This is a genomic window from Paenibacillus sp. JT22N12 (assembly GCF_056269365.1).
On the sequence record NZ_JBWDNU010000006.1, the window covers coordinates 115,343 to 346,028 of the forward strand.

Here is a 230,686-nt window from a genome sequence, read left to right on the forward strand (position 1 = left end):
GGACCTGGAAATATTCCTTCGTACCCCCATAGACGGGTTGGCGGAAGGTCCCTGTGCAGCTTCTGGGAAAACTCCTTCATTATCACTTCGTAATAGGAATGATTGCTGCCTTGCTTCCTGGGGGATAACGTATAGGGAACGGGCAGCTCATCTACGAATTTTTGGAGATTTATCTTTTCGGGCATATAAAAGGGAGACCTCCTTACATTCAAGATCCACGGAGTAAGTTTATGAATGTGAGCTTGCTCTTTATGCTGGCTATAACCGGCGGGTATGGCGGCTTGCCGGATAAATACCTTGCACAGTGGGCTGGAACCTATGGGCAAATGCCGCATACGATGTAAAAACACAGTTGAAGAAGGAGTGATCTTATAATGCCCGCTATTGTCGGCTTTGCCAAAATTGTCAGCGTCGGATCGAGTTCCATCGTCCAGTTCGGCGACTGTATCCAATCGTCTCCATCCAGCACGTCAAAAACATATGCCGGAGCCGGTTCATTTTTAACAGGCAGCCTTGCCAACTCGAACAATGCGCTCAGTGCCACGAACACGAACGACCCTGATTTCCAGGACAGCGTACAGAACGATATTGCCAATGGTGTGAATGCTATTTGAGTCTGACTGGCCGCTCTGAAGAGAGAATCATGCCTTTCCCGATTTCTTTGGAGCTTCTCATTATCCGGTTCGCCGTATCATTGGCATTTACCCTTGAGCAGGTTGGCCGTTCTCAGGATGTCATGGGCAAGAATTCCAGGCCGATCCCCGTTATTAAAGCCTGTCAGTCCCGGGACCTTTCGCTTGAGGAGGCTTATTTCAGCCTCCTTGGCGGCATGTGTCTGCCGGTAATTTTACATAGGGCGTCATCTTTGAAAATCAATCGTCCCCACATTAGCTTCTGATGTCTGGGGATAATAATCTGTTTTTGTTATGGATCCGCGTAAATCGCGGTTTTTTTATTTTTTGGCTCCATATTTCATGCCGGCTCGCTTCATTTGTACGCCGGATTCCCTTTCCAGTACGTGTCCGCTGTCCCTTTCATTTTCTAAAAAAACTCACGATATTTACAAAACCCTATCACCGGCGTTCTTAATCATATGGTAGAATATGGGCGAAATACTAGATTCCATATGAGGAGGGACTTTAATGGGAAATCTTGCGTGGAGAAATGGAAAATGGGTAAAGGCCGCCTTGCTGACGGCTCTGGTACTGCCGCTGTTTGCGGGATTCACAGGCGGGCTCCAGCCGGCCTATGCCGAGGGTCCGGGCGACCCGGCGCCTTTCATTGATGCGAAGATCGTCAACGAGAATGCAGGCAAAAAGGTTCTTTTCGACAACACGCACGCCCAAACGGCGGGAGCGGCGGACTGGGTAATTGACGGGGGCTTCTCGGATTTTGGCCAAGCACTGGCAGACGACGGCTACTATGTAAAGGAACTGCGCAAGTCTGCCGCTTTTACTTATAATGATTTGAAGGATTACGACGTGTTCGTCATCGCGGAGCCGAACATTCCGTTCAAGACGAGCGAGCAGGACGCCATGGAGCAGTATGTCCAGGAGGGCGGGAGCATCTTCTTTATCGGCGACCATTATAACGCGGACCGCAACAAGAACCGCTGGGACGGCTCCGAGGCAATAAACGGGTACCGGCGCGGTGCCTGGGAAGATCCGGCCAAGGGGATGACCGCGGAAGAAAGAAGCTCGGCCGCCATGCAAAATATCGCCAGCTCCGATTGGCTGGCGGACAATTTCGGCGTCCGGTTCCGCTACAATGCGCTTGGCGATATAACGGCGAATCAGATCGTCCAGTCCGGGCAGGCATTCGGCATTACGGAAGGCGTGTCTGGCGTGGCCATGCATGCCGGCTCGACACTCGCCATCATCGATCCGTCCAAAGCCAAAGGGATCGTCTACGTTCCCGAAACGAATGAGTCCTGGGAAAGCGCCGTCGACCAAGGGGTCTATAACGGCGGAGGGATTGCAGAAGGGCCTTTTGTTGCCGTCTCCAAGGCCGGAGCCGGCAAAGCCGCATTTATCGGCGATTCGTCGCCGGTCGAGGACGCCACTCCGAAATATCTGCGCGAGGAGACGGGCGCAAGGAAGACGACATACGACGGCTTCAAGGAGCAGGATGACGGCCTGCTGCTTGTGAATTTGATCAATTGGCTGTCCGAGAAGGAGAGCTATACGAGCCTGGAGCAAGTAAGCGGCCAGCAGCTCGACCAGCCAACGGCGCTGCTGCCGACCGAGTCTCCCGAAGCATCTACGGAGCCGCAGCCGGAGCCTTGGTCCGCCCCGGCGGCCGGGTATAAATGGCATGACCGTTCGACCTTCAAGCCGGGTTCTTACGGCGGACCTGCAAGCAGCGCGAATGCGGCGTACAGCTTCGTCCACCAGGCGCAGCTGCCGAACGCCGCCGATTTTCAAATTCGCGTAGCCGCAGACAATCTGCCTGCCAATACCACGGTATCGGGCTTCGGCGCGGGCATTTATTTGACCGGCGGCGCGCAGGTAGCTCTGATCCGGAATGAAGACGGCACGTGGCCGGCAGCTTATGGCTACAGCGCCGCTTTCAGCTTGACCTCTGACAGCAGGGGGCATGCTTTCAAGGACCTGACGGTCCGGATCAAGCCGGGTACGAATGGAATGGCGAACCTACGCCTCAGACAGAACGGCACGAACCTGCTCACACAGACCGTGACACTGGCAAACGTGCCTGCGGAGCCGTTGCCGGAGGAGGAAGGACCGATTCCGTCAGCTGTCACCATAGCGGAAGCCCGTACGAAGGCGGAAGGAACGACCGTTACGGTGGAGGGAGTGATCACGACCGAGCCGGGTGCTTTTGGCGGACAAGCCTTCTATCTTCAGGATGAGACCGGCGGAATTTATGTGTTCCAAAGCGCCAGCGGCTATCACCAGGGCGATGTCGTGAAGATTACGGCGCCTCTTGCCATTTATAATACCGAGCTTGAGCTTGCCGATTTGGTTGCAATCGAGAAGACGGGCACGGCACCGCTGCCTGGCCCGGTCATGGCGGAAGCGGTGAGCGATGCCAATCAAGGGCAGCTGCTTCAGCTGCAGGATGTGACGATCCGCAATATCATCAGCGCAACGCCTGCGGGTTCTTTTGAATTCGACGCGGTGAACGGTGGAGTCAGCAATCATGTGCGCGTTGATGTGCGGACGGGAGCTGCGCTTGCCGATTTTCCGTATCAGGAAGGAGCCGTGGTGAACGTAACGGGCGTCTCGGCTATTTTCAGAGGGCTCTACCAGTTGAAGCCGAGAGGGCTCGGCGACTTCACAGCGGTGCAGTCGGATACGGAGGCGCCGACAACGTCGGCTGCGCTTTCCACGGCTCCTAACGCCGACGGATGGGTGAATCAGGATGTGGAAGTTACGTTAACCGCTTCAGATGACACGGACGGAACCATTGCAACGCAATATGCCGTTGACGGCGGTGCATACAATGCCTATGCGGGGCCGTTCACCATCACAGAGGAAGCGCGGCATACGATCGGCTATTTCTCTGCGGATGCGGCCGGCAATGCAGAAGAGGCGAAATTCATTCAGGTTAACGTGGATAAAACGCTTCCTGCCGCTGAACTGACCCAGTCGGGGCAGGCTGTAGGGGATGTGCTTGAAACAGCTGTTCTGACCTTTGAATTGGTTTCATCCGACGGGCTCTCCGGAATAATCTCAGAGCAGCTGCTATTGGACGGCGCAGAAATTGCGAGCGGGGAGACGGTACAGGCATCGGAGCTGGGAGTTGGCGCTCACTCGGTAAGCTACAGCGTTGCGGATGCCGCAGGGAACGTCTCGGCTGCCAGCTATCCCTTCCAGGTTACAGGCAAGCCACTGGCGACGGGCGTTCCAGTCAAGCCGGTGCTGTCGAGCAACAACGGTTATGATACGGGCCTGCGGGACGGCAGCTATACGGTAACGATGAATGTATGGTGGGGGATTAACGGCACCTCATTCAAGCTGTACGAGAACGGCGAGCTGATCAGCACGCAGAATCTGACGGACAGGACACCAGCCGCGCAAACCGTGAATACCGATATTGCCGGCAAGGCGAACGGGACTTACCGTTATACAGCGGAGCTTGGCAACGCCTACGGAACGACGATGAGCGATACGCTGGTCGTGACCGTGACGGATGCGTCCCCCGGCAAGCCGGTGCTGTCGCAAGACAATTGGGACGGCGACGGCAAATATAACGTAACGATGAATCTGTGGTGGGGAACGAATGCGACCGGGTACCGGCTGTATGAAAATGACAGACTCATCGATTCGCAGCAGCTGGAGGAGCACACGCCGAACGCACAGCATGCCGTGACAGCGATTGACGGGCGTAAGACGGGAACGTACACGTACCGCAGCGAGCTTGTCAACGCCGCAGGCGAGACAACAAGCGAGACGATCACTGTCGTCGTGAGGTAGCGCGAAAGCGCGCGAAAATACTGCCTCCTTAAAAGCGGGTAAGATGAGATGCCTATGCGGCGCAATGGGAGCATGCCACGAGGTACATCAAAATGAATCCCCGTTTAGACGCCGAGTTCGGTGGGAACGTGCCATGAGGCATGAGTGCCATTCGATGCGGTATAGAGAATGCGCACCATTATTCAATGCCGAATGCGGCGAGAGCAAGCCATGAGGTAAATTAAAGCGCACCTCAATGGCCGAGTGCTTCGGGTACAGCCATGTTGTGTGGAAAGCACATCTCATTCAACGCCGAATACAACGGGAGCACGCCATGAAGGTACACAACAAACCATATTGCGAGCTTCACAGACCCGGCGCAACTAAAGAAACCGTCCGTTCCGCAGCAGGCGGAACGGACGGTTTCTTCTCCTAGACCAGTCTCTTCCGGATTGCCCCGGAGAGATAGTCGATGATCGTGATCATGATTACGATGCCAAGCAGAATGATGCCGACGCGGTCCCAATTGCGCGTACTGAGTGCAAAGATAAGCGGCGTTCCGATGCCGCCGGCACCTATAACTCCCAAAATCGTGGCAGAGCGCAAATTGATCTCGAACCGGTACAGCGTATAGGACAGGAAGCCCGGAAGTACCTGCGGAATGACCGCGAACCATAGCAGCTGGAGCCGATTGGCGCCTGTCGCAATCAGTGCTTCCACCGGACCGCGGTCGATACTTTCGATCTCGTCGGCGAACAGCTTGCCCAGCATCCCGATTGAATGCAAGCCAAGCGCCAGAGCGCCTGCGAAGGAGCCGGGTCCGACCGCCTTGATGAACAGGATCGCCATGACAATCTCGGGAAAGGTCCGGATGAAGCTGAGAAGGATTTTCCCCGTGCCGGATACCGTCTTGTATTGGCTCATATTGGCAGCCGCCCAGAATGCAAACGGGATGCAGATCACGGTGGAGATAAAAGTGCCCAGGACGGATATCGCGAGCGTATCCAGCAGACCGCGCAGCAGATCCTCGCCATCGGGCAAGTAGACGAAGTCCCAGTCCGGCGAGAATATGCCGGTCGTGATCGACTTCGTAATCTGCCAGGCCGTCTCCTTGATCCCCGTGAACGGAATACCGGCGAAAGCCCATATATAGACGGCCGCAAGCGCCGCATAGATAAGCCAGCGATATCGGCTGCGCCGCGGTTTGCGGAGTCGTTGTGCTTCTGTTTTCGTCGTCATAGCAGCTTCTCCCTCAGCTTGGTGCTCGCATAATCAATCAGCAGCACGACAGCCAATGTGAAAAGAATAATAACGCAAGTCTTGTCATATTCCAGGAAGCCGAGCGTTACATCGTAGAAATGGCCGATCCCTCCGGCACCGACGAGCCCAAGCACCGCAGCAGCCCGAACGTTAATCTCGAAGGTATACAGCGTAAACGAGACAAAATGCGCCTGAATCTGCGGCACGACGCTGTACATGATACGCTGCGAGCGGTTAGCGCCAACGGCGGTCATCGCTTCCAGCGGTCCGCGGTCGATTCCTTCGAGCGCCTCATAGGTCAGCTTGGCGATCAGGCCCAGCGAGAAAACGGCGAGAGCCAGGATGCCCGGCACGGGACCGATGCCGAAAATGGCAACGAAGATCGCCGCAAGCAGCAAATCCGGGATGGTGCGGACCAGATTAAGCAGGAAGCGGATCGGGTAGAAGAGCCACCCGGTTCCGGCGATATTGCTTGCGCACAGCAGGGCGACAGGAACGGCCAGCATGGCGCCTATCGTCGTGCCGATAACCGCCATGCGTATCGTCTCCAGCATGGCAGCCACAATATTATCGAAATACGACCATCTCGGCGGAAACATTTCGCGAAGCAGATCCAGCATATTCGGCAGGCCTTTGACAAGCTCGCCAATCGTCGCTTCGGTCCTCGCGGCGCTTCCCCACAACGCCGCGAGCACGACTGCCGCCGTCAAGTAATGCTTGTATCTTCGGGGCGGCTTCGGACGCTCTGCACGGGGTTGTGCGCTTGCTTTCACATTCGCCTGCAGGCTCATACGACAAGCTCCCCGAGCAGCTCGTCCGTCATAATCGGTCTGCCGTAAATTGCGGCGAACCTTTCATCCGTCGCTTCCGATACGGGCCCGTCGAAGACGACTTCGCCTGCCCGGAGCCCGACAATCCGCGTCGCGTATTCCCGGGCCAGATCAATAAAGTGAAGGTTGACGATCGTCGTAATGCCAAGCTCCTGATTGATTTTTTTCAAATCGTCCATGACCTGCTTCGTCGTCAGCGGGTCGAGGGAGGCAACAGGCTCATCGGCCAAAATAATTTTCGCTTCCTGCGCAAGGACACGGGCAATCGCAACGCGCTGCTGCTGTCCCCCTGACAGCTCGTCCGCCCGGGAATAAGCCTTCTCCGCAATATTGACTCTCTCCAGCGCCTTGAAAGCCAGGTTGACGTCATGCTCGGGGAAGCGGCCAAGAATGGTCCGCAGCGTGGAATGGTAGCCGACCCGCCCGGCCAGCACGTTGCGGAGGACGGTCGAGCGCTTGACCAGATTAAAGCTCTGGAATATCATGCCGATATCGCGGCGGATCATCCGCAGCTGCTTGCCGCTCGCCTGCGTGATCGAACTGCCGTCGATCAGGATGTCGCCTTCGGAAATATCGTGCAGCCGGTTGATCGAGCGGAGAAGGGTGGATTTGCCTGCCCCGGACAGCCCGACAACCGCGACGAACTCGCCTTTGCCGAAGGTCAGATTGATGCCGTTAAGTCCCTTTGTCGCGTTCGGATATGCCTTGTATACGTTGCGCAGCTCAATCATGCTTAAGTTCCTTCCTTTTCGTTAGGGAGTCGTAACAATGGGACAAGCCAGCACGCGCGCCGTAAGCGAACGTACTGGCTTGTCCAGCCGGGTGCAAAACCGGCTTACCGCAGGAAGCGGGAGAGCTTACTCGGTTTTCACCTTTTCCCCATATTGGCGGACAATCTCGAAGACACTGTCGTCGGATTTGACATAGCCTTCGTGCGTATAGATCTCCTTAATGATGTTGTGGCCTTCCGGATCGGTGCCGATATCGATGAACGCCTGCTGAATTTTCGCCGTCCAGTCCGGGTTCATATCGGAGCGGACCGTTACGGTGTCGTTCGGTATCGGCTCGGTGAAAGCCAGGACGCGGGTATCCTTGAATACATCCGGATAGTCCTTCAACACGGTATTGCGCGCATCCTGAAAAATAGCGGCAGCGTCGACATCCCCGTTCAGCAAAGCAATTACGCCCTGGTCATGGCCTTTCACCGTAACCGGCGTTACGTCGCTCAGCGGATCGATGCCGTTATCCATCAGCTTGCCTGCCGGCCACACGTAACCGGCCGACGAAGTGACATCCTGATAGGCGATACGTTTGCCCTTCAGATCCTTTACTTCTTTGATATCAGAATCCGCCTTGACGATAAGCATCGATTTGTAGAAATCAACCAGTTCGGCCGTCGGAGCGCCGGTGTTGTCGTCAACGCCGAAACGCTGCGCCTGCAAAATAATATTGGCCGCCCCTTTGTCTTTGGCAATGACGTATGCGGTAGGGGGGAGGAAGCCTACGTCTACCTGCTTGGAAGCCATGGCCTCAATAATCGTGTTGTAGTTGGTGGACACACTCACTTTTACCGGGATGCCCAATTTGTCGCCCAGCAGCTTCTCCAACGGTTTCGCCTTCGCCTCCAGCGTATCGGCGTTCTGCGAAGGAACGAATTGAACGGTCAGCGTTTCGGGAACATAGCCTTCGGCTGACTTGCTTGCTTCAGTCGTATCGGCAGGGGCAGAAGTCTCTTCGTTCGTCGCCGCAGGCACTGCGGAGTTGCCGCCATTATTGCCTGCGGTGCCGTTGTTGGCGCCGCAGGCGCTAATCAATAACGCGGACAGCAGCAGCGGAATAGCAAGAACATGCATTTTTCTCAATTCAAACCCTCCAGATATTTACTTATTTCTTACACTTGTCTACTATAAAATACTTTTATTAACTGTTGGTAATCGCTAGAAGAAGGGTTTGTAAATGTTGGAAAATAACCGGGGGACTATTGCCAAGAGGAAAGGGGAGGGGGAGGGCTGGATGCAATCAGACCAAATCCGCAGCTATAGCCGGGATGCACGGCTGACCGACTGCAAGCAAAAGCGCCGCCCGGTGAACCGGACGGCGCTGATTTTATAATGCATATGCTGTTAAGTGATGAACAAATACTTGCATCCGTTAGTTTTTCACCTTCGGACAGTTAGAGCAGTATTCTTCGACACTGGAGACCTCATAGTAGAAGCAGCAGGTTTTGCGGACCCGCATAGACGTATCAGTGACAGTCGAGCAAACCGGTTTGCCATAAAAGGGGCTCAGCGGATTTTGTTTTTCCCCGAACAGGGCGCCAGGAGCCTGATGAATCAGGTATTGAAAGTCTTCCCGGCCGCGGGCTTGCTCCTGCTGATCCCCGCTTGCGCGGATTCGTTTCTCATAGAGCGAAAACACACGAACCGCGGCATTCTCCCATAAAATCGGTTTGGGCACATTGGCCACGCCAGACATGACCTGTATGAGTTTGCCCAGATTACCGGCGAAATAACTTTGAATTACCGTATCGCGCCAAGCATGCCGTTCGCTTGCTTCGGGCATCGCCGCATCGACATCGTCAAGACTGACAAGCTCCAGCCAGGAGAGGCCAGGGGTCGATTCGAGCAAGCAGTTCCCGGCCGATAAATCCAGCCCCCTGTTGTACGCGGACATGGCGTACAGCAGCGGAGCGGCGGTTAAGAAGGCATATCTTTTCATAAACTGTGAAGCTGTAATCATCCGCGAGGGGGACTGCAGCTGCACAGACAATAGATCCAGATAATCGGAGCAGCTCGCTGAATCAAGCAAGCCCAACACTCTCACCGAATTTCTATGACGGGTCGAGGCATGCTCACACATGCCAAAATGTCCGCTCAAGTAATTCCATTCCTCCTGCGTGAGCCGGGACTGCATGTTCATTCCCCCTTCGGATTCCGGGCTCAAACGGACTTAGTTAAGCGCATCAGCAATCTGATCGACAACCAAGTTGATGGCAATAGGGCCATAATAACCGATCCACTGCGCCGTATTCTCCACATAGACGCGGCTTGCCGTCACTGCGCTCAGACTTTTCCAGATTGAGGTGTTTTGAAATTCAGCCGTCAGTTCCGTATTCGTGTCGTCCTGAAGCAGGAACATGTGATCGGCAGCGAGCTCCGGCAGGACTTCAAGCGAAATCATCGTGCTTGTATCTGTGCTGTTGACTGCCATTTTGGGAGGAGTCAGGCCCAGGTCATCGTATAAAATTTGTGCGGTTCGATGCGATGTCGTATGGAGACGAATCATTTTATCCCTGGGCCGGATCAGAGCGACCGTTTGGTCTTTCAATTTGTCGGCCAATACGGTCTTCAGGTCACTCACTTTCTGTTTGTAATCATCAACCAGCTTCTGCGCCTCTTCCGGCTGATGCAAAATTTGCCCGAATTTCAACAGCACGGTCCGCCAATCCTCATTGCGCTCCAGCACAAGCGTCGGTGCGATTTTCTGCAAATCGTCGTAAATCTTGTCATGGAACTCCGTGGCGATAATAAGATCCGGCTGGAGTCCGATAATTGCTTCCAGATTCGGTTCCACATATGTTCCGACCAACGTGACATTGTTCATCTTTTCGCCCAAATATTCAGGGAGCGCATTGTCGGTTTCGGCCACTACGCTGCCCAGCGGCTGCTTGCCCAGTGCCAGCATTTGATCCGCATACTGGACGTCCAGCACGACGATTTTCTCCGGTACCTTATCGAGTGTGATCCCGCCCCGAAGACCCTGAATGGTCACCGGTTCCGCGGGTGCGGGCTCCGCTGGGGCGTTGGTATTGCCAGCCCCGTCAGTATTGGCTTGCTTTTGATTCGCCGCAGCTTCTCCAGTATTATTGCCGCCTTGATTGGTACTGCTCGAGCACGCCCCCAGGAACATAACCAAAGCTGCCAACAAGCTAATGGTCCATACAAAATTGATTTTTCGATACATACAACAAGCCCCTCCGGTTTCTAATTGATAATGATTTTCAACATCACTTACAACACTATAACGACTCAGGCTGTCCTCAGCAATGGATGCTTGCGACAACCGCAATGGATTATGGCGACATGAGAAGTTGCGGTTGTCGCCGTACTCCGACAGGGCGGCAAGTTCCTTAGACCCGTGAAATTTAATCAAAGTATGAGGGAGAGTTAACCTTTCTTCTATTACAAAAAAACACTGTTGAGGATCGGAGGATCCGGATTCAACAGTGTTTGTATAAGAAGCGAATTGACGCATCGCCCGTTATAGCATGCGCTTTACGACAAAACAGGATGTTTTGCATTGAGGAACACTTCCGCCACCTGGTCCACCACCCGATTCATCGCAATAGGGCCGTAATAGGCAATCCACATGCTCACTTTGGCGTGATAAACGTGATGCTGCTGCACGGCCCGCAGACTTTTCCAGGTAGTCGTATTCTGAATCTCATCCGACCATGTTTGAAATTTGTTGTCGGTCAAAACAAAATAATGGTCGGCGTCCAACTCCGGCAGCCCCTCCAACGAAATCATGGAGCTGGTCCGTTTGCGCTGTACGGCTTGCTTCGGCGGATGCAGCCCCAGATCGCTGTATAAAATCGCCGCCGTACGGTGAGCGCTCGTATGCAGTCTTATATTGTTATCCCGCGGCCGGATTACGGTTACCGACTGTCCATGCAGCTTCGCTGCCAGAACCGATTTCAGCCTGCCGACTTTATGTTTGTACTGCTCCAGAACCTGCTCCGCCTCCAGTTCCTTGCCCGTAATACGCCCGATGATTCGCAAGGTTTCTCTCCAGTCGCGGTTCCGCTCAAACATGATGGTCGGCGCTATTTGCGCGAGGCTTGCATAAATATTCCTCTGAAACTCGGTGCAAATGATCAGATCGGGGGCTAAAGCACGGAGTGCTTCCATATCGGGTTCATCCTTCGTCCCCAAGGTCCTGAGCGCGTGCTGCTTGCCGATCAGATACTCGGGAAAGCTGCTTGGATCCCCGCTTACCATGACGCTACCGGCCGGCTGTTCTCCCAATGCCAGCATATGGTCCATAAACTGGGGATCCAGCACGGCAATTTTCCCAGGCTGCCGCTGAAGCGCAAGCTCGCCTTTAAGATGAATGACCGTACGCAATGAGCGGCGGATCGCAGTATTCAGCGGATCTGTCCATGCCTTCTTTCCATTGCGGTCTGCCGCCGAATGAAGCTTGATCACTGCATTTTTATCCGGTTCATCTTCTCTGGACTGCAGCATCCAATCCCGATAAGTGCTTGGTGAAACGCCCGTAGAACGTTTAAATAACCGGCTGAAATAGTAGCTGTCCACATAACCGACCGCTTCGGCGATATCCTTGAGCCCTGCATTCGTATCCAGGAGCAGTTCCTTGGCCTTGTCCATGCGCACCTGCAGCAGATAGTCAATTGGCCCAAGCGCCAGCCGTTTTTTGAACAGCCGCTGAATCGTCCGGGAGCTGCAATTCAAGAGCGCCGCAAGTGTGTCTGCTGTGATCGGCTGGGCATAGTTATTATCCATGTATCTTGCTGCCTGCAGCACCAAATCCGGTGCAGCCCGCTCCAGTCCATCGTGCTGCAATTGCTCCATCAGCTCGCAAACGAACTGATAAAATAACGATTTCACCTGCAGCTTCGCCATCGCTCCAGGCTGGTCCCATTCCTGCTCCATGCGGGACAAGACAGCGAGCAGGGGGGCGGCGTGACTGACCGCAAAACCATATTGGATATCAAATGGTTCCGTGCGGTCCAGCAGCTGAAGCAGATCCTGACTGCATGGCAGCGGCAGAGCGGCTTTATACTGAATCATATAATATTCCAAATGTTCGGCGATATCCGTAATAGCCAGAACTGTGTCTTTGCCGGCGTGGCAAACATATCCGTTCTCCACAAGCTGCTCCTCTCCGTTCAGCAGCAGCCGGGCACGGCCTTGTATCGTGTAAAGCAAAGTGCTCGCCGGGAGCCGGGATGCGTACAGCTGTCCGCCAATCGGCAGCTCGGCACGCTTCACCTCCATTATTTTCAGCGCTGCATGGTTCCAAAGTAAAAGATGGTCTTCCACAATCATAATAGGCTATCAACTCCTGAAGAGGGGATGGAGGATAAATAATAATGATAATCAATATCACTACTATTATACAATAAACGGATGAGATAGGGGTAAAGAAAGTATTCACATCAACGATCTAATGGACGAAAATCTTTGACAAAAAAACTCTATTTTAGTGATTGACCAATCAATAACCGAATGATATGATGAATTCAAGTTAGTGATTGACCAATAACTAAACCATAGAAAAGAGGAAATTAAAATGGAAAAAGCAATAGTAATTGGCGCAACGGGCGGGACGGGAGCAGCGATTACGGAGGAGCTGGTCAAACGGGGGATACAAACGATTGCCTTTGGGCGTTCACGCGAGAAATTGGTACGTTTTGCCGATAAGCTTGGCAATCCCGCGCACTTGACGCTCGCCGTAGGGGATGCAATGCGCCCTGACGATATTGCAGCTCAAGCCGACGGCGCGGACGTATTGTTCCATTGCGCGAACGTTCCTTATCACGAGATGGCAAGCAAGCTGATTCCGCTGGGCGAATCGGTGATGGAGGCGGCAGAGAGGCTTGCGGTTAAAGTGGTCGCGATTGACGGAATCTATCCTTATGGAAGAAAACAGATGGATCTTGTGACAGAAGAGCATCCCAAGCAGCCGCATACGAAAAAAGGAAAAGTCCGCCTGGACTATGAACGGATGCTGTTTAGCAAGCGGTGGAGCAGGTCCAAGGTCATGATTGTCCGCCTGCCTGATTATTATGGACCTACAGCTAACGAGGCCTCGTATCTGGGTTCAACCCTAGAGGCCATCGCTGCCGGCAAAATGTCTTTTTTCGTCGGCAACATGCGTGTTCCACGCGAATTCATCTACTTGCCGGATGCTGCCGCCATGATTGCCGAGCTGGCGGACAAAGATTTTGCTTACGGGCAGAACTGGAATATACCGGGAGCCGGGCTCATATCGGGACGAGAGATCGTACGGATTGCGCAGGCGGCAAGCGGCCGTGCTAAACCGGTCATTCCTCTGAGAAAATTAGGTTTATCGCTGCTGGGCATGGGCGTACCCGTCATGAAAGAAGTCGTGGAGATGCTTTATTTAACCGAAGAGCCGCTGACGCTGAGCGGAGACAAATTCAAACGGTTAGTCGGGCCCATCACCGCGACGCCGTTCCAGGAAGGCTTGACCACGACAATAAAGGCCTTGCAGGGGAACCAATCATCCCTTGCAAATTTGTAATTGATTAACCAATTACAATAAAGGCGATTCCATCAAGCGGGAGGAAGGCGGGGCAATGTGAAGAGCGGGATTCGCCTTTACACATAGCCGGGATCTCGTATAGGATAAGGATAGAGAGCCTCCGCCTTGAAACGGGATAAGACGCTTCTCATCCATTATTCGGCTTCTTTATTAAAAGGTGCTGAAAATACGAGATGTAAGGAAGTTTCAAATGACACTTTCCAAGGCGCAGGAGGCCGTCCATCAATTTACCAGGTTTGGTATTATCGGGGTTTGCAACGGGGCACTCGACTTGCTTGCATTAAATCTGCTGCTGTGGATATGGCATGGACACACGGTGCTGGAGCTCACGCTCATCAATACCTTTGCTTATGGACTGGCCGTTCTGAACAGTTATTACTGGAATTCACGAATAACCTTCAAGAATGAAGCCTCATACTCAACGAAGGAAAAAATAAAATTTTTCGCCCAGGCTGCTGTGAGCCTGGTCATCAGCAATCTCGTATTTGTGATATCTGCCCGATTGCTGGGGCATTATGCTATTCCCTTGTGGATCATCGACAATACATCGAAGGGATTGTCCATGGTTCTGTCTTCAACCTGCAGCTTCTTTTTTATGAGATACCTGGTATATAAGCAATAACAGAACGCTATAAATGAATGTGTACTCAAGCGGAATACCGCTTGAGTTTTTTTGTTTTGGTTAACAAAAACATGCTGGATAACGGCTGCTTCAAAGCAGTAACATCCGCCGCTTTCGATGTCAGGATATCTGCCATGAAAAGCCTGGAAGGACAGGCATTTATGAACGAAAGAAGGGGATATTTTCCTTTTGTCGAATTATCGTTGGGAAAGATGCTGCCGTTGACCCTTGTTCAGAACCGCTGTCTGTATCCTATTAATTGGAAGGAGTGAAGAACCATGATGGAAGATAAGACTCGAGCAAGCGCCTCTGCGACAAAGTTAAGGAGATGGGTGATCAGGACCGTCCAGCGGAAAATCTTATTGTCTTCAATGCTCGCAGCCGCTGTGTGTTATATGTGCACCGGCTGTGAATTATCCGGCCAGACCGGAATGAATAAGCCTGCTGCTCAAGACGAATCTGCTATATCCATTGTCATCAGCAGCCTCGGCATGACCTTTCCCGATGGAATGGATGAGAACGACAATCCATATTTGAGCTATATCGAGACCAAGAATGATTTGGATATCAAGGTAACCACACCTCCTCCGGAAGTCTATGAGGAGAAGCTGGATGTCATTATGTCGTCAGGCAATTTGCCGGATTTGCTCCATACCTACGATCCTGTCTGGTTTAATCATTATGCCAAGCAGGGAAGCTTTATCCCCCTCGACGGGCTGATTGATCAATACGGGCCCAATCTCAAGAAGAAAATTAAGGATGAGGTATGGGACAGAGTGCGATACAACGGGAAAATCTATGCCATCCCCAGCTTGAACGAGGTCATTGGCAATGAGATTATGTACGCCCGCAAGGATTGGCTCGATCGGGTGGGGATGAAGCCGCCTGTCACACTGGAGGAATATTACAACGTTATTAGAGCATTCACCAGGGATGATCCCGATGGCAACGGCAAAGCAGATACAGTGGGACTGACCCTGATGACCGACATGAGCCGGTCTGCCCCTTTCTTCGGGGCATTCGGCACGCAGCTGGACTCCTGGTTCGAGAGGGATGGCCAGCTCGTGAATGGCAGCATTATGCCGGAAACCCGGAAAGCGCTTGCCTTTCTCGCCCGATTGTACCAGGAGGGGCTGCTCGATCGCGAATTCCCCTTAAATTTGCATAACAACTTGTATGAGAAGGTAGAAAGCGGCAAGGTTGGGCTGTTCTCGGCGACCTGGTACGACACCCGCGGTCCGATTGCAGCCAATATGAAAAAAGATCCGGATGCGGAGTGGATTGCCCTGGATTATCCTACAGGTGTCCATGGAGAGAAGGGAATAAAAAATCAGGATAATATACGCGGATACAACGTCATCCCTGTGGGGACGAAACATCCGGAGCTGGTCATCAGGATGCTTGACTTTATCGCAGGCGACTACAAGAACCTGAAGCTGGGATTTGAGAATCAGATCTGGACGATGGAGAACGGGCGGATGGTAACGGATTTTGCCATGCATGACAAGCATCTGTACAGAGGCATCTATCAGTCATTAGTAGACGTGCCGGATCCTGAATTATTCAAGGAAAGGCTCGACTCGCTTGGCGATTTTCATCTGTATGACAATCTGCAGACGATTGAACAGAATCTCATCGTAAATGAATTTTACGGCATCCCCACACCGGCCATGAGCCAATACGACAAACAGCTGGGCGATCTGCAGGAGGGATTAATCAAAATCATTATGGGGATTCAGCCCCTGGAAGCGTTTGACTCATTTGTGGAGCAGTGGAAGCAGCAGGGAGGGGACGAGATAACCAAAGAGGTGAATGAATGGTACAGGAAACAAAGGGATGGCGAAAGGGGCAGGGAATGGGATGAATAAAATGCTGCGCTGGATCGCAGAACGTTATTCCAGAAATATACAGACTCGTCTTACCGGCTATTTTCTTCTTATCCTGCTTCCGCTGGTTGTTGTCAGTTTGTTTGCCATCGAGAAGTCCCGGGACATTCTCTACGAGCAAGCTGTTGAGCGAACGCAGGTCGCATTGTCCTCCACGATGGATTATATTGATCTCGCCTTGCAAAATGTAGAGGAGATATCCAGCGTTATTGCTGCCGATCCCAGCATTATCGAACTGTTGAACAAGAATGACTCCAATCTGTCGCCGGAATCGATCCTCGACTTCTCGCTTATTCTCAAGCAGCTATCCAATTTGATTTCCGTCAATCGATTTGTCTCGGAAATTTCGATCTATCACCAGGCTTCCCATATGCTCATCTCTACTAATTTCGGAGGCCGCCGGATATTGTCGGAGCCTCAGCAGGAATGGCTGGTCGAGGCTTCCCGTAGCAACGGGACGGGACTTCGCTATATGCTGGCAGATGCGCATGTTGCGGAGGGGATGACGCTTGGCAGCTTGTTGAATGCCGATAGTCTATTTCTTGTCCGTTCCATGGACTTGTACAATTCGGACCGCAAATCCAATCTCTTGATTGTGACCTTTAACAAGAACAAGCTGCTGAGCGCCATCAAGACGCTGCTTCCGACGGCAAGCACCCGGATTGATTTGCAGAATGAGAGGGGCGAGGTGGTAGCGGGCACCAGCAGTTCAGAGAACATGAAGGAACAGCATATTTTGGACAACGAAATGGCCGTTACGATTGATTCTGAGTATTCACTCTGGCAGCTTACCCTGGTTCAGCCCAAGAAAGAATTGTATGAGGAGACCGACCAGCTGCGTATGTTTACCTATACGATTATTGTAATCAGTATCCTTCTGGCTGTTGGCATATCGTGGGTGGTGTACAGCGGCATCGCCTCCCCCGTACACAGGCTGGCCCGCGGAATGAAGCAGCTTGGCAACGGCAAGCTGGATATCAGGCTGGAGAACAAACGGAAGGATGAATTCGGATTTCTGATCGATTCGTTTAATCAGATGACGATTTACCAGAAGCATCTCATCGAAGATCATTACGAGCAGCAGCTGCGGTTAACCACTACAGAGCTCAAATTTTTGCAATCTCAGATCAACCCGCATTTTTTATATAATACGCTGGATTCCATCTATTGGATGGCCAAAAACTACGATGCGGAGGAAATAAGCGAGATGGTCATGAACCTGTCCAGGTTCTTCCGCCTGAGCTTGAATAAGGGCAAAGAAGTGTTCACTATCGAGGAAAGCCTGGTCCATCTCCATTATTACATCCGGATCCAGCAGCTGCGTTTTCTGGACAATTTCACGGTGGAATACCATATTGCGGAAGAGTGCAAAGCCGCACTGATTCTGAAGCTGATGCTTCAGCCGCTGGTGGAGAACGCCATACTGCACGGCATGGAGGGCAGATCCGGCGGAGGGCTGCTCAGCATCAGCAGCTGGGTGGATGACAAGCCGTTCTTAAACATCAGCATCCAAGATAATGGCTCCGGCATAGAGGGCAAGCGGCTTCACTACATTCAGAACGAATTGAAGCAGATGGGGCTGCGCAGCTTTCCCTCCCTGTCTCAGGATGAGGGAAACGTGAAGGATCTGTTCGGCCTGCGTAATGTGTATACCAGAATGCAGCTCTATTATGGCAAGCAGTCGGCAATGACGATCCGCAGTATTCAGGGAGAAGGGACAACTGTCACCCTCTCGATCCCCCTGGACCGCTGCAGGTAGATCTTCCGGCTTAAGCCCTGCTGCCACAAACAAACGGAAGGGGAAGAATCCAGATGAATTTGATGATTGTGGAGGATGAACCGCGCTTGCGCAATGCGCTGGCCCATAACATACGATGGGAGGAACATGGGATTGACCTGACAGGACTGGCATCGAACGGGCTGGAGGCGCTGCAGCTGGTGAAGCGCAATAAACCGGATATCATGATTATCGATGTGCAGATGCCCGAGATGGATGGATTGACCTTGGTCCGCAGGCTGCAGGAGCAGCAGGAAACGAAGTCCTTTATGAAGATGATTATATTGAGCGGACATGATAATTTCGCCTTCGCACAGGATGCGATGGAGCATGGGGTTTCCCGGTATTTGCTGAAGCCGGCAGGCGAAGACGAGATATTGGAGGCGGTTCTCGAAGCCAGGAAGCAGCTCCAGGAAGAGTGGGAGCAGTGGCAGAGCAAGGCGGCGCTGGAGCAGAAGTGGAAGGATCATCTGCCTATCCTGCAAAATAACTTTTTTCAAAATTGGGTCAATGGAAAGCTTACGCCCCTGGAGGCATTAAAGCAAAGCAAGGATTTCTACATTGAATTGAAGGAAGACGACCGGATCGCCGTAGCCGTTGTCGATCTCGATCCGATCCCCGACGATGGCAACCTGCGGTTCACTCCTCAAGACAGGCCGCTGCTGCAATTTACGATGCAATGCATGGCAAACGAGTTATTATCCCATCCATCCTGCTGGGTCAGTACGGACGCCGACCATCATCTGCTGCTCGTGTTCATCGCGGAAGCCGTTCAGTCTTCCAATGAAGCGATGCTTTTCTTTAATTCGGCGGTCGTCAAGCTGTTATCCCAGACGAAGGCTGTGCTCAAGCTTACAGCAAGCGCCGGCATCTGCTCCTCCGCAGGAAGCCTGGAGGAGATGGAGCTGCTCTATGCGCAAGCATGCAGGGCACTCCAGGAGCGGATGGTGTACGGACCTGATATTGCGATCCCGTATCGGGAGGTGCCTGAGCGCAGCCCGCATACTCAGTTGGCTCATCAAAGCCTGGAGAAGACATTGGAAATCGCCCTGGAAACCGCTGATGAGCATAAAGCGATGGAAGCATTGGCCGGTTTGTGGGAGGTAGGGGTTAAACAATTCGAATCGGCAGATGAAGTGCATGAAGCGGTGCTGTACCTGAGCAGCTTGTTTGTGCGAATCATTCAGAAGCAAGGCTGGATGGTGAGAGATGTGGTCGGGGATGACTTCATCTATTTTCAAAATCTGAAGCTGCTTCAAACACAAGTGCAGACCTGGTCATGGTTAGCGCGCATTGTAAGGCATATCACCACATTCAGGCATAATCAACGGAGGACGACCAGCAATCAAATGGTAAGAGAGATTCTGACGATACTGGACCAGGAAATCGACCAGGAAATAACGCTGCATACCGTTGCAGATCGGCTGTATGTCAATTCATCTTATCTAAGCCGGCTGTTCAAGCAGGAGATGGGGGTTGCCTTCTCCGCTTATGTGCTGGAGCGCAAGATGGAGCGGGCCAAGGCCATTTTGCTGGAAGGACTAAAGGTATATGACGCGGCCAGCCTGGTTGGCTACCGCGACGTCAGTTATTTTACCAAAGTGTTCCGGAAATACTGGGGCGTAAACCCCGGCGAATGTAAACCTTAATCGCCGGATATAAACCTGAATCCCGCTTCGACAGAGGGGTTCAGTTTTTTTTTCGATGCCTGCGCCAGTCCGGAAATCCGAGAAACTAAACATCAGATTACCAGAAATAGTAATGACACTCGCCTACTCATTGTTGTGATCGGAGTCTACAATTTGAAGTACAACACCACTAAAAAAGGGGGATTAATATGAAGCCTGCGACAGATAAGCTGACGCCAACCCGTCCCCGCCGGAGTTATTGGATGCGGCTGTGGTCGGATATATGGCGGGAATGGGATCTGTACTTATTGCTGGTCCCTGGCATTTTGTTTATTCTGCTGTTCAAGTATACGCCAATGTACGGGATTATTATTGCCTTCAAGGATTTCAATATTTTCACCGGTTTTGCTGACAGTCCCTGGGTAGGAGGCAAGCATTTTGAGAAATTGTTTACTTCGCCTGATTTTGCTCTTGTATTCAAAAATACGGTGATCATCAGCCTGCTGAAAATCGGCATTTTGTTTCCTCTGCCCATCATTGTCGCACTGATGCTCAATGAGATGCGTCATGTCCTCTTCAAACGAACGGTACAGACCGTCATCTATCTGCCTCACTTCTTGTCATGGGTTATTGTCGGCGGACTGTTCATCGACCTCTTGTCGACGAACGGAGGAATTGTAAACAAGCTTCTGGCCGCCATGAACCTGGAGCCCATCTCTTTCTTTCTCGACAACAGCTATTTCCGCAGCGTACTGGTCGCTTCAGCGGGTTGGAAGGAGACGGGATGGAGCACCATTGTCTACCTGGCGGCTTTTTCCAACATTGATCCCATGCTCTACGAGGCTTCCAAAATCGATGGAGCAGGGCGGCTGAAGCAGCTGTGGCATATCACCCTGCCGGGGATCGCGCCCATTATCATCCTGATGTTTATTTTACGCCTTGGCAACATTCTGGAGGCAGGCACCGAGCAGATTCTGGTTATGTACAATCCAGTCGTATACAAGGTATCGGATGTTATCGGCTCTTATGTGTACCGGATGGGTCTGGGCAATCAGGATTACAGCTTCACAACGGCGGTCGGCATGTTCGAAGCTGTGATTTCATTTACGCTCGTCATCACCGGCAATGCCTTAAGCAGAAAATATCTGCAGCGTGGAATCTGGTAAACAGGAGGAGGAAAACGCATGAACAGCCGTTCGGCAGTCAAACAAGGAAGAGCAGCGGCCCAAAACGGGGAGATTAAAAGCTCATTAGCGGAAAAGGCTTTTGCCATCTTTAATTATATCTTTTTTGTCCTGATGGGAATCACGACGCTGCTTCCCTTCGTCAATCTGATCGCCAAATCCTTCAGCAGCGAAGAGGCTGTGATTTCGGGGAGGGTAGGCTTGCTGCCGGTAGGCTTTCAGTATGGCACATACGGCTATGTCCTGCAGGATGAGATGTTTCTTAATTCCTTGAAAATATCGGTTCTCTTGACGGTAACGGGTACGATTCTCAGCTTACTTCTGACGACAATCACAGCGTATCCGTTATCCAAGCTCAGGCTGAGGGGCAGAAAATGGCTGCTGCTGATGTTTATTTTCACGATGCTCTTCAGCGGCGGGCTGATTCCCACTTATCTGCTCATGAATAATCTGAATCTGGTCAATACGTTCCCGGTGTTGTTCCTGCCCGCAATGGTGAACGTCTTCAATATGCTGATCATCAAAAACTATTTCGAAGGACTGCCCGAATCGCTGGAGGAATCAGCCAAGCTGGACGGAGCGGGAAACATCCGGATATTAACATCCATTATCCTTCCCCTGTCGATGCCGGTGCTTGCCACGATTGCCTTGTTCTTTGCCGTCGCCTTCTGGAACGATTATTTCACCTCTATGATCTACATCTCAAATCCGGCGTTGAAGCCGCTGCAGCTGTATTTGAAGGAGCTGTTCGTGTCCTCGGGAGGAGAGTTTCTTAAGGATAATGTGGATGCGGCATTGAATACCACTCCCCAATCCATCCAGGCGTCTTCGATCCTGTTGGCCACGATTCCGATCCTGCTCGTCTACCCCTTCCTGCAAAAATATTTTGTAAAAGGCGTTCTGGTAGGCTCGGTCAAGGGTTGATTCTGATTAGCTTAAGGATGGTGATGCCGCTCTTATAGCAGCTTGGCTGGCCTGTTGAGTCAGGTAAGACGATATTGAAGAAGTTATTCTTTAATTACTTAAGAGTCTATCATTCAAGGAGGTTCAAGCATGATGAAGAAATCAGCACGCCTTGCCCTTATTCTCGGATTAAGTCTGGCTGTCGCCGGCTGCAGCGGTTCTCCGAATCCAGACCCTGCTGCCACTCCCGCCGCAGGGAATAACGAAGGGGACACTAATAGTCAGCAGGAAGGAACGAAACCAGGTCTCCGCATGATTATGCAGTACAGCTTATTCGATCCAAACAAAGAGTACACCGGCCAATACATCAAGGAAAAAACGGGATATGACATTGAATATGAAATGCTGCCTGCTGAGAATGCGGATGAAAAACTGAATCTGCTAGTGGCCGGCAATGAAAGCTTCGACCTCATGAAGCTGAACGCTGCCCAGTTCTATAATCTGGCTACAGCCGGAGCTCTTGAGCCGATTGACGAGCTGCTTAAAGAACATGGGAATTATATTAATCAGGCCATCAAGCCCGAATCATGGGGGAGCGCAACGATTGACGGCAAGATCTATGCGCTGCCGGAGGCGGGAGCAGGCGTCAGTATTGGGGAGGAGCTGGTTATCAGGCAGGATTGGCTCGATGAGCTTGGCCTCGAAATCCCTTCCAATACGGATGAACTGTACACGGTGCTCAAGACGATCAAGGAGAAGAAAAAGATTATTCCGCTTACAGGCAGCAAAGATTCGATCTATGGGGATATCGCCGCAGCCTTCGGCGTGCTCACGGACTGGAAGGTAGTGGACGGCAAAATTGTCCATAAAGCCGAGCAGCCGGAGATGAAGGAATTTCTCGCTTATATGAACAAATTGTACAGTGAGGGTTTAGTGGATACGGAAATGCCTCTTAATACAGCCGCCAAAGCCATTGAGAAATTTTCCGGCGGGCAGGCCGCCGTCTACAAACTGGCCTGGTGGAATGCAGGCAATACGATTAATGCGCTCAGCAAGAATTTCCCTGAAGCGACTGTATCCGTCATCCCGTACTTGAAGAACAAGGAGGGAAAAGCGTCTATTGGAGCAGTCGCCAATACCACCTGGTTCATTGCCATTCCCAAAGCCTCCAAGCATAAAGAGGATGCTATGGAGCTGTTGAACGCCAAGCTTGAGCCGGAGACCTTCAAGGGAATGGCGATCGGTATCGAAGGTGTCCATCATGAGGTCAAGGATGGAAAATATTATCCGATATTGCCTAAATTCAACGATGATCTGAACAATGCCAGCGCATTCATGACCGGGGTGGATGAAGAGAATTATCCTGTTTATTGGCAGGCGCGCGTACGCAAAGACCCTGTGCTCCAGGCCTACTATGAAGATTTTCAGAAGAACTCGGAAGGAATCGTCGTTGTCGATCCTATGTCCCTGGCTCCGCCTATCGAAGCGATATCCAAAAACACACTGAAGCTGAACAAGCTGCTGGATGACAATGTATTGAAATTTATTGCCGGCTCCGAGCCTCTGGACAGCTATGATCAATTCCTGGCTCAGTGGCGCGCTGAGGGAGGCGCTGATATGGTTAGTAGCGCCAATGAATGGTACCAATCGACGAAATAATACGATTTTGGAAGCAAGCAGTTGCAAAAAGCGCAGCTGCTTTTTTCTGAAAGGATCGCCAGGCAAGATTGATGAGAAGGGTGGAAAACCATTTGAACATGAGGATCTTGAGAAGATTGCCGATTGTCCTTATTCTCTCTATATTTGCGACCTTCTTGGCACCTGTTGTTGTCCCTGCATCAGCAGCGGAAGAACCAACTCTTGAGTCGGTTATGACAGACCAGGAGCAAGAGCCCGGCCTGGAGCCGGACCACGGGCAAGGGCCTGTGCAGGACTCGGAAGCCGCGGAAGTTCCGGTGCAGGATGCGGATCCCGGGCAAGTGCCTGATCCAGATGCGGATCCGGGGCAAGAGCCTGATCCGGACGCGGATCCGGGGCAAGAGCCTGATCCGGGCACGGATCCCGGGCAGGAGCCTGATCCGGACGCGGATCCGGGGCAAGAGCCTGATCCGGGCACGGACCCCGGGCAGGAGCTTGATCCGGACGCGGATCCGGGGCAAGAGCCTGATCCGGGCACGGATCCCGGGCAAGTGCCTGATCCGGGCACGGACCCCGGGCAGGAGCCTGATCCGGACGCGGACCCCGGGCAGGAGTCTGATCCGGGCACGGACCCCGGGCAGGAGCCTGATCCGGATGCGGACCCCGGGCAAGAGCCTGATCCAGGCACGGACCCCGGGCAGGAGCCTGATCCGGGCACGGATCCCGGGCAAGAGCCTGATCCGGACGCGAATCCCGGGCAAGAACCTGATCCGGACGCGGATCCCGGGCAAGGACCTGATCCGGACGCGAATCCCGGGCAAGGACCTGATCCGGATGCGGATCCCGGGCAAGAGCCCGATCCGGGCACGGATCCGGGATTGGAACCCGAGCTGCATCTAACGACGCCATCAGGTACGACTGTGATGGCACCCGTTTTCGAGGTGAGCGGATATGTGTACAACTATACGGAGGAGCTGGATATGAAGCTGACCATTAATGATAAGGAAACGGTGGTTACAGCAGGCGGCAGCTTTCGTTTAAACGTGTTCCTTGCCCCAGGTGCCAACACATTGGCAGTCAAGCTAATGGTAGCAGAAGCGGAGCTTGCCCTGATCTCTCTGGCTGTTACGTACGATAATTCGCAGCAGAGCGGCGATTATATCGAGGTGGAGGCAGCTCCGGCCGATATTAGCATCTCCATCGAAGGTCCGCGCAAGAAGCTCGATTATATCGATACCGATGTAACAGGAATCAGCAATGTCGTATCATTATTCACTCGGGATTATGGCGAAGCCATCACTGTGCCTCAATACAATGTTGCGGTTCAGGTGGACGCGGGCAGCAGGGTGCTGCAGGTGGTCAACCCATCCGTCAACGGCGGCGCGCCTGTGTGGACAGGTCCGACTGAATTGCTCATCCCGGAAGACGGCTATGTGTTGATGGCGCAGGATGACAGTTATACCAGTAATGATATCAAGCGTTATTTGGCCACTAACTTCAAGGCGGGAGATATCATCAAACTGCGCAAGAACGGCGAGGTGGTGCCTGTCAGAGATGTGATGAACGGCAATGGCTTGATCGCCCGCCTGTCACTGGCTAACAACCCGATGTATACGGTGGTCGACAATCAAACGATAATATCGGGAGAAATACTTAACATCGACGATCCAGAGGCTACTGTATTATCGGTTAATGAAACACAAGTCCCCTTCGAGATGGACGGAAGCTTCTCATATACTCATATTCTGACACCAGGCACGAACTATATCGATGTGAAAGTAGAAAAGAATGGTATCGAGCAGGATTTACGCCACCTGGTTGTCTTCAGCAGACCGGATTTCACATCGGAGAAAGAGGTTATCCTGTGGGTGGATCAGGCTTCGAACGCGAGAAAGCTGCAATCCAGTGAGCAGGTTTATGAATTTCTGAAAAAAGCGAAGGATAATGGCACCACCTCCGTTGTCTTTGATGTTAAGGGCGTGGAGGGTTATGCCTCATATAAGAAAAATGACTTGACAGGACGCCCATACGTCAGTGAAATCACAGCTCCGGAGAAAGCCGGCTCCAATCCGGATCTGGATTTGCTGGAGGAATTCATCACCTATGGACACGAGCTGGGATTAAAAATCCATGCTGCCGTGAATGTATTCGCCGAAGGATCTATTGCCCATAACGAATTCGCCATCCTGGATGATCATCTGGATTGGGAGGAACGGGTTCACTACGCCGAGAACAATGGAGAGATCAAGCGGCTCCGGGAGAGTGCCAAGCAGGGATTAGTGGCTTTTGTCAATCCCGCCAACGATGAGGTAAGGGAATACGAGCTCAAAACCTTTGAAGAAATTATAAAAAATTATCAGGTGGACGGCGTCGTCCATGACCGCAGCCGGTATGACAATGAAGGGGCTGACTTCAGCGAAGAGACCCGGGCGAAATTCGAGAGCTTCCTGCAGAGCAGAGGCAAACAGCTTGCGAATTGGCCAACAGATGTCTATGGATTTGCAGGAAACGTTCGGGTGGACGGACCGTTGATTCAGGATTGGTGGGAGTTTCGCTCCGGCACAATCAAGAGCTTCTTCAAGGAAGTGAAGGACCTGACAGAATCCTATGAGAGCTCAACAGGAAGAACCATTCAGGTCTCCTCCTATGTGGGATCCTGGTACGAAACCTATTATCTGAACGGCGTCAACTGGGGCAGCACCAACTTTAGGTTTGATCCCAGGCTGGGGATTGGCAATGAATCGCTTTATACACCGGAATATTATCAAACGGCCTATATCGAGTACCTGGATTTCCTGATGATCGGCGCCTATCAAACGACAAGTCAGGAAATCGAGAAATACATTACATTGGGCAATATAGCGACTAACGGTGAAATTCCGCTGTATGCAGGAATCGCTTTGACTAATGTGCAAATTCCGGCTATGCAGCGGGAGGTATTCCAGGCGGGCCTTAAGAATACGAATGGATTAATGCTATTCGACGCCTCTCAGGTTAACTGGCCGATGGTTTCGGCTGCGCTCAGGGATGAAGAATATGTCAAGGATTATCAATTGGGGATGAGTCTGCCTGACAGCCCTGAATCGTTCCTGGAAGGCAATTATTATGATGTCAACCGGATCGAAGGAAATATCAATGTGCTGACAGAAGCATTCGGATACTCCACGGGAACGAACCAATTCGGCGTTGAGGTCGTGGTTAACGACTCCGGGGAGGTAACCCGGGTGGTTAACCGGAACCAGGCGATCAATTGGAGCTGGGGAGTTCCGGAGATGAATAATAGTGTGATCCCGTCTGGCGGATTCGTCATTACGACACTCGACCCGTCAGGTATTCGAACAAACAGGCAGCTCGTGGCTAATGCCTATGATGAAGGGGATCAGGTGCGGGCCGCCGTTCTGAGTGGATTGCAGGATGATGAAGGGCGGGAAACCGGCAGCAGCCAATTGGAAATTGAAGGCCATGTCGATGTACTGGGTCCGGGTGTAGCGTCAGTTAAACTAAACGGGCAATCCGCATCGGTAGAGGAGAACGGCTCCTTCACAGCCACTATTCCGCTGTCAGTAGGGATCAACGGGATAACGATCGATGTTTACGTGGATGAGCTGAAAACCAATACCAAAACCTTGGAGATCGTTCGAACGGACTCGTCACCGGGCGATGATGGTTCAGTGCCGGAGACACCGGAGACTCCTGAAACGCCGGAAACGCCTGAAACGCCTGAAACACCTGAAACACCTGAAACACCTGAAACACCTGAAACACCTGAAACACCTGAAACACCTGAAACACCTGAAACACCTGAAACGCCAGAAATACCGGAAACGCCAAATACACCAGTTACACCAAACACGCCAGTCGTACCCGATAAAGCTGCAGCCCCGGCTGAACGCTTGTCGGCAACGTATGAAGCGGCATCAAACGGGCAATTCCTGACAGATGCAGATGTCAATCTGGAGCTTATGCTGAAGGAAATCGAACAGCTGCAGCAGTTGAATATCTCTGACCAGATATTGGATTACTCCATTCAAGAGGTGGAGGATGTGCTCTTGATTAATCTCCCGGTAAGCGGATTAGATAAAGCATTGGCGGCTCTGCCAAAAGGCAGAATGGTTATCAGCTCTCCGCTGGGCCGCTTCGAAGTGCCGCTGGCTGGACTGCAGGCAGGTCTTGCTGCAGCCAAACCTGCAGAGATGCTCCAAATAAGAATCGGCAAGCTGCCCGATGAGGAGGAGGAGCAAATCAACCGCCGGCTCAGGATGGAGGGGGCATCTAAGCTTGGCTACAGCGTTAATATCAGTCTGGTATGGGAGCAAGGCGGCGTAGAGCAGCATGTTACCAGCCTGGATGGCGCCAAAGCCGGATTTACCTTTCATTTATCCGCGCAAGCCGATCCTTCTCTTACGTCAGCGTTATCGCATGACCCGGCAGAAGGGAAAAGCCGCTTCATTCCTGCTTTGGTCGAGCAGGCAGAGGGTGGGAATTCCGATGTGCGGTTGATATTATCCGAGCTGGGTCTGTTCTCTGTGGCTAGCTCAGAGAAGACATTTGATGATATGGGCGGCCACTGGGCAAGCAATGAGGTAAGTCTGCTGGCTTCCAAACGAATCATCGAGGGAACAGATGATCTTCACTTTACGCCGAATGAGCCGATCACCCGTGCCCAATTCACCACGCTATTGGTCCGTGCGTTAGGCTGGAGGGATGGGGAGAAGCAAACGACATTCGGCGATGTAAACCGGGATGCCTGGTACGCAGGAGCAGTAGGGACTGCTGCCGCAAGGGGACTTGTAGAGGGTATCAACGACAAAGAGTTCCGGCCCAATGAGCCGATAACACGCGAACAATTAAGCGTCCTGCTGCTGCGTGCTTTGCAAATGACAGGAATGGAGCAGGAGGCAGGAAATCTGCTCGAGATCCTGCAGCGCTACCAGGATCGAGAAGCCATCGCAGCGTGGTCTGAATCAGCGGTTGCTGCTGTTACCGATATGGGAATCATGGAAGGACGCTCTGCTGCGGGCTTCGTGCCCAAGGGTTCAGCAACACGGGCCGAAGCCGCTGTTGTACTGATGAGAATGCTCCAGCACGCAGGGTATATCAACCGTTAGATAACGATAAGATGAGAAAAAAGATGACTTCTGATTAATTAATCAGAAGTCATCTTTTTTTAATTAACAGAAAGTATAAAATTTGGCCGATACTTTTCTGATATTTTTGAGGAAAGAAACTTACCATGCCGCTTAAGGACGTCGCTTCTTATTATTTATGCTTCTTTCTATGACCTTATACGATCCATAAGTTCTAGGAGAAGTAAATTTCTTGGCCCAGCTCGCTTGATTCATAAATGCCGCATAAGATCTTCATCATCTCCACACCGTCCTCTACGGGGCTTAAGGTCGGTTTTTTGCCTTGGCAGACCTCAATGAAATAATTCATCTCATCCTGAAAGCCCGCTGCAAAGTCAAAGGTCAGGCTGTCGATCTGAGGGGTGCTGTTCAAAATCGTATCATGCTTCTCTGTAATGAACGCAAGCTCCGGCTCGAGCTCTACGCCGCCCTGTTCCCCGTAAAGCTTGACCGTCAGCTCATCCTCCTTGGCATGAAGCGTGAAGCTGACATCAACCAGGAGAGATGCCCCGTTATCAAAGCGGATAAGCGCATTGGCCATATCCTCCACCGAATTGTGCTCCGCGTCGTAATCCGCGGCTTTGTAAGATTTCAGATTCTGGACATTGGAGCGGTTGCCCAGCTTCTTGTACGTATTGCCGCTGATTGACCTCACCTTGGGCCGGCCCATGAGGTACCAGCATAAATCGATCACATGAACGCCAACATCGATCAAAGGACCGCCTCCGGAACGTTCCAGGTCGGAGAACCATCCTCCGGGGTTGCCCAATTTCCGGATACAGGATGCTTTGGCATAATAGATGGGTCCGATGTCGCCCCCATCCATGAAGGCTTTGACGATACGTGTATTGGATGCGTATCTGCGGACGAATCCGACCTGAAGTATCTTGCCGGAAGCTTGAACCGCCTGCTGAACGGCAAGGGCTTCCCGCACGTTCCTGCAGAGCGGCTTCTCTACCAATACATGCTTGCCTGCCTGCAGGGCGGCGATGCTGATCTCCGCGTGGGAGTTATTCCAGGTGCAGATATTGACGGCATCAATCTCGGGATTCGCCAGCAGTTCCTTATAGTCGGAATAAACGTTGGGAATATTGTACTTCCCGGCTTTGGCCTGTGCGCGCCCGATCTGCAGGTCGCAGATGGCATGGAGTGTCGCTTCAGCGTGATTGTGATAGGAGCGCAAATGCATCTCCGAGATGGTCCCGGCACCTATCACGCCTATTTTTATAGGATTGCTCATCGTCAGCACCTCATTCTTATAGTGGTCAGACCGCGTGAATGGAAGGCCATTCCAGCTCGATGCCTTCCTGAATCAGCCTGTTTTGAAAGCTCGCAAGCTCTTTCCCGCTGCTGCGTATGTCAGTTGGATTGACATTATGATCCAGGCAGTAACTGGCGCAATATCCTGCCGCTTCCCCGATATTCCACTCCACCGGATGCAGCCGGTAGCAGCCATTGGTAATGTGGGTTACGCCAATGTTTTTACCTGCCGCCAAGACATTGCTCACCCGTTTGGGTATCAGGCTGCCGAGCGGAATCTGGAAGGGGAGAGAGGATATATCAATATAGGACTGACCGCCTGTACTCGGATGCAGATCAATGCGGTAGCTGCCGATGCCGATTGAATCATGGAACTTTTCGGCCAGGCCTTCCGGGCGGCATGCAGCGGCCACATGCTGCTCAAGAACGGTGAATTGAGCCTGTATTCGCCGGGATTCACGAATATAGGGATACATCGCCAAGCCATCTGCCGTACCGACCACATCGGGCCGCAGCCGAAGTCCGGGATATCCCGCTTTGCCGTCCGGCCGCGGTGCAGCCGTCTGCAGCCAATAGAGCAGAGAGAGGCTGAGCTGCTTGGCTTGATGCAAATGACGGGCCCGCTCTTCTTCGCTGACGTCAATTATCGGCCCCAACCAATAATCGTTTTGCGGCCAGTTCACTAGCGATATCGAGCCTGGATACGTTCCTGCGCGAAAATGCTGTTGATCCGCTATTTGACGGTAAAGAAACAGGGGGAATTTATCGGTATCCGCGAATAGCCCGTATTGGATGGGCTCCAGAGTGGAAGGTTTTATTCCGCTCAGACTCAGCAGCCGATCCGGCCAGAAATCGGGCTTGTAATCCCGCCAAAACTCATAAAGCTCAGGCTTGGCAATGGTATAATCTTCGCCATCCCGGTAATCCATGGCAAAGCAGCTGGTGAAGCCCTGCATATTCATGGGTTGCGGCGGGCCCTCAACCGCATGGGGCTCACCGGTCTGGGCAACGGATTCCGCTCCGGTCACATACTCTATTCCGGCCAGGGGCAGCAAATCGCCGCATTCCGTCGCATCCGCATAGATGGAAGCGAGCAAAACCAGCTGATCGCCGGTATCCAGGCACTTTACGGTAACCGAACGGATCTGGTCTCCCGTTGTCTCTGCTTCCACAAGCACATGACGATACAGAATCTGCAGCTGCCCGCTGTGGATATACGGGGCCAGCATGCCATGCAGGACAGCGACGGCCGCCCGCGGTTCATGGGAAATGCGGCTGACGATGCCGCTGCCAGGATTCAGATGAGGTAGCGCTCTTGCCTCGGCAGTAAGAGGAAAAAACTGCCGGTAATATTGACGGATACCGTCACGGAACTGCCGATAACTTCGTGTACAGCCAAATGATTCAATCCACCGGTGCTCGTCGGGAGGCACGGCCTGACTCGTCAATTGACCGCCGATCCACAAGGTTTCTTCCGTCATGATGACGGTTTTTCCCGATTTTGCCGCAGCCAGCGCAGCCGCAGTGCCTCCGGTTCCCCCTCCGATAATGATGATGTCGGCATGGAATTCGCGTTTCATTTTTGCCATTCTCCCTTATGATTATTTGATAGAGTTGAAATACGCGAAGCTATCGAGGATTCCTTGCACTTCACTGCCCAAGCCTTCATATTCAAGGACAAAGGCCCCCTGATACCCATGCTCGCGCAAGCGGTTCACAATTTTTTTGACCTCAACCTCGCCTTTACCCAGCGCAATTCCTTCATAGGCTTGGCCGCCAAGAGACATGTAGCGCCCGTTTATATCCGGGTAGAAATCCTTGACATGAACATGGGCAATAAGAGGCAGCAGCACTTCAAGCGCTTGTGAAGGATGCTCGCCGACCAGAAGGAAATTGCCGGTATCGAAGGTGGAACGAAGTGCGGGGGAACCGACACGGTCGATGATCTTCTGAACCTGCTCACCGTTGCCGGCCAGCTTGCCGTGATTTTCGAGGCCAAGCACCATTCCGGCAAGCTCTGCCTGCCGGGCGGCCTCAGACAACCCATCCACAATCCAATCCAGCGCCGTCTCATAATTGATGCTTCCGCTGAGATTGCCGGAGAACACTCGAATCATCGAGGTGCCAAGTGCTTGGGCCGTTGGGAAAGCCTCCGTTATTTGTTTTAATGCGGCTGAACGTTCCACAGGTGATTCATTCACAAAGTCGTTGGCTACGGCGTAGCTCACCACCGTAATTCCATTGTCCCGGATATAGTCCAATACCTGCGGGAGCTCCTGCTCTATGTCCCGCCAAAACACATTTAACAGCTCCACGCGCCTGATACCTTCCACGGAACAGAAGGATAAGAAGTCCATCACGGTCCAGCCTTGTTCTCTCACCGTACGGTGGACACTCCACATACTCAACGACAATTCCATCCTGACATTCCTCCACTTCTTATTCAATTCAATGAATCATGTACGGACCTATCCTCATTGTAGAAGCTGGCACGAGGAAAAAGTAGGGTAGGAGGATGACCTTTTATGGTAATATGATGCGTTTATTGATGATGGCAGCCGCAGCCGCGCACGGACAGAACGCCTCTTCCGGATCCAAGGCTTGCTTATCACAAGCTGTTGTCCGAGCGGACACAAGGCGCGAGAATATCGAATCGTAGGAAGGAACGGCACGGCTGTCACCGTCCTCTGGCGGCAAAGTTAGTTTCTTCTTCAAAAATATCAGAAAAGGCGAGCCAAATTTTACACTTCTTTCTAAAATTTATTTCAATGAAAAATGGCCGCCCCGGGGAAGGCGACCAAAATTGGTCTGTACGATAATCTCGATGCTTATCAGCAATTTTATCAGTTGAAAGTACCTAGGCTGGCTATGTCCAACACGCCGAATCCGTCTCGTTTTAGTCCGGAACTATTTCTTTCGTTTGTAATAGGGGCTAATGCCGCTGTTTCTTCTTGTCTAATGTCCAAGATCGCTTGGCAAATTATCGTCGCTTACGCTCTGCTGACTGGCATGTGTTCGACGGGTGTGACTTCTATGTCCGTTACATTGCGTTCACAATGCGGGCAGTAATAGGAAATGTTGATCTCCTCGCCGCAGGAGCGGTGAATAATCCGCTTATAGCAGGTTTCCAAATGATCTTTGCCCCACAGGATGATGGCGTTCATGACGTTGTCCAGCGCTTGTCCGCTTGGCGTCAAACCATATTCGTAGCGCGGGGGATGCGCAGAGTAAAGGCGGGAAATAATAAGTCCATCTTCTTCCAGCATGCGGAGCCGCTCCGAAAGAATACTTGTGGAAAGCCCATTAAGGGCATGCTTCATGTCATTGAATGTACGCGTTCCGATCATGATTTCATGGATAATCAGCAGCGTCCAACGGTCGCCGATCATATTCAGCGTTTCGGCGATATTGCACTCTAAATCATAGACTTTTTTCATCCGGGTGATCCCGCCTTCCTTGATATCAGAAAGTATAACATAGCCCGATTAAGTTTCATATAAGAACTGAGTTGTTTTTTAGAACTTTCTTTTGTATAGTATACACGTAGCAAATTTGGAGGTGTTCGTTATAATAGATCAACAAACAGACGCGTTAATCATCGGGTTTGGGAAGGGCGGCAAGACGCTGGCGCCTTTTCTGTCAAAGCAAGGCTGGAGCGTAACGGTGGTCGAGCAATCCGCGGCTATGTATGGGGGAACCTGCATTAATATCGGCTGTATTCCGACCAAATCGCTGGTTCATTCGGCGGAAAATGCCGCCGCTCGCGGTTACGCCGATTTCGCCGGGAAACAGAGCGCTTTTGAGGAAGCATGGCGGACCAAAGAAGAGCTGGTCGCGTTCCTGCGCAGCAAAAATCAGGAAAATATCGAGAATCACCCTGGTATCCAATTGATTACCGGACATGCATCATTCCTTTCGCCCCACGAGGTATTGGTTGAAATCCAAGGAATGGAACCCGTCACGATCACGGCGAAGCATATTTTCATCAACACCGGCGCGCAACCGTTCATGCCGGCAATCGAAGGAGCGGACGCCAGCAAGCGCGTTTATAACAGCACAACCTTGCTTGGCCTGAATAAGCTCCCCCGGCGGTTGGCCATTATCGGCAGTGGATATATTGGCCTGGAGTTCGCCTCTATGTACGCCAATTTCGGTGCCGAGGTCACGGTTTTCGAGAGAGGAGCGGAGTTCTTGAAGCGGGCAGACCCGGATGTTCGCGAAGAGATCAAACATGTCCTGGAAGCAAAAGGCATTCGTTTCCGCCTCTCGACCCGCGTAAAGAACATAAAGGACAACGACGGTGCGACGGTCATTACGCTGATCAACGGCGAGGGACAGATCGAACAGGCAGAGGTCGACGCCGTGCTAATTGCAACCGGCCGAAAACCGAATACGGATTCGCTTGCGCTTGATCGCGCCGGCGTGGCTGTTACAGACAAAGGGTTTATCGCGGTCGACGATACGCTTCGTACCAATGTGCCTCATATTTGGGCGATTGGGGACGTCAATGGCGGACCGCAGTTCACTTACATTTCACTCGATGATTACCGCATCATCAGAAATCAATTATTCGGCGACGGTTCCCGCTCGCGGCAGGATCGCAAGAACATCCCGCAATCCGTCTTTATTACACCGGTATTCGCGCAGGTAGGATTATCGGAAGAAGAAGCGCGGAAAGCAGGCTACCAGATCAAGGTGGCCAAACTTGCGGCAGGGGCATCGACTCGGGCCAGAATATTGAAAAACACGGACGGCATGGTCAAAGCCGTTGTCAATGCGGCCAACGGCCAAATTTTGGGATGCACGCTGTTCTGTGTGGAAGCGGGAGAATTGATCAACCTGGTTGCCTTGGCGATGGACGGCAATCAACCTTATACGTATTTGAGGGACCGGATCTACACGCATCCTGGCATGGCCGAGATCTTCAACGACTTGTTCGCACTAATCGATCAAGCATGAAACCAATAGGTGCATGGAACGAAAGACAACATTCATGGCGATGCCTGGCAGACGAGCTAGACAATAACAGTTTGCAAAAAAGAGCTGCGGATACCGCGGCTTTTTTGATTTGATGAATTGAGATAACAACATGCATCCATCATTGAAATCCGGAACGGCAGGGAAAACCAGGAAGCAAATCGGCATGACAAAACAAACTTTTCAACTTCATATGAAGGATATGAGCTAAAATAGTGTTAAAAAGGCCTCATCTTGATCTCATTCGGAAGTTATGGGATAACGAGCATGGTTATTACAGGAAAATTGTTAAAAACGCCATGTAGGGGAGAGCAGGGGGGATTGTACGGGCCAACAGGAAGTGGCGTTGTGCTGCCGCTGCGTCCGGCATTTTGGAATAACCCGCAACTTTTCTCCATATCCATCGTCTGAAGGTTTTATATGCAGGAATATCCTGGAACAAACTAGCAGGCTCCGGATTCACAGCAGACGATTATGGGCAGCAAGCGGATTGAGAACATGGAGCGGCATAAGGAGAACAGATGTGACGATGTTGAAAACGATGGCGAAGATATCAGGAGCGGCGCTCCTCCTCTTCGGGATGAACGGTCTGATCAACTATACACTGTTGAAGCCGCTCGACGGCGGGGCGAAGGTGTTCAACCAGTTTCGCCACCATCTGGACGATGCCATATTCGTCCTGCTGTTTGTTTTCGTAGCGTTCATCTTCTGGGCGATGTTCGCCGTTCTCAATCAGGAGCGCGGCTATCTTTATCTTGGGCTCATCTCGTTCTTGACATCGCTTCAGCTGTTTGCGGAATGGGATGATAAAGTGTTGTTGTTCGGGCCTTTCCCGGAAATTCCATACAACTCGCTGGCCATCAAAAGCGGAGTTGCGTTCTTGTCCTTCGCTTTTGTCTCTTATCTGCTGGGAACCTCAAATAGACCCTTCGTCCGCCTGCTGCTCTGGGCGGGAGGACTTCTTTGGGCCGTCATTGCGGCAGCCTCGCTGCTGCCTGTCGGCGAATCTATGCTCATTGTCCTGAGCCGGCTGTTCCTGGGTTTTGTTTTCCTGAACATGGCACTTTGCATATCGCAATTTTTGACCCTGCTGCGAAGCAAGGCGAATCAGGCGGAGCTAAGGTTAATTGCGTCCGGATTCGTCTTGTTTGCGCTGGTCCTGCTGCCTGATCCGGGAAAAGATTTGCTGGAGGATATTGCCGGGCGAAATCTCGGATACCGCCTGGTGTATTGGGAGCAATGCCTGGAGGATACATTCCCTTGGGCTCTGCTGGCGCTGTTGACCGTGTTTGGGGTACTGTTTTTCCGCCGGTTCATCCAGACGCTTAAGGATAATAGAGCCATCGCCGACGAGCTCCGAGCGAAAAACACCTCCCTGGAGCAGGAAGTTGATACCCGGCAGCGGCTGGATCAACTGTTGTCCGTACTGCTTCGGACTTACCGGGTCGCCGATTTGGAGCAAAGCGTCATCCGGGAAGGGCAGCGATATTTCCAGCCGCATGCGTTTATGCTGGTGAAGTACGATGAAGCGAAAGATTTTGTCCAATTCGAGGGAAAGGCTGCTCCTCCCTCCCGGGAAGAGGATATTCGCGGGATGCTGAGATCAACAGGGAACCGGATGTCCGCTGGCGAGGCGATTGTCGCTCCTGCGATGGTTTTGGGATCGGCGGGCGGAACTGACGGGATAAGGCTTTATTTGGCCGTTTGCTCGTCAGATGGCGGTCCGATCCTGGTAGATGAACGGGATAAGTTCGCTTTATTGCTCATGTCCAAATACGTATCGATCTTTTATGAATATTTTCAATTGCTTGAGAGCCGGCTAAGGGAAATGGAGCAGCGGCAAGCGGATCGGTCGCCATGGTTATCCAAGCTGTTTATGCAAATAGCAGAGAAGGAGCGGAAGCGTCTGGCCTCCGATCTTCATGACGAAGTGCTGCAGGAATTGCTTCATATCCGCCGGACCTTTGAACGAATGCCCGCCGGACAATGGCTGAACGAGGACAATGAGCAGATACGTCTGGGTCTCGATAATGCCGAGTTCATGATCCGGGAAACATGCCGGGAGCTCATGCCGTCGTTTTTGTCCGATCATGGCGTGCTGCACGCGGTTTCCAGGCTGGAGGAGAAAACCCGGCTGCGGGTTGATTTCCAGCTGGAATTCCATGGATTGCCGTTAACCGCTTCTCTCAGCGACGAGCAAACCACGGCGGTCTACAGAGTCGTGCAGGAACTGATTAACAATGCGGTCAAGCATTCGGAAGCATCCAGAGTCATAATGGAGATCGGGCAGGAGGAAAGCGATCTATATATCCGGTATGAGGATGACGGCAAAGGCATGGAGACCGGTATCGATTTTTCTTCCATGAACCGTTTTGGATTAAGGGGCATTGCGGAGCGGATCCACATGGCAGGAGGGGAAGTGTCGGTGCAGTCTGAGCCCGGTCAAGGGGTCAAGGTCCATTGTTCTGTGCCGGTCTGATGCGATGAATTGTTATTAGCACGGCAAACAGGCTATAAGTCCATGTTCAGCCATTTCAGCTTGATGCCCTTCATGACGGCCTCCTGACGGGAGGTCACACCCAATTTTCCGAACAGATGCGAGATCAGATATTCGACATTGCGCTGGCTCATGAAAAGCCGGTCCGCAATGTCTTTATTTTTATGTCCCTGAGCAATCAGCTTCAAGACGGCCAATTCTTTGTCCGATAACGTCCGGTTCGCTCCCCCGGAATCCACTCCTGGGTCGGAGAGGCGGCTTTCTTTGGTTCTCAGCTGCCTGGCGAGATGGACTGGCAGAACCGTTAATTGCTGAATAGCTAATTGAAGACTGGCGATAAATTCCCTCTCGCCAAGAGATTTCTCCAGAATGCCGGTTACACCAATCTCGATCAGCCGGTCGTAATGCTCCGAGATGTCTTCACCGGTCAATATGACGATTGTCGCTTCCGGATGGCGCTGCAGAGCTGCTTCGGTTAATTCGAAACCGTTCATCTCCGGCAGCTTCAGATCAAATACGAACAGATCAAAAACAGATTGTTCCATCAGGTCCATCGCAAATGCACCGCTTGATGCGGTCGTCACGCGAAAGCCGTTTTTTTCGAGAATGATGGCCGTTCCGGCCAAGAAGGTCCGGTGGTCGTCAACCAACAAAATATGGGTCACAATCGATCCCCCCAAACTACTTTCCTAGTGAATGAATGATTTTATTATACTATACCGGCAGCTCCTCGGCACCGCAATCGTCCGCAGTGAGAACGAAAGGAATGCCCCCCGGTACCGAAGCTCGATTTGCGCGGTTTCTCCTCTTTCTTTCGGTGAGCTTACTATGACTCCCGTGTTATTGTTGGTGCATGAGAACGAAAGGGGATGCAAAAATGGAGAAGAGATTGATCTATCTGGACCGCTTGAAAGTTTTTTTGACGGTGCTGGTCGTACTCCACCATACGGCAATTACTTATGGCGGTTCGGGAGGCTGGTTTTATTACGAGCATCAGGACAATGTTGTGGTGAATACACTGCTTACGATATTTACGGCTGTCAACCAATCGTTTTTTATGGGGCTGTTCTTTTTTATTTCCGGTTTTGTGACGCCCGCTTCCTATGACCACCAAGGGGGAGGCAGATTCCTTAAGGCACGCCTGTTCCGGTTCGGAATTCCGTTGTTGTTCTATATGCTGGTTATTGCTCCGCTTCTCGGATATGTTGCGAATGGGCATAAAGGTTCACTGGGCATATATATGAAAGAGGAGATCATCCCTCATCCGCTTCGAGGTTTGATTGAATTTGAAGTAGGGCCGCTGTGGTATTTGGTTGCGCTGCTGCTGTTCTTCGTCATCTATTCCGGTTTTCGTAAGATAACCGCAGGCAAGCCTCTCCGTAAACCTCCCGCACTGACACCGCGGCTTATAGCAGGTTATCTTGTAATCGTCATGGCTGCAAATTTTATCGTGCGCTTGGCATACCCCGTTGGAACTGAAGTGCTGCATTTGCAATTGGCATATTTTCCGGCCTATATCGGCTTGTTCATGGCGGGCGTTGCGGCCAATCGCGGAAATTGGCTGCAGCAGCTTACCGAAGACGCCGCCCGGAAGTGGAGGGGGATCGTCATTTTGCTGATCGTCTTGTTTCCTGCAGGGATGGCGTTCGGAGGAGCATTGGAGGGCGACATATCCCAATTCATGGGGGGAATGAGCTGGCAAGCGGCCTTTTATGCAATAATCGATCCGCTGCTTGGTTTGGGGATCTCCTATGTGCTTCTGGTATGGTTCCGCAAACGATGGAACAGCGCGGCAGCTATTTATACCGGATGGCTTTCCTCCAACGCTTTTCTCGTTTATATCATTCATGCGCTGTTTGTGACCTACGTGTCCTTTGCGCTTCGTTCCTTGGATTGGCATCCGATCGTAAAATTTGTATTGGTCGGCTGTGCCGCCGTCATTCTCTCCTACACGGCAGCATCGCTCATCCGCAGGATCCCCGGCATCAAAAGGGTGGTTTGAGATCACAGTTGTTTGATTTTTTAGTCATAATAGCAATCGATAAGAAACGGCTTCATACGCCATACGATATAATTGAATCAGAATGGCCTCCTATACGTTCCCAGCAGCAAGCTTTCGGATCAAAGGAGGAATGAACATGCCATGACTCAAAGAAGCAGCGAATGCGGCAGTCCTTATAGTGTCGGATCGGGCAGCGCCATTACTGGCGCCATCGCCAACTTGACCTGCGGCGAAATCGTAGACAGACTCGTCGAAAACATTTCAAAATGACAAGGAGACCTTAAAATGAAGCATCTTATAGTCTTTGCCCATCCAAAAACTGAAAGTTTTAACCACGCGATATTGGAAACCGCAGCCGCTGCATTAATAAAAAACGGCCATGAGGTTATTGTGCGTGATCTGTATGCACTCCATTTCCAGCCTGTGCTAAAGTCAGAAGATTCAATTGCGATGAGAGCCGGGCAAACACCGCAGGATATTAAAACGGAACAAGAATTTATCACGCAAGCGGAAGTTATTACATTTATTTATCCTATTTGGTGGACGGGACTTCCCGCGATCCTTAAAGGTTATGTTGACCGCGTGTTCTCTTACGGCTTTGCCTATAGTGTTGGTGAACAAGGTATCGATAAGATGCTGACAGGCAAGAAGGGATTTATTATCAACACACATGCTACTCCCCTGGAAATTTACGATACGATTGGGATGACCGCCGGATTGAAAATTACGTCTGATATTGGCATCTTGGACTTCGTTGGTATTGAACCTGTGGGACATTTATTTTTTGGCAGCATAGGAAACCTCGATGGGGATGGATATAAAGGGTTGTTACAGGAAGTTGAAGATACGATTCATTCATTATTTCCAAAATAATTCAGTGCACGGAACACTTTAGTTCCTGCTTCGCCTACCCACACTCATTTCTTCTTTGTATATACGGCTGATCATAGTCTATCAGCAAGCCTGCATCCCCATCATGTTCCCTTACTCTGCTCCCTTACAATATTTTTATCGCGTTTTTACAATACCGTGTTCCCCTGATTTTGTTAAATTGGGCATAGGAAACCTTTTTACCCCCGGGTTAGCCGCAATATATACAGAAAGGTAGTGGAACAATGAAATTATCCCAAGTCAGACTGCTGGTAAACGATTTTCACGAAAATGTAGCCTTTTACAAAGATGTCATGGAGATTCCAATGGGTTTTTCCGCAGAGGAGATGCAGTTCGCATCGTTTAATACCGGCGAAACCAAAATCGAAATCTTTTCCCGTCAAAATATCGTTGAAGTGCTCGATGAAAACCATCTTCCAACCGGCACAGAATCACAGTCGAAATTTTTACTCGCATTTGCCGTCGATGATGTGGACGAGGTGTGCGCCCGTTTGAAAGAAAAAGGGGTGGAACTCCTTAATGAACCTCATGACCGGCAGGCATGGAATGCAAGGGTTGCCCATTTACGCGATCCGGAAGGCAATGTGATCGAACTCTATAAACACCCGCTTTAACAGCCTTAGTCCGGCTTTGGTTCATTTAACAATCTCGTGTAGATTTCCGGGGATGTTCCTACGATAGATTTGAAATCATGAATGAAATGAGCCTGATCGTAATAGCCGAGCTCCAAAGCAAGCCTTGACCAGTCGGGAATCTTGCCATCGTCCATTTTCTCGACCGCTTCGTGAAGCCGGTAGCGTTGAATGATCCATTTGGGGCTGACCCCCACATACTGACGGAATAAGAGCTGAAACTGCCTTTTGCTAACAGGAAAGCGGCGCACAATATCATCCACTTTGATGATGCTTCTATCGGAGATGATCGTTTGAACGACGGTATTAATGAGATCGACATTGGTGTCCCGTTCAGGGAGCCGTTCCCGAATAAATGATTCTGCAAGAGGAATCATCTGCTCTGCGGTCTCCTGGGAAAAAAGCCGCTGCTCCAGCGCCTGGCTGCTCATTCCATAGATTTCCCGGAAAGGCACCATGCGGTCCGTCAGGGTTGAAACGGAATTGTTCAGAAAGGGATAATAAGCTCCAGGCAGGAATTTGACGCCGAAGACCGCTCCTTGCTCTTGGAGAAGCACTGAAAATCTCCCTTTAAAAACGCCCACAATTCGCGAATTGTCTCTTTCAAACACCAGATGAACGGAAGGATGAGGCAGGGTTTCTTGAAGATGCGGTTCCTGCCCCCGAAGATCCCAGCGGACAATCCAGTAATGCTCAATGAAAGGAATAAGATCGGTGGAGGGGGAGTACCGGGAAGCTGAAAATTTGGGATTTTCCTTATTTACGTGTAATAGTCCAACGGGTTTTCCGGGTTTCAATTCCATCAAAGATCTCTCCAGTATCGAGCAGTTTGGGTGCAGCATTACAAATACTATAGCATAGCTGCAGCCAGGTACCTTGATTGAAATGAATCCTTTGCTGTCGTACAACAAGGCTGCCCGCGAAACCCGGCAGCCTTGTTGTACGAATTGGAGGGAATAAGAATCCAAATAGAGTATGGTGGGTTACGCTTCCTCATTATCTGCCTTTTAATTTATTCCAAAACGGAATGCGGCCTTGAATATCGTCAATAACGGAAGAAAAGCCCGGGGCAAGCGACAGGAAAAAACCGGTGCAATGATGTGCCTTCTGGTATTCGGAATCTTCCATCAGAACAAGATGCGCCTTTTTGATATTGTAATGGGGTATGGCAGGGAAAAGATGATGAACCAAATGATAAGAATTGCGGTGAGGATGAAGAAGCGCCCGTTCAAACCAATTTCCAAAGGAGTTCCTTGTCGCAAACATTTCCTTATCGTTTTCCAGGCCAGCGTGTTCGGCCATCTCAGCCCAATATTTCAGTATTTGCAGCGTCGTCATAAAAGGAATGACCCAAAAAAGTATAAGCTCCAGCCAAAACCCGAAAAAGATGGAGCAGAATATGATCAATGCCCAATATACAGCCCGCACAATGTTGTCGAAACGCGTTTCCTCTTTGGAATACATCGTTACTTTGATCATGCCGCTTAAATAGCGGGGAACATGAACCAAGGTCAAGGGTCTCAGACAATGACGGAGAAAAAATTCCATCCTGCTCTTCGGAGGATTATCCAACCCAACCAATTTATACCGGATTTTATCGGGGTCAATATCGCTCCACAAGTATTTGTGATGGGTCATATGACCCTTAATGTAAGCTCGATAGGAAATCATGATGGGATAAGCTGCAAATAAGCATGCGATCCATTTGTTTAATTTGTGGTTTTTAAAAAGCATATTGTGACTGGATTCATGCATCATAATATCCAGACCACGCATACGGCTTCCAATGATAGTAATGCTGATGAGATACATCCAAATCGTCGGTTTTAAATAAAATAGGGCGATAACCGCCGAGATGATCAGCCAGTCCAGTCCTATGGCGAAGTAATTGTACCAATTATTCTGCTGCTGCAGCTCGCGTATATGGCTGCGTATTTCGGGCGAAAAACGATATTTTTCCAATTCATGATGCTCTGTTCCTTCTAAACGGCTTGCTGCGTCGCTCATTATTGTTGCCCTCCTTAATAACTTGAGTCTTGCAAAAACGTTACGAAAAGTCTTGTAAGTGTTTGTAAAACAGAGAGGTTATAGGAGAAAAAACAAGCAGTAATAATTGGCATGAATAAGTAAAATATGTTGCACTTTCAATTATTACTAGTATATTATAAATTGTATTACATCAGTTATTGGAATTGAAATAGGTCAATAATCATGATTAATCCCTATATTTCAACATATTTGAGAAAATATAGGGAACATTGACCCTGATATTTAACGTTTTGGAGGAAATAAAGGGAATAATGTGCATATTTGAAAATTGAATGGGCGGATGATAAAATGATTTTCGAAAATCAATATGCTCCCGCTGTGTAATGAAAAGCAAACCCGAAATTCTATCAGTTGGAAACGAATTCATATGGAAAATCGCATTTAAAAGATTCAGAATATTTGAAATTTAATAGTTCCACAGAGAAATATTGCCGGAAGGATTCACTCATGAATAACATGCTTCTATTTTGTTTCCCCTATGCGGGCGGGTCTGAATCTATCTACTATCCGTGGCGCAAGTATTTGCTTCCCGGTATTGAGCTGCTGCCAATCCCCTACGCCGGCAGAGGAACAAGATTTCGGGACACTTGCTATAAAGACATGGATGATGCCTTATGCGATCTGTTTGAATATGTAAAAAAATATATCAGCGGAACGAAGTATTCCTTTTTTGGACATAGTATGGGCGGACTAATCGCTTATGAGCTCTGCAGGAAGCTGGAGGGTGAAGGGGTCCATCCTCCCAACCATGTATTTGTTTCCGGCGTCAGAGCGCCAAACAGGATACGAAGCCATAATCTTCACCAGCTGCCCGAGGAAGAATTCAAGAAAAAATTGGATGAATTAAACGGCACGCCCAAAGAGGTTCTTCATAATCGACAGCTAATGGAGATTTTTCTGCCGATATTAAGATCCGACTTCAGGCTGATTGAAGAATATGCGTTTATGCCGGACAATGCCAGGCTAAACGCCAATATCACCGCATTATACGGGAAGGGGGACGATATCGTTTATGAGGATATGATGCATTGGAAGGATTTTACGAAGGAGCAGTTTGGCCTTCAAGGCTATCCCGGAGGACATTTTTTCATTAACGATAACGATTTCGATATCCTGCATCTGATTAACGAAACCTTAGCGGAGCATTGAGTGCAAGCCAACAATCAATACAACTTTTGTACTGATCAGGAGGTTTATAATGCATACCCCAAACATTCCCGCAGACAGCAGACATAATAACGATACCGATCGATTAACGGAAGAAGAAATCTATTGGCTCGGCAAATTATCACCCGATTTGAGCATGAGCAGTTTTGCGGTTGATCACAAGATGGTGCGTGCGGAAATTCAGAATACAGAAATCTATACGTTTAAACTTCCAGATGAAATTTCCCGGAGAATTACGGCCGTGAGCAAGGGGTCGGAATACGGTGTTTTCATCATTTTGCTGTGCGGAATTCAATATTTGCTATCCATACATTCGGGAAATAAAGATGTTGTTGTCGGGATTCCGGTGTTCAGGACAAAGTCCGGACCTACTTTTCAGGATAACCATTTGATTATACGAAATGTGATGGATAGCCGCATGACGTTCAAGGATCTTCTGTTCGAGGTAAAACAAACCATCTCGGATGCGGGCAAGCACCAGAAAGTTTCCTACCCCAGGCTGGCAAAGCTTCTGCATCTGGAAACGCCTGCCGGAGATCTGCCGAAACCGCGAACGGTCGTCTTACTGGAAAATATCCAAAATAATGCTTCTGCCGGTCAATCGGCCGCCGATACGACGTTTCAGTTCAACTTGGCGGGAGAGCACATTCATTGCCGTGTATCGTTCAAGACAGGCGGCATTACGCAGGAGACCATTGGCGGTATTGCGAATCATTTCACTCACTTCTTCAGAACCGTTCTGGACAATCCTGACATCCTTTTGTCCGGGATTGGAATTCCGGATGAAGAGAGAAGCCGTCTATTATACGAGTTTAACGAAACGGCTGCCCCTTATCCAAAGGACAAAACCGTAGTTGACTGGTTTGAAGAGCAGGTGGAGAGAACACCGCATCAAACAGCAGTCGTTTATCAGAACCGAAAGCTGACCTACAGGGAACTCAACGCCAAAGCGAATCAAATCGCCCATCTATTGATCAGGCATGGGATCGGGGAAGGCAGCGTTGTCGGGATCATGGTGGAAAGATCGCATGAGATGCCCGTAGGGATGATGGGGATTTTAAAGACCGGAGGAGCTTATTTGCCGATTGACCCGGGCTTGCCGGAGGAACGAATCAGATCTCTGCTGAACAATTCGCAGGCCGGCATTATTCTGGTAAATGGCAATCTTGAAATAAAAATTTCTGATCAGGAGATGAAAATCGTCGATATCGGGAGCGCCTTGGCGAGCAGCGTGCCTATGGATAATCCGGGATTGACGTATGACCCGGAGGGCATGATGTACGTTCTGTTCACGTCGGGAACCACAGGCGTGCCCAAAGGGGTAATGGTGAAACGGCGTTCATTCGTTAATTTGCTGAATTGGTATATACGCGAACTGAAGCTTAGCGATGCTGACGACCTGATGCTGATCGCACCGCTAAGCTTCGATACGGCGCATAAAAATTTGTTCGCTCCTTTATTGGTGGGCGGGCGGCTGCACCTGTTCACCGCAGGGATGTATGACTATAACGAGATGTCGGACGTGATCGCCCGTGAACGGATTACGGTTATCAATTGTTCGCCGAGTGCCCTTTACCCTTTGATCGATTACAACGAGAACAACGAATACCGCAAATTAAGCCCTTTGAAGCATGTGATCGTGGGCGGCGAGCCTATTAATCTGAAAAAGCTGAAGCCATGGCTCCAATCACCCGAATGCCGCTCCGATGTCATCAACACCTATGGTCCTACCGAGTGTACGGATATCGCGGCCTCCTTCAAGTTTAACCGCCTGAATATGGAGCGATTGGAAGTTGTTCCGCTCGGCAAACCGCTGCCCAATACCGAAATATACATCGTGGATGAGGATATGAACCTGCAGCCGATTGGTGTTGCCGGCGAGTTATGCATCAGCGGAGACGGTCTGTCGCTCGGCTATTATAACGCGCCGAATCTGACGAACGAGAAATTCGTGGAATGTCCGTTTTATCCGGGAAAAAAGATTTATAAAACCGGAGACCTCGCAAGATGGATGCAGGACGGAACGCTTGAATTTCTCGGCCGCAAAGACTTTCAGACCAAGATCAGAGGCTTCCGTGTCGAGCTTGGCGAAGTAGAGCATTGCCTGCTGCAGCATCCCGGCGTGGAAGAGGCCATTGCAGTGTCCATGAAAGATTCTGCAGGCATGGATGTGCTGTGCGCCTATTTCGTTTCCCGCCTGAAGCTCCCGGTTTCAGAATTAAGAGGCTATGTTGCCCAGAAGCTCCCCGATTTCATGATACCCGCATATTTCACGCAGCTCGGCAAAATGCCTCTCAACAACAATGGGAAAATCGATCGGAAAGCCCTGCCCGCACCGGATCCGGATACAGCTGCAAGCTCCCCTTATGCCGCACCGGAAAGCAATATGGAACGATTGTTTGCAGGCATATGGGAAGAGGTTCTGGGTGTGGCGAGTGTTGGGATCCATGATGATTTCTTTGAACTGGGAGGCCACTCGCTTAAAGCTGCTGCCATCGTGCTGAAGATCAACAGGGAGCTGGAAACCAGCTTGCAAATAAGCGGCTTGTTCCGGCATCCCAACATAAGAGCGTTCGCCAAATACGCGGAGAGCTTGCAAGGGCGGCAATATCCGGCTATTCGGCCTGTGGAAACAACCGGAACATATCCCGTTCCTTCGCAGCAGAAGCGGTTGTTCATTTTGTGGCAGCTGGATCGGAGTTCGCTCGCCTATAACATGACCTCTGTGAATATGATCGAGGGCGGTCTCGACTGGCGAAAGCTGGAGGATACGCTCGGACGTCTTATCCGCCGGCATGAATCGCTGCGGACCTCCTTCATATTCAAGGACGGCGAGCTTGTGCAGACGATCCGACCCGACATTACCTTCACGCTGGATTTCGAAGAGGCGGAAGAAATTGGGATTCAGCGTGCAGTCAATGATTTTGTGAAGCCCTTCGATCTGGAAAATGAGCCGCTATTCAGAGTCAAGCTCATGAAGGTTGGAGACAACAGGCACCTGCTGCTGACCGATATCCATCACATTGTCTTCGACGGCGCGTCGATGGATATCTTGATGCAGGAATTCTCCGAACTGTACTCAGGGATGAGCCAGAGCGAGCTCGAGCTGCAATACAAAGACTATTCGGTATGGCAGGCTGAGCAGAATGCGGCCGATGACAGGAGAAGGCAAGAGGCGTATTGGCTGGATCTGTTCAAGGATGGTGTTCCCGAGCTTCAACTGAATACGGATTATCCGCGGCAGCCTGTCATGCGGTTCGAGGGCGGCAGCGTAAGCGTCCTCGCTAACGCAGAATTGACCGCGAGCTTAAGAGCGGTGGCCGCAGAGAGCGGGGCAACCTTATATATGCTGCTGTTGTCCGCCGTTAACGCGCTGTTGTTCAAATATACCGGGCAAGAGGACATTGTAATCGGCTCGCCGACGGCAGGGAGGTCCCATCCGGGTCTGGAACGGATCGTTGGCATGTTCGTGAACACGGTTGTCATGAGAAACTTTCCATGCGGGAAAAAGACGTTCAACGCTCTTCTGGGCGAAGTCAAGGAGAATTCGCTGAAGGCCTTCGAGAATGAACAATATCCCTTTGAAGTGCTGGTGGATAAACTGGGAGTTCCAAGGAACACGGGAAGAAATCCTTTATACGATGTGATTTTTGCGCAGGAAAGCGATGATCGCACGGCCATGGATACTGCCGGATTGTCCTTCCGGGAATATCCGGTTGAGGAGCGTTCGGCCCAAATCGATCTTTCCATTAGGGCCCTTGAGAAAAGGAGCACCCTTGATTTCAGATTTAAATACCGCACGGATCTGTTTGCGGAAGAAACAATCGCAAGGCTGTCCGGCCATTTCATCCGTTTGCTTGAGGAAATCGCACAAAACCGCGATATCCGATTGCAGGATCTCCGCATCCTGTCCGACCAGGATGAGCGGCTCCTGCTTGAAGGCTTCAACAATACGCAGACTGAATTCCCGTACGAAAAGACGGTACATGAATTAATCGGGCGGCAGGTGCGGGACACTCCAACGGAGACGGCTATCGTGTATAAGGACAGGCAGCTGACATATGCCGAACTGGATGAGCAGGCTAACCGGCTTGCCCGCGTTCTGAGAAACAAGGGAGTGAAACGAAACGATATTGTCGGAATCATTGCGGAGCCAACTGCCGAAATGGTCATAAGCGTACTGGGGGTACTGAAGTCCGGGGGCGCTTATCTGCCGATTGATCCCGGTTTCCCGGTGAACAGGATCCGCTATATGCTGGAGGACAGCCGTTGTTCATTGATCGTGACGCAGCGCCCTCTTCAGGAGATTTTGAAGCTTGATCAGGTCGCGCTGGATGACGAATCTTTAAGCCAGGTAGAAGCATCCTGCCCGGAGAACGTCAATCTTCCCGGCGATCTGGCTTATGTGATCTATACATCCGGCACGACAGGGAAGCCGAAGGGCGTCATGATCGAGCACCGGAACGTGACAAATCAGCTTGCGGGATTCAGCGGCCGGCTGAAGTTCGACCGCGAATGCCGTCATCTGTTTCTGGCCAAGTTTACCTTCGATGTGTCGGTGCAGCAGATGCTGCTGCCGCTTCTTTCCGGCGGACAGCTGTATATCCCCGGCGAAGAAACGGCTGCCGAGCCCGGACGTCTCTGGGACTACATGGCGAAGCACCAAATTAACGTTCTGTGCGCCGTACCCGCCCATATGAAAGCTCTTCTGAACAACAGGCGCGAACTCGTTAATCACCGGTTCCGTTACGTCATGCTGGCAGGTGAAGTGTTCAGCAGAAATTTGTATGACGAACTGCGAAGCGCCGTCAATGCCGATCAGATCGTGAATCTGTACGGGCCGACCGAAGCAACAATCTATACAACTTACCATATCTGCGACGGCAGCGAGGCAGGTGCGAGCCTGCCGATCGGCCGGCCTTTAGATAATTACAGAACGTATATTCTGGACCGCGAACTTCGCCCGGTGCCGCTGGGGGTGGCGGGAGAGCTGTACATCTCCGGTGCTGGAGTGGGAAGAGGGTATCTGAACAGACCGGACCTGACCCGCGAACGGTTTGTCCCCGACCCGTTCCTGGATGGGGCGAGCATGTACAAGACGGGAGATTTGGTCAGATGGCTTCCGGAAGGAAGCATCGAATATATGGGAAGACTCGACCATCAGGTCAAAATCAAGGGAATCCGGATTGAGCCGGGCGAAATCAATCATCATCTCCTGAATCATGGCAGCGTTAAGGATGCGGTTGTCGCGGCAAAAATGAATCCGTCCGGCGAAACCTACCTGTGCGCGTATGTGGTCGCGGAAGACGCTGTAACCACAACGGAATTAAGGGAATACCTGGGATTGCATTTGTCCGGGTATATGATTCCCGAACGATTCGTGCAGCTTGCGCAGCTGCCTGCAACGACCAGCGGTAAAATCGATATCAAGGCACTGCAGGAAAGAGAAGATGAAACCTATATGCTTTCGGGAACCGCTTATGCAGAGCCTTCAAGCGGGCTTGAGCAGGCGATAGCGGAGATATGGAAGCAGGTGCTCGGAACGGACCGGGTAGGAGTCCACGACCATTTCTTCGAGCTTGGCGGAAATTCCCTGAATATTATCGAGGCGCATGTCCTCCTGAAGGAACGGCTGAACGTCGACCTGCCGGTAGTTGAACTGTTCCGCTATTCTTCTATCCATGCATTGGCAAGGCGCTTGGGGGCGACAGCAGACGAAGGAGCGAGGGAAGGAAGCGGCCCGGATCGGGATCAAGTCAGGGAGGAATCGAAGAACCGGTTAAAGCAAAGAATGCAGAGAATAAAAGAGGGTGGGAAATTATGAACAACCATACGACAAACGGGCTGGAGATCGCGGTTGTCGGAATGGCATGCCGGGTTCCGGGCGGAAACGATATCCGCAGCTTCTGGGATACGATCAAGAACGGAACGGAAGCGATCTCTTTCTTCACGAATGAGGAGCTGCAGGAAGCGGGCGTCGACGAGGAGACGCTCCGTAGTCCCGGCTATGTCAAAGCCGGGGGCGTGATCCGTAATTCGGAATGGTTTGACACCCACTTGTTCCACTACTCCCCCCGGGAAGCGGAAGTGATGGACCCCCAGCTTAAAGTGCTGCATGAATGTGCCTGGGAAGCGCTTGAGCAAGCCGGCTGCTGCGGGGAGCATGGGAACGGATTAACGGGCGTCTATATCGGAGGGTCAACAAACTTATATTGGATGAACGATGTGTTTCAACAAGCGCCCGACTTTATGAGAGAGGCTAACTTATTGAACGGATCGCAATTTTTCAGCACGAGATTATCGCATCAGCTGAATTTGAAGGGCCCAAGCTATACGGTTCAAACGGCATGTTCATCTTCATTGGTTGCCATTCATCTGGCCTGTCAGGGTCTTCTGGGCGGCGAATGCGATATCGCTCTGGCCGGAGGCGTATCCATCACACTGCCGGAGAAACGAGGCTATTGGTATCAGGAGGGCATGATTCTGTCACCCGACGGACACTGCAGACCGTTCGACGCCAATGCCAAAGGAACGGTGAATGGCAGCGGAGCGGGCATGGTGGTCCTGAAAAGGCTGCAGGATGCCATAGAGAGCGGAGACTATATTTACGCGGTCGTAAAGGGGTCGGCGGTTAACAATGACGGCCGCGATAAAGTCAGCTTTACCGCGCCGAGCATAGAGGGACAGGCCGATGCGATCAGGTCCGCTCTGCTCATGGCGGAAGTCGAACCGGAAAGCATCTCCTATGTGGAGGCGCACGGGACCGGGACCGTACTCGGCGATCCGATTGAAATCGAAGGGCTGAAGCTGGCATTTAATACCGGCAAGCGGGGCTACTGCGGCATTGGATCAGTTAAAGCGAACATCGGACATCTCGATAATGCTGCGGGCGTGGCCGGTTTCATCAAGACAGCGCTTTCCCTGAAGCACCGGCTGATTCCGCCGAGCATTAATTTCGGGCAGCCGAACGACAAAATCGATTTTGAACGAAGCCCGTTCTATGTCAACACCCGTCCGGCTGAATGGAAGCATTCGGATTTTCCTTTAAGAGCCGGGGTTAGTTCGTTCGGAATCGGCGGAACCAATGCCCATCTGGTGCTCGAAGAAGCTCCGGACAGAGGCAGCCCGGACCGCGGCAGAAGGGTCCAGCTTATGTCCCTCTCCGCGCAAACCATGAAGTCCCTTGATGAACAGACCCGCAGGCTGGTCGATTATTTGGACCAGAACGAAGACATTGATTTGGCCGATGCGGCCTATACGCTTCTGATCGGCAGAAAACAGCTGAAGTACCGCAGGGTGCTGGCGGCGGCGGATGCAGTCGAGGCCAAGCGGGAGCTGGCTTCAGCGCATTCTGCCAAAGTACAGACGGCGAAGGTGTCCGGCTCCGTCAAGCCGGTCATCTTCATGTTCCCGGGACAAGGCTCTCAATATATCAATATGGGATTGGAGCTGTATAGAGAAGAACAAGGATTTCGCGAAGAGGTAGACAAATGCTGTCATATCCTGGCCAGGAAAAGGGGATATGAAATGAAAGAAATCTTGTATCCGGCACATATCGGGGAGGGAACTAACGAGAGGATTCATCAAACATCCTATACTCAACCTGCAATTTTTATTTTTGAATATGCGCTGGCCAGGATGCTGATGAATTGGGGGATCCGTCCGGACGGCATGATCGGACATAGTCTGGGCGAATATGTGGCCGCTTGTTTATCCGGAGTGCTGTCGCTGGAGCATGCCCTGGCACTGGTTTCGGCACGCGCCGACCTCATGCAGCGGCTGCCGGCGGGCGGCATGTTGAGCGTGATGGCAACACCAGACAGGCTGCTGCCACTGCTTGGTCCAGGCCTGTCCATTGCCGTTTTAAACGGTCCGTCACAGTGTGTCGTTTCGGGCTCATTTGAAGAATTGAATGATCTGGAGGCAGAGCTGGACCGGGAGAGTCTCCGTCACAAGAGGCTGCAGACTTCCCATGCCTTTCATTCATCAATGATGGACCCGGTTCTAAGCGCCTATGAAGAGAAAGCCAGGGAAGCCGTCTTTGGCGAGCCGCAGATTCCTTATATTTCAAATGTCACGGGAAAGTGGATAACTGCCCAGGAAGCGGCGGACCCCCGGTACTGGGTGAAGCATTTGCGCGGCACCGTCCGGTTTTCCGAGGGTGTGGGGCAATTATTGGCGGATGCGGACAGTATCTTTGTCGAGGTAGGGCCAGGCAAGACATTAAGCGCATTCGTCAGACAGCAACTTGACGAAGAAGCGGCAGCACGGAATGTGATCGTGAACACGGTAAAGTCTTCCAATGATAATGTGCCGGACGACGAATTCTTGCTTCGCGGAATCGGTAGGCTGCATATTCATGGCGCGCACATCGATTGGCAGAGCTATTACGCAGGAGAGAGAAGATTCCGCGTTCCGCTGCCCACGTATGCGTTTGATCGCCAGTATTACAGCATTCGCGCCGGCGAAGCCGGAAGCGGAGCCGACAATCGGGTTACGAGAGGCCGGGTCGGCGGGGATGCGGCCCGGGGCAGTAACGGGCAGCTGGCAGAAAAAGACGGGACGCCAATGACAGATAAGGAACAGCTCATTATTGAAGCCTATAAGGAAGTTACAGGCGTAAAGAATATAACCCTTTATGACGATTTCTTCGAGCTGGGAGGCAGCTCGCTGTCTGCCGTCAACGTTGTATCCAGACTGCAGAAGGACCTTCGGATATCCATCCATCAACTGTTTGAATATCCGCGGGTGTCCGATCTGGCACAGCATATCGGCTTCAAGACAGAAGGCCCTTTCTTACCGAAGGACGAATTGAAGGGGTACTTGCTCGCGCGGAGAGAAAGATATCTTTCGCCCGCGGATGCGGGCAATGAATGGGAAGCAAAACGCCGTCTATACGAGGAGAGAAGCAGGGGATATAACGAAACCAGCCTTACCCGCAGGGTGGAATACAAGGATATTTTGTTGACGGGAAGCACGGGATACCTGGGAATCTATTTGCTCTATGAATTATTAAGGCACTCGAGCAGCAATGTGCATCTTATCATAAGAAGCGGAAGCCGGGAGGAAGCCGGGAAACGGATCAAAGAAAAGCTCGGTTTTTATTTCGGACCGGACTTTTATGAGGAATGGAACCGGAGAATTTTCGTATATAACGGTGATTTAACGAAGAAGAATCTGGGAATGGATGACAGCGGGTACCGGGATCTCTGCGGACTCGTTCCATGCATTATTCATTCGGCGGCCAATGTCAGCCATTACGGCAAATACGACGAATCTTATGAGGCCAACATTGTGGCTACGGATAACTTAGTCGAGTTTGCGCTCACGGGACGGATCAAGGATTTTAACCATATCTCGACGATGGCCGTCGCTTCCGGCAGGGTTGAACATCAGAAGGACATCCTGTTTACCGAATTCGATTGCGATGTCGGACAAGCCCTGACGAGTCCATACTCGAAAACGAAGCTCATAGCAGAGAAACGATTGATGGAAGCAAGACAAAAAGGAGTCGACGTTACTATTTTCCGTGTCGGCAACATCGTATTCGACTCCAGATCCGGCAAGTTCCAGGAAAATATCGCACAGAACGCTTTATATTCCTTAATCCAATCCTATGTCACGATCGGGTTGATTCCGGAAATGGAGAGGGATACGGATTTTTCATGCGTGGATGACGTAAGTCGGGCAATCGTGAGCTTGTTTAACCGAATGGAGCTGAAGAATGAGACCCATCATATTTACAATCCGAGCCCTGTCAGCATGTCGGAGCTGCTGACGATTCCAGGTTTGTCGCTCGGCGTGGAACAGGCGTCGATCGAACGGTTTCTGGACTATGTCTATGATGAAAATCAGGTCCGCGGACATTCATCCCCTATCTATAACATCCAGCTGCACAGCATCGGAGATGATTGGGGAGAGCTTGACAGTCCGGCCGAACACACTTTATTCCATATCAGGAGCGACAAGACGGCCGCGCTGTTAGAAAGAACGGGCTTTGTATGGAATGAGATGAACGAGCAGCTTGCCGGACGAATGATAGATTACTGCCGGCAAGTGAAATTCCTGTAGGATTCGGAGGTGCGGCAGTTGACGAGCAAAGACATCTTGCATCGTACGGAATATTATAATCTTACACATCCTCAAAAAAGAATATGGTATATGGAAAATATCAACCCTGGCCAATCGATGCATAATATCGGCGGCACAGTAAGAATAAAAGGAAAGGCGGATTTCGCTTTACTGGAGGAAGCGATCCGCTCGTTTGTAAAAACGAATGAGGGCATCCGGCTTCGTCTCACGGAGTCGGAGGGTGATGTCCGGCAATATATAAGCGATGATTCAAGTTTTCCTATCGACTATTTCGACTTCAGTGCACACCCGAATCCGGAAGCACCTTTTTCCGCCTGGGTTCGTCAGGAAGCGTCGGCGCATATGCCGATCTACGACAACGCCTTGTTTTATTTCGCTTTATTGAAATTGGGAGATCGCGACAACGGTTATTTCGTCAAGGCGCATCATATGGTTGCGGACGGGTGGTCGATGAATCTTCTGACCGAACAGATTTGCGGCGCTTACTTAAAGCTCTTAAAAGGAGAGGAGGCAACCAGCCGAAACGGAAATTCCTACCTCTCTTACATCGAACAGGAGCAAACGTATTTGGCGAGCGCGCGGCTGCTGAAAAACAGGAAATTCTGGAACGACAAATTCTCGGCGCTGCCGGAGCCGGCAGGAAATGCCGGTTTGGAATGCGGCGCAGGAAACCGGAAAACATTTTCGCTGCGAAGCGGGCAAACCGAACGTATCAAACAATTCGCCGCCGATCATAATATTTCGCTGTACACCTTCTTCGTCGCCTTGTATCTCATCTATCTTCATAAGCTGTCCAGGCGGGATGATCTCGTTGTCGGACTGCCGCTGCTGAATCGGGCGGGTAAACAAGAGAAGAGCATCGTGGGGATGTTTACGAGCACGATGCCGTTTCGCTTTCGTATGGATGCGGAAGTACCGGCAAGTCAATTAATCGGGGACATGAACCGCGAGTTGACGCAGTGCTACTACCATCAGAGGTATCCGTTCGATCTCCTGGTGCAGGATTTGGAATTGAACAAGAAAGGCTACGGCCCTTTATTCCATTCCTCTGTCAATTATTATAACACCCGACTGATGAACGACCTTGACGGCATTCCAATCGAAAATGAAGAATTTTACAGCGGGGAACAGCTGTATTCGTTCCAGCTGATCATCCGGGAATGGTCCGGCTTGGGGGAGCTCCAGCTGGATATGGACTATAAGCTGCAGGATTATACGGAAGAAAGGATCCAGCAGACATACAATAGTCTGCTCCATCTGGCCGATCAAATCGTACAGTTTCCCGACCGCAAGCTGAGCGGGTTCAACCTTATAGCTGAAGATGATTGGAATAGACGGATATACGAATTCAACGCTACCGAATTCGATTATCCGAAAGAGAAGACGATTCACCGGCTGTTCGCAGAACAGGCGGCGAGGACGCCGGATCGGATCGCGCTCCGTCTGAATAATCAAACCTTAACCTATCGGGGATTAAACGAAAAATCGAATCAATTGGCAAGATTTCTTCTCGGGAGAGGCGTAAAAAGAGGAGTCATCGTCGGGCTGTCAACCGAACATTCGATGGAAACGATCATCGGGATTCTCGGGATTCTTAAAGCGGGAGGCGCTTATTTGCCCGTCGATCCCGGCTTGCCGCCTGACAGGATTCATTATATGCTGCAGGATTCGGGGACTTCCATCCTGTTGACCGATGATGAGATGCTTCATACATCGAACCTTTCCCGTTTCGAAGGGGAAGTCATTCAGCTGAATTCGGCAAGCCTGTATACAGGGGAGGACTCCGATCTTGGGGACCTTAGCGGGCCGTCCGACCTGGTTTATATCATATACACATCAGGTTCTACCGGATTACCGAAAGGCGCGATGATTGAGCATCGCGGACTGGTGAATTATATCTGTTGGGCAAAGCGGGTGTATGCGGATTCCGGTGAGACTGACGTGTTCGCATTCTATTCTTCCTTGACTTTCGATTTGACGGTCACCTCAATCTTCACACCGCTCATCGGAGGCGGCCAGATAGCCATTTATCCCGCCGATGACAATGAGTATGTGCTCTATAAAATAGTCCGGGAAGCTGTAGCAACCATTGTAAAACTGACACCCTCCCATCTCTCCCTATTAAAGGATATATCATCCGGGACGGGTTCAATCCGAACCTTTATCGTCGGAGGCGAAGATTTAAAGACAAGCCTCGCAAGCAGCATTCTCGACCGTTTCGGCAGTCATATCCGTATCTACAACGAATACGGTCCGACGGAGACGGTCGTGGGATGTATGATCCACCGGTTCGATGCCGGGAAGGATAAAGGAATCTCGGTTCCGATCGGCATCCCGGCCCAAAATATGAAAATATATATATTGGATCCGGAGCTCAATCCGGTGCCGGACGGTGAAACCGGTGAGCTATACATTTCCGGGGACGGAGTGGCACGGGGTTACCTGAACAGGCCGGAGCTGACGAAAGAGAAATTTATCGATAATCCTTTCGTTCAGGGAAAGCGGATGTATAAAACGGGCGACTTGGCCAGATTTATGGACGAAGGCAGGATCGAATACGCGGGAAGAACGGACAGTCAAGTGAAAATACGCGGACACCGCATCGAACCGGGCGAGATCGAACATGGTATGACCCATCATCCAGGCGTAAAAGAGGCCGTTGCCATGGACCGTGAGGACCGGAACGGCGGCCGGTATCTCTGCGTTTATTACACCGCGCAAGAAGAGATTCCCGCTCCGGGGCTGGCGAATTTCTTGAAAGAATATTTGCCGGAATATATGATTCCCGCTTATTTTGTGGCGCTGGACGCCATCCCTTTGACGATTAACGGAAAGGTCGATAAAGCTGCTTTACCCGAGCCTGCACCAGCAGGGAACGAGCCGGCCGCCCGCGAAGCAGCAAACGGGATGGAACGGTTGCTGGTCGATACCGTCGGACATGTTCTGAATGCAGAAGATGCGAGCCTGAAGGATAATTTCTATTATTTGGGCGGGGATTCCATCAAAGCGATCCAGATCGCCTCGAAGCTGGGCAGCCAGGGGTACAGAATCAAAGTAAAGGATATATTGGCTCATCCGGTAATCTCAGATATGGCATTATATGTGGAAACGGTTGGGAGAGGAGCCTCCGGAGAAGACAGCCCTTGCGAAGGCGTGATCAAGCCGCTGCCTTCGACATCATGGTTTTTCTCGCAGCGGCTGCCGGACATGAACCATTACACGCAATCGGTGCTGCTCAAATTAAAAGGCGAGCTGTATCCTGATAAACTGGAAACGGCGCTGAATATGATCATCCGCCATCATGATGCCTTCAGAATCAACTATGATTCCCGGACGGGGGAGCTGAGCTATAACGATTCCCTTCTCTCGGGACCATGCGAAATCCGGATAATCAATTTGTCGGGATATCCGGTTTCCGAACAGCCTGCTCAAATCTCGGGGATCGGGGAGAAGCTGAAAGCCAGCTTTGATATTGAAAATGGAGTTTTGATCAAGGCTTGCATTTTTCATCTTGGCGGTCAGGACAGCAGGCTGCTCATGACCTCTCATCATCTGGCTGTCGACGGGATATCCTGGAGAATAATCTTCGAGGATATGAGCCATGTGTACGAACAATTGCTGCATAACAAGGTTGCCGCACTGCCGCCAAAAACATGTTCGGTGCAGGACTGGGCCACCCAATTGGAGCAGTTTGGGCGTGGTCCTGCGAGAAGAAGCCTGCCTTTCTGGAATCAGCAGGTTTATGAAACCGGCACGGAAACGTGGAGAGATTTTGACCTGGGTGCGGATGCTATGGAATGCTGCGAAACGGTAGAATACCGATTGACGGAGGATGAAACAAAACGATTGCTGTTCAAGGCAAACGACGCCTACAGGACAAAAGGCGATGAATTGATGCTCATCGCGTTGGCGCTGGTGATGAGGGATTTTACGAAAACTGGCGACGTGTTGGTTGAAATCGAGAGACATGGCCGCGAGGAGATCGCGGACCATATCGACATATCGAGAACGGTAGGCTGGTTTACGAGTTTATATCCGGTCAGACTGGCAGTCCCGCATACGGGTCTGTCATCGCAAATCAAGCTGTTGAAGGATCAATTGCGGGGGATCCCGAACAATGGACTTTGTCATGGCGTCTTGAAATATATAACTGGCGAATTGGACGGCGATCCGGGGAAAAATGTGCGGTTTAATTATTTGGGCGATTTTAACGCTTCATTTACGAGCGGAATATTCGAACATGCGGAGGAGCCTGCCGGCAGAGAATGCAGCGGCCGCAATGAAATGTCTTGTCTGCTGGATATCGTCGCTTATTCGGTGAATAACAGGCTGAAGCTTTCGATAACCTACAGCCGCAGCAAGTTTAGACCGGAGACGGCAGAGCGATTTGCCCGCTCCTATATGGATCGGTTGAGAGAGGTCATCGATCATTGCAGCGGCAGGGACCACAGCGAGTTTACGCCTGCCGATTTTGAAACGATAGACCTCTCGAGCGACGAGCTCGAACATCTTTTTAACGATTGAAATCATGCCGAACCGATTCTCGAAGTGGAGAGGACCATGCCGAAAATGCAAACAAGATTCATATGGATGATCCTTGTCGTATTCCTGCTGGTTCCAACCATAGCCGGACCCGCCGCCGCTGCCGCGGCGAATGAAAGCGCGGCAGCGGAATTGCCGGACGGCTATGAACGCCAGCTGGACTCATGGATTCAGAAGCAACAGAAAGAGGGGAAAATTCCCGGCTTGTCGGTCGTCGTCGTCAAGGACGATCAACCTGTTTATAAAAAAAGCTTCGGCTATTCCAATCGGGAGACGAAGCAGTCCGTAACCGAACAAACCTTGTTCGAAATCGGATCAAACAGCAAGGCGTTTACGGCTCTGGCTGTCTATCAGCTTGCCGGAGAAGGCGTCATCGATTTGAATGAACCGGTGAGCAAATATTTGCCCTGGTTCCAAATGAAGTATAAGGGCGAGCATGATGGTCAGCTCATCAACGGTGCGGTCGATATCAAGGTGGAACAGCTGCTGCACCACAGCAGCGGAATCCCGTTCGAGACGATCAAGGACATCCCCGTGACGGACGATGAAGATGCGCTTGAACAAACGGTGAGAACGCTGCTGAATCACCCTCTTGCGTCCTACCCGGGAGATCAATTTGAATACGCGACGATCAATTACGATATTTTGGGCCTGATTATTCAGGAAGTGACGAACCAATCGTTTGAACAATATGCGGACAGCCATATCCTGAAGCCTTTTGGACTCGATCATACGTATCTGTTCAGGCAGGAGGCTGCACAGCAAGACATGGCCGAGGGCTACAAGCTCGGATTCTTGAGACCTGTCCAGTATGATGCTCCGATGTACCGCGGCAATACGCCGGCCGGTTATTTCATCTCCAATGCGGAGGATATGGAAAAGTGGCTGAGGATCCAGATGGGCACATCCACGCTGGAGCAGGCCGACCAGGATACGGTTCAAAGAACGCATGAGCCGAACCGCTCCGTTGCTCCCTCTTCGGACGGATCATCCTATGCGGGGGGATGGGAGGTATACCAGAGCGGGGAAGGTGAAATCTCCCATGACGGAAGCAATCCTAACTTTTCCTCCTTCCTGGTATTTCGTCCCCATGAGGGTCTGGGCGTTGCCGTACTGGCCAATTTGAACTCGTCTTATACAAGCGTCATGGGTCAAGGCATCATGGATATCCTTCAAGGAAAGAAACCGGCGGACAACGCGCAGGATATGTATAAAAGCCTCGATGTCTTTGCTTTTTTCGTCATCCTGCTGATGCTCCCGCTGATAGTTGTTACACTGTATTTTATTGTTCTGTCCGCAGCCCGGATTTACAAGAAAAAAAGAAGGCTGGAGAAGCATGCAGCCAGGCGTATAGGGATTCCGCTGGCATCGCTCGCATTTATCCTGGTATCGGGATATTGTCTATATCAAATTCCCGACGTATTATTTTCCGGGCTTTCCTGGGATTTCGTCAAGGTGTGGGCGCCTGCGAGTCTGATTATTGCGATTGGCGCGGTCATGTCCGCCATCATCCTTTTCTGCGTTTACCTGACGCTGGTATCCGTTTTTTCGGAACGCAGGGACAGGAATTTTTTCCCCCTCATCCTATTGAGCATCGCCAGCGGCTTCGGCAATGCGATGATCATCTTCATCGTCAATGAAGCGTTAAACCGGACGGGGCAATCCGGAAGCGGATTGTTTTTATATTTTGCACTGGGCATCGTCATTTACGTGATGGGACAGAAGTTCGTGCGGACCAGGCTCATCACGCTTACGAATAATTTGATCGCTGATAAAAGGATCGAGCTGCTGGACAAAATTTTGAATACCCCTTATGAGAAAATCGAGCGGCTCGAGAGCGAAAAGATTCAAACCACGTTAAATAATGATACAGAAGCCATCAGCAACCACGCGGCTACTCTCATTACCGGACTGACGGATTCGATAACGCTGCTGTGCTGCCTGGTCTATCTGGGAATTCTGAATGTCTACGGACTGCTGATTTCCATTGCCGTCATGCTCGTTGCGGCAGGCTTATATTATGTGGCAGGAAGGTCGGCCAATAAGCTGTGGGAGCAAACGAGAAACATTCAGAATACCTTCTTCAGATATATCAACGATCTTACCGGAGGCTATAAGGAACTCAGGCTGGGATCGGCAAAACGGGAGCATTTCAGAGCGGATATGCAGGAAAGCATCGGCGATTACAAGGACAAGCGGATCCGGGGCGGGCTGAAGTTCGCCAATGTCTTTATAATCGGCGAATTGTTGTTCACGCTTGTGATCGGGGCGGTCACGTTCTTGTTTCCCATTCTGTTCGAGCAGGTGCAGAGCCATTCCCTGCGAAACTATGTGTTCGTATTCCTCTACATGACAGGGCCTGTCAACAGCATTCTTAATGCGATTCCGCATGCCGTACAGCTGCGGATCAGCTGGAAGCGGATCAAAGCGTTTATCGCGCATTTGACGGAGATTGAAGCCGGCAAGGAGAAGACAGAAGGGGAGGCAGTGCAATCCGGCGGCTTGCAAATTGAACTGAAGGACGTGGAATACGAATACCGCGGCGAGAATGGCGAGTCCTTTCGGGTCGGACCGATCGACTGCAAATTTCATTCCGGCGAGATCGTTTTTATTACAGGAGGAAACGGAAGCGGCAAATCAACGCTTGCGAAACTGATTACAGGATTGTACGCGTGCGAGAAGGGTGAAATATTCGTCAACAACCAAGTCATCGGCAATGAGGAATTGGGCGAGCTCTACTCTGCCATTTTCAGCGACTATTACCTGTTCACCAAAATATACGGCATCGATTGCGCGTCCAAAGAGGACGAGATCGATACCTATTTGAAACTGCTGCGCATTGACGAGAAGCTGCAAATTCAAGACGGCGAGTTCAGTACGACGAAGCTTTCGACAGGTCAAAGAAAGCGACTGGCGCTATTGATCAACTATCTGGAGGACAAGCCGATCTGCCTGTTTGACGAGTGGGCGGCCGACCAGGATCCGGAATTCAGACAATTCTTCTATACGGAATTATTGCCGCAGTTCAAATCCAAAGGGAAGTGCGTCATTGCCATTACCCACGACGACCGTTATTTTCATATGGCAGACAAGCTGATCAAGATGGAAAGAGGAGAAATCGTAGAAGAACAACAAATGAACCATACTCTTGCAGGTTCTGCTGCACAAGCGAGATAGGAGGAGCTTACGTTATGGCGAAGCTGGATCGACAGCATGTCGAAGACATCGTTGGATTAACCCCGATGCAGGAAGGAATCTTGTTTCATTACTTAAAAGATCCCCTGAGCGACGAGTATTTCGAGCAGCTGTGTCTGGAAATTTCGGGTAAGGTGAATGAGGCGCATTTTGCGGAAGCATGGGAGAGCGTCATTCAAACCAATGAAATGCTGCGTACGCTGTTTCGTTGGGAAAACGTCAAAGCCCCTGTACAAATCATTTTGAAACAGCATCCCTTGCAGCTGGAGCTCCACAGCCTCCAGGATCGGAATGAAGACGACAAGCGGTTGCTGCTAGAAGACATCAAAACGAAGGACGGGGAGAAGAAGTTTGATCTCCGGAAGGTCCCGTTCAGGATCGCGTTATGCCGGCTGGAGGAAGAGAAGCATGAAATGATCATAAGCAGCCATCATATTTTATTTGACGGCTGGAGCAGCGGACTCCTGTTAAAACAATTTATGGATGCATACCGGGGGTTAAGCCGCTCGGAGAACGTCGTACGCCCGAACAAGAAAAGGTATAAGGATTTTGTTAAAATCATTCAAAATCAGGATAAAGAGCAGCAAAAGCGGTTTTGGCAGGGTGTATTTGAAGGGTTTGACTCGCAAACAAGGCTGACATCCGAAATCATCAAGCGCCCCGAAGAACGAAGAGACATTCATCATCGTATCCGATTTTCGAAAGACGAACTGGAGCGTTTTGCAAGGCAAAATGAAGTGACGCTGGCCTCTCTGATCTACGGCGTCTGGGGAATCGTACTGCAAAAAAATGTGAATGAAGACGATATTGTGTTCGGCACGACCGTATCCGGAAGATCCGCATGGTTTCAGGGCATTGAGGAGATTGTCGGGCTGTTCATCAATACGATCCCGCTCCGGGTAACCCGCACTCCGGATGAGTCGGCCATAGATCTGATAAGAAAGGTGCACGGGTCATTACAGAGCAGGGATGAGCATGAGCACACCCCTCTCGCGGATATCAAACGATACAGCGGGTTGGATGGCCTGGCAGAGCTGTTCGATACGATCGTCGTTTTTGAAAATTATCCTTTGGACCGGACCGTCACGAGCAAACAAGGCGAAATTGCCTTCAGCTCTTACTCTGCGTTTGAAATGACGAATTATGATTTAACGATAAGCGTGACCATTGAAGACGATATTGAGGTTTGCTTCAGCTGCAATGAACAGGTGCTCGGCTCATCTTCGGTCATCAGGCTGGCGGAGCATTTTGCCGCAATTATGAAGGATGTGATTCGGACACCCGGGAAAAGGGTGGACCAAATTGAAATCATCTCCGCCGAAGAGAAAAAGCGAATCCTGTACGATTTCAACAATACCCGGACAGCGTTCCCGGATCATCTGGCGGTCAGCCGCTTGTTCGAACGGCAGGCGGTAAGAACGCCGAACCATATCGCTGTCGTGTGCGAGGGGAGAACGGTCACGTATCAAGAGCTGGATGCGATTTCGAACAGCATGGCGCATGAGTTGATCGGCAGAGGCGTGAAGGCCGGGGAAATCGTCGCCATCATGGCAGAACGTTCGGTTGAAATGATTGCCGGCATCATCGCCATTCTTAAAGCGGGAGCCGCATACCTGCCGGTGGATCCCGCATTTCCCGAATCGCGGAAGAGGTATATGCTGCAGGATAGCGGCGCCAGGCTGCTGCTTGCCCATCAAGAGCCGCTCGATAAAAGCGGCCGCTTGGCAGCGGATATTCCGGCCGAACGCATCATGCTGCTGGACGATCAACGGTTATATTCGGGGCAGACATTCAGCCCTGTTCGAGATCCCGACCCGGATGGACTGTTCGCCGTATTCTATACGTCCGGAACGACAGGGAAGCCAAAGGGCGTCATGGTGGAGAACAAAAGCGTCGTCAGCCATATACAGTGGTTTGCCGGAACGTACGGGATAGATAGCACTACGAATGTCCTGCAAATGACGAATTATATATTCGACCCCAGCATACAAGAATTTTTCGGGACCCTGCTTCATGGAGCTGCAATGCATATCGCAGGGCAAAACGTAATTCTGGACCGCGAGCAGTTTGGCAATTATGTGGACCGGCATCAAATCCATATCATTAACCTGATCCCGACGTTATTGAAACAATTAATGAGCAGCAAGCGGAAATTAAACAGTTTGCGCATCATCATATCAGGCGGAGAAAGGCTTGACGATTCGTTAAAGGACGAGCTGGTCGGGAATGGCTATGTGCTGTATAACAACTACGGGCCAACGGAAACGACAGTAGACGCCTTATCTTCGTTATGCTCGGCAGGCAAAGTAACGCTTGGCAAACCGATTGCCAATGCGCGATGCTATATTCTTGACCGTGACCGTAATCTTGCCCCGATCGGCATTGCCGGCGAGCTGTATATCGCCGGAGCCGGAGTGGCCAGAGGGTATTTGAACATGCCCGAGCTTACGGCCGAGAAATTCATGAGCGATCCGTTCATGCCGGATGAAAGAATGTACCGGACAGGCGATATGGGACGATGGCTTCCTGACGGAGAAGTGGAATTGATCGGAAGAGCGGACCACCAGGTGAAGATCAGAGGCCACCGGGTTGAGCTCGGGGAAATTCAGAACCGGTTGCTGCAGCATGATCAAATTCGGGATGCCGTCGTGATCGATCTGGACAATCATGAGGGTAAAAAAACGATTTGCGCTTATATAGTCGCAAATATCCCATTGGAAACCAGGCATCTGAGGGAATTCCTCTCGGCGGAATTGCCGGATTATATGGTGCCTTCCAGCTTTGTCAGACTGGAAAAATTGCCGCTGACATCCATAGGGAAAATTGACCGGAAGGCTTTGCCTGCTCCCGCAGCGATTACCGGAAATGAGTTTGCGGCTCCCCGCAGCCAAACAGAGGAAGTGCTTGCAGACATATGGACTTCCGTGCTGGGAATCGATAAGGGCGCAGTCGGCATTAACGATAATTTTTTCGAATTGGGCGGGGATTCCATTCTGAGCATCCAGATTGCCGGGAAAGCGATGCAAGCGGGGATTCCGATCACGGTAAGCCAAATCTTTCAGCACCAGACGATCGCCGAGCTTGCAAACGCGGCGGAGCAATTGGAGACCAGGGAAGCAAAGGCGGCAGAAGCGCCGGAGACGGGAGAAGTTCCGCTTACACCTATTCAGAAGTGGTTTTTTGAGCAGAATTTGGAAAATGTACATCATTGGAATCAAGCGGTTTTGCTTGAAACCCGCCCCGGTATGAATCCTGAATGGTTGAAGCAGAGCTTCCAAAACCTGGTACGCGCTCATGACAGCTTCCGGCTTCGGTTTATTGAACGCGGCGGAGAGTGGATTCAGACTTATTCGGACGCGCGCGGCGAAGGATCGTTTGAAGTATTTGAGATGTCCGGTATTTCGCCATGGCAGCGCGAAGAAAAAATGAAGGAGTCCTGTTCCCTGCTTCAGCGCAGCTTGAACATTACGGAAGGGCCGTTGATCAGAGCGGCGTATTTCCAGTTTGGGAAAGAAGACAGCGGGAAACTGTTTATTACCGCACATCATCTTGTTGTGGATGGTTACTCGTGGCGGGTGATAACCCAGGACCTGCAGGATAGCTGCGAACAGCTCGAAAAGGGTGAGTCTGTGAAGCTGCTCCCGGGCAGTCTCTCCTTTAAGAAGTGGTCGGCGCATATACGCGAATATGCGAAATCGGACAAAATTAAGGGTGAACAGTCTTATTGGCAAAATAGTATCCCCTCTTCCGTAAACCCGATACCGGCCGATCTGGACCATGGACTCAATACGGAGGAGGCCGCCGATACGATATCCGTTACTCTGACGAAGGAAGAAACGGACAGCCTGCTGCATGATATTCACGGACCGTTCCGGACTCGAATAGACGATATTCTGCTTGCCGCGCTTTCCTGCACATTAAGGGACTGGTCCGGGGCGGCGCTTATCGATCTGGAAGGCCATGGCAGAGAGAAGCTGCTGGAGGAGCATGATGTTTCCCGGACCGTCGGCTGGTTCACCTCGGTATATCCGATCGTCCTGGGAGATACAGCCGGAGATGCGGAATCCGGCGAAATGAGTGGCAGTCTGATCAAGCAGGTGAAGGAACGGTACCGGAGCATCCCAGGCGGGGGAATCGGGTATGAAATTTTGTATTATCTGGCGGAGGACGGCATCCGCGAGACGATCGCATCCAAGCCGAGAGCGCAAATCAGCTTCAACTATTTGGGACAGTTCGACCAGGTTTTGAAAAAGAGCGGATTATTTCAGTTGGCAGACGTAAATACGGGAAGTGCCCGGGATTTGAAGGGAATCCGGAGCCATCTGATTGATATCGACGCGATGATTGCAGGCGGTGTGCTGACCATCGACTGGAAGTACGGCACCCGAATTCATCTGCCGGAGACGATCCGGCAGCTGGCGGAGGATTTTGTCCGCCATTTGAGGAGCATCATCTTGATCTGCAAGGCGGAGAAAACGCGTCAATTTACGCCGTCCGATTTTCCTCTTGCCCCGGTTGGACAAAACAAGCTGGATGAATGGGCCGGGCAATACCGGAATGTGGAAGACATTTATACGCTCTCACCCGTGCAGCAAAGCATGATCTTTCACCATGTATATTCTCCGGGTTCATCCGTGACGGTGGAGCAAACCATATACTCGATTCATACCGGATTGAATATCGGGGCCTTTGAGAAGGTATGGCAAACGGTCCTGAACCGGCATGAAAGCCTGAGGGCTTCCTACCATTGGGAGGGATTGGAGGAGCCCGTACAGATTATCCACCACGATATCAACATTCCATTTGAAGTTCTGGATTGGACGGGCGTTCCGGAATCCGGGAGACGTTCAAGAATGGAACGGCTTATCGAAGAAGACCGCAGAAGAGGATTCGATCTTTCCAAGCCGCCGCTTATGAGAATTCTGGTGGTGCAATGGGAGAAGTCCGCCTATGAGGTGATATGGACGCACCATCATCTTCAGCTTGACGGATGGTGCATCGGCATTCTCCTGAGCGAGATCGGAACGTTGTATGAGGCTTATTCCTCCGGTCATGAACCCGCAATGAACGATGCGCTGCCATTCAAGGAATATATCAAATGGTACCGCGCACAAAATTTGGAGCAGGCCGAGCACTATTGGAAGCGGTCGTTAAAGGGATTTAAAACGCCTATACATTTTGCCGGCCTTTTTCCCGCAGCTGCCAAGATCGCAGCAGAACAGACGCCGGCATTCGGCAAAGCCGTGTATGAGGTACAGCCGGCTATGCAGGAAGCTCTGCGGGACTTTTCCAGGAAGCACCGGCTCACATTAAATACGATCATACAGGGAGCTTGGGCGATTCTATTAAACCGCTATTCCGGGGAGAAAGATATTGTATTTGGCGCCACGTCGTCGGGACGTCCGACTGAACTGGCCGGTTCAGCTTCCATCATCGGCTGCTTCATGAATACACTGCCTTTTCGAGTGTTTGCGGATGCGGGTTACGAAACGATCCCCTGGCTCCAGGACATACAGCGGAGCAGCGTTGAAATGCGTCAATTCGAATACACGCCCCTGTCCGATATTCGCAGCTGGAGCGAAGTGCCGAGGAATTCAGCCTTATATGATCTGTATGAAAGCATCGTCATCATCGAAAATTATCCCTTCGACACAACGCTGAAGGACGGTCTGGGCTCCTTAAAGGTGCAATCCATGAGGGTAGAGGAGCAGATGGATTATCCTCTGACTGTTTATTGCAATTTGCAGCCTGAGCTGCATTTCAATCTCTTATTTGATTATCGTTATTTGGCAGACGACACGGCACATCGGATGCTCGGGCATTTGATCAATATAATCCAGGGATTACTAGAAGGCGAAGGCCGCACGACCGGCGAGATTTCAATGTTATCCGGTGACGAGCTGAGGCAGATTACAGACGGCAGCGATGCTTACATGAATGTTCCCAAAGATCAAAGCTTTAATGAATTATTCGAAGCCCAGGTGAAGCTGCGTCCCGGCCATACGGCGGTTATATGCGGGGATGAGCGGCTGACATACGGCGAGCTGGACATCCTCTCGAACCGGCTGGCTCATAAGCTGATGAAATGGGGTATCGGGCCGGAAGTGCCGGTAGGGTTATTCGTGGAAAGATCTATCAACCTGGTCGTGGGAATCATGGGTATTTTGAAGGCGGGAGGCGCCTTTCTTCCCATTGACGCCGATTATCCGGGCGAGAGGGTCGACTTGATGCTGGAAGATGCCCGGGTGCCTGTCCTGCTTACCGAATCGAGCCTTGAAGCGAAGGTCCGCAACCCTGAGGGCCGTACCGTATGCCTGGATAGGGAATGGGACGTTTTGCTGCAGGAACCGGCAGATAAGCCGGCTTCCGGGGTGGGTCCCGGGAATCTGGCCTATGTCATCTATACTTCCGGCTCAACCGGAAGGCCTAAGGGCGTCATGATGCCGCATGAAGCGGTTGTAAGCCATTCTTTAGATTTGATCGGTCGTTACCGGCTCACTCCGGAGGACCGTGTCCTCCAGTTTTCTTCAATCGGTTTTGATATTTCGCTTGAACAGGTTCTAACGACATTGGCAGCGGGCGCCGCTCTGGTGCTGCGGGACAACAGAATGTGGACTCCGCGGCAGTTTTCGCAAAAATGCAAGGAGTATGGGCTTACGGTTACGAATCTCCCGACCTCCTACTGGAACGAAGTCGTACAGCAGTGGCATATTGAGCCTGACACGGTTCCGGGCGGCGAGCTCAGGCTTGTCATCGTCGGCGGGGAACGAATGCTTCCGGAGAAGGTCGCACTGTGGGAGAAACTCCCGTTCACTAATATTCTTCTTCTCAATGCCTACGGACCTGCGGAGACGGCGATGACCAGCACGCTGTACCCCGTTTCCGGAGAGGGCATCAAGAGTGCGGATTTGACATGCATTCCCGTCGGCAAGCCTCTGGCAAATCGGCGCATTTACATTGTTGACGAAGACATGCGGCTGCTTCCCGTGGGAGTTAAAGGCGAAATAGGTATCGGCGGCATTCCGCTGGCCCGGGGGTACTTGAATAACCCGGAGCTCACGAATGAGAAGTTTATAAAAGACCCGTTCTTCGACGGTTACGGCGACCGTCTTTACCTTACGGGAGATCTGGGAAGGCGGCTTGGAGACGGTAATATCGAGGTGCTGGGGCGGAAGGATGAGCAAACCAAAATCCGCGGCCATCGGATCGACATCGGCGAGATCGAAAGTATATTGAACCGCTGCAGCCTCGTAAAAGATGCCGTAGTCGTTGTGAAATCGCGAGATACGACAGAGCATGATCTTGCCGCGTTCTATGTGGCTTCCGATCCGATGACGAACGAGCCGTCGGGCATAAGAGAATTTCTGAACCATTTGCTCCCGGCGTATATGATTCCCGCGTATTTCATTCCGATGGATCGGCTTCCGCTGAATCCAAACGGAAAAATCGACCGCAAGGCGCTCGCGGGTATGGAAATCGTGATGAACCCCATGGCGGAATATGAAGCTCCGGCCAATAATATCCAGACCAGACTTGTATCCATATGGAAAAAAATATTGGGAACCGGCACTGTGGGAATCAATCATCATTTTTTCGAGATCGGCGGCCAATCCCTAAAGGCGATTATGCTGATTTCCGAAATCCACCGTGAGTTTGAAGTGGAGCTTCCATTGGTCCATGTATTCGAAGCTCCTACAATCAAACAGCTTTCAGCGCTGATCGAAGAAACGATGGACAAGAAAGCGTATCTGTCGATCGGGCCGGCAGCGGAGAAGGCGCGATATGAGGTGTCGGCTGCCCAGAGAAGGCTGTTTATCGTAAGCCGTCTGGCTAGTGCAAGCACCAATTATAATATTCCGGGAGCAGTGCTGCTGAGTGGCCGGATCGATGTGCCGCGGCTGGAACGGGCGTTCAGAGTGCTGGCAGAGCGGCATGAAATGCTGCGAACCTCCTTCATAGAAGAAGAGGGACGAATCTACCAAATCGTGCATCGGCATGCGGAATTGGAGATCCGGCATCTGCACGCCGATGAAAGCGGGCTGGAACGACTGCTTGAACAATTTGTGCAACCGTTTGAGCTGGAACAGGCGCCATTATTTCGAGCCGCGATTGTCAAAGTGTCAGCCTCCAAATGTCTGCTTATGTATGATATGCATCATATAATATCGGATGGACAATCAATCGCCATTCTGATCCGGGAGTTTGTCCGCTTGTACGAAGGGGAAACCCTGCCGGAGCCAAGAATCCAGTATAAAGACTTTTCCGAATGGCAAAATCAATGGCTGATTTCCGATAGGATGAAAAAGCAGGAGGACTACTGGCTCCGAACATTCTCATCGGAAATTCCGCTGCTGGATTTGCCCACCGATCGGCCCCGACCGGGCACGCGGATATTCGAGGGTGATCAGCTTGAATTTGAGTTGAACCATTCCTTGACCTCGGAATTGAATCGAATTGCCCGTGGGCAAGGCGTTACGCTGTATGCCGTGCTGCTGGCGGCCTATAATGTTCTATTGCTGAAGTACACCGGGCAGGAAGATATCGTAGTGGGTAGTCCCGTGGCGGGTAGGCGGCATGCCGAGTTGGAACATATCGTCGGGATGTTCGTCAATACGCTTGCGCTGCGTAATTTCCCTGATCCCGGCAAAACGTTGGAGGCCTTTGTGAAGGAAGTGGCGGAGCGTTCGCTGGAGGCGCTCGAAAATCAGGAGTACCCGTTCGAAATGCTGGTTGAGAAGCTTCAGCCCGCAAGGGATCTGAGCCGTCATCCTTTGTTCGATGTGATGTTTGCGTTTGAGAATGTGGATATGGCCAAGGCGCAGGTGGACGATTTTGAAGTTATTCCATTCGAATATAATAGTCACACGGCCAAATTTGATCTGGAGCTGAAAGTGACCGAGCGCGAAGGCGGTCTCCGCTTTGTTTTGGAATACAGCACCAGTCTGTTCAATCAGGAAACGATCGTCAGGATGGCCGGACACCTGGTCAGGATTCTTGAAATCATTGCGGAAGACAGGACAGTTCCTCTGGGAGAAGTCGATCTCCTATCCGCAGAAGAGAAGAAGATGCTGCTGAGCGATTTCAACAGGACGAGGATGCCGTTCCCGGATCAAAAAACGATCAAGCAGCTTTTCGAGGAACAGGCACAGAAGCATCCTCACCGTACTGCGGTTGTATCCGGCCCAAGATCAATGACGTATAAGGAATTGAACGAGAAAGCGAATCAATTGGCCAAGCGCTTGATCGGGATGGGAGCAGGACCGGAGACGGTAATCGGAATACTGGCGGAGCCTTCGCTCGAAATGATTATCGGAATATGGGGCGTCGTCAAGAGCGGCGCGGCTTATCTTCCCATCGATTCCGAATTTCCGGGGGAACGCATCCGTTATATGCTTGAGGACAGCGGGGCTATTGCGCTTCTCGTTCAACCGCATTTATCGGCGGCTGTCGATTATCCGGGCGAAATCATGCCGCTTGATTATGAACGATTAGTCCCCGGCGATGCTGCGAATCCTGCGGATTATGGCACATCCAATGATCCGGTATATATCATTTATACATCCGGCACGACCGGGATTCCGAAGGGTGTTCCCGTCAAACACCGAAGCCTGGTCAACTACAGCTCGTGGTTCACCCGAACAGCGGCGCTGGAACTTGGCGACAGAACGATGCTGCTATCGTCCTTCGCCTTTGATTTGGGGTATACAAGCTTATATTCTTCGCTTCTTAACGGATGTGAGCTGCATCTGGCTTCAAAGGATATGTATGTCGTTCCCGAGAAGCTGCTGGTGTATTTGACAGCTTATAGAATCAGTTATATCAAGCTCACACCTTCCTTGTTTGGCCTTATGATCAACAGTCCGTCAATCGGTAGTCCGTCAATCGGGGAGAAGCGGACACTTGAGGAATTGAGATTGGTCGTGCTTGGGGGAGAAGAGATCAAGGCTGCCGATATCGGCAAGTTTCACCACTTGTATCCTGGCGCGAGGGTCATCAATCATTACGGGCCTACGGAGGCGACCATCGGAGCCATAACCCATACGGTCCGTTTCGACAATCCCGATTCCTACGCGAAGAAAACCGTCATCGGAAGGCCAGTCGACAATATTAGCGTGCTCCTGCTGGATTCGCGACTGAAGCTTGTTCCCATCGGGGTTGCCGGCGAAATCTGTATTTCCGGGGAAGGATTGACTGAAGGATATTTGAATCTAAATGAACAGAATGCCGAAAAATTCGTAGAGGCTTCATTCGGCAGCGGGACCGTCAGAGCGTACAAAACCGGAGACTTGGGCAGACTCACGGCTGACGGAGAGATCGAATTTCTGGGAAGAACGGACAGCCAGTTGAAAATACGCGGGTTCCGGGTGGAACCGGAGGAAGTGGCCTCGATATTGCGCCGGCATGATTCGGTGATTGATGCAGTCGTGACCGCCCGAAGGGACGAGAATTTCAACAATAGTCTGTACGCCTATCTTGTGTTGAAAGAAGGCGCAGACTCATTGGAATTAAGACAATATGTATCAAACAGGCTTCCCTACTATATGGTTCCGCAACGTATGATGAAGTTGAAGCAGATTCCGTTGACGCCGAACGGCAAAATCGATTTCAAGGCTCTTCCCGAACCATCCGATGCGGCCGTCATGGTGGTCGAGTACGAAATGCCGGCGGATCCGGTTGAACGCAAAATGGCTGAAATCTGGGGGGCGATCCTCGCACAGGACAAGGTCGGCGTGCAGGATTCGTTCTTCGAACTGGGCGGTCACTCGCTTAGTGCGATGCTGCTCGCGGCTGAAATTCATAAAGCGTTCCATGTGGACATTCCGCTCCGGGAGATCTTCAGATCCCCGACAATCAGAGGGATGAGAGAATATATGAGAATGGCGCCGGTAAACATCCATTCGTCGCTGGAGCCGATAAAGACCGGTGATTATTACGAGCTTTCATCCGCTCAGAGGAGATTTTACTCGCTCCATCAGATCGAAGGAATCGGCACAAGCTACAATATGCCGAGGGCAACGCTGTTGGAAGGCGAAATCGATCCGGTGAAATTGGAGAAAGCGTTTAGTGAAATCGTGAAGAGGCATGAAGCGTTCAGGACTTCGTTTGATATCGTGGACGGCGAACCCGTGCAGCGGATACACATGCACGCGGAGGTGGACATCCGCTATACGGAACCTGGGGATGATTGGAGTTCCGATCCCGCGGATGGATGGAGCGACGAGCTGATCCATAACATCGACGCATTTATCCGGCCTTTTGATTTAACCAAGCCGCCTCTGCTCAGAGTCGGGGTTATCCGTTTGAGCCAGGATCGGCATTTGCTGTTAACCGACATGCATCATATCATTTCGGACGGGTATTCCGTCGGCATTCTGGTGCAGGAGTTCGCGAAGTTATATCAAGGCGAACCGCTGCCGGAGATCCGTGTTCAGTATAAGGATTATGCGGCGTGGCAGAATCGGTTTTTGGAGACGGAGGCGGCAAGCCGGCAGGAGGAATATTGGTCGGATATGCTTTCCGGAGACCTTCCCGTTCTGAATTTGCCCACGGATTTCCCCAGACCGGCTATGCAAAGTTTTGAAGGTGAAAGCATCATTTTTGAAACAGGGAATGCATTGAAGGAACAGTTGAGCACGCTATGTCTGGAAACCGGCACAACGCTTTATATGGTATTGCTGGCAGCATACAGCACGTTATTGTCCAGATATGCCTCGCAGCAGGATATTATCGTGGGATCGCCGGTGCTGGGCCGGACGCATTCGGATTTGCAAAATATCATCGGCATGTTCGTCAATACGCTTGCCATAAGAAGTCGTCCAAGAGGAGACCGGTCCTTTGCCGCGCTGCTTGCGGAGGTGAAGGAAAACCTGCTTGAAGCCTATGAACATCAGGATTATCAGTTTGATATGCTCCTGGACAAATTAAAGATCAAGAGGGATCCGGGACGAAATCCGATATTTAGCACCATGCTGGCGCTTCAGGATAGTCCGGGCAAGGAGCATAGGATCGGGAAGATCACGTTGACTCCCGTAAATTACAGGAAGAGCAGCTCCAAGTTTGATCTGTCGTTATTTGCGGAAACCGGTGAAGACCGAATCTTTTTTGAATTCGAGTATGCCAGCAAGCTGTTTGTAAGAGAAACGGTGGAGAAAATGGCAAAGGACTATTTAACCCTATTAAATATCATAAGCCGCGATCCCGAAATCAGTATAAACGCGATTGAGATTGAAGGTATAGTCGTGGATAACGCAGACATTGAAAATATAACCTTTCATTTCTAGTCGCAGATGGTATTATCATTTGGAGGAGCTTGCTTCGGGAAGCTCCTCTTTATGTTTCATGAAGCTTCAGGATTAAAAGGGGAGATTGGCATGAAAATTCGTTTAGTGAAAGGTTCAGACTATTACTTGATTTCGCCTCTGATCAATGATTGGTGGGGAGGCAGGCAAATTTCTGGCAAGCTGCCGAAATTATTCTTTGACCATTTTTCAAGCACCAGCTTCATTGCGGAAAAGGAAGATGAAATGATAGGTTTTCTGATAGGATTCCTCTCGCAAACCCATCCAAATGAAGCCTATATTCACTTTGCGGGCGTTCATCCTGAATACAGAAAACATCATGTTGGAAAGCAATTATACGACGAATTTTTTCATGCAGCGAAACAAAATGGCCGAAGCATTGTCCGATGCATAACGTCTCCTGTAAACAAGGGCTCGATCGCATTTCATACCAGGATGGGATTTGAAATCGAGGCCGGTAATAAGGAAGATGCCGGAGTTTCAGTACACGCAGATTATGATGGGGCCAATCAGGATAGGGTGCTATTTGTTAAAACGATTACGCACCTATGATGATTCAGACGCCCTTTACAACGCGCCTCTAAGATGATATTCTTTCAACATGACGTTAACGTCATGTTTTATCAGAGAGGAAGTGAACGATGAGTCACCGCATGCGCATAGGCGATTTGACGGAACGGGCAGGGGTAACGCAGCGCACCGTCCGATATTACGAAAGCATCGGACTAATCCCGTCAGGCGAGCGTGAAGGCAATGGGCAGCACTATTATACAGAGGAGACGCTTGCCCGTCTGCGGAAAATTGACCAGTTAAAGAGGCTTGGACTCAGTCTGGAAGAAATACGGGATGTTATAGACCTCTATTTCCTTGACCCCAGCGGTGTACAGCCTAAGCAGAAGGTCCTCGGCATCCTCCGTCAGCATCTCGCTGAATCGGACCAGAAGATCGGGGCGCTGCAGCAATTTCGCGCTGAATTGCAGGCCAATATCGAACGCTTCGAGAATTGGTTTGAGGAAAGAGAAGACCACTAAATTTTTTTTGGCCTGAACATGACGTTAACGTTATGTTTAGATATCTAATCTCATTGAGGAGGATTAACAATATGAATGAAACAATAGGTTTTATCGGTCTTGGCAATTTGGGGCTCCCCATGGCAACCAATCTGCTCCATGCCGGGTATTCGATCGCCGTGTACAACCGCACTGCGAGTAAAGCGGAATCGCTCGTTGCTCAGGGTGCGCGGCTAGCCACACGACCTGTTGACGCGGTAACGACCGGGGGAATTGTCGCGACCCTTGTATGGGATGATGCGGCTGTGGAAAGCATCGTCATGAGCGACGGCTTTTTAGAGAAACTGGGACAAGGCGGCATCCATATTTCGATGAGCACGGTATCGCCTGAAACGTCGAGAAAGCTTGCGGCCATCCATGCCCAACATGGCAGTGTCTTGATCGAAGCCCCCATATTTGGAGTAGCCGAGGCCGCTGTCGCCCGGCAGCTCTTGATTCCTGTAGCAGGTCTGAAGAATGCCAAAGAACGAGTCCGCCCGCTCCTGGAGGCGATGGGGGGACAGAATATCTTTGATTTTGGCGAAGAGATCGGAGCGGCAACGCAGGTCAAGCTTGTCGGGAACTTTATGATCGTTTCGGCGGTGCAGACTCTGAGAGAAGCACTTTCGATGGTTGAAAAAAATGGGGGCGATCCCAAAGCAGTGGCCGACATGCTGACACAAACATTATTTGCCGCTCCAATCTATAAGAACTATGGCAGGATGATTGCCGAAAAAAAGGATGCTGCTTTCAGTCAAAGCAGGATTCCGCTGAAGGATGTAGGGATCTTTAAAAAGACAGCTGAGCAGGTGGAATCACCGACACCCGTATCAAGTCTGTTGTACGATCTCTTAAGCAGCGGCGAAGAATGAGCGTGACAAGAGGCAGCTGACCTGCGGGGCGGCTGCCTTTATTCATGCCAAGGATAGAATTTGATGTCTTCAAAGGATGATTAATGACATTAATTTTATGATTAATAACATTAATTAATTTTGATTAACGACATTAATTATGTCTGAAATGCAAAGACCGTCAAACACTTGAAAATTTGTGTTCGGCGGCCTTTTTGCGCTCACGTCCAGGTAAACGGATATATTCGTCACCATTTGAACACCATAATTTTTGATAAGGATATAACGATGGGGGATTATTCTTAATGTGGATTGTTGGGCTCTACATATTGAATGCTGTATGTATGCTAGTCATTGCCATCCGGGAGGTCCGCAAGCCGGCAAAAGCTTTGAACTGGCTGGCAATAGGTCTCATTCTGCCTGTTATCGGTTTCATGGTGTATCTTATCATTGCAAATCCGGTGCGTATCTGCCGCGAACGCGAAAGACTCGCCTCATCCCGTAATGAACCGGATTCGCTGCCTGAATTGTTCGGCCGCACATCCTCGATCATTGCGCAATCTGTTAGGCATTTAACCGTGCATGGACTCAGGGAAGGCCGTGTCCAAATCCTTATGAACGGTATTGAAACGTATGAGAAGCTTGTCGAATCCATACAGAAAGCGCAAAGCGCCATTGATCTGGAATATTTTATATATCGGAATGACCAGGCAGGCAAACCCATTACGGACGCACTGATCGAAAGGGCCAAATCCGGCGTGCAGATCCGGTTTGTCAGGGACGGCTGGGGGAGCAGGCAATTTCCGCAAAGCCAGGTCAATCGGATGATGGAAGCCGGAATTGAATGCCGGACGATATTTCCCGCACGTTTTCCCTGGTTGCCCACTTTGACTCACCGGGATCATTGCAAGATCGTCGTGATCGATGGCAAAGAGGGCTTTACAGGCGGTATCAATGTCGGGTATGAGTATACTGGATTAAAGCCTGACGTGGGGTTTTGGCGTGATACCCATATGCGTATAAAAGGAAAGGCTGTTAATGATCTGCAGACTCTGTTCGATGTCCATTGGAATATCGCTTCGCCGGAAAAAATGAAAAGAAAATCGCCGCAGAAGTCCGCCCGGGATAAAAGGCATCGATCGCAGCCCGTTGCTCCATCAGCCAGATTTTCTTTTTTATCGGAGGAATGGGGAAGTGAGCTGGGTGCGGATCTTGATCCCATACCGGGCACAGACGTGCTTCATCATGCTTACATACAGACGTTGGAAAGCAATCCTGGACTGCCAACACAGGTCATCCGGCAGGCTTACTTCGTTTGTCTGACCCAAGCGTCCCGGACCATTGACATAACCACGCCTTACTTTGTGCCTGAAGCAGATATCATTATGGCTTTAAAGACAGCCGTGGCGCGGGGTGTGCGCGTAAGATTGCTGGTTCCTCGCCGCGTGACTCCCAAAATCATAGGGTATGCAGGCCGTACCTACTATGGAGAGCTGCTGGAAGCCGGGGTGCATATTTATATGTATGAGAAAGGTACGGTCCATGCGAAGGTGATGATCATCGATGAGGAAATGGCAGGAATCGGCTCAGCGAATTACGATGTCTCAAGTTTTCGTCTGAATTTCGAGGTCATTGAACTGCTCTACAGCACCCGCACAGCGCTGGAACTCACAGTGCAATTTGAACGCGATCTTAATGATTCCGTTCCTTTGCGTATGGACGAATTGAATGAGCGCACGTATCAACAACGCTTTATTGATCAAGCAGCGCGACTGTTTGCTCCTTTATTATAAAACAATCCGGATAGCAATTTAAGGACTGAAATAATTTTTGGTGGTGAATCCGAATGCTTTCGACCCTAAAAAGATTCTTAATTGGACGACCGCTGAAATCGACTGCATTAGGGGAACAAAAACTGAATAAGACGAAAGCGTTAGCCATCCTTTCTTCAGATGCCTTATCTTCAGTGGCATATGGGCCAGAGCAGATACTGGTTGTATTGATTACAGTAAGTGCTGCAGCCATTTGGTACTCCATTCCGATTGCGATTGGAGTTTTGATTCTGCTGACGGCTCTTATCCTGTCCTATCGGCAAATCATCTTTGCGTATCCTCATGGCGGCGGAGCTTATGTGGTTTCAAAGGAAAATCTGGGCATATACCCGGGGCTGATCGCTGGAGGCTCCTTATTGGTGGACTACATTCTGACGGTTGCTGTAAGTGTGTCGGCAGGCACGGATGCCATTACATCTGCTTTTCCTTCTTTACATCCTTATAATGTCGCCATTGCCATCGTATTTGTCCTGTTCATTACAACCTTGAATTTAAGGGGCGTAACCGAGTCGGCATCTATTTTAGCCTATCCCGTTTATTTATTTGTTTTCGCGTTATTCATTCTAATCGGCGTTGGCATTTACAATATCGTAACGGGGGATATTCCCCCTGAATTACATACACCAATCGGCACCCCGGTAGCTGGAATCAGTTTATTTCTGCTACTAAGAGCATTTGCTTCGGGCAGCTCGGCTTTAACAGGCGTTGAAGCGATCTCAAACGCCATCCCGAACTTCAAAGCGCCGGCTCCCAATAACGCGGCCAAGACACTGCTGGCCATGGGTTCTTTATTGGCCTTGTTGTTTTCGGGTATCGTATGCCTGGCTTATTATTATGGAATTGTTCCCAGAGCGGACGTAACGGTGGTCTCCCAGATTGCGGAGCAGACCTTTGGACGGAACTTTATGTATTTCTTCATTCAAGGAACTACGGCCCTGATACTGATCCTAGCCGCCAACACCGGGTATTCTGCATTTCCTCTGCTTGCAGTTAATCTTGCCAAGGATAGATTTATTCCAAGAATGTTCACGATCCGCGGAGACCGGTTGGGGTATTCCAACGGGATTATCAATCTTGGCGTTTTTTCGATCATTCTGATCATAGCGTTTAAAGGAAAGACGGAGCATCTCATCCCGCTTTACGCTGTCGGTGTTTTTATCCCGTTTTCCCTTTCCCAGACAGGTATGGTTGTAAAATGGATCCGCGAAAAGCCCAATGGGTGGGTTTCCAAGCTTATTATAAATACACTGGGGGCGTTGATAAGCTTAATCGTCTGCATGATGTTCTTCTTAACCAAGTTCTCGCAGGTTTGGTCCGTGTTGATTTTCTTGCCGTTGATCATTTTTCTCTTTCATCGGATCAAGAACCATTACACGGCGGTAGGCAATCAATTAGGCATCACAACCTGCGAGGCCGCTCTGCCTATTGAGGGGAATGTAATGATTCTTCCTGTGGCCGGCATTACCCATGTGGTTGAGAATTCATTAAACTATGCCAAATCGCTGTCACCTTTCCAGATTATTGCCGTTTACGTCCATTTTGAGCGGGAGGATGAAGCCGTTTTTGAAGAAAAATGGAGAAAATGGCAGCCTGATGTGAGACTGGTCACCTTGCATTCGCCTTATCGAAGCATCATAAACCCACTGAGCAAATTTATTGATACCGTTCAACGCAAAGCGAGTGAATCGAATTACCAGGTCACCGTCATTATTCCGCAATTCATTCCCAAAAAAGGATGGCATAACATCTTGCATAACCAATCCAGCTTGCTGATTCGCGCTCACTTGCTGTACCGGAGAAATGTCATTATTACTACCGTACCCTTTCATTTAAGGGAATAGGCAGCTGTCAGATTAGCTGAAAACAACATGGAATGAATTTGACACTCACCTTCAGGAAAGTACCTGAACTAAAGGTGCATACTTACATATTTGCAGGGCGCACTTTATACTCAAAGAAATCAATCATTACGAAAGGAGGCCAAAATTTTTGAAAACTCTTGTTATCCTTACACATCCAAGCATTGAGACATCCGTCATAAATAAACGATGGGCAGAAGAACTTCAGAAATATCCGGAAAAGTATACCGTACATGAATTGCATAAGGTTTACCCGGACGGAAACATTGATGCGGAGAAGGAACAGCAATTAATTGAATCGCACGGCAATCTGGTTTTACAGTTCCCTGTATATTGGTTTAATTGTCCGCCTCTCCTAAAAAAATGGCTTGACGATGTTTTTGCATATGGTTGGGCTTATGGTTCAAATGGGGGCGGTAAATTGAAGAATCGCAAAGCTGCCTTAGCCGTATCGGCCGGAATTAAGAAAGGAGATTATAGTGAAGAGGGGAGATATCGTTATACGCTTGAACAATTATTATCTCCTTTTGAGATTACCTTCCTTTACTGCAATGCTGATTATCGTTCATTCTTTGCGTATTATGGTACAGAAAATGAGCCTGGCGAAAATGAGCCCGGCACAGAAAATGAGCCGTCTGTACGCGATTTGGAAAAAAGCGCACAAGATTATCTGGATTTTGTCGACAATCTGTGATAGACAGCTTTATTAAAGCTTAAGAAAAGAAGTATTTCCTTGTTTAGGAGATACTTCTTTTGATTTAAAGCTGTGCCTACTGCTGTGAAACTTCCAGAGCCGACACACTGTTTTTCTCGCCCCAATCGCAGAGCATATGCAGCAAGGGAATTAGAGAAAGACCACGTTCAGACAATGAATATTCAACTTTTGGAGGTACTTGGGGAAATTCCTCGCGTATGATCAGGCCATCCGCCTCCAGCTCCTTTAACATTATGCTTAGCGTTTTAAAGGAAATAGTACCGATGCTTCGCTTCAGCTCATTATGCCGCATAACCTTATTTTCAGACAGCCAATGCAAAATGATCATTTTATATTTACCGCCTATTAAGGACAATGTATATCCAAAGCCAGTGGCTTTTGGTTCGACGCCAGTCGGAACACAGGTTTCGCGCACAGTTGCACTCTCCTTCAGGTGAAGTATATGGATATAAATGGGCATTCTTACTTTACAATAGATCATTATGCAATCGGATGTAAAGTATGAGCGCTACATAAATGAATACGAATAACTGCGATTATTGCGGTCAATAGCTGGAAGATGGAATTATCACCTACCCGTTTCAATCGCCCCATGGTAAAGTTAAGAAATGATGAGACAGCTGCAAGGAGGATTGCGTCATGATGAATGCGTCCAACAAGAAGAGAACTGACTCCGCTTCGAAAATTATCAGGGCCTCGCCGCGAATAATCTACAAGGCATTCGTGGAGCCGGAGAACCTGGTTAGGTGGCTTCCGCCAAAAGGCATGAAAGGCCGCATTTACGAGTTCGATGCCAGGGAGGGCGGATCCTACCGGATGTCCCTCACTTATATCGGAACAGACCACACAGCAACAGGCAAGACTTCGGCGGACTCTGACGTCGTCCAGGGGAGATTTCTGAAGCTGGTCCCGGACGAGCAGATCGTGCAGCAGGTCGAATTTGAGTCCGAAGATCCGATGTACGCGGGTACCATGACGATGACATGGACCTTGAGAGCTGTCCCCGAAGGCACCGAAGTCACCATCATTTGCGAGAACGTCCCCGAAGGAATACGACAGGAAGATCACGATGCAGGCATGAATTCCTCACTGGAAAACCTCGCAGCCTTCACTGAATAAAAGTCCAGCAGCCATAATAATGTGCGTGGACGACATTACGATTTGGGAAACGGGAACCGGCCAATTTCCGGAACATGAGGAGCTCATGATTTCGTATCAAGCTGGATTGTAGATGAATATATTAGTGTTTTAGAACGGAGTAAGTGTTTCCCGGCACTTGGTCCGTTTTTTTTGCCTTTATAAAAATGTATAAGTATATATCGCGCAGGAATGCGATTGTTATTCGCTTGTCTATTATTTTTTATTGGAAGGGGAGAGGCTGCAAACAAATTATTTCGAAAATTAGAGGGTGGCGGTTCACGGACTTCTCACTTTTCATCAGCTTTTAAATAGCTTATAATTATTAATAAATAGTATATATTTTAATCTCTCAATAATTGTAATACACGATGACATGGTTATTATTGAAACAGAAAAGGTGTGTAAAAATGAGCAACGGAGAAACGAAAACAGACGTCATCTTGATTGGTGCCGGAATCATGAGCGCAACTTTAGGGACACTTCTGAAAGAATTAGTGCCGGAATGGGAAATTACAGTTTTTGAGAAGCTCGAAAATGCAGGAGAAGAAAGCTCTAACGAATGGAATAATGCAGGAACAGGGCATGCGGCACTGTGCGAGCTTAATTACACGGTCGAAAAACCGGACGGATCAATAGATATCAGCAAAGCTATTCAAATCAATGAACAGTTCCAGCTGTCCATGCAGTTTTGGTCCTATCTCGTAAACAGCAGGCTGATACGTAATCCGCAGGATTTTATCATGCCTTTGCCTCATATGAGTATGGTACAAGGGGAGCAAGATGTAACGTTTTTAAAGAAACGATTTGAAGCGATGTCGCATAATCCTCTGTTTCAAGGGATGGAATTTTCCGATGATCCTGTAAAACTGATGGAATGGATTCCGCTTATTATACAAGATCGTCCAGCGAATGATTCTATAGCGGCAACAAAAATCGACTCTGGCACTGATGTCAACTTCGGCGCCTTAACCCGCATTTTGTTTGATCACTTAAAGAGTAAAAACGTCGATGTCAAATACAAACATAGCGTTGATAATATTAAACGTACCAGCGATGGCTCGTGGAAATTGAAAGTACGAAATGACGGCGGTATCGTCGAACGACATACTGCGAAATTCGTCTTTATCGGAGGCGGGGGAGGAAGCCTGCATTTATTGCAAAAATCCGGTATTCCTGAAGGAAAACATATTGGCGGATTCCCGGTAAGCGGAATATTTATGGTATGTAATAATCCGGATGTTGTTGCACAGCATCATGCAAAAGTATACGGCAAAGCTAAGGTTGGAGCTCCTCCAATGTCCGTTCCGCATCTTGACACACGATTTATCGACAATAAAAAATCGCTGCTATTCGGACCATTTGCCGGCTTCTCACCGAAGTTTTTGAAAACCGGTTCAATGTTTGATTTGGTAACTTCCGTAAAACCGGATAATCTCGTAACGATGTTGTCGGCAGGCGCAAAAAACATGTCTTTGACAAGATATCTGATCGGGCAAGTCATGTTATCGAAGGAAAAGCGCATGGAAGAGCTGCGAGAGTTTATCCCGAACGCCAAAAGCCAGGATTGGGATTTGGTAGTAGCGGGCCAACGAGTGCAAGTTATCAAAGATACAGAAGCTGGCGGCAAAGGCACACTCCAATTCGGTACGGAAGTTATTAGCGCAGCTGATGGCTCGATTGCAGCATTGCTGGGTGCTTCTCCAGGCGCTTCAACTGCAGTTCACGTTATGCTTGAGGTAGTCAAAAAATGCTTCCCGCAGCATATAAAAGAGTGGGAATCGAAAATTAAAGAAATGATTCCTTCTTATGGCGTGTCACTAATGGAAAACCCGGAGCTTCTGCACGAAATTCATATTTCAACGGCAGAATCGCTTGGTTTCAGCAAAAAAGAGCTAGTTTATAGTTAACTAAGTGAAAAATGAAAAAGTTTAAGCAAAAGTAATGATAATAATGAAAATTAATAATGAAAATATAAACAATGAAACATTTTAGAATCTTTGATCTTTTATAGATTGAAGATTCTTTTTTTGAATTTGTTTTTTGTTTTTAATGATGCACAGAGATTAGAATTTATCAAAGTGCAGAGATCATCAAAAACATAGTGTGCAGAGATCAAAAACAAAAATGTTCTTTTTTTGAATTTAAATTGTTTTTATTGGAGTCAAAGTCTAATGAACCGTTGATTTACTCATACTTTTACACAAAATTCGTATTTTATACATATGTCTGCAAATTGAGTTAAGGCCTTGTCCCTACTGAATTTTCATTTAGATTCCCTTGGCTCCCTTCATCTTGTTCATATAGCCGACCAATTGAACGGCGACCCGGTCGGGACTGTACTGGCGGATGCGCGCGGATGCGCTCCTCCAGGATCTCCATGTCCGGATACTCGTCGCGGTGCTCGCTAAGATAGGCGATCTCTTCTTTTGACAGTCCCGATTTTATCCGTCGTTGTTGGAATGGCAGATGCGTTCTGCCTTTGATGTCCATAGCCTCGATACCTTCTTCAGTCGTCAACGGCTTGGAATTCACTTCGCCTTTTTCTTTAAACAGCTGCACGAGTTTTGCAGCCAGCGCCTCCGCCGCTTCCTGCTTAAAGCCTGTTTTGAAAGTAAAGTATAGGGACTGAGTTGAGATCGAATATGCGATCTGCTGTCCCGCCGAATCGTAAATATTGCCGCGGATGGGCGGGATGGATACGCCCTTCGTGATCATGCTTGTCTGGCGTTCCTAGAGACTCGGACCCTCGACGAACTGTAGATAAGCAAAACGTACGATTAGTGAAGAGAACAGGAGAAATGTAAGCATGAAAAAGACATTTAACCTAATACTCAAATGGCGATGGTTTCGAACTTATTCTTTCGTACTTCGGTTTTATCATTAATTTCCATACCGTTCCCTCATTCCGTCACTCGATATCCACCCTTTAATTGTCATATATTCAGACGAATTCCTTTTTAGAGAGGTTCAATCTTTATCCCTGCACAATAAGAATAAGCAACCTTACGGGAATGGCGGGTATCCGAACTCAATACCAAGTTATTTTTCAAAATTTACGCTCCCGAATCCATGAGACCGATGAATTCCCGGATCGGCTGTCGTCTATATAGACGAAGGCATAAATGAACACAAACTAATTTGACGAAGAGGTGTTTTGAAAATGGCATTAACGTCCGCGTTCACGAGCTTCAACCTGCCTGTAAAAAACGTAGAACAATCGAAAGCGTTCTTCACCGGACTCGGATTCGAGCTCAACCCGCAATTCCCCGAGAACGAGAATTCGGTAGCCATCGTGATCGGCGACAACCTGCAGGTCATGCTGATCAATCAAGCATTCTTTAATACGCTCACGGAGAAGGAATCCGTCGATACGAGCAAGTATGCGCAGATGACGATCGCATTGGCCTTCGAGAGCCGGGAAAAGGTCGATGAAATCGTGAATACCGCGGTTTCCTTGGGCGGGAAATTACACGCTGAGCCTGAATATCATGGGTTCATGTACCATTGGGGCTTCGTGGACTTGGACGGCCATCTGTGGGCCATTAACTACATGAACATGGATGCGGCACAAGGTTAAGGCTAACGGAGAGCACGCTCGTACTAGGGTTCAAAAAGAAAGACGCCGGGCATCTTCCCCGGCGTCTTCTTCGCGATGATTAGTTTTCCATGATCGCTTGCCAGCCTGCTTGCTGGAACTCGACGGGATTGGAGCTTTCCGCGTCGAACGTTTCAATGACTTTCGTCTCATTCCCTTGATCGACGAAAGCAATATCCACTCTTCTTCCGTCTTCCATGGTGTAGCCGATCGCCTCATGCCGATTCACGACATCGTAGACGCCGCCAAAATCAAAGCCCATGCTGCCATCCTTCGCTTCCATCCGTGTCAGAAACTTGCCGCCGACCCGCAGATCGTTTTCGGCTCTCGACGCATGCCAGTCCTCGGACGCTTGATTCCACTTCGTGATGTGATCCGGCTCTAAGCCAATGACGAAATTCATTGGTCAATTCGCTCAGGCAGCCCAAATCGCGAAAATAATGGCGTATGAATGAAGTTTTGAACGTGCAAGATTTGATTTTCTTTGGTTTCGATGACGTGGATGCCCCAGGGTACCAGGCCAGAGCCCTCTTTGCCCGGCATATACTGGGCCAACGCCGGATAACCGCCATTCACCGTAATGGGCACAAATCGCGAACCTTCGCAATGCCAGCGAGTAAGCGAATAGAAGGCGGACAAATCTTCCTTGCCGCGGATCCACATCTCGAAGGGCGGCATCGACATGCAGCCTTCCTCGTGGAACAACGCGACGAGCGCAGCAATATCGAATTGCTCGAAGGCCTCCACATACCGGGACAGCAGCTGCTGCTCCGGTTGAACGTCCATGCTGCTGAGCTCATCCGAGCGAAGTTGCGCCCGGTCCATCGTCTCTCGGGCTCTTTGCAAGGCGCTGTTCACCGCTGCCGGCGACATCGCCAACGTTTCCGCGATCTGCTTGGAGGACCATTCAAATACATCCTTCAAAATGAGTACCGCGCGCTGCCGCGGAGGCAAGGTCTGCAGGAGAGCGATGAAGCACAGTTGAAGGGTATCTCTGCGGACGAGCCGATCCTCCGGATTGCCCCCAAAGTCGGGAGACGGCCAGATCCAGGCAGAGTCCGGCAGCGTGTCGCGCGGCTCGACGATGGCGACGGCCGGATCGAACAGGTCAACGGGAAGCGCGCGGCGTTTGGATTGTCTCAGCTTGTCCAAGCACAGGTTGGAGGCAATCCGATAGACCCAAGTTTTGAACGAGGAATCCTGTCTGAACGTGCTCCAGCTCTGCCAGACCCGAATACTCGTCTCCTGAACGGCATCATCCGCATCGTCCATGGAGCCTAGCATTCGGTAACAGAACGAGGTTAAGCCCGGCTTCAAGCTTGCAAATAATGGTTCGTCAAATGCGGTCTCGTTCATCGCGGCCTCCCTTAACGATCTCCCCGAAGGGCGGTACCTTCATTATATGCAATGAAGCGGACAGCCTCAATAGAATAAATAGGCAGGATTATGGGTTCATTTATCATGGGTCTTCGAGGACTTGGACGGCCATATGTGGGCGATCAACTTCATAAAACTTGCCTGGTCATGGCAAGTTTGGTTTGAATATTGGGGTAAGGGTGCAGTGCCATTAAATGGAGTGCCCCAAATCTTTAATTAGCCGGCTCCATGCCTATGACGGTGGCTTCCCTAGAGGTCACTGCACAAATTATAGTTCAACATCTATACTATGATTTCCTGCACTACATACATAGGAAATTAAACCAGTTTTCCGCAAACTTTATTCAGAAGTCCTTTGAGGCTACACGTTGTAGACAGGGGTAAAACTGGTTCATTTATATTCAACCTTTAACAATTAGAAAATTAAATTTCCATTATTCAATCTAAGCTCCTACGATAGTAGCATGTAGTTTTTAGTTTGAGCCATGAAGCATTAAGAAAACTTTATTTTCACGGTCTAATACTTTATTTTTCAGTCTAATACTCTATTTTCCTTGAACACCAGCTCCACCTGAAACTGTTGGAGACTGTGGAAATGTTCGCGAATTGCTGCTTCAGGGTATTGGGGGCGATCGGCAAATCGTGATCCGAGTCAGTTGTCTGGACTCGGAAGGTTCGGGAAACGCACGAACGTAAGCCCATCTCCGTTACCTCGCCTCTACCTCATCATTGTCGTGGATAATTTTAATTTCCTTCGTGCATTATATGTGAGAAAAAATCAGAAACTTGAATAAATTTATTAATACCCAAATTACATGTTTACAGGTTAATTAAAAACATATATAATACGCTTATACCGTTTTTGGAGGTTAATAAAGATGAAGTTGTCAGCGTGGTTAGTCACAAGGAAACGCGTTGATCGCTAATAATTTTGTATTTCGGAGAGGAGTTTTTTTTATGAAACAAAATATCCAGTATCAAACTGCAACGGTTGAAGGTTTAGACATTTTTTATCGTGAAGCCGGGGAATATGGTTCTCCTGTCGTTTTGCTGCTACACGGTTTCCCCACATCAAGTCACATGTATCGCCAATTGATCCCCGCATTAGCCGACCAGTATCACGTCATCGCACCGGATTATCCGGGGTATGGTTACAGCAGCGCACCGGATCACGACAAGTTTGAATATAGCTTTGAACGTTTCAGTCAGATTATTGAAATGCTCTTGGAAAAGCTAAACATCACTAATTTCTTTGTTTACCTTATGGATTATGGCGCTCCGGTTGGATTCAGAATCGCAGCCCGTCATCCCGAGCGTATCCAGGGCCTGATTATACAGAACGGTAATGCTTATAATGAAGGGCTGAAAGATTTCTGGGATCCGATTAAAGCTTACTGGCATGATCCATCCAATGCGGATAAACGTGAAGCCCTTCGCTGGTTGACCAGCTTCCAGGCAACAAAATGGCAGTATACCAATGGTGTCAAAGATAGCACGCTGATCAGCCCAGACACCTATACATTGGATCAGTCTCTCCTCGACAGACCTAAAAATCAGGAGATTCAGCTTGATATGTTTTTGGATTATGGCACAAACCCTCCACTTTACCCTGCTTGGCAGCAATACTTCCGTGAGTCTCAACCGCCGACCCTTATACTTTGGGGTAAAGGGGATGAAATTTTCCCGGAAAGCGGTGCACATCCTTACCTAAACGATTTGCCCAATGCAGAGATGCACATTTTTGAAGATGCTGGGCATTTCGCGTTGGAGTCCCATGGTCCAGAATTGATAGACTATATCAGGGAATTTCTGAATAAAAATAAATAACATAATAAAATGGTGTTTATTTGTCCCTACTTTTTTGAAAAGAATAGACACCGAAGGAAAGTCATCGGTGTCTATCAAACTGATTGATTTGTTCATTTTCCAACTCAATTTCGTTACGAGCTTTATCGCCTTCTTTGACGAGTAACTTATCGATCACATCCCGTGTTTCCTAGCCTAACGGAATTGTTTATACGGTATCGTGAACCGAATAGGTACTCCTATGAACAGACTCCTTGTGCGCAAGCAACTGGAGTCTTTTTTGTGTCTTGATGCTCCCCTTAAGATGAGGATTCATAGAAGAGGTACAACATTGAATCGATGGAGCGGCCGGCCGAGCTTCAAATTTTTGTTAAGGAATTCCATTCTATTATACGGTTATACGGTTATTATTGAAAAGTTTGTTGCGAAGGTCTTAATTTGAAACTTTCCTCCCGTTAATAAAAAGCAGTCATCTGGGCCGGCTGTCGTCATGTTGTTTATTGAAACTTTTCAAATTCATTTTTCAACCAGTATTGATTTTGGTGATAATAAACTCTGGTCGCGGAACTTTCGCTCTACAACCGACGCAAGCCAGTTTAGTTGGACATACCGAGTTTATCGTGCATATCCCCCCTACTACCTTGGACATGGTACCAACCTTTGCTCGGGAATCCTCATAAAGTTCCTTCAGTTCTACTGGCCCTCTGAGAATACCCTTTTGATGCAAATGATGTGATAATGTCCAGTACGAATCTTTTCCGTTCAAATGTACCTTCTGCAAACTTACGTACTACTACCTTAAAAGTGATAAACTTGTTGTCAATCCATATTAGCCAACCTCATAAAGGTTTAACTTCACACAGCTGAGCGCATCAGCGATCCTTCGGCTTGTGCGTCACTACCCTTTCCAGGCAGCTTGACATGATTACACATTGCGGCGTATATTTAATAATATCCTTAATTAAGGAGGTTATTAATTGGTTGCGAAGGACTCACTCAGCCTCATCTTCGCTGCGCTCGCCGATCCGACACGCCGAAACATCCTGACCAGGTTGTCACAGAGGCCTACGACAGTCGGGGAGATCGCCGAGCCCTTCGAGATTAGCGCACCCGCGATCTCCCAGCACCTCAATGTGCTGGAGCGAGCAGGACTGATCGAACGCACAGCGAACGCACAGTGGCGGACCCTGTCGATACGCACCGAGCCACTCGATGAGGCATCGGCCTGGGTCGAGAAACACCGCCGTGAGTGGAACCAGCGCATCGACGCACTGGAAGAACACCTCAAGACCATGATCAAAAAGGAGGAACAATGAACATGTCCACATCCGCACCGGAGTTCACCATCACCCGCACCCTGAATGTCCGCCGCGAGCTCGTGTGGCTCGCCTGGACCGAGAAGAAGGAACTCGCCGCCTGGTTGCCTTCGACACCTCTGGAGTCCATCTCCTTCGACGTCCGCGAAGGCGGACGCTACCGCTACACAATGGTCAACGCCGAGACCGGCGAGGAGTATCACACCGGAGGTGTGTTCCTCGATGTTGTACCTTTCGAACGGCTCGTCTTCACCTGGGGTTCCCCCGATGATCCCATCGAGAATTCCCCTGTCGTGACCCTAACCTTCACCGCACAGGGCGACCGCACCGAGATGATCTTCCACCTGCGCGGACTGGCCGGTAACCCCGGCGATAAGTACTTTTACGACGGCTGGTCCAATGCGCTGGACGATCTTACGACACACCTGCGCGACCAGAAGCAGTAGACGGCGAGCAAGAATAGAGAAAGGAGCTTTCATGGCTCCTCTCCTCTCAAAGTCGAACAGATCCTCTCCGCAGACGGCTGCTCGCAAGATGCCTACAGCGGCATAGGCCAAGTCCCACCGACCGACTGCGGCGGAGGATGCGACGTCCTCCCCACCACCACGGTCCTCGGTAAGCGCAGCAGATCGAGTGGGAAAACGGCTAGAAAACCCAATTTCACATTTTCCTATACTGTGACTTTTCTTTGTTATCATGAACTGTGACAACGGCGTTGTTTGTTTGAAAAGAGGAATTTGAAGTTCTTGAACAGAACAATTATGAGGTAATAACTTTGTACACATAAGGAGATAAAACTATGGCAAAAAACAAATTACTAAGAATGGACAATGTCGGCATCGTTGTAAACTCCCTTGATGACGCAATCTCTTTCTTCGAGGAGATTGGCTTGAAGCTCGAAGGGCGAGCCACTGTAGAAGGTGAATGGGCTGGTCGCGTAACCGGACTGGGTTCTCAGTGCGTAGAGATTGCTATGATGGTTACCCCAGATGGCCACAGCCGACTTGAACTTTCGCGATTTCTCACCCCACCTACTATATCAGATCACCGGACTGCTCCTGTAAACGCCCTCGGTTATCTACGCGTCATGTTCACCGTTGAAGACATTGACGAATTGGTATCTAGACTCATTAAGCATGGTGCTCAGCTCGTTGGCGAAGTGGTTCAGTACGAGGACTCGTATCGGCTCTGCTACATTCGTGGAACGGAAGGACATTTAATCGGTTTGGCGGAACAACTCGGTAACAAATAAGTAACTGGCGTTCTATAAAGGTCCTCGTTGACTTTGGCATCTGGTGTCCGATCGGGGCGCCGACGATAGCGGCGACGGTCGTTGCCGGCTATCGTCGGCCGTCGTCACCAATGCAGACGTCGTCGGTTAAAGGGGATGTATGTGTCATTGACCCTCTGACACAAACATCCCCTTTAAATCCGTCATCGGCGCTATTGCAACTCCGACGGTCGGATCGATGAAAATAAAAATTTGGGGTTTCAGGTAATACGTAGTCGATCTCGAATCGTAGCAACAAGGTTTGCAATTACCTGGATTCGGCGGCACATATTTCGTCATTGGTAAACGCTGCAGGCCGGCCGTTAATTGCTTTTAGATGCTCAATCTACTCGGTAACAATACCCGAAACGTTCCCCCTATGAATGTCATTTAACACTCTAGCGAACTGCTGCCTCCAAACCTATTTTGGGCGGTTATTCCCTGAGAGGTCACTGCACAAAATATATATAGCGTATCTCCTGAATTTCACTTTAGCGTCGTGGTCAGACGATCACGCGGTAGTGAAGATGAACAACGCCGCTTCGGAAGCGGCGCTCACCGAGCAGCTCGAGCCGCATGCGGAGGTTGTCCGGCAATGCTCGCTTACCTCCACCCAAGACGATCGGATTAAGAAGCAGATGACATTCGTCAATCAGTCCCGCGCTCATCGCCTGCCCAGCAAGCTCGGGGCCGCCAATCGTAATGTCGGCTCCTGAAGACTCCTTCAGGCTCCGGATCGCATCAGGATCGAATTCGCGCTCGATCCTAGTCCTGGCGCTTGAAACCGCCTGAAGCGTCCGGGAATACACGATCTTCTCAGCCGCTCGCCAGATCTGCGCAAATTCCCGCATTACCTCCGGTTGATCACTGGGCTTGGCGCTCGCCGTCTCCCAGTACACCATCGACTCGTACATTCGACGCCCGTATAGGTAGGAGCCAATCGGCCGCTCGAAGTCAGTCCAGAACGCAAACACCTCGTCATCGGAGATCGTCCACTCGATATTGCCGCGCTCGTCCTCAATGTAACCGTCCAATGATACGTTACCAGCGTAGATCAGTTTAGCCATTTCAAGAACGCCCTCCAATGCCTAGGTGCCGAGATCGTCGGAGCGTCCGTCTGCCAGGCGGGACCATTGGGCGGTCGGGCGGCCGTCCAGCCGAAACTGACCACCTTTGGAGTCCCAACGCTGCGGCCAGCCCTCGGGCGAATCCTCCCAGAATTCCTGCCGGCCGTAGACAGTCAGGTCCAGCAGTCCGTACGACGGTGCCATCAGTTCGTTGCCGCGGCCGGTGGTCCAGTAGGTCTCGTAGACCCTGTCACCGTCCCGGAAATAACTGACCAGGATGCCGAAGTGCCGGTCTGAGATCAACCGGTCCACAGCGTCCTGGGGCACTGAGTACCAGGGAACCGTCCAGCCCATGAAGTCGCGATACCGCGAGCTCTCTTCGTACGGCCCCTGACAGAAGGTCGCGTAGCTCACGTCCCGCGAGTTCAGATAGGACAGCTCGTTGATGTGGGTCGTGGAGAAGGTGCAGCCCTCGCACTGCTTGGCGGCGGGCCTGCCGGTGTGCCACATGTGAAAGTAGACGACCAGCTGGCGGCGGCCCTCGAACGTCTCCAGCAGCGTGACCGGGCCATCCGGGCCGATCAGCGGGATGGTCGAGTCCACCTCGACCATCGGCAGCCGCCGTCGGGCTGCCGCAATTGCGTCACCTTCGCGAGTATGCATCTTCTCCCGGATCCGCAGCTCATCCAGTTCGGCCTGCCAGGCGGCCCGGTCGACCACTGTAGGCAGCGCAGAAATGTTGTAATTTTGATTCATATCATTATCCCCTCTCGCTATTGTTTACTTACACACCCATAGTTTATCACGCATAAATACAAAGGATTTCTTCTTGATTGCTCAAAATTCCTTCACGATTTCCGTTTCATCATGCATTGCCAAAACATCCACCATAAAAAAACTGCACCTCCAATGTTAGAACGTGTCTAACAATTGGGATGCAGTTCACTAAATAATGATCATTGGATGACTCTTCAGTTAATGTGTCGCCTGCGCCGTTCGGCACTCATCCACTCAGGAGTCCAGGTTTGCTCTTTGTCATCGATACGTTTGCCTGGTGGAACAATGGCATCAATCGCATCCAACACCTCTGTGCCGAGCCTCATCTGTGCACCGGAAATATAGGCTTTTAATTGCTCTAAAGTGCGTGGTCCCCATAGAGTTGATGTGACGGATGGATGACTTTGGGTAAAAGCTATCGCCATATCCGCAAGTGGAATCCCCGCTTCATTTGCCAGCTGCTGCAACTTTGCAATTATCTTAAACTTATATTCATTTTCAGCTGATTCAGGATCTAATGTATCCACATATCCTTTTAATGTGGCAGCGCGTGAATCGCTTTGCGCGGCCTGACCAGCCGTGTATTTTCCAGTTAGTAAGCCACCGGATAAGGGACTGTACACAAATAGTGAAAGGTCATAATGTTTGGCTATTTCAGCAAGTTCAAATTCCATTCGTCGATTAATAATGGAATATGGTGTTTGCTCACTTACAAATCGCTGAATATGATATTGATCACTAATGGCTTGTGCTTGAACAATTTGCCAACCCAGGTGATTTGAAGTGCCGATATGATGAATTTTCCCTTCCATCACCAAATCGTTCAACGTCATTAGAATTTCCTCATAGGCAACAAATTCAAAAGGAAGATGAAGTTGATAAAGGTCTATATAATCGGTTTGCAAACGTAGTAGACTTTGTTCAACAGCAGTTCGTATCCAACGACGAGATGCACCACTTTGATTTATTTCATTAGTAGCCTCCGCACCGAATTTAGAAGCTAATATGACATTCTGCCGCTTATTCTTAATAGCTTTACCGATTATACGTTCTGATTCCCCCTTTCCGTAAATATTTGATGTATCAATCAAATTAATTCCAAAGTCCAATGCTTCGTCAATAATTTTTATGCTCTCTTCTTCGCTTGCCCTGGATCCAAAACTTGATCCGCCTAACGCAAACGCGCTGACTTTTGTACCAGTCCTTCCAAGATATCGGTATTCCATGGTTTTCCTCCTTTAGTTTATACAGCCCAAAGATAATGAACTTGTGTTGATTAAGGCTGTAGAAGCAATTATAATCAAGCATAACGAGGAGATCAATGAACATAAAAGGCCAAGTGTTGATTAATAGATATAACGTCAAAAGTGTTGATAAATAAATCCAACATTCATGGAGGTAAACAAATGATCGAAAATAGTACGGATATGAGAGTAATCCGCAGTCGTAAGCTAATGGAGAACGCATTGTTGTCTATTTTAGAGAAAGAAGGTATTAAAGGGCTGACAGTTAAAAACCTTTGTGAAAGAGCAGGAATAAATCGTGGCACCTTTTATTTGCATTATAAAGATATTTTTCATCTGATTGAGGAAACGGCGTTTATTCAAGGATTATTGAGTGTATTCGAACCTATCCATATTCAGGAGTTGATGCACCATCCTGATCAACAAGGAGCTTATCCTCCAATCACCAAAGCTTTTCAATACATGCATAAGCATGCCAGCTTTTTTAAAGCACTATTCCATTCGGGAGCTCCAGCAGAATTAAGAGAACGGCTCCAGTATTTAGTAGGCACACGCTTGTATGAAAATCTGAGACGAGATCAATCATCTATGAACAATGAAAGCCGGCTATTTATTGACTATGCCATTGCTTATTTGGGAAATGCACAATTTGGAATTATACAACACTGGTTTATGACGGATCGTGCAATTCCTCCCGAAGATATAGCGAGGATGTTAACCGTATATATACGTAATACTCCATGTCTTGATCATAAAGTTTGAAATCAAGCAAGTGCTCGATTTCACCAAGCCGAAAATCAACATTTGATCGTTCTTTCGTTGTCTAAACCTGAACTGCTCTTAAGATCAGGTTTTTTGAGCTTCTGTGAAATCAGCTAAACTGTTAAACGATTTGATTTTTTCGATATCCGCCTTAATGGCTTCAACCCCTGTTTGTTCAGTTTTTCTCTGTCGGCAGCAAGCTTATAAAATTTAACCATGTTGCCGATCTCGTCATCTGTTTTGTCCCGTCCTTCAGCCGCCAATTTTGCTATATCTGCTGACATCTGCTTATTTGCGCTCCATATTCTTGGCACTGCACAAATCCATGAATCATTAACCTGTCTAAATGACAGGTTTTTTGCTATATATATATAAAGAACTTGATAGAAATAATGAAGATTAACTCGGATAGCCAAGGAATTACAAAGTTTATCTATGCATTAGAAGAAGCTTCCAAATAACGGTGATGGGCTCATTAAAATTTTCTAAGCACTACACTGCATTAGACTGACCCGGAAAACAAATAAGCAGCAGCCCTGGACGAGAAAATAAAGTCCAAGATTGCTGCCGTTTTACTTCAAGTTGTTGTTAAGGAGTTATCGCTCCCCGTATCTTTTCATGTCGGGATCCTCTATAGCGATAACCTCCCTTGCTGCTTCTATGAAAGATAACATGATTGGTGAAAGCCACTTGTCTTTATGCCATAACATCTGTGTATACACGTGCAAATCCGGAATATGCCATGGAAGAGCAACAAGTTCTCCCCGTTCAACTTCGGTTTCCGCTGTTACTTCAGGAAGAAAGGCAATACCGATTCCCGCAATTGCACATTGTTTAATGGCTTCGGCATTTTGAAACTCTAAATACGTAATACTATCAATGCCCTCTTTCTCAAATGCCCGGTCAAACATGGTTCGATAGGTACAGCCCTTTTCATTAGTCAAGAACACTTCTCCGTGAAAATCTTCTAGCTGTAGTACAGTTCGTTTCGCGAGTGGATGGTCTGCAGCGGCGAAAAAGCGGAACGTTTCTTCCAGCAGCGGTTCCACAGCAAGTCCCGTTGAGCGAATGGGTTCGTCCAACATAAAGACGACATCCGCGGTTCCCTCAAAGAGCGTTTGCTTGAGTTGCTGATTGGAAACAGAGCGGAAGATGAGACGCACTCCCGGTTGGCGCGAACGAAATAGGTGAAAGACAGCTGGAAGCCGATAGGCGCAAAGAACCTCGTTGGCACTTATCGTTAGGGTGCCGCTTAGATTTTCATTGTCATGAACGACGCTGCGAGCTTCATCCAATTTGTCCAGAACGCCTTGGATATGAGTTAAAAAGCGTTTACCCGCAGTTGTTAGAACGAGCTGCTTGCCCAATCGGTCAAAGAGACGAACACCAAGTTCATCCTCCAATGCTTTTATTTGCATGGTGACGTTGGAGGGGACGTAGCTCAGCGCTTCCGCAGCCCTGCTGAAATTTAAAGTTGATGCAACCGTTCGGAACGTATTCAGTTGGCGCAATTCCATCATACTATCCCCTTTTGCTTTCAATATTATTGAATACTATATTGAATTCTAATCACTTTTATTGAAAGTACCACAGGCCTATACTAAGCACAAGACATACATTCTAAATGTATGGACTTATTTTGAAGGGAGCAACAATACGATGGATTATGAGATTTTTGATTTGGGTGACGTAACCTTGCAATCCGGAGTGACGTTACCGAGCGCTTTTCTTGCTTATAAGACTTATGGAAGATTGAATGAAAAGAAAGATAATGTTATCGTCTATCCAACTGCTTTTGGCGACCAGCATGTTCAGAATGAATGGTTGATTGGTAAAGGCATGGCACTAGATCCGCAGAAATATTTCATTATCGTTCCAAATCTGCTGGGCAACGGATTATCTTCGTCTCCCAGCAACACGCCTCCCCCATTCGACCGGGCTAATTTTCCGCAGGTAACCATCTATGACAACGTTAAATTACAGCATCGGCTGGTGACCGAAAAATTCGGCATTCAAAAGATCGCTCTCGTAGTTGGATGGTCAATGGGAGGCATTCAATCATTCCAATGGGGAGCAAGTTATCCGGACATGGTGGAACGAATTGCACCTTTCGCCGGAGTTGCAAAAACCTGGCCCCATACGTCTGTGGTCCTGGACGGAATGAAAGCTCCGCTCATGGCTGCAGTTGGCTTCGATTCAAACAAACTAAACCAGTTGACTTCTGCAGATATGCGCGCCGTTGGCCGTGTCTATGCAGGATGGGGCTTATCGCAGGCATTTTATAGAGAGCAGCTTTATCGTGAGCTGGGATATGACTCATTGGCAGATTTTGTGGCTGGCGTCTGGGAAGAAAGCTTTATGAAGATGGATCCGCACAATGTCCTGGCCATGTTATGGACAGGCCAATTTGCAGATATTAGCGCAAACCCCTCCTATAACGGTAATTTCGATGAGGCGCTCAAAAGCATTAAAGCGCTTGCCTGCATCATGCCAGGGAGCACGGATCTCTTCTGCACGGCGGACGATAACGAATACGAGGCTGAGCTTATACCTAATGCTGTTTTTAATCCTATCAAGTCGATCTGGGGCCATTTTGCCGGTCGCGGAATCAACAGTGCCGATAGTAAATTTATTGATGACAACCTAAAACGCTTGTTGGCGATTAGTACAAAAGGATAGATCATCATTCGTATAAAGGGAACAAGTTTTGTCCTCGCTCGGGACAAGAATTTGTTCCCCTTAAATTAAAAAAGCCGCCATATTATTTTGCTGCTGGCAGTCAGCTTGTCAGGGCTTGAGGCTACCGGCAGCTGATAAGCCGTTTGCTTTGGTCCGCGGACACTCGACTTCACAATCCAGCTGAAATATTTTATACATATGTATGTAGCAAGCTATAAGCCTGGAGAAATAATTTTACACTAATTTCTTTCAGTTTTGTTTATTTTAAACGCTCGTAATTGATAGCGTCCTTGTTTCCGTTCAACGCCTCCTTGCATTCGTGTTTTAGCAACCCCAAGTGCCATGTTACTCCATAAGGTCTGCTCTACAAACGGGGACTGTTCATTTGTACACTGGACAATGATTATAACTTCACCATGTTTAGTTTTAGCTGTTCTTATCTTCTTCCGTTTATAGAGGGTTCTTATTACATCGAATACAAAACCAATAGCAAACCCACCTGCCGATCCAATTAGTCCCCAAAACACCGGTCCCCAGTCAAGATTAAATCCTCTAGCTACCCCTATCGTTCCACCCATCATGGCAAGTACGAGCCCAATATCTACTAATGAGGTTCCGTCCATACCGTGTATCGAATCAAACAGTTTTGTATCTATTTGACGGTTATCAAGTGGAACTGCGTAGATATCATCGATTTCATTTTCTTTTAGTTTGCTAATAGCAAGCTCGACATAGTGTGAATGCTGAAATGTAGAGAAGAACTGTATGTCCATTAGATTTTTTCTCCTTTATGCAATACAAAATTTTGAGATTGATGATGTTTTTTCAAAAAGTCCGCTTGTTCCCAATTAAAAAGTTTGACTAATTCAACCGTATTTGAGTAGGAATCATAAATGCCATAGAAATATATCGATGGGAAATAAAGGGACCACTGAACATCTACTATATCTCTCGCTCTCGAAAAGTCCCCTAGTAGACAATAGTGAATGCCTTCAACCAGGTTTGAATTTAGGATTACGATTATGGTCATAATCAGAAGCAAAAAAGCGCCCATGAGTCGATGAATATATAGTTGTCCGAGACTTGGTAATGCCATTGACCAAGCGAAAGCGATCCATGGCTTTTTCTTGTCTAAAAAGTTATTCCCGAAAGGGTTTATCGTGAAAGTCGTGTACTTGGCATTTTCCCTTTTCGCCAACAGATGTATCTTATTTTCATCGATTGCAACTCGGTAGCTGTCCCATATTGCAAATAAATACACTGGAATATAGAGGTATATGTGCTTTTCGTCTAAAACAGCCTTTGCCTGGTCTATTTCGCCGTTAAACGAATACATCATTGCAGTATTAAGATGGGTTAATTGGTTAATGTAAAATTCCCAAAAAAACAAAGCAAAGCCAGTCATAAATTTGTGGACCAAGAAATGGCCAAATCCAGGGAAAGCTACGGACCATAATGCGACTATAAGGGGATTTCGCTGGTGAAGTTGAATTGTACCGAACGCAGTAACGTTGGCTTGATAATACCGATTTCTATATACGTTCCTGAAGTTATTCATTGCTTGCTTCCCCTTTGCCTTTCGATGAGTAAATCCATTGTTATTCTTTCCAAATTTTAAATATCCATCCAATTCAGTTTTTCGAAAACGAACCTTTACTAAAAAAAGCCCGCGATTTCCGCGGACTTCCATCAGATTATGTTCTTATGCGCTTTGGCTTGGTTTCTTGCGTATGCTTTTGAGTTCAAAAGCCTCTTTAGGAATCCCCAGTTCTTGGGCCTTCTTCTTTTTAATCACCATGGCCTGTTGTAAGCTGGTAGCTTGAAATTCAATTGAAGTGCCTGACGGATTCTCAAATGCATAGTAGCTTTTTCTATTCGACATTAACTTAGCGCCTCCCCATCTTATTCTCTGATTTTGCCGTCGATGTTCTTGACCGCAGTTTGCTAAAAATATTATGTCCACGCATCCTGTATATATACACAAATTGGGAATTGCTATATGAACGAGATAGGTTCTTGTCAGTCCTTTCACCGAACACGATTTCAATAAATCAAAAGAGGAGCTGCCCGAAGCAAGCTCCTCCACTATCGTGATCCGTTAGCGCAAAAATTTATTTCAACTGCTGCTTTCATTTAAGCATGAAGAGCGTACGTCCATGTCATGATAGCCGAGGCTACAATAAAAACATGCAATACCATATGTTCTACGTTCGGCCTAGGATTGTTTTTGATACGAGGCAATATGGTGAAGGTCTTTGCAAATATACGTTCATATACTTGTGTCCACGTTTCATTGTTAGGCATTTTATAGACCGCATGACCCGTAAAATAAGGTATCCACCAGCTCAACACAGCGCCTACAACTACAAGTGTCCAGATGGTTGCAGCAACACCGATTAGCATAGGCATTTGGGTAAATATAAGGATGATGGGGACGATCATGATAATGCCGTTCATTAGAGCCTCATTTTTACGCTCTTTGATTGTATAATTGCGAACACCGTTAAAAGGAAAGAAATCAATTCTGGTTGTCAACTGATGATATAGCAACGTAATAACCTGCAGCCATAACATAGTGAAAAACATGTATATTCCTCCTTTGAACTCCAGACTCGTTTGTATTCGATCTTCCCTGCTACTAGCTCTCTTCTTGAAATTGCTGCTTAAAGCCGCTAATGAGACCGTGGATACCCATTTGAAACCAATCATCGTAGTAGCTTTGAGGCGCTGTTGGCGGATTGGGCAAATTGCCGACTTCTGCCAATGCATGACCAATTACAAAAACAGCTATAGATTGGATTACGAAAAGCACCTGCTCTTCACTGGCACTTGATTTTTGCATTGCTATTACCAGTGGTGCAGCGAGCTTGATTCCCACTTCAGCCGATACCGGATGAGTAGCTATCAGTTGCACTACCCCTGGGTGTGCGCACAAAGTTTCTCTGAATCTGATCCCAAATGCATACAACGCCTCCCACCATGATTGTGACTCAGCATCAGGTACTGCCCGGGCGCTTATTGAATCGACGATGTTCTGGATCAGAGCTCCTTTGTTAGGAAAGTGATAATAAAGAGAAGCCGCTTCAATATTTAGTGCTGACCCCAGTTTGCGCATCGTTAACCCTGCAGCTCCATCCTTATCTAGGATTTCGAGTGCGACTTGGATAATGCGCTCCTTATTTAAGCTCTGTTTCAAAGAATCACTCATAGTTGGATTTTATAAACCTCCGATCCTTATTGTTTCCTTACCTAACAAAGTTAGTTTAACTTAGTTAGGTAGGAGTGTCAATATCCATTTTCAAAAAATATCCTACCTGTTCAAGGTCCGGCCACCAGTTTAATACTTACTAAATTGGGGAAATTCAATGCCGTATGGTACACTAGGGGAACTTCCCGAAATAAGATATCCTCCCTCTATGGGGAAAGGTAAACGAAAGAGGAGCTGCCCGAAGCTAGCTCCTCCACTATCGTGATCCGTTAGCTTATATATCTTTATTTGGCGGCTTTCTAGCCTCCAACATTTTTCAAAAAGGGAATCTAATTAACACAAATGTTAATATTATAATTCCTACTCCTGCAGAGCGCAGACCTTGCTTATCATTTTTTGTTAAGATCGTTAAATGATTAGATGATTATCCTTTAAGCAGACTCCCTTTAAGTAGCATGTTTATTGTTCGAATAAAGAGAACGGCCAAAACGATGCTTAACAAAGCCAGAATGACCGCGGAAATGGCGATTAACAGCCAGGAATGCACAAACATCGCATATTTTAAAGCGGCATTGCTGAGAGCAGCCATTGGAAAGCCTACGGCCCACCAGGAAGCGCCAAACGGGATGGATTTTTTAAATACTTTGAAGAATAAGACAATGAACAGGAACAGACCAAAGTAATACAAGATGGAGGCGAACGGATCAATCCGCTGCTCGAAATTCGTATAGCCAAGAAAACCAACCTCAAACGGCGCAATCATAATCATCATGGAGGGCGTTGATCCTGCTGGCAGTGGAGCTTGATGAATCAATCTGGATAAGATCAAGGAAAGGAAAACTAAAGCAACAATTCCTCCGATCGCCAGGGACAACAGGTTAATTTCATGCGCCCATGGGAATGGCATTGTCCCGCCGGTAACAGCGATATTAATGGTCCCTACCACAGGAATCAACAAGGCCGGAACCGCGTTACCTGGCTCATGGTTGCCGCTCAACAAGCGTGTAACGATGACAAAACTAAGCGCTAATGTGGGTACAATTCCGATGATCCAGATCACTTGCCCCAATATCTGACTGTAGGCGCCTATCACGGAGGAAAGCAATAGAATGGAAATCGTGATCGTACCGAAAAAATTCCCTAAAACCGGATGCGCAAATTCATCTTTGACTTTCTGTGGATAAAGAACCCATTTTGAAATATAACCTATGCTTAACGCGACAAATACCAGAACTGCGACAATTCCAATAATATCAGCGATGACGGGGGAAGTGCCGAATAGCGTGCTTGCTTGTCTCCAAGCCAATGACAGACTTGAAATTCCCATAACCGACGCGAATAGATTAACGGGTAAGAATTGAACAGAACTTTTTTGTTTCTGTACGGCAGCCATGGTTTGCATGGATAGTCACCACTTTCTATACAAATTGCCCCAGTTCGGCCAATACCAAACCAAGGCTGATTCGTCATGCTTTATACCTTTATAATTGATGCACATCTATGAATATTAGTATCCATCTTCCGATTCCATTTTATGCCCTCTCCCATATGCTGTAATGAGCAAATGTACCTTTATCGTTCTCCTTTCGATTAACTCAACTTCACCTGATGCCTCATTGTATTAGATTAAAAATTATAGATCAATATCATTTTTTCTATGAAAACGATAGATGTGATCTATGGTTTTTTAAGGAAACAAAAGTTCCGTTTGGATCGCGCTTTCTTTTGAACTGAGTTATGGGTAATTTTGTAAATTGATTTATCGTCGGCAATCGGGATCAACCTCTTGTCATCCGACATATGACTAAATAACGAAACAGCAGAGGTCCAGGACTTTGATGCCAAAGCCTTGGACCTCCGCTGTTTTTATTGTGCTGCTTTATCTCGGTCATTATTGCCAATACGGGCAAATCGGCGCCGAAGCAAGCGTTTAATTACCCAGAATAAACGTCAATCATGATTTCTTCTTCAAATCCGAGCTTGCGGTAAATGCTTTGACCCATGGAGCTTGCCTGCAGAATCGCCTGCTTTGCTCCTGAGGCATGCATATCGCGTAAGGCATGGGCCACGATTGCTCCGCCGATGCCTCTTGAGCGGAATTCTTGAAGAGTCGCAACCGTGTATATCCCCGTAACGTCTCCTTGACTGAAGGTCATTAAGGTACTGACGGGCATGTCGTTTAAATAGCCAAGGTAATAGCGGGTCGATTTCCGTTCTTTGTCATAGGCGAAAATCCGGGTAGCGGCCTCTGCCACGTCATCCGGAAGCTGATATTCGGCAATAAAGACCCGTTTGAATATCTCGAGTTCCTCATCCGTATGAATGGTGCGAATTTGCAATCCCGGTACTTCGGCATTCTTGATCGCCTGGCCTTCAAGGGAAAGCGACATCCCGGACATACTGCCCACGTTGACAAACGCGTTCGCATGCAGCGCTTCGATTACGGCTTCATCCCGGTCATGGGAATAGATGTGCCAGCCGCACTTCATGCCGCGCTTATGGTACGAAGCAGCAATGGATTTCACATCCGCAGCAACGTCAATATCTTTGGAAGCTTGATAATCGAATACGCGGTTGAAAATCGGATACGGAATATCAGTTTCGACCCGGCAGGCGGTAAGAGTGCGTTCAAATTTCATGCGCGGATTATTATTGCTCAAATGTTCAAAAGCCAGAATCATGTTCTCGCGAATGGCTTCATTATAGCTCGCCAATTTCTTCATCCTCCGTTAGTATTCCTGTAGATGGATTAATTCCGTCGTTGATAAAAGAAAAACGCCTTCGTATCATGGGAGTACCCAACGGTTTATAGCTTCGAAACTTGAAGCCATCAAACTTGTGCAAGACTAATATCGTGGTAAACCATGCATGTTATTGTCCCAAATCGGAAAACAATGCAAGTTCTTGTCTCTTTTCTAATGAAAAAGACAAAAACCTGCATTCATAATAAAAAAATTGTTCATGAAGCGGAGTTTAATCGGTCAATATTCTTGCCAAGCCGACAGTTTATTATTATTGTCGGGAGCCTCTTATTCTGTGATTGTGACACCCAACCGGATGGCCGGGATGGCTGATCCCGGATGGTCCTCTCCGTATGTCAGCTGAGGCGCGACGTAGACATCAGGGCTCGTCTGCTTGCCCTTATATATCCCGGGATACAGATCGAGAATGTGGTAACCCGGATCGCCGGAAGCGCCAGTGTGTTTCTTGCTGTCATAGTCGAAATTCATACCAGTAATGCTGGAGAAGCTCTTCAGATCCACGCCCATAGACATTTAATATTTACTTGCTGCTAATGATCCGAGAGACGAAATCGCTCACTACTCTCGTAAATTCCTGAGGGTTCTCGACATGACTCATATGCCCGCCCTCTTCGAAGGTATAGAGCTGCGATCCAGGAATTTTCTCAGCCATTTCCGTTGCCCATCGTGGGCCGCAGTTGAAATCATTCTCTCCGACCAGGATGAGTGTCGGAGCAAGAATCGTATGCAAAGCATCCCTAACATCCCATGTATGCGGCTTCCGATTCGGATCGAAGGTAAAGTTCAGATTGGCTTTCCACTCCTCGACTTCTTCCGGGAGGTTCCAATAATCACCGAAGAATGCGGGTAACAACCGCCGTAAAATGTTTAGGGTCGATTCGCTGTCTTGCGCTGCGCCTGTTATTAAGTCCATCCAAGCCTGTTTCGCATCCTGAGCCTCAGGACGATCCGGCCAGCGCTGAGCATAGAGCTCAATTTGCCGAACCTGCTCCATACCAATATCAGGTCCCATACACGGAGCGCTGCTATAGACGATTAGCCCTCCGAGCTCATCAGGATAATCGAGAGCATATTGAAGTCCGACAAAACCTCCGTGTGAATGTCCCAAGAAGAATGGTCTCCGAGCTCCAATGTGTTCTGCGACTTTATGCGCGTAATAGGCGTACCGCGACATGTTGTAATCTCCGTCTGGCAACATCCCTGAACTCCCCGTGCCTATGGACTCTATATAGACAACGGTCATTGTTTTTTCAAGCAACGGCATACGCATATAATCCCAATGGAAACCGGGACCACCTGCATGAACCAGACAAACCGGCCCTCTGCCGGCTACATAATAGCTTTGTTCCACTCCGTCGATCGAAAGCTTATGCTCGCCAGGTGCTAACGCGCCTCTGGAATCATAAATGGATGAATTGGAGAAAGATTCTCTCATACGCGACTATCCCTTCTTTCTGTGATAAAACGATTTGGTATGACTGGCAACGGGTAATGGCTTGGAAAATTTAAAGACCAGGATAAGTAATATTATATTTTTTTGATACTTGCATTAGTTTCTGTATCGATTCAGGAGTGGGAGGCTCAATGTGCGCTTCCATTCCTTCCACGTAAGGAACGCCCAGTTCCCTTACAAATGAATCAAATCGCGCAGGGTAGGCTGTAATCAGGAAATGAGCTTTTTTTGACCTCACCTTAAAGGTATGTGGAATGCCACGAGGAGCGAAGACATAATCTCTACTTTTAACCAGAAGAGTTTCATTGCCAAGTGTCATTTCTAATTCTCCATCCAACACGTAAACTAATCATCATTTTTTGCTCCTCTTGTTGGAATTTAATTTTAAGTACCTGCGCAGGTATATTAGTTCGATCGTTCTCATATTAATTATTCATTCTGAATCTGTCAACTTATATAACATAAAATTTATAATTCGAGGGTGAGGAAATTTGTGGAAATATCGTTTGCATCTAATTAATAGGCCAATTTCTTACAAACCGCGTCACTTAAATGAATTTGATGTCATATTTGAAAAAACTTATCTCATGCTTTACCTCTCCTTCAACGAAATCACTGTAAAAAACCATCGCCAATGCTTGGCGATGGTTTTTTAACATTTGAAATTTGAATGTTATCACTGGGGCTAGTTAAAAACGTATAAGTGAGTTGATCCGAGGGAAAAACAACAACGGGTTATATTTTTCGGTTAGACCAACCGTTTACCTAAACGAGAACGATTGGTAAAATCTTTGTTTACCATTCGTTCCTGATATGTTATAACAAACTTCAAAGTCATCCTCTAATCGGAGTTGCGGGCGGAGCCCATTTCAACTGCGACTGTTGTCATCATCTCGATATCCCTTCTGCAGCTTCCCATCTTGCGATCTCTTCCCGAACTTGCGGAGCGACTTCCGTTCCCAATAGTTCAATAGCTTTCATAACATCCCCATGCGGCATGGTGCCAATGGGTAAATGCAGGAAAAATCGTGTGAAGCCTAAATGTTTGCTCATGTGAATAATTTTGTTGGCCACCGTTTCGGGATCGCCTACGTAGAGTGCGCCTTCTAAGCTGCGTGAGGCATCAAAGTTTGAACGGCTATATTGTCCCCAACCGCGCTCTTTTCCAAAATAATTAAACGATGCCTGAGTGGGAGGGAAGTACTTCTCGACTGCAAGCGAGGTACTCTCTGCAATGAACCCGAGTGAGTGTACAGCTATTTTTAATTTCGATGCATCATGTCCTGCACGGGCAGCAGCGTTCTTATAGAGCGGCACGAGTGGAGCAAATTGCAAGGGGCTTCCGCCAATAATCGCCAAAACAAGTGGCAGTCCAAGTACCCCTGCTCGTATTACCGAATCCGGATTGCCCCCACTGCCGAGCCATACTGGCAAAGGGTTTTGAACCGGACGCGGATACACACCAAGATTCGTAAAGGCAGGTCGATGCCCTCCTTTCCAGGTTACCTTCTCCGAGTCCCGTAATTTTAATAACAGTTCCAATTTTTCCTCAAAAAGCTCTTCATAGTCATTTAAATCATAACCAAACAATGGGAACGCATCGACCATAGAGCCTCGACCCGCGATAATCTCTGCACGTCCATTTGAAATACCATCGAGCGTGGCAAATTGCTGAAACAAACGTACAGGATCAGCAGCAGAGAGCACGGAAACAGAACTGGTTAAGCGTATCCTTTTAGTCATGGGCGCCGCTGCCGCCAGCACAACAGCAGTAGCGGAATCCGCAAATTCCTTACGATGATGCTCGCCGACCCCGAATACATCCAACCCAACCTGATCGGCAAGGACAATTTCTTCCACAACCTCACGCAAGCGCTGCGCATGACTTATCGTCTCGCCCGTTTGAACATCCGGAGTTGTTTCGACAAACGTATCTACACCTATTTCCATTTTCAAATCCCCCTAAATATAAAGTTAAAGTAAAATCCTTATTTCAATAAGTTCGAGCTTCTCCTCATCCGTCGCAAATGACAAGTTGTCCGAGATTAATGAGCATGCTTGGGCATCCCATGACTGATAAAATAGGCATGTACTCACTCCTCTGACATTTACACTATAATTAGTTATTCTAAAATTATTAATTCTAATAATATATTATAATATTAATCTGTCAACATGAAAAATAAGACACGGACTCCTCCGAAGAAGACATCTGCCCGTTCTTATTAGGGGAGCTTTATCCCATAACGCAAAAAAAGGCCGCAGTTTACGCGGCCAATAATGAGATAATGTTCGTGTCACCCGACACCTAATAAGCGTTCCCCGCTGCACTTGACCACAGTTATAAGAGCTTTAGCATCGCAGCAGAACTTATCCGCCATATAATAGAAATCCGTACTCCAATATCATTATATTCTATGGCTTACTATCGGCTATTCAAGGACCAGCCGGATCGCTTTACAAGGTTTGTTACAAGTTCATCGTCGAAGACAATTCCGAAACCCGGCGTGGCCGGAATATGAATCTCTCCGTTTTCGATTCGATACCCGGATACATCCATTCCTTCAATAGCAATGTCGTCGTATTCCACAAATTCGAAGTTGCGCACGGCGCCTGACAAATGTCCCGACGCGTAAATGCCGTAAGCATTGCCGTAACAATGAGGCGCAGATCGCAAACCATGCGCATCCAGCTTCTCGCCTAATTCCAGCCAATGCGTAAAGCCGGGCCAGATGATATCGTACTGCAGCACATCGACACGGCCGCGGGTCGCCCATTCAACAAGATGCGGTGAAGCAAGCCCTTCCCCATCCGCGATCAGCACATTCTGCCCACGTTGCCGGAGCCATTCCTTCAAGTCCTCGTACAAGGCTTCATCCTCATGGAACGCTTCTTCCAGCCAATACAGATTCACATCCGCCAAAGCCGCCAAGACCTCTTTGGTTAAGTTCAAATTATAGGCATTATTCGCATCGATCATGATTTTGCCTGTGGGACCTGCCACTTCCGAGATCCCCTGTACGATCGCGATATCTCGTTTCGTCCCTTCCCGGAGCGGCATATGGCGTCCGCCTCGGCCAACTTTAATCTTAAAATGGCGATGTCCCTTCGCATATCCTTGCATCGCTTCTTCTTGCATCAACGCGACTGCGGCTCTCTCATCGGACAGATGCAAATCGTCGAAGTACAGAGAGGTATCATAGCAGGGGACAACCAATGGGGCTCCCCTTTCCAAGTGGGCACCCGACACCAGGTCATAAACTGGTTTGCCTTGTCTCTGTCCTAACCAATCGAGCATTGGATATTCCAGTTGCAAACGATACGCTTCGCGCAGTCTGCCCCGGTCGTCGAATAAGTCAAGCAATCGGCAGCCTATTATCTCTTCGGCCCAGTCCGGCGTCATATGAATCGAGCTGCCGTAACCCGTTTGCCCATCGATCGTAATTCTGGCGATATCCACTGTGCAGCTTTTGCCATGAATGCCGATTCTGCCATTGGCCCCTGCGCTTCTGGCTCGTTCGCCCGTTAATTTGGCGAACTCGATCTTTTCCACTTTCCAATCAGCTTGTATACCTGTAATGTCCATAGGATCCTCCATAACCGGCTCGGCGGCTTCGTGTCCTGATTTTATTCGTAAGTAGAATACCATATTATAGAATTATACTGTTAGTAGATAATTCATGCGCCGCCCCACTTCTCGAATAAACGGTTCACCCGCGAACTAATGTCTTGCTCGGCTACGGTCAGTAATCCGTCTTTGCTGAAGACGGGTTTGCCGTCGATGACGACATGGGCAATCGCATTCGGCTGCATGGCATAGACCATATTCGCAAATAATTCGCGTTTTGGCGCCAACGACAAATCCTGAATGTTCAGCGCGGTGAAGTCCGCCGCTTTGCCGGCTTCGATCGAACCGGCCTGCAGCCTTAATATTTCGGCGCCGCTTGCGGTTCCCATCCGGAACACGTCATTCGCGGTGATGCAGGTCCCATCCAACCGGGAAACCTTTTGCAGCAAAGCGCACATCCGCATTTCTTCAAACACGCTGATCCGGTTGTTGCTGCACCCTCCATCCGTCCCCAAGGAAACTTTTACGCCGGATTTCAAGAGGTCAGGGATACGGGTGACACCGTCTGCGAGAAACATATTGCTGGAGGGACAATATGCCAGCGAGCTGCCGCGGCTGCCAATCAACTCGACCTCCGAATCATCCAGCCACACCAAATGAATGGCGATCATCCGTTCATCCAATACGCCTAACGAGTCCAAATAATGAATCGGCCTAAGGCCGTAATCCCTTAACGTCTCCTCGACCTCGAACATTTCTTCCGCGACATGAATATGGAAAGGGGTATCCAGCTCGACCGCCAGACGATGACCGGCCTTAATCATTTCCGGCGAAGCCGCGTGCGGACTGTGCGGCGCCGGATGGACCGTAACCATCGGGTCCCCCTGGTATTTGACGGCAAGAGAACGGGTCCGCTCCACGGCTTCCTCCACCGTCTCCCTGTACGCCGCTGGAGCGCCGCTCCAATCGTACATCGTCCGGGCAAAAACAAGCCGGATACCTACATCCTTCGCAGCCTGAATGACCGCCTCGTCATAGGCCGTGCTGCCGTTATGAACATAGAAGAAGTCGCTGACTGTCGTGACGCCGTACCTGATCATTTCCCCGAAAGCCAGCAGTGCTCCCGTATAGATCGCTTCCTCATCAAGCAGCGGCGTGTACCGGTACAGCGCTTGATCCCTCCATTCCAGAAAAGGTTTATCGATGGCGATGCCGCGCAGCAGGCTTTGAAAAGAATGATTATGCGCATTGACCGTGCCCGGCACGATCGCTTTCCCTTCCCAGCAGACCAGCTCGGCATCAGGAAACGAAGCAGATACCTCTGGCGAAGGCCCAACCTCCATGATGACGCCGTTCTCCTCCACGAGTGCAAAATCTTTCTGAAACGATCCGTTTGCATAGACATAATCCGCTGCATACAGCTTCCGCTTGCTCACGCTAACCCTCCTTAAACATCCAAACTCTCATCCAGCGCCAAAATGGCATGAAGAAGAACGTTGCCCGCCTTCCCGATATCTTCGATCCGGCTCGCCTCTTCCGGACAATGGCTTTTTCCATCCAGGCTGGGGACGAAGAGCATCCCCGAACGGGTAAGCGACGCCATATGCGCCGCGTCGTGTCCAGCCATGCTGCCAAGTGGTGCATGCGCATATCCGAGCTTCTCCGCCTGCAAAGCGCAAGTCCCGGCAACGAGCGGATCCATGGCAACCGGATGCTGGTCGAGCAGCACGCGGCGCTCGATTCGCACTCCTCTGCTGGAGCTAATGAGAGCCGCCTGCATCTCCCATTTATCGATTGCTTCCTGGATGTCGGCTCTCGTTTTCCCGCGGATCTCCATATGAAACTGCACCTTTCCCGGAATAATATTAGGCGCATTCGGTTCGTTCGTGATCTTCCCGACAATCCCTACGATTTCGTCCGATGGATGCGCAAGACATACCCGCTCCAGTGCGAGCATCGCTTCGGCCGCTCCCAGTAAAGCATCGGTCCGTTCCTGCATAAGTGTCGTCCCCGCGTGATTCGGCACGCCAAGGACGGTCACTTCCTCGCGGTATATGCCCGTGATCGCCGTGACAATGCCGACCGGAATGCCGCGGTTCAGCAGTCTCTTCCCCTGCTCGATGTGCACCTCGAGAAAAGCAGCGAACTCTTCCGGCTTCCGGCGCGCCTGCCCATAACGCTCCGGATCCCCGCCCGATTGGCGCAGCGCATCGATCATAAGCCTGCCGGTGTCGTCCCGGACGCCTTCCAAGTCCCGCCTTGTCAGCTTGCCGGCTACCGTCCGGCTGCCGAATGTCGATAGACCGAACGGATTCGGTTCTTCCGCGCTGAAGGAAACGAGCTCGAGCGGATGCCGGGTCCGAATCCCCTGCTCTTTCAGCACAAGCATGAGCTCCAAAGCTAACAGGACACCGAGAGCTCCGTCGTACTTGCCTCCGTTCGGCACCGTATCGACGTGGGAACCGAACGCTATAGCCGGAAGCTTGCTGCGCTTGCCGCGCCGGGCAGCCCAAATATTGGCCGCTTCGTCAACGCGAACGTCCAGGCCGAGAGCAGCCGCTTTCTCTTTTACCCAATCCCGGGCCGCTAAATCCGCAGTCGTAAACGCCGTCCGGTCCAAGCCGCCCTGCCCATTCACGCCGATTCGGCCCATTTCATGAATGGCTTTCTCCAATCTGGCCGCATTGATCGTCAGCTGCTTCATACGTAATTCCTTTGGCCTTGCACAATGACGGGAACACCCTTCTTGATAACCGTCTCCGTCAAATTAACGGCATAATGGTACTGCAAGTATTCGATATTCGAAGCATCGAAAATAACCAGATCCGCCTGCTTTCCGGCCTCGATGCTGCCGATCCGGTCTGCGCGTCCGATCGCATGAGCCGCATTGATCGTGCAGGCAGTCAGCGCTTCGGCAGGCGTCATCCGCATCGTTAAGCAGGCCAGGTTCATCATAAAGGGAAGCGATTCCGTGGGGCTCGAGCCCGGATTCCGGTCGGTCGACAAGGCGACGGGCACACCCGCTTCGATCATTTTCCGGGCATTGGCCGGCTTCGTCATGAGGAAGAAGGCCGTACCGGGCAGAAGCACCGCAATGACGCCTTTCTCTGCCATTGCCCGAATGCCGGCGTCCGACGCCCGCAGCAGATGCTCGGCCGATACGGCTCCTATCTCGGCAGCCAGCTCGGCGCCCCCGTAAGGGACGATCTCATCGGCATGAATTTTCGGCTTCAGCCCCCATTTCAGGCCGGCTTCCAGGATCTTCCTCGATTGTCCGGGAGTGAACACGCCCTCCTCGCAGAAGACGTCGCAGTACTCAGCCAGCCCTTCCTTGGCGACAGCCGGTATCATTTCCTCCGTTACGATTCTGACGAACAAGTCCGGATCCGACTTGTACTCGGGAGGAACCGCATGGGCACCCATGAAGGTCGAGACGAGATCGACGGGATGCTCGCCATGAAGAAAACGGGCCGCCCGCAGCTGCTTCAATTCATCCGCAAGCCGCAGTCCGTAACCGCTCTTCGCCTCGATCGTCGTAACGCCATGGGCAAGGAAGCGGTCAAGCCGCTTGCGGGTCTCTCTGATTAACTGCGCTTCCGATGCGGCGCGGGTTTTGATCGTAGAATCGAGAATACCGCCGCCCGCTTGAAGGATTTCCATATAGGTGGCGCCGCGAATGCGAAGCGTCAGCTCATGCTCCCGCGACCCGGCGAACACCACATGCGTATGCGGGTCGATCAGACCCGGGGTGACGGTCTTTCCTTCCGCCGTAATAACGTTGACGTCTTCGCCTCCATGGTGCGAGACATACTCCGCCGCCTCTTGGTCGGTTCCGACGAAGACAATGCGTTCGCCATCCATGACGACACCGCCGTTCTCAATGATGTTCAGCTTCTCCATCTCTATTCCAATCTTTGGCGCTTGGCTGCCCCCGCTTACGGTTGCGACTTGCGCCGCGTTCTTGATATAAAGCATAGGGCAGCGTCACTCCTCTCCGGTCACCTGTCTGCCCGCCATCGGCATCCGAATCCCCATCTTCTTGGCGTTATCGATCGCAAGATCATAGCCGGCATCCGCATGGCGAACGATGCCCATGCCCGGATCGGTCGTCAAGACGCGCTCCAATCGCTCCTCCGCCTCCTTCGTTCCGTCCGCGACGATCACCATGCCGGCATGAATGGAATAACCCATGCCTACGCCGCCGCCGTGATGCAGCGATACCCAGCTTGCCCCGGCCGCCGTATTGAGGAGCGCGTTCAGGATCGGCCAATCCGCGACCGCATCGCTGCCGTCGCGCATCGCCTCCGTTTCGCGATTCGGCGATGCGACGGAGCCCGCGTCAAGATGGTCGCGCCCGATCACGATCGGAGCCGACAGCTCCCCGGAAGCGACCATATCGTTAATGATGCGGCCGAACAACGCCCGCTCGCCGTAGCCGAGCCAGCAGATCCGGGACGGCAGGCCCTGGAAGGCGATTTTGGCCTGCGCCATTCGGATCCATTTGCATAAATGTTCACGGTGGGCGAACGTCTTCAAGATAACTTCATCTGTTTTGTAAATGTCCTCGGGATCGCCGGATAACGCCGCCCAGCGGAATGGACCCCTCCCCTCGCAAAACTGCGGACGGATGTAAGCAGGGACAAAACCCGGATAAGCAAAGGCGTCTTCCACGCCTTCATCGTAAGCAACCTGGCGAATATTATTGCCGTAGTCGAAGGCGATGGCGCCGAGCCGCTTCATCTCGAGCATTGCTATTACATGCGCCGCTATGCTTTCTTTGGCCCTCCGGACATAAATCGCCGGAGCTTCCGCGCGCTGCTTGCTGCCCTCCTCCAACGATAAGCCCTGAGGCAGATATCCGTTCAGCGGATCATGGGCCGAGGTTTGATCCGTTATAATATCCGGAATGAAGCCGCGGCGGAGCATTTCCGGCAGTACCTCTGCCGCATTGCCGACCAAACCGATGGATAACGCACGCCCCTCCTTCCGAGCCTCGACCGCAAGCGAGATCGCGTCATCCAGGTCTTCCAGCATGCAATCGCAATAACGCGAATGAAGCCGCTTCTCGATTCGAGTCTTGTCGACGTCGATCCCGATCAGCACGCCCTCGTTCATGGTGACGGCTAACGGCTGCGCCCCTCCCATTCCGCCGAGGCCGGCCGTTACGGTAATCGTCCCTTTCAAAGTGCCGCCGAAGTGCTGCCTTGCGCATTCCGCGAACGTCTCATAGGTACCCTGAACGATGCCCTGGCTGCCGATATATATCCAGCTGCCTGCCGTCATCTGGCCGTACATCATAAGCCCCTTCCGGTCCAGCTCGTGAAAAGTATCCCAGTTCGCCCATGCCGGCACCAGGTTCGAGTTGGCGAGCAGCACGCGCGGCGCGTCCCGGTGGGTCCGGAAGACCGCGACCGGCTTACCGGATTGCACCAGCATCGTCTCGTTGTCCTCCAGCTGCTTCAGCGTATCGACGATGGCATCGAAGCTCTCCCAATTCCTCGCGGCTTTGCCAATTCCCCCGTACACGACCAGCTTGCCCGGATATTCCGCCACCTCCGGATCCAGATTGTTCATCAGCATGCGCAGCGCCGCTTCCTGGACCCAGCCCTTCGTATTCAGCCCAGCGCCGCGCGGCGCGCGAGCGACTCGTTCCTTCATAGCGTCAAACCTCCAATCCAATTTATACAATCGGGACGACCGACGCGATGGCTTCCCGCACATTCGTCTTTCTCATCCATTCCGCCATGACGCGAATATCGCCTGACAATACGCGGTCTTCATCCATGAAGCTCACATGCTCGCGGCACCGGTCATACATCCATTTCGATCCCTTTCCCAGTTTTTCCGGACCGCGAAAATCGGCAGCTTGTGCTGCGCACAAAAGCTCGATAGCAATCACCGAATAGGCGTTCAGCACAATCTGGCTCGCTTTGCGGGCCGCGATCGTCCCCATGCTGACGTGATCCTCCTGATTCCCCGACGAGGGGATCGAGTCTACGCTGGCCGGATGCGCAAGCGACTTATTCTCAGACACAACCGCGGCCGCCGTATATTGGGCAATCATAAAGCCGGACTGGACGCCCCCGTCCTTCGCCAGGAAAGGAGGAAGCTTCTCATTCAAAGACGGATTGACGAGTCTTTCGGTACGTCGCTCCGAGATGCTGGCGAGCTCGGAAGCACTGATGGCAAGATGATCCATCGCTAAGGCGATCGGTTGACCGTGGAAATTGCCTCCGGAAATGACACGATCCTCAGCAGCGAAGATGAGCGGATTGTCTGTTGCCGCATTCATTTCGATTTCCAGCTTCTCCTGGATATATCGCAGCGCATCCCGGCTGGCTCCATGAACCTGCGGCGCACAGCGGATCGAATAAGCGTCCTGCACGCGCAGCTTTCCCTGATCCGTCATCAACCGGCTCCCCTGCGTCAAACGCCGGATATTTGCGGCGGATTGTCCCTGCCCCGGATGCGGACGAAGTGCGTGGGTAAGCGGTTCGAAGGCATCGCGAATGCCGCGAAGCACCTCTGCCGTTAACGCAGCCGCACAATCCGCCCATCGGGCTAAATTGACGGCATCATAGCAAGCAAGCGCTCCAATCCCCGTCATCACCTGCGTCCCGTTAATCAAGGCGAGACCTTCCTTGGCCTCCAGCGCGATAGGCTGTAAGCCGGCTTTGGCCACCGCTTCGCTGCCGGGCAGCCGATCGCCGAGAAAGCAGGCTTCTCCTTCGCCAACCAGCACGAGTGCCAGATGCGACAACGGCGCTAAGTCCCCGCTTGCCCCAAGCGAGCCTTGCTCCGGGATGACCGGCGTCACTCCTGCATTCAACATATCAACCAGCAGTTGAACAACTCCCGGCCGGATGCCGGAATAGCCCAGCGCTAAAGCATTTACGCGCAGCAGCATGGTCGCTCTTACCGCTTCCTCTGTCAGCGGCGGTCCAATCCCGCAGGCATGGCTTCGAATGAGATTCAGCTGCATGCGTTTCGTGTCTTCGGCCGAAATATAAGTATCGCTGAATTTGCCAAAACCGGTCGTCAGCCCATACACCACCCGCTTCTCCCGAAGCAGCTTCTCGACGTACGCCCGGCTAATCGCCATTTGATCGAGGCAGCTTTGACTAATTTGCACCCGCTCCCTATAGCGGGCTACCCGGACCACCTGCTCAATCGTCATCGTTCCGCCGTCAATGAGCACCGTATTTTCGTCCATTGGCAACATGCTGGCACCTGCCTTTAAGCCCAAGTAAGTGTGAATCTTACACATTCTTAGAATTTAAAAAAAAGCCAATACCCGGGTTGAGGTATCGGCTTCCAGTACCCAGACACGATATGGCTGTTGGCATGTCGATTAGGGCGTTTATACATTCACGCATTCCTATCATTGTTAAAAATATATGTAGCGAATGCAACCTTAAAACCTGAAATAAGAAAACTTTTTATTTCATCGCCTGGATATGCCCTGGCCTCAAGAAAAAAAATACCCGGAGGTGTCCTTTTTCTCAACAAATTACTGTTGGTAAGCCATTCCCAAAACTTGAATTCATTTGGGCAGGATGTCCGTTTATTCACTCTATGGCCGGTCTGGCTTAACGTAAGAAGTTAATAAATTAATAAAAACCTTCCCGCGGCAACGGCACAGGTATCAGTAAACCGGCGCAGCCAGAAGAAGGGTTTATCATCTAGAGAAAAGGATTCCTGACCAATTCAGATGCAGATTCCACCCCTGCTGACTTCTCAATGGCCGGCGCTGTGGAATGATCGTCCTCTTCCTGCAGTACAATCGTGAATTTCCCCGATCCGGGAATGAAGATTTGACATACCGAATTCGCTTTATTCATGGCTGACAATTGTTTCATTAGATCTCTTGCCGTTCGAATTTCTTTCATAAAGAATCACCATCCATTATAAGATCATGACCAGTGTTCCATAGCTTTATCTGGAGCAATAACGCATTCTAAGGAAATACGCCTACAGCAAATGGACGGGCACCCACGGGAATGGTAACGATCACCGTGTTGGTCAGGCCATCGATAACGGAAACGGTATTATCATTCTGATTCGTGACATAAATACGATTGGTTAACGGATTGACTCCTGCTCCATTTGGATTATTCCCGACCGGCACGGTGGCAATCACCGTATTGGTTAACCCGGCAATGACAGAAACATTATTAGTGTTGCGGTTTGGTACGTAGATCGCGTTCGTAGATGTATTAACTCCTACTTGGGCCGGAGTCGTCCCGACAGGAACGGTAGCCGTTACCGCATTCGTTGCTCCATCAATGACGGAAACCGTATTACTGGTGAAATTTGATACATAAATACGGTTAGTAACGGGATTGACCCCTACCTGGAATGGATTAACCTGAACTGGAATAGAAGCAATCACCGTGTTGGTTTCGCCATCTATTACAGAAACGGTATCAGAATTGAAATTGGCTACATAAATCAGGTTAGTTACTGGATTGGCGCCTACTCCTGTTGCTAAATTGAGACCCGGAATAATAATGGTTGCAATGACAGTGCTGGTCAATCCGCTAATCACGGTAACATCTTCCGTTGCGTCCAATGAATTAAAATTGGCCGTATAAATGGCATTGGTCGCAGTATTGACTGCTGCGGCCCCTGCTTCATCCCCTACTGGAACGGTAGTAATCACGGTGTTGGATAATCCATCAATGACGGTAACAGTATCGCTCACCCTACTTGCAACATAAACCCGCCCGGTTAATGGATTGACGTCAACTCCCGCTGGATTAATGCCAACTGAAATAGTAGCGATCACTGTATTAGATTGACCATCTATCACGGAAACATCGTTACTATTGAAGTTGGCTATATAGATGCGATTGACTGATAACAAACCGGAAGGCCCTGTTGCTCCAGTAGGTCCATCCGGCCCAGTCGCTCCTTGCGGTCCTGCCGGACCCTGTGGTCCAGCTAACCCTGCAGTTCCCTGTGGGCCATTCAGACCGGCTGATCCCTGTGGCCCAATCGGACCCTGCGGTCCAATTGCTCCCTCTGACCCCGGCGGGCCGATCGGCCCTTGCCGCCCCACCGAACCCAATCTTCCTTTACATAGTACTCGTTTACGTTTTCTGTTTGAGGTCTCGCCTTTTTTAAAGTCCTTTTTTCTCTTCTTGGCGCGAATGACTGCAGTTTTCCCTCTGCAGCCCTGTTTTCGACGGATCTTGCAAGAAGCCAAATCGCACACCTCCAGGATAGATGTGCTGTATACTATGTCACTGGTTTATTTGCGGGATGGGCTGTTGATAGGCTTTAATCTATTTTGTTGAAAAATGGGTTGAAAACTCGGATGGAATACTAGATCAATCTCCCATATACAAAGACCTATTTTCAGTAAAAAATAGATAGTTGTTTAGCTGTGTGAGACAAATGTCCATGCCTTTAATAGATAAATGGAGTAGTATACAACAAACTATGTGGAGGTGTTCGAATTGGGTTGTCCTCAACTTAAACGAAAAAAGGGCTGCAAAAAGAAAACAGTTATTGTTCGCCCTGCTAAGAAAAAAAACCGTTTGAAGAAAAATTGTTGCTGCAAGAAAATTGTTGTCAGAGAACAAGTTGTACAGGTGAATATTCCTTCAGGGGCTTTAGGTGCTGCCGGTGCTGTTGGCACAGCAGGAACTGTCGGTACTGCCGGAAGTGTCGGTGCTGCAGGAACTGTCGGTTCTGTAGGTACAGCAGGAACTGTCGGTTCTGTAGGTACAGCGGGTAATGTAGGTACTGCAGGTGCCGTGGGTGCCGCAGGTGCCGTTGGACCAACAGGACCAGCTGGAGGAGTATTAGGCTTTGCAGATTTTTTTGCATTGATGCCTCCCGATAATGCAGCGACAGTTGCACCTGGCACAGACGTAAGTTTTCCTCAAAATGGACCTATTAGCGGGACAGCTATTACCCGAGCGAGTGGCAGTACATTTAATCTGTCTGCCATTGGCACTTATCAGGTCTTGTTTGAAGTAAGTGTGACTGAGGCAGGCCAACTGATTTTAACTCTTGATGGCGCTGACCTGGCCTATACGGTGGTCGGGCGAGCCACAGGTGCTTCTCAGATCGTAGGAATGGCTCTTGTGCAAACGACAGTCATCAATTCAATACTCACTGTACGAAATCCTGCAGGCAATGCCTCGGCACTAACCATTACACCTGTCGCCGGAGGAACAAGGCCTGTTTCAGCACATCTTATTATCACGCGAATTGCTTAGAGAGGCTCTAATGTAATGTAAACCATCGTGTTTGCCTTTTGCACGAACGGTGCCCGTTCATATATGGAGGTCAGCCAGTTTTCGGGTTGACCTCTTTTGTAAATAAGAGCAAGAAGAACATCTTCAACAGTTACAATAAATATTTTAATTCGGATATAATTGCATCTATTGATGAATATTTTGGCTGGTAGCCAATAATATCCGATTTTTTGTTAAGTGAATAGTAGTTTGATTTCAAACCTGTGACTGATGTTATTACCGTTTCATTTTCGATATTAACCCTTAATCCATAGTTTTTTTTGAAAAATTCAAGCATCTGGAACTTACTTATTGGTTCTAAACTAAACACATCAAAAACATCATTAATACTCCGAATATAAATGCATCTTTCAATGAATTGAATTAAATCTTCGGGATGCATGTAGTCTCTTACCATGTTATTACTACCTGTAATAAACTCTTTATTTAGTTTTAGACTATTAACAATATCACTTAGAAAATAAGGCATTTTCAAATCAATATATCTGCTAAAAAAACCAAATACTCTTAAATCTACGATATTGAATTTAGAAAATGACCGATGCTTTGCTTCCGTATTAATTTTTGATATTGTATAGTAATCCGTTGAAGAAATGTTATTGATATTGATAGCTGCCGTTTTATTTTGATCTGCTGGTGTATTGAAATTGGAACCATATGCAATGCCACTGCTAAAATTGATATACAATGTTTTGGGGCTATTCTCTATATACTTTAATGCTAAATTATCGAATTCCTCAGTCAATTTAAAAATGCCTCCACCCACTTTTTTCAATTTTGCAGGATCGCCAATTCCCACACAATTAATGATTGCGTCGTAGCTCAGTTCCATAAATGAATCAAAAGAATGGATAATTATACTAATTCTGGTAGCGATCTCAGCTTTAATGAATGAATTTAACAGTTCCTGATTCCTAGCGAAAAGAAATAAGTCGTAATTCGCATTTTTGGATAAACCAACTATGATGTTTTTTGCAATATGTCCTGTTGCCCCTAAAATGGCAATTTTAATTTTATCCATAGGTTCTCCTTTAACAAACAATATCTTATCTTAATTGTGAAAGACTCACAGCTACTTCTAAAATGATATCTTCTTGGCCAGCGACTACTTTTCTTTTGCCCAATTCAAAATAAATATCTTTAGGATCCAGATTGTATTGCTTTGCTATTCTCTCTACGGGTTTTGCAAATCCCGAAAAAACCCCCGCCATTCCGCTAACAATGCTTGACGAACTAATAGATGGAATTTTAATAAAGTTTTCCTCTGCAACATCAGAAGCATCCAATAGTTTGTATAAGTCAATTCCAGTTTCATAACCCATTTGTTGCAATACGGCAATTAAAACTTCTAACTGCGCATTTCCTGCCCCTGCTCCGAACCCTTTCATCGTACCGTCTAATATCGATGCGCCTTCTTCGATTGCGGTAACGGAATTTGCTATTGCCATTCCCAAATTATTATGAGCATGAAATCCGACAGGAATATCTAAACTGTTTACTAATGCTTTAATTTTCTCTTTTACATTCTCAGGCAAATAGGCCCCTGCAGAATCCATTATGATAATTCCCTGGGCTCCATAGCTCAACATTTTCTTCGCTTCATCAATTAATATTGAAGCTGGTGCCATATGCGACATCATTAGAACGCCGTAGACTTCTCTATCTCTTTTACGACAGTACTCTATATGCCTCTTCGTAACATCTGCTTCTGTACAATGTGATGCAACTCGTATGACATCTACTCCAATATCTATAGCACTATTTAAATCTCTGTTAATAGTGGCAAAGCCAGGGATTACATGAATGCCTAACTTCGTTTTTTTCAAATTTACTCTGCAGATTTCTAACATTTGTTTATCGGAAACCAAACTCTCGCCTAATTGTAATGACGAAGCTCCAAGTCCGTTACCATGCCCGACTTCTACGATTGGAATAGACGCTTCTTCTGCCATCTTCGTATATGCGCTAATTTGCTCTATTGTTAATCGATGATGAATCGCATGGGATCCATCTCTTAAGGTGGGGTCGCTTATTAAAATATGCCTCATACCTTATACACCCGCATTAACGATTTTTTAGCGTATTCTTCTGCGATGGCAATAGCAGCGCAATTGATAATATCTAAATTACCGGCATAAGTAGGTAAATGATCACCTAAGCCCTGTACTTTTATCATGACGACGACTCTACCGTTTTCAATTGTAGGGGGAACAATCAATTGATATCCGGGTACAATTCTTTGGATGGAGGTTATAATTTCGTTCACCGATGCCAACAAAGCTTCCATATCGGGATTATCGACTAACGCGAATAGGGTTGTTTGCATATCTATACACGGATTTGCCGGATTTAAAATGAGTATCGTCTTTGCTCTATGACAACCTGAGAAACGCATGATAGCCTCTTCTGTAGTCTCAATATATTCATCAAGGTTTATTCTTGTTGCGGGTCCAGCACTTTTGGAAGAGATACTCGATACCACTTCAATATAATCTACTACCTTTTGTGACTTACCGATTGCATATGCAATTGGTAAAGATACTTGTCCGCCACATGTAATCATATTCACATTGTCTAAATCTAAACACGCTTGCAAATTTATTGCTGGTACACACATCTCTCCAAGATTGGACGGAGTCATATCTATTGTGAATTTCCCCAATCTCTTCAGTATTGGAGCATGATCCAAATGATTTAATGCCGAAGTCGCGTCGACGACAATATCGCATAAGGAAGGATTCATAATAATGGAATTGATGCCTTCATCATATATGGGTATCCCTAAACTTTTTGCTTTTAGCATTCCTGGAGAATTCGCATTTCTCCCTATAAACATTGTGCATTCAAGATAGGGGGATCTCATTATTTTTATAAGCAAATCTGTGCCTATATTGCCACTTCCGAGTATGGCCACTTTTAATTTATTCATATTTATCTCTCCAATAATTCGGATATAAATATAATCCCCAAAAAAACGCAAGGTGCATTTCGGGAGAAATAAAAAACATTAAGAAACAGAATTTGAATGATATTCCTCTCTAGATATAAAAGGAAACATATCATCGTAAGGCATTGAAATCATTGTTCCGTCCTCTAATTTTTTAGATGAAACTCTTGGTATTAATAATTGATCGGGTGGTGTAATTACCTCACAAATCAATGATCCCTTATAAGCAAATAGTTCATCTAATTTCAAGTCCAATTCATCGAGGTTAGATATTTTCATATAACCCAGTCCAAATGTATCAGCTACCTTGTCAAATGGCGCAAAACTAACACCGGTTGAAGGGCTCTCCCCAATAAGTCTTCCATCCATAAAATTATTTTGAGTATGCCGCATCAACAAATAGCCATTATTACTGAATAAAACAAACTTGATCGGCAGCTTGTAATGATTTATGGTTTGTAACTCTTGAAGATTCATCTGGAAAGAACCATCTCCAGTTATGCAATAAACTTCTTGATGTTTCAAAGCTACCGATACACCTACTGCCCCAGGAGAATACCCCATAGTCGATAATCCACCAGTTATTATGTGTCTTTGCCCAAATTTGACCTTGAAAGCTTGAGCATGAACATGGAAGCATGAACCTGTATCGACTAAAAACACATGATTAGACGATGCTTTTTCTGAGAATTTGGAAATAAAACGATATGAGTTAATGCCCTTGCTATCATCGTCATACTCAGCAAGGTCAACTGGATAATTATTTTTCCATTTTTGTGTTTGGTCTATCCATGTTATTCTGCCTGCCACAAAATCAGGTAATGCCTCCGATATTTTCTCGAAAAATTCACCAGCATCTCCATGAATGGATAAATCAGCAGAAACCGAAGGTTTATTTATTTCTTTCTCATCAATATCAACATAAATTTTATAGGCTTTTCTCGCAAAATCTTGAAAATCATAACCTACCAAGCCTATGCCAAGCCTACAACCAACCGTTATAAGCAGATCACAATTTTGTATCGTAAAATTAGCCGCACGGTCCCCATATGTGCCTGGTCTTCCAACAAACAAAGAATGGTTATGGTCTATTAAATCCATACCTAATCTCGAGGTTAATACAGGAATTTTTGCTTTTTGGACAAAATCATGAAACTTGTCAATGGCATTTGATAATCTCACACCTGCACCAACCAATATACATGGTCTTTCACTCGATAATATTGCTTCCTTGACTTGTTTAAGTTGTTGTTCTGTAATATGTGTCGTTATACTCAGCTCTGGGGTATACCCTTCAAATTCATCAGGATCAAATAAAGCCCCCTGAATGTCCACTGGAACTTCAAGATATACAGGTCCAACCCTATTAGACTTGGCCAATTGTATACATTTCTCAACTTCATTTTTCACTTTCGAAATATCATCAAGCATAACGGCATATTTCGTTATATAAGAGAACATAGGCAGAGAGTCAAATCCTTGCAATGGAAATTGTCGTGGGCCCTTGATTTTAGCTAGTGAGACCTTCGAATTTCCTGCCACAATAATCATGGGGGATGAGTCAATATAAGCACCAGCAACTCCGGTTATTGAGTTTAAAGCACCAGGACCCGCAGTAACATAAGCGACTCCTAGTCGATTTGTAAATCTTCCGTATGCTTCTGCCGCCATTGCCGCTGCTTGCTCATGATGACAGGAAATATATGTCTGATCTTTGTGTTGATAAAGAGCATCCGTTAGATGCATGATCATTCCACCAGTCACAAGAAAAACTTGTTCTCCACCAGCTTCGTATAATGCATTCGTAATAAAATCAGCAACTCGCATCCTCATAATGCCCATGCCCCTCCTTAACTTAAGTTTTTTTATATTCATTAATTTGTCTCAAAGTTACAGCATGTGCCTCAATCGGTTTTCAACAATTATATTAGTCCACTCAATAATTTCATAGAAGAAGCGCAGCCCTAAAGCCAAGCAGCTGTTTTACCAGTTCGGGTAATCTCATGATTTCACCCCGTACCTGCAGCGCTTTGTCCTAATTATCTTATTAAGGAAGCAACTCAGATATGATTCTATAATGGGAATCAATAAATATTTCGTGTTTTTATCTCATCCGAGTACAAAAGGAACACGATATCATTTGTTTTAGTGAAAAATTTGAAAAAACGAAGATAACAAAAGCAGGTCAATTATGGTGACATCTGCCATAATGAACCTGCTCTTCCTCAATGTGATTTTCAATTGATCAGCGTTGTTGTAAGCAAGTTTTGGGAGTAATTGTACATTAACAAATTGGTTTAAGAAAGTTTTTCAATGTGAATTGTGGCAGTTGTTCCAGCGGCGGAAGGGGTTATAACAAGATCTGTTACTACGACTTGTAGGCTCCCGGTGACTATAACTTGGAATAATGCGGTTCCTACAATTGGTAATCCGCCTAGACCTAATACAAATAAATTATTACTAGGATCAGGGACTGCAGTACCACTAAACGTTATATTTAAAGTACCCAAATCGCTTGGAACTGCTGTATTAACTATAAATGTTACTCTATAGAAACCTGTTTGGTTAATGCTGAAAGTAGTCGAGTTTAACTGTGTGATAGCCGTGCCGAATTGAGCGCCGGCCGTATCAAATGCAACTGGAGAACCCACTCCAATAGTTTCAGTAGAACTCGATGTAGCACTGAGGGCTGCAGCTAACCCGACGCCGGTTGGGCCTGTTGCACCCGTTGGTCCTGTCGCTCCTGTTTCTCCAGTTGTCCCTGTTGGGCCGGTTGGGCCTGTGGCTCCTGTTGCGCCGTTAGCTCCTGTTGGGCCGGTCGGACCGGTTGGGCCTGTGGCTCCTGTTGCTCCCGTAGCTCCTGTTGGTCCGGTCGGACCTGTTGGTCCTGTGGCTCCTGTTGGTCCCGTTGGTCCTGTGGCTCCTGTTGGTCCCGTTGGTCCGGTTGGTCCTGTGGAACCTGTAGGTCCTGTAGCTCCTGTTGGACCAGTTGGTCCTGTGGGTCCTGTAGCTCCCGTTGGGCCGGTAGCTCCTGTTGCGCCCGTAGCTCCGGTTGGTCCGGTTGGGCCGGTTGGACCTGTAGCTCCTGTTGCTCCAGTGGCTCCTGTTGGTCCCGTTGAACCTGTAACTCCTGTTGGGCCGGTCGGACCGGTTGGTCCTGTGGCTCCTGTTGCGCCCGTAGCTCCTGTTGGTCCGGTTGGACCGGTTGGTCCGGTTGAGCCAGTGGCTCCTGTTGGGCCGGTTGGACCTGTAGCTCCTGTTGCTCCAGTGGCTCCCGTTGGTCCGGTTGGGCCGGTTGGGCCGGTGGGACCTGTTGGTCCTGTTGCTCCAGTGGCTCCCGTTGGTCCCGTTGGACCGGTTGGGCCTGTTGGTCCCGTTGGACCTGTAGCTCCTGTTGCTCCAGTGGCTCCTGTTGGTCCGGTTGGGCCGGTTGGACCGGTTGGTCCCGTTGGACCTGTAGCTCCTGTTGCTCCAGTGGCTCCAGTGGCTCCTGTTGGTCCGGTTGGGCCGGTTGGTCCGGTGGGACCTGTGGCTCCTGTTGCGCCCGTAGCTCCGGTTGGTCCCGTTGGTCCGGTTGGACCTGTTGCTCCAGTGGCTCCTGTTGGTCCCGTTGGTCCCGTTGGTCCCGTTGGTCCCGTTGGACCGGTTGGACCTGTAGCTCCTGTTGCTCCAGTGGCTCCGGTTGGTCCCGTTGGGCCGGTTGGGCCGGTTGGTCCGGTGGGACCTGTGGCTCCTGTTGCGCCCGTAGCTCCGGTTGGGCCGGTTGGACCTGTGGAACCTGTAGCTCCCGTTGGGCCGGTAGCTCCTGTTGGGCCAGTGGCTCCGGTTGGGCCGGTAACTCCTGTTGGTCCGGTCGGACCGGTTGGTCCTGTGGCTCCAGTCGCTCCAGTCGCTCCCGTTGGGCCGGTTGGACCTGTTGGTCCTGTAGCTCCTGTGGCTCCTGTTGGGCCGGTTGCTCCGGTTGGACCGGTTGGTCCTGTTGCGCCGGTGGCTCCCGTGGAACCTGTAGCTCCTGTTGGTCCGGTTGGTCCTGTAGCTCCTGTTGCGCCGGTAGCTCCAGCCGTAGCTCCTGTCGGACCAGTAACTCCTGTTGCGCCAGTTGCTCCTGTTGGACCCGTTGCTCCTGTTGCGCCGGTAACTCCCGTTGGACCGGTAACTCCTGTTGCGCCAGTGGCTCCTGTTGGTCCGGTAACTCCTGTCGGACCGGTAACTCCTGTCGGACCGGTAACTCCTGTTGGACCAGTGACTCCTGTTGGACCGGTAGCTCCTGTTGCACCAGTGACTCCCGTCGGACCGGTAACTCCTGTTGCACCAGTGACTCCCGTCGGACCGGTAACTCCTGTTGGGCCAGTTGCTCCCGTCGGACCGGTAACTCCTGTTGGGCCAGTTGCTCCCGTCGGACCGGTAACTCCCGTTGCACCATTGACTCCCGTCGGACCGGTAACTCCCGTTGCACCATTGACTCCCGTCGGACCGGTAACTCCTGTTACTCCAGTGGCGCCTGTTGGACCGGTAACTCCTGTTGTACCAGTGCTTCCTGTTGGACCGGTAACTCCTGTTGCACCAGTGCTTCCTGTTGGACCGGTAACTCCTGTTGGGCCAGTGGCTCCTGTTGGACCGGTAACTCCTGTTGGGCCAGTGGCTCCTGTTGCTCCAACTGCACCAGCTGCTCCGACTGCTCCTGTTGCTCCTGTTGCTCCAACTGCACCAGCTGCTCCGACTGCTCCTGTTGCTCCAACTGCACCAGCTGCTCCGACTGCTCCCGTTGCTCCTGTTGCTCCTGTTGCTCCAACTGCACCAGCTGCTCCGACTGCTCCTGTGGCTCCTGTTGCTCCTGTTGGACCCGTAGCTCCTCCTGTGGCTCCTGCTGCTCCTGTTGCTCCCGTCGGGCCGGTTGCGCCGGTTGCGCCGGTTGCGCCGGTTGCTCCACTTGTAACCCCTGTTAGACCCGTAACTCCTCCTGTTGCCCCTGTTGCCCCTGTTGCCCCTGTTGCCCCTGTTGCCCCTGTTGCTCCTGTTGCCCCTGTTGCCCCTGTTGCCCCTGTTGCTCCTGTTGCTCCGGTTGGATCCGTTACGTAGGCAGTTCCCTTTGGACCCGTGGCTCCTGTTGCTCCTGTTGCTCCCATCGAACCTTGTTCGCCTATAGTTCCCTGTTCACCTTTTGGACCTCTCTTATAACTTTCTTTCCAGACACTATTCTTTTTCTTTTTGCATTTACAATGTACTTCATGGCACTCAATGCAATATATACTTGTTTTCTTCTTTTTTTTCTGCTTATGAGAACCCGCAGGTTTTCTTGTGACCGATTTCTTTTTTTTCTGATGTTTGGATTTTGGACGTTTCGGTATTTTGGTTTTATTTGTTTTTCGATTTTTTTTAGATTTCTTTTCTAAGAAAACAGTCACCGCCTGTCACCTCCATACAAATAAAGTATGAGGATAAACGTTGACTGGGATAGACGGATTACTCATAGAAAAAAGAAATATTTGGTTAAAAAAAGCACGGGCTGCTTTTATTCCCAGCCGAATGCTTCGGCTATTCAAAGGGGACCGACCGTAGCTCCATAAAATACGCCATTTGGACGAAGGTATGTTTAACAAACTCAAACATTATCGTCAATTGGCCACTCGCTTCGATAAGGCGGCATGCTTCCATGTGAAACCTTATCCCTCTCTTGTTATTCCGGCTTTTCCTCCATGTTAACTCCAAACATGTTTTGAAAATAATTTCTATTGTAAAGCATGCTTGGATGATTAGGATAATACGACAATGCTTTCTCATTATGCGCATTAGCTTTATCGAACTGTCCTAAACGATCGTAACAAAGACACAACTGCAAGTGCGGTAACCAAGTCGAATGAAAAGGATTAACCAATGACATGTTATTCTTGTCGTACTCCTGATCCAAAGCTGCTGTAAACCAAAATATCGCGGTTTCGTATTGCTTTTCTTCAAGAAAATATCCACCCAGAGCACAGCAAAATTCTGCCCTCGGTCTATCATAGACGAGTGTCCTGCACATCGATTCGACCTGTTTCTCCTTCTGGCCCAGTCGTCCAAAGCAATCGCCTATCCTCATGCATGCTTGTATATTATCTTCAATCCATCCTTGTTTACCGTTCAAAAACTTTTCGTAATACAGAATAGCCTTTCTATATTGAGAATGATCGCGGAGCTCATTGGCAAAATAGTATAAATCCCTTGGCGTGAATTGCTCACCAGCCTGCTCTCTTTTTAAATAAATTTGCAGATTACGGTCTGTATAATCTTTATTTTTACTATGTGTGATGCCCACATCGCTGTTCTGTATATTGCCCCAGACAGCTAGATATTCATGAACCGGGCCAATCCATTGAAAATTGCGGTCCCTGCGAACTAACCGGTTCCTTCGCTGGCTGGCAGACACATTCCCTGACGCGTCGAAAGCGAGGTAATAATTCATAGTCACACTATCGACATCCAAGGCAAGTTTTTTTTTCAGTTTTATGAACAGTTGCTGATCTTTCTCCAGAATACGATCATCAGCATCCAGCCAAAGTATATATTTTTTGGTTGCCTGACTAAAGGCATAGTTTCGAGCTGCCGAGAAATCATCAATCCATTCGAAATCAAAAATTCGGTCTGTGAATTGTGAGGCAATTTCCTTCGTGCGGTCGGTTGATCCTGTATCCACAATCACAATTTCATCTGCAATTCCCTTGACGGATGATAAACAATTAGCCAGTCCATCCTCTTCATTGCGAACAATCATACACAGACTAATGGTAATCATCGTCCAGACTCCCTCTCCCTCTCCCTCTCCCTCTCCCAATTCGTCCGGCATCTGAAACCCTGCTGCCCTTCTGAACAGGTAACGATACTTCGGTTCATCGGTGGTCTCTAAATTCCCAGCTTTCGGTATATTCACACGATCTTTTGTCAGGGAAACTCTATCCTCAGTGCCATCCAACGAAAATTTCAGACTGGCCAACTTTCTAATGATCTCCACATTAAAAACTTCATCTTGCTGCAGCCAAGCGACATACTCTTGCGTTGCTTTATTAAAGGCATACCGGCAGGGACCTTCGGGATCATCCGATCCCGTATAACTGAATACATGAGGGGTATAGTTTTTGGCGATCTCAATCGTCTGATCGTTGGAGCCCAGATCAACAATAATGATTTCCTCTGCATCATTCAGAATGGAAACCAATGATTGCTCTAACGTTTGCTCGGCATTTTTTACAACCATGCAGAAACTAACCATACGCACCGGTTTATAAATCAGCTGATGGATATCATAGCCCCACTTTTCCGAAGCTTCCTGACGATTTTGTTCCAATAGCATAGCGAGATTGAAACCTTCTAGATTATGCATAGTCGCATGACCGAAATGGTGGATAAAAGAGTCATTGACTACCCGCAGCAAGTATCCGCCTTGCAACGCGCGTAAACATAGATCGTCATCTTCATAGTTCCCTAGATCAAACCGTTCATCAAAGCCGCCTATCTCGTCCAGCAGGCTTCGTTTCGCTAATAGACAGAAACCAACCAAACGGCGCACTTCGGTAAAACAGCCTGCATTCTCTTGGCAATGACTTCTTGAGAATTGTTCAAGTCCACTCAAATCGCTATAAGTAACCGGAATGCATTGATGTCCGCTTGAGTAGTTTGTAACGGGACCAACCAACCCGACTCTTTCGTTTTCATACAACACATGCAGCATATTTTCTAACCAGTGCATCGTAACAATCGTGTCGTTATTTAAAAAGAGGATATTTTCCCCTGTTGCCAGCTCCATTCCTTGGTTGCAGCCTTTGGCAAAACCAAGATTCTCTTTGTTCTCATGAACGATAACATCAGATTGCCTTCTTAGGTAAGCAACCGTGTCGTCCGTGGATCCGTTATCAACAACGATAAGTTCATAATCGTTCGTATGCTGTCTAATGCTTTGCAAACACATTTCAGTTAACGGCAGTTGATTATGCGTCAAAATCACAATGCTTGTTGTCATTTGTTCACCTCTATAAAAAATGCCTTGCCACTTTCATGTATTTCACGTCACGTTAAACTGTCACTTGGTTCTGGAAGAGGCTCAATCAGCATCTCAGCCGTTAATTGTTCACGCGTTAGAAAGGGGGACATATCTTCAATAGGTCGATTAACAGCAAGCTTGGGATTCACATTTGTCTGAACTTCCAAATTGATCTCCACAAGAAAGCAGCCCTTTGCTTGCAAAGCCATGTCTATCTTGGCTATTGCTTCTTCATTGGTCTCAACTTTTAAAGCAGGTATGCCAAAAGCAGCCGCTACTTTCACTAAATCAGGGCAACCATAACCTTGAACCGTAGATTGCTGACGACCTTCGAAATATATATCCTGGAATTGTCTCACCATGCCCAAATTATGATTATTCATGACGAAAATCTTGATGGGAAGCTCCAGGTGGGCAATCGTATGAAGCTCCTGTATATTGACCTGTATACCGCCATCGCCTGCAATCACAATGACCTGCTGGCCCGGGGCCATCATAACGGCTCCGATTGCGGCCGGAAGAGCGAATCCCATGGCTCCCATGCCGCCGGCATTCAGGAGTCGTTGACCTTCACGCAAACGAAAGGATTGGCTGGCCCACATTTGATGCTGGCCGACGTCAAGCACAATAATGTCGCCTTCGCTGCTGCGTGAGGATAACAATTCCATAAAACGGTTAGGATCGATATGCTCCGTTTTGGCTGAAGTTCCTCCACTCGGGTATTTACCCTTATAACGTAATATGACTTCCTGCCATGGCACATAGTCCGGGAGAACACGTCCGGACAAGGCCTTATTGATGTCATTCAGGAATTGCCGGACATCGATTTGAATCGTTAAATCTGCACGTACTTTCCCGAGACGTTCAACGTCTTCAACATCCACATGAACCTTCTTGGCGGCTCTGGCAAAGGTATCAGGCCGAGTCCCTGTTTGACGGGTATCCAGTCGTGATCCCAGGATTAGTAAAAAATCGCAGTTGGCTAACGCCAGGTTACTGTAACGATTTCCGTAGGAGCCGATAAGTCCCGTGCTCATGGGATGGTCAGCTGGCAGCGCATCAAGACCCAATAATGAGCTGACAACCGGTATTCGGCTGCTCTCCACCAACTCGCGGAGTTCTTTGGTCGCATTTGCACCTCGAACGCCGCCTCCAACGAGAATCAATGGGCGTTCCGATTGTTCAAGCAGTCGAATCGTCAGATCGATGTCTTCCGCTTCACACGGCTGAACAAAATTGGCATAACCGCGGAATTCTTCACTGTCAAAGAAGCTTTCCAATGTATCTGGCTCAATTTGTGCACGTTGGATATTCATCGGAATATCCAGCAGCACGGGTCCAGGACGGCCATGCTGAGCAATAAACACGGCTTTTTCCAAATAATAGCGGATTTGTTGAGCGTCCGTAATCATTTCGGTAAACTTGACAATCGGTTTCACAATGCTGACAATGTCGGTTTCCTGAAAACCGATTTGTCGGACGGGTTGGTCAAATTTGTATTCATACGTATTCACCTGTCCCGTAATGAACAGACAAGGAACGGAATCGAAATAGCAGCTTCCAATACCTGTCAGCATGTTAAGCGCCCCGGGTCCACTCGTAGCCATGGCAACTCCAAGCTTACCGTTTATCCGACTATATCCCTCAGCAGCGAAAGCAGCGGCTTGTTCGTGATGGACAGAAATGCAGCTCATATCCTTTCTGTCAACGGTGGAGTCAAGTAAATGAACGATAGCTCCGCCAGTCATTTCGAATATATGAGCAATTCCTTGTTTACTTATGAAATCGATCACATAGTCGGACAACTTCACACGAATCCCCTCCACGGCTATTTGTCCTGCTTAACCCTTGCACTCGTATATGCCTCTAATTGCTTTAAACATACAGCCTTCATATCAGCTTGCTGCTGGTAGGCTTGAAACCATTCCACCGTCTTCACCAGCGCCGTTTTCACGTCCCAAACCGGCTGCCAGCCTAGAGCGCGCCTTGCTTTTGAGCTATCTAAACTGAGATTGGCAGCTTCATGGGGATTGCTCCCTTCTGCCAATTCATAGAATTCATCCTCTCCCCAGATTGTTCCGATCGTCTTGACCAACCACTCCACGCTTTTCACGCTCTCGTCCATAGGCCCAAAATTCCACGCATCCCCGAATTCCGTACCATGCTCGACCAACTTTTGAGCTAACAGCAAATAGCCTTGCAGCGGTTCCAGTACATGCTGCCAAGGGCGGGTAGCAACAGGATTGCGTACTTTTAGCTTGCTTCTTGATAATAAAGCCTGCATGCTGTTAGGAACAATTCGATCTTCCGACCAATCGCCTCCGCCAATTACATTACCAGCTCTTGCTGTGGCAACGCTAAGTCCGTGAGTCGCATAATCCTTACGATTAAAAAAGCTGTTTCGAAAAGATGAAGTGACGAGCTCTGAACATGCTTTACTGTTGGAATACGGGTCAAAACCACCCAGCCTGTCGATTTCACGGTAGCCCCAGGTCCATTCCTTATTCTCATAGCATTTGTCTGTTGTAACATTAATGACCGCTTTAATACCTGCTCCATCCGCGATAGACGTTCTAACCGCATCAAGGAGATTAACAGTTCCAAGAACGTTGACCTCAAAGGTTTCTACAGGATTTTGATAAGAATATCGGACAAATGGCTGAGCGGCCATGTGGAAGATAACTTCGGGTTGTGTATCTTGAATGGTTCTCAGCAAAGAGGTTCGATTTCGAATATCGGCTGTAACAGAGTGCATCGTATTATCAAGTCTGCATAATGTATGCAAATTCGGGGTGCTTGCAGGCTCCAATGCATAACCGGTCACGTCAGCTCCTAATGCCTGAAGCCACAAACTAAGCCAGCTCCCCTTGAACCCCGTATGTCCTGTAATCATCACTTTTTTTTTTGACCAGAAACTGCTACTTGGCATCGTATCTCATCCGTTCCGATTCCAGGAGGCCTTTCCCGTCTTCCACAGATCCTCCAGATAGTTTTTGTCACGCAGGGTATCCATGGGATGCCAAAATCCCGTATGATGGAATGCCATCAACTCACCGGATTTTGCCAGAGACTCCAGCGGTTCCTTTTCCCATACCGTTGTATCCCCTTCAATAAAGTCAAATACATCAGGCTGCAATACAAAAAAACCGCCGTTCACCCATCCACCGTCCCCCTGTGGCTTTTCCTCAAATCCCAGCACCTGACTCTCGCCAGAAATGTGCAGAGCTCCGAACCGTCCGGTTGGCTGCGTCGCGGTCAACGTTGCCATTCTCCCATGTAAATAATGGAATTCAACTAACTTTCCAATATCCAGATCCGAAAGGCCATCACCATAAGTAAGCATAAAGGGTTCATTTCCCACGTATTTCTGGATTCTTTTCAGTCTTCCGCCTGTCATTGTTTCTTGACCTGTATCTACTAAAGTCACTTTCCAAGGGTCCTGGTATCGGTTATGCATAGTAACCTTTTTGATTTCACTCCCAAAATCAAATGTCACATCAGATCCGTATAAATAATAATGCGCGAAATATTCCTTAATCACATTTCCTTTATAACCGAGACAAATAATAAACTCTCTAAAGTCATATTTCGAATAACTGTTCATAATATGCCATAAAATCGGCTTGTCACCAATTTCAATCATTGGTTTCGGTTTTAAATGTGTTTCTTCGCTGATTCTTGTTCCATAACCTCCGGCCAGAATAACTACTTTCATGATGAAGAACTCCTTTTCAAAAGCGTATAAAAAACATCCACAACATGCTGCAGCATTTCCGTGGTAAGTCCTGGATACACGCCAATCCAAAAGGTTTGGTTCATAATCCGGTCTGTGTTCCGCAGCTCACCAACGATTCGGCAGGTAATGTCTTTATAAGCAGGCTGACGGAGTATATTCCCGGCAAATAACAACCGGGTACCAATGCGATGGTTTTCCAATGCTTGAACGAGTTGATTGCGTGATAGAGGCGCATCTTCTCGCAAGGTTATTGGAAACCCAAACCAACTCGGATCGCTTCCTTCGGTGGCCTCCGGTAGAATGAGTACATCTTCCAGTGGCTTTAACGCAGCTTTCAAGAAGGTGAAATTTTGCTTGCGTTTCGCAATGAATGCATCAAGCTTCTTCAATTGCGCGACACCGACGGCCGCTTGCATGTCGGTTACCTTCAAGTTGTAGCCAATATGGCTATACGTATATTTATGATCGTAGCCTTGCGGGAGATCGCCATTCTGCCATTCGAACCTTTTCCCACACGAGTTATCTTTGCCCGGATCGCACCAGCAATCCCTTCCCCAGTCCCGAAACGATTCTACAATTTTTTTCAGTTTTGGGGACGAGGTCAGAACGGCCCCTCCTTCACCCATCGTAATGTGATGCGCCGGGTAGAAACTGACTGTCGCCAGATCCCCGAATGTTCCAACTCGGCTCCCTAGATACATCGTCCCAACAGCATCACACGTATCCTCAATAAGCCACAAGCCATACTGATCGGCAATTCGTTTGACCTCATCGACACGGAAAGAATTACCGAGCGTGTGAGCGATGATAATTGCTTTCGTTTTGCTGCTTATTGCAGCTTCCAAGAGTGTAGTGTCCATATTGTACGTAGGAATATCCATATCTAAAAAGACGGGAACCAGACCATATTGAATTATAGGATTCACTGTTGTAGGAAAACCGGCCGCTACGGTAATAACTTCATCTCCTGGTCGAAGTCTGCGCTCTCCAAGCTGAGCAGAAGTAAGCGCTGCTATAGCCAGCAAATTAGCGCTAGAACCAGAGTTAGTCAGGAGCGCATACCTGCAATTCATGAATTTGGCGAATTCACGCTCAAACTTTAGCGCGTAGCGGTCTGTCGTCAAGTTAAAATCAAGGGACGCATCAACCAAGTGCGTGAGCTCTTCGTGATTGAATACCTTACCACTGACGGGAATATAATCAACACCTGGTCGAAATGTCTTCGGAGACCACTTCTCCTCATGGAATGTGACTGTTAATTCTAAAATTTGTTTTCTTAGATTTTGCTCGGACAAATTCATCGATGTTGAATCCCCCTGCTCCTGCATAGTTGCATGAAAAAATCCCGCAATTTGTGCATAGCGATATGCTCATTTTTTAAATATATGCTGGGGTTTGAAAATGTTTAACCCATTCAGGGCTTATAAAGGCTTATTGAATATATTTATGCCTGCACCCTGAATGAATAGCCATCGATGCACGCCCTCCCTCAGGGTCTCGATTAGGGGTAAATCCTTAAAAGTTCGATCACGAAACGCCTAACATGAATAGGATGCTCTTAAGCTATGGAGATGGAGGCGCTCAATAACGATGTACATTACGCCTGAATTAGCCGCAAGATTTCAGAAGTTCGGGAACCATACGTATATTCAAAGCGGGGGCATCTTCGATCCCCCTGAACGAATAGCAATTGGACATGGCGTATTTATACGCGCACCCTATGCATTAAATATTATAAACGCCGAGAATGAGCTGCCCGCTATCCTTCTTGGCGACGGGTGCCAGACCAATTATGGACTGACGATCAACGCCAAGAATAAAGTAACACTGGAGAGAAACGTACTCATTGGTCCCCATGTTCACATCAGTGATCATGTGGACATGGAAGTGAACCTGACAACAGGAGCTCCGATTCCAAGCATTCCCGAGTCGGCTGATGGAGGGGAAGTTCATATTGGCGAGGGTGCGTGGATCGGTGCAAATGCTATTTTGCTGGGTGCTGTGCGCATAGGCACGGGCAGTGTTGTAAAACCAAACAGTGTAGTTTTAACAGACGTTCCCGATTATTGCGTCGTGGCGGGAATCCCTGCTGCCATAGTTCAACTTTATGAAGTATCTTCCGGTACCTGGATTCCTGTCTCCGGAGAAGAGCATGCGAATGAGCTGCTTACTGCTCGTCGTCGCCATCCTCTGCTTTCTATATGCCTTCCTACATTTAATCGCGCCCCCCATCTCGAACACTGCCTGCAATCCATTTACGAGCAGATTGGAAACAATGAATTGATAGAAGTCATTGTTTCGGACAACGCTTCTACCGACGCAACGGCGGAAATCGCTGCACGCTACGCTTCGCGTTATTCAAATATGAAATATGTGCGCAACGAAGTAAATATCGGTGGAGATCCGAACATATTCCGCGTTATGAATTTGGCGCAGGGTAAATTCGTCAAATTGCAGGGTGACGATGATTTCTATGTGGATGGAACATTGCACCCGTTGCTTCATGTTCTGCACAGTCACAGCGATTGTGGCATCGTTCAGATCTTCGTAAGAAACGGGGATGGAAGAATATGGACCGGGGAAGGTATGAGCGCTTACCTGGATGCCACATCCATATACGCAACCTTCATTACCTCCATCATCCTGCGGCGTGAGGATCTTGTGAAAATAAAAGAGCCTGCGTTATTTCTCGACTCTTCATTTAATCAGCTTTACCTTCAATATGCGATTCTGGAAGAAAACCCAAGATTCTGCGTGATGAATAGCTGCATGTTCACATATGCAGGCAACTCTACCGATGGCTATAATTTTGGCGAGATTATTTTCCGCAGCTACCAGTCGATCCTTAGACATTTCCTGGGAAGGGGATTGACGCCTGATGACATTCTTAAAGAGAAGAAACGCACTCTCTATGAATACGCCATTCCGTGGCTCAGACAAATTATCGCGACAAACATGATAGCCGATACGGATCGTTTCGAAGAAATCTATATCGAGCATTATAAAGATGAGCCTTATTATGAAGATGGTTTAAGCATTATTGCTTCTATTCTAAAAAGCACCTGACAAACAGAGAGGAGCACCTGCATGCCGGAATCCATAGATCCGCAAATGGCTTCTGCCTTTTATCGATTTGGCAAGGCGTCAATCCTTGATCTAAGCGGCCAATTCCATCATCCAGAGGAAATATCCATCGGAAGCGGTGTATCGATTCGTGGAGATTATTGGCTAAATATTATTGCAAATGGAACAGGTTCAAAGCCGAAAATCATTATTGGCGATGGCTGTATATGCGAACCGGGACTTACTATATCTGCTTTAAACCGGATTGAGCTTGAACGGGATGTCATTATCGAACCACGAGTATATCTTTCGGATACGGATCATGAATACCGACAAGTTGGAAAACCCGTAACAGCGCAATCGTTGATTGAAACTTCAGGTGAGATATGTATCGGGGAAGGGGTACGCATAGGGGCAGGGTCTGTCATTGTCGGCAGTATCCGTATTGGTCGGGGCAGTATCGTGCTGCCCGGCAGCGTAGTCGAACAAGATGTGCCGGAGCAATGCATCGTAGGTGGCGCACCTGCGCAAATCATACAAATATACGAACCAGTTCTGGATAGATGGGTCGATGTGGGCAAAAAAACAGATGCCTATAATACCATATATAAACCAACCCCGAAACAGATCCCTCCCCTGCTCTCGATATGCATTCCAACTTACAATCGATCGGCCAATTTAGACCGCTGCCTGCACACGATATTAACCCAAATAAAGGCTGGTGCACCAGTGGAAGTGCTTGTTTCGGACAATGCCTCGACAGACGATACACCTGATGTTGTTAGGCGTTATGCAGCTCAGTATCCCTTTTTGAAGTATTCCCGCAATAGCGAGAATACAGGTGCGGACCGCAATATTTACCACGTCATGCATCTGGCTCAAGGATCATTCATCAAGATGCAAGGTGATGACGATTATTGTGTGGAAGGCACACTGATGCCGCTTCTCGATATTGTGAAAAACCATAGTGATTGTGGGATTATCCATATTCATACCTACAACAATGACCGTCGTGTATATACGGCCGAAGGTGCGCAAGCGTTTCTCGCCGCATCGACTATCATGTCCACTTTCATTTCAGGCATGATTTTGCGAAGAGAGGATCTGGAACAAATCGAGCAGCCTGACCTGTTTCTGGATTCCTCCTTTAATCAAATGTATCTTCAATACGCGATATTGATGAAAAACCCTAAATTTTGTGTCGTGAATTGGAGCATGTTTCAATTCGAAGGAAATCAACCGAGTGGTTACAATTTTGGTGAGGTGGTATTTCGCAGCTATCAGTCGATTTTAAGATATTTTATTGGTAAAGGTCTAACGGAAGACAACCTACGCGAGGAAAAAGGGCGGTCTCTCTTCAACTTTATCCTGCCTTGGTATAGAGGCATTGTCACAAATCAGTTTCGAACGGATATAGACCAGTTCGAGGATCTCTTCAGCGAACATTATCAGGACGAACCTTATTATGAGCAAGTTTTAAACGAGATACGCGCCATCACTGCCGCTGCACAAAATCAAACTTAACCTGCCCATTCCCCGACTTCCCTTCCAACTGTTCAAACCAATCATCTTCTACCTCATAATCATGGTTGTTTAGGATGAATCGACAGAAACCAAGTAATGCGGCAATCTAACCACTGGCGAAGCGCATAACATAAAGAAGCCGACCGGGTCCGGTCAGCTCTTGTTTGGCTGCTCGTTACATGGATAGCGCCGTCGGACGGACAATGATTTCGCTCACGCTCGCTTCATCCGGCTGCCCGATTGCGTAGACTATGGCGTCCGCGATCCGGTAAGGCGACATCCCCTTCCCTTTAATTCGGCTGGCAATCGCCTGCGCCTCGGAACTTGTCAGCGTACTTAGCAGTTCCGTGCCACCAACACCAGCTTTGCCCCCTTTTCGGCCAGCAGCTTGGCCGCGGCTTCCCCGATACCGCTTTATAAAGAGATCCCAGGGGACTACAATCGCTAATCTAGCCGCTTCTGTCCCATATGCAACAAACGGACCGGACACTGTTGAATAACCGGGAGAGGGTACCTTCCGATGAACGACGGAGCCGAAGTATACAGGCGCATATAGAATTTTAAACATAGGATTGGACGAGTACGGGTCAATAAGAAGAAGTCCTGTTTGACGCGTTAGTTTTGTTTTACTCGGTATATGGGAGCCCCTAAAGGTGCTGAGCGCGCTCCCCCATCAACGGTAATTTCCGCTCCCTGCACGAATGAGGAATCATCGGAAGCCAGGAACAAGACAGCATCGGCTATTTCCTCCGGATCACCCATACGGTTAAGCGGAATCGTACGCGCTTGCGCAGCTTCCAGTTTCGCGGTTTCTTCAGAGGTCGACTTTTTCCAAATGGGTGTGCGTGTTGCCCCTGGCACCACCGTGTTTATGCGGATGCCCCGCGGCGACAACTCGGATACGAACACTCTTGCCATACTGCTGATGGCTCCTTTGCTCGCCGCGTAGGCGGATCTTTCCGGCGCCCCGTCCGTTGCGCGCGTTGAGCCGGTCAAGATGACCGAAGCCCCTTCCTTCAGATGGGGCAGAGCGGCTTGTACCGTGAAGAAGACGCCGGTCACGTTAACCTTGAGGACTTCCTCGAAAACCGAAAGCGCTGTGCCTCCTAATGGTGTAGAAGATGCAATGCCGGCATTCGCGTAAACGATGTCCAATCCGCCGAAGGCTGCGACTGCTTCGGACACCGCGTTCTCCATGCTTGCCGGATCAGCTGCATCCGCCTGAATCGCAAGGACATTGGAGCCAAGTTCCTCTGCCACCGAGTTTAATGTGGTTTGATTCCGGCCTGTAATCACGACCTTCGCACCTTCTGCGATGAACAATTTGGCGGTTGTCAAACCAATTCCGCTATTGCCTCCTGTAATTAATGCCACTTTGCCATCAAGTTTTCCCATTTTCCTGCTCCTTTGATCCGAATATGCACCCGATTCGCTACCAACTATAATGACTTCAATCTTCCTGAAATATACATCTCACAGGCAAACCCGCGCATTGTGGACAATAAGAAATTACGACGAGTTGTTCCAATGCTGACCGCGGAAAAATGTCGAACTCAATCTGACGTGCTCCCTTCTACCTTTATCAGGAATGGGATCAAGTTCTTGTCATTGGCAATTGACAAGAACTTGATCCCATAAATGACAGGGACTTTGTCCCATAAAACAAAAAAGCCGCGATTTACGCGACTTGTTATGGGGCTTCCACAATCAGAATCGTAGCCTCTTATAAAATGATTATGGATCATATCGGCTTTGAAGGCAATGCTAATGCGATTCCAACCATTTGACCGACCATTGAACAATATGTTAGCGTATAAATGGTTTAAATTTAAAATTCATAAAAGGAGAATATATAATGTCAAAGGTTTTGGATATACTTGGACCGCGTATTCAGCACTTAACGGAGTTATCGGACGATCAGTCCTACTGCCTGATGAAGGGCGAGATTGGACCAGGCGTTATCGTGCCTGTTCATAGTCATGAGGATCGCGAAACTTTCTTTGTTCTCTCTGGGGAACTTGAAGCCTGGACGGGAGACGGCTGGGAGGTATTTCGCGTCGGCGATACTGTTGATATTCCAGGAAACCGGAAGCACGCTTGGCGAAACTACTCGAGCGAAAATACAACCTTGCTGATCGCAACAACGGTGAAAATGGGGAAATTTTTTAATGAAATCGGCCGCTCGGTCGATTCCGTGCCACCGGGTCCTCCAGAGCCGGCAGCTTTGCAGCGTTTTGTTGAAGTAGCCCATTCTTATGGCTATTGGCTCGGAACACCCGACGAGAATGCCACCATCGGTCTTGTGCTGGGTTAAAACCAGCGGTAGCATCTCCTAGCTCTTGACCAGAAGGGGACAATCCATCAGATCGGGGCAACCCTTTTTTTTTACATCATCATTCAAGTTAGGCGCTTGTCAGTCTGGGGCATGCCTCCCCAGTCGCAAGCGCCTTCTTGGCTTTTTACCGGATTCCGCTGAATGGTATGTTCCGAACATGATCACATGAGAGTACAATTGCTACTTGCCGGACTGGATAGGCTGTTTACCGGAGGTAGCGGACGTTCGAAGGATTATTTCTTATAACTAGGAGTAAATTATCGTTTTTATCGAAATTACAGCCAAGAGACTGTCCCCATATCATTAGACATTGAAATAGTCTAAACCCTAAGGCCGTGCAGATGTGCCGTCCGGCCTTCTCGCTAACGTCCATGCGGGCAGCTTGTTCTCGGTCGGATATTTGCTCGCCAGCTCCTCGTTAATGTCGATGCCTAGACCCGGCTTACCGTTCAGGTATGCAAAGCCGTTGCGGACTTCCGGCGTACCCGGGAATACTTCCCGGATAATATCGGAGGGGTCATACCATTCCTGAATGCCGAAGTTCAGCGAGCTCATATCCAGATGCAGGTTAGCGGCATGGCCGACAGGCGAGACGTCGCCGGGACCGTGCCAAGCGGTGCGCACGCCGAACGATTCGGACAACACGGCCAGCTTGCGCGCAGGCGTAATGCCCCCGATCGCGCTGATGTGGCAGCGAATAAAGTCAATCAATTGATTTTTAATCAATGGAATCCATTCCTGTGGGTGAACGAATAATTCTCCCATCGCAATCGGAGTAGAGGATTGATTACGAATGGCACGGAACCAGTCCAAATCCTCAGGAGCGAGTGGGTCTTCCAGGAAAAATAAACGATGCGGCTCCAATTCCTTGGCTAATCGGACGGCTTCGATCGGAGCGATCCGTTCATGAATATCGTGGAGTAGTTCCACGTCAAACCCGATTTTGTAACGGATATGCTCGAACAAAGCAGGCACACTGCGGGCATAAGCATCCGGATCATAATAAGCTCCTGCCATAGCCCCCTCGGGGGTATGCATGGCCCGCTGCTTACCGCCATATCCGCCCCATTGGCAGCGAATATATTTGTAACCCTGCTCTTTAAACCGAATGACGTTCTCTTCAACTTGCTGCAAGCTCGTGCCGTCTGCATGCCGGTAAACCGCGGCTGCCTCTCTGCATTTGCCTCCCAGCAGGTCATACACCGGCATGCCCGCTATTTTCCCCTTAATATCCCAAAGAGCCATGTCGATGCCCGAGATGGCGTTGTTGAGCACGGGACCGTTGCGCCAATATGAGCTAACCATCGCTGTACTCCAAATATCCTCTATGCGGGAGGGATCTTTTCCAATCAGAAACGGTTTCAAATATTCATCAATCGCGGTAGCTACAGCTAAATACCGCTGGGTAAACGTAGCGCAGCCCAATCCGTATAATTCAGGTTCGTTCGTCTCGATCTTCACAACGATCAGATTAATCCCCTCAGGAGCGGTTAGAATCGTTTTGACATCCCGGATTTCCAATTTCCCATACAATCCCATGATTGGATACCATCCTTTTCCAGTTCAATTTTCCCCAGTCTCGGTCCACACTAGGGTATTCGGGAAACATAGGCTAATACCTGTAACTAAATGTTAGTAACTGAACTTTGAACGAATGTGTACTGGCTTTGACTCTCTCAAATGTTATTCTTCTGTGCCCCTATCATTAATTCCTTTATATCATTAGAAATTTATCTTTTCAGTAATCACTTGATATCACCAAATAAAACCCTCGAAAATTGTAGGGCATGGCATTAACCCAGTTTAGGCAATTTACTATTGTTTTTATATCCTGATTCGTGAGCGGTCTTGATTGCGTCTGCCAATTCAGGCGTATAGTTCGCGGTTGTCAGTTTTCCTCGCTCCAGGATCGCTTTAGCGTACTCTTCAGAGTAATAGAGAGCATCATCTGATATATGTACCAAATAGTATTGTCGATCCGGACCAACTTTACGGCTCTTTACTTTTGTATTCAAAATCTTTTTAGACCTGCCTAATTGGGCACCCTCATGGATGTCAATGCCCCAGATCTCCTGGCTGCTATTGTCTAAAACCTCGTAGCCGACTACTACTCTGTTTCCTAAACTATCGGATAATGTAAGTAATTTTAGTAATGTACAATCCGTTTTCGGCTTAAATTTTCCTTTTGTAGTTTTGGTGGATGACTTTCCTGCAGTCACGCTTTTGGAGACTTTTCGCACTTTCGTTTTCTTAACTTCGGAAGAACCTTCTTCATCACTATTCGTTACAGGCCTCTTGCTTGTTAATTTTTCCAAGAGTTCTTGTTCCATTTCCCGCTTTATCTTTTGCATACCCTGCGTCATTTTCAGGGTTAAATCCTGCTCCAATTTCTTTTGCAATTCCAGGGTGCTTTTAGCCCTGGTTTTAATTGTCTTCTTTGTTGTGGTGGCTTTCCGATTCTTGGTTTTCTTGGAAATGCGCTTTGGCTTCGTGAGAGAATAAAGGGTTTCTTTTAACTCCTTGATCAAGGATTTTTTGGCCTTTCGTTTCCTTGCCATATTCATCCTCCTTCTGGCGGACTCCAAAGGAGCCACGCAAATGTGTGCCCGGATTAACTTTCCTCTATTTTCCCCTAGTTAATCGGTACTTTTCAATATATATATTCATTAATGTAATGTATCGCACTATTCTTTGAGAAGCTGGAGAATCAAGGCGCTGCATCGGTGCATCGATTGGCCAACATTATCCTACTTGGAGGGGAAGGTGTTTGGTGTTTTTCCTTCAATAGTCATTTGAACAAGACGATTCAACTGACGGTTGAGCCTCAGTGACTTAGGTCGGCTCACAGCATGCCAGTATAAAAAAACACCTGACCGTGCGGTCAGGTGAGGAGGGCTCGCTTAGTAAGGCTGAGCTGCCGGAAAGCCAATTTTTTCTTTGCGGACCAGTTGTTTCGTTTTGTCGGAGAACCCATTGTAGGTCTCCTGCGGAATTTGAATGCTGCCCTGCTGCGGTCCATTTTCCGCTGCCGTATAAATCAGGGCAATGTTCGGTCTGGGATGATCCGATTGATTCGGCGTGCCGCGATGCCACATCCGGTCATCTCTTATCATAATGGAACCAGCCGGCATGGTGGCTTTGAAGGAAAGCATATGCTCGGCAAGCCTGGATTTGTCAAGCACCTTCGAGCTGTACCAATTATCCGGGTGCAAATGCGTCCCCCCCGGCCATACCTCCATAGGACCGTTCTGTTCTGTTACATCGACAAGCGGAAAGTTGACGACAAGATGCGTGATCGGCAAATTCACCGTACAACGGTCGCCGAATCTAGCACCCATGTCGGCATGAACATGCTGCGCCTTCGTCCCGCCGGGCATAGAGGTATTCGAGGCAAAGTAAGTCAATAGACAGTCCGAACCCAAAATTTGGCCGACAACATCGGTTACAAAAGGATGCGCAATGATGCTTTCATTGCAAAAAGGCTGCTCGAAAGGTAAATGGAGGCCGATATGATTCGTGCCGTCATGGAATCCTTCATTTACGTCGAAATGGTTCTTGTCCATAAATCCTTCCAGAAGGGGCCCGATCTTATCGCATAGCTCGTCCACTTGCGCTCTGGGCAGCACTTCTTCAAATAACACGTAACCGTTCAATTTAATAAGTTGAACCGCCAGTTCAATCGTCTTCGGCAATAATTTACCGGAGGTTAGTTCTTCTGCGCTAACTCTCACTTTATCTCCACCATTCCTATTAGTTGGTAAAATCTGCTCGCTTGTTAACTCAACCGATCCGAAGCATTGCTATTGGGATGGGCGTTATGCTTCGTACGCCCCCTTTCCTTAAATAAAGATCTCGATTACGTTATGTTCGGATGTCAGAGCGGCAGCCAGAAGCTCCCGGCCAATGCGCATTCCGCCCGGCCGATAGCGATTATGCGTTTCCCGAACCCGTATATCCGCACCGTTCACCGCGACCCGATTGCCCTTGCCGCCTGCAAGACGGTAGACAAACTCGACCGGCCGGTCCATGAACCGGAAGGCAAACCGCAAGCCGGACAGCTCGGCGGGAAGCACGGGATCCACCACCAAATCGCGGCCTTCCTGACGGATACCCAGGCAGCCCGAGATGAGCTGGTTCATATAGATCCCCGGACCGCTGGAATAGATCCGCCAGCCTCCCTTGACCGGCGCTTGGCCGTCTCTGAGCGCTTCGAACCGCTCCTGCGCTTCGTAGCGGTCGTTAAACTTCCCGTCGGAGCTGCTGAAATACGCATTGCTCTGACGAAGCTCGGCATTCGGCACCACATCCGACAGCCCGACCGGGTTAATCATTTGCAGCGCCTTCCACGCCTCGTCGCGGTAACCCAGCTTGGCCATCGCCTCAACGAAGCGAATATGCGCATGGACGTACTGCAAGCCGATTTCGCGGCCGAAGTTGGCCGCCTGCTCCGCGCGCTTAAAGCGCGTGCTGACGCCGCCCGCATAGGGTGCCGGCCTGTCCATTAACCTGACGCCGTCAGGGAAATAGAGCTTTTCTTTAATGATGGCATAGTGCGCCTCCGCCTGTTCCTTCGTCAGCAGCTCGCCGATCATGCTCCGGGTCATTGGAAGCAAGCGATAGCGGATGCCGGTCGACGTATCCTCCGGATGAAGCATCAACTCGGCAGCTTCCGGCTCTTCCATATACAGAAAGCCCGGAATGACGTCCTTCGCAAGCATGAAGCGGTTGAAATCCGTTTGAATGCCCGCAGCCAGCCCCTTCAACTCTTCGGAAAGCGCCGCGTCGTACTCTTCGACGGCAGCCGCAAATCCCTTGATCGTCTGAAAGGTCAGCGCAACCGTCCAGCTGCTCACCATGAATCGTTTGAGCAGGGTGTTCGCGGGCTGCAGCGTGTCATCCCAATCGCCGTCTCCATAAGCAGACAGATGCGTGCCATGCACGAAATGTGCCCGGATGTATTCAATTTCCTTGCGGGCATGCAGCAGCACGGAGGAACGGGTTTCCGCGAAATCGAAGGTCTGTCGGTTCATAAACGGAACAAGCTCCTCCAGAATGCCGAAGTCCTTCGTCGCCCGCAGGTAGTCGCCCAGCACTTTAAGCGGCCAGACGATAATATCGCCATGGCTCTCGTCGGCTTGAATGTTGAAGTAGCGGTCGAACATGAACCACTGCGGCCAGTTCCCCGTGTCCTCGTATTGATGCGCATATACTCTCAGCAGAATATCCCGGACTGTGCCGTAGTTGTGCGTCGCCAGGAAATACTCAACCGGCCCTTGGCAGACGTCGCGTGTTCCCCAAGCCGCCCCGCCGTATTGCTCAAGCCCATGCGGAGAGGAGAAGTGCACGAGCATATTGTGGGTGTACCACCATGCCAGCGCATTCATTTTGTCCAGCTCGGCGGGAATGCTCTCCTCCATGGACAGGCGAAACCCGTTCATGACCTTGCTTAAAAACCGCGCGTACCGCTCCTTCTCCGTTTCCAGCGAGCGGTCTTCGAATGGCAGCGGCTGACCGTGCAGCAAGCCTTGAACGGTTAGATTCCAGGACGGGCTTGCGGCCAGTTCCAGCACTACGAGCGAAGCATCGCCTGCCCGTACGTTGGCCGCAAGCAAGCGTTCGTCGCCGACGTTCATTTCTGCACCCGTCACGCGCAGGCGATAACGCAAGTCCGGGTAAGCCGATGCGCTGAGTGTTCCTTCCTCGGCTCTGAAGGTGACGGTGTCCCCGCTATGCTCCATGCGGAAAGGCCGTTCATACTCGTTCACATTCATGATCACTTGATTCGTGACCAAATAACGGTACGCGATCCCTTTCTCCGACGCTGCCTGCAGGCAGACCTCCGGCGCATCCACGGCTGTGAAGCACGTGATCGTCACGATATCATCTTCGAGCTTATAGGACCAACGAGCGTAATTGAAGCCCATTTCGAACATCGAAGGCAGCGTGAGCAACCGGTAGCTGCCGTCAAGCTCGACATAAATTCGTTGACCGGATGCTTTCATGACGTTCAAGGCGCTGCGGGCGTTGGATATCATTTTATGAAACGACGTATTGCCCACGACGAGCTGCGAGTTGAACATGCCGTACATGTAAGCCGTTGTCGTCAGGACCTGGTCGTTCAAGCGGTCGTTGCCTCCGGTCATCAGGATATGCCCGTGCGGACGCTCCACTTGCAGCTCCTTCTCCTTCAGCACAATATGCTCGTAAGTAGAAGTGAAGAACGACAGCAGCGTCTCGCCGTCCAGCTCCTCCTGCAAGCGCACGGGAAAATGGCGTTCGATTTCCCCGCGCGTCATGGAGAGTGCGCGAAGCGGCTTGCCGATCGTTTCCTTGAGTGCCGGCATCTCCAAATAATCGCCCGGCTCCAGCCGGCGTTCGCCAACCTGCCTCCAGGCCTCGGCCACGTCTTCGCCAAATTCAAGCGTTTCAGCCGCATGAGGATGATCGTCCCTCAGCATTCCATAGAAAACGACCCGAGCGGTACCGTCCAGCCGGATGCGCTCGGACTGCAGCGCCGCATAGGCAAACTCGTACTGGTAGATTTCGTTCGCGAGCGACGCCTGCGACAACCGCTCAGGGACATCGGTTTCCTTGTAGGACAAGCCGAAGAATTGGAAGCCGTCCGTCGAATAGCCGGCCGCGCCGGTCAGCGAACCCTGCTGCATGTACGGAAATTTTCCGCCCTGCGGCTGGTTCTGGCGCGAGCAGATGACATAACCTTTGGCGGAATCCTTGAAGACGGAATGCCCGATGTATTGCGATACGTAGGCCTCATTGGAACGCACGGCTCCCCGGTCGGCAAGACCGATGTCCTGGCCGTAGATCACATCGAGCTCGATCTTTGCGCCACCAAGCGAAACCTCCCAAAACCAAACGCCCATCTCCGTCAGCTGAAAGGCGACTTGGTAGGAAACACCCCATGCGGAGCCTTCCCAGATCAGCGCCCGTTCCGACCGGCGCAGACGGCTGGACGAACGGATGCCAAGCAGCGGGACTGCTTCGACGCCGTCCGCCGTAAACCGGCGCAAATAGAGATTATTCAAGGCGCCATCGATCGGATTAGCCTGCAATTGATTAATCAGCGTATGCCCGTCGTGAGAGGCCTCGAACAGATCGCCGCTGCTTAGAAACGTAAACCGGTAAAGGCCTTCTTCCACGTGAATCTTCGTATCGGTCGTCTGTGATATGGTGCTCACCCGTTTCTCCTCTTTTCTCTCTGTTTAAACAATAGAATCTGTGTCTGTGTCTGTGTCTGTATCTGTGTTCATGTCATTGTCTGCACCCATGCAAATATCCATGCCGATTCGCGCCGGAGCGGCTTTCATGAAATGCCGCCAGACGAAGCCGGTACGATAATTCTCGATCATGAGCAGCGTAATGCCTTTGTCGATGCCGATGACGTCCTCCGCGTACCAAGCCGGCGTCTCGTCCAGGTTAAAGGCGTCCTTGAAGCCGTATTTTCCCCACAGCTGCGGATGGTTCTCGTAATAGTTGCGAAGCGCCGCAATGGATTCCCTCGGGGTGAAGACAATCGAGCCCGCAGCTCCGCAGGGCGGAATCGTCCCGTCCACGTAATCCCGCTTTGTCGTGTTCGGATCGGCTCCGTAACCGCCGCTGTAGCCGCGCGGGCCATCGCAGGCGGTAAGCCCCCACGCGACCGGACCAAACGTCTTCGAACGGTCTGCATGATCGATACAAAACTGCCGGTTCGCGAGCGATGCCTGCACGGAATTCTCGAACCAGTCTACGCCGTAGCGGTCCCTGCGTCCGCGGAAATCAAACCAGGCATGCGAGAACTGGTACACGAACAAGGCGCCGCCCGTACTATGAATGACCGGCCCGCGTCCGCCGTAATAGCCGACATAACGCACGAAATCGTCGAACATATGGGCAGGCACCGGGTGCGTCGGAGACGCGGCGCCGAGGAAATACATCATGAATTGCTCCGCGTAATGATCCCACGTCCCGAAATGCTGGCCTTTCTCGTCGCTGTAGCCCATATAGAACTGGTCCGTCTCCGGATTGCGATACCAATTCCACTCCACCCGTTCGTAGATCGCCTGCGCCAGGCGTTTGACTTCGCCGCCGAAATATTCGCCGGCCGTGAGCGCGCCGCAAATGCAAATCGCCGTGTCGATGACGGATACTTCGCAATTGCGGTATTGCTTCGCGGAATCCGTATCCAGGAAGTGGAAGAAGAAGCCGTGACGATGCTCGGCATTCTTCCAGCAGGTATGGAGCGTTCCAAGTGCGCGCTCGAATGCTTCCTCGCGCGTCACCCATCCCCGTTCGGCACCGATCGCGATCGCGGTCAAGCCGTAACCGACTGAGGCGATGCTCGCCATATCCGGACGCCCCGGCGCCCGGTCGCGGATCAGTCCGTAACCCGGGCTTGCAGGGTCCGTATTCGCTTCCTCCCAGAAAAACAGAAAGCTTCGCTTGCTCTCGAGCTCCAACAAAGACTCGTCCGATAAGGCCATCTTGTTCTCTCCCTTCCCCAGCACTAGGCGCCGAAACGCACGATCAACCGGTCGTCGACTTTTGCATGCTGATGAGAAATAATCCGCTGTACTCCGCCATACCTCTCAATCCGGTAATTCTCGCTCGGCAGGATCCCTCGCGTTGTCTCGAGATCGATCCAATCCTCCGCCTGCGTGAGCCGGAATACAATTTGCGCTTCCCCGACCTCCATGATCTCTGCGGTGGACGCGGCAATGTTCGCGCCGCCCACAGCGACGCCGACCGGCAGCATGACGCCGTCCTTACCGGCCAGCATCAGCTCGCGGCCTTCGAACAGCGGCGCTCCGGCATCGTAAAGACACAGCGTCTTGTCGAAGCCGTCAAGATTTAACAGATGGATAAACCGCTCGCCGGCTGCCGAACGCGTCGACGTCATGAAGATGCCGTGATGCGGGCAGTCATGCGTCAGACCGGCTTTTGCCCCAAGCCGCTCGAGGGCGGTGCGGAACAGATCGATATCCGTTCGATACCGCGCCGTCATGACGATAGCCCGCCCCCGGCCGACCATGCACTCGAAGCCGCAGGGCTGCCCGCTGCCGTACAAGCGGAAGAACGGCGCCGCCCCGCGTACAGCTTCGAACGTTTGCGCGAAATGCGTGCGCACTTCCGGACGCGGCGCCGCCCAGCCTTCGGCCATGACCGAGGGAAAGTAACCGGATGAATCACGATGCTCTTCAAGCAGGCGAAGGCCCAGACAATCAGCCAGAATCGTGCACGGACGAGCTTCCATGTCGTATTGCGGCACTTCGCCGTAGAGAAGCATATTGCCGCCTTCCATGAGGTAATCCGCCAGCTTGCACTGCAGCGCTTCATCCATATAGCTGGCTGAAAGCAGCGCCAGCACGGGGGTTTCGGAAACGCGAAGCGGCTTGTTCTGGATATCGGCCGCGCCGAACCTGTAGCCGGCGATCAACATGGCGCGGGCCATCGTCTCCCATCCCCAGTGCGCGCGGTTTGCTTCAATATTGTCGTACAACGCCTTCATGGCCGGGCTGCCCGCATACCGGTATTCCGTCATGTAGTAGTCGGGAATAAACGCAAATGCGACCCCGTCGCGCTCTTCATTCATGACGGCGACTTTATCGGCAACAGCCATGATGGCCTGAATCCCGCGCGCCATCCGCGGAAACGTATAGTTCAGCTGCCCTTCCGGCCCGACGGGTGCGGCGAAGCCATGACGCTCGCCCGTGAAGGCGACGCGGTTGTTGCCATCGTCCCGCCCATGCTCCAATCTGCCGTTGCGCCCGCCGGAGAACAAGTAATAGTTGATGAGCCGGTTTCCTTGGGCGACGCACATGCGCATTTTGAAGTCTGCAGCCGAGACGTCGTAGCGCGCGGCGAGCAGCTCGCCGAAATTGCCGTCGCCGCAGTTGAACTCTACCGAGGTGAGCGGCTGGTGCTCGTCGTGAACCGCGTCCATGAACCCGTTGATCAAGTACAGATCCTGGAATGTATTCATGTCCAGGTCGCCGAAGTAGATATCGGAGCCGGACAGAAAACCCGGCTTGCCTTCGTAAGACTCGTACAGCTGGCTGATGCCGATGGGGAACGTAAAGCCGCGTCCTCCCCCGGTGCCATGAATGTTCACCACGAACGGAACCCCGGAAGCGCCGAATTCTTCGGCGTATTGGCGGAGCGTATCCACATACCGCGAGAAGCGGCTGCGCATATAATGGCCCAAATCCAGATGCAGCGCCGGCGCGTACGCTTCCTCCGGCGAGCGAAGCGCCGCCGAGCGCGCAGCCGGATCCGAGAGGTTGAACGGATAGCGTTCGGAGAGCGTTTCGGCCGAATGCGCCTTCGCCAGCCAGCCTGCAAAATCGTCCATGACGAGCGGCGTCAAATCCGGTCCGTTGCTTACCCAGGACAGCATGCCGATTTCGTTATCCAGCTGGATCGCGATGATGTTCCCGCCGCTCGGCTGCAGCCTTGGCGCGGCGATCTCCATCACGGCTTGATACCAGCGGCGCACTTCCTTCAGGTAGTTCGGCGCCAGGTAATCGACCGTCCTGGTCGTGGCAGGGCGGTTGTCCCAACCGAGCGGCACGATTTCCGGATACTTGTCGTAAATCCAGTAAGGAAGCCCCTCGTTCTTCATCTCCGCCATAATGAACGGTCCGGGACGCAGGAAGAAGTACAGCCCGTTGTCGCGGCACAGATCGATAAAGCCCGCCAAATCATACTCCGGGCGCTTCGATCCGCGCAGGTCGATTTCTCCCTCCGTCTCTTCATGGCAAATCCACGGCACATAGGATGCGACCGCGTTGCAGCCGGCCAGCTTCAGCTTGTCGATGCGGTCCTGCCACTCCTCGCGGCGCAGCCGGTAATAATGAATCTCGCCGCACAGGATCATTTGCGGCCTGCCGTCTATGCGAATCTGTTTATCGAAGATTTCGATCATTCTCGAACACGCTCCTCCTGAAAATGAATGGCCCGGCCGCAGCCGAAACGGTTATCCGACGGTCACAGCCTTACTCTCCGGTTAATCCCGTTTTGTCGACCACTTGGGTGAAATACTTCTGTGCGAACAAGTAGAGCGCCAGAAGCGGCAGGACGATGAGCAGCGTGCCCGCCATTCGAATCGCTTCGTTGACGTCCGTCACCTTCGCCCCGCCGGTGTACATCGCCTTGAACGCATCGTTGAATGTCTTCAGCTCCTGCGGCAGCGTCGTCATGGCATTGCCCAGGTACAGCGAAGCCAGGTACGTTTCGTTCCAGTGCCACACCATGGAGAACAGATAGACCACGACGATCGCCGGCACGGAAATGGGCAGAATGATGCGGATGAAGGTTTTGAACGCGCCTGCCCCGTCGATCGCGGCAGCCTCCTCGAGCGCAACCGGAATTGTGCGGAAAAATTGCACATAGATCAGAATGAACAACGCCCCGCGCAGCCCTTGGGCGAAGATCCCCGGGACGATGAACGGCAGCGGGGTCTCAAGCATGTGATACTCCTTGAACAATAGGAACATGGGGATCATGATGACCTGCTTCGGCACCACGAACGTAATGAGCATCAGCGCGAACAGCACGGGCTTGCCCGGGAATTTATATTTGGCGAAGCCGTAGCCCACGACAGCGCATGATATCGTCTGGGCAATGGCCGGCAAGACCGAATTCAGCAGCGAAACCCCAAGCGCCTTCATATAGTGAAGCACATGCCACGCCTGGACGTAATTGTTCCATTCCAGCCGCCGCGGGATCCAGCCGACCGTCGGATCGAGCAGATCCGGCAAGCTTTTGAAGCTCTGCGAAACCATGAACAGCAGCGGATATACGTATACGAACCCGACGATGACAAGCAGCGCGTACACCATGGTTTTGAGCAGCAGTCCGTCATTGCCCTGCCTGCCCCACAGCAGATGGGTCGCTTTATCGATCCAGCGGCGCAGCTCCGTCCGCCGGCTCGCCGTTTTCCGCGTCACTTGCGGCTCTGAGGCCACGTCTCTCATATCTGTCTTCCTCCTATCTACTGTCCGCGTTGTCGCGGTTCCGGAAAAACCAGGCGATGATCAGCAGCACGGCAAGGATGACCGCGAAGAAAATCCAGGCCATCGCGCTCGAATAGCCAAAGCCCGTGTTGACTTGAAACATTTTGTCTTGAATGAGCTTGATCACGTCACCGAACGTATTCGTGAACAAATCCACCGTCGTGTAAATGAGATTGACCAGAATGAACGGCTTGACCTCCGGCAGCGTCACCTTCCAGAAGCTTACCCACGGCGAGGCGCCGTCGATGGCGGCCGCCTCGTAGACCTGCGGGTTCACCTTCTGGAGCGCCGCCAGGAAGATAAGAATTTGGACGCCTGAGTACCACAGGATCAGAATGAACTTGTTGATGACGTCGATCAGCGGGCTCCCCCATGCATGGGGAAGCGAGTTCTGCAAATAATCGATGACGCCGGATTGATCCATCAAAGGAATCGTCGCCGCGCCCTGCGAGAACAGCTCCTGCACCACTTCGCCGCTCGTGATCACGACCGGAAGGAAGAAAATCGCGCGGAACAGCTGCCGTCCCCGGATCGGCTGATTGATCAGCAGCGCGACGAACAGGGAAAACACGATGACGATCGGAATCATCAGCACGGTCGACTTGACGAACAGCAGCAGCTGTTGAATGAATTCCGGGTCCGTCAGGAACGCTTCCTTATAATTGCCCCAGCCCAAATACTGCGTCTTGATACCCTCCGGCGTTACCGCCACCTTGTGAAAGCTCATGAAGAGCGAGAAATAGAGCGGATACGCCATAAAGAGCAGGAAGCCGACGATCCACGGCAGCACGAGCGTATACCCGATCAGCGCCTCGCGTCTTGCCTTGGGCATCTTCATCTTCTTCATGACCGGTCGCCTCCCGTCACGGCAAAATCGCGCGCTTTCACGTCAACTGATCCGCTGCGGTAATCCTGGCCGGTATAGTTCACCCATATCGCGGCGCCGTTGGAGTAGCTTACCTTGACCACCCCGTAATCGAGCACCTCGCGCCCCGTCATGAACGCGTGCCGCACCGGCTTCAGCGCCTCGTTCGCCATCTCGTACTGGCGTTTGATCTCCGGCGCCCAATCCGCGTAGGCGGTGGAGAACTGGTCGCTCGACGGCGTATTTTGCAGCTTCCAGGACGGCTCCTTCGTAATGACGAAGGACGGGTAAGCGCCGTATTCGATCATGCGGAGCACGTCCTCCGACGGATCGGCTTGATGGTTGGAATCCTTCGCATAATAATCCATGACGCCATGAAGCGTCATTTGGATAAAGGGAACCGTGTCCGTCGTGTACATGAACTGCGACGATTCCATCGCTATGCCCAAGTACGAGGCCGTCCCTTTCAGCATGTAGTCGTTGGGCTGGTTCACCGCCAGGTTCAGCGATTGCTTATTCGCTTCCTCCAGCAGGTTGCCGTACATTTGCATCGCATCGGTGCGGGTAACCGCCTCCTTGCCGCTATAGTCCGAGAACAGCATATAACCGGTGCCGTTCAGCGTCAGGTTCGTCAGCCCGTCCCCGCGGAAGGCGCCGAAGTCGTCCTTCGCCAAGCGGAGCGCGGACTGCGGACGAAGGAAATAGCCGTTCAAATCCTTGTACAGGCTGCTCACGAATTTGCTTACGAACGGATATTCCAGCAGCCGGTCGGTAATCATCCGGGCGGCATCCGAACGGACGTTGGTCCGTGGACTGCCTTTGAGCAAATCGGTGTAATCGGTTTCCAGGCTGAGCGTGATCCCCTGCTCCTTCGCGTAATCGCGCAGCGCCTCGAAACCGGAGCGGCCGCCAAGCTCCCCGGCAAACGACGGCTTGGCGGGACGGGCGCCGTTCAAGCCCCCGGCATTCCATCCCTTGAGCACGGCCGTCACCCGGGTGACGCCCTGCTTGTGCAATTCTTCCAAAATGCCTTGGGCTTCTTCGAAGGAAGTCAGCTTCAGCACATGCTTGCCGAGGAGACCAGGCTCGATATCGCCGCCAAGGAAATCGATCTCTACGGGAATGTCACTGGCTTCGCCAGTTTCCTCCGGCTTCATCGGCAGCATGCCGCTGCGCTGCAAATAGGCGCGGTACGCCCCGGCCATGCCGATATAATCCGCCTGGCCGCCATTCAAGAAGAGATACCGCGTTGCCTTATCGCCTTCGGTCTTTGCTTTCGTGAACGTATTGATTCCGCCCATCGACTGGCTGGTTGGTTGAAAATACGCGGATCTCACCTTGAAGCGCGTCGATACCCAGTAATAATTCGTATTGACGCCGCTCGGATAAGCCACGATTTCCGCATTGGCTTTCCCCTGCTCGACGACGCCCATCAACGCATTTTGGCCTGCGCCGTGTACGATGCCGAATACGGGATACGAAACGGCGTTAGACGCGTCGAAGCCTGTCGTGGTCACGTCGCTGCCGTAAATTTCCCCGACATACGGCTCGTCGAAGCGCGACTGCTGATCGCGGAAACGAATCAGCGCCCCGCTGCCGTCGGGGATGAACAGATAACCCGGCACATCCGCTTGGCGCACGGCGCCGAGGAACGGATAAAGCTGGATGGTAGCCAGACGACCGCTGCCCTCCTCTACGATGGAATCGTTCGGCAGCGTGACGACGAGGCCGGTCTCGTCCAGCGCCGTCCGCACCGTCAGCCTGATCCCCAGATCGGGAAGCTCGTAGGTTACTTCCATGCCGTCCTCGATCGGTTTGGCCGATACCGCCTTGCCTTGCTGGGAGCGGAAGTTGCTCGTCGCGACCGTCGCGTCGTCCGCCTGGAAATAATCCAGCATGAACGGCGACTGCATGGCATTGATCCAATCCTCGTTCAGCTCTTCCTGCTGCATCGTCTGCGGGTCGGGCACGGAGGACCACACATAACCGGTCTCCTTATTCTTGACCTCGATGGCGTAAGTGCTCCTATTCATGTACAGCTCGAGACTGCCGTTATCCCCGATGCGCTCGTACCCTTGACCGACAGGAAGCGGCGTTACGCCGGTCTGCGCAGGCTCGGGCATCGTAAAGCGGTTGGACTTGTAAAAGGCCTGCTCCTCCTGCCGGTTCAGCGTGCTGTCCAAGACGATATTCACGGGCTCCGCTGTCTCGCCAAAAACATGCGCGATGGAGCCCGCGAGCACGGCTGCCGCCAGGCTAAGGCCGAATCGAACGGCCTGCTTTCGTTTAGCCACGGTATTTCACCTCTTCTGCTATGCTCCGCACGAAATCCCACAGCTGACTGGATAATCCAAAGAAAATGAAGGCGATAACCGCCATAATGACCATGCCGGACAGGGTGATCGCAATGTTCCTGAACGATTCCCTGAACTCGTAGCCATGGATTTCCTTCACCATGATGATGAACAATAATACGCACCAAGCCAGAATAATCATGCGGGAGTAGTCGTACACGACCGATTCCATCAGGGTCAGTCCTTTGGACAGGATGGCCAGGGGTACGCCGAACAACAGATAGGGACTGAGCGCATACACCGAGCCTTTGAAAACATCCTTGAACTTCCCTTCGCCGTCGTTGATGACGCTGACCATATAATTGCATACAATCCATGCAAGCAGCGGCACGAACACCTTCAGCAGCTCGGATGCGATGCTCACCTGCAGCGGATCGGCGCCGCCGAAGATAAAGCTCGTCTGGAATACCTCGAACAGCCGGACCGCCGCGAGCAGCACGAGCAGGATAGCCGCCGACAGGACGGATGCCTTCCCGTTCGTCAATTCCTCGAAGCCGTCGATCGGATGCCGCAGCATGCGGAATACGTGAAGCAGCTGACTGACGATCCGAACCCGTCCCAGTCTTCGCACCGCATCCACGACGGGCGCGCCGAGACCAAATTTGCGGTGGAGCCGCTTCAATACCATCCAAGCGGCGACCAGCCCGGCCAGAATAAGGAGCACCTTCGAAACATGCTTCATCAGCCATTCCCGCCGCAATTCCCAATACGTGTTGGAGTATTCCCCCGCGTTCTTGGCGAATTTCAGCTCATCGAATGCCTGGTCGAAAAGCCCTTGCTTGTAATAGGCGAGCCCGATGCCCAGATGGGCCAAATCGAACAGGCTGTCCAGACGCAGCACCTCGCGCCACGGCTCCAGGCTTTCGACGTATTTGCCGTCCAAATACAGCGACACCGCCTTGCCTACGAGCGTCGCGAATGGCGTAGGCTTGAAAATCTGAATGTTGCCGCGCTCCTTGTCCAGTACGTACAGCAAGCCGCTGCTATTGACTGCGATGCCCGAAGGGGACGTAAAATACCCGAGGCTCTGGTAGCCCGCATCCATGCCGCCGAAGCCGAAGAGCAGGCTGCCGTCCTTGTCGTAGACATAGATGAAGCCTTCCACGGAGTCCGCGGCGTAAATATTGCCCATCCGGTCGATCGTCACGTCCGCGATATTCCCGCTCATATAAGAAGACGAACGAAGCAAATTATCGCCGGCCACATTCAGCTTCTTAATGCTGCCGCCGTCAAGCCCGACCGTCGCGGTGAAGACGAGTCCGTCCTCGCCGATGGCCACGTTGCTCGGCGAGGGAGGAAGCTTCTGCGACAGCTGGCTCAGCTGCTTCCGCGTGAAGAACGTTTTCTGAAGCGAGCGCTCGAGGCTGAAGCCCACCCGATTCGCCCCGAAATAGCCCAGGAAGCTGCCGTCCGCGCTCATCTGGGCAAGCCCTTGCACGAGACCCTCGCCGACAATGTACAGATTACCCCGCAGGTCGACGGTGATTTTTCTCGGCTTGAAGGCGTTGCTCTTCCCGAACAGCAGCGATTCCGGCTGGCCGATCGCCTTGGTTTTCTTGCCGCTCTTGTCATAAACAAAGACCTGCTCCGCGCCGTGGTCGGCCACATACAGCTTGCCGGCGCCGTCGACGTAGATGCCCGTCGGCTCATCCAGATCGCCTGCTCCGATGATGCGGATCAGACTTCCGCGTTCGTCCAGCTCCAGCACGCGGCTGTTGCCGGTATCCGCGATGAAAATATGATTGCGCGCATCGATGAATAAATCCTGCGGCTGATCGAGCGATACCGTCAGCTCGCCTTCCCGCTCCGCCGCTTCCGCGCCGAACATGCTGTAACCGTCTATGGCGCCCATCGGCACATAAGCGGTTTGCGTCAATCTTGGCTGCCCGTTCTGCTTGAACGTGAAGGCATCGTACCGGGCGCTGGCGACGCCGGGCGCAGCGGCGAGCAGCAAGGAGAGGATGACGATTGCGTAAATAACGGATTTCCATTTCACCATGTGCGTCCCCTCCTTTACTTCAGACCCGAGTGCGCCATCGTATCCATGACCTTGCTTTGCATGAAGATAAAGATGATCAAATTGGGAATGAACATTATAAGCGCGGCAGCTGCAGCCACCCCTTGGCCGGCCACGTTGTTGCCGACCGTCGTGCTGAGCGTCGTCATATAGAACGCGAACGTCTTGAGCGTCTCTTTGCTCATGTACAGGCTGGACGTCTCCGCGTTGTTCCACACCGTTTGGAACGCCAGAATCGCCACGGTCGCCATGGCGGGCGAGATGAGGGGCATGACGATTCTCGCGAAAATATAGCGGTCCTTCGCCCCGTCTATCTCCGCCGCTTCCAGAAGCTCGTTCGGAATCTGGTCCACGAACTGCTTGACCAGAAACACGCCGACCGGGAGCGCCATTAGCGGCAGCATATGGCCCCAGTATGTATTGATCAGGCCGAGCTTCTCGATGATCAGGTAGCGGGGGATCGTCACCGCCGCCGGCACGAACATGAGCGCGATCGTATTGATTTCGAAGATGACCTTGCGCATCCTGAATTTCTTCTTCGACAGCGCATACCCCGCCATCGCGCTGGTCAGCAGCGATAAGATCACCACGACCGCCGAAACGACGACGCTGTTGAATAAGTACTTGGTCACCGGAATGACGCTCATGTCCTTCAAGCTGAGCAGCGAGAGCAGATTCTCGAAGGTCGGCTTGTGTACGAGGAACGTCGGCGGGAACAGGAACAGCTCGTCCAGCGGCTTCAGCGCTTGCGAGAACATGAAGACAATCGGCAGGACCATGATGAAGCCGAGCGGAACGAGAAACAGATAAAATTTCAGCTGTCCGAAGCCGATTCGGCTCGGATTGATTTTATTGCCGTGAAATGAAGCCACCAGACCACCTTCTTACTCGTTTTTGTAAACAGGCGTTCATGTGCGCCCCTAATCTTTCTCGCCGAACAAACGCCAAGCGAGCTTCGAGAATCCGTATATGATCAGCAGAAGGACGACCGAGACGGCTGAAGCGTACCCCATGTCATACCGGATAAAGCCGTAATCCGCGATATGGTTGATCAGCAGCTGCCCCGAATATTGGGGCGTCGGGTTCGTGCCCGACAGCTGCACGCCGATCTCTCCTGCCTGGAACGTGCCAACGACCGCCATGACCGCTCCGAACAGCATTTGCGGTTTCATGGAAGGGATTGTAATATACCAAATCTCCTGCAGCCGGTTGCGGATTCCGTCGATGTAGCCTGCCTCGTACATTTCCTTGTTGATATTCAGAATGCCTGCCAGCATCGCGAGAAATCCGACGCCCATGCTGTTCCACAGTGTGACGATCACCATGATCGGCATGAGATAGTGCGGCGACTGCGTCCATTGGATCGGTTGTTGAATCAGATTCAGCTTGAGCAGAACCGAATTCAGATAGCCGGCGCTGTCGCCGCTGAATAACGTCAGCCAGATGACCGTCATCGCCACGCCGGCCGTCATCGACGGCGAGTAGAGCACCAGCGCCAGCACGGTCCGCGGCTTCCGCGAGATTTGGGAAAGCAGCCATGCCAGGAAGAAGGACAGGATATAGCCGCCAGGACCTACGAGCAGGGCGAACTTGATCGTATTCGGCAGGACGTACATCATGAACTCGCTGTCCTGTGTCAACAGATTCACGTAATTCTGCAATCCGATGAATGCCGGACGCTGCACCGTGTTAAAGTAGGTGAACGATAACGCAATCGCCGCACCGACCGGAATGATGATAAAGAGCGAGAACAGGATCAGGAACGGACTCAGGAACAGATAAGCCGACAACTCTTCCCGCAGCGAATGCTTCATTTTCCTTTTCACGGCTGGCCGTGCTTCTGTCTTCAGGACGGTCATTTCACTCATTTGTCATTGCCCTGCCTTTCCGCGCCGGGGAGCGCCGGTACCTTGAGCGGTTTAACCCAGGCGCCGTTCTTCATAAAACCGAACTCCTCCAGTTTTTTCGCAAGCTCGCGGTTGGTCAATATCGTCGCGTCCTCGATCGCGCGCCGCGGATTGACACCGTCGAACACGATTTTGTTCCATGCATCGCTGAGCTGCCGCTCCAGCATGTAATCCCCCGGAATATGCGGTGTATCCTTGAGCCATTTCCACTGCTCCTGCACGACCTTGATGTCCGAGGAAGGCCACGCCATCTGCTGGAAGGCATCCAGATTCGCCGTATTCCACATGAAGGTCGGGCCGTAAATCGTCTGCATCCGGTTGCCGAATTTCACCTGCGTGTCGGTGGAGGTCCACCATTGAAGCAATTCCCACGCATCCTGCTGCCGTTTGCTGTTTCTAAAAATAATCGACGTCTGCGCCGTTCCCGCTGCCCAGCGCTCGACCGTACCGTCTTTGCCGGCCACGCCGGGCATCGGCGCGATTTTCCAGAGACCGCTGATTTCGGGCGCTGCCGACATCAGCTGGATGTAGGTCGTGAAATTCGAGATCCCGATCGGCAGGCTGCCGTCGCGGAAGTGATTATAGAAATTCGGCACGTTGAGCGGCAGGTTGTACACCGTGAACAGATCCGTCATTTCCTTGATCCCCGCGATTGCCTGCTCGCTGTCGATCGCCGTCTTGGCGCCGTCCTTCGTAAACAGCTCCCCGCCATGCTGATAAATAAACGGAGACGTCAGCCAAATTTGCTTGTTGCCGCCCGTTTGCGCCAGCGGATCATAGAAGTTCAGTCCGTGCCGCTGCAATTCCGGCAGCAGCTTCTTCACATCCTCCATCGTATCAGGGATCGGCAGATGAAGAGCGTCCATAATATCCTTGCGATAGTACAGCACCCAGAAATCCTGGGTTTCCGGCAGCGCGTACGTGCCGCCGTTGAATTGGTAGGGGAGCATCGTCCCCGGAGCGAACCGCTTCATGACCTGATCGTAGTCCGGAAATTGCTTCAAATCGGTCAGCGTCCCGCGTACCGCCAGGTTGAACGGCGTCGTTGTGTTGATCGACAGCGCGGCATCCGGCGAATTGCCCGCGGCATTGGCGAGAACGAGCTTGGTCTCGTCGGGCATCAGGGAGAACGAGACTTTGATGCCCGTCTTCTTCGTGAACTCCTCGTTCGCCAGCTGCTGCATCGCCATTACGTATTGGCGCGGACGATTGACCCAAATTTGCAGCGCAGCGTCCCCGTTGTCGTTGATTTTACCGTAGTCCTTGGTGAAGGATCCGAAGAAGACCGAGAGATACGAATTCATCCGGCTGAAGAAACTTGCTGTTGCGTGCGGTAAGTCCTTGTCCGCATAGACATAGAACCGGTCAAGCATCAGCGGTTGATTGGGCAGCTTCGCCAGCGTTTTCCCCAGGAGCTGCATGACGGAATTGGAGCCGCCTGTCAGCTGGTCGGTCTTGTAGGGAATCGCGTTCGGGTTCGCCGCGAGCGCACGCAGGATCCGTGCCGAAATGACGAGCGACTTGGACGCGTCCGTCGTTTTGCCGATGGCGGCCATCAGCCCGGCGTTGCGCTTCTCCAGCATTTCGGCATATTGCGTAAGCCGCGATGCCGCATCCGGAATCTGATCCGTCAAATCCCAGTCCCGATTCGTGTCCTGGGTGTTGCCCGTAGCCATCTTCAGCTCGATGATGAAGTCGTTGACGCCTTTCATCGCATCCTGAATCGCGCGGATCGTCTCGCGGTACGGCGTATCGTTGGCAGTGAGCGACAAGGTGTGCTCGCCTGCCGTCAAATGAAAGAGATACGGCTGCTCCCGCTTGTCCGACGCGTCGCGGTTGGTCCAGTCGGAGACATAGGGAAACGCTACTTCCAGCGCTTCCTGAAACGGAAGGTCATCATCTATGCGCATCGAACGAAACACCGGCATGTCGGTTCCCGTGTCGCTTGTAATCGGCCCCTGCTTGTATTTGAAGGCGATGCGGTAATTGCCCTCCTGCGGCACCTGGAACTTCCAGGTTACGCTCTGCCCGCTGACCTGCCACGAGTCGCCGCCGAGCGCATTGAGACGAAGCATTTTGCTGCTGAACGGAACCGCGGAGGGATTGCCGTCTGCTTGAGCGCGTACGAACGGCTCGTTTTTCATGACGATGTCTTCCGCTTCTACAGCAGCTATGTAGGATGGGGAGTCGGAACCCCATGAGCGATGATAATCGGCGTAATTTGGCAGCTCCGCCGGGCTTGCGATGACGACATTGCCGAGTAAAACCGGCTCGCTGACGAACGGAAGCGTCACAACGTTGTCGCCCGCCTCAAAATGAAACAACAGCGGAAGGTCGTCCGCGGATGCCGGGGCTTCCACGTACTGGGTACGCCAGCCCGGCAGCATCTCCTGGTCGGGCAGCACGTCATTGCCGAGCAAATCTTGCGCGAACGGATAGCGGCTGTTCTTCCAATACTTCGGAAGCTCGAATTGGCGCGCTTGAAAATACGGGTACTTGCCGCCGATTTGAATGCCGCGCTGTATGGCGATGACTTTATCCGTAAGCGGATAGTAATCCAGCTTCACTTGATAGAGTCCGTCTTGCGGAATCCGGACATGGAAAGAAATCGCGGACGTCTTCTCGTCCCACCGGAAGACCGGCGAGCCGTAATCGCTGCTGTCCGCCGCTGTCGTCAGCTGCGCCTCGCGTCCGTCGACGGTGAACGCCGACGGCGCAACCGCCGTTTGGAATCCGGGTATCGCATGAATGCCATCCTTCTTCCATTGCTGCAGGACGTCGAAGTAATCATCCCCTACGACCTCCTTGACGCCTTCTTCCTGCTTTTGCCCCGCGCCATGCTCGCTGTCGGGCTTGGTTTCGGAATCGTTTTTATCCGGGCTGCCGAAAAGCGCATCCAGCACATCCGAGTTGTCAGTATCCGTATTGCCGCTGCCCCCGTCTTCCGCGTAAGCCTTGGATACGGTCGCCGGCGCTTCGGACAGACAGACGACGCCCAATAGCATCGCCACGGTCAAAATGACGGCTACAAGCCTTCTCATCATGTCCTTGCTCCTTTACTGCCAAATGATAGGCTCCTTCCCTTCCATGCGAAGAAAAGGAGCCAGCTTAAGCGGTTACTTGGTTGCCGCGTCGATTTGCGTTTTGTTTTTGTCGAAAATATCCATCGCTTTTTGCTGAATATCTTTTGCAACATCTTCCGGCTTCACTTTTAGCGTAACGAGGTCCTTTTTCGTATCGTAAGGATTGAGCACTTTATCGATGATTTCCGCATCGCCCGGCAGCCATTTGAAGCCGTCGACGAAGCCGTCGCCGATCATCGAGATAACGTCTTTGATTCCCGGTGCCGTGAACGTCGTTTTCAGGTAGGCGTCCCAAACGTCGCGGTCGCTGACCAGCGGCATTGTCGAGATCGGTTTTTCGATCTCATTGATGCGCTGCAGCCAGCCATCCTTGGAGAAGGTCAGCCATTTAATGAATTCATAGGCTTCTTTCGGATGCTTGGTATTCGCCGCCATGCCGATATAGTCCGTGATGATTGGAACGCGCTGGCCCTGGTCGGCCGGCAGCGGCATGAAGTCCCATTTGAACTTCGCGTTTTTGGCCAAGTCGGCAAAAGCCCAATTCGCGTCGATTTTCATGCCCACTTTGCCGGCCACGAAACCGCTCTTGTCCTTGCCGTACCATTTGTCCTGCTCTATGCGCTCGTACAGATCCACCGAGGTTTTGTCATTGTATACGATGTTGTTGATCCAGTGGATCGTGTCGGAAAACGCAGGATTGTCGAAGTTGAACTTCGTGCCGTCATAGGTGAGCCAGCCGAGAGACGGATCGAACTGCGGGACGAATGACTCGCGGGCGCCGACGATGTTTTCCACGCCGAATTGGTGGTCGCTTACTTTCGTCAGCTTCTTCGCGATGTCCTCAAATTCATTCGTCGTCCAATTCTTCTTCGGCAGCGGAATGTTCTCCTTATTGAAGAGATCCACATTGATCAGAACGCCAGTCATGAACATTTGATGCGGCAGCATATACTGCTTGCCGTTATACTGGCCCGTTTCGCTCAGATTGCTGAAAATCTTATCCGGACTGTAATCGGGATCGGTCTCCAAATAGGGGTTCAAGTCGCCAAGCCAGCCGTTGGCCACATTCGCCGGCCCGTTAAATACGAAGAAAACGTCCGGAAGCTTGCCCGCTGCGGCCGCTGCGCCAAGCTTCTCGTCCCACGGCCAGGTAACGGATTTGTCGATTTCGATTTTGATGTTCGGATGGGATTTCATAAAAGCGTCAATCTTCTTCTGCTCCATCACGGGATCGCTCCAAGTCGCAAACTTGAGCGTTACGACCTCGTTCGAGGAAGAATCGCCCGCATTGGCTGCCTCGCCGGTATTGGTCTGCGTCCCCGCGTCTGCGGCATTGGTTCCGCCATTTGCGGCATTGCTGCCGCCATTCGTTGCGTTGGTTCCGCCGTCCGCGGCATTGACTCCGCCATTCGCGGCATTACTCCCGCCATTGTTCGCATTATTGCTGCCGCAGCCGGCAAGCAGACTAACGAGCATGATTGAAATCAGGATTGCGCCAACCGTTTTTCTCATCGACTTTTCCTCCTACATAATAACGAGTGCCTCTACAGCCTCGCTTTAATGGTATGGCTTCCCGGAACGGAGTCCGGGTTGCATATGTAAGCGCATCCAAATCCGGTAATAGCGCGCCGCCGAAGCTGGCGCCTATGACGATAGTATCAAGTGGATATCGTATTTTTCAGTTGCATTCCGCAAGATTCCCTAACGACCAGTTCAGTATCCAGCATGATCTTCTTGGATTCTTCCATGCCGTCATGAAGCGCTTGGAATATCGTATGCGTCACGAGCGAACCCCACTCGCGCATCGGATGCTTGATCGTCGTCAGAGCCGGACGAACATAGGAGGACAGTTGAATATCGTCAAATCCCACGATAGCTACATCCTCGGGTACGCGGTAGCCGGCTTCCGTCAACGCCTGGATGCAGCCGATCGCCATCTCATCGTTCGCCGAAAAAATCGCCTCAGGAACTTTGCCGCTCATGATCAACGCCTTGGCAGCCTGATACCCGCCCTGTTCAGTGAAATGCCCCTGGGCCGTGTAGGAGACCTGAAAAGAAAGCCCCGCGTCCGCAAGCGCGCTCTTATACCCTTCGAATCGCTTTTGGTTATTGTAAGAACTGACGCCGCCGCTTAAATATCCGATATTCCGGTAGCCTTGAGCGGCCAAATGCATGGTTGCGTTGTATGCGCCTTGAACGTTATTGATCAAAACCTGATGCACGTGATCCGCCTTAAGTTCCCGGTCCATAACTGCGATCGGAAAGGACTTGGATGCTATTTGCACGAGCAGCTCATCCGGAATCGTAGGACCGAAGATGACCGCAGCGTCAAAAAGCTTTTCCTGGAGGAAGCGGCTGGACGAATTCCGGTCAATCCCCGTGCTGCAAGCGATGAGATCATATCCGTTGGACTCGACGACTTCTTGAAGCCCTTCAATAACCGAACTGAAGAACGGTCCGCCGAAACCGGTCACGAACAATGCGATCGTCTCGGTCTTTCTGCGCTTCAAATTCCGTGCCGTCGCGTTCGGCCGATAGTTGAGCGCATCGACAACGGACAGCACTTTCAGTCTGGTTTGTTCGCTGACCCGAGAGTCGTTATTCAATACGTACGAAACCGTCGAAACGGCGACTCCCGCTTGCTTCGCAACATCCTTGATGGTGGCCATTTACACCCCCCTTTCGAAAGTATTTTATCTTTCATCGAATCGTTTCGAATCACTTTTTTACTATAACCGAATAATAAAGCGATTTCAATACCGTTTTTGGCTTAATTTTCTTCAAAATATTGCGATTTAAATTATCTGATCCATTTTCTTCGAAACGATTCGATTAACTCCCAGCCCAAAGAACATGATATTTTCATGCAGGCTAATCCTGAAATGTCAGAGCTGGAAATTGTCTTGATATTATTTGATACCTCTACGCTAATAGGATCTTACCCAGTAATTTTAGCAGAATTAATTTTTAGTACTTTTCCACAACATATGTCAGTAAAATAAAAAAACATTTGACTTTCTGATTGGAACTTTGTACATTGAATTTGCAAATCTTAATTCATATAATATCACTGGGTTTAGGAGGGTTTAAAGATGAACAACGTTGAAAATAACTTGCTCTCTGCCATCGAAACAAACGGGTACAGCTTCGTTATATCCCTTATTGTATTCGGTTTTCTGTTCTTCCTGGCGCGAAGACGGGTAAGCTTCGGCACACGGGTGCTGGTCGGACTCGGGCTCGGGTTGCTTGTAGGCATTCTTTTTCAAAACCTGGAAAACTTTGAAATCAAAGGGATCAGCACGTTCGGCAGCATCTATGTCAGCTTAATTCGCATGCTCGTTATTCCACTTGTATTCGTCCTAGTACTCAACAGTATCGCGTCGCTGACCAGTCTGGACTATTTGCGTAAAATCGGCTTCAAGACGTTCGCCTGGTTTCTCGGAACAACCGGTATCGCTTCGGTAATCGGCCTGTTGGTTGCCCTGCTGTTTAATCCGGGAGCCGGTATTGAGCAGACTGTACCGGCAGATTTTGCCGCCCGCGAGATTCCGACCTTCTCGGAAGTTATTCTGCAGCTTATACCGTCTAATCCGTTCAACGAGGCTGCGGAAGGCAAAGTTGTCCCGATTCTGATCTTTGCGATTTTCCTCGCTGTTGCAATCATTAAAGTCGGTTCCAAAAACGCGGAGGCCGTAAAACCAGTCCGGGATCTGATTTCATCGTTGACGCAGGTGCTGCACCAGGTCGTCAAATTTGTCATTCGCTTGACTCCGTATGGCGTATTCGCCCTAATAGCGGGAGTTGCGGCGCGTTACGGATGGGACACCCTGCAGGAGCTCGGCAGCGTTATCGTCAGCTCTTATGTCGCTCTAATCATCCATTTCGTGCTTGTATTCGGCGGTCTCGTGCTGTTTGTCGCCAAAGTGAATCCTTTTAAATTTTTCCGCAAAATTTACCCGACCATCGCTGTCGCTTTCACCACCCGCAGCAGCTATGCAACGCTTCCGGTCAATCTGGAAGTCATTACAAAGCGGCTTCATGTCTCCCCGCGCATCGCCAGCTTCGTTGCTCCGCTGGGAGCATCGGTCAACTTCAACGGCTGCGGCGGCGTGTGGCCAGCTATCGTTGCGGTATTCACCGCTCAAGTATTCGGCATTGATTTGACGGCGACCGACTATATCATTCTCGTGCTGGTCAGCATTATCTCTTCGATCGGAGTTGCCGGCGTCCCCGGTCCGGCCGTTATTTCCACGACCGTTGTGCTCACGGCACTTGGCCTGCCTCTTGAAGGAATCGCGATCGTCGCAGGCGTGGAAGCACTCATCGACATGGGCCGCACAGCCGTTAACGCGACCGGGACGACGGTTACCTCCCTGCTCGTGGCAACCTCTGAAGGCGAGTTCGACCGCGAAGCATTTAACCGTGACGAAGACGAAGATATTGCTCTGAATGCGGTTTAAGATTTGCGCGGCTAACCCTGATTCTACAGAAAAAAGGTATATTCTCTCCATAGAAACTGGAGGGAATGTACCTTTTTATCTGGCTTGACACCTATGAATTCTCATTGAACGTATCCCTTGACCCGATTACATCAAGTATCTTCCCGTGATCGACTGCTCCGCATGGATGATCTGCGGAGGTGTACCCTCGAACACCACCTGGCCGCCCTTGCTGCCTCCGTCCGGTCCCATATCGATGATCCAATCCGCCTGGCTGATTACATCGAGGTTGTGCTCGATGACGATCACCGTATTGCCGGCGTCCACGAGGCGGTTCATGATCTCCAGAAGGTGACCGATATCCGACATATGCAGACCGGTCGTCGGCTCGTCCATCACGTAGATGCTGCCCTTCTTATGAAGCTCGCTTGCCAGCTTAATGCGCTGGCATTCCCCGCCCGAGAGCGTGCTGAGCGGCTGGCCGAGTGTAATGTAGTTCAGCCCTACATCACTCATCGCCTGGAGCTTGCGCACAACCTCCTTTAGCTGAAAAAAATCCAATGCCTGCTCCACAGTCATCTCCAGCACTTCTGCAATTGACCTGCCGTTCAGCTTGTACGCGAGCACCTCTTCCTTGAAGCGTCTGCCTCCGCATACTTCGCATGGCAGCTTCACGCTGTCGAGGAATGCAAGATCTGTATACACAACACCCAGCCCTTGGCAGTTCTCGCAAGCCCCCTTGGAGTTGAAGCTGAACAAGCCTTGGCCCACCTTGTTCGCGGAAGCAAACGCCTTGCGCACATCATCCATAATGCCCGTGTAGGTCGCGGGATTCGAACGTGTTGATACCCCTACCGCCGATTGGTCGATAACGATTGCATCCGGATGCTGACTGAGGAATACGTCGCTAATCAGCGTACTCTTGCCCGAGCCGGCGACGCCTGTAACGACTGTCAGCACTCCGGCGGGAATATCTGCACTTACGTTTCGCAGGTTGTGCAGCGTGGCATTCTTGATGGACAGCTTGCCGGACGGCTGCCTGCAATCTTCCTTCAGGCGGAGCTGCCGATTCATATGGGTGCCTGTAAGCGAACCCGCTTCAAGCAAGCCTTGGAAGCTTCCTTCATACACGATGGTACCGCCGCGGCTGCCGGCGTGAGGCCCGACATCAACGATATGATCCGCCACCTTGATCACATCGGGATCATGCTCGACGACAATCACGGTATTACCCTTGTCGCGCAGCTTCTGAAGCAGCCCGACCAGCCGGTGTACATCACGGGGGTGCAAGCCAATGCTGGGCTCATCGAAGATGTAAGTGACATCCACCAGACTGCCGCTCAGATGCTTCACCATCTTGACGCGCTGCGACTCGCCGCCGGACAACGTATCCGTCTCGCGGTCAAGCGTCAAGTAGTCCAGTCCGATATCCACCAGATGCTGCAGCCGCTCCGTCAGCGATTTGGCGACCGGCGCGGCTGCGCGATCGTCAATCTCCCGAATGACGCGGATGAGCTGTCCGACCTCCATGGAGGACATCTCCGCAATGTTGAGTCCATTGATCCTGCAGCTGAGCGCAGCCTGACTGAGTCTCGCACCGCGGCAGCTGGAGCACGGGCCCTCGGAGATGTACGGCGCAACAGTTTTTTGCGTGCGCTCGGACTTCGTCTTCACATCCTGCTTGATGTACTTGTTGGTGAATTTCTCGATGATGCCTTCCACTGTAACATTCACTGCCTTCCCGGCGAAATCCATCTCCACTTTCCTCGCCTTGGCAAACAGCAGCTGATCCAGCTCCTCTTCCGAATAATCGCTCAGCTTCTTGTCGAGATCGTAGGACCCCGACTGTACGATCATGTTCCATTCCCAACCGTTTACCGCATAGTCCGGCAGCATGATTGCCCCTTCATTCAACGACCTTGATTTGTCGATCGCCTTGCTCATGTCGACGCCCAGCCTGCGGCCGATCCCATTGCACTCGGTACACATGCCTTGCGGATCGTTGAACGAGAACATGTTTGCTTGTCCAACATAGGGCTGACCTACACGGGAGAAGAGAAGACGGAGAATGGGGGAGATATCGGTAATCGTGCCCATCGTGGAATGGGAGCCACCGCCCAGCCGCTTCTGATCCACAATAACAGCCATGCTCAGGTTCTCGATCGCGTCCGTATCCGGCTGCGGATAGCGGGGCAGAAAATTGCGTACGAACAAGCTGAAGTTCTCATTCAGCAACCGCGTGGATTCTGCAGCGATCGTATCGAAGACAATCGATGACTTGCCGGATCCGGATACCCCGGTGAAGATCGTAATCTTCCGCTTGGGAATGCGCAAGGATACGTTCTTGAGATTGTTTTCCCTCGCACCCGAGATTACGATATACTCCTGATTGGATTCGCTCATGCTTAACATCCTTCCGATAACGTGAATTTCTACTTATTATTCACATTGTACCATTCATCCTGCATAGAAAGCCGGGCAGTCCAAACTTGCTTGATATTGTTCTAATCAGGGAGGTAATGAGATAGCTTCTCTCGGCTTGGACAATAGGACGATCACATACCAGCTTTATCCATATGCACTTCGGCTCTCGGAAGTAGACATAAACCGGCTGCAGACGACATGCAGCCGGTTTATGTTGATTCGGATCAAGCAGGGTTCAACTGTTGTCCCCATTCATTTAGCTTGGGAAAGGATTAGGATTGGTAACCGAATGCGTTTATTGTTCCAGCGCGTTTTCAAACCCGCCGAACCAATTACCCCAGCCATATCTGGCGCCTTCGAGTCCTTGCTCATTTGTGAACCCGGTTTGATCGAGATGAAGGTTAACTTTTCCGTCTCCTAAATCCTGGAGCGTCCAGGTGACCGTGTGCTGCTCTCCTCCACTGGCCCAGGTATAGGACAACCGGTTTGGTTCGTCCACGATAAGCACTTCGCCGTCAATAATGCCATCCCAATATTCGGACGGCTCAGTGCGAAACTGAAAATGGTGTCCGACGACGGGCTTAAAATCATTTTCCATTATCCACTTGGCAAGCTTGCTTGAATCGGTTAAAGCGGACCAAGCCTTCCCGATCGATGTCGTGTACTGAAAATCCAAGGATAATGCTAAACTCATTCTTCTTCCTCCTCTAATAGTTGGTTCAAGCGCAGCATATTCGTACTCCAGAACTTACTGTAAAAAGCCACCCAGTCTTGAATTTCTCTGAGCGGGGAGGCGTTCAGCCTGAATCGCGTTTCTCTGCCGACTTTTCGGTCAAGCACCATTCCAGCCTCTTTAAGAATTGTCAAATGCTTGGATACCGCTGTACGGCCCATTTGAAACTGTGCCGTTAATTCATGAAGCGGTATCTCCTCTGCCTCTGCCAACAGACGAATCAGCCGGCGCCTGGTTGGATCTGCAATCGCGTCAAACACATCCCGCAACTGGTTGTCCTCGTTCACAACACCCTCTCCCAAATATTGCGTACTCGATTGTTTCCACCTCATAATGATTTCAAACATTTCAAAAGACCAACTTCTTATTGGACACTATTTGGTGTCTATTTGATTATAGGTCACCATTTGGTGTCGTGTCAACAACATTTTTAAACTCCAGAAAACTGTCAGTCTGCATGTGTGCCGGCTGTTGATTTCATGTCATTTGGCTCCTTGATTACCTGTTAAAAATCTTCAGTACGATAATGCCGAAGCTTTATGATCAGTCAGGCAAAAAAAAATCCGCTATATAAGCGGATCTGATGATCATTATCCGATGCTTCCCTCCATCTCGAATTTGATCAGTCGATTCATTTCAACTGCATATTCCATAGGCAATTCCTTCGTAAACGGCTCGATAAAGCCCATCACGATCATCTGCGTAGCTTCAGCATCGGTTAGGCCCCTGCTCATCAAGTAGAAAAGCTGCTCCTCAGAAACCCGGGAGACTGTCGCTTCGTGTTCCAATGTGATGTTGTCATTCATGACTTCGTTGTATGGAATCGTGTCCGAGGTTGATTCATTGTCCATGATCAGCGTATCGCATTTAATATTTGATTTTGAGCCCTGGGAATAACGCCCTAATGAAGCAAGACCGCGGTAGTTCACCTTACCGCCATGCTTGCTGATCGACTTCGAGATGATGGTGGACGTTGTGTCCGGGGCCAGATGAATCATTTTGGCTCCGGTGTCCTGATGCTGATTACGTCCAGCGACAGCTATCGATAACACCGAGCCTTTTGCTCCTCGGCCCTTAAGAATAACGGCCGGGTATTTCATAGTCAGCTTGGAACCAATATTGCCATCCACCCATTCCATATTTGCATTCTCTTCCGCAACCGCCCTCTTTGTCACCAAATTATAAATATTGGGCGCCCAGTTTTGAATCGTGGTGTACCGGACTCGCGAGTTTTTCTTGCAAATAATTTCCACGACGGCACTATGGAGCGAATTCGTACTATAAATGGGTGCCGTGCAGCCTTCTACATAATGGACAAAGCTGCCCTCGTCTGCAATAATCAAAGTCCGTTCGAACTGGCCCATGTTTTCCGAATTTATGCGGAAATACGCTTGAACGGGGATTTCACATTTAACCCCCTTCGGCACATAGATAAAGCTGCCTCCAGACCAAACCGCGCTGTTCAGTGCGGCGAACTTATTGTCCGTATAGGGGATAATGGTGCCGAAATACTCCTTAAAAATTTCCGGATGCTCGCGCAGTGCCGTATCTGTATCCGTGAAGATTACGCCTTGCTTCACCAGGTCCTCCTGCATGCTATGGTAGACAACTTCGGATTCATATTGCGCGGATACGCCAGCCAGGAACTTCTGCTCCGCTTCAGGGATACCCAGCTTATCAAAAGTCTGCTTGATTTCAATCGGAACCTCTTCCCAGGTTTTCCCCTGGTTCTCCGAAGGCTTGACATAATACTGAATATCGTCAAAATCAAGATCATCCAAGCGCCCTCCCCAACGGGGCAATGGCATTTTGAAAAACTGCTTCAACGACTTCAAACGAAAATCGAGCATCCATTGCGGCTCGTTCTTCATACGCGAAATTTCTTCAACGATTTCTTCGGTCAATCCTTTACCGCTTTGAAAAATATTCTTGTGTTCGTCTCGAAATCCGTATTGGTATTCTTCCATTTCAGGCATTTTTTTAGCCATCATGAGCACACTCCTTTAGATGATAAAGCCTTAATTAAACCCCGGGATACTTTCAATTGCGCAGTTTCCGTTCAATCCAGTCGTACAGTTGCTCTTCGATGTGCTTGAGCGGTATCTCCTGAACAATGGAAAGCAAAAAACCTAAGATGATCAGATGTTTCGAATCACGCCTTGTTACACCGCGACTCATCATATAATAAATTTGTTCGGCATCTATTTTCCCAATGCTTGCCCCATGGCCAGCGTAAACGTCATTCTCATCGATGAGCAAAATCGGATTCGCATCGCCGCGTGCCAGATCACTGAGCATAAGCACCCGCTCAGTTTGTCCCGCATCTGCTCCGGATGCCCCTTTCTCAATCCTCGTATACCCATTAATAATCGCCGTGGCCTCATCTTGGACTACTGCCTTCACCAGCATGTCGCTTGGCGTATATCTTCCGTAATGAATCGCGCGCGTCGTCAAATTCAGCTTCTGGGCTCCGGTGCCGATTGAAATCACCTTGGCATCGGAACGCGAACCATTTCCCTTCAGTATGGAGCTTGTATCTGACATCGTATTACCTTCATTCAATTCCCCAATCGTCCATTGCATAATGGCGTCATTGTCCAGCATGGCACGGCGATAGATCAGAGCGGTTGTTTCTCCGCTCAAGTTGTGCACGGAAGCAACATGCACGCGCGCGCCCGGTTTGACGACCACCTCGACGACTCCATTATGAACGGCATTGTTATTCCGGCCGGATAAATAATGATCAACATAAACAACCGAGCTATTGTCCTCTGCAATGATCAATATATGAGGCGCAAAGGTCGCATCCGGTTGTTCCGACTGGAATATCGCTTGCAGCGGCACCGTTACCTCAACATTTCGCGGAACATAAAGGAATACCCCGCCACTCCATAATGCCGCATGCAGGGCAGTAAGGCGATTTTCATCTGCTTTCACCACAGACATGAAATGAGTGTGTACAAGAGCTTCGTGTTCACGAAGAGCCGTCTCCATATCTGTAAAGATAACGCCTTGTTCTTCCAATGTACCGGTTTGGTTCTTCCAGAGGAGTCCGGAATCACGGTGCACCATGACAGGATTCGAATTCGGATTTCCACCTATTAGTTCCTTTACTTTTTCAGGCAAATCATTGTAATTGTCCAATAGCTCAGGTGTATGGTAAAGACCATACGAATCCAGGCTCCAACGGTCTATTCGTGTCTTTTCCAGTTCCGGAAGTTCCAGTTCGCCCGCCAATTCAAGGGCACGAAGGCGAAGATCGGTCATCCAGGACGGCTCTCCCCGATTTCGGGATAACTCGGCTGCTGCATTGGAAGTTGTAGGAAGGACAACGGAAGTCTTCATCGCTATTCCACCTGCCCAACTGTTTCATCTGTGATGCCCAGTTCTTCCTTAATCCAGTCATAACCCTCCGCTTCCACCTTATGAGCAAGCTCCGGGCCGCCGGATTTAACGATGCGTCCCTGCATCATGACGTGTACATAGTCGGGTTTAATATAGGTCAGCAAACGCTGATAATGAGTAATAATCAAGAAAGACCGTTCCTCTGTTCGCATTGCATTCACACCATCGGCCACAATGCGGAGTGCATCAATATCCAGACCGGAATCAATTTCATCCAAAATGGCGACTTTGGGTTCCAGCAGCATCATTTGGAGAATTTCATTTCGTTTCTTTTCGCCGCCCGAGAATCCCTCATTCAAATAGCGGTGGGCAAACTCCGGATTCATCTCCAGATTTTTCATCCGGGCTTCCATTAGACGAATGAATTTTATAAGTGATAGTTCCTTACCCTCGCCGCGGCGAGCATTCATTGCACTTCGCAAAAAATCGGCATTGGTTACGCCGGTAATCTCACTCGGATATTGCATCGCAAGGAACAATCCGGCCCCTGCACGTTCGTCCACATCTATTTCAAGCAAATCGACCCCATCGAGACTCGCGAATCCATCGGTTCCATCATATTTCGGATGTCCCATGAGAACAGAAGCCAGCGTGCTTTTACCAGTCCCATTCGGGCCCATTACGGCGTGGACTTCACCTCCATTGATCTCGAGATTAATGCCTTTCAAAATTTGTTTGCCTTCGATCGATGCCTTCAAACCGTTTATGATCAATTTTGTCATGAATATTCTTGCTCCCTCCTGTTTAATTCCTATGGGATTAATGGTTAACCAAACCCCTATCTTGATTAGGATTGTTATTTAAATGACTGGCTGACGCTCTTCCAATCAGTGCATAACGGATGCTGTCAACCAGAGCATTCCAGCTTGCCTCGATGACATTCCCGGATACGCCCACTGTGCTCCACATACTTCCGAAACCTGAGGATTCGACCAATACACGCACTTTAGCCGCAGTAGCATCCTTCTCATCCAGCACACGTACTTTGTAATCGGACATGTGCATCTGCTCGATTTGCGGATAGAACTGGTGTAATGCTTTACGAAGAGCACGATCGAGCGCGTTGACCGGGCCGTTACCTTCCGCAGCCATATAAACGGTTTGTCCTCGAACTTTCAATTTCACTATCGCCTCCGATTTAACGCCATTGGAGGAAGCCTTTTCAACGAGGACTTTAAACGATTCTAATGTGAACATTTCTTCAATTTCGCCGCTGCCCTCTCTGAGCAACAATTCCAGGGATGCATCCGCTCCTTCAAATTGATAACCTTGATGCTCCAAATCTTTGATTTTATTCATAATCAACCGCGTTTCGCTGCTCTCCAAATTGATGTTCAATTTCATCTCCTGGGCCTTTACAATGATATTGCTTTGCCCCGATAGCTCGGATACAAGAATTCGCTGTTTGTTGCCCACCAGCTCAGGAGCGATATGCTCGTACGTTTTCGGATCCTTCATAATGGCAGATACATGAATGCCACCCTTATGCGCAAAAGCGGCAGCTCCGACGTACGGCTGATTGACAGGCATGTGTACATTGGCGATCTCGCTCACAAATCGTGCACTCCCGGTTAATAAGGCGAGCTGTTCATCACTGAAACACTCATATCCCAGCTTGAGCTGCAGGTTGGGTACAAGCGAGCATAAATTCACGTTGCCGCATCGCTCTCCGTATCCGTTAATGGTGCCCTGAACCTGACGGACTCCGGCCTGCACAGCTGCCATCGTATTCGCTACAGCCAGATCGCAATCATTATGAGGATGCAAGCCAAGTGGCGTGTGAACAAGCGTCCGGACATGAGCCACAATCTCCGCGATTTCGCCAGGAAGACTGCCGCCATTTGTGTCACATAACACAATCCAATCCGCACCGGCTTCTTCGGCTTTGCGGATCGCAGCGATGGCGTATTCCGGGTTCCGTTTAAATCCGTCGAAAAAGTGCTCGGCATCGTAAATGGTTTCCATTCCTTTATGCTTCAAATAGCGAAATGAATCATAGATCATGGCCAGATTCTCTTCCAATGTGGTTTGCAGAGCCGTTGTCACTTGATAATCCCATGATTTGCCCACCAAGGCTGCCGTACTGACCCCGGATTCCATAATTCGATTTAAATTAACATCATGCTCCGCTATTGTGTCCTTACGCCGCGTACTGCCAAAAGCCGTTACTTTTGCCCGCAGCTTCAAGTTCCTCGCACGTTCAAAAAATTCGATATCCTTTTTGTTGCTTCCAGGATTGCCGCCCTCAATATAATGAACGCCAAGCTCATCAAGCTTGCGCGCAATTTTTATTTTATCCTCTGCAGTAAAGCTGACACCTTCACCCTGCGTTCCATCACGAAGCGTAGTATCGAATACAAAAACCTGATTGCTCATCTTTATTTCCTCCCAATAGGAATAGGATTAGTCATATAGCTTGTCAATTGCTGCATAACCTGCTCACTATCGGTGAGACCAAGAATATGATTCACAGTTGCTTCAGCATCTGCAATGGATATCTCACCAATTCTGTCTTTCACTTTTAGAACCGAACTATTCCCCACGCTAAACTCTCGCAGCCCAAGCCCTAGCAATAAAGGAACCGCTGCTGGATCCCCTGCCATTTCACCGCATAGACTGACAGGAATTCCAGACTGTTTTCCCGTATCCAATGCTCGTTTAACCAGACGGATGACTGCCGGATGATACGGATCATACGAGGTGGCTATTTTATCATTCATGCGATCCACAGCTAATGTGAATTGAATCAGATCATTCGTCCCAATGCTGAAAAAATCCACTTCATGTGCGAACAAATCAGCCAGCAGGGCTGCTGCAGGAACTTCAATCATCATGCCAATTTCCAGATGCGGGTCGTATGCCATCCCCTCTTTCAGAAGTTGTGCCTCCACTTCCTTCATGAATACCTTAACTGCGCGTATTTGTTGTAAGGATGAGATCATCGGATATAAGACTTTCACTTTTCCATACATGCTGGCCCGCAGGATCGCCCGTAATTGGGTTTCCAGTAAATCAGGCTCCCCCAGACAAAATCGTATGCCACGGTAGCCAAGTGAAGGGTTTTCCTCCAGGGGAAAGGAATAAAAGCGGACTTGCTTATCCCCGCCAATGTCCATTATCCGGAACACAAGGGGCTTTCCTTGCAAAGATTGGATCGCATTGCGATATATGATAAACTGTTCTTCCTCAGATGGCGGCGCATAGCGATCCATGAAGAGATACTCTGTACGAAAAAGCCCAATCCCGTCTACCCCCAATTCAAGAGCCTCCACGATTTCATCAGGCATACTAATATTTGCGGAAAGCCTGATAACTTGCCCATCCAGGGTTTGAGCCGGTTTTTTTCTCGTTAAGTCTAATCGTTGTTCTAACACATGTTTTCCATCAATGTAGCCAAGATACTTACACCATTCCTCTTGGGTTGGTTCAATACAAACCTCTCCCTTATCTCCGTCTACAATAATCATCTCATCATCTCTTATATGTGACAGTGCGCTTCCCTCAACCCCCACGATAACGGGGATTCCTTTTGAACGCATCATGATGACAGTATGCGAGGTCAGTCCGCCAGTTTCCAATATGACTCCCATAACTTTGTCAATCGTTAGTTGTGCGACATCCGAAGGCGCCAATTCGTCCGCAATTAATATCACCGGGTGTGTCAGGCGATGACTAGCCGCAGGCATAATACCCAGGAGCTTCCGTATGACACGTTGTGCAAGATCCCTCACGTCTGGAGCACGTTCTTTCATATAATCGTCATCCAATTTTTCAAAAATAATTGAAAACTCTCTCGTCACATGTTCGTAAGTCCATTCAACATTCATCAGCTCTTTCGATAAGCGCTGCTCAACTTCAGCAATAATAGCCGGGTCATACAATAAAGAGAGATAAGCATCGAATATAGCCGCCTGTTCAGCTCCCATTACGGAAAAGACCTTTTGCTTATCCTGTCTTATTTCTTCGGCCGCAGCATCAATCGCACGCTGCAGCCGCGCCGCTTCATTCTCAATCTGTGAAATAGAAATTGTATATTGAGGAACGGCTAACTTAGCCTTATTCAACATATAGCTTTTTCCTATCTCAATACCTGGTGATGCCGAAATGCCTTTGATGATCATGAGCATTCCCCCTTTCATCCATCATGAACTGCAGTTAGCACAATGTGTTCATTAGATTAAAAGCCAGCAACATAATATTCATGATATCATCTGATGTTTAAAGGCGTGATAAACAAATGGTTATTTCTGCTGATCAATGGTTTCATTCAAATTCTTCAACGTCCATTTTAAGGCTTCGCCCACATTTTTATCTTTAATGGCCTGGTATAGGTTTTCATGAAAGAAATGCTGTGATTTGTGAAAGCTTTGATTCTTATACAGCATTGTGTTTGCATCCAGGATGACGGATGAAAATGATCGAAATAAATCAGCCGCAATACTGTTTTTACTGGCAACAGCTACAGAGAGATGAAAGGCAATATCTGCATTCAGATAAGTTCTCATGTCCCCTGCATGCAACGCCAGAACACATTGATCCAATGCGCTTCTCATCTGCGCAATATCCTTGTCTTCTCGCCGGAGAGCTGCCAATCCGGAAATCTCCAGCTCCAGCATACTCCTTACCTCATACACTTCCAGAATCTCCGCTCTTCTAAGCCGGTGAAGCAACGGTTCCTGAATAACTGGCCTGGCAATCAAATAGGTACCGAATCCTTGTTTTTTCTCAAGCAGCCCGGAATGGACCAAAACCCTTACCGCTTCCCGGATGGTCGAACGTCCTACGCCGAATTGTTCCATTAGTTTAGGCTCAGTCGGAATTTTCTGCCCGTATTGCATTTCACCATCAGAAAATTTCCTTTGCAGCTGTTTAACCACCTCGTCAACCAATTTCGGTCGATTCAAGGCTCGAAACAGATCTTTTGCTTTCATTTCACCCTCTCCCTGAACGAAAGAAATGCCTATCCGCCCCGTTCATTATGAATTTGGCCAGTCATTCCATCCATTCAATTCATGATATCATCTGATGTTTCAGGATACAAGAGAACAACTTACTCCTGTTGAAGAAAAGCTTTTAGCTGCACTACCGTTTTATCTAAATTTTTTAATGTCCAATGTGCCGCTGCAGTCATATCTTTATCCTTTATAGCCTGGTATAAATTCTCATGAACAGGATGCTGCGGATCATGGATATTCGGATCCTTCGCCAATTTTTGAAGCGCATCTGAAAGCACAGAAGAGAAGGATTGAAACAAATCTGCGGCAACGCTATTTTTACTTGCCTTTGCTATCGACAAATGAAAGGAGATGTCAGCATTTATATAGGCGTCCATATCGCTCTTTTGCAATGCTTGCAACCGTTGGTCCAATGCGCTGCGCATGTTTGCGAGATCGTTGTCGTCACGGCGCTCTGCAGCTAATTTTGAAATTTCCAATTCCAGCATTTTACGTACTTCATAAACCTCCAAAATCTCTGCTCTGCGCAACCGGTTTGACAAAGGCTCCTGAATGCCCGAATTTGTCGTTAAATACGTACCAAAGCCTTGCTTCTTCTCCAGTAAACCGGCATGGACCAACACTCTTACCGCTTCGCGTACGGTAGATCGGCCTACACCAAATTGCTCCATCAATTCGGGTTCTGTGGGAATTTTACTACCCTGCTGAATCTCCCCATCGGAAATTTTCTTTTGCAGCTGATTAACAACATCATCCACCAGCTTCGGACGGCTTATGGTATGAAATGAAATTTTCGAATTCATCTAATCATCTCCTGTTTGAATCATAACACAACAGAACCTCTCGAACAACAGACTGTTGATTAAATGGATGGGACCTCACAGCATACGTAAAAGCCGTTGGTTTACTCATGAATTCACCTCTTCGATTACTCGGCTGCGACCGGAAGCAATACCGAAAATAAGCATTAGAATGGTTATGACGAGCAGCACGATAAGCGGAACCTTCCATCCGTTGGTCAAATCATGCAGATAACCGAAAAGTATAGGTCCTGCCGCGGCCAACAGATATCCTACCGATTGAGCCATCCCGGATAATTCAGTTGCGTCATGCATGTTTGTAGTTCGCAATCCGAATAATGTCATCGCAAGACTAAATGCTGAGCCTGCACCAATTCCGATAAAAATAGCCCAAAGCATGACCAGATGATTTCCGGAAAGCAGCCCCCCAATACCAACGAAGAAGAAGAGTGCCGTCAGGAAAATAATGCCGATTTGATTGTTCATACGCCTAGCCAAAATAGGCACGAAAAAAGTAACGGGAAGTAAAGCGAACTGCATAATTGATAGTATCCACCCTGCGTAATCCGAGCTTATCCCTTGGCTTGTGAGAATCTCAGGTAACCATGAAATAAAGATAAAGAATAGCATGGATTGCAGCCCCATAAAAAGTGTCACATGCCAGGCGAGAGTGGACTTCCACAAATTCGTCCGCTTTTGGCTCGACGTCGCTATCCTCGCTTTTTCTTGCTGGCGCCCCAGTTGAGGAATCCATAAGAGAATGGTTATCACAGCAAGAAGTCCCCATAGACCCAAAGCTCCCTTCCAGCCTAAACCTGTCTGGTTAGCCACCGGCACACTAATTCCAGATGCAATAGCGCCGCCAAGATTCATCGCCACCAGATAAACGCCAATCATTATTCCGATTTTCAAAGGATACTTCTCCTTGATCAGACTTGGCATTAATACATTGCAAATGGCTATTGCCAGACCTAAAAAGACCGTCCCGATCAGCATTAAACCGATATTCCACGCTGAACGCAGCACAATGCCAAGAATCAGAAGGAGCATCGATCCAAACAGAACAGAGGATATTCCATATTTGCGGGCCATCTTCGGGGCAAACGGCGACATCAAAGCGAATGCGATTAGAGGAAGAGTGGTAATTAAGCCCGCTAACGTATACGATATCCCTAAATCCTCCTGGATGGTCCCTATTAGGGGCCCTACCGAAGTTAACGGGGCGCGTAAATTAGCCGCAATCAAAACAACTCCCAGGAGAAGCAGCCAGGCCGGAAAATTGGATTCCGAATGAATGGAGTTGTTGTTAGGTTTGGATTTCATTTATGCTTCCTCCATTTCTATTATTTAAGTCTTCAAAATCAATCATTAAACTAAATATTCATCTATTCATCAGATGTTTGAGAATAGAATTCTCCCTGCATAGGGTCAACTTTGCCGCTTGATTAATAATTCCGCCTTTTCTCTTGCCCAGGCATCTGCATGAAGAATATCTTCTAGTTGAGGATTTTGAATATTATGATGACTCGACAATACCTCATCCAATATTTTTTCGAAATCCGAAAAACACGCTTCGTTTCTGCGAAAAGAAAAATTGACGATCTCATTCGCGGCATTAATGACAGCCGGCATCGTTCCCCCTTGTTTCCCAGCTTCGATAGCGTAACTCAAGCATGGGAAGCGGGCCATATCCGGTTTTTCAAAATTGAGTTGTGCAATCAAGGATAAATCAAGTTTGGGATAATCACTTTTAAGACGATTGGGATATTCAAGCGCATATTGAATCGGCACTCGCATATCGGGCATGCCCATTTGAGCAATGATAGATCCGTCAACGAATTCAACCATAGAGTGAATAACACTTTGCCGGTGTATCAACACTTCGATTTGCTCATACGGGACTTCAAACAACCAATGCGCCTCGATGACCTCAAAGCCCTTATTCATCAAGGTGGCGCAATCGATCGTTATTTTTTCTCCCATGCTCCAATTTGGATGCTGAAGGGCATCACTGGCCCTCAATCCCGTCATTTCCTGCTTGGTTAAATCCCTGAAGGCTCCTCCCGACGCTGTGATAATCAGCTTGGACAGTTGATCTCTCGCTTCTCCATTCAAACATTGATATATGGCAGAATGCTCACTATCAACAGGTATAAGCTTACAGCCCTTTTCCTTGGCCAGCTTGGTTACTACACAGCCTGCTGCTACCAAGGTTTCTTTATTGGCAATAGCAACGTCTTTTCCTGCATGAAGAGCCTTGATCGTCGGTATAATGCCTGTTGCTCCCGTGACAGAGTTCATCACCAGGTCCGCCTCTTCACAGCAGGCAACATCAATAAGCCCCTTCTCTCCATAACAAACAATTACGGAGTCATCTACCTGAGCTTTAACTTTTCGCGCCAGTTCGCGATTTCCTACGGACACGATTGTCGGACGAAATTCATGAGCCTGCTCAATTAAATCATCAATCCTTTGGTTTGCGGCTAATCCGATTATTTTGAATCTATCCGGATGCTTTCTTACCACGTCCAGCGTAGACTTGCCAATTGAACCGCTCGAACCTAAAATACTGATTTTCTTCATGACAGCCTCCCTGGAGATAAAGGTGTATCCATTTGGTTGTTCGCGCTGCTGCAACGATAAGTCTTCGAGGATAACTTTATACTCGAAGGAGCTCCAATTAAGAAAAAATTAGAACTCCTTGACCGAGCCTCCGTTTCTTCTTGAAGTGCGCACCGAGACGCAAGAAGGTTGGTCTTAGAAATGTTTTGCGGCTTCGCGGGCTTTCGCAACCGCTTTGTCTTTAATTTCTTGCGTTTTGTCGGAGAGTGCGGCCATGCCTTCTACATAAACGGCCTCGAAGCTCGGTACGCCCAGGAATTTCAATGCAGCATCAAGGTGGCGGTGAGCCATTTCGAAACCTGCGTATCCGCCTTCGGACAATACGCTGCCGCTTGCCTGGATTTGGAATGCTTTTTTCTCAGTGAGCAGACCAACTGGACCATCAGCAGTATAGTGGAATGTTTTTCCGGCTACAAAGATGGCATCGATGTACGCTTTAAGCACTGGCGGGTAAGAGAAGTTCCAAACCGGGTTCACAAAGATGTATTTGTCTGCTTCCAGGAATTGATCGACCAGTTCACCCAGACGGCCGACTTTGGCTTGCTCGGAAGCGGTTAGTTGATCAAATGCAGTGCCTGATTGCAGTTTGCCCCAAGCGCCAAATATTTCGCTGTCAAGGAAAGGAATTTCCGATTGAAACAGGTCAATGTGATAAATCTCATCGTTGGGATTTGCTGCATGGTAAGCATCCAGGAACTCTTTACCGACGGAAAGGCTGAAGGAGCCTTCAACAATGCTTGGGTTTGCAGTGATGTACAATACTTTTTTTCCTGGTGTTTCGGGATTAGTGGTAAAAAGAGAGTTCAATCTGTTCAACATGAAAAAACACGTCCTTTTGATAAATTTGGGGTAATGAAAAAAATACTTCGACAAACTACGCTGCAGTGTGCTTCCGCGTTCATACATATAACGATGCTGCGATTCCTTTTGTGACAACGCGTAACGTACGCTTTAATTAATTACCATTTATTTATATATATGTATTATATTTTAATTTAATTCTTTGAGGTCAGTCAAAATGCAAAATGGCCATCCTTTAAAGGATGGCCACCTGTCAGCTTAGAAAGGGAAGTCTGGGTGTGAAGCCTAGATCTGATCAGCCTGCGATTGTTTTTTAGTCGAAGGCGCAAACCAACCGAATAGGGCTATTGCAACCAACACTACATAGAAGATAGATGTCCAGACTGTACTATGCGGAAAATGATGCTCTAACACGCCGATATCTTCATGAGCCAGCGTAATGACAGCGAGCTTCACGCCGACCCATGCCACGATCGCATAAGCCGTGGTCTCGAGTGCCGGCCGTTGACCAAGCAGCTTTACAAACCATGTGGCCGCAAATTTGATCAGGATGAGCCCAGCGATTCCGCCAAGCACGACAATCAGGAATTTTCCTCCGTCCATACCACCAAAATCACCAAGCGGAGAATCCGGGAGACCAAGTGCCAGAGCTACTGCAGCAAGAATGGAATCAATCGCAAAGGCGAGATCTGCAAGAGCGATTTTCCCCACGGTTGGCCAGAAGCCTTTTCCTGCGGCATCTGTCTTTATGTCCTCGCGAATGTTCTCGTTTTCCTTGCCAAAACGCGCTTTGATGATGTGCTTTAACCCAAGGTATAGAAGGTAAGCAGCTCCGATCGCCTGTATTTGCCAGACGTTCGCAATAAATGATATCGCAAAGAGAGCGGCGAAACGGAAAACAAAAGCCATAATGATCCCATAGTTGATGGCTTTCTTCTTCTGTTCCTCCGGCAAATGCTTCGCGATAACAGCCAATACGAGCGCATTGTCAGCAGACAGCAATCCTTCCAAACCGATAAGTATTAGTAGTGCCCACGCATACTCCAACCACAATGAATCCAATTTACATTCTCCCCTTTTCAACGATTGTAAGTATAATGAGCCGACAAAATCAGATTAGTCCGCAATAGGTATACGGAATAAGTCACCGATGGAGTTCATTTTTTTTTACAGGCCTTCGAAAACAATGTTTAAAACGGCTCTATTGGTGATTCAGCCATGCCTCTGACCAGCTGTCAGCAAGAACAGCCCGTTAACTTGATGCTTCCCTTACTGTCGGCAATCGGACAATGTTTTTGTCACAAAACGGAAATCGGATCGAATTCTTATCATCACCAAATGACAAGAACTTGATCCACCAGCAAAAAAAATCCCGCGGTTTACGCGGGCTTCATTCGGACAATGTTTTTGTAAACCGGCATATGTACTTTCATCTTCAATAACAGTTCAGGACGAATTCGTCATCCTCGGAGGGGATCGTCGACCTTCGAGAAGCCGATTGCTCACCTAGCCGGGTCAGATCACCGATATTTTTTTAGTACACCTCGTGATTTAAAACCCTTTTCCCCCGAGCGGCCGAACCTTAACGGCGCTCCCCCCGGCGATTAAATGCCGGCAGCGCCCGATGAGCGCAAGCACGTTCTCGTTCTTCAGAGACGCGGTATGCGCTTCCTGACTCTCCCACAGCTCGGTGATCCACAGATCGTCCGGATCTTCTTCAGCCGCATGTAGAATATAATAGATACAACCCTCCATATCGTTCAGCGTTTCACTGGATTCCAGCATCATCTTCGCGAGTTCTTCGCGTTTCCCCGGGTGGGCTGTCAATTTTCCAAACATGGCGTATTTACTCATCGTCATCTCCCTTTCTTCTTGTAAGATACCAAATAACATCACTTCATAGGATGTTGGCTTCTTGGCAGTAAGCGGCTTTCCCGAGCGTAGCATTCAGAAGATTAATCACATACTGTCTGCCTTTGTCATGGTCCAAATCTACTTTCCCTGAAGCGTCCGGAATCGCCGTTCCACCATTCCTCTTGGGATTTTCTTCATCCTCATAATGATTATAATCCTCTACCCCTGACAAAAATAGTCAGGCATTCCAATCGTTTATTCTTTTTTTCAAGAAGCGCGGTGATCCGCCAGATACAAACTCTCCCCTGTATCCAACGTGATCTTACAGACTCGCACCAGTCAAACGTGTGGATATTCCGGCACGAATCAAGAGGCAGCAATATCCGAGGGATTCATAAAGACCCGGCCTGCCATGGGAGTTAGAATTTCCATATGTGATTTTGCCGTCACAACAATAAAAGCTGTCGAGGATACCTCGACAGCTTGCCCAACATAGGATTGTTTTTATTTTTACGTGTGCGTTCTACAAAGACTACCTTTACGTCCGGAACATATCCCCTCAGATCGTGAACTTCACACCAGTCATCTCTTCACTGAGCTGCCAGAGCCGTTTCGCCGAAGCGGGATCGATAGCCCAAGGCGGCACGCCCGAGACTGTCAAACTTACCGGAGTGTCCGCCGGGACTGCCTTTGTAATATCGACGTTCTCGCAGTAAACGCCACCCCTTCCATCCAGCTGCGTACTGGTCGCACACCAGACACTAGTCGCAGCGCCCTGTTCGACCGTCTTATATCCAAGGGACGGATCATTAACAGGATGTCCTTGTTCATCTATAATACCCATGGCACGCAGCTCCTCGTCCGACAAAAAACGAGCCAGGTCGGTCTTGATTACGCCGGGATGAACGGAGAAGGCACGGACGCCGTGTGCATGACCTTGCCTGTCCAACTCAACGGCAAACAGCGCGTTGGCTGACTTTGACTCACCGTATGCTTTCCATTTATCATACTCTCGCCGTTCGAAGTTCGGATCGTCGAAATTTACGCCTCCAAAAAAGACTGCCCCTGATGAGAGCGAGACGACTCGCGCGCTTCCCGCTTGTTTCAAGGCTGGCCAGAGCCGCGCAGTCAATTGGTAGTGCCCCAGATGATTCGTGGAAAATTGGGATTCGAAGCCGCGTGCGTCGCGCACCAGTGGGGATGCCATAATGCCGGCGCTGTTGACGAGGATATCCAAGGACCGTCCAGAATCAAGAAACCGCTGTGAGAATGCATCGATTGAAGCCGGATCCATCAGATCCATCTCCTCTAGCTCCATCCGCGGGATGCCGGCGATTGAAACCCGAGCTTTCTCCGCAGTGCGCGCAGGCACGATAACTGTAGCTCCGGCTTCCGCCAGAACGCGGGATGTTTCGAGTCCTAGTCCGGAGTATCCGCCGGTCACGATGGCGACCTTGCCGCTTAAGTCGCGTCCGCCGAGTGCATCTTTCGCCGTTGTTTGCTTGCCGAAGCCCGATGGAATCGGCTCCTGTGGTGTTATCTTATAAGAGTTATTAGTATGCATCTCTTGTTGTTCCTCCTAGTCGTTATCTTTCGTCTGGCTTCATCGTCCAACTTGTGGTTCATACAGCTTGCTTGTTGTAATTATAGTTCATAAGTTTACTATATAGTAGCACTTACTTATTAGTTACATAGTATCAAAAATGTGATAATTGAATGATTTACTTGTTCCCGATTCTCATTGTGGCTCTCCCGGTCATCATTCATGAGCCGCATTCGCGGTAAAGCGCTTACCGCATCTTGACGAAAAAGCCTCCGGAACACGGCTCATCGGCCAACATCAGTATATCGGTGAGCCTATCTCTAGCTTTGGGAGCAGATGTCATATAATTCCACTAAGCTTGTGACCGTGTAGGTACTTTGAATTTCTGCAGTACCTTTTTGTGACTTTGTGTTAAACCAGCAGGTGTCAATTCCTGACAGAACGCCACCTTTTATATCGGTATTTAATGAATCCCCGATAATAAGTGCTTCCTTTATATTAAAATCTTTAATATGACTCATCACGTAATCGAAAAATGCTGTTGATGGCTTTTGGGATCCAATGCTTTGAGAATCAAAAATGTCTTCAAAGAACCCATGCAAGCCTGACTGCTTCAATCGCTTGATCTGAGTTTGGGTTATACCATTCGTAATAACAAACAGTCTATGGGAGGCAGACAATCTCTGACACAATTCTAAAGCTCCTTCCATAAGCTGACTTCCATTGCCCAAAAGCTCCCGATACAGATTTTCCCATTCAATGCCATCCACAACTTCTCCCAGTCTTAACATTGTTTCTGAAAATCTTGCGTTTAGCACATCATCCAATACAATAATTCCATTTTCATATTCAGCCCATAGTTGTTTGTTGACGGCATTATATATTCGAAACAACTCATCCGATAAAGTATAGCCGTAATGCTGAAACAATTTGGTTAACGAATCCGTTTCATTAGCGCCGAAATCTAACAAGGTATCATCTAAATCAAACAGAAGTATTTTATACCTCATTTTTCCTCCCCTTAAATATAAATAAATGATAATCCCCGTACATAGTCGATGTACGGGGATTTCGCCTGCAGTTATTTGCTTGCGGCCGGCTGATATTCTCCAGGTACCATACCCGTTGAAATCCCCATTCGATTCCAGGAGTTGATCGCATTAATCGCCATAATCAAATTGACAAATTCGCCCTCGTCGAAATGCTTTCGAACTTGTTCGTACAATTCCTGCGGCACACCAGCATCGGAAATTTTGGTCACCGCTTCCGTTAATGCTAATGCGGCACGCTCCGCTTCCGTATAGAATGGAGCTTCCCGCCATGCATTAAGCAAATACAATCGCTGCTCCGTCTCCCCCATCGCACGCGCATCTTTCGTATGCATATCCAGGCAGTAGGCGCAGCCATTAATTTGCGAGGCACGAATCTTAATCAGCTCCCACAGCTTGTGGTCAAGACCGCTCTTCTTCACATACCCTTCCAATTGTAAAAGTGTTTGTAAAGAACCGGGCTGCACTTTCATATAATTCAGTCTCATTTCCATGTTTCCATACACCTCTTAATTTTTTTGTGGTTAACGTAATTAATACTTTATTACTTTCTTACTTTCTTACTTTCTTACTTTCTTACTTTCTTACTTTCTTACAAGTCCATCGCTTTATACGCTGCAATTCCATGACCATAAATATTCTGCCAGCTTTAGATCGCAAATATTCCTTCACGATTTCGCGTCCGCCTTTTGTAAGAAAAGACCGAAGATTACGAACTTCCATTTGCGCCGACAAGTTCGGATTGTCTCTTCTTGCGCTTCATAAGCTCAGGCAGGGCAATACCGAACATTGTGATCCCCACACCAAGCCACTGCAGCCAGTTGACAGACTCATTCAGTACGATGTACGACATCATGACGGCCGTCGGCAGTTCAGCCGCACTCAAGATAGTAGCCAGTCCGCCGCCAACACGCGGTACGCCGATGGCATAGAACAGCGGCGGGATGACAATACCGAAGAGAGCCAGCAGCAGCGCCCAGGGTACAAGCCCATCGTGCATAGATCCATTTATAAGAAAATGCGGCGGAAACACCAACATAGCGAGAATAAATGAGCCAGACAGCATAATCGCGCTTCGTGTGATCGGATCGACTTGTTTGGCTGTTTTCCCGCTAAACCAAATGAAGAGCGCATAGGTAACGGCAGCCAACAAGCCAAGAGCAACACCTATCCAGGATACTGCTTCCTTGCTCCCACCCAAATATCCGCTTGCCATAATAATGCCGACAAACAAGATGACGAGCGATAAAATTTTATCTTTACCAGGACGTTTTCGTTCAACTGCTGCTTCCAGCAGGATGCCCATCCACGTAAATTGAAACAACAAGATAATCGCGAATGAAGCCGAAATATGCTGGAGCGCTGAATAGTAAAGCATTCCCGTTAAGCCTGTTGTCGTTCCTACGGCCATGAGCGAGAGCGCTTGACGCCTTGTTACTTTAAATGTATGCAACGCAGCGGGTTGCTTGGCAGATTTCGCGTTCACGAATACCAATATCCACAGCATAATCACACCGAACAGGTTTTGACTGCCGACGACTTCGCCAACATTGAAACCAGAATCATAAGCTTTCTTTACAAAAGTAGATAATAAACCAAAGCTGCACGCCCCGGCTAAAACAAATAAAATGTATTTCTTCATATTAGAAATGAATCTACTGGCTTAGAAGCTTTTGGCCAGTTCAAGCGCTTGTTGAATGGCTTTTCCTTTAATAGAAGATGCTTGATCTGGTGCAGCTCCAGTGCCTTCGATATAAATAACTTCAATTGAAGGTATGCCTATGAATTTGGATACAGCTGTCAAGTATCGGTGGCTGAATTCGAAGCCTGCCGCTGGTCCCTCAGAGAGCACGCTGCCGGAAGCCTGAATATGAAGCAATTTTTTGTCAGAAGCTAAGCCAATTATGCCTTCTGGCGTGTAATTAACTGTTTTTCCGGGTATGCATATGGCGTCAATATAAGCTTTCAATACAGGTGGGAACAAATAATTCCAAACTGGATTGACGACAACGATTTTATCTGCAGTGAGAAATTGATCAACCAGTTCACCCAAACGTGCCACTTTAGCCTGAGCATCCGAGCTCAATTGATCAAAAGAACTGCCTCTTTTCAATTGGTCCCAGCTACGTAACACTTCAGCGTCCAGCTGCGGGATATCCGTTTTATATAGATCCAGATGAATAACTTCATCGTTAGGATTTGCTTCACGGTAGGCTTGGATAAACTCGTGGCCTACGGACAAACTATGGGATGCACTCTTATCCAGCGGGTGTGCGGTCACATATAAAACGGTTGACATGATTGATCCCTCCTTGAGGTTAATCAGTACCTAATCTTTAGTAAGCTTCTCTTTACTCCTTATCAGGGAACATCCCCGTGGAGATGGCGATACGATTCCATGAATTAATGGTATTGATTGCCATAATAATTGCCACATATTCTGCCTCATCTACATGTGCCCGAACTCTTTCATACAATTCCTGCGGCACGCCTTGCTCGGAAATACGGGTTACAGCTTCCGTAAGCTCAAGCACCACTCTTTCTTTGTCAGAATAAAAGGGGGCTTCGCGCCACGCGTTAAGTAAATAAATCCGCTGCTCCGTTTCGCCCATTTTCCGTGAATCCCGTGTATGCATGTCTATACAATAAGCACACCCGTTAATTTGTGATGCTCTGATCTTAATTAATTCATATAGCTTTGCATCCAACCCACTCGTCTTAATAAACCCTTCCAGCTTCATCATCGTTTGCACAGCACCTGGGCTTGCACTCATATGATTTAATCTAACCTTCATAGTAATCTCCTCCATGAACAACAAATTTTATCTTGCCTTATGAAGTGTAACGCTGACAATGTTTATCGTCGATTAACCTCATCCACAATATAAACCTTTCATTTGTGGCTGTCAACCAAAAATCATGGGTCATTTAGCTGAAAATACCCAATTACCCTCATTTGACAAGGGTTTTAAATCAACCTAAGATGATTAATAACAACCTTTTTATCTAGAAAGCAGGTGTTTGTATGCAGTATAGTATTGGCGTTGAATATGGCCTGCATTGCTTGGTCTATCTAATTGATATTCCTCCTGATTCAACCATCGGGATTAAAGAGCTTTCCGCTTTTCAAGGTGTTTCAGAGACCTATCTTTCGAAGATCTTCAGTAAATTAACAAAAGCTGGTATCGTAAGCTCAGTCCCTGGTGTAAAAGGAGGCTATAAATTAGCCAGGTCTCCTGCAGATATTTCTTTTTGGGATGTAGTTGAAGCTGTTGAAGGTGCAGCCCCCATTTTTCAATGTAAAAACATCAAAGATAATAGCTATCTATGCCGTGATGAAGACTTTGCAGCATGCACTCGAGCTTCTTCCTGTGTGATAAACTTAGCTATGCTTGAAGCAGAAGATAGTATGCGCAATCTTCTTCGCAAAAAGTCACTAACTTGGTTGAATGAAGAGCTTGATCGCGTATTGACCCCTCAATCGCGCAAAGATACCCGTGAATATTTTGCTAGTAGCAACAGCAACAATGTTTAATGGATTTAAATGGAACACTTATTGAATAAATATGCAAAGCTGTTATTGAAATTGAGAATTTAACCAATTTTAAAATGGACAGCTCCCTTGGATCCTGGACATGTCGCAGTTGTAGGACTGCGTGTCGAGGATTTTCACGTTATTATAGTGAAATCCACTATTGATTCCCGTCAATAAACATGGCTGCTTCGGAGAACTCTTTTTCTTTCCGTACGACCATTTATGTCGTCCATCGCGAATGAGATCAAGTTCTTGTCATTGGCAATTGACAGGAACTTGATCCCATAAATAAATTGCATGATTCCGTTTTCTTTTCTTTAACTAAGAATGCTGCCTGCGCAGGGTAATGAGCCTATAAAATAATCGAATAACTGGAGTACTCAACTCTGTTGTCATGTAAGCGTCAAACCTTCCCCACCTACAAACCGGAAACCGATCATGAGATAATCTCCTCAAAAAAAACAGGGTATTAACGAATTAAGCATATAGCAGCCCCCAGTCTATGAACAATTGGGGGCTATTTGACGTTCACTTAAGGGGCTTTTGTTAAAGGCAGCCGTCCTGATTGGTTGTTAAACCTTTAAACAGTTCGTCATGCCTCCTCGACGATGGCAGACCAATAGTCAAATTATATGTTGACTCGATATATGTCGAACTGATATATTAAATCCATCATCAAACTGTACCGCGGGAGGCCAATATTAAAATGAACAGTCAAGATGTCATACTAGGCTTGCTTCACCGCCAGCCGTTGTCCGGGTACGAAATCAAGCAAATGCTCGAGATGCCGCTGTCTTTCTTTTTCGATGCCAGCTTCGGCACGATCTACCCGACGCTCGCGAAGCTGGAGGCGCAGGGGTTTATCATCAAGGAAAACGTCATTCAAGACGGGAGGCCGAACAAAAACGTGTATTCGCTGACCGATGCCGGACGCCAGCAGTTTCAAGCTTTTCTCGAATCGCCGTTGGAGAAGGACAGCTTCCGTTCGGATTTCCTCGTGCGGATGTTTTTCGGGGAATACATGGACACGGATACGCTGACCGATTGGGTTCGCGACGAGATCCGCAAGTCCGAGGCGTCCGGCGAGCAGCTGGGACGCATGAAGCAGAAGATCACGCCAGGCATGCCGCCGTCGAAGACGCTATGTCTCGAGATCGGGTTCGAGTTGAATGCGGCCAAGACCCGAACCCTGCATGAGGCCCTGCGGAAACTGACGGAATCGGAATAAGACTTAAATCTTGGAAGGAGTGGCACTGCTCATGTCAACAGCTTCGAAACATACGGGACTGATCGTCCTGTCCATGGCGTTAGGATTGCTGATGGCTTCGCTGGATAATACGATCGTGTCCGCCAGCGTCAACAAAGTCATCGAGAACATCGGGGGCTTCGAGAAAATCTCGTGGGTATTTACCGCCTACATGCTTGCGGCCACCAGCACCATGCTGATTTTCGGCAAACTGTCCGATTTGTTCGGTCGCAAGAAGTTTTACCTGATTGGCATATCCTTATTCCTTATCGGCTCTGCTCTCTGCGGCATGGCGCAAACGATCGATCAGCTGATCTGGTTCCGCGTCATCCAGGGCATCGGCTCTGGCTCTGTATTCCCGATTTCGTTCTCCATTATCTTCACCTTGTTCGGCGACCCCAAGCAGGCTGCCAAACTGTCCGGGGTCATGGGCGCCGTATTCGGCTTGTCGTCCGTCGCCGGCCCTCAGCTCGGGACGCTGATCTCGGAGCATTTCAGCTGGCGCTGGTGCTTCTACGTCAACCTGCCGATCGGCATCGCGTCGATGCTCGTGCTGCTCTTCTCCCTTCGCGAATCGAAGGCCGAGCGCAAGCCAAAGATCGATTATCTCGGCGCAGTGCTGCTAATTGTGACGACCGTCTCCGTCCTGCTCGCGCTGGAGCTTGGCGGCAAGGATTATGCCTGGAGCTCCTGGCAGATCATCGGACTATTCGCAATCGGCGTGATCGGCGCGGTCTCATTCCTGCGGGTGGAATCCAAAGCCGAAGAGCCGATGCTCCCCCTCTCCATTTTCAAGCATCGACTGGTGCTCGGCACAAGCCTGCTCTGCTTCTGCCAGGGATTCATCATGTTCTCAGCCATCACGTATCTGCCGCTCTATGCAACCAGCGTGCTCGGCAAGGCCAATTCCAACGGCGTCCTGACGCCGATGATGGCCTCGCTGATCGGAGGCGCGATCGTGGCTGGTTTCATCTCGGCCAAGTTTCGTTTCCGGTCGGTGATGTTCGTGAATATGGCGCTCGGCGTCGTCGCCTCTCTCCTGCTCATGAATCTCTCGCCGGATATGCCGTATTGGCAGCTCATCAGCATCATGATTCTGCTGGGTCTCGGCGTGATCGGACCGCTCATGAGCATGGGCCAGAGCGCGGTTGCGATGGCCGTAGATACGAAATACATCGGCATCTCCTCCTCCGTCGTCGGCTTCTGGCGCAATATTGGCGGCGTGATGGGCGCTTCCATCATGGCTGTGCTCGTCAATGCGAGTCTGAAGAACTCCTCACTGGAGGCAATCGCCAAATTCCAAATCCCAGACCAGCAGGCGGCGACGCTGACCAATCCGGAGACGGTTCTCCGCGGTGCATCGGAAATGCCGGCAGATCTGCTTGCCTTCATGAGAAATGCGATCGGAAACGCCATCTCCCACGGCTTCATCCTTGCCTTATTCGTAATGGCCACGGGCGCAATCATCGCCCTTACCCTCGGCAATGCGCGCCTGCAGAAGAAGCCGGAAACGGATGAGGAAAATGCGCCCGTCGTGCATACTGCCTAGTCTGCCCGGAACGAACGGCCCACCAGCTTTCGCTCCGCTATCAAAAACATCCCTGCCTGATAATAACGGCGGGGATGTTTTTCGAAGCATTTTCATGCCGATGCGTTCCGGACACCTGCAGTGCAGCGGGCAATCACGCGGTTCAATTATTATGCGCGATCTCTTTGCAGCTCATGCGAATTGTCATCCATTAAAGATCTTAGGGTATAATTCCGAATTAAATTTGTGCAACTCCGCCATCTACGAATAATTCAATCCCATTTATATAGCTGCTTTCATTAGAGGCCAGGAACATGACGGCATTCGCGATTTCTTCGGCTTTCCCCACTCTGCCTAGCGGTATTTCATTCTTGGCCTGTTCAAGGAAGTTATTTAACTCGGCTCCGAATAAGTCATCGTAAGCCGGTGTATGAACGGTTCCCGGACTAAGGACGTTGACACGAATTCCTGTTCCTTTCAGATCCAGAATCCAGCTGCGGATCAACTGTCTTATTGCCGCCTTCGATGCGCCATAGATACTAAACGCCGGCATCCCCGCTGTCCCAGCTGTGGACCCCGTCAGAATAATCGAACCTGTCTTATTCAGAAACAACGGTAATGCCTTTTGCACCGTGAATATGGTTCCTTTTACATTGACGTCAAATGTTTTGTAATAATGCTCTTCTGTAATTTCACCTAGTGGAAGCAAGGATCCCAACCCCGCATTTGCAACGAGGATATCCAAATGTCCTTTCTCTTGCTTCACGGTTTCGTAGAGCTTGTCCAAATCTGCCAACTTGGAAATATCGCCTTGAACTCCCGTTGCATTCTTCCCAATCAGCTTCACCGCTGCATCCAGTTCACTTTGTCTGCGGCCTGTAATAAAAACATGCGCGCCTTCTTTTGCAAACTGCTGTGCTGTTGCAAGACCAATACCGCTGGTGCCTCCTGTTACAACCGCTACTTTACCATCAAACTTACCCATATTATGACTCTCCTTTAAGAATAATTTTAGTTTCGTATAGGAAGTCCTAATTGCCATTTTCCTTCGAAAAAAGGTTAGGTACTGAACTTCTTATAGTTGCTATTATGGATCAAAAGTAACCGAAATAAAAGTACACACTTTTTTGTTATATAGTCACCAAAAAGTGATAATTGAGTAAAATAAGCAGCTTCATAAGGATTCTTGACATTTCCTCATACACCGCTCTTCTTCACATACCCTTCCAATTGTAAAAGTGGTTGTAAAGAAGCGGGCTGCACTTTCATATAATTCAGTCTCATTTCGAGTGTCCCAAAATACAGCATTCAGTACGACGTACGACATGATGGCGGCTGTAAGAGCTATTCATGTACGCTAGCGAATGATATTATGAATTAATCGTAATAATAAATAAAGTACACACTTTTTTGTTATATAGTAATTAAAAAGTGATAACTGTAATCGGGAGATGTTATTTCAAAAATGAAAACTTATTACTGTGACCTGGAGGTTACTTTGGAGGTAATCGGAGGGAAATGGAAGGGGCTTATTTTATACCATGTGATAAAGTGCCCAAAACGGACGAGCGAGCTAAAGAGACTGATACCCAATATTACTCAAAAAATGCTCATTCAAACGCTGAGAGAATTAGAAGCGAGTGGACTTATCAGTAGGAAAATGTACAATCAAGTACCTCCGAAAGTCGAATATTCAATTACAGAGCTTTGTCAATCGCTTGAACCAATTTTGAGATCGCTTTGCACCTGGGGTGGAAATTATGCAGAGAAATCATTCGCTCAGGATGAGTTCGAAATTTTGCATTTGGAATAATGAAAAAACGATTTGTTGTTGTCCCCAGGCCTGTCATTCAATAAATGACAGGTTTGGGGACTTTCTTGTCTTACCTGATCGCAAGATTGGGCAATGGAAGTCAGCTTATAGAAGGAGCTTTAGAAGTGTGTCAGAGCTTGTCTGTATCCCATATGCGGAAATTCAAAGCACATACACGGCACAAGCTTAGTAGCATTATTTGACATATGCCCCCTGTAAAATGAGCAAGTTTGATGATTAAATTATTTCATAGTTTTCATTTAAAACGCACAAAACGGGGGTGCTTGGAGCACTCCCGCCATAATCGTCTGCTTTTTCAGGGCAAGGTCACGGTGTTGTTCCGGTTTTGGAGAACACTATAGCTAAAATATCCATGCCCGCAAGCGGGCATGGATATTTTAAAAAGGTTGAAATGAGGTTGAATTCTGCGGCAGAAGTGATTAGTTTACTTTTTTGGCGAATTCTTCTGGCGTATAACGGTGAGCGGCTACCAGCCGTCCGGATGCATTTTTCCCCCATCCGGATACAAGCACTTTCTTGCTGTCTGTCTTGATTTGAACTTCGAATTGAAACAGTTGAGCGACGTTTAATACACGGTAGTCGGATGATCCTGCAGCAAGTGTAAATGTTCTTGTAGCAACTAGAACCTTCGTTCCGTTCAAACGGAACAATTGAATTTTAACCCTTGCGCTGGAACAGCCATTGTTTACCGCTTTTACTAAAAACGTTCTGGATTCACCCGGCAATGTACTGATATTGATCGCATTTTCTACTGGGCCTGTTGAATATGTTACAATTGACATCTTTCATCAACCTCCTTTGGACTTGATACTCTATCTTATGCCGTGAGAGAACAACGGTTTGGATATATACCATCTCTATCTGAAAAGGGGCGCCGATAGATTCATAGACTACGAAAATACCGAATCGATTTGTTTTGCTGTGAGGCTATATCAAAAAACCACCTGAATTCAAGGTGGTTTTGCTTGTTCCATTATGGATTCTTCATTCTTGAGATGCCTACCCTCAGATACAACGTCATCTGCCGGGGCGGCCGAAGCCTCGTTTTCGTTCCCGAATCGGTCCCAAACACCAAGTCATCCCGGACAGCATATGGTGGCATAACGGATTTTAGCCTAATCGATCGGGGGACGATGGGATGTCACAGGAAATTGTCGTTGCGGCAGTCGGTGATCTCTTGATGAAGCCGCTGCTCAACCGGTTGCTTCGTACCGACGGGCATGGGGGCGGCACGGACGATCAAGGAGGGGCAAACTACAAGTACGAGCGGATGTTCGAACCAGTCGCCTATTATTTGCAGGACGCACATCTTACGATTGGCAACCTGGAGACTACCTTCGCAGGAGGTCCAGATGCAGGCTTTCGGAAGACAATGCGCAATCCGAAGAACGGCAATCCGCTGTTCAAAAGCCCTGACGCCTTCGCGCAGTCGCTGTCAGCTGCCGGCTTCGATGTGCTCGCCACAGCCAACAACCATTGCGCGGACTACGGCGTTCGCGGGCTCAAAAGGACGCTGGACGTGCTCGACAAGTACGGCCTCGCCCACGCCGGAACATATCGAACTGCGCTGGAATCGCGGGGGCTCTGCGTGCGGAATGTCAAAGGCATCCGTATCGGCATCCTGTCGTATACGCGGGACACGAACGGCATGCCTATACCCAAGGGGCAACCCGCTGGCGTCAAAAAGCTCAACCGCGCGAAAATAAAAAACGACCTGAAACGGTTGCAGGCCGCCGCTGATTTTATTATCGTGTCCATGCACTTTGGATTCGAGTATGAACACAGCCCTGCCGCCAATCAGAAGGAGTGGGTCCACTTCCTGTTCCGGCACGGCGCGGACGTGGTGCTGGGCTCGCATCCGCATGTCCTTCAGCCGGCGGTGATCAGAACTGTGAAGGACGTCTGGGGACGGACGAGAAAACGGTTCGCCATCTACTCGCTCGGCAACTTTATCTCCACCCGGCTGCACCGTAAGGACGCCGCCCTGACCGGCATCATCGTTCGCCTCAAGCTCCGCAAAAACTCCAATGGCTCCGTCCGGCTCACTGGCGTCGAGGGAATACCAACCTGGGTAAGCATCGCAAAGCATGGCCACCCCGCGAAATGCCGCATCGTGCCGCTTCAAGAAGCGATCCGAAAGCGGGACGAATTTCCCGCGGAACAACTGACGCGGATGAAACGCGCCTATCAAAGCACAATACGCATGTACAAGGGGATATTGCCGTTTCCGGAAGACGCCCCCTGATTACCGTACTTGTTCACATCTCCCGATTCAATATCAGAAATCAAAGTGATAAAGTGCAATCGTAATAGACAGCAGACAAAGTATTATAGATGGAATAGCTTTTTTAAATGGATCACGTGCGATCATAAGCAGAACAAAGGCTGCAGCAAGCATTGTCGCTCCCAACAGTAATCCGGATAACAACGCCGCGATCGGAAACCATATTCCCACAATCATCCCAATAGCGCATACAATTTCAATACACCCTGTTAAGAAATTAAATATGGAGGGAAGGCCAAATCGTCTAAACTCATTTGCCATTTTTCCAGAGATTATTGTAGTACCTGTAATCATGAAGAAAATGCCCACTATAACTTTCAAAATAATCAATAACATATCCGTAATCACTCTCTTTCCAGTTTTCAATATTCGTCTTTTATATGCTATAGCATATAAAAGGGGTTTCTTAGTGTGTAACCTGATATTAAAATTCGGATTCTCGGATAAAAGGATTAACACTTACTCATATTTTACGCTTGAATACAGTTTATCAAGGAGCGCATGCAACTCTAGAAGTTCCTCCTTGCTCAAATTTTTGGTTACATAATCATGAGCAGCCATTACAATCGGCAAAAGCTTTGTTTTGAGACCCGTTCCTTTGTCGCTAAGGAACAAGTTGTGGGAACGTCTGTCAGAATCATTTTGTATTCTTTTTACGATTCCTTTTTTTTCAAGTGAGTAGATCATCCTTACAACAGTGGTTTGATCTCTGTCAATGGCTTCGGCAAGCACTTTCTGACTCGTTGCTCTTTCCCCGTCAAGTACACAGATAATTCCCCATTGGTCAGGAGTTACTTCATATTGTTTAAGCTTTTTTGTAAAATAATTATTCATTTTCACATCTGTACGATGAACAAGGAAACCAGTGAGATTATATAATTCTACATTTTTATTGTCTATATATGCTCCTCTTCTCTATAAGCGAATTAACATATGCTATAGCATATAAAATAGATTAAATTCTCTTGTTTGTCAAATGGGATTTTAAGAATTTAGCGGATGTAAGCGTCAGAATTCTTTTAGCATCTGACTCACTTAAAGCAAAGCTGCAGAATATCTCTAACAGCAGCTTTTTAATTTATATTTGGATATGATTTTGATTTTTAAATTCGAAGATCTCGTCAACCGCTTGATGATGTCCCCCTGATTTTCGAAAGGATTCCCTTATATTTGCAACAGCTTTCTTGAAAGATGAGAGGCTTAACACATGATTTACGGCTTCACGCAGTTGACTTGCAGTCACGCTTTGCATTTGTAATGTAATGCCTGCTCCGATATTGGCGACTCGCCCCGCAATCATCGGCTGATCCGCGCTTTGTGGGATTACAATTAGCGGAACCCCATAATAGAGACCTTCATTGGTGCTGTTCATTCCACCATGTGTAATAAATAATTTAGTGTGTTGCAGTATATCAGTTTGTGGAACATAATTTTTTACGATGAAGTTATTAGGAATTTCCCCTAAATCAGAAATTTGGGTTCTATTCCCAATAGACATGACAATTGTATGATCAGTGCTCCCAAATGCCTCAAAACAAAGCTTATAGAAATCAATGGCTTGATTAAAGACTGTACCCAGTGAAATGTAAATGGGGTTTGTCCTCTCGATTGCAGTTAAGTCGAAGTTTTCTTGAGTGAATCGTGAAGAGATGGATGGGCCTACAAATTTATAAGTTTGGTCGAATGCTTCTCCATAAGGTTGAAACTCCCTTGTTGTATAAACGATTGTAAGCGACGCAGGATTACAAAATACTTCGTAAGGAGAATGGATCTCCACACCATATTTGTCCTTCACCATTGCCGTCAGGCTTTGAAATTTATCATTTATAGGTTTAACGATTTCTGAAGGGATTTTTATAGATAATTGTTCCAGCATTTTATCGAATGAACCATTTGTCTGCGCAAAAGAAGTACAAGAGCTGATTGCAGGAAGCTTAAGAATTTGAGCAAGTAAACGTCCACAACCAAACATGGAATCATGGATGATGTAATCAAAATGTTCTCCTTTGATCTGTTCAAGGATGCTTGGTATCACTATATCTGCCGTAAGCAAAAGACCGTTAATTCGTTCGAGCAAATAATCTCTTCCACCCGAGATAAAGGCTTTGATAAATTTTTGATCGTCAAATGTTCTAACTGTTGCTCCCGTCTGCTCAATACGCTCCCGAAAAGCTTCTATAGAAAAGTACACGACCTCTTCTCCCCGCGAAATAAGCTCCTGCACAACTCCAATCGTTGGATTGATATGTCCCTCTGATCCACCATTAATAAATAAAACACGCGCCATTTCTACCACTCCTTCGGTATACGGTTAGAGTAAGGGGCACTGTCCCATACTATCGCTGAAATCAAATAATGGAATCAAGTTTATCATAGTACAATACTTGAAAATCTCAAAATTCGGACATCACTGTTACTGTGGTTGCTGACCCTCGTACTGGTTTTTCTTCATTCTTGTGCCCAGCATGATGAGGGCGACATAGATTGCGATGGCAATCGAATCTATAAGCGTATCCGTAAGCCCCGATATGTCAATCAACGCTGTTACACCAAGAATAACCATCAGCCGGACGATCAGGATCGCCGCGATCATCCATGCGGCAAAACGGATTTTTGATCGCTCGTTTTGGAATGACATGAAGATGAAAGCGAGGCCGAAGACCAGATTCTCCGCCGTGATGACGTGCCAGACGTACGTGAATACTGTCCGGGTACCCACGGATATCGCCTCAATATCGAGCATCGGCAGCGCAGTGGATTGCCCGTTCCATGCGTGCGTGACGGCAAACAGCACCGCAAGGACGCCTGCAGTCAGATAATAAAAATTCCTAACCTTGATATTCACCACAACCTTCCTTGGAAATTCCCGGTTCCTTCTTGTGGATATCCTTGTAAATCTCGCGTACGGTCTCTGCCAGACGCTGGTCACTTTCGTTGTTAAAGTCCCTTAGCGTTTCGGCTGCGAGGTCGAGCAGCCGACTGACCTTTTCCAGATGAGCAATCTTCTTGCGCGTTTCTGCGTTCTTGGTGTCGAGGAAAGCGGCTACCTCCTCACAGTAAGCATGGTCGATATTGTCCATGTTGCGGAAGCTAAACTTCCCCCTGATCTCGTCAAGAGTAAAATCTGCATACTGCATGATCTGAATATTCATCAAATCGATGAGATCGTTCTTCGAATACCTGCGGTACCGATTATCTTCCCGGTACGGCGAGACGATCCCTATCCGGTCATAATACCGAAGCGTATCCTTTGGCATCCCAAGCATCCGCGAAACCTCTTGTATAGAATAAAGTTTTTCCATGAACTCAAGATACCATTGGAGCCAACTCCAATGTCAAATTATTTTTCATTTTTTTCGCAAAGAAGTTTTTGAATAACATATTTGAATGGAAAACGGGACAGCTGCGGCTATATGGCATGCTGAATAGCAGCTTCGACAGTATCTACGAACGTAAAACTTAACCTGCCATTTTCTTTGGGTTTTCTCTCTGGCGCTTGTTCAGTGATAACATAAATTGGTACCTGGAACTCATATGCATCGGCGTAGGAATCAGGATCACTGGCCATTTCAAAGATTCTACGCCCCATAACTACCGCTCCGGTTGAGCGGATCGACTCTTGCATCAGGTCGGTTTCGTCAAGCTCCTTCAGATCAGGAAAGAGCAAGGCCACACTGCCATTCGCGTCATTTATGAATCCGTCAAGCGACATCGTCATACCAAAGATTTGCTCTTTTTAGAATATGACATGTTGCAACGCCCCTTCTCACTTCCATTTATGTTAAATCTCTCTCCAATACATGATGAGATGCATTCAACTATTCTGTCTGTTAATTCACATAAAAATAGTGGAGTAGCTGCCGCGGCAGCTATTCCACTATTTTGTCCGTTCATCATCGGCAATTTCAATTACCGTTTTTTCTATTCAAGTGAACGCATTATAAAATTTCACTGTTTTGAATATGAAAATAGTTGGACTTTGAAGCAATAAGAACTTTTAGTAAAAGTATAATTCCGAATATCAGCGCCAAACCACATACCATAAGGCACACGAATTGTAATGAAATCAATTCCGCAATAAAACCAATAATAAGAGTCAACACAATTTGAATTAAGCCCTGTGTAACATCGGCTAAGCTTGAGAACCTGCCCATAATTGAAGCGGGGACATGGTTTTGAACAAAAGTGGTATAACCTGCACCGGCAAAAGACATAAAAAAACCTAATAACACAAAAGAAACAGCAGCAGAAATAAAATTAAATGAAGCATAAAAAGTGATATAAAACAGAGTTGAAAGTACTGTGCCAACACTCATATACCAGCGGTAAGATATTTTCTTAGCCATTATTGCAGCAACTGATGAACCTGCTAATGCTCCAACGCCTGTTAGACTAATAATCGTTCCATAATCGCTTACCGACAATTGTAAATGTAATCGGATATAAGTGGCTTCCTGTGAATCGACTGAATAGCCAATTATCATAGCAAGTTGAAACAATACGTAAATTATAAAAAAAAGTTTTGCCGTACTAATAAACTTTCCTACGACTTTCCAATCCTCAATAAGAAGTTTCTTAGTCATTGGCTTAACCGATTCCGGGTTTTTTTGGACATTGGGTAAGGCAAAGATGATTAAAGCACAGACAATAAAACTTATTGCATTAAAGATAATACAAAAATCGGCATCCACTGTCATAATTAACAATCCGGAAATCGCAGGTCCAAGCAAAAATGCACCTGAATTTACCATACTCATCATTGAGTTAAGCCTTTGACGATCCGCAGCAGGCACAATCTTTGTTATATAAACAGATGAACTTGGACCAAAAAACGAACCGAACAGGCTAATCATGAAGATCATCATGTATATCATCCAAAGCGAAGAAAGAAACGGAATAATAAAAACGAGACATCCCCGTACAACGTCAACGAGAATCATCAACTTTCTTACATTAACTCGATCTATAATACTGCCTGACCAAAGATTCGTAAATAATTGAGCGATCGGCTTAATCACAAACAATCCAGCAACAGCCGCTGCTGATCCCGTAAGATCAAGAATCTTGATGTTAATGGCTACAAAGTATATCCAATTTCCCAAATTTGAAAATCCAATGCCCGACACTAAAAGTAAAGTCGCTTTCCAATTATTCATCGTCGACCTCTTATCAGATGAGAATTATTTTCGATTCTGATCATATTGTACTCGCGTATCGCATCTTTTCGCTTATGGAACCATCATTACTTTTTTCATAATAAAATCATCCATGATAAATCCATTTCCGATATCGGCAATTTGTTCCCGTACGGTCCGGAAGCCTTTTTTCTCATATACTGCGATACTGGATTCGTTATGTCGATTGACCGTCAGCCAAATATAGCTTAGATTCCGGGCTTTGCAGAGCTGCTCCAGGAATGCCAACGCTTGACTGGCATAGCCGCGCCCCCGGTGCTCCCTGCCTATATAAAACTTGCTCAGGAAGAGCTTGCCCTCTTCTTCTCTGACCGACATATATCCGACTGATGAGCCATTCTGATGGATCAAGTAATATTCATAGCCCTGATGATGGATCTGATCCGTAATCGCTGGAACCGATTGGAACTTTTCAATCATGTAGTCAATCTGCTCGATTGTAATAATGGATACATAATATTCGCGCCATATTATCGCCGCCAATCGTGCCACCTCTGCGATTTCTTCCGCTGTATTTACGTGTGGAAACATAAGCTTCATAACATATGCCCGCCTTTTCTGGATTCTCTCGCTTCATACTTTCAATAGATTAGCATAAATTTCAGCAGAAGGTTAGTCACAACTGGCAAAGCATGCTGAAAGAAACTTCTCCAGCTCATAACAAGATCCAATACAATAAATACCATGCTGAACTCTTTAGCGTAACGAATAGCTGCCGCGCGGCAGCCATTCGGCATTGTGCTGTCGTGCGTCCGATAATTGAAGTCACGCCGTGAAACTTCAAAAGGGATGGAATCATCGCGACAGTTGATAAATACATATATACCAAAGAACGGGAAAGGTTGATGCGCTTATGTATTATTCTCATCCGATGACTTCACCCGCTATGACGGCTGCTCCCTTATCTCACAATAACCGGCCATTGATTGAGGTTACAGGGGAAGGAAAGGTTTCAACGGCTCCGAACAGAGCCATTATTGTTCTAGGCGTAATAACGGAAAGCCCGAGTCTTGCAACCGCTCAAAGTGAAAATGCCGCTGCCGTAACAAATGTAATTAATGCCCTGTTAAGCTTAAACATTCCGAGAGAACAAATGCAGACGGTCACTTACAATATCGAAATTCAATACGATTATGCGGATGGAACCCAAATTTTTAGAGGCTACCGGGTGACGCATCTGCTTCAGATCATGATAGATAGAGTTGAGCAGACGGGACTTGTCGTCGATACGGCTGTCAAGAGCGGAGCCAACTTCGTCTCAAGCATACGATTCACCATAACAAACATCGAAATATACTATAATCAAGCTCTGTCGACTGCCATTCAAAATGCCGAAAGCAAAGCCAACGCCATTGCAAGAACATTAGGTGTAACCTTGGTTAGAACCCCTGTAAAAATAACAGAGGAAACACGGGTTAATGAACCGCCTATCCCCTTTCAAGCCTCGCTGCTCGCAGAAGGTGCAGCCGTTCCGACTCCGATCCAACCGGGGGAACTGGAGATCCGCGCTGTACTAAGAGCTCAGTATACCTATTTTTGATCATCGTTTCTCTTCAGCCCTACTCAATGCCCCAGCAGTGTTAATTTCATTTCCACATATTTGTAATGTAGGCTCTCAAAGTCTTGATGAACGTGCGCATGGCGTATCCGATATATCTGTCGCTGCGGTAGATCAGACAAATGTCCTGAGAAGGCGTAGGATTCCTCAGGTGCACGACTTTGATGCCCGTATTGTGAAGATTATCCAGCAGCATTCGCGGCAGAACACAGGTTCCAGCTCCGCTCTGTACCATCTGGAGGAGGGAGGATAGCGTCGTCGTTACCATATGCGGCTGCAGAGTAAACCCTCTATCCATGCAAAAGCGGTCGATCAGCTTGCGGTATTGATGATCGGGTGGGAACATGACCATCTTCACGGCATTCAGCCTGTCCAAGGGGATGAAGCTCTCCGTGGCAAGGGGATCTTTCATGCTAACCGCCAATGAGAACTCCTCGTGAAACAGGGGAATTGACGTGAGACGTTCATCGATAACAGGTCCAATGGTTACGCCGACATCGATGCTTCTGTCCAGAATTTGTTCTGTTACTTTCATGGTTTCCAGAAGGGACAGCGAGATGGTGGGATAGGTCTGATGGAAGTTCAGGAGCAAGGCATTAAACATGAGGTCCGCGTCCCCGGGCAAGACGCCGATGGATAGCGATCCGCCTTGCATCTGCTTCAGATCAGCAATGGCGTCGCTTGCTTGCTGCAGATGCCCGAACACGGCAGCACCATGTTCATGAAGAATCGCTCCGGCTTCAGTAAGGACAATTGTTTTTCCCAAACGATCGAACAACAGTACCCCTAATTCTTCTTCCAATCGGGCGAGAAGCTTTCAACTCCGTTTGCCTTGGGACCGTTCCAATTCAACACCTCCGGCGACTTGTTAAACTTCAAGCTGATTCACGAAGCTTTTCACCTTGGAACGATATCGAGCCAGCTAAAGGTCTTGACACGCTAACCCATGAAAAACAAGAGTCCTATTTCATGGCGTCTCATCAGTCAGACAGTGCTTAGGAATCATCACTCCTCCGTTAACCATGAGAGATACGCTGAACTTATTTGAGATACAAGGTTATTCATCTTATCTACCACATATTCTCCATAACACCTCTTTTCCCCTACCGAGGTACATTACCAGTCAGTTCAATGCCCAGCAGTGCCTCTGTACAAAATCTCAGATTTTTCGAAAAAGCAAAAGGAGCTGGCGCGGCAGCTCCTTCGTCAAAAGTCTATATTAAGCTATCGTGCCCGTAGCGATACATGCAGCGCAAGTCCAAACCACAGATCGGACCTGTACTAGCCCATAAAATTGCGAAGCAGACCGGCCAATTGTTCAGGACGTTCCAAGGCCAGACAATGTCCACAATCTAATGATGCCAGCGTTACGTTTGCTGCGATAAGTCCGGCTACCCGATGAACTTCCCCATCCATGAAATGCTCACCTCCTATTGCAATCACAGGCATCGTGAGTTTTCGCTGCATGTTCTTTTTAACGAAAGCCATGTTTTCAAAATCATTGCGATAAACTTCGAATATGGGACGCAGACCTCCCGGTCCGGCAGAACCGCGAACGACTTCATTAAGGAGCTCCTCTGAAATCGCACTTGGATCCAAACACTCGTCCCTCATCAATCTGTCCCAAAATTCTCTTTCCTTACCTGAGATTAAAAACTCAGGGACATCAGGCACTGCAAAAAAGATGATATGCCAAAACCAGTGATTGGAATAAACGTTCTCAGACTTTAAAACGGACCAATCTTCCAATCCGAGACCCGGTAACATCATTTCGGAAAAAGAAAGCTTTTCCACCCTGTCCGGATATTTTGCCGCCAGTGCGTAAGAGAAAGCTGCACCCCAGTCTTCGCCATGCACTTTATACGTACTGTAGCCCAATTTTTCCATGAGCTGTGCGAGATCATCTGCAATATTATCCATACTATAGCCGCTCTTTGGTCTTCCAGAGTCCCCAAAACCACGAACATCGGGTGCAATGACAGTATAGCGGTCAGTCAATAGGGGGATAAGCTTATACCAGTAAAACGAAGTTTTTGGTGCACCGTGCACAAGCAGCAAGGGTTCACCGGAGCCAGCGACCACATAGTGGAGGCGAACTCCGTTGACCGTTTCACGACCATGGATTACCTTATTCCCGCTGTGATCATACATTTGATTTGGATCAAAATGCTGCTGTATATTCTCAACAGACCCATGAAAAGGCTGAGTTTGAAGAAACCGATTGAATTCATAATTTAAATAATGGCTCTTTTGGAGCAATTGATTACCCCTCTAACTCTATTTATAAACGATATACCCGGTTCCTTTGGAGCACCTATCTATTATGCTGTTGCAGGTTTGAATAGGATTCTGATTCGTATCTCGATAATTGTTGTACAAACTTATGTCCTCCTTGTAATGATCATGTAATTAAGCTATGCGGGCAGGTGCCTAGAGGTGAAGCTGTTAATGATTATTGCCCCATAATCCAATACATGCAGAGGTTACCACCACGCTAAGGAGTTCTTGTCAATCAAATTCGGCAAAAAAAAATCGCTTTCTGCAGGAGAACGAGAGCATGTATGCATTAGGATCCGGGCATTGCGCGGCTAATGTTACATGCTCTGGTCCAGGGTTCAGATGAAGAAAGCTAAACTTAACCTCCCGCCTTTGCTGCGGTTCAATGCCTTATCCTTGCTGATTTCGCTTACATCATCGGTGTAAGATACATATCGGTGAACTGCTTCGATACCATTGTGATGCCCATCCCCAGATACGGCGCGACATCAAGCATCACTTCCTTATCGCCAACCATAGCTTTGGTATTCCCGATTGTGAGAACGATAGCGGGCATGTCCATTGCCTGTGGTTCTTTCGGTTTCATATCTCCGTCCGTCATATCCTTCATGTCCTTCGAGCCATCTTGCATCTTCATGCCGTTACTGCCGCGGTACATCAAGGTAATCGTTCGATCTGCCTTGTTCCACATGACAGAGTATCCTTTCATCTCGGCAGTCGAGCGCAGTGGCACTCCCATTTCCTTCATCGCCATGTCATTCATAGCGGATGACTTGTCCATCGCTGCGGCGCTTACGGCGCCTACCGGCAATGCGAGCGACAGAGCGACAATCAGGGCGGCGATACGTTTGTTCACTTTCTGGTTCATTCGTAACTGCTCCTCTCGATATTTGATTTACCCCCTTACTTTACGTTGAAGTCATTACCTGCTTCTAACGCCATTATTAATAAATTCTTACAACCGTCTATCGATTTGGAGCCGGCAGATCTGCCTGAACGTCATATAGCCCGCATTATTCAGGACGGTTATATATTAATCGAACTGCCACTATCGCATCAGGAAATTGCCAATATGCTCGGTGCTACCCGCGAAGCGGTCAGCGGCGTGATGAGTGATCTTGCCAAAGAGGGCATGATCAAGACTTCACGTTTGACCATACAACTGTCCGTTTCTATGCTTGAAAGCTAGGCTCCACCTTTACGGGATATTCTCTGGTTTTGGTCTGCAGCTTTCGTGCCTATAAGAGAATGATGCTTAATGTGCAGTGGTAATTGAATAAAAAACAAGAGAGCCCCTGGCCCTGGGCGCTCTTCGTGCACGTATTATCTGCTTAAATTATTGACCAACAAAAGCGGCAGATCCATTATCTCCGCTATATGGTGGTGCACCCGGTATTGTTACGTAGCAAATAATCATTTTAAAAGCCATTCCCTTGGTGATGTTCTGTGAGAAGGTCAAGTTAAAGCTTTGTCCGCTATTGCCCGATGCTTGAATCTTAACTCAGCACCAGACCCAGGGTCGATGCATGGAAACCTGGCTCACACAAAAGCAAATGTTTTATTAGCTGAACGTTTGGGTTGAACCAAAACGCCTCTCAACAGGTTCCAGCCTGCCATTTTTTTGGAATTCAACCATCCATCCCGGATATTCGGGCGGAAGTGCGCTTACCTCATTGAGAAGCCGAATTTCTTCATCGGTCAGCTCCAGATTCTCGGCAGCCAGATTCGCCTCAAGCTGATCAAGCCGCTTCGCGCCAACGAGAACGGAGGTTACGACGGGTCTGGTCAACAGCCACGCCAAAGCGACGACAGCCGGGGTTGTTCCATGCGCCTCCGCAATGGGTTTAAGGGTGTCAATAATGTTCCAAGCGCGCTCCTTGTCCACAATCGGAAAATCGGCTGCCGACCGGCGTGAATCTTCCGCCTTTTGGTTGTGACGGTCGTAACGGCCTGACAGCAGACCCCCAGCAAGCGGACTCCAGACCAGCAAACCCATTTTTTTCGCTTCCAGCATCGGTGCCAGCTCACGTTCCAGATCACGGCCGGCGAGGGAATAATAAGCCTGAAGCGTTTCAAAACGGGCCATGTTTTTATGTTCCGAAATACTTAGCGCATCTGCAATTTTCCAGGCCTGCCAGTTGGATACTCCAATGTAGCGGACTTTCCCTTGTGTAACCAAATCATTCAGCGCCCGCAAGGTTTCTTCAACAGGGGTCAAGAAATCATCGAGATGAATTTGGTAAAGGTCGATATAATCCATTTGCAGCCGCTTCAAGCTGGCATCCACGGCATCCATGATATGGCCTCTTGAAGCTCCCACATCATTCACGCCCTGTCCGACCCGCATAGCAGCTTTGGTAGCCACTACGACATCTTTCCGCGTTATCCCCAGGTTGCGAAACGATTGGCCAAGCGTGATTTCGCTTTCGCCATCGCTATAAACATCGGCTGTATCAAAGAAGTTGATGCCGGCATCCACACTCTTTTTTACCATCTGCTCCGCTTCTTCTTGTCCGACTGAACCGACAAATTTATATATCCCCTGGCCGCTGCTGAAGGTCATGGCGCCCAACGCGAGCCGTGAAACCAGTAAACCTGTATTGCCGAGTTGCTTGTACTTCATTTGGAATAGCCTCCTTGTTCTCAAAAGCGTAACATATTTTAGCTGGGGAACGATTCATCAAAAGCTGCTTAATCTTTCCCTGACACAAGTTATTATAGTAGCATTCCCGTTTGGAACGATAGTTCATTCATACGGATTTTCTGCCTAATCATCCTGATCGCAGATTAAGAAATGTTGAACAAGGAGGGACATGCTACAGAAAGCCGTTCATAGAACGAGCGATCAACTCATTGCTTTTCTTATTCTCCCATGTTTAAATATTGCCTAAGAACACAAACGAAAGAGGGACAAAAGGAATGAACAACAATCAGGCAGATGTGAAGGTGATCCTTAACCGGCTGCTTGTCACAGGCATGCAAATTCCTTTCAGCGCGAGGATTATGCAGACGGTGGTCCCTTTTTTGACTGTTTTAAAGGAAAGCAGCCCTACCTTGTTATCTCATGGAGTCCTCAAGCCATCCCTTTGTATCGTTTTACAAGGAAGAAAGAGACTGCAGATTGGCCCAAAGGTGATTGAATATGAAGCGGGAGACTTTCTGGCCGCAAGCGTAGATATGCCGGTCAACGGACAGGTGACGGAAGCTGCGGCTGATTCGCCATACATGGCTTTACGGATTGAACTTACTCCGGGAGAAGTAGCCGCCGTCGCTACGGAAGCCGATTTGGTCCCGCGTCCGCAAACAGGATTGAAGCCGGGTATCTTTGTAGGGAAGCCTAGCGTGGAGGTATATGAAGGTTTTGAAAAGCTCCTCCGGCTGTCGTCAGACGCCAGAGCGGCCAATTACCTCGCTTCAGCCGTAAAACGAGAGATTATTTACCGCTTATTAGACGGTGAAGATGGGGCGCTTTTTTATAATAACATGTTATTGCATCAGGAAGCTTCCGGCATCAGCAAAGTGATTGACTGGATCAAGGCCAACTTCGACAGCCCCTTCACGATTGAGGAACTGGCCGAACTGGGGAATATGAGCGCCTCGAATTTGCACTATAAATTCAAAGAAGTCACCGCTATGGCCCCATTGCAGTATCAAAAGCGGCTTCGGCTTCAGGAGGCGCGCAGACTGCTGCTTGACGGGGTCAATGTGACAGAAACGGCGCTGCGCATCGGTTATCAAAGCTCGACGCAATTCAGCCGTGAATATAAAAGACTGTTTGGGCTTTCGCCGTTGCAAGATATTCGGACAATAATCCATGAGGGCCGGCGGCATGCAGAGAATGGATAACGTCGGCAGGTCAGTTGGTCAGTTCGATTCGCGTGCCGAAGCAGCTCCTTCGTCAAATTGTGTGCAGAAGCTGACTTTCGAACCGGAGCGAACCTTTTCAAAACTGCTTCTGCTGTTGTTGTCATATTGATTTTGCCTATTCTCCTATTCACCTATTCACTGAGTTCGCCGGTCCGAAAACCGGAGCTAATTTTGACGTTGACAGCTGCTCGCCAAGACCGAAATACTCACAGAAATTCATAATCATCGGGTTCCATTTCAAAGGATCGACATAGTTTGAGTTTGCGTCCATTAGAAGATCATCTTCGATATGAACTTTTTCGATGCGTACTTCAATGGCGACAAGGGAGCTTGGTTCTTCGAAGGGATGCAGCTTCACAAACTTGGCTTCCATATGGACGGGGCATTCTTTGACGCGCGGTGCTCGAACGATTTGTGACGGAAGCCGGGTTAACCCTGCAATGCCGAATTTATCTGCTTCATGCTGATAACCCCTCATTGCTTTGGATTCTGGCACCGGATTGCGGCCTGTTAACAGGGTCAGCCGATCAACCGCGGGAATCAAGTCAATGGACGGCAGATTAAGCACACACTCATGTTCACGGATCAAATTCTGAACTGTCTGTGACTTGCTGCTGAGCCCGAGCATACACGATTGATTGAGCCACCAGGCAGAGGACATAGGAGCCAAGTTGGGCGTCCCGTCTTCATTGATCGTACTAATAAGCACGACAGAGGAGCCAAAGTACAGAATTTTGGGTTCGATTACCGTATGCATAACAGCTTCACTTCTCCCTGGATCAATTTTTAATTAATGTATCACAAACCTTTAAAGTGTTATACGGATATAGAATAAGACAGCAAGATTGCAAAGGTGTAAATTCCTGACAGCCAGCGATTTAGTTTTAGCCTGGGCGCTCGAAGATAATGTATTCGCGATTGACTGCCCGGTCCCTTAATGAACAAAAAAAAGGAGCTGCCATCAGGCAAGGCTCCTCCCAGTTATCGTAATAAATTATCGTTCGACACAATACATATCCGCTATTCGCTCAGTAAAATATCGATAACCTTCTTCGCTTCTCTTACAGATAGGGATTCCTTATCCTCCCAAGCGTATGTTATCAGTGCTTTCCATAACGCCCAGCCTCTTGCCCTATTTTCCGTTTCAACGTCAAGGCCTGTAGATTGAAGAAACACTTTCCTGCTTTTGTCATCAAAAAATGTCCATGCCATGGTTAATTCTACTGCAGGATCGCCAACTGCCATTATGCCAAAGTCAATTACACTTGACAATTTGCCGTTCTTGACAAGAAGATTTCCTGGATTGATGTCACCGTGAATCCAAACAGGCTTTTTTGTCCATTCGGATGCTGTTGCTTGATGCCATATTTTTAGACACTTTTCTGCATCTGCTAACCCCCCCAGAGTTTCAAGGGCTGCTAAAGTCCAATCGTTGAGTACAGTTAGAGAACAACCTCTAAAATAATTATGCTCCCCACCTGCAGGACCATTCGATGCGTCGATTCTTTGAAGCTCCTTTATAAACATAGAAAGATCTACGGCAAATTCATTAATATCTGAGATATTGTCATGCTTTAAGGTTTCTCCGTCAATCCACCTGTTAACTGACCAGTAAAAGGGGTAATCTTCGCCTGGCCATCCTTTTGCCAGAGGAACAGGAATAGGCAGCGAAAGATGAGGTTTTAGCTCTGGCAGCCATTGCGCTTCTTTCTCAACCTGCGGAGCGTGACCTTCGTCTCTTGGCAGCCTCACACTCATCTCATCGCCCAAATGAAATGTAAAGTTGTCATATCCACCCTTTTCAACAGGCTTGACAGGTAAGTCTGCCCATTGAGGAAATTGCTTGCTTATTAGCCTGCGTACTAAATCGGTATTTATTTTGTCAACACTAAAAGACATATAGGTCCCTCCGTATTTTGGTATTTAAACGGAAGGGATCAGTGCAAGCTATTATCCCTTCCGCACCTCGAATGTTAATGCATAGCCAGCGGCTTTAATGGTTCTCATGATAATCACTCGCTTTCTAAAAGGATAAGTTCATATTATCCCAGAGGAAATATTGTGGCAATAGTAATGTATGATGTATTCAACATTCATCGTAATTGTCCGTTACTTTCAACAAACGAAAAAAGGAGCTGCCGCGCGGCAAGCTCCTCACTAACGTATCTCTTATAAATTCATATTACTTGGAAGAAGACCGCCATCTCCGGCGTGTCTTGTTCTTTAGACCCCGTACTCCGAGAATGCCAATAGAGCTGGAAGTGAAAACACCTGGAAACGACGGAAGCGCAGCGGAAACGAAAGCAACTTTAAACCCAGCTTGATTGCTGGTGACAGCTGATCTGAATATGGCTGTGAATTTGCCCTTGGAATCCGTAATCGTAATGCCAGGAATAACCGCTCCAAGCGTGCTGTCGAGTACGGAGAAGATGACGACGATTCCGGCAGCAGCCCGCCCTTTAACGAGTACTTGTCCCGAAAGAGTCGAGGATTCGCCAGCTTGTATTAAGCTTGGTACAGCAATCATATTAATAGATGCTTTTTTTCGTTTTGTTGAATAATCCCCCACCATAAACACCCCCGTTTGCCGAGACATCATATGACAATATATGAAAATAGCGATGATATGGTGAGGGCTTATCCAAGAGATTCGAAGAGCATGCCAAAAAGAACCCTGGATTAAAAGAGTTCTTTTCGCCATATGGGATTATCATCCGGCAATTTTATAGCTACCTTTTCTATCTTTTTTCCCGGAATAGAAACCTCAATTCAGCCTTAACGATGCAACTACCGGATAATGATCAGAAGGATAGCGACCCTCATACTTCTTGCGATTAATAAGGACGGATGCGATTTGAACCTCTTCCGTGACATAAATATAGTCGATGGGTTCTCCGATTTCGCCGCCCTCGAAGCCATGATAGGTGCTGCCAACCTCCTTCTTAGTCAAAGCAGCGTATACATTGATCAGATTCGTCTCATTCAAGATCGTAATGACATCGCTTTCAGGATGACTGTTAAAATCACCTGCCAGGACGGCATGAATTCCTTTCTCGCTGTATAAGCCGCCTATCCGTTGCATAATAAGCTGGATGCCTTTCGTTCTCGCCTCCGTACTCACATGATCCAAATGGGTGTTGAATATATATAAGCGCTTCCCGCTTTGCATTCCAAGCTGAACCCATGTACAGATCCGCGGACAGGCTGTATTCCAACTCCTATAGCCAAGCTGTTCGGGATACTCCGATAACCCGAAAGTACCGCTTTGTAAAACTTCCAGGCTGCTTCGGAGGTAAAAGATTGCGTTGTGCTCGTCTTCTTGCCCGCCTTGCCGCCCTTCTCCTACCCAAGCATAATCCGGCAGCAGCCTTTCCAGTTCCTTCAGCATCGCGTAGGATCCTTCTTGCGTGCAAATAATCGATGCACGAGATTCATGAATGACCTCAACCACTTCCGAAACGCGGTTCGGCCATGCATTTGCACCGTCCTGTTTGACATTGATGCGAAGATTAAAGGTCATGACTTTCAATTCCATTCCTTTGCCTCCTATTCATGCGTGCCCTATAGAATGATCAAATATAATCTACCATAAGAAACGCATTCGGATAACAAAAAGAATTATAATTCCTCAAATGCGTAGACGGCAGCGGCAGCAAACTGTATGTTCATTGGCGTGTTGTTCAAATGATCCTGATCGTATATGACGTCAACGAGCGGGATTTGTATAAGCTTACTCGTTTCATGGGAGACGCATCTTTTTAATTTCGATGGCACTTACTCAAATCACCAATGCTTTTCCATGGCTTCTTCACATCGAAAAAAGCCATTTCTTGAATAAAACTGCACACTTTCGCTACTTGGCCAAAGGATAAGAAACTCTACGCTGTTCTCTTTTGACCACTGCTCCAGAGCGGTATGAATCTTGGTACCGATACCTTGACTTCTAAAAAGAGGGCGAGTATAGACGTTGGTAACATATCCGAAATAAGGGTCCGGATACTTGCCAGGCCTCGGTACTTTATGTATTAGTTGCAAATACATATGCGATACTATATTTTTTTCAACTTCTGCAACCCAAATGTACCAATCTCCGCCTTTTATCGCTTTTATCAAAAATTCGCTACAAATTTTATGAAACTCTTCAAAGCTCGCTATACCACTACTGTGCTCATCTTCTGAGAATTCCCAACGCATTTGAACAAGTTCATCAACATCGACTAAAGTAGCCAATCGAACTATTGCCATACATGCACCTCTTTGATTTATATATGAACTTTCGATTTGCTGCTATTTCATTAGGAGGCCGGATCAACCGGCCGCCTTACCCGCCTAAATTGTTGATCTGCTCCATCAACCGCGTAATCTCAGTCAGCGTCTGAACAATCTGGGAATCTTTAACCGCCTGTACAGCCGGGTTGTCGTTCAACAAGCTGTTCAAAATCTGATCTATCTCCTGCTGGAGCGCAGCGTTGTAATTCTGCAGCTTGGCATGGAGGTCCTCAGCAATAGCAGGTGCTTCCAGTGCGTTGAAATCCGTCACCCGCTGCTTCATGGCTTCCAGCTCTGCCACCAGCTTTTCCTTTACCTCCGGATCGTTCGCTGTCTGCTGCGCCATGTCGGGCAGCTCCCGGGCAAACTCGGCAGCCTGATCCACATACGTTGTCGCTTCGCTTGTATAGTTCACAGACTGATCGATCTGCTCCACCACCGAACAACCCGTCAGGATCGCAATGGACACCAGAAAGAGCGCAAGCTTCATTTTCATCTCGGCATCAACTCCTGTTCATCTACCTGTTTATACTTCCCATACCCTAAAAACGTTTCACAAAATCGCTCTTGTCATTCCTCGACGAGATAACGATACATTTACTTTTATTACCGCCAGCAATATCAGAAGAAGTCAAACAAGCCTTGGTCCGGTGGAATACCGGACCAAGGCTTGTTTGTAATTTCATTATATAATTGTCTGCTTGACGTGGTAAGTTCTCCGAAAGTAGATGGATCTACTTTCGGAGAAGCTTCCTGCTCTCATCCTGTTACTTTCCATCTACAAACGGTTTATCCTGCGAGACGGCCAGCTGGTAGAGATAGACATCTGTTCCATCCCCGATCGCATAATTGAGAATCCGCTTATTCACCGGCACGAGTACAGCACGATAGAGTGTCGGGAATACAGGAATCTCCTCAACCATCAACTGCTGCCATTTCTTATAAATATCCTGGCGAACCTTCACGTCGAACGCTTCTTTGGAAATGCCTTCGGCAAGCAATTTATCCTGTTCTTCATTCGCAAACCGCGGGAAGTTATAGATGGCGTCGCGTCCATAAAGTCCTGAAGGATCAATGTCGATGCCTACTGACCATGCGCCCTGGTATACATCTACCTTCGGATCGTCTTCGCCGTTCGAGCCAACCCTGTCATAGAAGGTGTTGAATTCGACCATTTCAAGCTGAACGTTTAATCCGATTGCTTTCCACGATTGCACATAGTAACGCGCTAACGGTTCTGCGATATCGCCGCCGGTCATGGAAATGAAGTTAATGACCAGTTCACTTCCGTCCGGATTGGTTCGGTAATCGCCGTTTAGTTTGTACCCGGCGTCGTCCAACAGTTTTTTGGCCGCCTCCGGATCGTATTTGACGCCTGGATTTGTGGCATCGTGATACTCCGGATGGGAAGGCGGAATCAGTGTCGTGGCGTTCCAGCGCAGACCATGATAGAACTGTTTGCCCACCTGATCATTGTCTACGGCAAGCCACATCGCTTTCCGCAAATTCACATCGGCCATTTTAGCCTTATCATCCGGAGCGACCTTCCCTGCCGCCGCATCCCATTTCCCCAGCTTAAAGCCGATGTACGTATAGGCACGATCGATTGTACCCAGAAACTCTACGTTTGTCATATCCGCATTGTCCGGGTACTGGTCAACCGGGAAGGAATCGACGAGATCAACTCCGCCGCTTTCCAGCTGCTGAATGACGGTGGTTGGATTAATGACCTTGAGGACTACTTTATCCAGGCCAGGCTCGCCGCGCCAGTAATCCGGATTTTTGGTGAAAACGACCGATTCGCCAGGTACGATGCTCTCGATCTTATACGGTCCGAAGCCAATCGGTTTCTCACGCACTTCAGGCGATGAGGAAATTTTCTCGACAGGTATATTGCCGAAAATATGTTTCGCAAGCGGATAGCTCCAAATCCCTCCGGTTAATAGGGAAGGTGTGGATTGAACATACGTAATCTTCAGCTGCTTCTCATTAAGCACTTCAATGCCGGAGATCGTTTTCGCTTTGCCTTCATGGTATTCCGTCATGCCGACGATATTGGTGAAGCTGGAATCGTAACGCGGACCATCGTATTTCGGATTGCCGATCACCTCGTGCGCGAACAGCCAATCCTCGGCGGTAACCGGCTTGCCGTCCTGCCAATTGACATTGTCTTTGATGGTGAACGTAAACGTGCGTCCGTCTTCCGACGCTTCATATGTAGCTGCGCCGTCATTCGTATACACATAGCTCTCATCCCAGGTCAGCAGCCCTTCGTCAAACCAGCTGAGTACCTGTGCGTCCGGGTCGCCGGAATAGAAATTCCAGTTCAGCGTCCCTTCAAATGGCGTATCGGACACGAGACCGAATGTGATGGAACCCCCTTTAATCGGTTCGCCCTCATTTTTCTTCACCTTGCTGAAATCATCAATCGAATACAGGCCGTCGTCTTCAGCCGGCTTTTCACTCTCAGCAGGAGTCGTGCTGGACTCCCCTTCAGTTGGAGCCGTGCTGGCCTCCTCTTCCGTCGATGATGGGGTGTTCGTCTCATTACTGCTCCCGCTGTTGGAGCAGGCTCCGAGCATTAGCGTAAACACAAGAAGCAGCGGCATAAATACTGACCATGTCAATCCTGGTTTCTTCTTCAAACGATCTCCTCCTAATAAATTGAATGCCTCTTTACCCTTTCCTCTGTCTTGCGTCCGTCGCGCGCTTTAATGCTTGACCGACATTGTTTATGCAAAGCATCAGCACCAGAATCAGTATCGATGCAGGTAACCAAATCCACCATCTGAATTCCAGCGTCTGCGGGTTTGTGGCATAGCTGACCAACGTACCCAAGCTGGGCGTGCTTTCGGGGAAGCCGAACCCCAGGAAGGACAAGCCGGATTCCAAGCCGATATTGGCCGCCAGATTCAAGGTCATCGTAACGATAATAATGGAGCTCAGATTGGGCAGCACTTGCAAAAACATAATCTTCAGATGCGAGGATCCCACCGTTCGCGAAGCTTGCACATACTCCAGCTCTCTTTCCTGCAGCGCTTTGGAACGGATTAATCTGGCGATACCCATCCAGAGGAAGGAGGTCATAATAAGGGAGAACGAAACGATGCCGTAATTTGGGACCGCTGTAACGAATGCAATGACAACCATTAAGGTGGGAAGGATCATAAAGAAATCCACAAATCGCATAAAAAGGTTATCGATAAAACCCCCAAAGTAGCCGGATGCCAGCCCGATCAGAATGCCGATCAATCCGGTAAGCAGCGTTACGATAATGCCAATCGATAAGGAATTCCGGGTCCCGATAATGAGTTGGCCGAACACGTCGCGTCCGCCATAATCGGTGCCCAGCCAGAATTCCGCGGAAGGCGGCTGATTCAGCGCGAACAGGTCTACGGTAACGATTTGCTCTTGATCCAATACAATGGAAACGCCGTAGACGATCAAGATGACAGCGCCCAGAAAAATCAATGAAGCGAAGGCTACCTTATCCCGAACGATTTCCCGCCACAGAATTTTCCAGCTGGACGGGCTCTTCTCCGCTTCCTGCGGCGCAGGTGCCAACTGTGGCGCCGGTTTGTTCGCATATGCCTGTTCCATTCCATTCACCTCATGGTCCCGAGTTCTTATTTAATTCGAATGCGCGGATCTACGAAACTTAAGATGATGTCCGAAAGTAAAGCGCCGATAATGGAAGCTGCGCCGTATAATAACACCACTGCTGTAACTACGCTGAAATCCCTCAAGGAAATAGAGCTTAAGAAGAGCTGCCCCATTCCCGGATAACTGAAGATACTTTCAATGAACACCGTACCTCCGATCAGACCGGTAATTTCATAACCGAAAAAAGCGGCGATCGGCAGTAACGAGTTGCGTAAAATATGCCGGTTATAGACGCGGGACTCCGAAGCCCCTTTCGCTCTGGCGGTTATAATGAAATCCTTCTGCTTCGTATCGATGATTTCGCTTCGCAAATACTGTACGGTCGCAACCGTTGTAATTAACGCCATGGATAAAGCCGGGAGCAGAATATGATAAACTTTGCTCATCGTATACGCAAGGGTGCCCGGAGCAGTACCGGGCGTGACGCTCCCTTCGGTCGGGAACCAGCCGAAATGAAAACCAAACAGCCACAGCATCAATAGCCCGAAAATAAAAAGCGGAGCCGCAAAGCCCAAGTAGGTATAGCCCGTAATCGTACGGTCGGCCCAGGTATCATGATAACGGCCGCTTATAATGCCGAGCGGAATCGCAATTAGATAGGTAAGCACAAGGGTAAGGAGAGATAACCAAATCGTGTTCATCATCCGCTGCCCGATTAAGTCGGAGACCGGCATTTTAAAGCGGAAGGACTGTCCGAAATCGCCTTGCAGCGCCTTTACGATCCAATCCCAATACTGAACATACCATGGATTATTGAGGCCGAGCCTCTCCCTCTGTGCATCCAGCGCCGCCGGATCGATACTCGGATCAAGTAAGCCTGTCAGCGCATCTCCTGGCATCGATTTCGCGAGCAGGAAGACGAGAATGCTTAACAATAAAATTTGGGGAACCATAATGATCAATCTTCGCGCCGTAGTCTTCCACATCGCCGTCACCCCTTCTCAGGCAAAGCCGCCAGATGCGTCTCTGAAATGGGCCGTAACGGGAACGCCAAGCCGTCCGCATCAAAATATTGGTCATAGGCCTGTTCATATTCCGCCTTTACGGCCTGACGAAACTGATACAGCCGCTCCCGCTTTGAGGGATCCATATCCGGTATTGCCGTTATAAGACGTTTTGTATAAATATGCTGCGGATTCTCAAAAATATCTGCCGTCGTGCCCTGCTCGACGCAGCGGCCCTTGTACATAATTCCGATATGATCACACATATGCCTGATAATCCCCAAATCATGACTTATCAATAAATAGGTAAGCTTTAATTGCTTCTGAATATCCTGCAGAAAATTAAGCACCTGTGCCTGTACGGATACGTCAAGCGCCGAGACCGGTTCATCGGCTATAATGAGCTTCGGCTTCAAAGCGATCGCTCTTGCAATGCCGATCCGCTGCCGCTGGCCTCCTGAGAATTGATGCGGATATTTATGTATCATTTCCGGGCTTAAGCCGACCTGCTCCAACAGCTGCTGCACCTGGCGCTTCTCTTCCTGCGCGGACAGCTTCTCAAAATTACGCAGCGGCTCGGCGACAATATCGAGAACGCGCTTCCTGGGGTTTAAAGAGGAGTAAGGATCTTGAAAAATCATTTGAATGTCCTTGCGGAAGCCGGGATGGCTTCGCAGCCCGCCACCAAAGATGGGTTGTCCTTCGAAGAGAACCGTTCCTGACGTAATAGGATTTAAACCGATAATCGCACGGCCAGTCGTTGTTTTCCCGGAGCCTGACTCGCCGACAAGGCCATAAGTTTTCCCCTGTTCAATGGACAGATGGATACTGTCTACCGCTTTAATCGATCGAAGCTTTCGGTTAAAAATCCCGCCGCGCACCGGAAAATGGACCTTTAAATCCCTTACCTCAAGTAATGGCATGCTGAGAACCCTCCTCTTTATGATTGGGGAAGTGAAAGTTCTTGTAGCAGGTGCATCTTACAAAATGACCTGGCTCGATCTCATGCATGCCGGGCTGCTCCTCATGCGCAGATTCAGCGATCCAGGGAATTCGCGTTCGAAAGCGGCAGCCCTGACGGGGAAGATTTTGCAGGGGCGGAACAATCCCTTGAATAACATGGAGCTTCGATTTCGCTTCTCCAGCAGAAGGTATAGACTGGAGCAGCGACCTTGTATAAGGATGGCGGGCATCAGAAAGGAGGGTGTAAATATCGGCGATCTCGACAATTTGTCCGGCATACATGACCGCCACGCGGTCCGCCATTTCGGCAACCACACCCAAATCATGGGTAATCAGAACTACTCCTGCCTCACTGTCATCTTTTAACCGTTTAATGAGCTCAAGAATTTGCAATTGTATAGTGACATCAAGGGCCGTTGTCGGTTCATCGGCAACCAGCAGCTTTGGTTCGTTCGCAATCGCGATGGCGATTACGATCCGCTGCCGCATTCCGCCGGACAACTCATGGGGAAACAGCCCGTAGGTATGCTCCGGACGAGGGATGCCCACTTTCGCCAGCAGGTCAATAACCTTGTGTTTTCTTTCCTTAGCCGAACATTTCGGATGATGGAGGAGAATGACCTCGTCGATCTGGGAGCCGACAACCATGAGCGGATTTAAGGCCGATAAGGGGTCCTGAAAAATCATGCCCAGCTCATTGCCGCGCAGCTGATTCAGCTTGGAAGGAGGAAGATGAGCAATATCTTGTCCTTTGTAAAAAATACTCCCCTCAATCCTCGCCCTCGTATGCAGGCCCATAATCGAAAAGGCCAGTGCGCTCTTGCCTGAACCGGACTCGCCTACAATCGCCAGAATTTCATTCTTCCTCACCGTCAGGGATACATCATCTACGGCTGCATAATAATCATCTGAAATACGGAAGGAGGTTGTCAGATGTTCAATTCTCAATAACTCTTCATTCACTATAATCCCCCTAACGGTAAAGGAAATAAAATATTATTCATCGAAACATCTGAAAAATATAAATCTAACATTATTATGATAGATAATAGAACATAGAACTTCCATATTTACCTTAATCATATGCCATATCTTAATGCTTGATTAAACTACTGTCAAGTATTAACAAATTAGACAATATACGATTAAATTCGACATGACTATATGGATATTCGACCTATAACTATCCAAAAATAGGTCGTTGGTCTTGAAATGGATTATATTCCCGGTCCTTCCAAACTAGAACCGTTTCCGGCAGTTCACGATTCGATGAACAAGAGATCCTGCCAGATCCCATCAGCATTATGATCAAAACTTTACGCATTTGGTGGAACAGATAACATTTATATCCAGATTATTTCATCGAATTCTCGCCGCCAAACATGTATTGCAATGACCCTCCGCCTTGATGCGTAATATAGCAAACAACTTGTTATATACAACTAATAACTTAAATGCTAATATTGTAATATATTCAAAGGGAGATGATCCAACAAATGGAAATTATACGTTTTTCTCACCCTTATGTTTAACGAATTTCGAAATAAACGTTTTCAAACCCTCGTACAAACATTTCCTATTCGCCGCCGCACTTCATCTCGATTGATACATTACCCAGACATAAACGTGGATTTTTATTAAAATTCGTGAATAATAAAATCTAACATACTTCCAATATACAAAGTGATAAAAATAAGAAAGAAAGCAATAATATTAAGCACCAATAAAATACGGTCTAATTTCTTAGCGAAAGTATACAAAGAACAATACCTGCCGGAGGTAAAATAAGAGTCGATTTCAATCCCCAGTTGTTGAATTTCTCATTATCAAATATAAAAAAGGCATCTACAAAAAAGCCAATAGTTGTAAGTAAAAATGTTGACAATGAAATGAAGCGGAATATCGTGATTTTTTTTAATTTCAAATCTTATACCACTCCCTCTTTTTTAGGTTTTTCATCGTTTGTCTTTAATTCTCCAACGAATACGTTAAATGGACAATGCTGCTGCTATATCGGTCCCCGCTCCATTCGGTAAATGCCAGTTCTCTGCCCGAAGGGCTCCAAGAGGTTGTCAGATTTTCGATATCGTCCGCGATCTGGGTGGACTTACCGGTTAACAGATCGTAAAGATACAGGCCGTTAACGGCTGTACCGTTCACATTGGCTGTCAGGCTGTAGGCAATCATCCGTTGATCCGGCGACCATGAAACGCCGCCAAGCTCCGTACCTTCCGCAATGATTGTTCGATTTCCCCCGTCTGCATCGCAAAGGATCATCGTTTGTTTGGGGTCGTTATTTTGCAGCACCAGCATTTGATTTCCTTCCGGCGACGGGAATAAGCCATAAACATGATCAAGATTCAAACTTGCCTTTTCCTTCGTATTCAGATCCAGAGCCTGCAAAGATTCATCGGAATTGGTATTGTAATAAATCTTATCCTTCATTTTTTGGACAATAAACAAAGCTTCCCCGCTTAACCCAGCCACAGCCGCAATCTCCCCGGAGGTGCTTGCCGTAAAGGCACCGCCGCTGTAGGCAGGGCCAATAACCGTTTTCTCATCAGCCCAATGGGCGCTAAGGGCCCCTGCGATTGGATCGCCCATGATGCCGAATGATTCCAAAGTATCCAGGTCCATCACGTGGTAGACGGGATCGCCTAATGAGTATTCGCTATACAGCAGATGCTTCTTGCCGGACGATAAGACAGCTTCACCCAGGAACACATTTTCCTGTTCTTTTAACAACTCGTATTGTTTGGTATCCAGATGGTACAGATACAGGCTTCTGGGATAGGAATCCGACAGCTCTTCCAGGCTCATTTTGGCCAAGTCTTCGTTTTCTTTTGAAATAACGACCGTTTCATCATCCATCCAGTCGGAGATGGCTATATTCTCAAAGTGATCAACTTTTTCCACGGAAACATCATTCACGCCTGCTTCTTCGCCGGCATCGTCAATGACCGTTGTGGTGTTTCCGGGCTCTTGAGTGACAACCTTGTTTCCGGCCTGATCTGAGCTGCAGGCAGTAAGAATCACCAGCAAAGCCGGAACAATTGCCAGCTTGCTTATTTGGATTTTCATCACTTGGATCGCCTCCTCGAATTCGGATTACAACCAGAAACTGAACAACACTAAATTAAACATCGTTAAACATGTCCTTCATATCGATCCCCAGTCATATTAATGACGTAAACTGGAAGCGATTTGTTGCATTATTCTTCCAATTGGCTTAACTCCGCTGCCTGGTGCAGAACTTTATTCCCACGGATTATCAAGACCTAAATTTATAAATTTCAGTCATAATAAAGGGTTCCGCATATTAGTCAAGTCTAATATGCGGAACCCTTTATATTTAACTATCGTCCCCGTTAGCATTTCTGTAGAGCGTTAAATTTCCACTTTGCAAAAAAACGAACCCCCTCGGTACGATGGGAGTACGCAACTGTTAAGATACCATCTAATTCAACCTCTAATCCGGTTTCTTCTTAAACTTCCCGAATAGCAGCCTGTTGTAATGTTTCGCCCTGTTTCACCGCTCCTCCAGGGAGTGAGTAGCAAGAAGATTTATCTCCTTTATTTTTTAGCATTAATATATGCTCGCCAATCTCATCGTAGAGAAGTACATATGCAACATCTACTCTTTTTCATATAATTCTAACCTGCTTTAATGTATTAATATCCTTATAAATATTCGTTTAATGACTTTATTATCGGCCCGTTACTTCAATGACAAGGAGCAGGTCGCCGTGGCGCCTGCTCCTATTTCAGAATCGTAATCCATCGTATTCTTTATGAGGCAAAGAATCGCCTTAACTCCTGTGCCACCAATTCCGGCTTGCCGCCTCGATTGGTATTGCTGACGTCGCACGCTCCGCCGTGATCAAGTCCGGACAATTCCATCCGTTTGGCCTGAGGCAGCACTTTATCCAAAGCGTCGAGCGCAGGCTTTAGGTACGACAAGCCTTTACTACCGCCGAGTAACAGCGTTTCTGCGCTCAAAGCCTTAAATCGGTCCAGCTTGCCGGTCATCTCAACGAGCAGCCGTCCGTCATAATGAAGCGTAGGAGCCAGCATTCTCATCGTTACGTCTCCTTTCTTCGCCTTCTTGTCCTCGTTATCCATCATTTTGTTCGTCATGGACTCGAGTAGCCAGCGAGGGATGGCATTAAGCACCGCTCCGCCCAGTTGTAATCCTTTCAAGCAAGTGACGAGAGCGGCGGCAGTCCTACCTTGAGCGATCTCTTGGTCATAACGAGTCAGCCATTCCGTCCGCTCCGTGTTCATCAACAGCGCGGGTTCATAGAGGGCGACCCTGCGAATAGCGGGCAAGGCGAGCGCTGCTTCGAGCGCGATGAGCCCCCCCGAGCTGATCCCGAAAACATGGCAGGCGCCTGTTCGAGTAAAGAGCGCCTCCACATCTTCGACTTCCTTCCGGATATCGTAATCTTCGTTGAAGGGTCCGCTAAGACCCCGCCCTCGGCGGTCAGGTACGTAGACCGTGAACGCATCGGCCAGCCGCTCCGCGAGCTGCATGAAGTTTTGCGAAGATAAATTGGCGCCATGCACCACCACTATGCCCGGTCCTTGACCAAATTGGCGATAACCGATCGCGGTTCCATCACTGGAGGTTACCGAGCCGACTTTATAGGGGGGCTCCATCGTCGCTGGACTCGATTGAATAGGGGCTGCACTCATCATTCATAATGCCTCCTCAGAAATTGTCTAATTTGCAACGCATAATTCGTATGTTTATCCCTACGATGTTATTCTTGACTCTTCAGCCGCTCCGCTATTTCGCGTATCCATTCCTCGTTCCAGAAAAGTTCGCCTATGCGAAAATCTTCGATGACTCCGTGCAACCATTCAAGTTCAGCCCCGAGCACGGCACGGTTATGCTCAACCTCCAGCATGAACAATCTAGGAACGGTCGTCTTGTACTTCAGAAGCTGCGAATCTATGCGTTGGATGGCTTCCTGAAGCGCGACCTCCCTTTTCTCGAATTGCCGCTGAACGTCTTCCGGTGTCAGAAGGGTGAGGAAAGAGATGGCTGCAGGAAAATCCAGATATTCTTGAGATTGAACCGAAAGCATCTCCCGAAGCCAATCCTTCGATACTTTCCTTCCCTCCTCGGTCAATTCATAAACGGTTCGATCAGGACGTCCTCCATCACTTAAGGTTCCTCGAACCGCAATGAGCCCATCCCTCAGCAGGCGTTCAATGGTCTGATAAATACTCGTACGCTGACGGACGTTAATAACCTCATCCTTTCCTCTTTCTTTGATCAGTTGCTGCATTCTGTAGGGGTGCATAGGCTCCTCGGCCAGCTGGGCAAGAACGGCTAACGCAAGTGATGATCGTTGGGACTTATTGGATTTGTTATTCATAGTTATAATATTACTATTACATTTATAACTATGTCAATGGGTCCCATAAATGTTTCCAAAATAAAATCAGGCAGCCAGTTTGTGCTGGGGGCCTGATTTTATCATGCTTCATTCGCGTTCGAGCAAGTGCTCATGAAAAAGAAAAAGAAAAAGGACGCCCTAACCTTACTCTATTTACGTTACTATAATTAACACGAGCTAATCCTTTATTTTCTGGCAGCCTTATTCCCGATCAAATTAAGTTCCGTTTAAAGGTGTTCCCTTCCCTTCCCCATAATATATTATCTGGAATGGGATCATGTTGCCTATTTTGGATTGCCAAATATAAGTCTTGACATCCGGACCAAAGTCCGTTTATAGTTCAAACGGATCGTGGTCCGGTTTAAGAAAGAGTGTTTGCATCATTCATTCAATCATGGAGACCATGGAAGTTTGTGGTCATATGGAAGACATCGTTCATTACGTCTAATTAATTAGAAGAACAGATTTATACTATTGGAGATCGAAAGCACCATCTCTCCTTAATATTTCAAAAAGCCATGATCATGGGTTCATGGCTTTTTGAGACGTTTTTGATTAGCCTTTTGTTCCTGTAAGTGCAATACCTTCAACGAAGTAACGCTGCAAGAAGATAAACATGAGAATCATCGGCAGTGTTGCGAGCAATGAGCCTGCCATGAGAAGCGGATAGTCTGTCAGATATTGTCCTTGAAGCGAAGCCAGACCGGCGGAAAGGGGCATTTTCCCCGGAGAGCTGTTGACGATAAGCGGCCACATCAAATCGCTCCAGGACCAGAGCGCGGTCATGATGGCCAGCGCGATCAGGCCCGGTTTTGCAAGTGGCAGCAATATTTTTAAGTAGATTCTAAAATGGCTGCATCCATCGATTTTTGCCGCCTCTTCCAGCTCTTTGGGCATTGCCTGAAAAAATTGGCGGAGCAGGAAGGTTCCAAAGGCGCTTGTCAATCCCGGAACGATCAGTGCGGTTAATGTATTAAGCCAATCAAATTTCACCATGATCAAATATTGCGGAATCAAGTAAGCTTGATTGGGCACCATCAATATGGACAATAACAAGATAAACAGTACATTTTTTAATGGAAATTCAATGCGCGCAAATGCGTATGCGGCCAAAGAGCAGAATACCAGCTGTGCGAATGTCTTTGCGACCGTCGTAGCAACGGTATTCCAGTAGAAAGAGAGAAAAGGAAGAGTATCAAAGACACCGAGATAATTTTTCCACTGTATGGCCTTGGGAAAGATGACCGGCGGAACTCGAGTAGCTTCTCCCATCGTTTTCACCGATGTGAGCACCATCCAGACAAACGGCGTGATCATGATCACCGCTCCGATCACGAGGATAATATGAACAGCGGTGAGCCTCATACTAAATCGTTTTTTCGTATGCACCATTTTCGACCCCCTTCCTATTCGTAATGGACCCATTTTTTTTGGAAGATAAACTGAATGACGGTTACCAATAAAATGATCATGAATAATAGCAAGGCGACTGCCGTTGCATAGCCTTTGTCATTATCCAGGAAAGCTGTTTCATAAAAGTAATACACGATCGTTTGCGTCGCGTCGATAGCGATGCTGTTCGGTCCGATCATCATGAAAATCAATTCAAAAACCTGAAGCGAACCGATCAGCGATGTGATGGTCAGAAAGAAAAAAGTAGGCGTCAAAAGAGGCAGCGTGATGCGGAACAACCTGGTCATGGTACTTGCGCCGTCTATGGAAGCCGCTTCGTAAAAGGAAGAAGATATGCCCTGAAGTCCGGAAATCAAAATGATCATATTGTACCCGATGCCCCCCCAAACCGAAACAACCGCAATGGAATATAATGCGATCGACGGGTCGGAAACCCATCCAACATGCACGCTGGTAAAGAAGCCCAGCACATAATTCAACAATCCGAAGTCCGCGTTATACAGCCATTTCCACACCATGGCTACGGCAGCGGGCATCGTTACCACAGGCAGGAAATACAGCGTTCTGTATAATGGTATCGCACGGATCTTTTGGTTTAATAGAATCGCAATAATCGTCGAGATGATAAGACTGACCGGCACCGTACAGACGGTGAAAACCAGCGTATTCTTCAGAGAAGACCATAATTCCGGGTCGTTCGCCATGCGTTGATAATTCTCCATACCCGTCCAATTGTAAGTTCCAAAGGCGTCCCACTTTGTAAAGCTGAGATAGAAGGTTTGAATCAATGGCCAAATACTGAAAATACCTGTACCGATCATCGTAGGGGCTATCATGACATAAGCCCAGAAATAATCATTGCGGCGCATCCTGCTCATACCCTTGCTCTTCGTTTGTTTAAGGGGGACGGCCGATTGCATCGGAGCACTCGATCCTGCCACGCTCATTGACATTCCTCCTAATGGCAGTATCGGCTGCAGCTGCAGCCGATACTGCGGCATGGTACGCTTAGTTACTGCTCTTCCGCAAGCACTTTGTTGCCTTCTTCCGTCACTGATTTAGCAGCTTCCTCGACCGAGATTTCACCAGCCCATGCCCGCTTGAAGTAATCGATCTCAAACTGCTGCCATTTGCGCGTTTCGATAGATATCGGATAAGGAACGGAGTACTCCATTGCATCGACGAAGACCTGGAGATTGAAGCTGGGATTTGAGCTCACAAACGGACCCTGAGTTCCATTAAATGCGGGAATTACCGCCCCCGACTCCGCTTGAATATCGGCCGCTTCTTTCGATCCGAGGAATTTCGAGAATAACCATGCTTCCTCGGGATGTTTGGTGTTCGCTGCTATTACGTTGCCCAAACCGTTGATGACAGTCGCTTTTTTCTTGCCTTTGGGCAGTGGAGCAACGTCAACTTTGTCCTTTGTATATTCATTCTGAGCAAACTCGATCTGGTTCCAGGAACCGGCGGTGATCATTGCCACTTTACCCGACTCAAAAAGCACATTTGTCGTATTGTCCGTCATCTGCTGAAGCGTTGGGGACACCTTGTACTTCAGAACAAGATCATTCAGGAATTGCATCGCCTCAATCGATTCAGGCTCGTTGTAGCCCAACGACTTTTTGTCCCCGGAAATGACATGCCCTTCATTTTGGAAAATGAAGTTATACATGACCTGTTGTTGATCATTCGGAGCGGCAAAACCGTAAACGCCCTTTGCAGGGTCCGTGAGCTTCTGCGCCGCTTCCAGCAATTTGTTCCAGTCCCAGGTATCGTCCGGGTATGGAATGCCCGCTTCGTCAAACATCACTTTGTTGTACCATAAGCCAATGGTGTCCAAATCTTTGGGGAACGAGTATACATTGCCATCGAAAGTATACAGATCGATCAAGGATTGCGGATAGTTGGTCATATCCATTTGATCGGCTTCGATTTTATCGCTGATTGGAGAAAGCTGGCCATTGCTCGCATATTTCAGGAAGTTTGCCGGGTTCATCCAGAAAAGATCGGGGAGGCTCTTGCCCGCTGCTGAGGTTTCGAGTTTCGTCCAGTACTGCTCAAAGGGCGTAACCTCCACCGTTACTTTAATATTCGGATTCGCCTCGTTGAATTTCTTGATGATCTCCTGCATTGCAGGCTCCTGGTTTTTATCCCAGATCGCATATCGAAGCTCCACCTGTTTACCGGATGGTTGGGTTCCTGAAGCATCTGCATTACCAGTGTCCGCACCTGTCCCCCCCGAATTGCCGTCTGTTCCGCCGGAATTGCCATTGCCACCACTGGAGCAAGCTGTGACAAATACCATTAGAGCTGCTATCAGCACGAAATACAACTTTTTCATACATATCCTCCTATACGAGTTTAATATGAATACCGAACTAGACTTTCGAATAACGTTCCCGAAGCTTCATATGCAATTCTTCAGTAAAGCCGATTATTTCATTTACCAGGCTGCGACAACGCCGTCCGAGCGCGGCTCCGTGGCGCCGGCCAGCACGCCTTCATTGTTTCTGAGAATGATCTGCCCTTTGCCAAAAGAATACTGGTCGACGGCCCATTGAATATCGTGTCCCTTTCGCAACAGCGAAAGAGCGATTGGCTCGGGAAATCCGCGTTCCAGCTTGACCTTCTTATCATGAAGCCACTGCCATCTTGGCGCGTCCAAGGCCGCTTGAGGGGATAATCCGAAATCGACAAGACTCGATACTACCTGTACGTGGCCCTGCGGCTGCATATAGCCTCCCATAACGCCAAAAGGGCCAATCGCATCATTGTTTTTCGTGATAAAACCGGGAATGATCGTATGAAACGATTTTTTGCCCGGCTCCAGACAATTTGCTTTGGATGGGTCAAGCGAATAACTCGAACCGCGGTTCTGCAAGGCGATTCCCGTTCCCGGGACAACCACGCCGGAACCGAATCCATCGGCGTTGCTCTGAATGAACGACACCATGTTGCCTTCTCCATCCGCCGTGCACAAATAGATGGTCCCGCCTTTCGGCAGCTGCCCTGGCAACGGTGTCAGCGCTTCCCGTCCAATCCACTTTCTCCTTTCATCCGCATACGAGTCTGACAATAAATCTTGAACGGAAACCTTCATTTTATCCGGATCGGTAATATACTCCACACCGTCCGAGAATGCCAGTTTGATCGCTTCGATTTGCTTGTGGTAGACGGCTATGGAATCCCGGTCGCTGAATTCGAAGCCTTTTAGAATATTCAAGGCGATCAGAGGAATCAGACCCTGTCCGTTTGGCGGGAGCTCCCAAATATCGTACCCGCGGTAATTAATCGAAATGGGGTCGACCCACTGCGGAGCAAATGCCTCCAGATCCTGTTTCCGGATAAAGCCGCCCTGCTTGCGGGAATAAAAATCGATCTGATCGGCCAGGTCTCCTTCGTAGAAGGCCCGCGCTCCGGTTTCCGCGATTGCAGCAAGC

General features: G+C 49.1%; 174 protein-coding genes and 3 pseudogenes (2 of these 177 cut by a window edge). 51 read left to right on the forward strand and 126 right to left on the reverse strand.

What is annotated here, in order from left to right:
* On the reverse strand, nt 1–185 hold the 5' end (the start) of the coding sequence (locus tag AC0YOA_RS21990; protein ID WP_475788426.1) for a multicopper oxidase family protein. 1,354 nt of this gene lie to the left of the window's left edge; 185 of the gene's 1,539 nt are visible here — the first part of the coding sequence; the start codon lies at nt 183–185; its stop codon lies beyond the left edge, outside the window.
* A 189-nt stretch (nt 186–374) separates the two neighbouring features.
* Between AC0YOA_RS21990 and AC0YOA_RS21995 the strand changes: the two genes are divergently transcribed.
* Together AC0YOA_RS21995 and AC0YOA_RS22000 are read left to right on the forward strand one after the other, a co-directional pair.
* Entirely contained in the window at nt 375–614 is a 240-nt protein-coding gene (locus tag AC0YOA_RS21995) for a spore germination protein (protein ID WP_210040072.1), read from the forward strand.
* A gap of 528 nt (nt 615–1,142) precedes the next feature.
* Complete coding sequence (locus tag AC0YOA_RS22000; RefSeq protein ID WP_475788427.1) at nt 1,143–4,436, forward strand: OmpL47-type beta-barrel domain-containing protein; 3,294 nt, start codon at nt 1,143–1,145, stop codon at nt 4,434–4,436.
* A gap of 411 nt (nt 4,437–4,847) precedes the next feature.
* On the opposite strand, the gene phnE (AC0YOA_RS22005) is transcribed toward AC0YOA_RS22000, so the two are convergent.
* The 7 genes from phnE (AC0YOA_RS22005) to AC0YOA_RS22035 form a co-directional block, all read right to left on the reverse strand.
* On the reverse strand, nt 4,848–5,654 hold the full coding sequence (phnE, locus tag AC0YOA_RS22005) for a phosphonate ABC transporter, permease protein PhnE (RefSeq protein WP_475788428.1): 807 nt from the start codon (nt 5,652–5,654) through the stop codon (nt 4,848–4,850).
* A complete protein-coding gene (gene phnE / locus AC0YOA_RS22010; RefSeq protein ID WP_475788429.1) occupies nt 5,651–6,466 on the reverse strand; it encodes a phosphonate ABC transporter, permease protein PhnE in 816 nt (271 codons plus the stop codon). The genes phnE (AC0YOA_RS22005) and phnE (AC0YOA_RS22010) overlap by 4 nt, the downstream gene beginning before the upstream one ends.
* Complete coding sequence (phnC, locus tag AC0YOA_RS22015; RefSeq protein WP_475788430.1) at nt 6,463–7,236, reverse strand: phosphonate ABC transporter ATP-binding protein; 774 nt, start codon at nt 7,234–7,236, stop codon at nt 6,463–6,465. The genes phnE (AC0YOA_RS22010) and phnC overlap by 4 nt, the downstream gene beginning before the upstream one ends.
* Nucleotides 7,237–7,362: 126 nt before the next feature.
* Nucleotides 7,363–8,358, reverse strand: coding sequence for a phosphate/phosphite/phosphonate ABC transporter substrate-binding protein (locus tag AC0YOA_RS22020; protein WP_475788693.1), 996 nt, complete (start codon nt 8,356–8,358; stop codon nt 7,363–7,365).
* Nucleotides 8,359–8,656: 298 nt separating this feature from the next.
* Entirely contained in the window at nt 8,657–9,418 is a 762-nt protein-coding gene (locus AC0YOA_RS22025; RefSeq protein WP_475788431.1) for an IucA/IucC family C-terminal-domain containing protein, read from the reverse strand.
* A 36-nt stretch (nt 9,419–9,454) separates the two neighbouring features.
* Nucleotides 9,455–10,468: an ABC transporter substrate-binding protein gene (locus AC0YOA_RS22030; protein WP_475788432.1), complete on the reverse strand. Its 1,014-nt coding sequence runs from the start codon at nt 10,466–10,468 to the stop codon at nt 9,455–9,457.
* Nucleotides 10,469–10,779: 311 nt separating this feature from the next.
* Nucleotides 10,780–12,576, reverse strand: a complete 1,797-nt coding sequence (locus AC0YOA_RS22035; RefSeq protein ID WP_475788433.1) for an ABC transporter substrate-binding protein — start codon at nt 12,574–12,576, stop codon at nt 10,780–10,782.
* A 244-nt stretch (nt 12,577–12,820) separates the two neighbouring features.
* Here AC0YOA_RS22035 and AC0YOA_RS22040 point away from each other — a divergent pair, with 244 nt between their 5' ends.
* From AC0YOA_RS22040 to AC0YOA_RS22080, 9 genes are all read left to right on the forward strand, one after another.
* Complete coding sequence (locus AC0YOA_RS22040; protein ID WP_475788434.1) at nt 12,821–13,795, forward strand: SDR family NAD(P)-dependent oxidoreductase; 975 nt, start codon at nt 12,821–12,823, stop codon at nt 13,793–13,795.
* A 211-nt stretch (nt 13,796–14,006) separates the two neighbouring features.
* Nucleotides 14,007–14,438: a GtrA family protein gene (locus AC0YOA_RS22045; protein WP_475788435.1), complete on the forward strand. Its 432-nt coding sequence runs from the start codon at nt 14,007–14,009 to the stop codon at nt 14,436–14,438.
* 278 nt (nt 14,439–14,716) lie between these two features.
* Nucleotides 14,717–16,306, forward strand: a complete 1,590-nt coding sequence (locus AC0YOA_RS22050; protein WP_475788436.1) for an extracellular solute-binding protein — start codon at nt 14,717–14,719, stop codon at nt 16,304–16,306.
* Nucleotides 16,299–18,083: a cache domain-containing sensor histidine kinase gene (locus AC0YOA_RS22055; RefSeq protein WP_475788437.1), complete on the forward strand. Its 1,785-nt coding sequence runs from the start codon at nt 16,299–16,301 to the stop codon at nt 18,081–18,083. Before AC0YOA_RS22050 ends, AC0YOA_RS22055 begins: the two co-directional genes overlap by 8 nt.
* A 53-nt stretch (nt 18,084–18,136) precedes the next feature.
* Nucleotides 18,137–19,750, forward strand: coding sequence for a response regulator (locus AC0YOA_RS22060; RefSeq protein ID WP_475788438.1), 1,614 nt, complete (start codon nt 18,137–18,139; stop codon nt 19,748–19,750).
* Between the two features lie 188 nt (nt 19,751–19,938).
* A complete protein-coding gene (locus AC0YOA_RS22065; RefSeq protein ID WP_475788439.1) occupies nt 19,939–20,895 on the forward strand; it encodes an ABC transporter permease in 957 nt (318 codons plus the stop codon).
* Between the two features lie 18 nt (nt 20,896–20,913).
* Nucleotides 20,914–21,837, forward strand: a complete 924-nt coding sequence (locus AC0YOA_RS22070; RefSeq protein ID WP_475788440.1) for a carbohydrate ABC transporter permease — start codon at nt 20,914–20,916, stop codon at nt 21,835–21,837.
* A gap of 129 nt (nt 21,838–21,966) precedes the next feature.
* The gene (locus tag AC0YOA_RS22075; protein WP_475788441.1) at nt 21,967–23,475 is read left to right on the forward strand and encodes an extracellular solute-binding protein; all 1,509 of its coding nucleotides are present in this window, start codon (nt 21,967–21,969) and stop codon (nt 23,473–23,475) included.
* Nucleotides 23,476–23,573: 98 nt separating this feature from the next.
* Entirely contained in the window at nt 23,574–28,562 is a 4,989-nt protein-coding gene (locus AC0YOA_RS22080) for an S-layer homology domain-containing protein (protein WP_475788694.1), read from the forward strand.
* A gap of 193 nt (nt 28,563–28,755) precedes the next feature.
* On the opposite strand, the gene AC0YOA_RS22085 is transcribed toward AC0YOA_RS22080, so the two are convergent.
* The 4 genes from AC0YOA_RS22085 to AC0YOA_RS22100 all read right to left on the reverse strand — a co-directional run bounded on the left by AC0YOA_RS22085 (nt 28,756) and on the right by AC0YOA_RS22100 (nt 33,277).
* The gene (locus tag AC0YOA_RS22085) at nt 28,756–29,820 is read right to left on the reverse strand and encodes a Gfo/Idh/MocA family protein (RefSeq protein ID WP_475788442.1); all 1,065 of its coding nucleotides are present in this window, start codon (nt 29,818–29,820) and stop codon (nt 28,756–28,758) included.
* A 25-nt stretch (nt 29,821–29,845) separates the two neighbouring features.
* The gene (locus AC0YOA_RS22090) at nt 29,846–31,420 is read right to left on the reverse strand and encodes an FAD-dependent oxidoreductase (protein ID WP_475788443.1); all 1,575 of its coding nucleotides are present in this window, start codon (nt 31,418–31,420) and stop codon (nt 29,846–29,848) included.
* A gap of 21 nt (nt 31,421–31,441) precedes the next feature.
* Nucleotides 31,442–32,260: a sugar phosphate isomerase/epimerase family protein gene (locus tag AC0YOA_RS22095; protein WP_475788444.1), complete on the reverse strand. Its 819-nt coding sequence runs from the start codon at nt 32,258–32,260 to the stop codon at nt 31,442–31,444.
* Nucleotides 32,261–32,830: 570 nt separating this feature from the next.
* Nucleotides 32,831–33,277 carry a winged helix-turn-helix transcriptional regulator gene (locus AC0YOA_RS22100; protein WP_475788445.1) on the reverse strand — a complete coding sequence of 149 codons (447 nt, stop codon included), beginning with the start codon at nt 33,275–33,277 and terminating at the stop codon, nt 32,831–32,833.
* A 121-nt stretch (nt 33,278–33,398) separates the two neighbouring features.
* On the opposite strand from AC0YOA_RS22100, the gene AC0YOA_RS22105 reads away from it, so the two are divergent.
* Both AC0YOA_RS22105 and AC0YOA_RS22110 read left to right on the forward strand, forming a co-directional pair.
* A complete protein-coding gene (locus AC0YOA_RS22105; protein WP_475788446.1) occupies nt 33,399–34,799 on the forward strand; it encodes an FAD-dependent oxidoreductase in 1,401 nt (466 codons plus the stop codon).
* Nucleotides 34,800–35,346: 547 nt separating this feature from the next.
* Complete coding sequence (locus tag AC0YOA_RS22110; protein ID WP_475788695.1) at nt 35,347–37,296, forward strand: sensor histidine kinase; 1,950 nt, start codon at nt 35,347–35,349, stop codon at nt 37,294–37,296.
* A 32-nt stretch (nt 37,297–37,328) separates the two neighbouring features.
* Here the strand turns inward: AC0YOA_RS22110 and AC0YOA_RS22115 are convergent, their stop codons facing one another.
* A complete protein-coding gene (locus AC0YOA_RS22115) occupies nt 37,329–37,979 on the reverse strand; it encodes a response regulator transcription factor (protein WP_475788447.1) in 651 nt (216 codons plus the stop codon).
* Nucleotides 37,980–38,191: 212 nt separating this feature from the next.
* Here AC0YOA_RS22115 and AC0YOA_RS22120 point away from each other — a divergent pair, with 212 nt between their 5' ends.
* The 4 genes from AC0YOA_RS22120 to AC0YOA_RS22135 all read left to right on the forward strand — a co-directional run bounded on the left by AC0YOA_RS22120 (nt 38,192) and on the right by AC0YOA_RS22135 (nt 40,821).
* A complete protein-coding gene (locus AC0YOA_RS22120) occupies nt 38,192–39,316 on the forward strand; it encodes an acyltransferase family protein (protein WP_475788448.1) in 1,125 nt (374 codons plus the stop codon).
* Between the two features lie 141 nt (nt 39,317–39,457).
* Nucleotides 39,458–39,586, forward strand: coding sequence for a hypothetical protein (locus AC0YOA_RS22125; RefSeq protein ID WP_475788449.1), 129 nt, complete (start codon nt 39,458–39,460; stop codon nt 39,584–39,586).
* Between the two features lie 15 nt (nt 39,587–39,601).
* The gene (locus AC0YOA_RS22130; RefSeq protein ID WP_475788450.1) at nt 39,602–40,189 is read left to right on the forward strand and encodes an NAD(P)H-dependent oxidoreductase; all 588 of its coding nucleotides are present in this window, start codon (nt 39,602–39,604) and stop codon (nt 40,187–40,189) included.
* A gap of 242 nt (nt 40,190–40,431) precedes the next feature.
* Complete coding sequence (locus AC0YOA_RS22135; protein WP_210040050.1) at nt 40,432–40,821, forward strand: VOC family protein; 390 nt, start codon at nt 40,432–40,434, stop codon at nt 40,819–40,821.
* A 5-nt stretch (nt 40,822–40,826) separates the two neighbouring features.
* Here AC0YOA_RS22135 and AC0YOA_RS22140 read toward each other — a convergent pair whose 3' ends face one another.
* Together AC0YOA_RS22140 and AC0YOA_RS22145 are read right to left on the reverse strand one after the other, a co-directional pair.
* On the reverse strand, nt 40,827–41,642 hold the full coding sequence (locus AC0YOA_RS22140) for a DUF6597 domain-containing transcriptional factor (RefSeq protein WP_475788451.1): 816 nt from the start codon (nt 41,640–41,642) through the stop codon (nt 40,827–40,829).
* Between the two features lie 193 nt (nt 41,643–41,835).
* Nucleotides 41,836–42,846, reverse strand: coding sequence for a fatty acid desaturase family protein (locus AC0YOA_RS22145; RefSeq protein ID WP_475788452.1), 1,011 nt, complete (start codon nt 42,844–42,846; stop codon nt 41,836–41,838).
* Between the two features lie 489 nt (nt 42,847–43,335).
* Here AC0YOA_RS22145 and AC0YOA_RS22150 point away from each other — a divergent pair, with 489 nt between their 5' ends.
* The 12 genes from AC0YOA_RS22150 (at nt 43,336) to AC0YOA_RS22205 (ending at nt 80,468) form a co-directional block, all read left to right on the forward strand.
* Complete coding sequence (locus AC0YOA_RS22150; protein ID WP_475788453.1) at nt 43,336–44,037, forward strand: thioesterase II family protein; 702 nt, start codon at nt 43,336–43,338, stop codon at nt 44,035–44,037.
* Between the two features lie 49 nt (nt 44,038–44,086).
* Entirely contained in the window at nt 44,087–49,879 is a 5,793-nt protein-coding gene (locus AC0YOA_RS22155) for an amino acid adenylation domain-containing protein (protein WP_475788454.1), read from the forward strand.
* Nucleotides 49,876–54,126, forward strand: coding sequence for a beta-ketoacyl synthase N-terminal-like domain-containing protein (locus AC0YOA_RS22160; protein ID WP_475788455.1), 4,251 nt, complete (start codon nt 49,876–49,878; stop codon nt 54,124–54,126). The genes AC0YOA_RS22155 and AC0YOA_RS22160 overlap by 4 nt, the downstream gene beginning before the upstream one ends.
* A gap of 9 nt (nt 54,127–54,135) precedes the next feature.
* Nucleotides 54,136–58,671: an amino acid adenylation domain-containing protein gene (locus AC0YOA_RS22165; RefSeq protein ID WP_475788456.1), complete on the forward strand. Its 4,536-nt coding sequence runs from the start codon at nt 54,136–54,138 to the stop codon at nt 58,669–58,671.
* Between the two features lie 36 nt (nt 58,672–58,707).
* Nucleotides 58,708–61,866, forward strand: coding sequence for a cyclic peptide export ABC transporter (locus AC0YOA_RS22170; protein WP_475788457.1), 3,159 nt, complete (start codon nt 58,708–58,710; stop codon nt 61,864–61,866).
* 14 nt (nt 61,867–61,880) lie between these two features.
* A complete protein-coding gene (locus AC0YOA_RS22175; protein ID WP_475788458.1) occupies nt 61,881–74,165 on the forward strand; it encodes an amino acid adenylation domain-containing protein in 12,285 nt (4,094 codons plus the stop codon).
* A gap of 90 nt (nt 74,166–74,255) precedes the next feature.
* Nucleotides 74,256–74,735 carry an N-acetyltransferase family protein gene (locus tag AC0YOA_RS22180; RefSeq protein WP_475788696.1) on the forward strand — a complete coding sequence of 160 codons (480 nt, stop codon included), beginning with the start codon at nt 74,256–74,258 and terminating at the stop codon, nt 74,733–74,735.
* Nucleotides 74,736–74,824: 89 nt separating this feature from the next.
* The gene (locus AC0YOA_RS22185; protein ID WP_210040041.1) at nt 74,825–75,214 is read left to right on the forward strand and encodes a MerR family transcriptional regulator; all 390 of its coding nucleotides are present in this window, start codon (nt 74,825–74,827) and stop codon (nt 75,212–75,214) included.
* 71 nt (nt 75,215–75,285) lie between these two features.
* On the forward strand, nt 75,286–76,104 hold the full coding sequence (locus AC0YOA_RS22190; protein WP_475788459.1) for an NAD(P)-dependent oxidoreductase: 819 nt from the start codon (nt 75,286–75,288) through the stop codon (nt 76,102–76,104).
* 284 nt (nt 76,105–76,388) lie between these two features.
* Nucleotides 76,389–77,876, forward strand: coding sequence for a phospholipase D-like domain-containing protein (locus AC0YOA_RS22195; protein ID WP_475788460.1), 1,488 nt, complete (start codon nt 76,389–76,391; stop codon nt 77,874–77,876).
* Nucleotides 77,877–77,929: 53 nt separating this feature from the next.
* Complete coding sequence (locus AC0YOA_RS22200; protein WP_475788461.1) at nt 77,930–79,756, forward strand: APC family permease; 1,827 nt, start codon at nt 77,930–77,932, stop codon at nt 79,754–79,756.
* A 148-nt stretch (nt 79,757–79,904) separates the two neighbouring features.
* Nucleotides 79,905–80,468 carry an NAD(P)H-dependent oxidoreductase gene (locus AC0YOA_RS22205; RefSeq protein ID WP_475788462.1) on the forward strand — a complete coding sequence of 188 codons (564 nt, stop codon included), beginning with the start codon at nt 79,905–79,907 and terminating at the stop codon, nt 80,466–80,468.
* 76 nt (nt 80,469–80,544) lie between these two features.
* Here the strand turns inward: AC0YOA_RS22205 and AC0YOA_RS22210 are convergent, their stop codons facing one another.
* Nucleotides 80,545–80,904 (reverse strand): winged helix-turn-helix transcriptional regulator, encoded by a 360-nt coding sequence (locus AC0YOA_RS22210; protein ID WP_475788463.1) that lies wholly within the window; start codon nt 80,902–80,904, stop codon nt 80,545–80,547.
* Between the two features lie 224 nt (nt 80,905–81,128).
* Between AC0YOA_RS22210 and AC0YOA_RS22215 the strand changes: the two genes are divergently transcribed.
* Nucleotides 81,129–81,608 (forward strand): SRPBCC family protein, encoded by a 480-nt coding sequence (locus tag AC0YOA_RS22215; protein ID WP_475788464.1) that lies wholly within the window; start codon nt 81,129–81,131, stop codon nt 81,606–81,608.
* Nucleotides 81,609–82,036: 428 nt separating this feature from the next.
* Nucleotides 82,037–83,536 carry a malate:quinone oxidoreductase gene (locus AC0YOA_RS22220; protein WP_475788465.1) on the forward strand — a complete coding sequence of 500 codons (1,500 nt, stop codon included), beginning with the start codon at nt 82,037–82,039 and terminating at the stop codon, nt 83,534–83,536.
* Nucleotides 83,537–83,867: 331 nt separating this feature from the next.
* Here AC0YOA_RS22220 and AC0YOA_RS22225 read toward each other — a convergent pair whose 3' ends face one another.
* Nucleotides 83,868–84,344, reverse strand: a complete 477-nt coding sequence (locus tag AC0YOA_RS22225; RefSeq protein WP_475788466.1) for a hypothetical protein — start codon at nt 84,342–84,344, stop codon at nt 83,868–83,870.
* Between the two features lie 445 nt (nt 84,345–84,789).
* Here AC0YOA_RS22225 and AC0YOA_RS22230 point away from each other — a divergent pair, with 445 nt between their 5' ends.
* The gene (locus AC0YOA_RS22230) at nt 84,790–85,206 is read left to right on the forward strand and encodes a VOC family protein (RefSeq protein ID WP_133235147.1); all 417 of its coding nucleotides are present in this window, start codon (nt 84,790–84,792) and stop codon (nt 85,204–85,206) included.
* 79 nt (nt 85,207–85,285) lie between these two features.
* Here the strand turns inward: AC0YOA_RS22230 and AC0YOA_RS22235 are convergent, their stop codons facing one another.
* The 3 genes and pseudogenes from AC0YOA_RS22235 to AC0YOA_RS22245 form a co-directional block, all read right to left on the reverse strand.
* Nucleotides 85,286–85,627, reverse strand: a complete 342-nt coding sequence (locus AC0YOA_RS22235; protein ID WP_475788467.1) for an SRPBCC domain-containing protein — start codon at nt 85,625–85,627, stop codon at nt 85,286–85,288.
* Nucleotides 85,624–86,580, reverse strand: a complete 957-nt coding sequence (locus AC0YOA_RS22240; RefSeq protein ID WP_054975466.1) for a sigma-70 family RNA polymerase sigma factor — start codon at nt 86,578–86,580, stop codon at nt 85,624–85,626. The genes AC0YOA_RS22235 and AC0YOA_RS22240 overlap by 4 nt, the downstream gene beginning before the upstream one ends.
* A 621-nt stretch (nt 86,581–87,201) precedes the next feature.
* Nucleotides 87,202–87,321: pseudogene (locus AC0YOA_RS22245) on the reverse strand (IS3 family transposase); the annotation flags it as partial.
* 237 nt (nt 87,322–87,558) lie between these two features.
* Between AC0YOA_RS22245 and AC0YOA_RS22250 the strand changes: the two are divergent.
* From AC0YOA_RS22250 to AC0YOA_RS22265, 4 genes are all read left to right on the forward strand, one after another.
* Nucleotides 87,559–88,428, forward strand: a complete 870-nt coding sequence (locus tag AC0YOA_RS22250; RefSeq protein WP_475788468.1) for an alpha/beta fold hydrolase — start codon at nt 87,559–87,561, stop codon at nt 88,426–88,428.
* Between the two features lie 956 nt (nt 88,429–89,384).
* Complete coding sequence (locus tag AC0YOA_RS22255) at nt 89,385–89,723, forward strand: ArsR/SmtB family transcription factor (protein WP_475788469.1); 339 nt, start codon at nt 89,385–89,387, stop codon at nt 89,721–89,723.
* Nucleotides 89,724–89,725: 2 nt separating this feature from the next.
* Entirely contained in the window at nt 89,726–90,169 is a 444-nt protein-coding gene (locus AC0YOA_RS22260) for an SRPBCC family protein (protein WP_475788470.1), read from the forward strand.
* Nucleotides 90,170–90,522: 353 nt separating this feature from the next.
* Nucleotides 90,523–90,975 carry a VOC family protein gene (locus AC0YOA_RS22265; protein WP_475788471.1) on the forward strand — a complete coding sequence of 151 codons (453 nt, stop codon included), beginning with the start codon at nt 90,523–90,525 and terminating at the stop codon, nt 90,973–90,975.
* 521 nt (nt 90,976–91,496) lie between these two features.
* On the opposite strand, the gene AC0YOA_RS22270 is transcribed toward AC0YOA_RS22265, so the two are convergent.
* The 3 genes from AC0YOA_RS22270 to AC0YOA_RS22280 form a co-directional block, all read right to left on the reverse strand.
* Nucleotides 91,497–92,060 (reverse strand): dihydrofolate reductase family protein, encoded by a 564-nt coding sequence (locus tag AC0YOA_RS22270; protein WP_475788472.1) that lies wholly within the window; start codon nt 92,058–92,060, stop codon nt 91,497–91,499.
* A gap of 21 nt (nt 92,061–92,081) precedes the next feature.
* Nucleotides 92,082–92,816 (reverse strand): DUF899 family protein, encoded by a 735-nt coding sequence (locus AC0YOA_RS22275; protein WP_475788473.1) that lies wholly within the window; start codon nt 92,814–92,816, stop codon nt 92,082–92,084.
* A 215-nt stretch (nt 92,817–93,031) separates the two neighbouring features.
* Entirely contained in the window at nt 93,032–94,063 is a 1,032-nt protein-coding gene (locus tag AC0YOA_RS22280) for an aldo/keto reductase (RefSeq protein WP_475788474.1), read from the reverse strand.
* Between the two features lie 180 nt (nt 94,064–94,243).
* On the opposite strand from AC0YOA_RS22280, the gene AC0YOA_RS22285 reads away from it, so the two are divergent.
* Nucleotides 94,244–94,843 carry a TetR/AcrR family transcriptional regulator gene (locus AC0YOA_RS22285; RefSeq protein WP_475788475.1) on the forward strand — a complete coding sequence of 200 codons (600 nt, stop codon included), beginning with the start codon at nt 94,244–94,246 and terminating at the stop codon, nt 94,841–94,843.
* A 113-nt stretch (nt 94,844–94,956) separates the two neighbouring features.
* Here AC0YOA_RS22285 and AC0YOA_RS22290 read toward each other — a convergent pair whose 3' ends face one another.
* Both AC0YOA_RS22290 and AC0YOA_RS22295 read right to left on the reverse strand, forming a co-directional pair.
* Nucleotides 94,957–95,127, reverse strand: coding sequence for a hypothetical protein (locus AC0YOA_RS22290; RefSeq protein WP_475788476.1), 171 nt, complete (start codon nt 95,125–95,127; stop codon nt 94,957–94,959).
* A 312-nt stretch (nt 95,128–95,439) separates the two neighbouring features.
* Nucleotides 95,440–96,360, reverse strand: coding sequence for a LysR family transcriptional regulator (locus tag AC0YOA_RS22295; RefSeq protein ID WP_475788697.1), 921 nt, complete (start codon nt 96,358–96,360; stop codon nt 95,440–95,442).
* Between the two features lie 142 nt (nt 96,361–96,502).
* Here AC0YOA_RS22295 and AC0YOA_RS22300 point away from each other — a divergent pair, with 142 nt between their 5' ends.
* Nucleotides 96,503–97,522 carry an alpha/beta fold hydrolase gene (locus tag AC0YOA_RS22300; RefSeq protein ID WP_475788477.1) on the forward strand — a complete coding sequence of 340 codons (1,020 nt, stop codon included), beginning with the start codon at nt 96,503–96,505 and terminating at the stop codon, nt 97,520–97,522.
* Nucleotides 97,523–97,761: 239 nt separating this feature from the next.
* Here the strand turns inward: AC0YOA_RS22300 and AC0YOA_RS22305 are convergent, their stop codons facing one another.
* From AC0YOA_RS22305 to AC0YOA_RS22395, 19 genes are all read right to left on the reverse strand, one after another.
* A complete protein-coding gene (locus AC0YOA_RS22305; RefSeq protein WP_475788478.1) occupies nt 97,762–98,295 on the reverse strand; it encodes a hypothetical protein in 534 nt (177 codons plus the stop codon).
* Complete coding sequence (locus tag AC0YOA_RS22310) at nt 98,295–99,212, reverse strand: hypothetical protein (RefSeq protein WP_475788479.1); 918 nt, start codon at nt 99,210–99,212, stop codon at nt 98,295–98,297. Before AC0YOA_RS22310 ends, AC0YOA_RS22305 begins: the two co-directional genes overlap by 1 nt.
* Before the next feature lie 12 nt (nt 99,213–99,224).
* Nucleotides 99,225–99,404, reverse strand: a complete 180-nt coding sequence (locus tag AC0YOA_RS22315) for a hypothetical protein (RefSeq protein WP_210047043.1) — start codon at nt 99,402–99,404, stop codon at nt 99,225–99,227.
* Nucleotides 99,405–99,655: 251 nt separating this feature from the next.
* On the reverse strand, nt 99,656–100,108 hold the full coding sequence (locus tag AC0YOA_RS22320; RefSeq protein WP_475788480.1) for a hypothetical protein: 453 nt from the start codon (nt 100,106–100,108) through the stop codon (nt 99,656–99,658).
* A 52-nt stretch (nt 100,109–100,160) separates the two neighbouring features.
* Nucleotides 100,161–100,718, reverse strand: coding sequence for a TetR/AcrR family transcriptional regulator (locus tag AC0YOA_RS22325; RefSeq protein WP_475788481.1), 558 nt, complete (start codon nt 100,716–100,718; stop codon nt 100,161–100,163).
* A gap of 436 nt (nt 100,719–101,154) precedes the next feature.
* The gene (locus tag AC0YOA_RS22330) at nt 101,155–102,132 is read right to left on the reverse strand and encodes an SLAC1 anion channel family protein (protein WP_475788482.1); all 978 of its coding nucleotides are present in this window, start codon (nt 102,130–102,132) and stop codon (nt 101,155–101,157) included.
* A gap of 532 nt (nt 102,133–102,664) precedes the next feature.
* Nucleotides 102,665–103,453: a GNAT family N-acetyltransferase gene (locus AC0YOA_RS22335; protein WP_475788483.1), complete on the reverse strand. Its 789-nt coding sequence runs from the start codon at nt 103,451–103,453 to the stop codon at nt 102,665–102,667.
* Nucleotides 103,454–103,759: 306 nt separating this feature from the next.
* On the reverse strand, nt 103,760–104,005 hold the full coding sequence (locus AC0YOA_RS22340; RefSeq protein WP_475788484.1) for a hypothetical protein: 246 nt from the start codon (nt 104,003–104,005) through the stop codon (nt 103,760–103,762).
* A 7-nt stretch (nt 104,006–104,012) separates the two neighbouring features.
* Complete coding sequence (locus AC0YOA_RS22345; protein WP_475788485.1) at nt 104,013–104,927, reverse strand: alpha/beta fold hydrolase; 915 nt, start codon at nt 104,925–104,927, stop codon at nt 104,013–104,015.
* Nucleotides 104,928–104,997: 70 nt separating this feature from the next.
* Nucleotides 104,998–105,285 carry a cupin domain-containing protein gene (locus AC0YOA_RS22350; protein ID WP_475788486.1) on the reverse strand — a complete coding sequence of 96 codons (288 nt, stop codon included), beginning with the start codon at nt 105,283–105,285 and terminating at the stop codon, nt 104,998–105,000.
* Nucleotides 105,286–105,833: 548 nt separating this feature from the next.
* Entirely contained in the window at nt 105,834–106,895 is a 1,062-nt protein-coding gene (locus tag AC0YOA_RS22355; RefSeq protein ID WP_475788487.1) for an LLM class flavin-dependent oxidoreductase, read from the reverse strand.
* A gap of 475 nt (nt 106,896–107,370) precedes the next feature.
* Nucleotides 107,371–108,531, reverse strand: a complete 1,161-nt coding sequence (locus AC0YOA_RS22360; RefSeq protein ID WP_475788488.1) for an enolase C-terminal domain-like protein — start codon at nt 108,529–108,531, stop codon at nt 107,371–107,373.
* Nucleotides 108,532–108,623: 92 nt separating this feature from the next.
* The gene (locus tag AC0YOA_RS22365; RefSeq protein ID WP_475788489.1) at nt 108,624–109,949 is read right to left on the reverse strand and encodes an amidohydrolase family protein; all 1,326 of its coding nucleotides are present in this window, start codon (nt 109,947–109,949) and stop codon (nt 108,624–108,626) included.
* Nucleotides 109,950–109,960: 11 nt separating this feature from the next.
* Nucleotides 109,961–111,217, reverse strand: a complete 1,257-nt coding sequence (locus AC0YOA_RS22370) for an allantoate amidohydrolase (RefSeq protein ID WP_475788490.1) — start codon at nt 111,215–111,217, stop codon at nt 109,961–109,963.
* The gene (gene hutI, locus AC0YOA_RS22375) at nt 111,214–112,488 is read right to left on the reverse strand and encodes an imidazolonepropionase (protein ID WP_475788491.1); all 1,275 of its coding nucleotides are present in this window, start codon (nt 112,486–112,488) and stop codon (nt 111,214–111,216) included. The genes AC0YOA_RS22370 and hutI overlap by 4 nt, the downstream gene beginning before the upstream one ends.
* 9 nt (nt 112,489–112,497) lie before the next feature.
* Nucleotides 112,498–114,171 (reverse strand): urocanate hydratase, encoded by a 1,674-nt coding sequence (hutU, locus tag AC0YOA_RS22380; protein ID WP_475788492.1) that lies wholly within the window; start codon nt 114,169–114,171, stop codon nt 112,498–112,500.
* A gap of 22 nt (nt 114,172–114,193) precedes the next feature.
* Nucleotides 114,194–115,735, reverse strand: coding sequence for a histidine ammonia-lyase (gene hutH / locus AC0YOA_RS22385; RefSeq protein ID WP_475788493.1), 1,542 nt, complete (start codon nt 115,733–115,735; stop codon nt 114,194–114,196).
* Nucleotides 115,736–116,195: 460 nt separating this feature from the next.
* Nucleotides 116,196–116,402, reverse strand: a complete 207-nt coding sequence (locus AC0YOA_RS22390) for a hypothetical protein (protein WP_475788494.1) — start codon at nt 116,400–116,402, stop codon at nt 116,196–116,198.
* Nucleotides 116,403–116,470: 68 nt separating this feature from the next.
* Entirely contained in the window at nt 116,471–117,721 is a 1,251-nt protein-coding gene (locus AC0YOA_RS22395; RefSeq protein ID WP_475788495.1) for a beta-propeller fold lactonase family protein, read from the reverse strand.
* Between the two features lie 253 nt (nt 117,722–117,974).
* Between AC0YOA_RS22395 and AC0YOA_RS22400 the strand changes: the two genes are divergently transcribed.
* On the forward strand, nt 117,975–118,742 hold the full coding sequence (locus AC0YOA_RS22400) for a collagen-like protein (protein ID WP_475788496.1): 768 nt from the start codon (nt 117,975–117,977) through the stop codon (nt 118,740–118,742).
* A 130-nt stretch (nt 118,743–118,872) separates the two neighbouring features.
* Here the strand turns inward: AC0YOA_RS22400 and AC0YOA_RS22405 are convergent, their stop codons facing one another.
* The 11 genes and pseudogenes from AC0YOA_RS22405 to rfbH all read right to left on the reverse strand — a co-directional run bounded on the left by AC0YOA_RS22405 (nt 118,873) and on the right by rfbH (nt 134,779).
* Nucleotides 118,873–119,802, reverse strand: coding sequence for an NAD-dependent epimerase/dehydratase family protein (locus tag AC0YOA_RS22405; protein WP_475788497.1), 930 nt, complete (start codon nt 119,800–119,802; stop codon nt 118,873–118,875).
* Between the two features lie 25 nt (nt 119,803–119,827).
* A complete protein-coding gene (gene dmpG / locus AC0YOA_RS22410; protein WP_475788498.1) occupies nt 119,828–120,829 on the reverse strand; it encodes a 4-hydroxy-2-oxovalerate aldolase in 1,002 nt (333 codons plus the stop codon).
* Nucleotides 120,826–121,710: an acetaldehyde dehydrogenase (acetylating) gene (locus tag AC0YOA_RS22415; protein WP_475788499.1), complete on the reverse strand. Its 885-nt coding sequence runs from the start codon at nt 121,708–121,710 to the stop codon at nt 120,826–120,828. Before AC0YOA_RS22415 ends, dmpG begins: the two co-directional genes overlap by 4 nt.
* A gap of 78 nt (nt 121,711–121,788) precedes the next feature.
* A complete protein-coding gene (locus tag AC0YOA_RS22420) occupies nt 121,789–123,561 on the reverse strand; it encodes a thiamine pyrophosphate-binding protein (protein ID WP_475788500.1) in 1,773 nt (590 codons plus the stop codon).
* 464 nt (nt 123,562–124,025) lie between these two features.
* A complete protein-coding gene (locus AC0YOA_RS22425) occupies nt 124,026–126,854 on the reverse strand; it encodes an NTTRR-F1 domain (RefSeq protein ID WP_475788501.1) in 2,829 nt (942 codons plus the stop codon).
* Between the two features lie 551 nt (nt 126,855–127,405).
* On the reverse strand, nt 127,406–128,500 hold the full coding sequence (locus AC0YOA_RS22430; RefSeq protein WP_475788698.1) for a glycosyltransferase: 1,095 nt from the start codon (nt 128,498–128,500) through the stop codon (nt 127,406–127,408).
* A gap of 204 nt (nt 128,501–128,704) precedes the next feature.
* Nucleotides 128,705–129,721, reverse strand: a pseudogene (locus AC0YOA_RS22435) (glycosyltransferase family 2 protein); the annotation flags it as partial.
* 47 nt (nt 129,722–129,768) lie between these two features.
* A complete protein-coding gene (locus AC0YOA_RS22440) occupies nt 129,769–131,553 on the reverse strand; it encodes a thiamine pyrophosphate-binding protein (protein WP_475788502.1) in 1,785 nt (594 codons plus the stop codon).
* A gap of 17 nt (nt 131,554–131,570) precedes the next feature.
* Nucleotides 131,571–132,671: a CDP-glucose 4,6-dehydratase gene (rfbG, locus tag AC0YOA_RS22445; RefSeq protein ID WP_475788503.1), complete on the reverse strand. Its 1,101-nt coding sequence runs from the start codon at nt 132,669–132,671 to the stop codon at nt 131,571–131,573.
* A gap of 6 nt (nt 132,672–132,677) precedes the next feature.
* Nucleotides 132,678–133,457, reverse strand: a complete 780-nt coding sequence (gene rfbF, locus AC0YOA_RS22450; protein ID WP_475788504.1) for a glucose-1-phosphate cytidylyltransferase — start codon at nt 133,455–133,457, stop codon at nt 132,678–132,680.
* On the reverse strand, nt 133,454–134,779 hold the full coding sequence (gene rfbH / locus AC0YOA_RS22455) for a lipopolysaccharide biosynthesis protein RfbH (protein WP_475788505.1): 1,326 nt from the start codon (nt 134,777–134,779) through the stop codon (nt 133,454–133,456). The genes rfbF and rfbH overlap by 4 nt, the downstream gene beginning before the upstream one ends.
* A 289-nt stretch (nt 134,780–135,068) precedes the next feature.
* On the opposite strand from rfbH, the gene AC0YOA_RS22460 reads away from it, so the two are divergent.
* Both AC0YOA_RS22460 and AC0YOA_RS22465 read left to right on the forward strand, forming a co-directional pair.
* Nucleotides 135,069–136,544: a glycosyltransferase gene (locus AC0YOA_RS22460; RefSeq protein ID WP_475788506.1), complete on the forward strand. Its 1,476-nt coding sequence runs from the start codon at nt 135,069–135,071 to the stop codon at nt 136,542–136,544.
* A gap of 21 nt (nt 136,545–136,565) precedes the next feature.
* A complete protein-coding gene (locus AC0YOA_RS22465; RefSeq protein ID WP_475788507.1) occupies nt 136,566–138,065 on the forward strand; it encodes a glycosyltransferase in 1,500 nt (499 codons plus the stop codon).
* Nucleotides 138,066–138,240: 175 nt separating this feature from the next.
* On the opposite strand, the gene AC0YOA_RS22470 is transcribed toward AC0YOA_RS22465, so the two are convergent.
* Complete coding sequence (locus tag AC0YOA_RS22470; protein ID WP_475788508.1) at nt 138,241–138,555, reverse strand: hypothetical protein; 315 nt, start codon at nt 138,553–138,555, stop codon at nt 138,241–138,243.
* A 125-nt stretch (nt 138,556–138,680) separates the two neighbouring features.
* Nucleotides 138,681–139,460 carry an SDR family NAD(P)-dependent oxidoreductase gene (locus tag AC0YOA_RS22475; RefSeq protein WP_475788509.1) on the reverse strand — a complete coding sequence of 260 codons (780 nt, stop codon included), beginning with the start codon at nt 139,458–139,460 and terminating at the stop codon, nt 138,681–138,683.
* A gap of 460 nt (nt 139,461–139,920) precedes the next feature.
* Here AC0YOA_RS22475 and AC0YOA_RS22480 point away from each other — a divergent pair, with 460 nt between their 5' ends.
* Complete coding sequence (locus AC0YOA_RS22480) at nt 139,921–140,379, forward strand: cupin domain-containing protein (RefSeq protein WP_475788510.1); 459 nt, start codon at nt 139,921–139,923, stop codon at nt 140,377–140,379.
* A gap of 348 nt (nt 140,380–140,727) precedes the next feature.
* Here the strand turns inward: AC0YOA_RS22480 and AC0YOA_RS22485 are convergent, their stop codons facing one another.
* The 15 genes from AC0YOA_RS22485 to AC0YOA_RS22555 all read right to left on the reverse strand — a co-directional run bounded on the left by AC0YOA_RS22485 (nt 140,728) and on the right by AC0YOA_RS22555 (nt 165,306).
* Nucleotides 140,728–141,939 carry an enolase C-terminal domain-like protein gene (locus AC0YOA_RS22485; RefSeq protein WP_475788511.1) on the reverse strand — a complete coding sequence of 404 codons (1,212 nt, stop codon included), beginning with the start codon at nt 141,937–141,939 and terminating at the stop codon, nt 140,728–140,730.
* 254 nt (nt 141,940–142,193) lie between these two features.
* Entirely contained in the window at nt 142,194–142,958 is a 765-nt protein-coding gene (locus tag AC0YOA_RS22490; RefSeq protein WP_475788512.1) for a hypothetical protein, read from the reverse strand.
* Between the two features lie 342 nt (nt 142,959–143,300).
* Nucleotides 143,301–144,131, reverse strand: coding sequence for a phytanoyl-CoA dioxygenase family protein (locus AC0YOA_RS22495; protein WP_475788513.1), 831 nt, complete (start codon nt 144,129–144,131; stop codon nt 143,301–143,303).
* Nucleotides 144,132–144,239: 108 nt separating this feature from the next.
* The gene (locus tag AC0YOA_RS22500; RefSeq protein WP_475788514.1) at nt 144,240–147,596 is read right to left on the reverse strand and encodes a GH36-type glycosyl hydrolase domain-containing protein; all 3,357 of its coding nucleotides are present in this window, start codon (nt 147,594–147,596) and stop codon (nt 144,240–144,242) included.
* Between the two features lie 24 nt (nt 147,597–147,620).
* Nucleotides 147,621–148,880: a glucoamylase family protein gene (locus AC0YOA_RS22505; RefSeq protein WP_475788515.1), complete on the reverse strand. Its 1,260-nt coding sequence runs from the start codon at nt 148,878–148,880 to the stop codon at nt 147,621–147,623.
* A 23-nt stretch (nt 148,881–148,903) separates the two neighbouring features.
* Complete coding sequence (locus AC0YOA_RS22510) at nt 148,904–151,321, reverse strand: beta-galactosidase (protein WP_475788516.1); 2,418 nt, start codon at nt 151,319–151,321, stop codon at nt 148,904–148,906.
* Nucleotides 151,322–151,391: 70 nt separating this feature from the next.
* Nucleotides 151,392–152,372 (reverse strand): carbohydrate ABC transporter permease, encoded by a 981-nt coding sequence (locus tag AC0YOA_RS22515; RefSeq protein WP_475788517.1) that lies wholly within the window; start codon nt 152,370–152,372, stop codon nt 151,392–151,394.
* A gap of 13 nt (nt 152,373–152,385) precedes the next feature.
* Nucleotides 152,386–153,258 carry a carbohydrate ABC transporter permease gene (locus AC0YOA_RS22520; protein WP_475788518.1) on the reverse strand — a complete coding sequence of 291 codons (873 nt, stop codon included), beginning with the start codon at nt 153,256–153,258 and terminating at the stop codon, nt 152,386–152,388.
* Nucleotides 153,255–155,570, reverse strand: coding sequence for a DUF5696 domain-containing protein (locus tag AC0YOA_RS22525; RefSeq protein WP_475788519.1), 2,316 nt, complete (start codon nt 155,568–155,570; stop codon nt 153,255–153,257). Before AC0YOA_RS22525 ends, AC0YOA_RS22520 begins: the two co-directional genes overlap by 4 nt.
* Nucleotides 155,563–157,629 (reverse strand): YIP1 family protein, encoded by a 2,067-nt coding sequence (locus AC0YOA_RS22530; protein ID WP_475788520.1) that lies wholly within the window; start codon nt 157,627–157,629, stop codon nt 155,563–155,565. The genes AC0YOA_RS22525 and AC0YOA_RS22530 overlap by 8 nt, the downstream gene beginning before the upstream one ends.
* Before the next feature lie 14 nt (nt 157,630–157,643).
* Complete coding sequence (locus AC0YOA_RS22535) at nt 157,644–158,519, reverse strand: carbohydrate ABC transporter permease (protein WP_475788521.1); 876 nt, start codon at nt 158,517–158,519, stop codon at nt 157,644–157,646.
* 48 nt (nt 158,520–158,567) lie between these two features.
* The gene (locus AC0YOA_RS22540) at nt 158,568–159,515 is read right to left on the reverse strand and encodes a carbohydrate ABC transporter permease (RefSeq protein WP_475788522.1); all 948 of its coding nucleotides are present in this window, start codon (nt 159,513–159,515) and stop codon (nt 158,568–158,570) included.
* Nucleotides 159,512–162,598 carry an extracellular solute-binding protein gene (locus AC0YOA_RS22545; RefSeq protein WP_475788523.1) on the reverse strand — a complete coding sequence of 1,029 codons (3,087 nt, stop codon included), beginning with the start codon at nt 162,596–162,598 and terminating at the stop codon, nt 159,512–159,514. The genes AC0YOA_RS22540 and AC0YOA_RS22545 overlap by 4 nt, the downstream gene beginning before the upstream one ends.
* Nucleotides 162,599–162,670: 72 nt before the next feature.
* A complete protein-coding gene (locus AC0YOA_RS22550; RefSeq protein WP_475788524.1) occupies nt 162,671–164,149 on the reverse strand; it encodes an extracellular solute-binding protein in 1,479 nt (492 codons plus the stop codon).
* 146 nt (nt 164,150–164,295) lie between these two features.
* Nucleotides 164,296–165,306, reverse strand: coding sequence for a LacI family DNA-binding transcriptional regulator (locus tag AC0YOA_RS22555; RefSeq protein ID WP_475770768.1), 1,011 nt, complete (start codon nt 165,304–165,306; stop codon nt 164,296–164,298).
* A gap of 423 nt (nt 165,307–165,729) precedes the next feature.
* On the opposite strand from AC0YOA_RS22555, the gene AC0YOA_RS22560 reads away from it, so the two are divergent.
* Nucleotides 165,730–167,097, forward strand: a complete 1,368-nt coding sequence (locus AC0YOA_RS22560) for a dicarboxylate/amino acid:cation symporter (protein ID WP_475788525.1) — start codon at nt 165,730–165,732, stop codon at nt 167,095–167,097.
* A 126-nt stretch (nt 167,098–167,223) separates the two neighbouring features.
* Here AC0YOA_RS22560 and AC0YOA_RS22565 read toward each other — a convergent pair whose 3' ends face one another.
* The 21 genes from AC0YOA_RS22565 to AC0YOA_RS22665 form a co-directional block, all read right to left on the reverse strand.
* The gene (locus AC0YOA_RS22565) at nt 167,224–169,479 is read right to left on the reverse strand and encodes an ATP-binding cassette domain-containing protein (RefSeq protein WP_475788526.1); all 2,256 of its coding nucleotides are present in this window, start codon (nt 169,477–169,479) and stop codon (nt 167,224–167,226) included.
* 316 nt (nt 169,480–169,795) lie between these two features.
* Nucleotides 169,796–170,194 carry an SRPBCC family protein gene (locus AC0YOA_RS22570; RefSeq protein ID WP_475788527.1) on the reverse strand — a complete coding sequence of 133 codons (399 nt, stop codon included), beginning with the start codon at nt 170,192–170,194 and terminating at the stop codon, nt 169,796–169,798.
* A complete protein-coding gene (locus tag AC0YOA_RS22575; protein WP_210047021.1) occupies nt 170,191–170,520 on the reverse strand; it encodes an ArsR/SmtB family transcription factor in 330 nt (109 codons plus the stop codon). The genes AC0YOA_RS22570 and AC0YOA_RS22575 overlap by 4 nt, the downstream gene beginning before the upstream one ends.
* Before the next feature lie 303 nt (nt 170,521–170,823).
* On the reverse strand, nt 170,824–172,221 hold the full coding sequence (gene sufB, locus AC0YOA_RS22580) for a Fe-S cluster assembly protein SufB (RefSeq protein WP_475788699.1): 1,398 nt from the start codon (nt 172,219–172,221) through the stop codon (nt 170,824–170,826).
* Between the two features lie 52 nt (nt 172,222–172,273).
* The gene (sufD, locus tag AC0YOA_RS22585) at nt 172,274–173,578 is read right to left on the reverse strand and encodes a Fe-S cluster assembly protein SufD (protein WP_475788528.1); all 1,305 of its coding nucleotides are present in this window, start codon (nt 173,576–173,578) and stop codon (nt 172,274–172,276) included.
* A 2-nt stretch (nt 173,579–173,580) separates the two neighbouring features.
* Nucleotides 173,581–174,360 (reverse strand): Fe-S cluster assembly ATPase SufC, encoded by a 780-nt coding sequence (sufC, locus tag AC0YOA_RS22590; protein ID WP_475788529.1) that lies wholly within the window; start codon nt 174,358–174,360, stop codon nt 173,581–173,583.
* A 37-nt stretch (nt 174,361–174,397) separates the two neighbouring features.
* On the reverse strand, nt 174,398–176,014 hold the full coding sequence (cimA, locus tag AC0YOA_RS22595; protein WP_475788530.1) for a citramalate synthase: 1,617 nt from the start codon (nt 176,012–176,014) through the stop codon (nt 174,398–174,400).
* Nucleotides 176,015–176,016: 2 nt separating this feature from the next.
* Entirely contained in the window at nt 176,017–177,759 is a 1,743-nt protein-coding gene (gene ptsP / locus AC0YOA_RS22600) for a phosphoenolpyruvate--protein phosphotransferase (RefSeq protein ID WP_475788531.1), read from the reverse strand.
* A gap of 120 nt (nt 177,760–177,879) precedes the next feature.
* Entirely contained in the window at nt 177,880–178,569 is a 690-nt protein-coding gene (locus AC0YOA_RS22605) for a FadR/GntR family transcriptional regulator (RefSeq protein WP_475788532.1), read from the reverse strand.
* Nucleotides 178,570–178,688: 119 nt separating this feature from the next.
* Nucleotides 178,689–179,396 carry a FadR/GntR family transcriptional regulator gene (locus AC0YOA_RS22610; RefSeq protein WP_475788533.1) on the reverse strand — a complete coding sequence of 236 codons (708 nt, stop codon included), beginning with the start codon at nt 179,394–179,396 and terminating at the stop codon, nt 178,689–178,691.
* Between the two features lie 105 nt (nt 179,397–179,501).
* Nucleotides 179,502–180,716, reverse strand: a complete 1,215-nt coding sequence (locus AC0YOA_RS22615) for a CynX/NimT family MFS transporter (RefSeq protein WP_475788534.1) — start codon at nt 180,714–180,716, stop codon at nt 179,502–179,504.
* A gap of 105 nt (nt 180,717–180,821) precedes the next feature.
* On the reverse strand, nt 180,822–181,976 hold the full coding sequence (locus AC0YOA_RS22620; RefSeq protein ID WP_475788535.1) for a 1-deoxy-D-xylulose-5-phosphate reductoisomerase: 1,155 nt from the start codon (nt 181,974–181,976) through the stop codon (nt 180,822–180,824).
* A gap of 174 nt (nt 181,977–182,150) precedes the next feature.
* A complete protein-coding gene (locus tag AC0YOA_RS22625; RefSeq protein WP_475788536.1) occupies nt 182,151–182,834 on the reverse strand; it encodes an FMN-dependent NADH-azoreductase in 684 nt (227 codons plus the stop codon).
* A 267-nt stretch (nt 182,835–183,101) separates the two neighbouring features.
* A complete protein-coding gene (locus tag AC0YOA_RS22630; protein WP_475788537.1) occupies nt 183,102–183,878 on the reverse strand; it encodes a TerC family protein in 777 nt (258 codons plus the stop codon).
* Between the two features lie 489 nt (nt 183,879–184,367).
* A complete protein-coding gene (locus tag AC0YOA_RS22635; protein WP_475770782.1) occupies nt 184,368–184,670 on the reverse strand; it encodes a putative quinol monooxygenase in 303 nt (100 codons plus the stop codon).
* 559 nt (nt 184,671–185,229) lie between these two features.
* Nucleotides 185,230–186,234 carry an oxidoreductase gene (locus AC0YOA_RS22640; protein ID WP_475788538.1) on the reverse strand — a complete coding sequence of 335 codons (1,005 nt, stop codon included), beginning with the start codon at nt 186,232–186,234 and terminating at the stop codon, nt 185,230–185,232.
* Nucleotides 186,235–186,533: 299 nt separating this feature from the next.
* Nucleotides 186,534–187,223, reverse strand: coding sequence for a YjjG family noncanonical pyrimidine nucleotidase (locus AC0YOA_RS22645; protein WP_475788539.1), 690 nt, complete (start codon nt 187,221–187,223; stop codon nt 186,534–186,536).
* A gap of 71 nt (nt 187,224–187,294) precedes the next feature.
* Nucleotides 187,295–187,756 (reverse strand): carboxymuconolactone decarboxylase family protein, encoded by a 462-nt coding sequence (locus AC0YOA_RS22650; RefSeq protein WP_475788540.1) that lies wholly within the window; start codon nt 187,754–187,756, stop codon nt 187,295–187,297.
* A 215-nt stretch (nt 187,757–187,971) separates the two neighbouring features.
* A complete protein-coding gene (locus AC0YOA_RS22655; protein ID WP_475788541.1) occupies nt 187,972–188,904 on the reverse strand; it encodes an EamA family transporter in 933 nt (310 codons plus the stop codon).
* A 21-nt stretch (nt 188,905–188,925) separates the two neighbouring features.
* The gene (locus AC0YOA_RS22660) at nt 188,926–189,561 is read right to left on the reverse strand and encodes an FMN-dependent NADH-azoreductase (RefSeq protein WP_475788542.1); all 636 of its coding nucleotides are present in this window, start codon (nt 189,559–189,561) and stop codon (nt 188,926–188,928) included.
* A 52-nt stretch (nt 189,562–189,613) separates the two neighbouring features.
* Nucleotides 189,614–190,057: a carboxymuconolactone decarboxylase family protein gene (locus AC0YOA_RS22665; RefSeq protein WP_475788543.1), complete on the reverse strand. Its 444-nt coding sequence runs from the start codon at nt 190,055–190,057 to the stop codon at nt 189,614–189,616.
* Nucleotides 190,058–190,287: 230 nt separating this feature from the next.
* On the opposite strand from AC0YOA_RS22665, the gene AC0YOA_RS22670 reads away from it, so the two are divergent.
* The 3 genes from AC0YOA_RS22670 to AC0YOA_RS22680 all read left to right on the forward strand — a co-directional run bounded on the left by AC0YOA_RS22670 (nt 190,288) and on the right by AC0YOA_RS22680 (nt 193,592).
* Nucleotides 190,288–190,797, forward strand: a complete 510-nt coding sequence (locus tag AC0YOA_RS22670) for an RrF2 family transcriptional regulator (RefSeq protein ID WP_475788544.1) — start codon at nt 190,288–190,290, stop codon at nt 190,795–190,797.
* A 706-nt stretch (nt 190,798–191,503) separates the two neighbouring features.
* Complete coding sequence (locus tag AC0YOA_RS22675; protein ID WP_475788545.1) at nt 191,504–192,025, forward strand: helix-turn-helix transcriptional regulator; 522 nt, start codon at nt 191,504–191,506, stop codon at nt 192,023–192,025.
* 31 nt (nt 192,026–192,056) lie between these two features.
* A complete protein-coding gene (locus AC0YOA_RS22680; RefSeq protein WP_475788546.1) occupies nt 192,057–193,592 on the forward strand; it encodes a DHA2 family efflux MFS transporter permease subunit in 1,536 nt (511 codons plus the stop codon).
* A 217-nt stretch (nt 193,593–193,809) separates the two neighbouring features.
* Here AC0YOA_RS22680 and AC0YOA_RS22685 read toward each other — a convergent pair whose 3' ends face one another.
* Entirely contained in the window at nt 193,810–194,556 is a 747-nt protein-coding gene (locus tag AC0YOA_RS22685) for an SDR family NAD(P)-dependent oxidoreductase (RefSeq protein ID WP_475788547.1), read from the reverse strand.
* 480 nt (nt 194,557–195,036) lie between these two features.
* Between AC0YOA_RS22685 and AC0YOA_RS22690 the strand changes: the two genes are divergently transcribed.
* Nucleotides 195,037–195,384 carry a winged helix-turn-helix transcriptional regulator gene (locus AC0YOA_RS22690; protein ID WP_475788548.1) on the forward strand — a complete coding sequence of 116 codons (348 nt, stop codon included), beginning with the start codon at nt 195,037–195,039 and terminating at the stop codon, nt 195,382–195,384.
* Nucleotides 195,385–195,824: 440 nt separating this feature from the next.
* On the opposite strand, the gene AC0YOA_RS22695 is transcribed toward AC0YOA_RS22690, so the two are convergent.
* Nucleotides 195,825–196,187 (reverse strand): hypothetical protein, encoded by a 363-nt coding sequence (locus AC0YOA_RS22695; protein WP_475788549.1) that lies wholly within the window; start codon nt 196,185–196,187, stop codon nt 195,825–195,827.
* A 356-nt stretch (nt 196,188–196,543) separates the two neighbouring features.
* Here AC0YOA_RS22695 and AC0YOA_RS22700 point away from each other — a divergent pair, with 356 nt between their 5' ends.
* Entirely contained in the window at nt 196,544–197,650 is a 1,107-nt protein-coding gene (locus tag AC0YOA_RS22700; protein WP_475788550.1) for a CapA family protein, read from the forward strand.
* A gap of 33 nt (nt 197,651–197,683) precedes the next feature.
* On the opposite strand, the gene AC0YOA_RS22705 is transcribed toward AC0YOA_RS22700, so the two are convergent.
* The 8 genes from AC0YOA_RS22705 to AC0YOA_RS22740 form a co-directional block, all read right to left on the reverse strand.
* Nucleotides 197,684–198,034, reverse strand: a complete 351-nt coding sequence (locus AC0YOA_RS22705) for a DoxX family protein (protein WP_475788700.1) — start codon at nt 198,032–198,034, stop codon at nt 197,684–197,686.
* A 114-nt stretch (nt 198,035–198,148) separates the two neighbouring features.
* Nucleotides 198,149–198,523 (reverse strand): MarR family winged helix-turn-helix transcriptional regulator, encoded by a 375-nt coding sequence (locus tag AC0YOA_RS22710; RefSeq protein ID WP_475788551.1) that lies wholly within the window; start codon nt 198,521–198,523, stop codon nt 198,149–198,151.
* Nucleotides 198,524–198,767: 244 nt separating this feature from the next.
* Nucleotides 198,768–199,976, reverse strand: coding sequence for a macrolide family glycosyltransferase (locus AC0YOA_RS22715; RefSeq protein ID WP_475788552.1), 1,209 nt, complete (start codon nt 199,974–199,976; stop codon nt 198,768–198,770).
* A 126-nt stretch (nt 199,977–200,102) separates the two neighbouring features.
* The gene (locus AC0YOA_RS22720) at nt 200,103–200,537 is read right to left on the reverse strand and encodes a hypothetical protein (RefSeq protein WP_475788553.1); all 435 of its coding nucleotides are present in this window, start codon (nt 200,535–200,537) and stop codon (nt 200,103–200,105) included.
* Nucleotides 200,518–200,991 carry a MerR family transcriptional regulator gene (locus AC0YOA_RS22725; RefSeq protein ID WP_475788554.1) on the reverse strand — a complete coding sequence of 158 codons (474 nt, stop codon included), beginning with the start codon at nt 200,989–200,991 and terminating at the stop codon, nt 200,518–200,520. Before AC0YOA_RS22725 ends, AC0YOA_RS22720 begins: the two co-directional genes overlap by 20 nt.
* A 107-nt stretch (nt 200,992–201,098) precedes the next feature.
* Complete coding sequence (locus AC0YOA_RS22730; protein WP_475788555.1) at nt 201,099–201,407, reverse strand: dihydrofolate reductase family protein; 309 nt, start codon at nt 201,405–201,407, stop codon at nt 201,099–201,101.
* A 220-nt stretch (nt 201,408–201,627) separates the two neighbouring features.
* Nucleotides 201,628–202,845, reverse strand: a complete 1,218-nt coding sequence (locus AC0YOA_RS22735; RefSeq protein WP_475788556.1) for an MFS transporter — start codon at nt 202,843–202,845, stop codon at nt 201,628–201,630.
* A 72-nt stretch (nt 202,846–202,917) separates the two neighbouring features.
* On the reverse strand, nt 202,918–203,424 hold the full coding sequence (locus AC0YOA_RS22740) for a GNAT family N-acetyltransferase (protein ID WP_475788557.1): 507 nt from the start codon (nt 203,422–203,424) through the stop codon (nt 202,918–202,920).
* Nucleotides 203,425–203,737: 313 nt separating this feature from the next.
* Between AC0YOA_RS22740 and AC0YOA_RS22745 the strand changes: the two genes are divergently transcribed.
* Nucleotides 203,738–204,424 carry an SIMPL domain-containing protein gene (locus AC0YOA_RS22745; RefSeq protein ID WP_475788558.1) on the forward strand — a complete coding sequence of 229 codons (687 nt, stop codon included), beginning with the start codon at nt 203,738–203,740 and terminating at the stop codon, nt 204,422–204,424.
* Nucleotides 204,425–204,470: 46 nt separating this feature from the next.
* Here AC0YOA_RS22745 and AC0YOA_RS22750 read toward each other — a convergent pair whose 3' ends face one another.
* The 3 genes from AC0YOA_RS22750 to AC0YOA_RS22760 all read right to left on the reverse strand — a co-directional run bounded on the left by AC0YOA_RS22750 (nt 204,471) and on the right by AC0YOA_RS22760 (nt 207,587).
* Nucleotides 204,471–205,220, reverse strand: coding sequence for a LysR family transcriptional regulator substrate-binding protein (locus tag AC0YOA_RS22750; protein ID WP_475788559.1), 750 nt, complete (start codon nt 205,218–205,220; stop codon nt 204,471–204,473).
* 503 nt (nt 205,221–205,723) lie between these two features.
* Nucleotides 205,724–206,701: an alpha/beta fold hydrolase gene (locus AC0YOA_RS22755; protein ID WP_475788560.1), complete on the reverse strand. Its 978-nt coding sequence runs from the start codon at nt 206,699–206,701 to the stop codon at nt 205,724–205,726.
* A gap of 427 nt (nt 206,702–207,128) precedes the next feature.
* The gene (locus tag AC0YOA_RS22760; RefSeq protein ID WP_475788561.1) at nt 207,129–207,587 is read right to left on the reverse strand and encodes a hypothetical protein; all 459 of its coding nucleotides are present in this window, start codon (nt 207,585–207,587) and stop codon (nt 207,129–207,131) included.
* Nucleotides 207,588–207,692: 105 nt separating this feature from the next.
* On the opposite strand from AC0YOA_RS22760, the gene AC0YOA_RS22765 reads away from it, so the two are divergent.
* Complete coding sequence (locus tag AC0YOA_RS22765; protein WP_475788562.1) at nt 207,693–207,908, forward strand: helix-turn-helix domain-containing protein; 216 nt, start codon at nt 207,693–207,695, stop codon at nt 207,906–207,908.
* 372 nt (nt 207,909–208,280) lie between these two features.
* Here the strand turns inward: AC0YOA_RS22765 and AC0YOA_RS22770 are convergent, their stop codons facing one another.
* Nucleotides 208,281–209,342: an aldo/keto reductase gene (locus AC0YOA_RS22770; RefSeq protein WP_475788563.1), complete on the reverse strand. Its 1,062-nt coding sequence runs from the start codon at nt 209,340–209,342 to the stop codon at nt 208,281–208,283.
* Between the two features lie 296 nt (nt 209,343–209,638).
* On the opposite strand from AC0YOA_RS22770, the gene AC0YOA_RS22775 reads away from it, so the two are divergent.
* Nucleotides 209,639–210,565, forward strand: coding sequence for an AraC family transcriptional regulator (locus AC0YOA_RS22775; RefSeq protein ID WP_475788564.1), 927 nt, complete (start codon nt 209,639–209,641; stop codon nt 210,563–210,565).
* A gap of 148 nt (nt 210,566–210,713) precedes the next feature.
* Here AC0YOA_RS22775 and AC0YOA_RS22780 read toward each other — a convergent pair whose 3' ends face one another.
* From AC0YOA_RS22780 to AC0YOA_RS22870, 19 genes and pseudogenes are all read right to left on the reverse strand, one after another.
* Nucleotides 210,714–211,343, reverse strand: coding sequence for a flavin reductase family protein (locus tag AC0YOA_RS22780; RefSeq protein WP_475788565.1), 630 nt, complete (start codon nt 211,341–211,343; stop codon nt 210,714–210,716).
* A gap of 263 nt (nt 211,344–211,606) precedes the next feature.
* Nucleotides 211,607–212,485: an aminoglycoside phosphotransferase family protein gene (locus tag AC0YOA_RS22785; RefSeq protein ID WP_475788566.1), complete on the reverse strand. Its 879-nt coding sequence runs from the start codon at nt 212,483–212,485 to the stop codon at nt 211,607–211,609.
* Between the two features lie 283 nt (nt 212,486–212,768).
* Nucleotides 212,769–213,113 (reverse strand): hypothetical protein, encoded by a 345-nt coding sequence (locus AC0YOA_RS22790; RefSeq protein WP_475788567.1) that lies wholly within the window; start codon nt 213,111–213,113, stop codon nt 212,769–212,771.
* A 237-nt stretch (nt 213,114–213,350) separates the two neighbouring features.
* Nucleotides 213,351–214,121 (reverse strand): endonuclease/exonuclease/phosphatase family protein, encoded by a 771-nt coding sequence (locus AC0YOA_RS22795; protein ID WP_475788568.1) that lies wholly within the window; start codon nt 214,119–214,121, stop codon nt 213,351–213,353.
* A 248-nt stretch (nt 214,122–214,369) separates the two neighbouring features.
* Nucleotides 214,370–214,831 (reverse strand): GNAT family N-acetyltransferase, encoded by a 462-nt coding sequence (locus AC0YOA_RS22800; RefSeq protein ID WP_475788569.1) that lies wholly within the window; start codon nt 214,829–214,831, stop codon nt 214,370–214,372.
* Between the two features lie 76 nt (nt 214,832–214,907).
* Nucleotides 214,908–215,351: a DUF6376 family protein gene (locus AC0YOA_RS22805; RefSeq protein WP_475788570.1), complete on the reverse strand. Its 444-nt coding sequence runs from the start codon at nt 215,349–215,351 to the stop codon at nt 214,908–214,910.
* A gap of 271 nt (nt 215,352–215,622) precedes the next feature.
* Nucleotides 215,623–217,464: an oligopeptide ABC transporter substrate-binding protein gene (locus tag AC0YOA_RS22810; RefSeq protein ID WP_475788701.1), complete on the reverse strand. Its 1,842-nt coding sequence runs from the start codon at nt 217,462–217,464 to the stop codon at nt 215,623–215,625.
* 67 nt (nt 217,465–217,531) lie between these two features.
* Nucleotides 217,532–218,455, reverse strand: coding sequence for an ABC transporter permease (locus AC0YOA_RS22815; protein ID WP_475788571.1), 924 nt, complete (start codon nt 218,453–218,455; stop codon nt 217,532–217,534).
* 26 nt (nt 218,456–218,481) lie between these two features.
* Nucleotides 218,482–219,444, reverse strand: coding sequence for an oligopeptide ABC transporter permease (opp4B, locus tag AC0YOA_RS22820; protein WP_475788572.1), 963 nt, complete (start codon nt 219,442–219,444; stop codon nt 218,482–218,484).
* A 5-nt stretch (nt 219,445–219,449) separates the two neighbouring features.
* Nucleotides 219,450–220,385: an ABC transporter ATP-binding protein gene (locus AC0YOA_RS22825; RefSeq protein WP_475788573.1), complete on the reverse strand. Its 936-nt coding sequence runs from the start codon at nt 220,383–220,385 to the stop codon at nt 219,450–219,452.
* Nucleotides 220,372–221,388, reverse strand: coding sequence for an ABC transporter ATP-binding protein (locus AC0YOA_RS22830; RefSeq protein WP_475788574.1), 1,017 nt, complete (start codon nt 221,386–221,388; stop codon nt 220,372–220,374). The genes AC0YOA_RS22825 and AC0YOA_RS22830 overlap by 14 nt, the downstream gene beginning before the upstream one ends.
* A gap of 1,005 nt (nt 221,389–222,393) precedes the next feature.
* Nucleotides 222,394–223,506, reverse strand: a complete 1,113-nt coding sequence (locus AC0YOA_RS22835) for a TolB family protein (RefSeq protein ID WP_475788575.1) — start codon at nt 223,504–223,506, stop codon at nt 222,394–222,396.
* A 404-nt stretch (nt 223,507–223,910) separates the two neighbouring features.
* Nucleotides 223,911–224,051 (reverse strand): annotated as a pseudogene (locus tag AC0YOA_RS22840) (NUDIX hydrolase); the annotation flags it as partial.
* Nucleotides 224,052–224,214: 163 nt separating this feature from the next.
* Nucleotides 224,215–225,123: an alpha/beta fold hydrolase gene (locus AC0YOA_RS22845; protein ID WP_475788576.1), complete on the reverse strand. Its 909-nt coding sequence runs from the start codon at nt 225,121–225,123 to the stop codon at nt 224,215–224,217.
* Between the two features lie 65 nt (nt 225,124–225,188).
* The gene (locus tag AC0YOA_RS22850; RefSeq protein ID WP_475788577.1) at nt 225,189–225,809 is read right to left on the reverse strand and encodes a PadR family transcriptional regulator; all 621 of its coding nucleotides are present in this window, start codon (nt 225,807–225,809) and stop codon (nt 225,189–225,191) included.
* A gap of 576 nt (nt 225,810–226,385) precedes the next feature.
* Nucleotides 226,386–227,222 carry a carbohydrate ABC transporter permease gene (locus AC0YOA_RS22855; RefSeq protein WP_475788578.1) on the reverse strand — a complete coding sequence of 279 codons (837 nt, stop codon included), beginning with the start codon at nt 227,220–227,222 and terminating at the stop codon, nt 226,386–226,388.
* Between the two features lie 14 nt (nt 227,223–227,236).
* Nucleotides 227,237–228,163, reverse strand: a complete 927-nt coding sequence (locus AC0YOA_RS22860) for a carbohydrate ABC transporter permease (RefSeq protein ID WP_475788702.1) — start codon at nt 228,161–228,163, stop codon at nt 227,237–227,239.
* Nucleotides 228,164–228,255: 92 nt separating this feature from the next.
* Nucleotides 228,256–229,587 (reverse strand): ABC transporter substrate-binding protein, encoded by a 1,332-nt coding sequence (locus AC0YOA_RS22865; protein ID WP_475788579.1) that lies wholly within the window; start codon nt 229,585–229,587, stop codon nt 228,256–228,258.
* Nucleotides 229,588–229,689: 102 nt separating this feature from the next.
* Nucleotides 229,690–230,686: the 3' portion of a gamma-glutamyltransferase family protein gene (locus AC0YOA_RS22870; protein WP_475788580.1), read on the reverse strand. Its footprint extends 611 nt past the window's final position; only the last 997 of its 1,608 coding nucleotides appear in the window; its start codon lies beyond the right edge, outside the window; its stop codon occupies nt 229,690–229,692.

Excerpts from the sequence above, each read along its gene's own strand:
- AC0YOA_RS21995 (WP_210040072.1), top strand. The coding sequence starts at position 375 with ATGCCCGCTATTGTCGGCTTTGCCAAAATTGTCAGCGTCGGATCGAGT.
- AC0YOA_RS22000 (WP_475788427.1), top strand. The coding sequence starts at position 1,143 with ATGGGAAATCTTGCGTGGAGAAATGGAAAATGGGTAAAGGCCGCCTTG.
- phnE (WP_475788428.1), bottom strand. The coding sequence starts at position 5,654 with ATGACGACGAAAACAGAAGCACAACGACTCCGCAAACCGCGGCGCAGC.
- phnE (WP_475788429.1), bottom strand. The coding sequence starts at position 6,466 with ATGAGCCTGCAGGCGAATGTGAAAGCAAGCGCACAACCCCGTGCAGAG.
- phnC (WP_475788430.1), bottom strand. The coding sequence starts at position 7,236 with ATGATTGAGCTGCGCAACGTATACAAGGCATATCCGAACGCGACAAAG.
- AC0YOA_RS22020 (WP_475788693.1), bottom strand. The coding sequence starts at position 8,358 with ATGCATGTTCTTGCTATTCCGCTGCTGCTGTCCGCGTTATTGATTAGC.
- AC0YOA_RS22025 (WP_475788431.1), bottom strand. The coding sequence starts at position 9,418 with ATGCAGTCCCGGCTCACGCAGGAGGAATGGAATTACTTGAGCGGACAT.
- AC0YOA_RS22030 (WP_475788432.1), bottom strand. The coding sequence starts at position 10,468 with ATGTATCGAAAAATCAATTTTGTATGGACCATTAGCTTGTTGGCAGCT.
- AC0YOA_RS22035 (WP_475788433.1), bottom strand. The coding sequence starts at position 12,576 with ATGATTGTGGAAGACCATCTTTTACTTTGGAACCATGCAGCGCTGAAA.
- AC0YOA_RS22040 (WP_475788434.1), top strand. The coding sequence starts at position 12,821 with ATGGAAAAAGCAATAGTAATTGGCGCAACGGGCGGGACGGGAGCAGCG.
- AC0YOA_RS22045 (WP_475788435.1), top strand. The coding sequence starts at position 14,007 with ATGACACTTTCCAAGGCGCAGGAGGCCGTCCATCAATTTACCAGGTTT.
- AC0YOA_RS22050 (WP_475788436.1), top strand. The coding sequence starts at position 14,717 with ATGATGGAAGATAAGACTCGAGCAAGCGCCTCTGCGACAAAGTTAAGG.
- AC0YOA_RS22055 (WP_475788437.1), top strand. The coding sequence starts at position 16,299 with ATGAATAAAATGCTGCGCTGGATCGCAGAACGTTATTCCAGAAATATA.
- AC0YOA_RS22060 (WP_475788438.1), top strand. The coding sequence starts at position 18,137 with ATGAATTTGATGATTGTGGAGGATGAACCGCGCTTGCGCAATGCGCTG.
- AC0YOA_RS22065 (WP_475788439.1), top strand. The coding sequence starts at position 19,939 with ATGAAGCCTGCGACAGATAAGCTGACGCCAACCCGTCCCCGCCGGAGT.
- AC0YOA_RS22070 (WP_475788440.1), top strand. The coding sequence starts at position 20,914 with ATGAACAGCCGTTCGGCAGTCAAACAAGGAAGAGCAGCGGCCCAAAAC.
- AC0YOA_RS22075 (WP_475788441.1), top strand. The coding sequence starts at position 21,967 with ATGATGAAGAAATCAGCACGCCTTGCCCTTATTCTCGGATTAAGTCTG.
- AC0YOA_RS22080 (WP_475788694.1), top strand. The coding sequence starts at position 23,574 with ATGAGGATCTTGAGAAGATTGCCGATTGTCCTTATTCTCTCTATATTT.
- AC0YOA_RS22085 (WP_475788442.1), bottom strand. The coding sequence starts at position 29,820 with ATGAGCAATCCTATAAAAATAGGCGTGATAGGTGCCGGGACCATCTCG.
- AC0YOA_RS22090 (WP_475788443.1), bottom strand. The coding sequence starts at position 31,420 with ATGAAACGCGAATTCCATGCCGACATCATCATTATCGGAGGGGGAACC.
- AC0YOA_RS22095 (WP_475788444.1), bottom strand. The coding sequence starts at position 32,260 with ATGGAATTGTCGTTGAGTATGTGGAGTGTCCACCGTACGGTGAGAGAA.
- AC0YOA_RS22100 (WP_475788445.1), bottom strand. The coding sequence starts at position 33,277 with ATGAAAAAAGTCTATGATTTAGAGTGCAATATCGCCGAAACGCTGAAT.
- AC0YOA_RS22110 (WP_475788695.1), top strand. The coding sequence starts at position 35,347 with ATGTTGAAAACGATGGCGAAGATATCAGGAGCGGCGCTCCTCCTCTTC.
- AC0YOA_RS22120 (WP_475788448.1), top strand. The coding sequence starts at position 38,192 with ATGGAGAAGAGATTGATCTATCTGGACCGCTTGAAAGTTTTTTTGACG.
- AC0YOA_RS22125 (WP_475788449.1), top strand. The coding sequence starts at position 39,458 with ATGACTCAAAGAAGCAGCGAATGCGGCAGTCCTTATAGTGTCGGATCG.
- AC0YOA_RS22130 (WP_475788450.1), top strand. The coding sequence starts at position 39,602 with ATGAAGCATCTTATAGTCTTTGCCCATCCAAAAACTGAAAGTTTTAAC.
- AC0YOA_RS22135 (WP_210040050.1), top strand. The coding sequence starts at position 40,432 with ATGAAATTATCCCAAGTCAGACTGCTGGTAAACGATTTTCACGAAAAT.
- AC0YOA_RS22140 (WP_475788451.1), bottom strand. The coding sequence starts at position 41,642 with ATGGAATTGAAACCCGGAAAACCCGTTGGACTATTACACGTAAATAAG.
- AC0YOA_RS22145 (WP_475788452.1), bottom strand. The coding sequence starts at position 42,846 with ATGAGCGACGCAGCAAGCCGTTTAGAAGGAACAGAGCATCATGAATTG.
- AC0YOA_RS22150 (WP_475788453.1), top strand. The coding sequence starts at position 43,336 with ATGAATAACATGCTTCTATTTTGTTTCCCCTATGCGGGCGGGTCTGAA.
- AC0YOA_RS22155 (WP_475788454.1), top strand. The coding sequence starts at position 44,087 with ATGCATACCCCAAACATTCCCGCAGACAGCAGACATAATAACGATACC.
- AC0YOA_RS22160 (WP_475788455.1), top strand. The coding sequence starts at position 49,876 with ATGAACAACCATACGACAAACGGGCTGGAGATCGCGGTTGTCGGAATG.
- AC0YOA_RS22170 (WP_475788457.1), top strand. The coding sequence starts at position 58,708 with ATGCCGAAAATGCAAACAAGATTCATATGGATGATCCTTGTCGTATTC.
- AC0YOA_RS22175 (WP_475788458.1), top strand. The coding sequence starts at position 61,881 with ATGGCGAAGCTGGATCGACAGCATGTCGAAGACATCGTTGGATTAACC.
- AC0YOA_RS22180 (WP_475788696.1), top strand. The coding sequence starts at position 74,256 with ATGAAAATTCGTTTAGTGAAAGGTTCAGACTATTACTTGATTTCGCCT.
- AC0YOA_RS22185 (WP_210040041.1), top strand. The coding sequence starts at position 74,825 with ATGAGTCACCGCATGCGCATAGGCGATTTGACGGAACGGGCAGGGGTA.
- AC0YOA_RS22190 (WP_475788459.1), top strand. The coding sequence starts at position 75,286 with ATGAATGAAACAATAGGTTTTATCGGTCTTGGCAATTTGGGGCTCCCC.
- AC0YOA_RS22195 (WP_475788460.1), top strand. The coding sequence starts at position 76,389 with ATGTGGATTGTTGGGCTCTACATATTGAATGCTGTATGTATGCTAGTC.
- AC0YOA_RS22200 (WP_475788461.1), top strand. The coding sequence starts at position 77,930 with ATGCTTTCGACCCTAAAAAGATTCTTAATTGGACGACCGCTGAAATCG.
- AC0YOA_RS22215 (WP_475788464.1), top strand. The coding sequence starts at position 81,129 with ATGATGAATGCGTCCAACAAGAAGAGAACTGACTCCGCTTCGAAAATT.
- AC0YOA_RS22220 (WP_475788465.1), top strand. The coding sequence starts at position 82,037 with ATGAGCAACGGAGAAACGAAAACAGACGTCATCTTGATTGGTGCCGGA.
- AC0YOA_RS22225 (WP_475788466.1), bottom strand. The coding sequence starts at position 84,344 with ATGATCACGAAGGGCGTATCCATCCCGCCCATCCGCGGCAATATTTAC.
- AC0YOA_RS22230 (WP_133235147.1), top strand. The coding sequence starts at position 84,790 with ATGGCATTAACGTCCGCGTTCACGAGCTTCAACCTGCCTGTAAAAAAC.
- AC0YOA_RS22235 (WP_475788467.1), bottom strand. The coding sequence starts at position 85,627 with ATGAATTTCGTCATTGGCTTAGAGCCGGATCACATCACGAAGTGGAAT.
- AC0YOA_RS22240 (WP_054975466.1), bottom strand. The coding sequence starts at position 86,580 with ATGAACGAGACCGCATTTGACGAACCATTATTTGCAAGCTTGAAGCCG.
- AC0YOA_RS22250 (WP_475788468.1), top strand. The coding sequence starts at position 87,559 with ATGAAACAAAATATCCAGTATCAAACTGCAACGGTTGAAGGTTTAGAC.
- AC0YOA_RS22260 (WP_475788470.1), top strand. The coding sequence starts at position 89,726 with ATGTCCACATCCGCACCGGAGTTCACCATCACCCGCACCCTGAATGTC.
- AC0YOA_RS22265 (WP_475788471.1), top strand. The coding sequence starts at position 90,523 with ATGGCAAAAAACAAATTACTAAGAATGGACAATGTCGGCATCGTTGTA.
- AC0YOA_RS22270 (WP_475788472.1), bottom strand. The coding sequence starts at position 92,060 with ATGGCTAAACTGATCTACGCTGGTAACGTATCATTGGACGGTTACATT.
- AC0YOA_RS22275 (WP_475788473.1), bottom strand. The coding sequence starts at position 92,816 with ATGAATCAAAATTACAACATTTCTGCGCTGCCTACAGTGGTCGACCGG.
- AC0YOA_RS22280 (WP_475788474.1), bottom strand. The coding sequence starts at position 94,063 with ATGGAATACCGATATCTTGGAAGGACTGGTACAAAAGTCAGCGCGTTT.
- AC0YOA_RS22285 (WP_475788475.1), top strand. The coding sequence starts at position 94,244 with ATGATCGAAAATAGTACGGATATGAGAGTAATCCGCAGTCGTAAGCTA.
- AC0YOA_RS22290 (WP_475788476.1), bottom strand. The coding sequence starts at position 95,127 with ATGTCAGCAGATATAGCAAAATTGGCGGCTGAAGGACGGGACAAAACA.
- AC0YOA_RS22295 (WP_475788697.1), bottom strand. The coding sequence starts at position 96,360 with ATGGAATTGCGCCAACTGAATACGTTCCGAACGGTTGCATCAACTTTA.
- AC0YOA_RS22300 (WP_475788477.1), top strand. The coding sequence starts at position 96,503 with ATGGATTATGAGATTTTTGATTTGGGTGACGTAACCTTGCAATCCGGA.
- AC0YOA_RS22305 (WP_475788478.1), bottom strand. The coding sequence starts at position 98,295 with ATGGACATACAGTTCTTCTCTACATTTCAGCATTCACACTATGTCGAG.
- AC0YOA_RS22310 (WP_475788479.1), bottom strand. The coding sequence starts at position 99,212 with ATGGAAGTCCGCGGAAATCGCGGGCTTTTTTTAGTAAAGGTTCGTTTT.
- AC0YOA_RS22315 (WP_210047043.1), bottom strand. The coding sequence starts at position 99,404 with ATGTCGAATAGAAAAAGCTACTATGCATTTGAGAATCCGTCAGGCACT.
- AC0YOA_RS22320 (WP_475788480.1), bottom strand. The coding sequence starts at position 100,108 with ATGTTTTTCACTATGTTATGGCTGCAGGTTATTACGTTGCTATATCAT.
- AC0YOA_RS22330 (WP_475788482.1), bottom strand. The coding sequence starts at position 102,132 with ATGCAAACCATGGCTGCCGTACAGAAACAAAAAAGTTCTGTTCAATTC.
- AC0YOA_RS22335 (WP_475788483.1), bottom strand. The coding sequence starts at position 103,453 with ATGAAGAAATTGGCGAGCTATAATGAAGCCATTCGCGAGAACATGATT.
- AC0YOA_RS22340 (WP_475788484.1), bottom strand. The coding sequence starts at position 104,005 with ATGTCTATGGGCGTGGATCTGAAGAGCTTCTCCAGCATTACTGGTATG.
- AC0YOA_RS22345 (WP_475788485.1), bottom strand. The coding sequence starts at position 104,927 with ATGAGAGAATCTTTCTCCAATTCATCCATTTATGATTCCAGAGGCGCG.
- AC0YOA_RS22355 (WP_475788487.1), bottom strand. The coding sequence starts at position 106,895 with ATGGAAATAGGTGTAGATACGTTTGTCGAAACAACTCCGGATGTTCAA.
- AC0YOA_RS22360 (WP_475788488.1), bottom strand. The coding sequence starts at position 108,531 with ATGGACATTACAGGTATACAAGCTGATTGGAAAGTGGAAAAGATCGAG.
- AC0YOA_RS22370 (WP_475788490.1), bottom strand. The coding sequence starts at position 111,217 with ATGAAGCAGCTGACGATCAATGCGGCCAGATTGGAGAAAGCCATTCAT.
- hutI (WP_475788491.1), bottom strand. The coding sequence starts at position 112,488 with ATGCTTTATATCAAGAACGCGGCGCAAGTCGCAACCGTAAGCGGGGGC.
- hutU (WP_475788492.1), bottom strand. The coding sequence starts at position 114,171 with ATGAAGGAACGAGTCGCTCGCGCGCCGCGCGGCGCTGGGCTGAATACG.
- hutH (WP_475788493.1), bottom strand. The coding sequence starts at position 115,735 with ATGTTGCCAATGGACGAAAATACGGTGCTCATTGACGGCGGAACGATG.
- AC0YOA_RS22390 (WP_475788494.1), bottom strand. The coding sequence starts at position 116,402 with ATGAAAGAAATTCGAACGGCAAGAGATCTAATGAAACAATTGTCAGCC.
- AC0YOA_RS22405 (WP_475788497.1), bottom strand. The coding sequence starts at position 119,802 with ATGGATAAAATTAAAATTGCCATTTTAGGGGCAACAGGACATATTGCA.
- dmpG (WP_475788498.1), bottom strand. The coding sequence starts at position 120,829 with ATGAGGCATATTTTAATAAGCGACCCCACCTTAAGAGATGGATCCCAT.
- AC0YOA_RS22415 (WP_475788499.1), bottom strand. The coding sequence starts at position 121,710 with ATGAATAAATTAAAAGTGGCCATACTCGGAAGTGGCAATATAGGCACA.
- AC0YOA_RS22420 (WP_475788500.1), bottom strand. The coding sequence starts at position 123,561 with ATGAGGATGCGAGTTGCTGATTTTATTACGAATGCATTATACGAAGCT.
- AC0YOA_RS22425 (WP_475788501.1), bottom strand. The coding sequence starts at position 126,854 with ATGGGAGCAACAGGAGCAACAGGAGCCACGGGTCCAAAGGGAACTGCC.
- AC0YOA_RS22430 (WP_475788698.1), bottom strand. The coding sequence starts at position 128,500 with ATGATTACCATTAGTCTGTGTATGATTGTTCGCAATGAAGAGGATGGA.
- rfbG (WP_475788503.1), bottom strand. The coding sequence starts at position 132,671 with ATGCCAAGTAGCAGTTTCTGGTCAAAAAAAAAAGTGATGATTACAGGA.
- rfbF (WP_475788504.1), bottom strand. The coding sequence starts at position 133,457 with ATGAAAGTAGTTATTCTGGCCGGAGGTTATGGAACAAGAATCAGCGAA.
- rfbH (WP_475788505.1), bottom strand. The coding sequence starts at position 134,779 with ATGAATTTGTCCGAGCAAAATCTAAGAAAACAAATTTTAGAATTAACA.
- AC0YOA_RS22460 (WP_475788506.1), top strand. The coding sequence starts at position 135,069 with ATGTACATTACGCCTGAATTAGCCGCAAGATTTCAGAAGTTCGGGAAC.
- AC0YOA_RS22465 (WP_475788507.1), top strand. The coding sequence starts at position 136,566 with ATGCCGGAATCCATAGATCCGCAAATGGCTTCTGCCTTTTATCGATTT.
- AC0YOA_RS22475 (WP_475788509.1), bottom strand. The coding sequence starts at position 139,460 with ATGGGAAAACTTGATGGCAAAGTGGCATTAATTACAGGAGGCAATAGC.
- AC0YOA_RS22480 (WP_475788510.1), top strand. The coding sequence starts at position 139,921 with ATGTCAAAGGTTTTGGATATACTTGGACCGCGTATTCAGCACTTAACG.
- AC0YOA_RS22485 (WP_475788511.1), bottom strand. The coding sequence starts at position 141,939 with ATGGGATTGTATGGGAAATTGGAAATCCGGGATGTCAAAACGATTCTA.
- AC0YOA_RS22490 (WP_475788512.1), bottom strand. The coding sequence starts at position 142,958 with ATGGCAAGGAAACGAAAGGCCAAAAAATCCTTGATCAAGGAGTTAAAA.
- AC0YOA_RS22505 (WP_475788515.1), bottom strand. The coding sequence starts at position 148,880 with ATGGCCTTATCGGACGAGTCTTTGTTGGAGCTCGAGAGCAAGCGAAGC.
- AC0YOA_RS22510 (WP_475788516.1), bottom strand. The coding sequence starts at position 151,321 with ATGATCGAAATCTTCGATAAACAGATTCGCATAGACGGCAGGCCGCAA.
- AC0YOA_RS22515 (WP_475788517.1), bottom strand. The coding sequence starts at position 152,372 with ATGAGAGACGTGGCCTCAGAGCCGCAAGTGACGCGGAAAACGGCGAGC.
- AC0YOA_RS22520 (WP_475788518.1), bottom strand. The coding sequence starts at position 153,258 with ATGAAGAAGATGAAGATGCCCAAGGCAAGACGCGAGGCGCTGATCGGG.
- AC0YOA_RS22530 (WP_475788520.1), bottom strand. The coding sequence starts at position 157,629 with ATGGTGAAATGGAAATCCGTTATTTACGCAATCGTCATCCTCTCCTTG.
- AC0YOA_RS22540 (WP_475788522.1), bottom strand. The coding sequence starts at position 159,515 with ATGAGTGAAATGACCGTCCTGAAGACAGAAGCACGGCCAGCCGTGAAA.
- AC0YOA_RS22545 (WP_475788523.1), bottom strand. The coding sequence starts at position 162,598 with ATGATGAGAAGGCTTGTAGCCGTCATTTTGACCGTGGCGATGCTATTG.
- AC0YOA_RS22550 (WP_475788524.1), bottom strand. The coding sequence starts at position 164,149 with ATGAGAAAAACGGTTGGCGCAATCCTGATTTCAATCATGCTCGTTAGT.
- AC0YOA_RS22555 (WP_475770768.1), bottom strand. The coding sequence starts at position 165,306 with ATGGCCACCATCAAGGATGTTGCGAAGCAAGCGGGAGTCGCCGTTTCG.
- AC0YOA_RS22560 (WP_475788525.1), top strand. The coding sequence starts at position 165,730 with ATGAACAACGTTGAAAATAACTTGCTCTCTGCCATCGAAACAAACGGG.
- AC0YOA_RS22565 (WP_475788526.1), bottom strand. The coding sequence starts at position 169,479 with ATGAGCGAATCCAATCAGGAGTATATCGTAATCTCGGGTGCGAGGGAA.
- AC0YOA_RS22570 (WP_475788527.1), bottom strand. The coding sequence starts at position 170,194 with ATGAGTTTAGCATTATCCTTGGATTTTCAGTACACGACATCGATCGGG.
- sufB (WP_475788699.1), bottom strand. The coding sequence starts at position 172,221 with ATGGCTAAAAAAATGCCTGAAATGGAAGAATACCAATACGGATTTCGA.
- sufD (WP_475788528.1), bottom strand. The coding sequence starts at position 173,578 with ATGAAGACTTCCGTTGTCCTTCCTACAACTTCCAATGCAGCAGCCGAG.
- sufC (WP_475788529.1), bottom strand. The coding sequence starts at position 174,360 with ATGACAAAATTGATCATAAACGGTTTGAAGGCATCGATCGAAGGCAAA.
- cimA (WP_475788530.1), bottom strand. The coding sequence starts at position 176,014 with ATGAGCAATCAGGTTTTTGTATTCGATACTACGCTTCGTGATGGAACG.
- ptsP (WP_475788531.1), bottom strand. The coding sequence starts at position 177,759 with ATGATCATCAAAGGCATTTCGGCATCACCAGGTATTGAGATAGGAAAA.
- AC0YOA_RS22605 (WP_475788532.1), bottom strand. The coding sequence starts at position 178,569 with ATGAAAGCAAAAGATCTGTTTCGAGCCTTGAATCGACCGAAATTGGTT.
- AC0YOA_RS22610 (WP_475788533.1), bottom strand. The coding sequence starts at position 179,396 with ATGAATTCGAAAATTTCATTTCATACCATAAGCCGTCCGAAGCTGGTG.
- AC0YOA_RS22615 (WP_475788534.1), bottom strand. The coding sequence starts at position 180,716 with ATGAAATCCAAACCTAACAACAACTCCATTCATTCGGAATCCAATTTT.
- AC0YOA_RS22620 (WP_475788535.1), bottom strand. The coding sequence starts at position 181,976 with ATGAAGAAAATCAGTATTTTAGGTTCGAGCGGTTCAATTGGCAAGTCT.
- AC0YOA_RS22625 (WP_475788536.1), bottom strand. The coding sequence starts at position 182,834 with ATGTTGAACAGATTGAACTCTCTTTTTACCACTAATCCCGAAACACCA.
- AC0YOA_RS22635 (WP_475770782.1), bottom strand. The coding sequence starts at position 184,670 with ATGAGTAAATACGCCATGTTTGGAAAATTGACAGCCCACCCGGGGAAA.
- AC0YOA_RS22640 (WP_475788538.1), bottom strand. The coding sequence starts at position 186,234 with ATGCATACTAATAACTCTTATAAGATAACACCACAGGAGCCGATTCCA.
- AC0YOA_RS22645 (WP_475788539.1), bottom strand. The coding sequence starts at position 187,223 with ATGAGGTATAAAATACTTCTGTTTGATTTAGATGATACCTTGTTAGAT.
- AC0YOA_RS22650 (WP_475788540.1), bottom strand. The coding sequence starts at position 187,756 with ATGGAAATGAGACTGAATTATATGAAAGTGCAGCCCGGTTCTTTACAA.
- AC0YOA_RS22655 (WP_475788541.1), bottom strand. The coding sequence starts at position 188,904 with ATGAAGAAATACATTTTATTTGTTTTAGCCGGGGCGTGCAGCTTTGGT.
- AC0YOA_RS22660 (WP_475788542.1), bottom strand. The coding sequence starts at position 189,561 with ATGTCAACCGTTTTATATGTGACCGCACACCCGCTGGATAAGAGTGCA.
- AC0YOA_RS22665 (WP_475788543.1), bottom strand. The coding sequence starts at position 190,057 with ATGAAGGTTAGATTAAATCATATGAGTGCAAGCCCAGGTGCTGTGCAA.
- AC0YOA_RS22670 (WP_475788544.1), top strand. The coding sequence starts at position 190,288 with ATGCAGTATAGTATTGGCGTTGAATATGGCCTGCATTGCTTGGTCTAT.
- AC0YOA_RS22675 (WP_475788545.1), top strand. The coding sequence starts at position 191,504 with ATGAACAGTCAAGATGTCATACTAGGCTTGCTTCACCGCCAGCCGTTG.
- AC0YOA_RS22680 (WP_475788546.1), top strand. The coding sequence starts at position 192,057 with ATGTCAACAGCTTCGAAACATACGGGACTGATCGTCCTGTCCATGGCG.
- AC0YOA_RS22685 (WP_475788547.1), bottom strand. The coding sequence starts at position 194,556 with ATGGGTAAGTTTGATGGTAAAGTAGCGGTTGTAACAGGAGGCACCAGC.
- AC0YOA_RS22690 (WP_475788548.1), top strand. The coding sequence starts at position 195,037 with ATGAAAACTTATTACTGTGACCTGGAGGTTACTTTGGAGGTAATCGGA.
- AC0YOA_RS22695 (WP_475788549.1), bottom strand. The coding sequence starts at position 196,187 with ATGTCAATTGTAACATATTCAACAGGCCCAGTAGAAAATGCGATCAAT.
- AC0YOA_RS22700 (WP_475788550.1), top strand. The coding sequence starts at position 196,544 with ATGTCACAGGAAATTGTCGTTGCGGCAGTCGGTGATCTCTTGATGAAG.
- AC0YOA_RS22710 (WP_475788551.1), bottom strand. The coding sequence starts at position 198,523 with ATGAATAATTATTTTACAAAAAAGCTTAAACAATATGAAGTAACTCCT.
- AC0YOA_RS22715 (WP_475788552.1), bottom strand. The coding sequence starts at position 199,976 with ATGGCGCGTGTTTTATTTATTAATGGTGGATCAGAGGGACATATCAAT.
- AC0YOA_RS22725 (WP_475788554.1), bottom strand. The coding sequence starts at position 200,991 with ATGGAAAAACTTTATTCTATACAAGAGGTTTCGCGGATGCTTGGGATG.
- AC0YOA_RS22730 (WP_475788555.1), bottom strand. The coding sequence starts at position 201,407 with ATGACGATGTCGCTTGACGGATTCATAAATGACGCGAATGGCAGTGTG.
- AC0YOA_RS22735 (WP_475788556.1), bottom strand. The coding sequence starts at position 202,845 with ATGAATAATTGGAAAGCGACTTTACTTTTAGTGTCGGGCATTGGATTT.
- AC0YOA_RS22740 (WP_475788557.1), bottom strand. The coding sequence starts at position 203,424 with ATGAAGCTTATGTTTCCACACGTAAATACAGCGGAAGAAATCGCAGAG.
- AC0YOA_RS22745 (WP_475788558.1), top strand. The coding sequence starts at position 203,738 with ATGTATTATTCTCATCCGATGACTTCACCCGCTATGACGGCTGCTCCC.
- AC0YOA_RS22760 (WP_475788561.1), bottom strand. The coding sequence starts at position 207,587 with ATGAACCAGAAAGTGAACAAACGTATCGCCGCCCTGATTGTCGCTCTG.
- AC0YOA_RS22770 (WP_475788563.1), bottom strand. The coding sequence starts at position 209,342 with ATGAAGTACAAGCAACTCGGCAATACAGGTTTACTGGTTTCACGGCTC.
- AC0YOA_RS22775 (WP_475788564.1), top strand. The coding sequence starts at position 209,639 with ATGAACAACAATCAGGCAGATGTGAAGGTGATCCTTAACCGGCTGCTT.
- AC0YOA_RS22780 (WP_475788565.1), bottom strand. The coding sequence starts at position 211,343 with ATGCATACGGTAATCGAACCCAAAATTCTGTACTTTGGCTCCTCTGTC.
- AC0YOA_RS22785 (WP_475788566.1), bottom strand. The coding sequence starts at position 212,485 with ATGTCTTTTAGTGTTGACAAAATAAATACCGATTTAGTACGCAGGCTA.
- AC0YOA_RS22790 (WP_475788567.1), bottom strand. The coding sequence starts at position 213,113 with ATGATTGCTGTACCAAGCTTAATACAAGCTGGCGAATCCTCGACTCTT.
- AC0YOA_RS22795 (WP_475788568.1), bottom strand. The coding sequence starts at position 214,121 with ATGGAATTGAAAGTCATGACCTTTAATCTTCGCATCAATGTCAAACAG.
- AC0YOA_RS22800 (WP_475788569.1), bottom strand. The coding sequence starts at position 214,831 with ATGGCAATAGTTCGATTGGCTACTTTAGTCGATGTTGATGAACTTGTT.
- AC0YOA_RS22805 (WP_475788570.1), bottom strand. The coding sequence starts at position 215,351 with ATGAAAATGAAGCTTGCGCTCTTTCTGGTGTCCATTGCGATCCTGACG.
- AC0YOA_RS22810 (WP_475788701.1), bottom strand. The coding sequence starts at position 217,464 with ATGCCGCTGCTTCTTGTGTTTACGCTAATGCTCGGAGCCTGCTCCAAC.
- AC0YOA_RS22815 (WP_475788571.1), bottom strand. The coding sequence starts at position 218,455 with ATGGAACAGGCATATGCGAACAAACCGGCGCCACAGTTGGCACCTGCG.
- opp4B (WP_475788572.1), bottom strand. The coding sequence starts at position 219,444 with ATGTGGAAGACTACGGCGCGAAGATTGATCATTATGGTTCCCCAAATT.
- AC0YOA_RS22825 (WP_475788573.1), bottom strand. The coding sequence starts at position 220,385 with ATGCCATTACTTGAGGTAAGGGATTTAAAGGTCCATTTTCCGGTGCGC.
- AC0YOA_RS22835 (WP_475788575.1), bottom strand. The coding sequence starts at position 223,506 with ATGAAAATCCAAATAAGCAAGCTGGCAATTGTTCCGGCTTTGCTGGTG.
- AC0YOA_RS22845 (WP_475788576.1), bottom strand. The coding sequence starts at position 225,123 with ATGATGAGTGCAGCCCCTATTCAATCGAGTCCAGCGACGATGGAGCCC.
- AC0YOA_RS22850 (WP_475788577.1), bottom strand. The coding sequence starts at position 225,809 with ATGAATAACAAATCCAATAAGTCCCAACGATCATCACTTGCGTTAGCC.
- AC0YOA_RS22855 (WP_475788578.1), bottom strand. The coding sequence starts at position 227,222 with ATGGTGCATACGAAAAAACGATTTAGTATGAGGCTCACCGCTGTTCAT.
- AC0YOA_RS22860 (WP_475788702.1), bottom strand. The coding sequence starts at position 228,163 with ATGCAATCGGCCGTCCCCCTTAAACAAACGAAGAGCAAGGGTATGAGC.
- AC0YOA_RS22865 (WP_475788579.1), bottom strand. The coding sequence starts at position 229,587 with ATGAAAAAGTTGTATTTCGTGCTGATAGCAGCTCTAATGGTATTTGTC.